The sequence below is a fragment of the Pseudomonas sp. PSPC2-3 genome, from assembly GCF_049898265.1.
Classification (GTDB): Bacteria; Pseudomonadota; Gammaproteobacteria; order Pseudomonadales; family Pseudomonadaceae; genus Aquipseudomonas; species Aquipseudomonas veronii.
In genome coordinates this window covers 171,218-398,441 of the sequence record NZ_JAFCXJ010000007.1, presented here as the reverse complement: position 1 = coordinate 398,441, position 227,224 = coordinate 171,218, and the positions used below count along the sequence as shown (strand labels likewise).

The following is a 227,224-nucleotide window of genomic DNA, read 5'->3' as shown; positions in this document are numbered from 1 at the left end:
TGACCGTCTCCGAATGGGCGGTCGAGGTGGAAGTTCAGGTGGCGAAGATCATGGAGGGCAAAAAATGCGTCCGGCTTTCGCCAATGTTCGACGCCCCCCAGTATGCCCAGCAGTTCATGGATATGGCCCGAAAGAGCATTGTCTGTCGCGATCTGAAGATCAGGACCAAGGCCGTCCTGGTCGACGCCAAGAACAAGCCGATCCTGAATGCCAAGACCGGCGCGCCGAAGGTTGGGTTTGCTGATTGGGCTCCTGAGGCGAGCTACGCCGCCTGACTGCGCCGCTTACTGAGCTTCACGCCCAGCAATCAGCCTGGTCCCCAACTCACGCCCAGCCACCTGCGCCAGGCCACGGTCAACATAGGTTCGGTCACCCGCAACAACAGGCACCACCACCTCACCACCACGCTTTATCTCGACGTTGATACGCCAGGTTTCCCGACCCTCATCGTCCTTGTCGCATTCCATGTAGTTCCAAACCTGAAAGCCTTCGATGTCATCGTAAATATCGTGCTTTGTCATGGCCCAGCCCATTTAGAGGAAGGGGCCATCGTAGCACCACACCCCGGGCATGGCCCGGCAAGGACTCCCCATGCCTACAGAAAACCGAAAGCCAGACATCCGCAGCGTTGTCACCGACTCCTTGGTCGGCATGATCGCCGCCGTAACGCAAACAATCCCGCCGGCAAACGAGCCGCTGCCGCCGTTTATTCAGGCGCCAATTGATCGGGCGGTAGATCGCATCAAGGCTTTCGTACTGCCTGGCGTAACACTCCAGGCCGCCCGCGCCAACCGCGTCTACGTGGCCGGGCCGATGACGGGCATCGCCGACTTCAACTACCCGGCCTTCAACGCCGCAGCCGAACAGCTCCGCGCCCAAGGCTACGAAGTCGAAAACCCAGCAGACCACGGCATCGTCGAAGGTGCCCAGTGGGCCGACTACATGGCCTACGACCTGACGCGCCTGGGCCTGTGCGGAATGATCGCCCTGCTGCCCGACTGGGAGAAGTCGCAGGGCGCCCGCTTGGAAGTACTGATCGCCGAACGCCTCGGCATGACGGTTGTGAATGCCCATGATTTGGTGACGGCGGAGGCTGTATGAGCCAAGTGAAGAAGTGGTACATCGGGGCGTTCGGAGGTGAGGCACAAGCAAGACCTTGCTCTCCTGCCGAATTCGAGATCATCCATGCAAGCGAGGGCCGGTACTTTGTTCTCGCTGAAAACTACGACAGCGCCGTGCAATGCTTTCTTACTGCTGCTGAGGGTTGCGTTGCTGCCGAGCGGCGCGAGCGAGTCTTGCAGCAGCGCCTGACCGCAGCGGATGAGCGGGCGGATGTGCTGGAGGGGTTGTTGCTCGAGACAAATGAACTGCTCTATGCGATTCAGGGTGATCCGGGGGCGGTACCGTCTTCATCGATTGATGCGATGCGCGGAAGAGTATTTGAAGCACTCAAGCGAGATAGGAGTACATCCGTACTCCACCCGCAAAATCTGTAACCCCACCCCCTTCAAAGTCAGCCGCTATAGCGGCAAGGACGAAGTCATGCCTGAAGAAATCGTTTTGATCCAGTCGGTAGTCGTAGTGCGCGACAAGGACGGCTGGTGGTATCACCCGGACATTCCAGATTTTGGCGGCGGCGAAGACCCTGCGCCCTACATCGCCTGGACGAAGGAGCAAGGCCTTGAGCTGAAAGGCTGGCACTCGGGTGACGAGATCTACGATCTACCTGACGAGGATGCTGCGTGCACCGCCTGGAATCCCGAATCGCCAGGCCCTGAGTGGTTCCTGATGGGGATATTCGATACGGATGACGGCCCCTATGTTCAGTGGGCGCGCCGGGTGACGCCATGAAGCTCACAGAGAAACAGCAACTCGTCCTCGATGAGCTGCGCAAGATCGGGCGGAAAAACGCCAACCTCTATCGAGACAGCCAGCCGTACCTGCATCAGAAGGATTGCGAGAAGCTGGCACTTGGTGACCAGGCGTGCGTGTTCGGCATGGGCGGCCTTAGCTATCAGGTTGGGCACCGCCTCGGCGTATCAGCATCTTCCGTGCTCAGCATCTTCAAGGCCCTTCACCGAAAGGGCCTGGTGATTCGCGAAGAGAGCTATCCGAATTATCAGCGTGCGCGCTACTGGTGGCCGATTGGCCTGGCTGCCGAACTCGCCGCTGAACTGAAGACTGAAGACGGGGTGACGCCATGATCGCCACCCTCTGGTTCGCCTACGTCTTCATCTACAAGGGGCCCAGGCCATGAAGGCACGCATAGAAAAGAAGCTGAGCAAGCACCTGGTACGGACCCATCCCTCTTTGTACCGACGCGCCTGGATCGACAAGGACGAGCCGTCCGAACTGGCTTATGAGCAAAACTCGCGTGTGAGCAACGTGCCTTCAGTTGGCGGTGGCACGGACTACTGGGGCGACGGCCAGGATGCCTACACGGTCTGGGCTGACTGGAAATCGAACTGGCCGTGGCATGGCCCCTTTGAGGAATACCCGCACGGCCACCAGTTCGCGCGCTACCCCAACACCGAAGGGTTCAAGCCGACTACCCGCAACCTGTTAAAGCTGGCCGCCGACTGCGAGCGGGCCTCGAAAGCCAAGCCCTAGCCCCACCCCACCTTCTGCCGCCCAGCGTGGCAAGGACACCACATGTACGCAACGAAACTCACCCTGATCCTGCTGGGCGCTTTGCTGTACCTGGCCGGCACCAGTTGCTGGATCTTCTGGATCGGCCCCGGACTGGTCATGGACGGAGAGATATCTGACCTCCTGTACGCATTCGCCGGCACCTGTGCCTGGATGCTGATCACCTTCGGCCTGGTCATCCACATCATCAAGACAGCGCGGCCCACAGCAGGCGGCGGGAGGTAGTTATGGCAGCAGCAGAGCAGATACCCGTCGAGTACCTGTCCGACAAAATCGCGGAGAAGAACTTCGCGGAGATGGTCGGGACAACGCGGCGCGCGCTCCAGGGCAAGCGCCAGCGCAATATCATCCCGAAAGGGGTATGGAACGAAATTGACGGCCAGATTTACTACAGCATCAGGAGATATGAGGCATGGCTAGAAAGCCTTTGGGATTGCCCGCCGGAGTTGAATTCGCAGGTCAATCAGTCCGCATTCGCTTCACCTGGAAATTCAGGCGCTGCGAGACCCTCGCCTATTCCCAAACGCCAAAAGGCGTTAAAGCGGCCGCAGATCTTCGCGCTACAGTAATCAGCCTGATCAAGCACGGCGTGATGGACGACAAGCGTTACGCCGAGCTTTTCCCAAACTCGACATACTCCACCTACTCCGCGACTCCACTGTTTGGAGAGTACGCCCAGACCTGGCTGGACAGCCGCGAAGTGGTCGGGGGCACCCGCAAAAACTATCGGATATCCCTCAACCTTTACTGGATGCCGCACCTCGCGCTGCTTCCGATCGACCAGATCACATCGGCAATGCTCCGGAAAATAGCCGGAGAGACGCCGTGGAAGTCGTCGACGGTAAAGCGCTCGGCGATCCAGCGCCTGCACACGATGTTCGAGTGCGCCGTGAACGATGAGCTGATCACCAGGAACCCGGTGGGCTCAATTGAGCTGCCGGTGAAGGCAAAGAAACCGGTGGACCCTTTCACGGTAGCGGAAGCGGATTTGATTATTGGGCACCTGTACGAGATGTTAACCGGTTCAATGCGGGTCTACGCGGCCTACTTTGAGTTCGCGTTCTATACCGGCATGCGGCCTGGGGAGATAGCGGCGTTGCGCTGGGAGGAGGTAGATACGGAGGGGCGTGTCGCCAACGTGTGCAGAATCGTCGCTGACTACAAGATCGAGGAGCGCACGAAAACGCGTGAAACACGGCGAGTCATGCTGAACAGTCGGGCGCTAAATGCGATTGAGGAGGCCAAGAGCGTGGCCGAGTTGAGGGCGAAACAGAGCCGGCGCCAGCATAAACAGTCGCCTTACGTTTTCCCGCCGACCAAGAACTTCGAGTTCATTCAACAGGCCAGCGTGACCGACAAGCACTTCAAGGCGGCACTGGTCGCGCTGAAGGTCAGGGCCAGACGGCAATACAACTGCCGCCACACTTACGCTACCATGTGCTTAATGGCAGGCATGAACCTTGGGTTCATTGCTAATCAGCTCGGTCACAGCGTGCAAATGCTGCTGACGACTTACGCCCGATGGATCAATTCCAGTGAAGACTGGAGCGAAGTCGGGAAGCTTGAACAAAGCCTGATTGGTACAAAATTGGTACAGACCGAAACCGTACCCCTCTAGAACCCATACGGAATAACGCTCTGTGACATTGGAACAGAATTACACCGCGATCCTCGGCCAACTCGGCGAGGACGTTACCCGCGAGGGCCTGCTCGACACGCCAAAGCGTGCCGCCAAGGCGATGCAGTACCTTTGCCGCGGCTATGAACAGACACTGGAAGAAGTCACCAACGGTGCCTTGTTCAGCTCCGACAACAGCGAAATGGTGCTGGTCAAGGACATCGAGTTGTACTCGTTGTGCGAACACCACCTGCTGCCGTTTATCGGCAAGGCCCACGTCGCGTATATCCCGAGCGGCAAAGTGCTGGGCCTGTCGAAGGTCGCGCGGATTGTCGACATGTATGCGCGCCGCCTGCAGATCCAGGAAAACCTCAGCCGCCAGATCGCCGATGCCGTGATGCAAGTGACCGGCGCCCTGGGCGTGGCCGTGGTAATCGAAGCCAAGCACATGTGCATGATGATGCGCGGTGTGGAGAAACAGAATTCGTCGATGATCACCTCGGTGATGCTGGGTGAGTTCCGCGAAAACGCGGCGACCCGCAGCGAATTCCTCAGCCTGATCAAATAACCGGTCGGGTAGGAAAAAGCCGGCGTTCATCGCCGGTTTTTTTTCGCCCCCACAAATCAAGTAAGATGCGGCCCTCTGTTCTGGGCAAGAGGTTTCAGCCATGTTCGTCAAAGCACTTCGAGTGGGCCTCGGCCACGTCATCATCGCGGGCGACTACATTACCCGTCCACGCAAAAAGCAGCGCCCCGCCGAGCAGCAAGCGCAGGTCAACGCGGCCGCCAAGGAACTGACCCTGTATCAGTTCCATGCCTGCCCGTTCTGCGTGAAGACCCGTCGCACCCTGCATCGCCTGAATGTGCCGGTAGCATTGAAGGATGCGAAGAACAACGAACAGGATCGCCAGACCCTGCTGGAGCAAGGCGGCAAGATCAAAGTGCCGTGCCTGCGCATCGAAGAGAATGGCCAGACCACCTGGATGTATGACTCCAAGGTGATCATCGATTATCTGGACAAGCGCTTCGCCGCCGCCTGACAAACGCCCTCTCCTCTGTAGGAGCGAGCTTGCTCGCGAAAAACCTGAGGACGCCGCTGGGTGTCAGGTTCCCCTCGTTATCGTTGACGATTTTCGCGAGCTGGCTCGCGCCTACAGAGCGGGGATTTCCATGTCCAGTAATGCGGAGCCCAGGCACTTGCCATGGGCGTCCAGCGCCAGCGAACGGGTCACGCCGCCGCGCAAGATCCCCGGCAACACGAAGTTCAGCGCCTGCACGTTGGGCAATTCATAGCGTCGCACCGGCGCCGCCCCCGGCTCCAACAGCCCGGCGAAGAACGCCGTCACGCGCGCGGCAGTGAGCTGTTCGCAGAGCAGCGGATAATCCTCAGGGCGATAGGCAATGATCGAAATGTTCGAGGTGTCGCCCTTATCCCCGGTGCGGGAATGGGCCAGGGTATGCAGCTTCATGCTTCGATCCTCGGGTTGACGGCGTCACGCGGCAACAACAACGAGGCCACCGCCACCACCTGGCGCACGCTCTTGCTGGCACCGCCGCCGCCGGACGGGCCGTTGGTGTAGAGGGTTTCCACTTCATTGCCGACCCGCACCGCTTCGCTGCGTTCCTCACAGCGCGCAGCGACGCGCAGGCGCACTTCCCACGGTTCGACGCGGCTGCGCGGGCCGTGCAGCGAGTCCATGCCGATCAACTCGGCGCGCACGTCCTGCATCTTCACCCCCATCAGTTCCAGGCGCTTGAGCACCACCTCTCGCGCCAGTTCGGCGCGTGCGACGGCTCCCGGCCCGCCGTAGGACATCTGCCCCTCGCCGATCCAACCGTCCAGGTAACCCACGCTGACTTTCAACCGGTCCGGCCGCGCCCGTCCCGCAGCACCCTGGGCGCGTACCCGGTCGACGCTTTCCTCGACAAAACTCACCTGGGAAAAGTCGGCCGTCACATCCGGCGTCAGATAGGCCGCCGGGTCGTGTACTTCGTAGATCAATTGTTCAGTACACGTAGCGCGGCTGACGCGCCCGCCGGACCCGCTCACTTTGGTGATCACGGCGTTGCCCTCGGCATCGATCTCGGCCAGGGGGAAGCCGAGGCGGGCCAGGTCGTCTACGTCCTTGAACCCGGGATCGGCGAAATAGCCGCCACTGACCTGCCCCGCGCATTCGAGCAAATGCCCGACCAGCGTGCCGCGCCCCAGGCGCAACCAATCGTCAGCCGCCCAGCCGAACGCAAACATCTGCGGCGCCAGAAATAGCGACGGGTCGGCCACGCGCCCGGTGATCACCACATCGGCCTCGGCGCGCAACGCCTGCAGAATGCCGTCGACGCCCAGGTAGGCGTTCGCGGAAATCAGCCGCGCACTCAGCGAGCCAAGGGTCTGGCCGTTATCCAACACCTGCTCGGGGCGCAACACGTCGAGCACATCATCGCCCACCACCGCCACGACCTTGAGGCTCAGGCCCAGCTCATTGGCAATGCGCCGCACTTCAACGGCCGCCGACACCGGGTTGGCCGCGCCCATATTGGTGATCACGCGCAAGCGCCGGCGACCTGCCTGCTCACCGACAAAGGGCAGCACCCGGCGCATGCGCTCACTCAGCAACGGGTCATACCCACCCTGCGGATCGCTGATGCGTGCCTGTTGCGCCAAGGCGATGGTGCGTTCGGCCAGGCATTCGAAGACCAGGTAATCGAGGTCGCCCTGTTCGGCCAGTTCCACGGCAGGTTCGATGCGGTCGCCGGAATAGCCGGCGCCGGAACCGATGCGCAAGGTTTTCATCTCAAAATACTCCCAGGAGCAACGCGGTCAGGGTCATCAACACCGACGCGGCGAACAGAAACGGAATGGTGAAGCGCTGGTGATCGGCCAGCTCGATCTTGCACAGCCCTACCAACAGGAAGGTCGCGGGGGTCAGCGGGCTGACCGGGAAACCGGTGGTGTGTACGCCCAGCAGCGACGCCTGGGCCACTTGCAGCGGGTCGACGCCCAGGGCCTTGCCGACTTCGGCGATCACCGGCATCACCCCGAAATAGTAGGAATCGGGGTCGAACAACATGCTCAGCGGCATGGAAATAAAGCCCACCACTGCTGGGATCAACTTGCCGTGGCCGGCCGGAATCTGCGCCACCGCCACTTCGGCAATCGCCTTGAGCATGCCGGTGCCTTGCATGATGCCGGTGAACACGCCGGCGGCGAGCAGGATACTGGCCATGGTCAGGGCGGTCTTGGCATGGGCGTCGATGCGTGCGCGCTGGGCGTCGACATTTGGGTAGTTGATGCACAGCGCGACCACGGTGCCGAGCATGAACATCACCACCGGGTCGACCCAGCCGGCGATCATCACCACCATCACCAGCACGGTGAGCATCAGGTTGACCCAGAACAGCCGCGGGCGTCGCAGCTTGATGTCGTCGTCGCTGAGCACCCGTTGCGGCACGGCATCCACCGTCGAACCGGCGCCCAGGCCAAGGCGTTTTTCTTCACGATGGCCGAGCCACCAGGCGCAGGCGAAGACAAAGATCAGGCCGACGATCTGCACCGGGATCAGCGGCTGGAACAGATCCGCCACCGGCACATGCAACGCCGCCGACGAGCGCAGCACCGGGCCGGTCCACGGCAGGAAGTTGACCCCGGCAGCCATCGCGCAGACGCAGGCGAGGATGCGTTTGTCGATGCCCAGCCGCGTATACAGCGGCAGCATCGCCGGCACCGTCACCAGAAACGTCACCGCGCCGGAACCGTCCAGGTGGACCAGCAAGGCGAGGGTCGCGGTGCCAACGACAATTCGTGTAGGACGCGTCCCTACCGTGCGCAGGATGCGATCAATGATCGGGTCAAGCATGCCGGCATCGGTCATGATCCCGAAAAACAGAATCGCGAACACAAACATGCCCACCACCGGGGCAACGTTCTTGATCCCGGTAATGATGAAGGCACTGGTTTGCAGGCCGAACCCGCCGAGCAGCGCAGCGATGATCGGCAAGGCGATCAGCGCCACCAGGGGCGAGAGGCGTTTGCTCATGACGGCAGCGAGCAAGCAAAGGATGGTAATGACACCCAGGGTAGCGAGCATGGGTTACTCCAGAGCGGCCTTGGTGGCCGGTTATTGTTTTCCCTGGAGTATTGGAAACGCGTTAGTCTTTGTAAATTGGAATATTCACTCGCTAGTGTTCGGAAAAACAAAATGAAGAACTCTATCCAACACATCCAAGCCTTCCTCGCTGTCGCGCGCACCGGCAGCTTTACCAAGGCAGCCAACGAACTGCACCTGTCGCCGTCCGCGCTCACCGTGCAGGTTCAGCAACTCGAGGACTGGCTCGGCGTCGCCCTGCTCGACCGCAGCCCGCGGCATGTCAGCATCACGGCCGCCGGCCAGGAAGCGCGCGGGCCGATGGAAAAGCTGCTGCTGGACCTGGACAACATCGTCACCGGCTCCCGCGACCTCGCGGCGTTACGTCGTGGCGTGGTGACCATCGCCGCCCTGCCCTCGGTGTGCGCCGGCGCCCTGCCGCCCGCGCTGCGCCTGTTTCGCGAACGCTTCGGCGGGATCGAAGTGCGCCTGCATGACCTGGTGGCCCATCGCATTCATGTCCAGGTGCGCTCGGGCGAGGTGGACTTCGGCATCGGCGTGCGCGCACGGCTGAACCACGGGCTGGCGTTCGTGCCGGTATTGAATGATCGGCTGTGCGCGTTCGTACCGCTGGATCATCCCCTCGCCCGCTATCCGGCGCTGACCCTGAGGCAACTGGCGGATCAGCCGATCATCCTGACCGGGCGCGACAGCAGTGTGCGCGAACACGTCGAGGCGTTATTTGACGAGACACGCCTGACGATGAACGCGGGCATGGAGGCCAACTACATGTCGACGGTGTTGGCGCTGGTGCGTCAGGGCTTGGGGATCAGTGTGCTGCCGGAGTCGGCGGCGGACAGCCTGGAGGGGTTGAAGCGCATCAGCATCGATCATCCCGGCGTGAACCGCGAGATCGGGTTGATCAGTCGCAGCGCGATGGCGCTGAGCCCGGCGGCGCAGCGCTGTTTCGACTTGCTGCATGACAAATTATCCGACACACCACTGAGCTAAATGTGGGAGGGGCTTGCCCGCTCCCACAGTTGACCGAGTGAGTCAGTCGAGCATCGCCACATGTCTGGGATGGCTGGCCACACGCTTCAGCCATGCCTGCAGCGCCGGGTAAGGCGTCAAGTCAAAACCGCCCTCATGCGCCACGTGGGTGTAGGCATACAGCGCAATATCCGCAATCGAATACTGCTCGCCCACCAGGTACGGCGTGCTTTGCAGTTGGCGCTCCATGACCTTCAACGCCTTGTAACCGCCCTTGTGGGTGGTTTTGTATTCGTCGAGGCGATCCTCTGGCATCCCCAAGTACAGTTGGATAAAGCGCGCCACCGCAATGTACGGCTCATGGCTGTACTGCTCGAAGAACTGCCACTGCAACACTTGGGTACGCAAGCGCGGTTCGGTCGGCAGAAACTCGCTGCCATCGGCGAGGAAATTGAGGATCGCATTGGATTCCCACAGGCAGGTGCCGTCTTCGAGCTCCAGCACCGGGATCTTGCCGTTGGGGTTCTTGGCCAGGAATTCGGCGGTCTGGGTGTCGCCCTTGAGGATGTCGACATCCACCCATTGATACGGGATGCCCAACAGGTTGAGCATCAATTTGACCTTGTAGCAGTTGCCCGACTTGTAATCGCCATAAACCTTGTACATGGGGCTCCCCTTATGCCGCTCGCGCGTGCTGTGCTTGACGGACCACTGCGGCCAGGCGCTTGAGACCTTCGTCCAGACGGGACGGGTCGATATGGCTGAAATTGAGCCGCAGTGAGCCAAGGTGCTGGTCCGGCTCGGAAAAGAACGGTTCACCGGGCATGAACGCGACGTTCTGATCGAGCGCAGGTGCCAACAAGGTGCGGGTGTCGAGCGGCTGTTTCAAGGTCAACCAGAAGAATAATCCGCCCTGGGGCACTTGCCAGTCGGCCAATTCGCCGAAATGCCGCTCGAGTGCCGCCTGAAAAGCATCCCGGCGCGCGCGATAGAAACCGCGCAGCTCGACCAGATGCTGTTGATATTTCTCGCTGCCGAGCCACTGCATCGCCTGCCACTGGCCGACGCGGTTGGTGTGCAGGTCGGCCGACTGCTTGAGCTTGAGCAAGTGCGGGAACAGGTCGGGGCTGGCGATCAGGTAACCGACGCGCAGGCCGGGCAACAAGGTTTTCGACACGGTGCCGGTGTAGATCCAACTGGCCTTTTTCAGGCGGCCGGCGATGGGCTGCGCACTGCCGCCGTCGAAGGTCAGTTCGCGGTACGGTTCGTCTTCGATCAGGGTCACGTCGAATTCATCGAGCAGCGCCGCGACGGCTTCGCGCTTGGCCTCGCTGTAACGCACGGCCGACGGGTTCTGGAACGTCGGGATCAGGTAGATGAACGCCGGGCGGTAGCGTTCGAGACGTGAGCGCAACGCGGCCAGGTCCGGGCCGTCGGCTTCCAGTTGTACGGTGAGGCACTCGGCGCCGAACAGTTGGAAAATCTGCAAGGCCGCCAGGTAGGTCGGGCCTTCCAGGAGGATGTTCGTGCCCTTGTCGATATACAGCTTGGCCGCCAGATCCAGGGTCTGCTGGGAACCGCTGACCACCAGCACCTGGCTGGCCTGGCACGGCACACCCAATGCACGCGCCTCGGCGGCGAGCAATTCACGCAGCTGCGGCTCGCCTTCGCTCATGCCGTATTGGCCGATGTTCACCGGCATGTCGTCCCAGTTCAACGCGGGCAACATCGCTTCGGCCGGCAGCCCACCGGCGAACGACATCATTTCCGGGCGCTGGGCCGCCGCGAGGATTTCACGGATCAAGGAGCTTTTGAGGCGCGTAACACGTTCTGAGAAGGCCATAGGGTCACCGGTAGCAAAGCCTGTGGGAAATACGTCAAACTGGTTGACCGAAATTACGACGACTTGTGTGGATACGTCAATATGCTTGACCTTAAAAACCAGACCAGCCAGCAAACCGCCATGGAAGCGTTCTTCTTCGGCTACCAGGCGTTCACCGCCAAGGCCGACGAAATGCTGGAGCGCCGTGGCCTGAGCCGGGTGCATCAGCGCATCGTATTTTTTATCGCGCGCTACCCCGGCCTGAGCGTGAAGGAACTGCTGGAATTGCTCGGCGTGAGCAAGCAGGCGCTGAACATGCCGCTGCGCCAATTACAGGAAATGCACCTGGTGCAGAGCATCGCGTCGGAGACCGACAAGCGCAAACGCCTGCTGGAATTGAGCGCCGAAGGCCTGCGTTTCGAGCAGTCCTTGCGCCGCGAACAGGTGAAGTTGTTGCAGCGCGCCTTCAATGAAGCGGGGGAAGCCGCGGTGAACGGCTGGCTGGCGGTCAATCAGGCGTTGAGTGCGGTGAATTAGCCTTTCATCTTTTTTTGCGCAGACAATCGAAAACATTATTTGCTTTTTTTGTATACAAAAGCATAATTCGCTTCGTGCGAGTTCCTGACCTATCAGTCAACAAACCCGCCAGTACCTCACAGCGCCTGCGCGCTGACCATAACAATAAAATGCTTGAGGAGTACTTGCTGTGGATAGCCGCAAATCCGAAGCCCCGCTGGACCTCGCCGCGCCGAACCTCTCCGCCGCCGACAGCGGCTGGCTCGAACGCCTGTTCAAACTGCGCGTGCATGGCACCACAGTGAAGACCGAGTTGATCGCCGGCCTCACGACGTTTATCACCATGGCCTACATCATCTTCGTCAACCCGAACATCATGGCCGATGCCGGTATCGATCACGGCGCCGCCTTTGTCGCCACGTGCATCGCTGCCGCGCTGGGGTGCCTGTTGATGGGCCTGTATGCCAACTGGCCGGTGGGCCTGGCGCCGGGCATGGGCTTGAACGCGTTCTTCACCTACACCGTGGTCGGGACCATGGGCTACACCTGGGAGACGGCCCTCGGCGCGGTGTTTATCTCCGGCGTGTTGTTCATGGTGCTGACGCTGTCGCGCATCCGCGAATGGCTGCTCAACAGCATTCCGGTGAGCCTGCGCCATGCGATGGGCGCCGGTGTCGGCTTGTTCCTCGGGGTGATCGGCCTGAAAACCGCCGGCATCATCGTCGACAGCCCGGCCACCCTGATCAAGCTCGGTTCGCTACACGAGCCGGCACCGTTGCTGGCGGCCATCTGCTTTCTACTGATTGCCATCCTCAGCTACCACCGGGTGTTCGGCGCGATCCTCATCAGCATCATCGCCGTGACCCTCGCCGGCTGGGGCCTCGGGCTGGTGCACTACAACGGCATCCTCGCCACCCCGCCGAGCCTGGCACCGACCTGGTTAGCCATGGACGTGATGGGTGTATTCAATGTGAGCATGATCAGCGTGGTGTTCGCCTTTCTGTTTGTACACATGTTCGACACCGCCGGCACCCTGATGGGCGTCGCGCAACGGGCCGGGCTGGTCAACCCCGACGGCAAGATCCACAACCTGTCCCGTGCGTTGAAGGCCGACAGCGCCTCCAGCGTGTTCGGCGCCATGGTCGGCGTGCCGCCGGTGACCAGCTACGTGGAAAGTGCCGCCGGTGTCGCCGCCGGCGGCCGTACCGGGCTGACCGCCGTGACCGTGGGCGTGCTGTTTGTGGCGGCGATGTTTTTCGCGCCGCTGGCGGGCATGATTCCTGCTTATGCCACCGCCGGCGCGCTGATTTATGTGGCGATGCTGATGATGGCGAGCATGGCCCATATCAATTGGGACGACGCTACCGACAGCATTCCGGCGATCGTCACCGCGATCATGATGCCGCTGACCTTCTCGGTCGCCGACGGGATCGCCCTGGGCTTTATCACTTACGTGGCGCTCAAGGCCGGCAGCGGCAAGTACCGCGAAATTTCCGTCAGCCTGTGGGTGCTGTGCGCGATCTTTATCGCGAAATTCATCTTCCTCTAGGTCGGCAACCCCCGAAGAAACCGCCTCACCTTTGGGTGAGGCTTTTGCATGAAAGGAGCACTGTGAATGAACCTGGAAACCTGGCTGCTGTTCAGCGGCGCCGCGCTGGTGGTGATCCTGATCCCCGGTCCCCTGTCGTTGCTGATGATCAGCAACAGCTTGAACTACGGCCTGCGCCGTTCGTACCCGGCGTTCCTCGGCGGCGTGTTCGCCTCGATCTGCCTGTTGAGTGCCTCGGCACTCGGCCTGGGTGCGCTGTTGCTCGCGTCGGAACAATTGTTCAGCGTCTTGAAGATAGTCGGCGCGCTCTACCTGTTTTACCTCGCCTGGCAGAGCTGGCAGCAATCGCGCCAACCGGCCCACGGCGCGGTGGTGCCCCTGGCCGTCGCCACGCCGCGTTTTCGCGCCTTGTTTGGCCGTGCGTTTGTGCTGGGCGCCAGCAACCCCAAGGACATCCTGTTCTTCGCCGCCTTCCTGCCGCAGTTCCTCAGCAGCCAACAGCCGTTTCTGCCGCAACTGCTGGTGATGATCGCCACCTGGACCGTGCTCGACCTGTTGTGCAAGCTCGCCTACGGCCTTGGCGCCCACGGCGCGGCACGCTATCTGCGCAGCGGCAACGGCCAGAGCTGGTTCAACCGCACCAGTGCCGGGCTGTTCGGGGCGGCTGGCGCGGTCTCGCTGCTCAACGTCAGAGCGGGGTCACTTTGACAAAATACACGCTGGGGCGGACCGACCCCGTCGACTGCCACTGAATGCCGGCGGCGATCCGAACCAGACGGTTTTCCCGCAGCGCACTCTTGACCGCAGCCAACGCCAGCGAGGTCGGGTGTCTGATGATCGCGGCATTGAACCAATGGTCTGTCAGGCGGTTTTCCAACGGTACAGAGCCGCGCCCAAGCCAATGCAACGACACGTAGTACAGTTTGTTTGAACCGCAGCGCGAATGTGTCACGAGCAATTCATGGCTGGGCTTTTTGCCGCGCATGACCTGCAGTTCCTGCACGTCGAAGCCCTGCTGTTCGAGCACGCGCTTGACGGCTGCGCGCTGTGCAATCTCCCGCTGCGGCGCACGCGCGCGGCCGCCGGTGCGCAGGGTCGGGTCCAGGCCGGCGACGTTGAAGTCGACGCGAGTGAAGCCCGGTGCCTTGCCGTCGAAGCCGATATAGATCGATCGGCCGCTGCTTTCGGTGGGCCGCAGCATTCTCAGCAAATCATCGGTCTGGCCCAGCCGGTTGGCGGTGGGGGTCAACCAATTGTCCAGCGCTGCACGCACATTGAGCAGGTGGCTGGCCGTCGCCGAGCGAGAAGTATCGGCCAGTTCGACCAGCCGGGCGACGGCCATGCTGCGGCTATGAGTAGTAAGGTTCGGGAACGCCGTGGCGACAGACCGTTCCAACGGCGTGTCGAACAACGGCGCATGCAGCCGCCACTCGCCCGCCTGGGTGCGTGATACCGGGATGGGCTGTTCCTCCAGCGCAGTGTCTGTCCAACGCTCAAGGTCCGCCCGGGCCAGTGACACCAGCGGTTCATCCTTGGTAATGAAAGCAAGGCCGCTCCAGGGCGCACTGTCCCCCGGCGCCAGTACCCGGTAATAACCCACCCCCGATGCCGTCGGGCGGTCGTACTGGGCGCCGATATAGATGACATCGTAGGGAAACCCCGGCGGGTCCATATGCACATGAAACGTGCCGAACGCCGAGGAGCCAGGCACTTGGCCCATGGGCACGCGCGCGCGCCAGGCGAACCACTCGGTGTTCGGCGCGGACGAGCGATAAATGCGGCTTTCCGTAGCGGCGCGCACCGTCGGTGGGCGCCAGTCCGGTGGCGGCGTCACGGGTGGACGCCATGGGTTGAGCACCCCGGAACTGGTGCCCGCGACCGGTTGCGGTGCATCCGCGCCGAGTAACCATTCCTTGGACTGGTGGATGTGCAAAATCAGTTCGTCCTGCCCCGGTGCCTGCGGGTTCTTCAGGCGAAACGCCGGTTCGTCTCCACGTCGGTAAAGGGGGTAAGTGTGGGTGTCGTCCGCCACAAAGAGCTCACCGTGTTTCACCTGCACGCCTGCCGTGTCCGGCCCTTTCAGCGCAACGGCGCCCTCAGGCACGCCGTTGATTTTGAAGCGATCCAAGGCCTTGAGCCGAGTCACGGGCGGCGTTGCCACGCGGGAAACCCCGGCATCCGTCGCCATCCGTAAACGATGTAGCCGCCCCAGCACGGCCCTCAGCGCCGGCCGCGCGACACCTGCGCCGACACGTCCGACTTTCCTGGGGCCGGGGACAAAGTTCAGCAACACGTCGATCACCATAAAGGCGCTCATGAAACCCACATCGACCGCGTCCCGGGGGTCGCCGAAACGGTGATAACGCCGTGACACCAGCAGCAGCTCATGGAAGTCATTGAACGTCCCGTACAACGGCGAAAAAAACCCCACCAGCGCCCGTGCGCGGGTATCGCCCTGCTCATTCAGGCGCTGGTTCCGATAGTGCTCCAACGCCTTGCCGGAATGACTGGCCGCTTGAGTACGGCGTTGCAGCTCCTGCACGCTGGCGTGGTAAAGCAATGCCTGGGCGTTGCAATGGGGCACGGCCACAAGCGCGAGCCAATCCTGCGGAGCACTGGCGATCTGTTCAAGGGTCTGGGCTTCGATCTCCTCGAGCACCACCGCAGGTTCCAGGTGCTTGATGCCGAATGAGCGCACGAAGTCGATCCCCCGCCAGATGCCCTTCATCATGAAAAACGCCGGTATGGCTTTCAGCGTTTTGGCGGCCTGGGTGCGCGCATCAACACCCTCCGGTGGCTGGGGGAGCGCCTCGAATGCCCAGCCCGGCGCGACCTGCCGCGCCAGTGTCTTGACGTTATCCGCTAACGCACCGATGCGGTTCAATGCAGCATGGGCCTGTTGCAAGCTGCCGTACTCGGTCAGGACCAGGGCCGGCGGCGCATCGGGCCAGTAAACCACGCACAGGTCGGTACGCGGGTCATGTACCGCGACGATCCCTGCGACATAGCGATCATGCTGCAGGGTGTGGCCGACCAGATGGACCACATACAGTTGCAGCGCGGGCTGACTGCTCGACAGGTCCTGCGGCGTGCGTGCCGCCATCGCCGTCTTGAACAGGCTTTGTGCCGTTGCCGTCAGCCCCCGTTGCACCGCATCGAACAGGTGATATGCAGCGCCCGCTTGCAAGGCGCGATTCAATAACCCAGGGATACGTCCGTTGCTGAGCACACGGTCGGTTTCACGACGGGGATAAAAAACCTGCTGGATCAGGGCATCGTAGCGGCCACCGATGTCCAGCGAAGACACCAGCCCGATCAAGTAAGCCGCATTGAGGCGCTGCTTCCACTCGGGTTGCAGATAACGCGCGTGATCGAATCGCCACTGCGTCCAGGGTGCCAGCGGGTCCAGGTTATGCAGCGCCAGTTGCAGCAGGCTGAAGGAGGTGCGCGTCGCGGTCGGGGTCAGCACGATGCGGCGATCGCCCACGGCGCAGCCACTGGTCCAGCCACAGAAAGCACCGTGGACATCATCGGGCATCTCAATCAACGCTTGGTCGATATCCAACTGCGGAAAAAAACCGTCCTCGCGCAAACGGGCGATCAAGGTGCGCCGGGCAAAGGTGTTCAGATCAGGCAGGCATTGCTCCAGCCGGCTTTTGAAGGCCAACGCGTTGCCCAGGTACAAGCGCAGCAAGCGCTTGAAGTGTTGACGCTGGGCCCGTGGTGCGTGCGCGAGCCAGGCGGGCAGCGTTTTCGCCTCAGACGCCGCCGTGCGCAGCAGCTCAATATTGGCCAGCGCCTGGCTCAGGGCATTATTGGGCGGGATCTTCAACTGCGCTTCCAGATCGACCATCAGCAGCGCGCGGCTCAGGTCGGCATCCGTCACTTCGCTGAACACCCGCGTGATGTCCTCGCTGCTGCGGTGTAAGCGGTCGTAGCTCCCCAGCAGTTTCTTGAGCGCAGCCAGCGCGGGCTTGCCGTTGATTTCAACGTAGCGCACGCCGAGTGTTTGCGCGGCGGCATGGGCGCGCAGGTCGGCGCGTTTATCGTGCTCGACACAGCGCCACAACACCGAGTCGTCTGGGCTGTTCAGGCTCGCCTTGAGGCTGCGGGTCAACGCGTCCAGCCCGGCAAACGCCTTGATCCCACCCTCCACGCCGAAAGCGTAAAGCACCACCGGCAGTTGGCGCGACGAGCGCTCTAGCGCCGCAGCCGTGGTCACCACCCACACGTTATGGAGCGGGTAGAAAGCGTCCGGCGCGCTGCCCACCGCGATCGACAGCACTTGGGCAAGACTGCCCGGGCGGCGGCTGGCCAACGGTTGGTCGACCACCTCGATCATCAGGTCGCGATGCGCCGTACTGATCAGCTTGAGGCGGTGTTGCAACTCCACCTCGCAACGCAGGGCCGCGGTTTGGGCCTGCATAAACAACGACACGCGCCTGAGCGTACCCGCTCCCCCCGGACGTTCAGCCCAAAAAGCCAACTCCAGCAGCCGTTGCCCGGCATCTTGCATCAACGTATTCAACGCTTGGATATGCACGTCAATTTGGCTCATCAGCGACGCAATGACCCGGTACGCCAGGGTATCCGCGCTGGGATCAGCCGGGACCAGCAGCGCGAGCAGCGCATCTTCGTAGCGTGCGACCTGACGCTGTGCCGTGTGCAGGGCCAGGCCGGAGGCCGTGCTGGCGAAGATGATTTCTGCGCCTCGGCGTTGCCGGTCCCACTTGAGTAATTGCGCGCCGATCACGCCAAGCCGAGCGCCGCCGACCCATTGCTGCCTCGCCCCTTCGACCGCGGCCAGAAACGGTGCGGCATCCGGCAGTCGAGGCCGCCCTTCGGAAAACACGTAGCCGTCATTCATCTTCGCCGCACACGCCAACTCGTTGCTCCATTGCCCACTCAGCAAGGCCTCGGCACCCAGCGCCAGCGCATCGGCCATCAGCGGCAGGCCGCGCATAAAGGCGCTCGTCGCAGACAAGGCAGCGGGGCGGTACACGTTATCGCGCCGACTTAACGGCAGGCACTGCCAGAGTGCGTGGAACCGCGACCGGTCCAGCGCCAGCAGGCCGTCCTGCAGGGCGGCGAAGGACGGGTACTCGTAGAAGTTGCGGCCCCCACCCGGCAGGTAAACCACGTGCGGCGCATCGCTGGGGTCGCCCTCGCGATACAGATGCAGTGCCCCTGGGATCGCGACCGCCGATGCCCCCGGCCATAGCAACTGGCCGACGCGCAGCGTAGCCCAAGCCCCGCCCGCACGTCGGCGCTCCTCAGCGCTGGGCGCATCGATCAGGGCCTGAACCATGGCGAATCCCGCACGCGATAGCTCGTCCAGTTGCCACGCCAAAAAGGCCCGGTCCCCAAACAGCTCCGTGTGCAACTCGACCCAGCGTTCCCGGCGTGTGAGCCAGGTGCCCTGCGCCAGGCAGTCCCAGTAGGCGCTCACCGCATGGGCGAGCCGCTCGAACAGCTGCAGCGCGACGACGCGGCGCAGGGCTTCCAGCGGCGTATACGGCAAGTGCCGTTCCGGCGCGTCTTTGACACTCAGGGCGGTGAATTGATTGACGTTGATCACCACCGTCGGCATGACCAGCAACGCCAACGCCCGCTCGGTCAGGCTCTCGACTTTGCGCGGCGCGGCGGGCGGCTTGGGCTCGCTGAACAAGAGGTGGTCCGGGTCCATTTCGAAGGCTTTGTGCAGCTCGGCGCGGATGACCGTCAAGACTTTCGGCGAACGGCCTATCAGCCGCGCCAGTGCGCGTGTCGCGGCGACGCAACGCGCGTCGGCAAGCGCAATTCGATTGATCAGGCGACTGGGGTGCGTGTAGGCGTTAATCCGCCGTATCAGTTGCTCGCGAATCGCCTGCGTTTGTACTTGGGCGGCAAGGTCCGGGTCGTCGGCATTAACGGTGTCGGGTGAAGCACTCGCGTGGTCGGGGGACGAGGTCATGGGGTTTTCTTCTGCATGAGGAAAACACCCAGCCTAGGCAGCGCCGCAGGGCAAAAGGCGCTAGATAGTTGCATGCGCAAGCGGCATAAAAATCTATGGCCACCCCCATTTTTGCAATACTGATTAACGGGTGGTCCAGACAAAGCGTCAGCCAAGAGAGTTCGAATTCCCTACGGTTATTGAAGTCACCGAGTTCCTCGCGATATGTCAGCGCTTGAACATCCCCTCCGATATTGCTCCCATCGCAGAACATTGCGCAGTGGTTATCGAGCCGACGTCCATATATCTGGCAACTGCTCGCAGATCGACAGCAGGAAGTCGCTGATGACAATGCGATCCGCATTTTGCTTGAACAGCTACACAGCCCTGAAGGTTTGCCGCCCAAGGCCGACAGCGTCTGCCATTTGATCAATCAGCATCTGTTGGAACACCCTCAACTGCTCTGGCCAATTGGTTGGGCAGCCGAGAACAGTTGCGGGCTGAATGGGGTGGGAAGCGAGAAGGTGCAGCTCGATTATCAAAGCCATCAGTTGAAGTTGGAACTGAGGTTTGTAGGGTAATCGACCAGAATGATTTATTTTTCGCGTCTTAAACGACACTATCCGGTTCGAACAAGCTGCCCGTCTTGCGCAACATGGCTGTGGTTCGTTCCATGCGTCGGGCAAAGTCATCCAGTTCAATCTGATGCTTTTGCTCCGACGCGATCTGACCCACATGGCTGCTTGGTTGCAGGAGTTGTTCCGCGCCTGGCAAGAACGGTACCACTAGGCCAGTGGCCTTATCGATCACCTGGTAGCCGATGGTCGCCGCCCCAATGCCCGCCGCCAGTCCGCCAACACCACCTAATACACCACGGCGCTTGATGCCATACACCGTAGCCCCGGCAATCATCGCCACGCCCAATATGCGACCGGCCACTACGACTGGGGACAGATCACGGCTATTGTCATTGCCGAAATAGGTCATGCGGTAAAAGAAATAACCGGCCCACAACTCCCTCGACTTCAACTTGTCGTGCATGAACCAGGCCCGCGAGTCGTGTATCTGGTCATCGAACAACGCCACCAGTAGGGCCATCTCAGGGTCTGCACCGGACGTGCCTTGAGCATCACGGAACAGTTGCTTACTGCGCAGATCACCTGCCGTCTTGAGGGCGTCATGGTCCTTGGACTCGTCATTCTCGTTAAGTAAATAGATCGCATCGCGTAACACCACGTCGGTCACCGTGCCTTGCCAACTGGATTGCTCACGCTTCTGGCCGGTGTAGTCAGACTTGAATTCCTCGGCAGCTTGGCTGAGTTGGGTCTGATCAATCTGCGGTTCATAGATTCGTGGGCCGGGATACTGAGGGTTATCCCGCCGCATTTTCACGGCATCAGCCTGGTCTTTTTTATACTGTTCGCGCTCAGTAGTTTCCTGATAGGGCGTCGCCTCTTTGGCTTGGGTGAAAAAAGGCTGGCGCTTATAGCTGTCGTTATTACCTTGAGGATCATTGACGTAACGACCAATACGCCAACCGGTGATCCAGCCCAGTTGATCGGCCAGGGTGTCTTCTACGGTGGTGTTCAAACGCAGCGGCTTATAGGCCGAGTCCTCGACGGATTCGTCAGCCGCAACACCTGGTAGGGTTTTGAGGCGCCAGGCGTTGAAACGATCCACTACATGGGGGCTCATATCGAACTCCTCTCTTGTATCTCGTTCCAACTTTCGCCACAACATCTCCGAGCTATTATTAAACGTGTCCGGCAGTACCTCTTCTGGCACTTGCAGAGGGGCACCCGCTGCAAAAGCAGCGGCATACAAGTCGTGCAAGACAATCTGCGACACCAGCTCATGAGTACCTTCACGAGCTTTGCCCTGGTCATTTTTCGGGTAGCCGCCGCCCACATCCGAATGCACACCGGGGTACACCACTTCGTAGGTATTGGCCGGATACTGGCCGTTTTCGTTACGAATCGAATCCAACGGAAAGCATGAGCGTTGCTCGAAGCCCGCGACAAAATGCCGACAACACTTGACCAGTTCCGGGAACCGCTGCGCATCCGGTAGCAACTGGGTGTTATCGGCCCAGTCCATATGCCCAGCAAAGAATGGGGCTACATGGGCAATACCCACCGAGGCCACCGTGTCCAGCACGCCAAGAAACTCGACGCTGACAGGCAAGCCCAACAGTTCCTGTTTTGGCAGTTCATCCCCTTCTGGGGTGTCGAACAACTGACTCAACCAGGTAACAAAAGTGCGAGCCTCTGCCGCTCCCCGAGAGAAACCGTACACGTACAGTTTGACCGCCAGCACTTTAGGCTGGGCCTCGTCCTTGCGAGCGTGTAAAGGGGCCAGCAGCTCTTTCATGATTCGGCGGCGATTGCCTTCACCCAGAGCACTCATCAGCGGTGCCTTCCAGGTGCTCATGGCCTCGACCTTGGTCTTGGCGACAATGTCATCAATTCCGCTTTTATTGTTCAGAGCATAAGATAACGCGCTGGCCACCTGTACCAAGGCCCAGTTGATCCGGTCTTCCCCCCCAGTGGCATATTGCAGCCCGCTATCGCTGTAATCCAGTTCGCCAACTTCGGGGAATGGCGTGCCGACACCGGGCATGTAATACGAAAAATAACCCTGCCCCATCGCGTCTTTACCTCGTAGTGAGGCATGAAACAGCTTGGCGATATTAGTGGGATGCCCCTCCTGGGTGTCGCTCTTTTCGTTATTGTTGGTGCCATCGAAAAACAGACTGATATGCAGGCTATGACAACAGGTAAAACGCTGTGTGCGACGCCCTTGATCGTCACGTTTTTGTTGAAGCCGATTTTGCTCAGCAATTTGCTTATTGTAGTTATCTGTCACATCCGATGTTTTCGTCGGAAAACGCCCCATAGCAGGAAAAACTGGCGGCCCCCAAGCTTTGTCTTTTGAATTATTGTTCACTTCGGACATACGGCCGGCTCCTTCATTTGCGAGGGTTCTTTAATCGGGTAATGCTCTGAGTTAAATGCCCAACATGAACTCGTAACCTTGATCTGGTTACAAACCAAAAAGTGTACCTTCAAGCCACATCGTTCCGTCCCAGGCCACTCTGGAATGTCCACGGTGGTGTTGTGGCGCTGATAGTTGGCTTTATGTTTAACCATAAAAGCTCTGAACTCGTCTGTTCCTAAAGGCGGCGTGGGCCCAAATGGCTCAGGATCGACCTCCCATTCAATCTGGGCCTTTAAGCCAGGACGCCATTTGACGGGCATGATGATGCAACACGAGCTTCCACCACCACCGTCCGCTCGGTAACCATTGACCGACATCCAGTTAATACCGTGCATGGTATGGTTGATGGCTTGCAGGTTTCCCCCAGCCATTTCATTGTTCGCTGAAGAACACCCAGATAACGCGAATCCCAAGAAGTAAAACGCGACTTTTTGTGTTGTTTTTTTTATTATCGATTGCATTGCTAGCAACTTCCTTGCTGATCACCTTGATCGCGTAAACCATTCAAACCACTTATGCATGCAATACACTCTTGTCCCAGCGCAAAGTGGCTATCCAGGCACCTAGGTTCTGCTTAAGTTCTGTTTCACATACTCGGTCAAATCGCCGAAATAATTTTCCTGACCCGCTTGCACAACAAGTGAGTGAATTAGCGCGAAACGCCGCTCTCGGCTCTCATCCAGGAAATCAAAGTTTTTGCCATTTAACAGTTGCTGCGCATCGCTGATACAACCAAGCAGGTCAAATTGTTGATCGTTCATTTCCACGAAGGGACTGACCTGGATGTTGCTCTGATGGGTGAGCCTCGTGCCTTGTAACCACTGCGGCTGGTTATCCCGATCAAGCCAGCCCCAATAAGCAGCGGCTTGCAGAAACTCGGCGCGCTGCTGATCGGTGAGGATCGAGGACATCAGCAGGGGAAAGATGCGTGAGTCGTAATACCGTAACAAACCGGTTTGTCCACCCCAAGCCAATTGCGAAAACCCTTGCAGGGCTTTACTCAAAACTTCGAAGGGCAATGACGAGATCACCACCATTAGGCGGCCATCGGTGGCATGCTCCACCAACTGTTCCAGCCAGGCCTTATGTCGCCACTGCGTCAAGTCCAGACGCATCAACAGAGGGGCCTGATCCAACAGGTTTTGCTCTGACGTGCCGGTGAACAACGAGAACCAGGGGACTTTTGGCGTTAGCATCTCCAAGGCAGGCACAGCACGGTGGCTCCATCCTGCCTGGTCGAGCAGTAAGTCAATCTGGCTTATGCCAATGTGGGCGCAAACATGTTCGATCTGTTCTTGCCATTGAGTGGGCATCGTCATGTCCATATTCCCTCGATTAATTATCGCGGATCAGTCCGGTCGAGGTTCTCGCGTCGGCGGGCAGACGCTCAAACGATGCGCCAAAGGCTGCACACATAAAAATCGAGAGTAAATAGGACATTTCCCAAAGATGAGAGCCTAGTCATGCAAAATATTTCATGGCGATCACACTGGAAACTACTCCCTGATGCAATTGCCACAAAGCAGCACTGATGTACTTAGCGTGTCAGAAAGTCGATGAATGCGAGTCGCATATTTTTCAAGCGCGAACCGTTACAAGTAGGCAGAATTTTGGTGTGAGCATTTTCTGCGAAAGACCTCGCGGCCCGACTTATCCTGGCCGTGCAGTTGGAAAGTGTGTTTACCGAGATCGATACCGATCAGTGCTGACTCGCTCATGATGATGGCCTCCGAAAACAAAACACCCCGTGAAAGCGTAGCCCTCACAGGGTGTTGGGGGTGACCATCTCATTAGCCCGCAGTGTGGGCGGGCAAAAAAACCAACGAAGAGCGTCGAGGGGATGATGCTCAGCTACCGCGATAGGTGGAATAGCTATAAGGCGAAATCAACAGCGGCACATGGTAGTGCTCCTGTTCGGCGCTGATGCCGAAGCGCAGCACCACCACGTCGAGGAACGCCGGCTCCGGCAATTGCACGCCACGCGCCCGGTAATAGTCGCCGGCGCTGAATTGCAGTTGGTACACACCGCTGCGGTAGGCGTCGCCTTGCAGCAACGGTGCGTCGCAGCGGCCGTCGCTGTTGGTGACGGCAGTGGCGACCAGTTCCAGTTGCGCGCCGTCGACGCGGTACAGCTCAACCGTGATGCTGCTGCCGGGACAGCCGTGAGCGGCGTCCAAAACGTGTGTGGTCAAACGTCCCATGGCGTGTACGCGCCTCCCGAGGTCAGTAGAAATGAGTGCCGCACTTTTTCAGGGCAGCGAAAAAGCTGGCGCGGGTCGATTAAGACACTTTTCAAAAAAATTGTACACAATAAAAATCACAAACCTTGCGATCCTTCCACTGGCCTGGCGCGACCGGCCGATTCATGAGTCATCCTTGCTTTTAAACGACCTTTTGTCCATTAGCTGACCAGTCAGGCAAGTTTCTTGCTACACCCTTGAAGGTGAGCGTTGCGGAAAAAATGCAGAAATCCGGGCTTACAAAGTGGCGAATAAGTTGTATACAATCACTCATCGCTGTGACGCCACTCAGTCTTTTCACTGCCCGGCCGCCACACCCACCGCTACCACGCACAAGAAGGAAGACTGCAGTGAGCGCTGACTACCCACGCGACCTGATCGGTTACGGCAGTAACCCTCCTCACCCCCACTGGCCGGGCAAGGCACGCATTGCGTTGTCTTTTGTACTCAACTACGAAGAAGGCGGCGAGCGCAATATCTTGCACGGTGACAAAGAGTCCGAAGCCTTCCTTTCCGAAATGGTCTCGGCCCAGCCGCTGCAAGGCGAGCGCAACATGAGCATGGAGTCGCTGTACGAATACGGCAGCCGTGCCGGCGTGTGGCGCATCCTCAAATTGTTTAAAGCATTCGATATCCCGCTGACCGTCTTCGCCGTGGCCATGGCCGCCCAGCGCCACCCGGACGTGATCCGCGCGATGGTCGCCGCCGGCCATGAAATCTGCAGCCACGGCTACCGCTGGATCGACTACCAATACATGGACGAGGCCCAGGAGCGCGAGCATATGCTCGAAGCCATCCGCATCCTCACCGAACTGACCGGCGAACGCCCGCTGGGCTGGTACACCGGCCGCACCGGTCCGAATACGCGGCGCCTGGTGATGGAGGAAGGCGGCTTCCTCTACGACTGCGACACCTACGACGACGACCTGCCCTACTGGGAACCCAACAACCCCACCGGCAAGCCGCACCTGGTGATCCCTTACACCCTGGACACCAACGACATGCGCTTCACCCAGGTGCAAGGCTTCAACAAGGGCGATGACTTTTTCGAGTACCTCAAAGACGCTTTCGACGTGCTCTACGCCGAAGGCGCCGACGCGCCGAAGATGCTTTCCATCGGCCTGCACTGCCGCCTGATCGGCCGCCCGGCGCGCCTCGCGGCGTTGCAGCGCTTTATCGAATACGCCAAGGGCCATGAACAGGTGTGGTTCACCCGCCGGGTCGACATTGCCCGCCACTGGCACGCCACTCACCCTTATAAGGGTGCGGCGCAATGACCAGGTTCCAGACCGTCAAACCGTCGACCTTGAGCCGCGATGCATTCATCAGCGCCTTTGCCGACATCTACGAACATTCGCCATGGGTGGCCGAAAAGGCCTTCGACCTGGGGCAGGACGCTTCGCTCGACGAGATCGAAACCCTGCACCAGCGCATGCGCGATATCCTGCTCAGCGCCGATCACGCCACGCAACTGGCGCTGATCAACGCTCACCCGGACCTGGCAGGCCGTGCAGCCGTCCAGGGCCAACTGACCGAAGCCAGCACTCATGAACAAGCCGGCGCCGGTATTCACCAATGCACGGCCGAAGAGTTCTCACGCTTCACCGAGCTGAATGAGGCCTACAAGGCCAAGTTCAAGTTTCCCTTCATCATGGCGGTAAAAGGCAGCAACCGGCATCAGATCATCAAAGCGTTCGAAACGCGCATCCACCACCCGGTCGACACCGAGTTCAAGTGCGCGCTGGACGAGATCAACAAGATCGCGTTGTTCCGCTTACTGACCCTCTAAACGACCATCCCCAGCCACTCTATCCAAGGCAGACAAGAAGAATGAAAGCGCAACCCGTACCTTTCGAAAAGTTCGTCAACCTGGCCGACGCTCGCCTCGGCACCAAAATCATCTCGGTGACCGATGACTGGTTCGCCGACGCCAACCGCCTGTTCCAGCCGACCCCGGCTGTGTGGAAGGAGGGCGTTTTCGATGACAACGGCAAGTGGATGGACGGCTGGGAGTCGCGCCGCAAGCGCTTCGAAGGCTACGACAGCGCGGTGATCCGCCTGGGCGCACCCGGCTCGATCAAAGGCGTGGACATCGACACTTCATTCTTCACCGGCAACTTCCCGCCGTCGGCCTCCCTGGAAGCCTGCTTCCTCGCCTCGGGCGAGCCGGATGACAGCACCCAGTGGGTGGAAGTGCTGTCGGCCGTCGAGCTGCAAGGCAACAGCCACCACTACCACGCAATCAACCATGACCAGGCGTTCAGCCACCTGCGCTTCAACATCTACCCGGATGGCGGCGTGGCCCGTCTGCGCGTGTACGGTGTGCCGTTCCGCGACTGGTCCGCAGTGGGCGACAACGAACAGGTCGACCTGGCGGCGGCGCTGAACGGCGGTCGCGCCCTGGCCTGTTCTGACGAACACTTCGGCCGCATGGGCAACCTCCTCAACCCCGGCCGTGGCGTCAACATGGGCGACGGCTGGGAAACCGCGCGGCGTCGCACGCCAGGCAATGACTGGGTTATCGTCGCGCTGGGGCATGCGGGCGAGATCGAGAAAGTCATCGTCGACACCCTGCACTTCAAGGGCAACTACCCGGACACCTGCTCGATCCAGGCCGCGTTCGTGAAAGGCGGCACCGACAGCCAGATCGAAACCCAATCGCTGTTCTGGCGCGAACTGCTGCCGGCGCAGAAGCTGGAAATGCACGCCGAACACACCTTCGCCGAGCAGATCAAGGCGCTGGGGCCGATCACCCACATCCGCCTGAACGTGTTCCCGGATGGCGGTGTGAGTCGCCTGCGCGTCCTGGGCAAGGTCGCCAAGTCATGCTGAACCTGTAGGAGCAAGCTTGCTCGCGAAAAACTCAAGGACACCGCGTTCATTCAGGATGCACGCGTTATCGTTGACGACCTTCGCGAGCAAGCTTGCTCCTACAACGGTCCATCAATAACCCAACAGATTAAGAAGCCAGCCATGCGCACACTGATGATCGAACCCCTGACCAAAGAAGCCTTCGCCCCCTTCGGAGACGTGATCGAAACCGACGGCAGCGAGCACTTCATGATCAACAACGGGTCGACCATGCGTTTTCACAAGCTGGCAACGGTGGAAACCGCCCAGCCGCAAGACCACGCCATCATCAGCATCTTCCGCGCCGACGCGCTGGAAATGCCGCTGACCGTGTGCATGCTGGAGCGACACCCGCTGGGCAGCCAGGCCTTCATTCCGCTGCTCGGCAACCCCTTTCTGATCGTGGTCGCGCCACTTGGCGATGCACCTGTATCAGGCTTGGTCCGCGCCTTCGTCACCAACGGCAGGCAGGGCATTAATTACCATCGCGGCGTCTGGCACCACCCGGTGCTGACGATCGAAAAGCGGGATGACTTCCTGGTGGTTGATCGCAGTGGCACCGGCAATAACTGCGATGAGCATTTTTTCAAAGAGGATGAGCGGTTGATCCTCGCCCCCCACCAATAAGAGAAGGCCGGATCACCCGACAACAAGGGTGACAGGCGAGAGGTAAAGACTGTGGAAGCACATCTGTTGGAATGGCTGAACCTCAGCGTGCGCTGGGTTCATATGATCACTGGCGTGGCCTGGATCGGCGCGTCGTTTTACTTCGTCTGGCTGGAAAACAACCTCAACCGCGTCAACCCCAAGGACGGCCTTTCCGGTGACTTGTGGGCGATCCACGGTGGCGGTATCTACCACCTGGAAAAATACAAACTGGCCCCGCCGACCATGCCGGACAACCTGCACTGGTTCAAATGGGAAGCCTATTTCACCTGGATGTCGGGCGTCGCGCTGCTGTGCGTGGTGTTCTACCTCAACCCGACGCTGTACCTGCTCGCACCCGGCAGCAGCCTGAGCGGCACCGAAGGCGTGTTGCTGGGCATCGGCTCACTGTTCGCCGGCTGGTTCATCTACTCCTTTCTCTGCGACTCGGCCCTGGGCAAACGCCCGGCCCTGCTCGGCTTGATCCTGTTCGTGCTGTTGATCGCGGCGGCATACGGCTTCAGCACAGTGTTCAGCGGCCGGGGCGCGTACCTGCATGTGGGGGCGATCATCGGCACCATCATGGTGGGCAACGTGTTCCGCATCATCATGCCGGCACAACGCGCGCTGGTGGCGGCGATCGCGGAGCAGCGCACGCCGGACCCGGCCCTGCCGGCCAAGGGCTTGCTGCGTTCACGGCACAACAACTACTTCACCTTGCCGGTGCTGTTCATCATGATCAGCAACCACTTCCCGAGCACCTACGGCAGCCACTACAACTGGCTGATCCTGGCGGGGATCGCCGTGGCGGCGGTGTTGGTGCGGCATTATTTCAACACCCGGCACAACAGCCAGAAATATGCCTGGACCTTGCCGGTGGGCGCGTTGGCGATGATTTGCCTGGCGTATGTCACCGGGCCCAAGCCGATCGCCGAAGTGGCCAAGGCACCGGCGGCCATCGAGTACCAGCCGTTGCCGGAGACCGCATTGGGCGGCGGCGAGAAACCCGTCGCACCGGCCGCCCCCGCTGCGGCACCCGCGCCGGCCCAGGCGACGGTCGACTTCGACAAGGTGCATGGGGTGATCCAGGCACGCTGCGCCGTGTGCCATTCGGCCAAGCCCACCAGCCCGCTGTTCAGCACCGCACCGGCGGGGGTGATGTTCGACACGCCGACGCAGATCCAGCAACAGGCCGCGCGCATTCAGGCGCAGGCCGTGGCGAGCCAGATCATGCCGTTGGGCAACATCACCCAGATGACCCAGCAGGAACGCGATCTGATCGGCACCTGGATCAACCAGGGCGCCCGCACGCACTGACTGACTCACACAGATCCCAATGTGGGCGGTTCTGAACGACCCGCCGTCGCCCACACTCATTGATTCCTTCGTCACAACAAAAACAATAACGAACAGGGAACGCCCACATGTACACCTTTGACCTGGGGACGGCCACAAGCCGTGCCCCATTCTCGCCCCACGCGCGCTCTAACAGCGCACTTGAGCCAAGGCTTTGGAGCCAGTATTCTCCGCGCCCGCTCGAATCGACTGAAAAAAAAACAGCGAATGTAAAAGCTGACTGCAAGGCCAACTTATCCCGGCCTGCGGGCGGCGGCCCAAGTGCGCAAAAGCCCTCTGAATTCGACTGCAGCCGCTGCAGCCGACGGGGATTTTTTTGGCTTTTTTTACACCTTGGCGCAGCTCTTGCTAAAAGCATTAAAGCTGACCGAACAGACGATTTTTTTCAGCGAACCAAAAGGCGCCACACCAGAGCGCCTGCTTAGAAGAAAAACCATAAAACTTTAACTCGGGAGCAACCGAATGAAACCTATGTTCAAAGGCCTGATGCTGGCGGCAACCCTGCTGGCGGGCGGCCAAGCCGTTGCCGGCGACTTGTTGCAGTGGCAGAACAACAGCCTGACGTACCTGTGGGGCAAAAACTTCACCGTCAACCCGCAGATCCAACAGACCGTCACGTTTGAACACGCCGATGCGTGGAAGTACGGCGACAACTTCTTTTTCCTCGACCGCATCTTTTACAACGGCAAGGAAGACGGCAACGTCGGCCCCAGTACTTACTACGGCGAGTTCAGCCCGCGTCTATCGTTCGGCAAGATTTTCGACAAGGACTTGTCCTTCGGACCGATCAAAGATGTATTGCTGGCATTCACTTATGAGTTCGGCGAAGGCGATAACGAATCGTACCTGCTGGGCCCGGGCTTCGACCTGAACATCCCTGGTTTCGACTACTTCCAGTTGAACTTCTACCAGCGCCAGACCGAAGGCAATCGCCCGGGCGACGGTGTGTGGCAGATCACCCCGGTGTGGTCGTACACCCTTCCAGTGGGCAACTCCAACATCCTGATCGACGGCTATATGGATTGGGTGGTCGACAACGACAAGAACGCCCGTGGCACTTATCACGCCAACCTGCACTTCAACCCACAAGTCAAATATGACCTGGGCAAGGCGTTGAACTGGGGCGAGAAACAGCTGTACGTCGGTTTTGAATACGACTACTGGAAGAACAAGTATGGGATCGAAGATTCCGGTGCGTTCAAGACCAACCAGGATACGGCGAGCTTTTTGGTCAAGTACCACTTCTGACCACACCGCGGGCCTGATGGGGGAGCTGGCGTGCCTGCTCCCAAATTCAGCTAGGGGACAGCCCCAAAAACCGGGTTATCTCCTCGCGCTTGGCCAGCGCATCACTGCGCCCCAACTCGATCAACTCGCTGCAATACCCCGCCTCGAACAGCAAGTAACTGAGCACTCCCGCCCCGCTGGTCTTGGTCGCACCCGGCCCGCGCAGGAACAGGCGCAACGCCGCGGGCAATTCCTGCCGATGCCGCGCCGCGATTTCATCGATCGGCTGACTCGGCGCAATCACCAGCACATCCACCGGCGCCAGGCCCCGGGCCGCGCTGTCGGCGGGCTGGAAATGGCTGAACTGGTTCAAGCGCTCCAGCAACTCGATATCGCTTTCCAGGCTGTCAATGAACGTGCTGTTGAGCATGTGCCCACCGATCTGCGCCAGGGTCGGCTGCTGGCCGGTGTAGGCGCGCTGCGAGGCGTGTTCATGCTCGACGCCGCGCGGGTTGCCGCTGACACCCACCACCAGCACGCGGCTGGCGCCCAGGTGCAAGGCCGGGCTGATGGGGGCCGATTGCCGCACCGCGCCATCGCCGAAATATTCCTGGTCGAGCTTCACCGGAGCAAACAGCAAGGGGATCGCCGAACTGGCCAACAGGTGTTCGACCGTGAGTCGGCTGGGCACACCGATACGCCGATGGCGCAGCCAGGCATCGATGGTGCCGCCGCCCTGGTAAAAGGTCACTGCTTGCCCGGACTCGTAACCGAAGGCCGTGACCGCCACCGCCTTCAGGTGTTTTTCGCGGATGGCCTGGTCGATGCCATCCAGGTGCAGCATCTCGTGCAGCAGGTCCCGTAGCGGCGCGCTGTTGAGCAGCGCCACCGGGACCTGGGCGCCCAGGCCGAGCAGGCTGTGGAAACAGAAACGAGCGGCCTGGTGAATCACCCCCGGCCAATCGCTGCGCAGCACCAGGTGGCTGCGGAAGCCCTGCCAGAACGCCGTCAGACGCTCGATCGCCGCACTGAAGTCCATGGCGCCACTGGCCAGGCTCACCGCGTTGATCGCGCCGGCCGATGTGCCGACGATCACCGGAAACGGATTGGCCGCGCCCGGCGGCAGCAACTCGGCAATCGCCGCCAGTACCCCCACCTGATACGCCGCACGCGCCCCGCCGCCGGAAAGAATCAAGCCTGTAACCGGTTCAGCTGGGCGCATTGCGTCACTCCATGTAGAGAAAGGCGGGTCTTACCGACGGCGTTTTTCGTACAACTTGGGCTCACCCGGCGGCCGGCTCTTGAAGCGGCGATGGGTCCACAGGTATTGCTCGGGGCATTCGCGCACCGAGGTCTCGACCCACTGGTTGATGCGCAGGCAATCGATCTCATCGGTTTCGCCGGGGAAATCGCTCAACGGCGGGTGGATCACCAGGCGATAACCGCTGCCGTCGGCCAGGCGCTCCTGGGTAAACGGCACCACCAGCGCCTTGCCCAGGCGGGCGAACTTGCTGGTAGCGGTCACGGTGGCGGCCTGGATGCCGAACAGCGGCACGAAGATACTTTGCTTGGCGCCGTAGTCCTGGTCCGGCGCGTACCAGATGGCGCGGCCGGCGCGCAGCAGCTTGAGCATGCCGCGCACGTCTTCACGCTCCACGGCCAGGGAGTCGAGGTTGTGGCGCTCGCGGCCACGGCGCTGGATAAAGTCGAACAGCGGGTTGCCGTGCTCGCGGTACATGCCGTCGATCGTGTGTTTTTGCCCGAGCAGGGCCGCGCCGATTTCCAGGGTGGTGAAATGCAGGGCCATGAGGATCACGCCCTTGCCGTCCAACTGAGCCTGCTTGAGGTGCTCCAGGCCTTCGACGTGGGCCAGCCGCGCCAGGCGCTGGCGCGACCACCACCAGCTCATGGCCATTTCAAAGAAGGCGATGCCGGTGGAGGCGAAGTTTTCCTTGAGCAAATGTTTACGCTCTTGCGCGGACTTTTCCGGGAAGCACAGTTCCAGGTTGCGCGCGGCGATGCGGCGACGTTCGCCGGCCACGCGGTACATGCCCGCGCCCAGCAGGCGACCAATGGTCAGCAGCGCGCGGTATGGCAATTGAGTGACCAGCCACAACAGGCCGAGTCCCAGCCATAGCAGCCAAAATCGCGGGTGAAAAAATACAGCTCGAAAACGCGGGCGATCCATTACAGATTCCGGTAAAGACAAGGGCCGCGCATTCTACAACGGTTCGACTCGGCTTGCGGCCAGTGGTTGTTCTCGTTATAAGTCTCGACACTTTTCGTGACAAGCCGCTTTTGCCGACCATGAGCCAAACCGAACCGCTAGACCAAGATCCCGTGTTCCAGCTGAAAGGCAGCATGCTCGCCATTACCGTGCTGGAATTGGCCCGCAATGACCTCGACGCCCTGGACCGCCAGCTCGCCGCCAAGGTCGCCCTGGCACCGAACTTTTTCAACAACGCGCCGCTGGTGCTGGCCCTGGACAAGCTGCCAGCCGGCCAAGGCGCAATCGACCTGCCGGGCCTGATGCGCGTGTGCCGCTCCCATGGCCTGCGCACCCTGGCGATTCGTGCCAGCCGTATCGAAGACATTGCCGCCGCCATCGCTATTGAACTGCCAGTACTGCCACCGTCCGGTGCCCGCGAGCGCCCGCTCGATCCGTTGGCCGGTGAAGTGAAGAAAAAACCGGAAAAACCGCCGGAGCCGACGGTCAAGCCGACCAAGATCATCACCTCCCCCGTGCGCGGCGGGCAGCAGATTTACGCCCAGGGCGGCGACCTGGTGGTGATCTCGTCGGTCAGTCCGGGCGCGGAACTTCTGGCCGATGGCAACATCCATGTATACGGCCCCATGCGCGGACGTGCCCTCGCCGGCATCAAGGGTGATACCAAGGCACGTATTTTTTGCCAGCAGTTGACCGCTGAACTCGTTTCGATCGCGGGTCAGTACAAGGTTTCCGAAGATTTGCGCCGCGATCCGCTGTGGGGCGCCGCGGTACAAGTCAGCCTGTCGGGCGATGTGTTGAACATCATCCGTCTTTAACGGATACTGCCGCATTTTCCAAGCATCTCTAGACTCTGATAGCACAGCGAAACCGGCAAGACTTGCGTAGGACTAGTTTGAAGTTGGCGTTTCCACGCGGAAACCACCTCTTTTCCCTACAAAGGCTGTCCGCCTGCAGCGAGTTCCAAGAGATGTTTTTCGGGGGCTGAAAAGTCCTTTTTCCTTAGGGGTGAAACACCTTGGCCAAGATTCTCGTGGTTACATCCGGCAAGGGTGGTGTGGGTAAGACCACCACCAGCGCCGCTATCGGTACCGGCCTCGCTCTGCGCGGCCACAAGACAGTCATCGTCGACTTCGACGTCGGTTTGCGTAACCTCGACCTGATCATGGGCTGCGAACGCCGCGTGGTGTACGACTTCGTCAACGTGGTCAACGGTGAAGCCAACCTGCAACAGGCCCTGATCAAGGACAAGCGCCTTGAGAACCTGTACGTACTGGCCGCCAGTCAGACCCGCGACAAAGATGCGCTCACCAAGGAAGGCGTAGGCAAAGTCCTCGCTGAACTGAAGGAAACCTTCGAATACGTGGTGTGCGACTCCCCGGCCGGTATCGAAACCGGTGCTCACCTGGCGATGTACTTCGCCGACGAAGCCATCGTGGTGACCAACCCGGAAGTCTCCTCGGTACGTGACTCGGACCGCATGCTCGGCCTGCTGGCCAGCAAGTCCCAGCGCGCCGAAAAAGGCGAAGACCCGATCAAGGAGCACCTGCTGCTCACCCGCTACAACCCTGAGCGCGTCAGCAATGGCGAGATGCTCGGCGTTGAAGACGTCAAAGAGATCCTCGCAGTGACCCTGCTGGGTGTCATTCCCGAGTCCCAGGCGGTGCTGAAGGCCTCCAACCAGGGCGTCCCGGTGATTCTGGACGACCAGAGCGACGCCGGCCAGGCGTACAGCGACGCGGTTGATCGCTTACTGGGCAAGACCGTGGAACACCGCTTCCTCGATGTCAAGAAGAAGGGATTCTTCGAGCGTATCTTTGGAGGCAACTAAACAATGAAATTTCTCGACTTCTTTCGCGCCAACAAAAAGCCAAGTACCGCGTCGGTAGCGAAAGAGCGTCTACAGATCATCGTGGCGCACGAACGCGGCCAACGCAGCACCCCGGACTACCTGCCAGCCTTGCAGAAGGAACTGGTCGAGGTGATCCGCAAGTACGTCAATATCGGCAACGACGACGTACATGTCGCCCTGGAAAACGACGGCAGCTGCTCGATTCTGGAACTCAATATCACCCTGCCCGATCGTTGATCGAAAGGGCGGTCGCCACGGCGGCTCCGTCACCTTGATCCCTTTGCGGGAGCCGGGTGATCGAGCCGCCGTTGGCGTTTGTTACGAGGCTGTTTAATGCCGTTGTCCAACATCCATATCCTCTACCAGGACGCCGCCGTCCTGGTGGTGAACAAGCCGACTCTGCTGCTCTCGGTGCCCGGCCGCGCCGACGACAACAAGGACTGCCTGATCACCCGCCTGCAGGAAAACGGCTACCCAGAGGCCCGAATCGTCCATCGCCTGGATTGGGAAACTTCCGGGATCATCCTGCTCGCGCGGGACGCCGACACCCACCGCGAACTGTCCCGCCAGTTTCATGACCGCGAAACCGAAAAGGCCTACACCGCCCTGGCCTGGGGTCAACCGGAACTGGACAGCGGCAGCATCGACCTGCCCCTGCGCTACGATCCGCCAACCAAGCCACGCCATGTGGTCGACCACGAGTTCGGCAAGCATGCGCTGACCTTCTGGAAGGTGCTGGAACGTTGCGATGACTGGTGCCGCGTCGAGCTGACGCCGATCACCGGGCGCTCGCACCAGTTGCGGGTACACATGCTTTCCATCGGCCACCCGCTGCTCGGCGACGGCTTGTACGCCCATGAACAAGCCCTGGCCGCCTGGCCGCGCCTGTGCCTGCACGCGAGCATGCTGAGCTTCACCCACCCGCAAAGCGGCGAGCGGCTGCGCTTCGAGTGCCCGGCGCCCTTCTAAAGCTGTAAACACCGTCAAATGTGGGAGGGGATTGCAGTGGGTCAGTGAACAAATGCAGTGACTGACACTCCGCCATCGGGGGCAAGCCCCCTCCCACATTTGTGCTGTGCACTTCTCGCCATCGAACGGTAAACTCCGCGCATTGCTGTCTGGAGCTATTTATGCGCGAAGCGTTGAATCAAGGCCTGATCGACTTCCTCAAGGCCTCCCCTACTCCTTTTCATGCCACTGCGGCCCTGGCCCAACGCCTCGAAGCGGCCGGTTACCAGCGTCTCGACGAGCGCGACACCTGGACCACCGAAGCCAACGGGCGCTATTACGTGACCCGCAACGACTCCTCGATCATCGCCTTCAAGCTCGGCCGCCATTCGCCGCTGCAGGGCGGTATCCGCTTGGTCGGCGCCCACACCGACAGCCCGTGCCTGCGGGTCAAGCCACAACCCGAGCTGCAACGCCAGGGTTTCTGGCAACTGGGCGTCGAAGTCTACGGCGGCGCATTACTGGCGCCGTGGTTCGACCGCGACCTGTCCCTGGCCGGCCGCGTGACCTTCCGCCGCGACGGCAAGGTCGAAAGCCAGCTGATCGACTTCAAGCTGCCGATTGCCATCATCCCCAACCTGGCGATCCACCTGAACCGTGAAGCCAACCAGGGCTGGGCGATCAATGCCCAGACCGAACTGCCGCCGATCCTCGCGCAGTTCGCCGGCGACGAGCGCGTGGACTTCCGCGCCGTGCTCACCGAGCAGTTGGCTCGCGAGCACGGGCTGAACGCCGATGTGGTGCTCGATTACGAGCTGAGCTTCTACGACACCCAAAGCGCCGCCGTGATCGGCCTCAATGGCGACTTCATCGCCGGCGCCCGCCTGGACAACCTGCTGTCGTGCTACGCCGGCCTGCAAGCCTTGCTCACCAGCGAGACCGATGAAACCTGCGTGCTGGTGTGCAACGACCACGAAGAAGTCGGCTCCTGCTCGGCCTGCGGTGCCGATGGCCCGATGCTCGAGCAGACCCTGCGCCGCCTGCTGCCCGAAGGTGACGAATTTGTCCGCACCATTCAGAAATCGCTGCTGGTATCGGCCGACAATGCCCACGGCGTCCACCCGAACTATGCCGACAAGCATGACGCCAACCACGGCCCGAAACTCAATGCCGGCCCGGTGATCAAGGTCAACAGCAACCAGCGCTACGCCACCAACAGCGAAACCGCCGGTTTCTTCCGCCACCTGTGCATGGCCGAGGAAGTCCCGGTGCAGAGCTTTGTGGTGCGCAGCGACATGGGCTGTGGCTCGACCATCGGCCCGATCACTGCCAGCCACCTGGGCGTGCGGACCGTCGACATCGGTTTGCCGACGTTCGCCATGCACTCCATTCGCGAACTGTGCGGCAGCCATGACCTGGCACATCTGGTGAAAGTGCTCGGCGCGTTCTACGCAAGCCGCGATCTGCCCTGATCCAAAGGCCGAATGCAGTTAAACATATGGGAGGAGCAAGCCCCCTCCCACATTTGGCTTCGCGTGGACCTGATCTATATCACCTGCATTTCCCGCAATCCCACCTAGACTTGTCAGTATTCCCACTCTGAGAAGGCCATCGCCTCATGATCACCATGTCCTCCTTCCACGCCATGCTCATCCCTATCCTGATCGGCATGATCATGCTCGCGGTCGGCTTCAACTTTCGTGACAAGCCCCTCGGCGTGTTCAGCATGTGGATCGGCATGCTGTTGATTCTGGGCACCGTGGTTTACAAGATCCTCGCTAAACTCGCTGAATAACAAATGCACTCGCATTGGGCATAGGGGCCTCGTACACTCGGTCAATTCGTCGTTTTCAAGGTTGACCGCCTCGTGCTTTCCCGTCTGCTTGCCCTGCCCTGCTGTTTGCTGATCGCCCTGCTCACCCTGCTCCCGCTCGCCCCGGCCCAGGCCGTGGGTTTGCCCGGGCTGCTGGGTGGCACCAGCAAGCCGCAACCCCAGGCCGAGCTGCCGCTGGGTCAGTCGCTGGACGAGGTGATCAAGACCCTGGAAAACGACCAGCAACGCACCCAGTTGCTGAACGACCTGAAAAAGCTGCGCCAGACCACGCAAAAGGCCCAGCCGGCCGCCGAACAAGGCGTGCTCGGGCTGATCGGCAGCACGCTGTCCGGCCTTGAGCAGCAGTTTTCCGGCGCCGACAGCCCACTGGGACGCTGGTCCGACGAAGTGGACATGGCCACAGATGAACTCGAGGCCTTGATGCTGCCGGCCAACGAATGGCTGCCGATCATCTTCGGCTTTGCCCTGATCCTCGCCGTGTGGAGCCTGCTGGCCGCCGCGCTGATCTGGCTCAGCCACCGGGTGCGCGAGCGCTTCGGCCTGACCGAAGAACTGCCGCAACACCCGCGCACCTGGGACATGCTGCGCTTCGCCCTGCGCAAACTGGGGCCGTGGCTGATCGCGCTGGTGATCACCGTGTACCTGAGTTACGCGTTGCCCTCGTCCCTGGGCAAGTCCCTGGCGATGGTGCTGGCGTATGCGCTGGTGGTCGGCACCTGTTTCTCGGCGATCTGCGTGATCGCATTCTCCGTGCTGGACGGCCCCCATCGCCGTCACGCGTTGTATATCCTGCGGCGCCAGGCGTTCCGGCCGTTGTGGTGGATCGGCAGTTTCGCCGCCTTTGGCGAAGCCCTGGGCGACCCCAGGCTGGTCGCTGCGCTTGGCCAGCACCTGGCGCACACGGCGGCAACCGTCGCCAATGTGATGGCCGCGTTGTCCACCGGCGTGTTCATCCTGCGCTTCCGCCGGCCGATTGCGCACCTGATCCGCAACCAGCCGCTGTCCCGCCGCCTGACCCGCCGCGCCCTCAGCGACACGATCGAAATCATCGGCACCTTCTGGTACATCCCGGCCCTGCTGTTGGTCGGCATTTCACTGTTCGCCACCTTCGTCTCCGCCGGCGACACCAGCACCGCCTTGCGCCAGTCGCTGCTCTGCACGGTGTTGCTGGTGCTGTGCATGGTGATCAACGGCCTGGTACGCCGCCATGCCCTCAAGCCGCAACGCGGGCACAAGCGCCATGCGCTGTACTCCGAGCGCTTGAAGAGTTTCGTCTACACCCTCGCCCACCTGCTGGTGTGGCTGACGTTTATCGAGCTGGGGCTACGGGTCTGGGGCCTGTCGCTGATCCGCTTCACCGAAGGCGACGGCCATGAAATCAGCGTCAAGCTGTTCGGCCTCGGCGGCACGCTGCTGTTTGCCTGGCTGATCTGGATTCTCAGCGACACCGCGATCCATCACGCCCTCACCCGTTCGCGCAAAGGCCTGGCCAACGCCCGTGCGCAGACCATGATGCCGCTGATCCGCAACGTGCTGTTCGTGACCATCTTCATCATTGCCGCCATCGTCGCCCTGGCCAACATGGGCATGAACGTCACGCCGCTGCTGGCCGGTGCCGGTGTGATCGGCCTGGCCATCGGTTTTGGCGCGCAGTCGCTGGTGGCGGACTTGATCACCGGCCTGTTCATCATCATCGAAGACTCCCTGGCCATCGACGACTACGTCGACGTCGGCGGCCACCTCGGCACGGTCGAGGGCCTGACCATCCGTACTGTGCGCCTGCGCGACATCGACGGCATCGTGCATACCATCCCGTTCAGCGAGATCAAGAGCATCAAGAACTACTCCCGTGAGTTCGGCTACGCGATCTTCCGGGTGGCGATCCCCTACAACATGGAAATCGACGATGCGATCAAGTTGATGCGCGACGTCGGCCAGAAAATGCGCAACGACCCGCTGCAACGCCGCAATATCTGGTCACCGCTGGAGATTCAGGGCGTGGAAAGTTTCGAGTCAGGCAGTGCGATTCTGCGGGCGCGCTTCAAGACCGCGCCGATCAAGCAATGGGAAGTGTCGCGGGCGTTCAACCTGTCGCTGAAACGTCATCTGGACGAGGCTGGGCTGGACCTGGCCACGCCGCGCCTGAGTGTGCAAGTGGTGACCGGCGCGTCGGGCGGGCTGGAGAAAGACAAGAACGCCTGAGTCCTGAGGGTCAATGTGGGAGCAAGCGGTCGAGCCCCCACATTGGATCTTCGCTGGTGTCAGTGTCGCGGGCTCAAGCCAGCGCGGTGCCGTCCATTTTCTGGCGCAGGCTCAACGGCCGCATGTCGGTCCAGACCTCTTCGATGTAGGCCAGGCACTCCTTCTTCATGCCGCTCTTGCCCACGGTTCGCCAGCCTTCCGGCACGGCCTTGTAGTCGGGCCAGATCGAATACTGTTCTTCATGGTTGACCACTACCTGAAACAGGATGTCGTCGCGGTCGAATACTGAGGTCATTGCTGTTCTCCATCGCTCAAAGGCCGGCTGCGCACCACGCGCAGCGCTGATATCTGTAGGAACGTACCAGGCGGGTAAAAAATTAGAGGCTGGCGACCGCCGCAGCCAGGGCACGCCCGAAGATCTCGGCGACCTGGTCGATCTGGGCGGCGCTGATCACCAACGGCGGCAGGAAGCGCACCACGCTGCCATGGCGGCCGCCCAGTTCCAGAATCAGGCCGCGCTTGAGGCATTCGCGCTGCACCAGCGGCGCCAGTTGGCGGTGGACCGGCGGGTGGCCCTGGATATCCGGCGCGCCGTTCGGGTCCACCAGTTCCACGCCGAGCATCAACCCGCGCCCGCGAATATCGCCCAATTGCGCAAAGTCGCGCTGCAGGATGCGCAACTGCTCCGCCAGGCGCTCGCCCATCGCCGCCGCATGGCCGGCCAGGTCGTGCTCCTTGAGGTAGCGCATCACCGCCGACCCTGCCGCCATCGCCATCTGATTGCCACGGAAGGTGCCGGCATGGGCGCCCGGCAACCAGGTGTCGAGCCAGTCGCGGTACACCACCACCGCCAACGGCAGGCTGCCGCCGATGGCCTTGGACATCACCACCACATCCGGAATGATGCCCGCGTGTTCGAAGGCGAACATCTTGCCGGTGCGCGCGAAACCGCTCTGGATTTCATCGACGATCAACGCCACACCCGCCTGCTCGGTGATCCGCCGCAGGCCGCGCAGCCAGTCGAGGTCCGCCGGGATCACGCCACCCTCGCCCTGCACCACTTCGACAATCACCGCCGCCGGCAACAGCACCCCGGCTTCCGGGTCGTTGAGCAGGTTTTCCAGATAATGCAGGTTGACCCGCACGCCTTGCGCGCCGCCCAGGCCGAACGGGCAGCGGTAATCGTAGGGGAACGGCAGAAATTGCACGCCATTGCCGAGCAAGGCGCCCAAGGGTTTCTTCGGCCCCAGGCTGCCCATCAAGCTCAGCGCGCCCTGGCTCATGCCGTGATAACCGCCCTGGAACGACAACACCGTGCTACGCCCCGTGGCGGTGCGTACCAGCTTCAACGCGGCCTCCACCGCGTCAGTGCCGGTGGGGCCGCAGAACTGGATTTTCGCCTCCTGCGCCAACGCGGCCGGCAACAGGCCGAACAGGTCTTGCACGAATTGGTCCTTGACCGGGGTGGTCAGGTCGAGGGTGTGCAACGGCAGTTCGTCGCTCAACACCTGCTGGATGGCGGCGATCACCACCGGGTGGTTATGCCCCAACGCCAAGGTACCCGCGCCGGCCAGGCAGTCGATGAAACGGCGGCCTTCCACGTCTTCCACGTAGATGCCCTTGGCGCGCTTGAGTGCCAAAGGGATGCGCCGCGGGTAGCTGCGGGCGTTGGACTCCTGCTGGCGCTGGCGTGCCAGCAGCGGGCTTTCGTCGAACTGGTAGAGCGTTTCCACGGGCGCCGGGCTGACCTGCACCCGAGCGTCTGCGATTTGGCTGGTAGCGACTGACATCTCTGGATCCCTCGATACGCGGGTGATGGTGACCAAACTGCCGATCCGTTGGCGTCTGGCCCAAGGGCCTGCGCGCGGATTGCCTGTTGTGGAAACGCACCAGCGTCGAATGGATTTAGGAGTTATGGCGGTTAACGGACGGATCAAGCGCCGCCAATTGAGCCGCGCTCGCTGTCAAAGGCCCCGATACTTGTCATTCAGCGCATACAAAATCGCACACGTCTCAGCATCCAGGGCCCCGCCGTAATCCCTGGGCCGAAAGTGCATTTGAAACGCGCGGGTCCGCAGCTCGAACGCCTGGCGATTCTGCGCCGGTTTATACCCGTAGCGCTGAAACGCCCGCTCCACTTCCACCTCGGGCGGTAACCCGACACAAAAGCGGCGCTGATACATCGCCCGCGTTGCTTCATCGAACCAGGCCCCCACGCCCGCCTCGAACAGGCCGCGCCAAGGCAAGCGCGGCCCCGGATCGCTCTTGCGCCAGTACGCCACATCCGAATGCCCGAGGATGTCGCTCGGGCCGATGTGCGGGTAACGCGCGAGAATGTCGCGCAGCAATTCAATCAATACCTCCACCTGCTCCCGAGGGTACGCAGGAAAGGTAAACACCCCGCCCTCATCCCGCGCCAGGTTGACGACCTCGATGCCGATCGCGCGGCTGTTGAGGTTGTCCCGTCCGCCCCAGTGGCTCGCCCCGGCATGCCAGGCGCGCTGGCTCTCATCCACCAGGCGGAACACGCGCAACTCGTCGTAACCGGCGGCGCGGTAGCCGGGCTCGGCCGGATCGGGCAGCAGATAGTGCGCGCTGACGCCGTGTCGCGTCAGGGTGTGCAGGGATGACATAAAGGGCGCGGCGGTGTAATGCAGGACCACTTGCGCCACGGGCTCGCCGTTGCGTGCGTTGAAGTCCTTGGCGGGAAAACTGGTATCGATGACCAACATAAGAAGCGTCCTTTTCGGTACAGGCCGAGTCATTCGGCCCGTTCAAGCGCAAAACAATGACCGCCATCCTGAAGGGTTGAACGTCAGGCGGGCGGTAACTATTTGGCACACGAAAGAACGCGGGTCAGCGCCGCAGCGGCATGCCCAGATCGACCCGCAGGCCATCCGGCTGGCTGTCGAACGTCAACGAGCAGGAGCAGCGCTGGACGATCGCCTGCACAATCGCCAGGCCCAGGCCGCAGCCCTCGCTGTTGCCGTTGCGCCAGAAGCGCTGGGTCAGGTATTGCAGGTCTTCGCTGGCGATCTGTTTGCCGTGGTCGCGCACGCGGAACACCACCTGATCGCCGGCCATCAACACACTCAGCTCCACCCGGGTATCGGCCGGGGTGTGGCGCAGGGCGTTGTCCAGCAGGTTGCGCAGGGCCGCGACGGCCAGGCCCACCGGCATTTCCAGCGGGGTATCGCTGAGGTCGTCCGGCAGGATCAGGTCGATGCGCTGGTTGTCGCCGGCGTTGGCATCCTGGATCGCCAGCCGTGCAACTTGCTCGGCACTCGACTGCACGCCGTCGTCGAACGACAGGCTGCCCTCCACCCGTGCCAACAACAGCAATTGCTCGAGGGTGCGGTGCAGGCGGTCGGCGCCCTCCTCGGCATGGGCCAGGGACTGGTCGCGGGCCGCGCCGTCGGTCATGCGCGCCACTTGCAGGTGGGTCTTGATCGCAGTCAGCGGGCTGCGCAGTTCGTGGGCGGCGTCGCCGGTGAGGCGACGTTCGCGCTCGATGGTCTTGGCGATGCGCTGCAACAGCTGGTTCTGGGTGTCGAGCAGCGGTTTCAGCTCGCTGGGCAGCGGGTGGATCTGCAACGGTTCGAGGGAATCGGCGCTGCGCCGCATCAATGCATCGCGCATGCGATTGAGCGGCTGCAGGCTTTGACCGATCCCCAGCCACAGCAGGCACAGGCAGCCCAACAACGCCACACCGACCGGCACCGAGGCCGCCAGCAGGATCGACAGGTTCAACGCCTCGCGCTCCACCTGGCGGTCGGCGGTGGTAATGAACAGATCGCCACGGGCCAGGGTGAAGCTGCGCCACGCCGCGCCATCGATGATCTGGTCGCGAAAACCGCTGCGATGGGATTCCAGCCCCTGGTCCGGCGTGGTGTGGCTGCGCGCCAACACTTCGCCGCGCAAGGAACTGACCTGACAGGCCATGCCGCCCGGCACGTTCAGTTGCTCGGCGCTGAAGTGCTTGCCCTCGGCGCTGCTCGCCAGGCCCGGCATCTGCTCCATCAAACCGGCGACCATACGCGCCGACGCGACCAGGCGCTGGTCGAGGGAGAACATCATCTGGTTGCGCAGATCGTTGAGCATCCAGGCCGCCGCCAGCGCCCAGATCAACACAAAAGCGGCACCGAGCTTGAAGGTCAGGCGCAGGCGCAGGCTCATCACGAAGCGCTCTCTCCACCATCCGCCGGCCCCAGGCGGTAGCCCAGGCCACGCACCGTTTCGACGATGCCGTTGCCCAATTTGCGCCGCAGATGGTGGATATGCACGTTGAGGGCGTTGCTTTCCAGTTCGTCGTTGAAGCCGTAGACGCTGTCTTTGAGCTGTTCGCTGGAGAGCACGCGGCCCTTGTTGTGCAGCAGCGCCTGCAACAGCGCTTGTTCACGGCGGGAAAGGTCCACGGGCTGCCCGGCCAGCAGGGTTTCGCGGCTGCTAGGGTCGTAACTGAGGCGGCCGTGTTCGATCAGGTTGACGCTGCGCCCGGCCACCCGCCGCAGCAAGGTTTGCAGGCGCGCGGCGAGTTCGCGCAGGTCGAAGGGCTTGAGCAGGTAATCATCGGCGCCGGCTTGCAGGCCGTCGACGCGGTTGGTCACCGAATCCCGCGCGGTGAGGATCAGCACCGGAATTTCCAGGCCCTGGCTGCGCTGTTGTTGCAGCAACTTGAGGCCGTCTTCGTCGGGCAGCCCGAGGTCGAGCACCATGATGTCGAATTCGGCAGCCTTGAGCATCGCCCGCGCGGCGGCGGCGGTGGCCACGCGCTCGACGGTAAAGCCCTGGGCACCGAGGCCGGCCACGATGCCGCTGGCGATCAGTTCGTCGTCTTCACAGACCAGTACGTGCATGCTGAACCCTTCATGAAAGATGCGGGGGATTAGAAGACAGATCGATTAAGCGCGCATTATGCCGCCAAAGTTCGCAACATCAGATAATCCCTACGCTCTAGAATAGCGTCCGGTTAATCATCGGTTAATCAACGCCACACATTGTGTGCCTCACTTGCATCGAACTAAGGCTTGACCATGCGGCATCTATTTACCTTACTGCTGATGTTGTTCGCGGGATTCGCCCAGGCTGCGCCGGGTAACCCGTTCGAGACCAAACCCGACTTCCTCCCGGTGGGCAAGGCCTTCACCTTGACGTCCGAACGCCTGGAGTCCGGCGAAACCCAGCTGTTCTGGCAGATAGCCGATGGTTATTACCTGTACCAACAACGCATGAAGTTCGACGGCCTCGCCGAAAAACCCGCGCTGCCCGAGGGTGAAGCCCATAGCGATGAGTTCTTCGGCGAACAGCAAGTATACCGCCAAGGCCTCGAAGTGAAGATTCCGGCGGGGACGACCGGCCAGGTCAAGCTGGGCTGGCAGGGCTGTGCCGATGCCGGCCTGTGTTACCCGCCACAGTCGATGACCGTGGACCTGGGCGGCAACCCGGCCGTCGCCGCCACCGCACAAGCCCAGGACCAGAGCCTGGCCAGCGGCCTGCAGCAGCGCAGCCTGGGGTGGAGCCTGCTGGTGTTCTTCGGCCTGGGCCTGTTGCTGGCGTTTGCCCCGTGTTCGTTGCCGATGCTGCCGATCCTCGCCGGCCTGGTGGTCGGCAGCGGGGCCAACCCGCGTCGCGGTTTTGCGTTGGCCGGCAGCTACGTGGTGTGCATGGCGCTGGTGTATGCCGCGCTGGGCGTACTGGCCGCGCTGCTCGGCAGCAACCTGGCGGCGCTGCTGCAAACCCCGTGGATACTCGGCAGCTTCGCGGCCTTGTTCGTGATCCTGGCCCTGCCGATGTTCGGCTTTTTCGAACTGCAACTGCCGGTGGCCCTGCGCGATCGCCTCGACAACGTCAGCCGCAACCAGAGCGGCGGCAGCCTGATCGGCGCCGGAGTGCTCGGCGCGCTGTCCGGCCTGCTGGTCGGCCCCTGCATGACCGCGCCCCTGGCCGGCGCCCTGCTCTATATCGCCCAGAGCGGTAATGCCCTGCACGGCGGGCTGATCCTGTTCGCCATGGGCATCGGTATTGGCGTGCCTCTGTTGCTGCTGGTGACCGTGGGCAACCGCTTCCTGCCCAAGCCGGGCACCTGGATGAACGTGCTCAAGGGCGTGTTCGGCTTCCTGTTCCTGGCCACCGCCGTGTTGATGATCCGCCCAGTGGTCGGGGAAAACCTGTGGCTCGGCCTGTGGGGCGCGCTGGCCATGGCCATGGCCTATTGCGGCTGGCGCCTGGCCCAGGATTTCGGGCGGGTCGCCATGCTGTCCGGCGCCGTTTCCGTGGTGCTCGGGTTGTGGGGCGGCTTGCTGCTGGTCGGTGCGGCAGGTGGCAGCGACGATGTGTGGCAACCGCTGAAGGTCTACAGCGGCTCGCGGATCAGCGGCGCGCCGAGTGCCCACGATGCGTTCATGACGATCAACGACCCGGCCGTGCTGCAAAGCCAGCTCGACAGCGCCAAGGCCCAGGGCCAATGGGTGCTGGTGGATTACTACGCCGACTGGTGCGTGTCATGCAAGATCATGGAAAAACAGGTGTTCGGCAAACCCCACGTAATGGACGCCTTGAAAGACGTGCGCCTGCTGCGCCTGGACGTCACCGCCGACAACGCCGCCAGCCGCGCACTGCTCGAACGCTACAAAGTGCCGGGGCCACCGAGCTTCGTATGGATCGGCCCGGACGGTGAAGAACGCCGCGCCCGACGCATTACCGGCGAAGTCGATGCCGATACGTTCCTGCAACGCTGGACCCAGACGCGGGATGCCCGCTGATGCTGACCCTGACCATCGGCACCTTCGCCATCGCCCTGAATCACATCCTGCTGATCGGCGCGCTGATTCTCGCCACTCTGGTGGGCTGGCGCGTGGCCAAGCGTGGCGGGGAGAACCCGGAGTCGGTGCTGTTCAGCCTGTTCCTGCTGGGCATGTTGACGGCCCGCGTCAGCTTTGTGCTGATGTACTGGAGTTACTACCGCAACGATCCACTGCAGATCGTCGACCTGCGCGACGGCGGCTTTCTCGCCTGGCCCGGCGTCATTGCACTGATCCTCGGCGCGCTGCTGTATGGCTGGCGCCGCCCGGCCCTGCGCAAACCGTTGAGTGCCGGGGTCATCACCGGCCTGCTGTTCTGGGGCATGACCAGCCTGTCGCTGAGCCTGTATGACAAGGGCTCGCGCCTGCCGGACATCACCCTGCGCAACGCCAACGGCGAGGTGGTGCAACTGGGCGATTACCAGGGCGGCCCGCTGGTGATCAACCTGTGGGCCACGTGGTGCCCGCCGTGCCGTCGGGAAATGCCAGTACTGGAACGCGCCCAACGCCAACGCCCCGACGTGACGTTCCTGTTCGTCAACCAGGCCGAAAGCATGCAAAGCGTCAGCACTTACCTGGCGACCCAGGGCCTGACCCTGGACAACGTCTTGTTCGACGCCAGCGGCCGCCTCGGCCAGGCCGTGGGCTCCATGGCCTTGCCGACCACGCTGTTCTACCAAGCCGATGGACGCCTGATCAACAGCCACCTCGGTGAACTGTCCCAGGCCAGCCTGGCCCGTGCCATGGAACCCTTCGACACCGCCCCCGCCGTCACGCCTCCTACAAGGAAACCGACATGCCCCGCCTCCGCCACCTGCTGACCCTGTTATCACTGAGCATGGCCGCCACCCTGGCCCAGGCCGAAGACTGGCCGGCCCCGATCAAACAGATCGAAGCCAAGGGCGCCAAGATCCTCGGCAAGTTCGACGCCCCCAGCGGCCTCACCGGCTACGCCGCGCAGTACCAGAACCGCGGCATGGCGCTGTACCTGAGCGCCGACGGCAAAAGCGTGCTCGCCGGCACCCTGTACGACGCCCAGGGCAATGACCTGAGCAGCGCGCCCCTGGAACAACTGGTGTACGCGCCGATGGCCAAGGAAGTCTGGGCGAAGATGGAAAAAAGCAGCTGGATCCAGGACGGCGACACCAACGCGCCGCGCACGGTCTACCTGTTCAGCGACCCCAACTGCCCGTACTGCAACATGTTCTGGGAACAGGCGCGGCCCTGGGTCAAGGCCGGCAAGGTGCAGTTGCGTCACATCATGGTCGGCATCATCCGCCAAGACAGCCCAGGCAAATCCGCCGCCCTGCTGGCCAGCCCAGACCCGCAAAAAGCCCTGCAAGAACACGAAGCCGCCGGCAAGGGCAGCAAGTTGCAGGCGCTGGACAAAATCCCGGCGGCGATTGAAGCCAAGCTCGAGGCCAATATGAAGTTGATGGATGAGCTGGAGTTGTCGGCGACGCCAGCGATTTTCTACCTCGATGACAAGGGCGGTTTGCAGCAACAGCAAGGGGCGCCGTCGCCGGATAAGTTGGTGAAGATCCTTGGGCCGAAATAGGCGGCGTCTGGACTGACGCTATCGGGGGCAAGCCCCCTCCCACATTTGAAGGCATGAGCCCGGTCGAGTGTGGGAGGGGGCTTGCCCCGATGAGGCCCATGCAGGCAGCGAAAATTACAGGCCCTCCAACTCCGCCATCAAATCACTCAACCGATCCACCTTCTCGGCACTGATCGCTGTCGCCGCCAGCCCATCGATGTACTCGGCCAACTGCGCCACCGTGCTGCACTCGAACATCGCCCGCAACGGCACATCCCGTTGCAACGTCTTCTGCACGCGCGAGGCGATCTGCGTGGCCAGCAACGAGTGCCCGCCCAGTTCGAAGAAGTTGTCCTGCACGCCCACCCGGTCGACCTTGAGCACCTCGGCCCAAATCGCGGCCAATGTCCCCTCCAGTGCCGTGCGCGGCGCCAGGTAGGCCTGGTCGTGCAGCTGGCCGATCTCCAGGGCCGGCAGGGCGTTACGGTCGAGTTTGCCATTGGCGTTGAGCGGCAGGCGCTCGAGCCAGAGCCAATGCAGTGGCACCATGTATTCCGGCAGTTCAGAACGCAGGTGTTGCTTGATGCGCTCCAGGCACTCGCCAGGGTTGAACGCAGCATCAGCGGCCACTAGATAGCCGACCAGATGCTTGCCACTGACGCCCTCCTGCACCCCGACCGCCGCGTCGCGCACTGCCGCTTGCTCATGCAGACGCGCTTCGATTTCCCCCAGCTCGATGCGGTAGCCGCGGATCTTCACCTGATGGTCGATACGCCCGACGTACTCCAGCACCCCATCGCTGCGCCGCCGTGCCAGGTCGCCGCTGCGGTACAGACGCTCGCCCGCGGCGCCGAACGGGTTGGGCACGAACACCTGGGCGGTGCGCAGCGGGTCGCTGACGTAACCGCGCCCTACGCCGGTACCGGCGACGCACAGCTCGCCCACCGCGCCCTGCGGCACCAACGCCAGTGCAGCGTCCAACACGTACAAGCGGTTGTTGTCGGTCGGCGCACCAATCGGCAGGTAAGTGCCCCGGGTCGAGGCCAGGTCGACACGGAAGAACGCCACATCATCCGAACATTCCGCCGGACCATAAGCGTTGACCAAGCCAATCTCGGGGTAACGCAGCAACCACTGCTGCGCCAGCTCCGGCGGCATGGCTTCACCGGTCGGCAGCATCCAGCGCAGGCCGTCCAGGCGGATGCGTGCCTCGGCCAGCATGCCCTGGATCAGCGACGGCACGCTTTCCAACACGCTGATGCCCTGGGCCTGCACATGGGCGAGCAAGCCCTGAGGATCGTGGGCGACGGCATTCGGCACGATATCCACCCGCGCGCCGAACAGCGGCGCGGCAAGGAACTGCCACACCGAAATATCGAAACTCTGCGAGGCGGTTTGCGCGATCACATCCACCGGGCTCAGGTCCAGGTACGGCACCTTGCTCAACTGGTTGTTGAGCATGCCGCGCTGTTCGACCATCACGCCTTTGGGCTGGCCGGTGGAGCCCGAGGTATAGATCACATAGGCAAGGTTGTCCGGGCCACTGTAAATGCCGGGGTTTGCCCCACGAGCAGGCACCTCCTCCCACACCAGCAACTGGCATTCCACGCCTTGCAGCAGCTCAATGGCCTGCTCGCGACACGCCTCGGTACACACCAGCAACGGGGTGCGGCTCAGCTCGATAATCCGGCTCAGACGCTGACCGGGCAGCCCCGGGTCGAGCGGCAGGTAACCGGCACCGGCCTTGAAGCTACCGATGATCATGCCGAGCAAATCGAGACTGCGCTCCGCCAGCAATGCCACCGGCTGATCCAGGCCGACACCCGCGGCGATCAGTGCGTGGCCCAGGCCGTTACTGCGCCGGTTCAACTCGGCATACGTCCACTGTCGGTCGAGGCACGTGGCGACGATGCGTTGCGGATGCTGCGCCACCTGGGCTTCGAACAGCTCGATATAGCTGCGCTCCAGCGGGTAGGCGTGCTCGCTCCGGTTGCAGCCGTGTACCAGGAATTCACGCTCCTGCGCGCCCATCAATGGCAGCTCGGCCATGTCGCCATGAAACCCCTGCATCAGCGCCAGCAGCAGGCGCTTGAACTCACTCAACATGCCCTGCACGGTGCTTTCGTCGAAGTAACGCTGGTCGTAGGACAGGTGCAAACCAAGCTCATCGCCCGGATAGCACACGGCCGTCAGCGGGAAGTTGGTGTGGGTGCGGCCGGAGTCCGAGGTGGCGTTCAGGCTTTGCGCACGGTCGAGTACCGAGACTTCCACCGGGGCGTTTTCGAACACGAACAGGCTGTCGAACAGCGGTTGGCCCTTGGGCAATTCGCTGTGTTCCTGAAGGGTCACCAGCGGCAGGTATTCGTACTCGCGCAGTTGCATATTGCTGTCGAGCAGGCCATTCAACCAGTGGCGCACGCTACACTGTTGGCCCTCCTCGGGCAGCTTCACACGCAGCGCGATGCTGTTGATGAACAGGCCGACGGTCCGTTGCATGTCCGGCATGTCCACCGGACGCCCGGCCACGGTGACGCCGAACAGCACGTCACGCTCGCCGCTCAAGCGCCGCAGCACCAGGGCCCACGCGGCCTGGGCAAAGGTGTTGACGGTCAGTTGATGAGCCTGGGCCAGTTCGCGCAGGTGTATACCGTCGCGGGCATCGAGGCGGGTGTAGCAATCGCCCACTACCATGCCGCCGCTGCCACCGGCGTGTTCGCGCAGGAACGGGCGGTCGCTGGGGATCGGCGTGGTGCGCTCGAAGCCCCGCAGGTTGTGCTGCCACCACTGGCGCGCCGCACTCAGGTTCTGGCGTTGCAGCCAGGCGATGTAGTCGCGATAACGCGGCGGCGTGACCAGTTGCGCGTCGTGGCCTGCGCCGAGGGCCGTGTAGAGGTCGAAGAAATCATTCATCAACAGCGAACGGCACCAGGCATCGATGAGGATGTGGTGGTTGCTCATCATGAACCAGTAGCGCGCTTCAGCGACGCGGATCAGACGCAGGTGGAACGGCGCCTGGTTGAGCAGATCGAAACCGGCTTCGCGCTCGGCCTTGAGCAGGGCTTGCAGGCGCGGTTCCTGTTCGGCCTCGGCAACGGCGCGCCAGTCCAGGTACTCGATCGGCGTACTGCCGGGTTTGTGGATCACTTGCAGCATGTCCTCGCCAACGTTCCAGCAGAACGAGGCGCGCAAGGCTTCGTGACGGGCGATCACCGCTTGCCAGGCCTGGGCGAAACGCTCGGGGTCGAGGGCGCTGTCGATGCGGTAGCGGTCCTGCATGTAGTAGAGGCCGGTGCCCGGTTCAAGCAGGGTATGCAGCAGCAGGCCTTCCTGCATCGGGGTCAGCGGGTACACGTCTTCGATCGCACTGGCGGGCACCGGCAAGGCGTCCAACTGCGCCTGGGTCAGGCGCGCCAGGGGGAAGTCGGAAGGCGTGAGGCCGCCGGCACCGTCCTTGAGGCAATGGGCGATCAGGCTGTGCAGTTCGTCCAGGTAGGCCGCGGCCAACTCGCCAATCGTCTGCTGATCGTGGCGTGCGCGGCTGAAGGTCCAGCGCAGCACCAGTTCGCCGCCGTACACCTGGCTGTCGACACTCAGTTCGTTGGGCAGCGGCGCATCCGGGTCATGGGCGGGGCCGGCGGATTCCTCCAGCGGGTGGAACAGTGCATCGGCGCCGAAGCTCTGGTCGAACTGGCCGAGGTAGTTGAAGGTGATGTCGGCACTCGGCAGTGCGGCCATCGTCTGTTTGCACAGGTCGTCCGCCAGGTAGCGCAGCACGCCGTAGCCCAGGCCTTTGTGCGGCACGCCGCGCAGTTGCTCCTTGATGGCTTTGATCGATGCGCCCTGCTCCGCCAGCGGCGTCAGGCGCACCGGATAGGCGCTGGTGAACCAGCCGACGCTGCGGGTCAGGTCGATCTCATCGAACAGGGTTTCGCGGCCGTGGCCTTCCAGTTGGATCAGCGCCGAGGCGTGACCGCTCCAGCGGCACAGTACGCGGGCCAGGGCAGTCAGCAGCAGGTCGTTGACCTGGGTGCGATAAGCGCTGGGGGCCTGTTGCAGTAACTGGCGGGTGCGTTCGGCGTCCAGGCGCACACTGAGCGTCTCGGCATCGCGATGGCGCAATGCGCCGTGCGGGCGCGCCACCGGCAAGGGCACCGCCGCACCGGCCAAGCGCTCCTGCCAGACGCACAATTCTTCGCGCAGGGATTCGCTGCCGGCATAGGCCTGCAAGCGGGCGGCCCAGTCGCGCAAGGCACTGGTCTTGGCCGGCAGGCTGACGGATTGGCCGTCGCTCAATTGGCGATAGCCGTTTTGCAGATCCTCAAGCAACACACGCCACGACACACCATCCACCACCAGGTGATGGATCACGATCAGCAGGCGCTGCTGGCCTTGCGGGCCGTCCACCAGCAACGCGCGCAACAGCGGGCCGTGGGCCAGGTCGAGGCTGCGTTGGGTGTCGCTGAACAACGCGCTGCACTGTTGCAGATCACACACTTGCGCCTGCATCAGCACACCGCCCTCCGGCACGGCCAGGTGTTCGGCGTGCCATTGCGCGTCGCGCCGGGTGAAGCTCAGGCGCAGCGCGTCATGCTGTTCCAGCACCGCCAGCAGGGCTTGCTCCAGGCGATGGGGATCGAGCAGTTGCAGCGGTTTGAGCACCAGCGCCTGGTTCCAGTGTTGACGCGCGGGAATCTCTGTCTCGAAGAACCACTGCTGGATCGGCGTGAGCCCCGAGCGGCCGCTCAGCACGCCTTGCTCGGCGCTGACCTGCTCGGCGCGCGTGGCGACGGCGGCCAGGGTCTGTACGGTCTGGTGCTGGAACAAATCCCGCGGGCTGAAGTGAATCCCGGCCTGGCGCGCACGGCTGACCACCTGGATCGACAGGATCGAATCGCCGCCCAGTTCAAAAAAGTTATCGTCGAGACCGACCTGCTGCACGTTCAACACCGCGCACCAGATCGCCGCCAACGCCTGCTCCAGCGCGTTGCGCGGCGCCACGTAGTGTTGGCGATTCGCCTCGGCATCCGGCGGCGGCAAGGCGCGGCGGTCGAGCTTGCCGTTGGCGGTCAGCGGCATGCTGTCCAGCACGAGCCAATGGGCGGGCACCATGTAGTCCGGCAGGTGCGCTTTGAGGTGCGCCTTCAAGGCGTCGCGCAAGGGGCCGTGCTCGGCGTCGCTGGCCAGATAGGCCACCAGCTGTTTGCCGCTCGGCAAATCCAGCGCCAGCACCACCGCTTCGCGCACGGCGGGATGTTCGAGCAGGCGCGTTTCGATCTCGCCCAGTTCGATGCGGAAACCACGGATCTTCACCTGATGGTCGATCCGCCCGAGGTATTCCACCTGGCCATCGCTCAGTTGGCGCACCAGATCGCCGGTGCGGTACAGGCGACCGCCACGGGCCGCGAAGGGGTCCGCGACAAAACGCTCCGCCGTCATCCCCGGACGCTGGTGATAACCCTGCGCCAGCCCTGCCCCGCCGACGTACAACTCGCCGCTCGCGCCTTGCGGCACCAGGGCCAGGTCGGCGTCGAGAATATAGGCCACGCGGGCGCCGACGATGCTGCCGATCGGCACGCTGCCGACGCCCTCCGCCAAGTGCTGCGGTGCGAGGCCGGCCAGCGGCATCACCACGGTTTCAGTCGGGCCGTAGGCGTTGAAAAACACCTGCGGCTGGAACGCGGCGCGGATGCGCTGCAGGTGTTCGCCGGTCAGCGCCTCGCCGCCGGTGATGCACAACCGCACCGGCAAGGTCTGCCGCTGGGTTGCCAGCCATTGCGCCAACTGGCTGCCGTAGCTCGGGGTGAAGCCCAGCACATTGATGCGATGGGTGCGGATCAGCCCGCAGATCTGCTCGGCATCCCACTGGCCCTGGGCGCGCAATACCAGTTGTGCGCCGCTGAGCAACGGCACCAGCAAACGCTCGGTGGCGGCGTCGAAGTTGATCGAATAGAAGTGCAGCTCACAGTCATCCGGGCGCATGCCGAAACGCTCGATCACGGCCTGGCAGTGCATGGCGATTTCGCCGTGGCACACCACCACGCCTTTTGGCTTGCCGGTGGAGCCGGAGGTGTAGATCAGGTACGCCGGGTGTTGCGGCAGGCTGAGAAACGGCGGCTCACTGGCCGGGTAGTTCGCCAGCACCGGCAGGTCGTCTTCCAGGCACCAGCACGCCAGCGTCGCCGGCAGTTCACCGAGGGCGGCGAACATCGCCGCATCACTGAGCAGCAAGCCGATGCCGCTGTCTTCGATCATGTAATGCAGGCGGTCCAGCGGGTACTCCGGGTCCAGCGGCACATAGGCGCCGCCGGCCTTGAGAATCGCCAGCAGGCCGATGACCATTTCCAGGGAGCGCGGCAACGCCAGGCCGACCCGCACCTGCGGGCCGACGCCACGCTCGCGCAGCATCCAGGCCAGGCGGTTGGCGCGGGCATTCAGTTCGCGGTAGCTGAGGGTCTCACCGGCAAACGTCAGTGCCGGCGCGTCGGCACGGGCCAGTGCCTGCTGGTTGAACAGTGAGTGAAGGCACTGGTCGAGGCGCTGTTCAGCCGCGTCGCTTCCCAGGCTGCGCTGCAATGCGTGCTGCTCGTCGGCACCCAGCATCGGCAGTTCGCTGAGGCGTTGCTGCGGGTCGGCGATCAGCGCTTCGAGCAGGTTGCGCCAATGTTCGGCCATGCGCGCAACGCGCGGCTCATCGAACAAATCGGTGCTGTAGGTCAGGCAGCATCCCAGGCGATGGTCGAGGTCGGTGACTTCCAGGTTGAGGTCGAACTTGGTCGCACGCGCATCGTTGGCCAGGTACTCGACGCTCATCCCGCCCAGTTGGCGGCGCTGCTGGAATTCCCAGCGCTGCACGTTGCACATCACTTGGAACAGCGGGTTGTACGCCGCGCTGCGCGGTGGTTGCAGCGCTTCCACCAGATGGTCGAACGGCAGGTCCTGGTGAGACTGGCCCTCGATCACGGTGTGGCGGACTTGCTCGAACAACTCACCGACGCTCATCTGCCCGTCGAGCCGGCAACGCAGTACCTGGGTGTTGAGGAAGGCGCCGATCAGCCCTTCGCTTTCCGGGCGAATCCGATTGGCCACCGGAGCGCCGATGCGCAGGTCGGTCTGGCCGCTGTAGCGGTAGAGCAACACCGCCAGCGTGGCGGTCATGCTCATGAACAGGGTCAGGCCGTGCGCAGCATTGAAGGCCCGAACGCGCGCGGCCAGTTCGTCGCTCAAATCAAAACGGTACAGCCCGCCGCGGTGGCTTTGCACCGGCGGCCGCGGGCGGTCACCGGGCAGTTCCAGCAGCGGATGCTCATAACCCAATTGCGCGATCCAGTAATCGAGCTGGCGCTGGCGCTCGCCGGACTCCAGCCACTGGCGCTGCCACACGCTGTAGTCGAGGTACTGCACCGGCAGCGGCGCCAGCGGCGAGTCGCGCTCGTCGATGAAGGCTTCGTACAGCGCGCTGAGTTCACGGGCAAAGATGTCCATGGCCCAGCCTTCGGTGACGATATGGTGCAAGGTCAGCACCAGGTAATGTTCCTGCGCGCCGGCCTTGACCAGGCACACGCGCAACAGCGGCCCGGTTTCCAGGTTGAACGGCGTGTGCGCCTCGACATCGGCCAGCTGCTGCAAGCGTTGCTCGCATTCGAGGTGGCTCAGCGCCGAGAAGTCCTGCCAGCCCATGCGCAGGCCGGTCTGCGCCGACACCTGCTGATGGGCCACGCCATCGACGCTCGGGAAGGTGGTCCGCAGGGTTTCGTGACGCATGACCAAGGCCTGCAACGCGGCCTCGAAACGCCCCACGTCGAGCACCCCGCGCAAACGCGCCATGCCGCCGACGTTGTACGCCGGGCTGTCCGGCTCCAACTGCCAGAGGAACCACATCCGCTGCTGGGAATAGGACAGCGGCACCGGCCGGCTGCGGTCGACTTGGGCGATGGCGGTCTGTTGGTTGCGTTGGCCGGCGGCCTGGATCTGCCCGACCTGCTCGGCAAATGCGCCGAGTTCGCTGGCTTCGAACAGGGTGCGCAACGGCAGCTCGACGTCACACGCCTGGCGGGTGCGCGAGATGATTTGCGTGGCCAGCAACGAATGGCCGCCGAGGGCGAAAAAATCATCGCGCAGGCCGATCCGCGGCAGGCCCAGCACTTCGCGCCAGATCGCCGCAATCTGCTGCTGCAACGGGCTCTCGGGTTCAACGTGTTCGCGGGTTTGCCACACCGGCTCGGGCAGCGCACGGCGGTCCAGCTTGCCACTCGGGCTCAGGGGCATGGCGCCCAGGCGCATCAGGTGCGCAGGCACCATGTATTCCGGCAACCCGGCGGCCAGGGCGGCTTTGACGGTTTGGGCGTCGAGCGCGGCAGTGGCGGTGTAATAGCCGATCAATTGGTCATCGCGCACCAGCACCACGGCCTGGGCGATACCGTCGAGGGCCAGCAGGCGCGCTTCGATTTCTTGCGGTTCGACGCGAAAGCCGCGCAACTTGACCTGCTGATCGAGACGACCGAGGTAGTCGAGCACGCCGTCAGCGCTCCAGCGTGCGCGGTCACCGCTGCGATACAGACGGCTGCCCGGCGCGCCCAAGGGGTCGGCGACAAAACGCTCGGCAGTAAGCCCGGCGCGGCCGAGGTAACCGCGTGCCAGGCCGATGCCGCCGATGCACAGCTCGCCCGGCACCCCCGCTGGCAACGGGTTGAGCTGTTCGTCGAGCACGCGGCAGATCACATTGCCCAGCGGTCGGCCAATCGGCGAGCGCTCGCCATCCTCGGCGCGGCAGTGCCAATGGGTGACGTTGATCGCGGTTTCGGTCGGGCCATAACGGTTGTGCAACTGCACCGCCGGCAACCGCGCAAGCACACGGTCACGCAACTCGGCGGGCAAGGCTTCGCCGCCGCAGAACAGACGGCGCAGGCTGGTGCATTCGGCCGCCAACGGCTCGTCGATAAACAGCTGCAACAGCGGCGGCACAAAGTGCAGAGTGGTCACGCCATGGGCCTGCACCAGTTGCGCGATGCGCTGCGGGTCGCGCTGCTCGCCCGGCCCCGCCAACACCAGGCGGCAGCCGGTGATCAGCGGCCAGAAGCACTCCCACACCGACACGTCGAAACTGATCGGGGCTTTTTGCAGCAGCACGTCGTTGTCATTCAGCGCGTAGGTGGCCTGCATCCACTGCAAGCGCTCGGCCAGGGCCGCATGGGTGTTGCCCACGCCCTTGGGCTGGCCGGTAGAGCCGGAGGTGTAGATCACGTAGGCGAGGTGCTCGCCGTCCAGATGCAGGCCCGGCGGCTGGGTCGGCCAGCGGTCGAGGTGCAGGCCGTCCATGGCGATCACGCACACGTCTTCGGCCGTGGGTAATTGCGCCAGCAACGCGGTCTGGGTCAGCAGCAGGTGGACGCCGCTGTCCTTGAGCATGTAGGCCAGGCGCTCGGCGGGGTAATCCGGGTCCAGCGGCACGTAGGCGCCGCCGGCCTTGATGATCGCCAGCAGGCCGATCAACAGTTGCGGCGAACGCTCGGCGGCGATGGCCACGCACACGTCGGGGCCGACGCCCTTGTCGCGCAGGTAATGGGCCAGGCGGTTGGCCTGGGTGTGCAGTTGGGCAAAGCTCAGGCTGCCGCCCTGCCAGACCAGCGCGGTGCGGTCCGAGGTGTGTTGGTTGAGCTGTTCGGGCAACCATTGCCGGGCCGGCGCGCAAGGCGCTTCGCTCCAGGGCCGCTGTTCGTCGTGTTGCATCAATTTGAGGTCGCCGAGGGCCCGCTGCGGTTGCTCGCACACGGCGTGCAGCAGGTTGATGAAGTGCTCGGCCAGGCGTTGGATGGTGGTGCTTTCGAACAATTCGTCGGCGTAGTCGAACGCCAGGCTCAGGCGCCCGTTGCGGTCTTCTTCGCTGTGCAATTGCAGGTCGAACTTGGCTTCGCGGCTGTGCCACGCCAGCTCTTCGGCGAGCAGGCCCGGCAGGCGACGCAAAGCGCCGAGGTCGCGCTGCTGATGGTTGAACATCACCTGGAACAGGCCCTGTTCGCGGGCGTGGGGGAACGCTTCGAGCAGTTGCTCGAAGGGCAGATCCTGATGGGCCTGGGCGCCCACTGCCGCCTGGCGCGTGGCCGCCAACAGCTGGTTGAACGGCAGGCGCCCGTCCAGCTCGGCGCGCAGTACCAGGGTGTTGATAAAGAAGCCGACCAGGCCTTGGGTTTCCTGGCGCGGGCGGTTGGCGCTGGGCACGCCGATGCGGATGTCGCGCTGGCCGCTGTAGCGGTAGAGCAAGGTCTGGAACGCCGCGAGCAACAGCATGAACGGCGTCGATTGGTTGGCCTGGGCAGTCTGGCGAATCGCCGCGCTGAGGCTTGCGCCCAGACGCACGTTGTGGCGCGAAGCACTGTTGCGTTGCCGCGCTGCACGCGGGTGATCGGTGGCCAGGCTCAAGGCTGGGTGTTCGTCTCCCAACTGCGCCTTCCAGTACGCCAGTTGCCGCTGGCCTTCGCCCTCGGCCAACCATTGGCGCTGCCAGTTGCCGTAGTCGGCGTATTGCACGGCCAGTGGCGGCAGTTGCAGGGGCTGGCCCTGGGACGCCGCGGCGTACAGGCGCGAGAACTCATCGATGAGGATATTCAGCGACCAGCCGTCGGCGATGATGTGATGCAGCGTCACCAGCAACTGATGATCTTCGTCGTCCAGGCGCACCAGGCTCACCCGCAGCAACGGGCCGTTTTCCAGGTCGAACGCGGTGTGCGCCTGCTCCTCGCGGATCTGCTGCGCCCGGGCTTCGCGCGCGGCGGCGGGCAGGTCACCAAGGTCGATGACGTGCAAGTCGAATGCGCTGCTGGCCAACACCCGTTGGAAGGCTTGCCCATCCCGTTCGTAGAAGCGCGTGCGCAGGGCTGGGTGGCGCTGGATCAGGTGCGCGAAGCTGGCGCGCACTGCGTCTGCATCCAGCTCGCCGCGCAGGCGCAGGGCACCGGGGATGGTGTATGCGTGGCTCTGCGGGTCGAGTTGCCAGGTGATCCACAGGCGATTCTGTGCGAGGGATTGCGGCAGTTCATCCTCATGCGACAAGCACTGGATCGTGCCTTGAGCGACGCCGCCATCCTGCTGCAACTGTGCCACATCGGCAGCGAAGGCCGACAAGGTCGGCGCTTCGAACAGCAGGCGCAGGTTCAGTTCCAGGCCCAGGGTTTCGCGCAGGCGCGCAACCACTTGGGTCGCGCTGATGGAATTGCCGCCGAGCAGGAAGAAGTGGTCATCCGCCGCTACCGTCGCCACCTGCAACTGCTCGCACCAGATCGCCGCGATCTGGGTCTGCAAGGTGGACCCCAGCGCGACATCACTGGCCGCCCCTTGCAGACCGGGGAACTGCGCATAGCTGTCGAGGCTGCCATCGGCGTAACGCAACGCACATGCCGAGCGCTGCAGCTTGCCGCTGGAGGTCTTCGGCAACGCGCCGGGGTTGAGCAACACCACCACGCACGGCGCCTCTTGATAGGCTTCGGCCACGGCTTGGCGGATCGCCGTGATCAGCGCTTGCGGCGCGAGGATTTTCTGCACGCTGCGGCTGATCTCAGCGGCGATACCGATGCCTTCCTGGCCCTGCTCATTCACCGCGAACGCCGCAACCCGGCCTTTGCGCACCACCTCCACTTCGCGCTCGATGGTCTGCTCGATGTCCTGCGGGTAGAGGTTGTGGCCGCGCACGATCAGCAGGTCTTTCAAGCGCCCGGTGATGTACACCTCGCCCTCGCGGATAAAGCCCAGGTCGCCGCTGCGCAGCCAGGTGCGGCCGGCGTGCTGGACGAAGGTCTTGGCGCTGGCTTCGGGGTTGCGCCAGTAGCCGTGGGCAATGCTCGGGCCGCTGGCCCAGAGTTCGCCGACGCAGTTGTCAGGCAGTTCGCTCAAGGTGTGGGGATCGGCGATCAGCACCGCGTGGTCCGGCTGATGTGTGCCGCAACTCATGATCGCCGCGCCCGGCCCCGGCTCGGCGCGGTTGGCGGCCAGCGCCTGAGCATCCAGGCGCAGGGCCGGGATGCCGTGGCCACGGCGGCCGCCGGCGACAAACAGGGTTGCTTCGGCCAGGCCGTAGGAGGCGAAGAAGTTGTTCGCGGTGAAACCGCACGGGGCGAACTTCTCGGCGAAGCGTTCCAGGGTGTCGAGGCGGATCGGTTCGGAGCCGGAATACGCCACGCGCCAGCGCTTCAAATCCAGGCGTTCCAGGGCCGATTCGCTGACCCGTTCGCTGCACAAGCGATAGGCGAAATCCGGGCCGCCGCTGATGGTGCCGCCGTATTCGCTGATCGCTTCCAGCCAGCGCAAGGGCCGGCCGAGGAAGTACGCCGGCGACATCAATACGCAGGGCACGCCGCTGAAGATCGGTTGCAGCAGGCCGCCGATCAGGCCCATGTCGTGGTACAGCGGCAGCCAGCTGACGATCACGTCATCCGGGTTCAGGTCGATGCCGAAACCGCGCCGGATCAGCAGTTCATTGGCGACCAGATTGCCGTGGCTGACCTGCACGCCCTTGGGCAAGGCGGTGGAGCCCGAGGTGTATTGCAGGAAGGCGATGTCGTCGGCTTGCACATCGGTGGCGACCCAGCGCTCGGCAAGCGCGCTGTCGAGGGTGTCGACCGCCAGCAGCGGCGGCGCGTTTTCGATCTGCGCCAAGTCATCGCCGAGGCTGGCGATGGTCAGCAACAGGCGCGGTTCGGCGTCGGCGATGATCGACAGCAAGCGCGCCTGGTGATGGTGACGAGCGGACTCCGGCGGATAGGCCGGCACCGCGATCACCCCGGCGTACAGGCAACCGAAGAACGCCGCCACATAGTCCGGCCCGCTGGGGAACAACAACACGGCACGGTCGCCCAGGTCGGCGTTGGCCTGCAGGGCGGCGGCGATGGCACGGGCGCGTCGGTCGAGGTCGCGGTAGCTGAGGACCACGTTGTGTTCGGCGGACTCAGCGAGGAAACGCAGAGCGATCCGCTCCGGAGTCTGCGCGGCGCGGCGTTGAAGGGACTGGGCCAGGGTGCGGGGAAGTTCGAAGGCGTCCATCATGGGGGTTCCTGCCTGAAATCGGCTTACGGGAAAATCGGGAAGGGTTCAGCCGGCGGTCAGTCGCCGCGCCGCGCCATTGCGCCAGCGCGCCAGGTGTTCCTCGGCGTAGCGCCGCACACAGCGCAGCACCGCGCTTTCGTGCCGCACCAGAAAGAAGTGGTGGCCGTCGAACAGGTCCAGGGAAAACCCGCTGGCGGCGTCTGCCTGCCAGTCGAGTAACTGGTCGGCGCGCACGCTGTCCTGCTTGCCGCCGAACACATGGATCGGCATGCCCAGCGGCTCGCGTCGGCCATAGGCGAAGCTGCCACACAACAGGAAGTCGGCGCGCAGGATCGGCAGCATCAACTGCATCAATTCGCGGTTGGCCAGGGCTGCTTCGGCGGTGCCTTGCAGGTCGCGCAAGCGGGCGATCAGTTGCTCATCGGTCTTTTCGCGGGCGTACTCGCTGACGTCGCGCCGCGCCGGGCCGGCGGTGCCGGACGCAAACAGCGCCAGCGGCGCAGGCACGTTGCGCGCTTTGAGCGCGTGCGCCAGCTCGAACGCCAGCAGGCCGCCAAGGCTGTGGCCGAACAACGCGTAGGGGCCGTTCAGGTCACGACTGATTTCATCCGCCAACTGCGCGGCCAAGGCGCCGATGTCGCATTGCAACGGCTCGTCCATCCGCATACCGCGCCCCGGCAACTCCAGCGGGCACACCTGCAACCAGTCCGGCAGAACACGCCGCCAACGCACGTACACCATGGCGCTGGCCCCCGAATAAGGCAGGCAGAACAGGCGCAGTCGAGTCGGCGCGCTCATCGCTCGACGCCCCCCACCTGAAACGCGCCATATGCACGATAAAAACCCATCTCGCCCTCCTGCGGGTGCTGATCCTTGGCCGTTTTACCAACGAACCTGTCACCCAGAAGAACGGACGGCGCTGCCAAATAATTAGTCGTCGTGGACGAGCGAGACGGGGTTCACACCTTCAGCCCACGGACAAAATCAGTCAGACTTCTCATTTGACAATAATTATCATTCAGCATAATTTGTTGCCCGATGTGTAGGAGGCCTCAGCACGGACGCCCTCCCCTAACCTCTTTTGCGATCAAGGTGATTTCCATGACGGAACAAGTATCCACAGGCAGGTGCGACTCACCGCTGCTCCAGGCATTCGTCGATAATCGGCTGATTCTGGTAAAGATCGCAGCACGTATTACCGGCTGCCGCTCCCGGGCCGAAGACGTCGTGCAGGATGCCTACTTCCGGCTGCAATCGGCGCCGACGATCACCTCATCGTTCAAGGCGCAATTGAGTTATCTGTTCCAGATCGTGCGCAACCTGGCGATCGATCACTATCGCAAGCAGGCCCTGGAGCTCAAATATTCGGGGACCGAAGAGGAAGGCTTGAATGTGGTGATTCAGGGCGCGTCACCGGAAACTTCGCACATCAATTTCAACACCCTGGAGAACATCGCCGACGCCCTGACGGAACTGCCCCAGCGCACCCGCTATGCGTTCGAGATGTACCGCCTGCACGGCGTGCCGCAAAAGGACATCGCCAAGGAACTCGGCGTCTCGCCGACCCTGGTCAACTTCATGATTCGCGATGCGCTGGTGCATTGCCGCAAGGTGTCGGGCAGTCACAGCGATACATTTGCACGGCGGCTCTGAAACTCGCCCCGGCGCGAAGCCTGGTCTCCCGAAACCTCAGGGCACCGCCGTCACATCGATGCGATAGGGCTCGAATATCTTCAACAGCTCGCCGTCATCGCGCAAACGTTTGAGCAGGCCGGCAAACGCTGCGCTGCTGATCGGCGCCTTGGGCCGCAGCAACGCGTAGTGGTGGTACACCTGGTCGACGCGCTCCGAGATCAGGAACTGGGCGGCCATGTCGACGTTGCGCGCCAGAAAATCACTCAGGTACGAGCGGGTCACCAGGGCGATATCGGCGCGACCGCGCGCGACCATCAGCAGGTTGCTGTCATGGGAGTAGGTCAACGTCGCGTTGAAGTGCTCGGCCATGAACTTGGGGTCGGCATTGAAGTTGGCGAAGGCGTAGTGATAACCGCTGAATACCGCCAGGCGCTTGCCGCCAAGGCTGGCGAAATAATTCTGGTCGCGATCGGGCTCACGCTGGGCGACGAAGATTTCGGCATCTTCCAGGCCCATGTCGACCGTGGTGTGAGGAATCTTCTGCCAGCCCCAGTCGGGGTTTTCGAAAATCGCCACGTCGACCCGGCCCTGCTCGAAATCGCGAAAGCGTCGCGGGATCGAGGTCGGCACCAACACGAACTGATAATCGGTTTGCGAGGCGTTCAGGGCTTCGACCAACTGCGGCAGTAATCCGGTGTCGGCGCCCTGCTCGGGGCGCACGGTGTACGGCGGAAAATGCGCAGCGCCGATCCTCACCAATTGCGCAGCCGAAGCCGGCATCCACGCAACGGTGCCCAGTGCCCATAAAGTAAGTCCTGCAGCCAGTCGCCATGGCGAAAACATTAAGGCACACACCGTTTAACCTGCTGATGGCAATAAGCTAGGCGTTTTTGTCTGGCGAGACAACTTCCACCGGAAAATTAATAGCTTGCGCCTCAATCAGCCTTCAAAACCATCAACAACGCCTCTTCGGCCAACTGCTCGAGGGTCAAGCTGCCCTCGGCGCGGAACCAGGTGGTGGTCCAGGACAAGGCACCGGTGAGGAAGCGCCGGGCGATAAACACATCCCCCTTGATATAGCCGGCGGCCTTGGCCTCGCCCAGCACCTGCAGCCAGATCGCTTCATAGACATCACGCAAGGCCAGCACCTGGGCCTGGCCCTCGGCCGACAGCGAACGCCACTCGTACACCAACACCGCCATGGCTTCGCCGCTGCCGCCCATGATCGACTGCAATTCGCAGCGAATCAGCGCCAGCACGCGCTCGCGCACCGTGCTCGCCTCTTCCAGCGACGCACGCATCAGCGCAGTGTTGTAGCGGATGGTTTCTTCCATCACCGCGCGCAGGATCTCGTCCTTGCTCTTGAAGTGATGAAAGATGCTGCCGGACTGAATGCCCACGGCACCGGCCAGGTCGCGCACGGTGGTGCGCTCGAAGCCCTTGTTGCGAAACAGGTGAGCCGCGGTTTGCAGCAACTTGCCCCGGGCACTGTCGGGGTCGGTCAATTGGCCGCCGTCGACCATGGCGCGCATCACCCGCAGGGCTTTGTGCTCATCCATGCTGCTCTCCTTTACGTCTGCTGACATCTTGGGCGGCAATTTAGGCCGTGCCTGCCAGCCAAGCAAGCGCTTGGCTGAAAACTTGTGCCCGGAGTTTACAAACCAAGCGCTTGCTTGGTAGTCTCGTCGCCAGCCATTCGAGGAAGGATTTCTCATGAGCAAGACGGTTCGCATCGGCTGCGCCAGCGCCTTCTGGGGCGACACCTGCACCGCCGCCGCCCAGTTGGTACACGGCGGCAAGCTGGACTATCTGGTGTTCGACTACCTGGCGGAAGTCACGATGTCGATCCTCGCCGCTGCGCGGATCAAAGATCCCCAGGCCGGCTACGCCACGGACTTTGTCGAGGTGCTGTCGCCGCTGCTGGCCGAGATCCAACGCCAGGGCATCCGCGTGATCAGCAACGCGGGGGGCATCCACCCCCAGGCCTGCGCCGCCGCCCTGCAAGCGGCCTGCGACGCGGCGCAACTGCCGCTGAAAATCGCCGTGCTGCTGGGCGATGACCTGCAGCCCCAACTCAAACACCTGCGCGGCAGCGTCGACATGTTCAACGGCGCGCCGCTGCCGCCGCTGTGCGTGTCCGCCAATGCCTACCTCGGCGCGCCGGGCATTGTCCGCGCGCTTGAGCTGGGGGCGGATATCGTCATCACCGGGCGGGTGGTCGACAGCGCGGTGGTCAGCGCTGCGTTGGTGCATGAATTCAACTGGTCATGGCAGGACTACGACCGCCTCGCCCAGGCCGCCCTGGCCGGGCATATCATCGAATGCGGCGCGCAGTGTACCGGTGGCAACTTCACCGACTGGCGCGACGTGCCGGATTACGAGCACATCGGTTTTCCCATCGTCGACGTCAGCGCCGACGGCCAGTTCACCGTGAATAAAGTCGCGGGCAGCGGCGGGTTGATCAGCGAGCTGAGCGTGGCCGAACAACTGCTCTACGAAATCGGCGACCCGCGCGCCTACTTGCTGCCCGATGTGATCTGCGATTTCAGCCAGGTCAAATTGCAGCAGCAAGGCAAACACAGTGTGCGTCTGCACGGTGCCAAGGGGTTGCCGCCGACCGCTCAATACAAGGTCAGCGCCACTTACCCGGATGGCTTTCGCTGCACCGCCAGTTGCCTGATCGCCGGGATCGACGCGGTGGCCAAGGCCGAGCGGGTCGCCCAGGCGATTATCGACAAGACGTCGGAGCTGTTCAGCCAGCGCGGTTGGGCGCCCTACACCGAGGTGAACATCGAACTGCTCGGCAGCGAAGCCACCTACGGCGCGCATGCGCGACGCCGGGACTGCCGCGAGGTGGTGGTGAAGTTGGCGGTGCGCCACCCGAGCAAGCCGGCGCTGGTGCTGTTCGCCCGCGAAATCGCCCAGGCCGCCACCGGCATGGCACCGGGGCTGACCGGCATCGTCGGCGGGCGGCCGACGGTGTATCCGTTGATTCGACTGTTTTCGTTCCTGATCGATAAATCGTCCTGTGAGCTGGCGATTGATTTGCAGGGTGAACGCCACGCTTGCGCGCTTCCGGCCAGCCACGCACTGGGCACGCCGGCCGCCGCCCTCGAACCGCCCAAACCCCAAGGCCGCGCCGATGCCAGCGTGCCCCTGGTGAAACTCGCGGTGGCCCGTTCCGGCGACAAGGGCAACCACAGCAACATCGGGGTGATTGCCCGCGACCCGGCGTACCTGCCGTGGATCGCCGAAGCCCTGACCCCCGCCGTGGTCGTCGACTGGATGGGCCACGTGCTCGACCCGGTCCACGGTCGCGTCGAACGCTGGTACCTGCCCGGCAGCCACAGCCTCAACTTCCTGCTGGAAAACGCCTTGGGCGGCGGCGGCATCGCCAGCCTGCGCATCGACCCGCAGGGCAAGGCCTTTGCCCAGCAGTTGCTGGAAATCCCCATCGCCGTGCCGCAGCACATCGCCGATCAACTCACGTAAAGGAGCGTTGCCGTGGCCTTCGACTCGATCTTCAAAGCCGACCTGCCGGATGTCCTCAAAGGGGAGTCATAAACCATGCCGGTGATCGAAACCCTGATCGACGCCCACAGCCCAGACTTTGTGCGCAACCGCGAAGCGCTGCTGGCGAGCCTGCAGCAACTGCGCCTGTTGGAGCAGAACCTGTTGAGCAAGGCGCAGGAAGCCAAGCCCAAGTTCGACAAACGCGGGCAATTGCTGCCGCGTGAACGCCTCAACCTGCTGCTGGACCCTGGCGCGCCGTTCCTGGAACTGGCCAGCCTGGCCGGCTACAAACTCCATGACGACAAGGACGGCAGCGCCGCCGGCGGCGGGTTGATCGCCGGAATCGGTTACGTCAGCGGCGTGCGCGTGCTGGTGGTGGCGAATAACAGCGCGATCAAGGGCGGCACCATTTCCCCCACGGGCCTGAAGAAATCCCTGCGCCTGCAACAGATCGCGATGGAAAACCAACTGCCGGTGGTGACCCTCGCCGAAAGCGGCGGCGCCAACCTCAACTACGCGGCGGAGATTTTCGTCGAAGGCGCGCGCAGCTTCGCCAACCAGGCGCGCATGTCGGCCATGGGCTTGCCGCAGATCACCGTGGTCCATGGCTCGGCCACGGCGGGCGGCGCGTATCAGCCGGGGCTGTCGGATTACGTGGTGGTGGTGCGCGGCAAGGCCAAGCTGTTCCTGGCCGGCCCGCCGCTGCTCAAGGCCGCGACCGGCGAAGTCGCCACCGATGAAGCACTGGGCGGCGCCGAGATGCACGCGCAAATCGCCGGCACCGCGGAATACCTGGCGGAAAACGATGCCGACGGGGTGCGGATCGTGCGCGAAATCGTCAGCCTGCTGCCGTGGAACGAGCGCCTGCCGTCGATGCCCAAACGCACGTATGCCGAGCCGCTGTACCCCATCGACGAACTGCTCGGGCTGATCCCCGACGACCCGAAAAAACCCTACGACGTCCGCGAAATCCTCGCACGCCTGGCCGATGGTTCGAACTTCCTCGAGTTCAAGGGCGAGTTCGACGCACATACCGTGTGCGGCCACCTGCACATCCAGGGCCGCGCCGTCGGCGTGATCGGCAATAACGGCCCGATCACGCCCAAGGGCGCCAGCAAGGCCGCGCAATTCATCCAACTGTGCGACCAGAGCCGCACGCCGCTGCTGTTCCTGCACAACACCACCGGCTTTATGGTCGGCACCGAGGCGGAACAGCAAGGCGTGATCAAGCACGGCGCGAAGATGATCCAGGCGGTGGCCAATGCCCGTGTGCCCAAACTCACCGTGGTGGTCGGCGGCTCCTACGGCGCCGGCAACTACGCCATGTGCGGCCGCGGCCTCGACCCGCGCTTCATCTTCGCCTGGCCCAACAGCCGCACCGCCGTGATGGGCGGCGCCCAGGCCGGCAAAGTGCTGCGCATCGTCACCGAAGCCAAACAACGGAAAGACGGCCTGACCCCCGACCCCAAGATGCTCGACATGCTGGAACAAGTCACCGCACAGAAACTCGACAGCCAATCCACCGCACTGTACGGCAGCGCAAACCTATGGGATGACGGCCTGATCGACCCAAGGGATACCCGCACGTTGCTGGGGTTCCTGCTGGATATTTGCCATGAAGCCGACATGCGGACATTGCAACCGAACAGCTTTGGCGTAGCACGGCTCTAAAGTCATCAAGGCAACAAAACCCTGCTGTTGCTCTGCTTTTGATCTTGATCTTGATCTTAGGCGCCCCGTCAAACCACGCTGGCCGAACGCAGGCTTGAATCCGTGGGTAACCCGGCAGGACGCCGGGTTAGCCGTCCTGGGCCAGGGATGGCCCATGACGGCGGCCCACGGATTCAAGCCTGCGTTCGGGCACACCGAGCCTAGGCGAGGTGCCGAGTGGTGGGGCAAGAGCCCTTTTGGTTACTTTTGGGGCTCTTTTCCAAAAGTGACCCGCTGTAAGAGCGGAACCCATAGCAGCCGTTACCAAAGAAACGGATATGTACTCAACCCAAAAAAATGGTCGGCCAAGAGGCCGCCATCGGGGGCAAGCCCCCTCCCACATTTGGAGCGAGGTGAGCCCAATTTCGAGCGAGGTGAGCCCATTGGATATCTACCCGCTGTAAGACCGCCAGCAAACCAGCTCCCACAGATGGAGCCATGCACACCCGAAGAACGCCCACACGGAGAACAATAAAAAATGATCTTCACCCAGGAACACCAGGCACTGCGCCGCACCGTCCGCGCCTTCGTCGACCGCGAGATCAACCCCCACGTCGACGAATGGGAAAAAGCCGGCCGCTTCCCCATCCACGATATCTTGCGCAAGGCCGGCGACCTCGGCCTGCTGGGCATCTCCAAACCCGAGCAATTCGGCGGCATGGGCCTGGACTACAGCTACTCCATCGTCGCCGCCGAAGAATTCGGCAGCATCCGCTGCGGCGGCATCCCCATGTCCATCGGCGTACAGACCGACATGTGTACCCCCGCCCTCGCCCGCTTCGGCTGCGACGCACTGCGCGAAGAATTCCTGCGCCCGGCGATCAGCGGTGCGCAAGTCGGTTGCATCGGCGTCTCGGAAGCCGGCGCCGGTTCCGATGTGGCCGGGCTGAAGACCCAGGCACGCAAGGACGGCGACGACTACGTGATCGACGGCAGCAAAATGTGGATCACCAACTCGCCGAGCGCCGACTTCATGTGCCTGCTGGCCAACACCTCCGACGACAAGCCGCACCTCAATAAGTCGCTGATCATGGTGCCGATGAACACACCGGGGATCAGCGTCAGCCCGCCCTTGGAAAAACTCGGCATGCACAGCTCCGAGACCGCCCAGGTGTTCTTCGACGGCGTGCGTGTGCCGCAACGCAACCGCATCGGCCATGAAGGTGCGGGGTTCATGATGCAGATGCTGCAATTCCAGGAAGAACGCCTGTTTGGCGCGGCCAATATGATCAAGGGCCTGGAGTCCTGCATCGACAGCACGATCGAATACTGCAAGGAGCGCCAGACCTTCGGCAAAGCGCTGATCGACAATCAGGTGATTCACTTTCGCCTGGCCGAACTGGCCACCGAAATCGAATGCCTGCGCGCCCTGGTCTACCAGGCCACCGAGCAGTACATCAAAGGCCAGGACGTGACGCGCCTGGCCTCCATGGCCAAGCTCAAGGCCGGGCGGCTGGGCCGCGAAGTCAGCGACAGTTGCCTGCAATACTGGGGCGGCATGGGCTTTATGTGGGACAACCCGGTGGCCCGCGCCTATCGCGATATGCGCCTGGTGTCGATTGGCGGCGGCGCCGACGAAATCATGCTGGGCATCATCTGCAAACTGATGGGCACCCTGCCGGGGAAAAAACCATGAACACCCTGCTGCTCGAACCCCATAACGGGGTGCTGCACATCACCCTCAACCGTCCGCAAAGCCGCAACGCGATGAGCCTGGAGATGGTCAATGAACTGCGCGCGGTGCTGGCGCAGTTGGACGATCAGGTGCGCGCGCTGGTGATCAGCGGCGCGGCCGGGCATTTCTGTGCCGGGGCGGACGTGAAAGACCTGCTCGGCGCCAGCGACAAGGCGCAATTGCAGGCGCTGAACCGCGCGTTCGGCACCTTGCTGCAGGAAGTTGAAGCCGTGCCCCAAGTGGTGATCGTGGTGCTGCAAGGCGCGGTGCTGGGCGGTGGCTTTGGTTTGGCGTGCGTCAGTGATATTGCGCTGGCTGATCACCAGGCGCAGTTCGGCTTGCCCGAGACCAGCCTGGGCTTGCTGCCGGCGCAGATCGCGCCGTTTGTGGTCAAGCGCATCGGTCTGACGCACGCGCGCCGGCTGGCGCTGACGGCGGCGCGGTTCGACGGGGTCGAGGCTGAGCGCTTGGGCGTGGTGCATTTTGTCGAGCGCGATCCGCAGGCATTGGCCGAACGCCTGGATGAAGTGCTGGGCCAGGTATTGCGTTGCGCGCCGGGGGCGAATGGGCGGACCAAGGCCTTGCTGCTGGCCAGCGCGGAGCAACCGCTGGGGCCGTTGCTGGATCAGGCCGCCGCGTGGTTCGCCGAGGCGGCGACGGGCGAAGAAGGGATCGAAGGCACCCAGGCCTTTGTGCAACAGCGCAAGCCACGGTGGGCCGAATGAACAAGATCCTGATCGCCAACCGCGGCGAAATCGCCTGCCGCATCCAGCGCACCGCCCAGGCCTTGGGCTATCGCACCGTAGCGGTCTACAGCGACGCCGACGCCCAGGCTGCGCACGTGCAGATGGCCGACGAAGCCGTGAATATCGGCCCGGCGCCGGTGCAGCAGTCCTACCTGAATATCCCGGCGACTCTCAGCGCAGCCCAACGCACGGGTGCCGACGCGGTCCACCCCGGTTATGGCTTTCTCTCTGAAAACCCCGATTTCGCCCGCGCCTGCATAAACGCCGGGCTGACCTTCATCGGCCCCAGCGTCGAGGCCATCGAACTGATGGGCAGCAAGCGCCGGTCCAAACTCGCCATGCTCGAGGCCGGCGTCCCGTGCGTCGCCGGCTACCAAGGCAGCGCCCAGGACGACGCCACATTGCAAATAGAAGCTGAACGCATCGGCTTCCCGCTGATGATCAAGGCCAGTGCCGGCGGCGGCGGCCGAGGTATGCGCCTGGTGCATCAGCGCGAACACCTGCAAGAGCAACTGCGCAGCGCCCGCTCCGAAGCCCTGAATGCATTCGGCAGTGACGAACTGATCCTGGAACAGGCGCTGATCGAACCGCGCCACGTCGAAATCCAACTGTTCGGCGACAGCCACGGCAACCTGATCCACCTCGGCGAACGCGACTGCTCGGTCCAGCGCCGCCATCAGAAAATCATTGAAGAGGCGCCCTGCCCGGTGATGACCCCGGCCCTGCGCCAGGCCATGGGCGACGCGGCGCTGAAGGCCGGGCGTGCGGTGAATTACGTCGGCGCCGGCACGGTGGAGTTCCTGCTCGACCGCGACGGCCGGTTCTACTTCCTGGAGATGAACACTCGCCTGCAAGTCGAACACCCAGTCACCGAACTGATCAGCGGCCTCGATCTGGTCGACTGGCAACTGCAAATTGCCGCCGGCCAACCGCTGCCGTTACAGCAAGCGCAGGTCAGCCTCAGCGGCCACGCCATGGAAGTGCGCCTGTACGCCGAAGACCCGGCCCAGGGCTTTCTGCCGCAAACCGGTGCGGTGTTGCGCTGGGAACCGGCCGCGGGCGTGCGGGTCGACCACGGCGTTCTCGAAGGCCAGCGCATCAGCCCGTTCTATGACCCGCTGCTCGGCAAGATCGTCGCCCATGGCGCCACCCGCGAGGAGGCGCGGCGCAAGCTGCTGCGCGCCGTGGAGGACACGGTGCTGCTGGGCGTGGCGAGCAACCAGCAGCTGTTGACCGACCTGCTCAAGCACCCGAAGTTTATCCACGGCGACTTCAGCACCGCGTTGATCGCCGAACACTTCAGCGAGATCCGCCACCCCCGCGCATCCACCGAACAGTTGGCCCTGGCCGCCGCGCTGTTTTATCAACACAGCGCTCAGACCCATGCCCCGGCCTTATCGGGGTGGCGTAACGGCGCTGACGTGCCGTGGAGCTATCAGTTGGCCGTCGACGATGCGGTCCAGGACATCACGGTCAGCGTCCTCGCCGACCATCACCTGCAGGCCAACGGCATCGACATCCGCCACCTCAGCAGCGACGGCCGCTGGGTCACCGCAGTGATCAACGGCATCCGCCGCCGCAGTGCCTACCACCTCGACGGTGCCCAGCTGTGGCTACCGGGCGTGAGCGTGACCAACCGCAACCACCACGTTGCCAACCGCCAGCTCCCGGCCGGCGGCGGCAGGGTCGAGGCGCCGATGGACGGCGCCATCGTCGATGTGCGCGTGCGCGCCGGTGAACGCGTCACCCAGGGGCAACTGCTGCTGGTGCTCGAAGCGATGAAAATGGAGCATCCGCTGAAGGCCGGCATCGACGGTGTGGTCAAGGCCGTGCAGGTCATGGCTGGCGATCAGGTGCGCAATCGCCAGGTGTTGCTGGAGATCGAATAAAGCCTGGGCGGAACTACGCGGCCGGGCTACGCTCTATCCCCATCAGGACGGGAAGAGTACGGGAACCTGCACGATGCCTCATTGGCTGATTATTGACCTTGAAGCCACAACGGATGACGGCGGCTGGCCCGTGACGGAGATGGAAGTCATCGAGATCGGCGCAAGCCTGGTCAACCGCCAGGGCCGCGAGTTGGATCATTTCCAGCGTTTTGTGCGACCGCAGCGGCGTCCATTGCTGACGCCCTTCTGCCGCAAGCTGACCCATATCACCCAGGCGAACATGGACAGCGCCGCGCCTTTCGGCGAAGTGTGGGCGCTGTTCGAGCGCTGGCTGGGCCAGCATCAGGCACACCTGGAAGGTTGGGCCAGCTGGGGCGACTACGATCGCCAGCAGCTCGAGCTGGAGTGGCAGCGCCATGGCCTGAGCAGCGCGCTGGCCCAAACGCCCCATATCAACCTCAAGCAACGCTTCGCCAAGGCCCGGCGCCTGGACAAGCCAACGGGGCTCAATAGCGCCCTGCAATTGGCGGGAATGCAGTTCAATGGCCAGCAACACCGGGCGCTGGAAGATGCGCGCAACACCGCACGCCTGTTACCGCTGATTTTGCCGGTCTAGGCAGCTCCCTTGCCCTTGGGCATACTGGCCGACCTTTCCAGACCCTTTTTCCGAGGATTCGCCCATGTTTAAAGTCAACGAGTACTTCGACGGCACCGTCAAGTCGATCGCTTTCGGCACCGCAGAAGGTCCGGCGACCATCGGCGTCATGGCCCCGGGTGAATACGAATTCGGCACCGCCCAGCGTGAAATCATGCACGTGGTATCCGGCGCCCTGACCGTCAAGCTGCCCGACAGCAGCACCTGGGAAACCTTCGCCGCCGGCAGCCTGTTCCACGTTCCGGCCAACAGCAAGTTCCAGCTGAAGGTCGCCGTGGACACCGCTTACCTGTGCGAATACCGCGGCTAAGCAATTCCCGCGCGAAAAAAATGCCCGTCTCGCAGGAGACGGGCATTTTTTTTGGGGGCGCATTATTCGAGGACAGTCACCGGCATGCCCACTTCCAGGCGGCCCACGCCATCGTTGACCAGGTTCTGGCCGAACATCGCGCCGTCTTCGGTCTTGCGATAGGCCTCCAGCGTCACGAACGGTTCGCGGTCGGCACTGCGCTCGCCGGTCTGCGGGTCGATGGTGGTCAGAATGCAGCGTGAGCACGGCTTGACCACGCGAAACTCGACATCGCCGATGCGCAGGCGTTTCCAGCCGTCTTCGGCGAACGCATCGCCACCGTCGATCACCAGGTTGGGGCGAAAGCGCAGCATTTCCATGGGCCGACCGACGTGCCGGGACAGGTCGTCCAGGGAGGCCTGGCCGATCAGCAGCAACGGGTAACCGTCGGCGAACGCGACCTGATCATCGTCCTTGCCATAACCGGCTTGTGTGGTGCGCGCGCGCTCCAGGGGGATGTGGACCAGCCGCGTCGGCTTGCCGATAAAGTCGCTGACCCAGGCGGCGGCGGCATCGCCCGCATCCGGCACGCGCAAGGTGTCGCGCCAGATGGTCACACCGCGCAGTTCAGCCTCGCTGCCGGGCAACGCCACGTCCAGCGCTGCGTAGCCAGGCGAACTGAGGGTCAGGCCACCGCTGCGGTTCCACAGCGCCGACAGCTGGCTCATCGTCGCCACGGCGCGCTGCGTCAAAAAACGCCCGCTGGCTTCGTCCACCAGCATCCAGCGTCGATCGCCATCCAACCCGAGCTTGTCCAGGCCGATCTGCTGCAACGTTTCGGCCTTGCCGGATTTCAAAGGGTAACGGTACAGCGCGCTGAGACGGAGCATGAGCCTGCATTCCTGAGGGGCAAAACCGTCACCCTAAGGTCAAGCCGGCGCTTCGTCCAGCATCAGTCGCTGACGCACCACATCCACCAGCTTGTCCGGCTGGAATTTGGACAGGAAGTTATCGCACCCGACCTTCTTCACCATCGACTCGTTGAAACTGCCCGACAGCGAGGTGTGCAGCACCACGTACAGCTCACGCAGGCGTGGGTCATTGCGGATCTCGGTGGTCAGGCGGTAGCCGTCCATCTCAGGCATTTCGGCGTCGGTGAAGATCATCAGCAATTTGTCGGTCATCACCTGGCCGCTGTCGGCCCAGGCCTTGAGCATGTTCAGCGCCTTGAGGCCGTCACTGGCGATGTGCATCTTCACGCCCAACTGGCCCAGGGTGTCGCGCAACTGCGACAGCGCGACATTGGAGTCGTCCACCAGCAGCACTTCACGGCCACGGGCGCGCTCCAGTATCGGGTCATCGAGTTTATCGCGGGAGACCTTGGCGTTGTATGGCACGATCTCGGCGAGGACTTTTTCCACGTCGATGATTTCCACCAACTGGTCATCGACCTTGCTGATGGCCGTGAGGTAGTGCTGGCGCCCGGCGCTGGTCGGCGGCGGCAGGATGGCTTCCCAGTTCATGTTGACGATGCGATCGACGCCGCCCACCAGGAACGCCTGCACCGAGCGGTTGTACTCGGTGACGATGATGGTGCTGTTGGGCCCCGGCACCAGCGGGCGCATGCCGATGGCCTGGGACAGGTCGATCACCGGCAGGGTCTGGCCCCGCAGGTTGACCACGCCGCACACAAACGGGTGGCGCTGAGGCATCAGGGTCAGCTTGGGCAGTTGCAAGACCTCCTGCACCTTGAACACGTTGATCGCGAACAGCTGCCGCCCGGCCAGGCGAAACATGAGAATCTCCAGGCGATTCTCACCCACCAATTGTGTGCGTTGATCTACCGTGTCGAGAATGCCGGCCATTAAAAGCTCCTGATATGCGCGCAGGTCGCGCTAAGGGATTATGCGGTTCGCTAAGCTTGTTATCGGCGGCAAGCGCCAGACCTTGACCCCTGTAAAATGCCACGCAAATCCATTGATGTCACACTGACATCATGCTTTACTGCACAGGCCTCTTCATTGGGCAGAATAGCAACATTGCGCGACATTCAAATCGGCGCAAGGTTCCGCTGCGTAAGGGATTCCCCTAGGCACAATCAGGCCCAACCTGATATTCGCGATATCTAATTGCCATTAATGTGACGCCATTCTCATTGCATGAATGGAGTCAGGCTTTTGTTTGCCATCGTAAGCCCAAGGCCCGCGGGCCTTCCGGACACTCACCTGTCGGCAATCGAAGTTGCGCAATCGGCCCCGATGACGAGGGCAGTGCGCGCCTCGCATAATCATTCAAATAAACGTCCTACTAAAGTCTCAGAAGCGCCCTACAGATTTCAGTCATCTTTCAGCGGTAGTTTTACGCTATTCACGCAGTGCGACATCTCATCGCCCGACCGTATGCTGTGGAGACTTGCATGATGAATAGCGCGAACGAGTGGCAAACCACACTTCCCGAATTCCTGCTAGAGGCCGAAAAGCTGCTGAGAAAGTCGGAAGAGTGCTTGAGCCATCTGCATTTGATTCGTAATGACAGCGATGCCATCGACTGCATGAAGTTCAGCCTCACGGCGCTCGCCGAAAAGGCCGATGATCTGGCTCTGCAGGCGATCAGCGAGTTCTCGCGACATATCCAGGACCTGATTGCCAACGCGCAGAGCCCTTTGCAACTGCACGATCAGGCCCTCGATGCCTTGAACAACTGCCTGACGTTACTGGCGTGGCAGCTGGAGTTGATCGACACCCGCACCGGTGAGTTGAGCCTGGATGAAAGTGAACAAACCTCACTGATTGCGACGGTCACTCTCCAGATCCCGCAGAAGGACTTCACCAATAAGCCGCAACAGCGTCTGCACCACGTTTCATGAATGACTGCGCCGTTAAGCACTAAGGTGTCGCTTTCACCCAGCGTCTTGCCCAAAAACGACAAGAATAACTAATGTGCCCTGCAATAAGTGGCGACAACCAAGTTGCCCGCGCTATAAAGCCAATCCATACCAAATAACCGCCAACATATAACTATTCTTAATAGGCATGCCCCCACTCCGTGCAAATGACGCCTGGCGACCAACGGTAAGCAAAGTGGTACCATGCCGCCCTCGAAGTGACCTAACGTCATGATGCATAAAACGTGAAAAGCATCCGCTATGTACGCCAGCCTCAAGTCACTCCTCGTCAAATCCGCTTCCCGCAGCAATGCCCGTCGACTGGTTCTCGTGTTGTGCCTGTGCTCACTGCTGCTGGGGCTGTGGGCCTACGCTCGCTCCACGCCCTTGCCATTGATGGTGTTGCTGATCAACGTGGCCACCCTGGTGCTGGTGGGCCTGCGGCAGTGGAACTCACGTAAATCGATCAAGTTCCAGCCCCAGGAACTGGCCGATCGCCTGCTGCAAGTCCAGGAAAACGAGCGGCACCGCCTCAGCCGAGAGCTGCACGACGATATCGGCCAATTGCTCACCGCCGCCAAGCTGCAAAGCGAATGGCTCAAGCGCCGCCTGCCGGAAGACCTGCAGGGCCAATGCACAGTGCTGTGCAACACCCTGAACGAGACCTTGGCCAAGGTGCGCGACGTGTCCGCCATTCTCAACCCGCGTCAGTTGGCCAGCCTGGGCCTGGAAGCCAGCCTGCGCGCGCACCTGCTCAAGACCCTGGGAAACACCTCGATTCATTGGAGCCTGGAATGCCAGCAACGGCTGACCGGCATTCCCGAAGAAATGGCCGTGGCCGCTTTTCGCATCACCCAGGAAGCGGTGACCAACATGCTGCGCCATGCCCAGGCGCAAAACCTGCTGGTTCGCCTGCAACGCCTGCCCCAGGGCCTGTCGCTGTTTATCAGTGATGACGGCCAGGGCTTTTCGCCCGCCAGCAACCCAGGCCTGGAAGGCCAACGGGGCATGGCGGGCATGTCCGAGCGGATTGATCAACTGGGGGGCACCTTGTCCGTCAGCAGCCAGCCAGGCAAAGGCACCCGGATCGACGCACTTTTCCCCTGGGCGCCGCGCGCCCTCGAACGGGCCAGTCCCCTGAAGGTTCTCGAGTGACCCGCACTTTACTCCTGGTGGATGACCACGCACTGATCAGGGCCGGCGTCCGCGCGCTGGTCCTGGACATTCCCGGCTACACGGTGATTGGCGAAGCCAGCGATGGCGCGCAGGTGCTGGAAACATTCAGCGCCCTGCTGCCGGATATCGTGCTGCTGGACCTGTCGATGAAACACACCGGCGGCCTGGATGCGTTGCACCAGCTCAAGACGGCCTACCCCAAGAGCAAGGTGCTGATCCTGTCGATGCACACCGACCCGGAGCTGATCATGCGTGCCCTGGAGGCCGGCGCCCATGGCTACCTGCTCAAGGACACCAGCGCCAACGAACTGGAGCAGGCACTGCTGGCGCTGAGCAATGACGAGCGCTACCTGAGCCCGGCGATTGCCCACACCGTGATCAGCCAGGCGCTGGTACGCAATCAGGCCCCATCCTCCCCGGTCGCCCACAACCACAACCTCACCGCTCGCCAGTTGGAAATCCTGCGCCTGGTCGTGCGTGGCAAATCCACCCGGGAAATCGCCCACGGCCTCGGGTTGAGCATCAAGACCGTGGAAGCCCACCGCTCGCAAATCATGAAGCGCCTGCAGATTTTCGATGTGGCGGGCCTGGTGTTATTTGCCGTGCGCGAGCAGATCATCAGCCTGGACGACTAAGGGCGAACCCGGCGGCAGATGGACGCGCAGGGCCTTGGGCACGACCTCGAAATGCAGGTCATCGCCTTGCAGCGGTTCGCCATCCAGGTTGATATACAAACCTTGCGCCACCTTGATCTTGACCCACGGCAGGCGCGCGCGGACAAACATGGTGTCCAGGCCCCAGCCATTGTTCATCAGTTCACGCAGGGTGCCGACCACTTCCTGGGGGGCCGGCAAAATGCTGATGTCCAGCAGCCCATCGTCCGCCAGTGCGTCGGGACACAGCACATGCCCACCGCCCGCCTGGCGGCCGTTGCCGATGCCCAGCGCGAGCAGCTCGCCTTTCCAATGGAAATCCGGGCCTTCCAGCTCGCCATACGCGGCCTTCAACTCACTGAAGCGCGACAAGCCGGTGAACAGATAGGCCGCGCCGCCCAGCACTTTCTTCAGTTCTTCGGAGGTATTGGCGGTGACCTGGCTGCCGAAGCCGCCAGTGGCCATGTTGAGGAATACTTGCCCGCCGACGCGGCCGAGATCGATCGCCCTGGCCGGCACATCCAGCAACGCCAGGGCCAGATCGGGCTGCAGCGGCACACCGGCGGCGCGGGCAAAATCATTGGCGGTGCCCAACGGCATCAGCACCAGGCTCGCGTCGGTCCCGGCCTGGGCCATCGCCTCGGCCACATCGCGCAAGGTGCCGTCACCGCCGCCGGCAATGATGTGCGTGTACCCGCCGTCCAGGGCCTCGTTGACCAGCCGCTGCGCGTCGCCGCCCTCCCACGTCACCCGCACCGCCAGCTCCCAGCCCTGCTCACGCCGAGCCAGCACCGCAGCGCGCACGTCCTCGTTGAGGGCTTGCTTGCCGTGGAGGATCAACAGGGCTTTGTGGGTGGTCATGGGGGGAGCTCTCCTGGGGTCAAAGGTGCTTGAAGGATGTTGACCTTTGAGGAGATAAAAAAAGCCATCGGGTTTGCAATTTAATTGGCCAGGGGCGACGCCAGGCTGCTTTCCTGTAAGCGCGGGCAAGCCAGCGCCTACAGTTGGATCGCTAGATACCCATCAGCGCGCAATCAGCTTTTGTGCAACTTACTCATCAACTGCGCCTCAGCCTGGGTCAAGCCGCACGACTGCGTCAGCTCATCCACGGTCGCGCCCATGCCGACCAGCTTCGCCGCCTGGGCAAAAGACAGGCTGGAGGGATCACGCTGTTCAATCTGCGCCAGCTTGTCCGGCAACGGCCCGAGGATCGCGCGCAGTTCATGCACCTCATCCCCGACCCGCACCGCACTTTGCTGGAAGTGATCGACGCGCTTGGCCAACTCCACCACGCGTCGGTCACGCACGGCGTCGCGTTCGGCCTGTTGCACCACCCACTCGCGTTGCTGGCGCACGTAGCGCAGCAAAAAGGCCAACGTCCCGGCCCACAACAGGGCCAGGACGATCACCGCGGCTTCAAGGAACAATCAGATGCTCTCCAGTTCCGACCATTCTTCTTCGCTCATCATTTTGTCCAGCTCGACCAGAATCAGCAGTTCGCCGTTCTTGTTGCAGACGCCCTGGATGAACTTGGCCGACTCTTCGTTACCCACGTTCGGCGCGGTTTCCACTTCCGATTGGCGCAGGTAAACCACTTCGGCCACGCTGTCGACCATGATCCCGACCACCTGCTTGTCTGCCTCGATGATGACGATGCGGGTGTTGTCGTTGACTTCGGTCGGTATCAGACCGAAACGCTGGCGGGTGTCGATCACCGTCACCACGTTGCCGCGCAGGTTGATGATGCCCAGCACGTAGCTTGGCGCACCCGGAACCGGAGCGATTTCGGTGTAGCGCAGCACTTCCTGCACGCGCATGACGTTGATGCCGTAGGACTCGTTGTCCAGTTTGAAGGTAACCCATTGCAGGATCGGATCATCCAAACCTTGTGCGGACGCTGACTTATTCATACCCCTGACCCCTTCAAATGCCGTTGGACACGGCGTGTGTGCTTCTTTGGCCGCACAACCGTGCGGCCGATCTTGTTCAATTAACTGCGTTGCTGGCCCGGCATCGACTTGACCGCGCCGCTGGCGATCAACTCGGCCAGTTCGGCAACGTCGAGCAACGCGCACATGTGTTCGATTACGGTGCCCGCCAACCAAGGGCGCTGGCCCCGTTGGCTGCGCCATTTGATTTCATTCGGGTCCAGGCGCAACGAGCGGCTGACTTGATGCACGGCCAGCCCCCACTCGTAGCCTTGCACCGAAATCACGTATTGCAAGCCCTGGCGGAAATCATCGCGGTAGCGGTCGGGCATCACCCAGCGCGCGGTGTCCAGCACCTTGAGGTTGCCGGCCTGGCTGGGCAGGATGCCGAGGAACCACTCCGGTTGCCCGAACAGCGGTGTCAGCTCCTGGCCTTCCAGGGAATAGATCGAGCCCAGGCACACCAGCGGCACCGCCAGGGTCAACCCGGCGACGTCGAACAGCAGGCATTCGAACGGCTCGGCGGCCCACGCCGGGCGGCCGTCGCCGGTGACCGGCGGCGGTGTGATGCTCGGCGGCAGGTGGACTTCAACCACCGGCTCGACCACCACGGGTGCGACCGGCACAGGCGCAACCACGACCGGTGGACTCGGCACCATCACCTGCGCATCACGCGCCTGTTCTTCCAGCACCGCCAACTGGAATTCATCCAGTGTGCTCTGTGCGTCTACGGCGGGTTCGAGGACCAGCAGCGGTTCCGGCAGTTCTTCCTCGGTCGCGTCCTGCAGCAAGGCATCCAGGTAGGATTCCAGTGCCAGTTGCGGCCGCGTCTTGACCTTGAGTTCGACAGGACGGTTCATCACGCCACCTGCGCCACAAGCTGTTGCGACAGCAGGTGCTTGAGCAGCGCGCGGTACGCCAGCACGCCGCGACTTTTACCGTCGAACTGCGAAGGGGTCAGGCCGGCGCGGCTGGCGTCGCGCAGGCGCGTGTCCACCGGGATATAGCCCTGCCAGATGGTGTCCGGGTAGGCATCGCGCAGTACGCGCAAGGTGCCGAGGGACGCCTGGGTGCGGCGGTCGAACAACGTCGGCACGATGCTGAACGGCAGCGCCTGTTTGCGTGAGCGGTTGATCATCGCCAGGGTGCTGACCATGCGTTCCAGGCCCTTGACCGCGAGGTGCTCGGTCTGCACCGGGATCACCAACTGCTGGCTGGCCGCCAAGGCGTTGACCATCAGCACGCCGAGCAACGGCGGGCTGTCGATGATCGCGTAGTCGAAGTCCTGCCACAGTTGCGCCAGGGTCTTGGCGATCACCAGGCCCAGGCCGCTCTGCCCCGGCGACTGGCGCTCAAGGGTGGCCAGGGCGGTGCTCGACGGCAGCAGGGAAATGCTTTCATTGCTGGTGGGCAGCAGCAGTTGCCCGGGCAGATCGCTCGGCACGCTGCCCTTGTGCAGGAACAAGTCGTAGCAGCTGTGCTCCAGCGCGTCCGGGTCGTAGCCGAAATAGCTGGTCATCGAGCCGTGGGGGTCCAGGTCGACCACGACCACGCGCTTGCCCGCCTCGGCCAGCAAGCCGGCTAAGGCGATGGAGGTGGTGGTCTTGCCGACTCCACCTTTTTGATTGGCAACTGCCCAGACTCTCATTCGGTTGATTCCTCCCGGCGGGCACAGGCGCGACCGAGACAGTGCATAGGTTATTGAGCCGGTGACGGAGAATTGACGGAGCTTTGCCGTACCGGCGGCTTTGCAAGGGCCGGTGCAGTTTGTGTGCCAGCCCGCTTCAATGCCGCGTCCGGGGTTGCATTTGCCGTGCCGGTGCCGGTCAGGCTGCGGCGCACATCCAGGTTGCGCGAGACCACCAGCACCACCCGGCGGTTGCGGGCGCGGCCTTCCGCCGTGGCGTTATTGGCCACCGGCTGGAACTCGCCGTAGCCGACCGACGCCAGGCGACCGGGGTTCACGCCCTGCATCGCGAGCATCCGCACGATGCTCGCCGCCCGGGCCGACGACAGCTCCCAGTTGGTCGGGTACTGCGCGGTACTGATGGGGATATTGTCGGTGAAGCCTTCGACGTGGATCGGGTTTTCAAACGGCTTGAGGATCGCCGCCACCTTGTCGATGATGGTGAACGCCTGGTCGCTGGGCATGGCATCGGCGCTGGCGAACAGCAGGCTCGAATTGAGCTCGATCTCCACCCACAACTCATTGCCGCGCACGGTCATCTGGTTGGAGCTGATCAAGTCGCCGAACGCGGCGCTGATATCGTCGGCGATGCTTTTCAGCGGGTCGCCGGTGCCGCCCATGCCGGCGGAGGTCTCATCGCTGTCGTTGACCAGCGGCTTGGCCGGGGTCACGGTCTTGGGCCGCTCTTCGCCGATGGGGATCGGCTTGAGCGAACGATCGGCGTCGTTGAACACGCCGATCAGCGCTTGGGAAATGACTTTGTACTTGCCTTCGTTGATCGACGAGATGGAGTACATCACCACGAAAAACGCGAACAGCAAGGTGATGAAGTCCGCGTAGGACACCAGCCAGCGTTCATGGTTGACGTGTTCTTCAGGCTCGCGACGGCGACGGCTCACAGACGATTACCTCCGCAAAACGAATCACCTGCAGGAGCGAGCTTGCTCGCGAAAAATCCGAGAGCAACGCGTTCGTCCAAAATGCCCGCGTCATCGTTGACGATTTTCGCGAACAAGCTCGCTCCTACACGTTTCATGTACATCAATCCATGAAGCCCTGGAGCTTCAATTCGATGGAGCGCGGGTTCTCGCCCTCGGCAATCGACAGGATGCCTTCGAGCAACATTTCGCGGTAACGCGACTGGCGCAGGGCAATCGACTTGAGCTTGCTGGCCACCGGCAACAGCACCAGGTTGGCACTCGCCACACCGTAGATGGTGGCGACAAACGCCACGGCAATGCCGCTGCCCAGTTGCGACGGATCGGCGAGGTTGCCCATCACGTGGATCAGGCCCATCACCGCACCGATGATGCCGATGGTCGGCGCGTAGCCGCCCATGCTTTCAAAGACTTTGGCGGCGTTGATATCGCGGCTTTCCTGGGTGTAGAAATCCACTTCCAGGATGCTGCGGATCGCCTCCGGCTCGGCGCCGTCCACCAGCAATTGCAGGCCTTTGCGCGCGTAGCTGTCGGGCTCGGCATCGGCCACGCCTTCCAGGCCGAGCAGGCCTTCCTTGCGTGCGGTGAGGCTCCAGTTGACCACGCGGTCGATGCCACCGGCCAGGTCGACGCGCGGCGGGAAAATAATCCAGATCAGGATCTGCATGGCACGCTTGAACGAACTCAAGGGCGACTGCAGCAATGCCGCGCCGACGGTGCCACCGATCACGATCAGCGCCGCCGGGCCGTTGGCCAGGGCGCCGAGGTGCCCGCCTTCGAGGTAGTTGCCGCCGATGATCGCGACAAACGCCATGGTGATGCCGATCAGACTCAGTACATCCATCAGAGGCAGGCCTCCACCAAATGCCTGCCGATATCGTCCAGGCTGTAGATCGCGTCGGCCAGCTCAGCCTTGACGATGGCCATCGGCATGCCATAAATCACGCAACTGGCTTCGTCCTGGGCCCAGATCGCACTGCCGCCCTGCTTGAGCAGGCGCGCGCCTTCGCGACCGTCGGCGCCCATGCCGGTGAGCACCACCGCCAGAACTTTGTCGCCGTAGGACTTGGCTGCCGAACCGAAGGTGATATCCACGCAGGGTTTGTAGTTGAGGCGCTCATCGCCCGGCAGGATTTTGATCGCGCCACGGCCATCGACCATCATCTGCTTGCCCCCAGGCGCCAGCAGCGCCAGGCCAGGACGCAGGATGTCGCCATCCTCGGCTTCCTTGACGCTGATGCGGCACAGCTTGTCCAGGCGCTCGGCGAAGGCCTTGGTGAACGCGGCGGGCATGTGCTGGATCAGCACGATCGGCGCCGGGAAGTTGGCCGGCAGTTGGGTCAAGACCCGTTGCAGGGCAACCGGGCCGCCGGTCGAAGTACCAATGGCAACCAGCTTGTAGGCCTTGCGTTTCGGCGCCGGCGAATGGGCGCTTGGCGCAGGTGCCCGCGCGGGTGCCGCGGCAGGCCGGGCAACCGCTGCCGGCGCCGGGCGACCGAACGCCGTGCTGGTGGGTGCCGCCGGAGCCGCGACCGGCGCAGGCGCCGGGGCGCTGAACAGGCTGCGACGGTTGCTGCGCGAAATGCTGTGGACCTTCTCGCACAGCATCTGTTTGACCTTCTCGGGGTTGCGCGAGATGTCTTCGAAATTCTTCGGCAGGAAGTCCACCGCACCGGCGTCCAGCGCATCCAGGGTGACCCGGGCGCCTTCGTGGGTCAGCGAGGAGAACATCAATACCGGGGTCGGACAGCGCTGCATGATGTGTCGGACTGCGGTGATGCCATCCATCATCGGCATCTCGTAGTCCATGGTGATCACGTCCGGCTTCAACGCAATGGCTTGATCAATCGCCTCTTTACCGTTGGTGGCCGTGCCGACCACCTGGATCGTTGGATCGGCGGAAAGAATTTCCGAGACGCGGCGGCGGAAGAAACCCGAATCGTCCACCACCAGGACCTTGACTACCATAAACACTCCGTTAGGCGGGGCAGGCAATACCGCCCTGCCCCACCAGAATCAAATACGCCGTGCGGCGTAACGCTTGAGCATGCTCGGAACATCGAGAATCAACGCGATACGACCGTCACCGGTGATGGTCGCACCCGACATGCCCGGGGTTCCCTGCAGCATTTTGCCCAAAGGCTTGATGACCACTTCTTCCTGGCCGACCAGTTGATCGACGACAAAGCCGATGCGCTGGGTGCCCACGGAGAGAATCACCACATGGCCTTCGCGCTGCTCTTCATGGGCGGCCGAGGCGACCAGCCAGCGCTTGAGGTAGAACAGTGGCAACGCTTTGTCGCGCACGATCACCACTTCCTGGCCGTCCACCACGTTGGTGCGCGACAGGTCGAGGTGGAAGATCTCGTTGACGTTGACCAGCGGGAAAGCGAAGGCCTGGTTGCCCAGCATCACCATCAGGGTCGGCATGATCGCCAGGGTCAACGGCACCTTGATGACGATCTTCGAGCCCAGGCCCTTGGTCGAGTAGATATTGATCGAACCGTTGAGCTGGCTGATCTTGGTTTTCACCACGTCCATGCCCACGCCACGGCCCGACACGTCGGAAATCTCGGTCTTGGTCGAGAAGCCCGGCGCGAAAATCAGGTTGTAGCACTCGGTGTCGGTCAAGCGGTCGGCGGCATCCTTGTCCATCACGCCACGCTTGACGGCGATACCGCGCAGGATCGCCGGGTCCATGCCTTTGCCGTCATCGGTGATCGACAGCAGGATATGGTCGCCCTCTTGTTCCGCCGCCAGAATCACCTTGCCGTTACGGGACTTGCCCGCGGCTTCGCGTTCTTCCGGGGTTTCCACGCCGTGGTCGACGGCGTTGCGCACCAAGTGGACCAGCGGGTCGGCCAGGGCCTCGACAAGGTTTTTGTCGAGGTCGGTTTCTTCACCCACCAGTTCCAGGTTGATTTCTTTCTTGAGCTGGCGAGCCAGGTCACGAACCAGGCGCGGGAAGCGACCGAAGACTTTCTTGATCGGCTGCATCCGCGTCTTCATCACCGCGGTCTGCAGGTCGGCAGTGACCACGTCGAGGTTCGACACGGCCTTCTGCATGGCTTCGTCGCCACTGTTCAGGCCCAGGCGCACCAGGCGGTTACGCACCAGCACCAGTTCGCCGACCATGTTCATGATGTCGTCCAGGCGCGCGGTATCCACACGCACCGTGGTTTCGGCTTCGCTGGCAGGCTTGTCGGCCGCGGCGGCGGCCGGGGCACGCGCGGCAGCGGCAGGAGCTGCGGCAGCCGGGGCCGGGGCCGGCTTGGCGGCAGCAGGGGCCGCGGCTTTGGCCGGTGCCGGTTTGGCCGCCACCGGGGCTGCCGTCGCCGCAGCGCCAGCGGCCACTTCGGCGAACTTGCCCTTGCCGTGCAGTTCGTCGAGCAGGGCTTCGAATTCGTGATCGGAAATCAGCCCGTCGCCGGCAGGTGCGGCAGCGGCAGCCGCAGCAGCTGGTGCGGCAGCAGTTGCGGCGACTTCCGGCAAGGCATCGGCAGCAAAGGAGCCCTTGCCATGCAACTGGTCGAGCAACGCTTCGAATTCGTCGTCGGTAATGTCGGTGCCGGCGGCGGCGGTGGCTGCCGGAACTTGCGAGGTACTCGCAGGTGCTTGCGCCTCAGCCGCAGGTGCAACGGCGTCGGCAGCGAACTGGCCCTTGCCGTGCAACTGATCGAGCAGGGATTCGAATTCTGCGTCGGTAATGTCTTCGCCGGTCGGCGCGGCGGGCGCGGCAACTGCAGCGACCGCTTGCGGCGCTTCGGCTTCGGCCTTGACCGCATTGAGGGAGTCGAGCAGTTGCTCGAACTCGCTGTCGGTGACATCCGCTTCGGCTTCGACCACAGGCTCCGGAGCCGCTTCCACCACCGGCGCGGCCGCGGTGTCGGCAGGTTCCGCCAGGCGCGCCAGGGCGGCCAGCAGTTCCGGGGTGGCTGCGGTGATCGGGGCACGTTCGCGAACTTCGCTGAACATGCCGTTGACCGCATCCAGCGCTTCGAGAATCACGTCCATCAGCTCCGAATCAACGTGACGCTCACCCTTGCGCAGGATGTCGAACACGTTCTCGGCGATGTGGCAGCACTCCACCAGCTCATGGAGCTGGAGGAAGCCGGCGCCCCCTTTTACAGTGTGAAAACCGCGAAAAATTGCATTGAGCAGGTTCGCATCATCCGGTCGGCTTTCCAGCTCGACCAGTTGTTCGGACAGTTGCTCTAAAATTTCGCCGGCCTCTACAAGGAAATCCTGAAGGATTTCTTCATCGGCGCCGAAGCTCATGGGTGTGCTCCTTAGAAGCCTAAACTGGATAACAGGTCATCTACGTCATCCTGACCTGACATAACGTCTTCACGTTTATCGGCATGAATCTGCGGACCTTCACCCTTGGCGAGATGTTTTTGTGGATCTTTTTCCGAGAGGATCGCTTCGCGGTCATGTTCGATGCCGGCAAAACGATCGACTTGGCCTGCCATAAGCACCAATTTGAGCAAGTTGCTTTCCACTTCAGTGACCAATTGGGTCACACGCTTGATCACCTGACCGGTGAGGTCCTGGTAATCCTGGGCGAGCAGAATGTCATTGAGGTTGCTGGACACCGTGTGGTTGTCCTGTTCGCTGCGCGACAGGAAACCCTCGACCCGACGGGCCAACTCACGAAACTCCTCAGCCCCCACTTCCCGACGCATGAAGCGGCCCCAGTCAACGCTGAGGGCCTGGGCTTCGTTGGCCATGCCGTTGACCAGGGGCGTGGCGTTTTCCACCAGGTCCATGGTGCGGTTGGCCGCCGCTTCAGTCAGCCTGACCACATAGGACAGGCGTTCAGTGGCATCGGTGATTTGCGAAATTTCTTCAGCCTGGGGCATGTGCGGGTCAATCTGAAAATTGACGATCGCACTGTGCAGCTCGCGCGTGAGCTTGCCCACTTCCTGATACAGGCCGCGGTCACGGGTCTGGTTAAGCTCATGGATTAACTGCACCGCGTCGCCGAACTGGCCTTTTTCAAGGCTCTCGACCAGTTGGTGAGCATGCTTTTTCAGGGTCGACTCAAAGTCCCCCTGTGACGTTTCTTTATGCTCCATAGCTCCCCCGCGATGGCATTAGCCGTGGATGCGTTCGAAGATTTTTTCGATCTTCTCTTTCAAGGCCAATGCAGTGAATGGCTTGACCACGTAGCCGTTGACCCCGGCCTGGGCGGCTTCGATGATCTGCTCACGCTTGGCTTCGGCGGTCACCATCAACACGGGAAGGCTGCGCAGTTTTTCATCGGCGCGCACATGGCGCAGCAAGTCGATACCGGTCATGCCGGGCATGTTCCAGTCGGTTACCAGAAAGTCGATGCTCCCGCTGTTGAGGATCGGAATCGCCGTAAGGCCGTCATCCGCCTCGACCGTGTTGGTGAACCCCAGGTCACGCAACAGGTTTTTTATGATCCGCCGCATCGTTGAGAAGTCATCAACGATGAGGATTTTCATGTTCTTGTCCAATTCGACCTCCAAGCAGTCTTAAAACGCGTCCAGCACCTGGACGCGCCATTTCAATCAACAGGCGTTACACAAAAAGGACTGCCCAGGGCACCACGAAACTCACCCGCGAAAACCAAGGGCCTCGCGGTAGTGTCTGCAGTGTCCCCACACTGCCTGTCAGCGCGCGCGCCACTCTCCCAGGCGTCCCCGCAAGCGGGCTGCGCACTGGCTGTGCAGCTGGCTGACACGCGATTCGCTGACCCCCAGGACCTCACCGATTTCCTTGAGGTTCAGCTCTTCGTCGTAGTACAGCGCCAACACCAGTCGCTCACGCTCCGGCAGATTGGCAATCGCGTCCGCCAGCGCCCCCTGAAAGCGTTCATCTTCCAGGTCGCGCGACGGTTCGAGATGAGCACTCGCGCCGTCCTCGTGCAGCCCTTCGTGTTCGCCGTCCTGCAACAGGTCGTCGAAACTGAACAGGCGGCTGCCCAAGGTATCGTTCAAAATCCCGTAATAATCGTCGAGACTCAATTGGAGTTCGGCCGCAACTTCGTGATCTTTAGCGTCGCGACCGGTTTTTGCTTCAATTGCACGAATTGCGTCACTGACCATGCGCGTATTGCGGTGTACCGAACGCGGCGCCCAATCCCCTTTACGCACTTCATCGAGCATCGCGCCACGGATACGGATACCCGCATACGTCTCGAAACTCGCACCCTTGCTCGCGTCGTATTTGGTCGATACTTCGAGCAGGCCGATCATGCCGGCCTGGATCAAGTCTTCGACCTGGACACTGGCGGGCAGGCGTGCCAGCAAGTGATAGGCAATGCGCTTGACCAGCGGCGCATAGCGCTCGATCAATTCGCCCTGACGGTCACGTGCCGAATTTTTGTAAAGGTTATAGCCGCTGGCTGTCATAGCACCGGTCCTGCGCTCGTCTGATGCACCAATCGCTCGACGAAAAACTCCAGATGCCCCCGAGGGTTGGCGGGCAACGGCCAGGTATCGACCTTCTGAGCAATAGCCTTGAACGCCAACGCGCATTTCGAACGAGGGAACGCTTCGTAGACCGCACGCTGCTTTTGCACGGCCTTGCGTACACACTCGTCATAGGGAACTGCGCCGACGTATTGTAAGGCGACATCGAGAAAGCGATCAGTGACCTTGGTCAACTTGGCGAACAGGTTGCGTCCTTCCTGCGGGCTCTGGGCCATGTTGGCTAGCACGCGGAAGCGGTTCATGCCGTAGTCGCGGTTGAGCAGTTTGATCAGGGCGTAGGCGTCGGTGATCGAGGTGGGTTCATCGCAGACCACCAGCAGGACTTCTTGCGCGGCGCGCACGAAGCTGACCACGGACTCGCCAATCCCGGCGGCGGTGTCGATCACCAGCACGTCGAGGTTGTCGCCGATATCGCTGAACGCCTGGATCAGGCCGGCATGCTGCGCAGGGCTCAAGTGGACCATGCTCTGGGTGCCCGAGGCGGCCGGCACGATGCGGATGCCTCCAGGGCCCTGCAGCAGCACGTCGCGCAGCTCGCAGCGACCCTCGATCACATCGGCGAGGGTGTGTTTGGGCGTGAGCCCCAGCAAAACGTCAACGTTCGCCAACCCAAGGTCAGCATCCAGCAGCATGACACGACGGCCAAGCTCTGCCAGGGCCAGGGACAAATTCACTGACACGTTAGTTTTCCCGACGCCACCTTTGCCGCCGGTCACCGCGATCACCTGTACGGGATGCATGCTGCCCATTTTAATTCTTTACCTTGTCTTGCTTAGACGCAGGCTACATGGCTTGGCCGCGTGAATCGCTTGCAGACCATCGATGTAGATACATTTCATGGTGTTCATGCTGCCTCAACCCACCCGCTTTGCCGGGTTGTGGTAAAGGTCAGCGAACATATCGGCCATCGCTTCCTCGCTAGGCTCTTCTTGCATTTGCACGCTGACGGCACGGCTGACCAACTGATGACGGCGCGGCAGATGCAAATCATCCGGAATCCGCGGCCCGTCGGTCAGGTAGGCGACCGGAAGTTCATGACTGATAGCCAGGCTCAGCACCTCGCCCAGGCTCGCGGTTTCGTCGAGCTTGGTGAGGATGCATCCGGCCAGGCCGCAGCGCTTGTAGCTATGGTACGCAGCGGTAAGAACTTGTTTTTGGCTGGTGGTTGCAAGCACCAGGTAATTTTTTGCCTTGATGCCACGCCCGGCCAGGCTCTCCAGTTGCATGCGCAACGCCGGATCGCTGGCTTGCAGGCCGGCGGTATCGATCAGCACCACACGTTTGCGCAGCAACGGATCGAGGGCGTTGGCCAGGGACTGGCCCGGGTCGACGTGGGTCACCGACACATTGAGGATGCGGCCCAGGGTCTTGAGTTGCTCCTGGGCACCGATGCGGTAGCTGTCCATGCTTACCAGCGCGATGTTCTGGGCGCCGTACTTGAGCACGTAGCGCGCCGCCAGCTTGGCCAGCGTGGTGGTCTTGCCCATGCCGGCAGGGCCGACCATGGCGATCACGCCGCCCTCTTCCAGGGGTTCGAGTTCCGGGGTGACGATCATCCGCGCCAGGTGGGCCAGCAACATGCGCCAGGCCTGGCGAGGTTCTTCGATTTCGCTGGTCAGCGCCAGCAGGTCGCGGGACAACGGGCCGGACAGGCCGATGCGTTGCAGGCGCCGCCACAGGTTGGCCTGTTGCGGCTTGCTGCCTTGCAGTTGGGTCCAGGCCAGCGAACCGAGCTGCACTTCCAGCAGCTCGCGCAAGCCGTTGAGCTCAAAGCGCATCGAGTCGAACACACGCTGGTCGACTGCGGCGGCCGGGGCAGGCGCGGCAGGACGCGGCGGTTCGATGAACGTCGGCTCGACCAGCGGCTCGGCGGCGGTCAGCGGCAGGCCGGCGAACAACTGGCGATTGGTGGTCGCATCGCTGTCGCCGCGCATGCTCAGTTCGGCCTGGGCCGAGACAATGCGCGAGGCCGTCTTGCGCAGCTCGTCTTCAAGCTCCATGTTCGGGACACGCGGGGCCAGCGCCGAAGGAGTGTAATCCAGGGCAGCCGTCAGCTCGACACCGCCGGCAATACGACGGTTACCGATAATCGCAGCGTCGGCGCCCAGCTCGTCACGTACCAGTTTCATGGCCTGACGCATATCGGCGGCGAAAAAACGCTTTACTTGCATAACCCACTACCTCAGCCGTTGGGCCCTACTGTCGCGACGATAGTCACTTGCTTGTTGTCAGGGATTTCCTGATAAGCCAAAACGTGCAAATTCGGCACTGCCAGGCGTCCAAACCGCGACAACATCGCTCGGACCGGGCCTGCCACCAGCAGAATCACCGGTTGGCCCTGCATTTCCTGACGCTGCGCTGCTTCGATCAACGAACGCTGCAGTTTTTCAGCCATGCTTGGCTCCAGCAGAACGCCCTCTTCCTGGCCCTGTCCTGCCTTCTGAATACTATTGAGCAATATTTGTTCCAACCTTGGCTCCAAGGTGATCACAGGCAGCTCAGACTCAATCCCTACAATGCTTTGTACGATAGCGCGGGATAATCCAACGCGCACGGCGGCCACCAACGCGGCAGTATCTTGACTCTTGGCGGCATTGTTGGCGATGGCCTCGGCGATGCTGCGAATGTCGCGCACCGGCACCTGTTCGGCCAGCAGCGCCTGCAGCACCTTGAGCAATTGCGACAGCGACAGCACGCCCGGCACCAGCTCTTCGGCGAGCTTGGGCGAGGCTTTGGCCAGCAAACCCATTAGTTGCTGGACTTCTTCGTGGCCGATCAGCTCGTGGGAGTGCTTGTACAGAATCTGGTTGAGGTGCGTGGCGACCACGGTGCTGGCGTCCACCACGGTGTAGCCAAGGGACTGCGCCTGGCTGCGCTGGCTGACTTCGATCCAGACCGCTTCCAGACCAAAAGCCGGATCTTTGGCGGTTATACCGTTCAGCGTACCGAACACCTGGCCCGGGTTGATCGCCAGCTCGCGGTCGGGGTAGATCTCCGCTTCGGCGAGGATCACGCCCATCAGGGTCAGGCGGTAGGCGCTGGGGGCCAGGTCGAGGTTGTCACGGATATGCACAGTGGGCATCAGGAAGCCCAGGTCCTGGGACAGCTTCTTGCGCACGCCCTTGATCCGCGCGAGCAATTGGCCGCCCTGGTTGCGGTCGACCAACGGGATCAGGCGGTAGCCGACTTCCAGGCCGATCATGTCGATCGGGGTCACATCGTCCCAGCCCAACTCCTTGGTTTCCTGGGCGCGGGCCGGCGACGGCAGCAGTTCCTGCTGGCGCGCGATTTCTTGCTGGGCCTTCACCTTGACCAAGTTCTGCTTTCTCCAGAACAGGTAGGCGCCACCGGCGGCCATCGCCGCCATGCTCAAGAACGAGATATGAGGCATGCCGGGCACAATGCCCATGATCGCCATGATGCCCGCCGCCACGGCCAGCGCCTTGGGCGAGGCGAACATCTGCCGGCTGATCTGCTTGCCCATGTCTTCGGAGCCCGACGCACGGGTCACCATGATCGCCGCAGCTGTGGATAACAACAGTGATGGCAATTGCGCCACTAAACCGTCACCGATGGTCAGCAGGGCGTAGACCTTGCCTGCATCGCCGAAGGTCATGCCATGCTGGAAGATCCCGACCGCCATGCCGCCGATCAGGTTGATGAACAGAATCAACAGGCCGGCGATGGCGTCACCGCGCACGAATTTGCTGGCACCGTCCATGGAACCGTAGAACTCGGCTTCCTGGGCCACTTCCAGGCGGCGCGATTTGGCCTGGTTCTGGTCGATCAGGCCGGCGTTGAGGTCGGCGTCGATGGCCATCTGTTTGCCGGGCATGGCGTCGAGGGTAAAGCGCGCGCTCACCTCGGAAATCCGCCCGGCGCCCTTGGTCACCACCACGAAGTTGATGATCATCAGGATCGCGAACACCACGATACCGACCACGTAGTTACCGCCGATCACCACCTCGCCGAAGGCCTGGATCACCTTACCGGCGGCGGCATGCCCGTCCTGGCCGTGGAGCATGACCACGCGGGTCGACGCCACGTTCAACGCCAGCCGCAACAGCGTGGCGATCAGCAGGATGGTGGGGAACACCGCGAAATCCAGCGGCCGCAACGCGTAGACGCAGACCAGCAGGACCACGACGGACAAGGCGATGTTGAAGGTGAAGAACACGTCGAGCAGGAACGGCGGCATCGGCAACATCATCATTGCCAGCATCACCAGCAACAACAACGGCACACCCAGATTGCCCCGCGAGAGGTCAGTCAGGGTGCTGCGGGCCGTGCTGAGCATTTGAGAGCGATCTACCACCGGTACTCCTCGCATCCTTGAAGCAAACTTTTGACGCCGGGAGGCGTCCTGGAGGCGCTATTGCAAGAAGCCTTCCAACTTTTGTTCTCCGAGTTGGATCAGTGACTAAGGAGCAAGCGCCCTCGCCACAAGTGTTCGCCTGCAGAGGTTGCGAAACTTCCGACAAGTGTTTGAGGTTGCCCCTAGGAAACTCGCTCTCTAGTCTCCGTACACCGTTGCAAACGCAGCGGGCGGGCGTCGCGGCCCATGTAAATTCAGGCGCAAAGTGCCATTGTCCGCTTTCAGTTGACGCCTTTTTATCGTCTACTGTGCGGCGCTATGGTGGCTGTGCGCGGGATACCTTCGGGTATGCCGGTTTCCTGATTCCGGTCCGCGAACCTGCGTACAGCTGCCACCCCATCGCATCGCGGCGATCAGTGGCAGCTCCACTTAAATCAGGAGCGTCACAATGGTTAAACCAACCCCAAATCCCTCGCGCGGCACCAATACCCCACCCACCGTGCTGTTCACCCTCATCGACGGCATCAGCACCGAAGACCTGCTGGTCAACCTCACCGAAACCCTGGCTTGCGCACACGCCCTGACCTGCGACTTCGCCTTTGATCTGGAAGGATCACGGTGAGAAGGGGCGCTGGGAATTGCGCAATTGGTTGAGGTAGCGCGGTTATTGGCCGAGCGAGTACTGGATGACATCGAGCCATCAGCCGAGACAGAACTGGGTAAACCCTAGACAAGCGTCCAACCCAGTGATCGTTCCCGCCGATGGGAACGATCAACTTTTGCTTCAAGGGGACAGAGCGCTGATGGGCGCGGCGAAGGGATGCTATCAGTAGCGATCTTTATACAGGACGCACATTCTCGGCCTGCGGGCCTTTTTGGCCCTGCGTCACGTCGTATTCCACTTTTTGATTTTCTTCCAAACTTTTGAAACCGGTGCCGGTGATTGCTGAATAGTGGACAAACACGTCCGTGCTGCCGTCGTCGGGAGAAATAAAACCAAACCCCTTCTCCGCGTTAAACCATTTCACAGTGCCCGTTGCCATTGTCGTTCTCCGCACACTTCAATTAAGGACTTGTACAGCTGACATCAGATCAGCGTGATGTCGCATGCATAGACACCATCCGGTCGATGGATCATCTGAAACGCCACGTTCTGGCCCTCCGAAAGCTTGCATCCATCCGAACTGCGCAGATCTACCGACACGTCGTCTCCCCCGCTGTCCAGCGCAATCAAACCTTTTCCGTTCTGCGGGTCATAAGACTTAACCGTACCTGTGAATAGCTGCATTGCCCCACTTCCGACCTCTTGCTGCGCAGTACCTGAGGCAATGGAACCGTGAAAAGGCGATGCTGACTACTGTCAAAGTTGACAGGTAGACGGCAATTAACGACAAGCGGTAGAAGTGATGTGGCGAGCCCGCTTGCCCCAGAGGACACCTTGGCTGCACGTCAGGAATCGCGCCGCAAATCCGGCGGAATCGGCAGGTCCTTGAGCGGATCGGGGCGCTTGCCTTTGCCCGCACGATACTGGCGGATCTGGTAGACGTAGGCCAATACCTGGGCCACGGCCAGGTACAGCCCGGCGGGGATTTCCTGGTCGAGGTCGGTGGAGTAGAAGATCGACCGCGCCAGTTCCGGCGACTCCAGCAACAGGATGTCGTTGGCCACGGCGATTTCGCGGATTTTCAGCGCCGTGAAGTCGCTGCCCTTGGCCAGCAGCATCGGCGCGCCGCCCTTCTCCGGGTCGTACTTGAGGGCCACGGCGTAGTGGGTCGGGTTAGTGATCACCACGTCGGCGTCGGGCACCGAAGCCATCATCTTGCGCTGGGACATTTCGCGCTGCAGTTGGCGAATGCGCTGCTTGACCTCGGGGCGACCCTCCTGGTCCTTGTGTTCGTCGCGCACTTCCTGCTTGGTCATCAGCAGTTTCTTGTGGCTTTCCCACAGCTGGATCGGCGCATCCACGGCGGCGATCAGGATCAGCCCGGCGGCCATCCACAACGCACTCCAGCCCACCACTTGCACGCTGTGGATGATCGCCGACTCCAGCGGCTCATGGGCGATGCGCAGCAGGTCATCGATGTCGGAGGACAATACCACCAAGGCCACGAACAGAATCAGGATGAACTTGGCCAGGGCCTTGAGCAGTTCCACCAACGCCTTGGTGGAAAACATGCGCTTGAGCCCCGCCGCCGGGTTCATGCGGCTGAATTTTGGTGCCATGCTGCTCGCGGCGAACAGCCAGCCGCCAAGGGCGACGGGGCCGATCAGCGCGGCCAGGAGCAAGGTGATCAAAATCGGCTGCACGGCCAGGATCGCGATTTTCCCCGAATGCAGCAGGTACTGCCCCATGGCGCCGGGGCTGAGCAGCACTTCACGGGGCAGGCTGAAGTTGAGTTTCATCAACTCCATCAGGTCGAGCGCCAGGCCGCCGCCGTAGATCAGCAAGGCGCCGGCACCGGCCATCATCGTCGCGACGGTGTTGAGCTCTTTGGAGCGGGCAATCTCGCCCTTTTCCCGGGAGTCCTTTTTTCGTTTCTCCGTGGGGTCTTCTGTTTTGTCCTGACCACTCTCGCTCTCGGCCATGGCTCAGCGCGCCCGTGCCAGATCACGTAAGAACTGCAAGGCGTCGCTCGCCAGCGGTTGATACTGATTGAGAATGTCGGCCATGCCGATCCAGAAAATCCCCATGCCCAACACCAGGGTCAACGGGAAACCGATAGAGAAGATATTCAGCTGCGGCGCCGCGCGGGTCATCACCCCAAACGCGATGTTGACCACCAGCAGCGCGGTGATCGCCGGTAGCACCAGCAACAGCGAAGCGCCCAACACCCAACTGAGGCGCCCCACCAGTTCCCAGAAGTGATTGACCACCAACCCCGAGCCGACCGGCAAGGTGGTGAAACTTTCGGTCAGCACCTCGAACACCACCAGGTGGCCGTTCATGGCCAGGAACATCAAGGTCACCAGCATGGTCAGGAACTGCCCGATCACCGCCGCCGACACGCCGTTGGTGGGGTCGACCATCGACGCAAAACCCATACCCATCTGGATCGAGATGATTTGCCCGGCGATCACGAATGCCTGGAAGAACAGTTGCAGAGAGAAACCCAGCAGCGAGCCGATCAGGATCTGCTCGGCAATCAGCATCAGCGCACTGAGGTCCAGCGCATTGACCGCAGGCATCGGCGGCAAGCCCGGCACCAGCACCACGGTGATCGCCACCGCGAAGTACAGGCGGATGCGCCGTGGTACCAGGGTGGTGCCGAACACCGGCATGCTCATCAGCACCGCCGTGACCCGGAACAGCGGCAAGATAAACGACGCCACCCAGGTGCTGATCTGGGTGTCGGTCAACGCCAGCAGCGATTGCATGCGGTCAGCCGATCAACTGCGGAATACTGCCGTACAGCTGCAGGATATATTCCATGAAGGTTTGCACCAGCCACGGGCCAGCGACAATCAACGTGACCAGCATCACCAGCAGGCGCGGCAGGAAGCTCAGGGTTTGTTCGTTGATCTGGGTCGCGGCCTGGAACATCGCCACCAACAGGCCAACCAACAGGCTCGGCACCACCAGCACGGCAACCATCATCGTGGTCAGCCACAACGCTTCACGGAACAGGTCGACGGCAACTTCTGGGGTCATAGCCCTACACTCCGCCGAAACTGCTGGCCAACGTGCCGATGATCAGTGCCCAGCCGTCCACCAGCACAAACAGCATGATTTTGAACGGCAACGAGATGATCAGCGGCGACAGCATCATCATCCCCATGGCCATCAGCACGCTCGCCACCACCAGGTCGATGATCAGGAACGGGATAAAGATCATGAAACCGATCTGGAACGCCGTCTTCAGTTCCGAGGTGACGAACGCCGGCACCAGGATCGTCAGCGGCGCCTGGTCCGGCGTGGCGATGTCGGTGCGCTTGGACAGGCGCATGAACAGCTCAAGGTCGCTGGAGCGGGTCTGCGACAGCATGAAGTCTTTGATCGGGCCTTGGGCCTTGTCGATGGCGTCTTGCGCCGTGAGCTTTTCCGCGAGGTAAGGCTGCAGGGCTTGCTGGTTCACCTTGTCGAAGACCGGCGCCATGATGAACATCGTCAAGAACAGCGCCATGCCCGTGAGGATCTGGTTCGATGGCGTCTGTTGCAGGCCCAGGGCCTGACGCAGGATCGAGAACACGATAATGATGCGGGTGAAGCTGGTCATCAGCATGACAAACGCCGGGATAAAACTCAGCGCCGTCATGATCAGCAGGATCTGCAGGCTGACCGAATACTCCTGGGCCCCGGCCGCGTTGGTGCCGAGCGTAATCGCCGGGATCGACAACGGGTCGGCGGCGAACGCCAATGGCGCGGCCAGCCACAGCATGAGCGTCAATAAAACGCGCATTACTTCTTATCCTTCTGATCCTTGCCCAGCAACTCCATCAGGCGTTGGGCGAATTCTGGCGTGGCGGCTTGGGTCGGGGCGACGTTGACCGGGGTCTTGAGCACATGCAGCGGGGTGATGCGGCCGGGGGTGAGGCCCAGCAGGATCTGTTCCTCGCCCACCTGCACCAGCACCAGCCGATCACGCGGGCCGAGGGCGCGCGAGCCGATCATCTCGATGACCTGGGCGTTGCCCGGGCCAATGTTCTGCACCCGACGCATCAGCCAGGCCAGCACGAAAATCAGCCCGACCACCAGCAGCAGGCCCAGTACCAGTTGGGTCAACTGACCGCCGATACCGCTGCTCACCACCGGTGCCGCCGCCGCGGCCGCTTGCGCGACCGGCTCGGCCGCGAGGGCGCTCAATGGCAGCGCCAGCAACAGTCCCGCCATCGAATACTTCATGTCAGCGCAGCTTCTTGATGCGTTCGCTCGGGCTGATCACGTCGGTCAGGCGAATGCCGAACTTTTCGTTGACCACCACCACTTCGCCATGGGCGATCAGCGTACCGTTGACCAGCACGTCCAGCGGCTCGCCGGCCAAGCGGTCAAGCTCGATCACCGAACCCTGGTTGAGCTGCAGCAGGTTGCGGATGTTGATGTCGGTGCTGCCGACTTCCATGGAGATCGACACCGGGATGTCGAGAATCACGTCCAGGTTCGGGCCGTCGAGGCTCACCGGGTCGTTGTTCTTCGGCACGCTGCCGAATTCTTCCATGGGCAGGCGGTTACTGGCCGGCGCAGTAGAGGCATCGGCCGCCAGCAGCGCGTCGATATCGTCCTGGCCGACATCGCCGGTTTCTTCCAGGGCCGCAGCCCATTCGTCGGCCAGGGCCTGGTCTTCGGCGGAAGTGTTTTCGTGTTCGGTAGCCATTACATGTCCTCGGCGGAGCAAACATTCATAAATAGGGGTGCATCAATACGGGTGACTCAACGCCGGTTGATCGGCTCCACCACTTGCAGCGCCAGGTTGCCCTTGTGGGAACCGAGCTTGACCTTGAACGACGGCACGCCGTTGGCGCGCATGATCAGTTCTTCCGGCAACTCGACGGGAATCACGTCGCCCGGTTGCATGTGCAAGATATCCCGCAGGCGCAACTGACGACGCGCCACGGTGGCGCTCAGCGGCACGTCGACGTCCAGCAGGTCTTCGCGCAGGGCCTTGACCCAGCGTTCATCCTGATCGTCGAGGTCGGACTGGAAGCCGGCATCGAGCATTTCGCGCACCGGCTCGATCATCGAGTACGGCATGGTCACGTGCAGGTCACCGCCACCGCCATCGAGTTCGATGTGGAACGTCGACACCACAATCGCTTCGCTGGGGCCGACGATGTTGGCCATGGCCGGGTTCACTTCCGAGTTGATGTACTCGAAGTTGACTTCCATGATCGCCTGCCAGGCTTCCTTCAAGTCGATGAAGGCCTGCTCCAGCACCATCCGCACCACCCGCAGTTCCGTGGGGGTGAATTCCCGGCCTTCGATCTTGGCGTGACGGCCGTCGCCGCCGAAGAAGTTGTCCACCAGCTTGAACACCAGTTTGGCGTCGAGGATGAACAACGCCGTGCCGCGCAATGGCTTGATCTTGACCAGGTTGAGGCTGGTAGGCACGTACAGCGAGTGTACGTATTCACCGAACTTCATCACCTGCACGCCGCCCACCGCCACGTCCGCCGAGCGGCGCAGCATGTTGAACATGCTGATGCGGGTGTAACGGGCGAAACGCTCGTTGATCATTTCCAGGGTCGGCATGCGTCCACGGACGATGCGATCCTGGCTGGTCAGGTCATAACTTTTGACGCTGCCGGGTTCGGCAGCCGTTTCGGTCTGTACCAGACCATCGTCCACGCCATGCAGCAGCGCATCGATTTCATCCTGGGACAGCAGGTCTTGCACGGCCATGTGGTGATCCTACTGCAATACGAAATTAGTGAAGAGCGCCTGCTCGACCACCACTTTGCCGAGCTCTTTCTGGGCCACTTCCTGCACGCTGGCAGTGACCTTCTGGCGCAGCATTTCCTGGCCCACCGGGGTGGCCAGGTTGTCGAAGCTTTGCGCGGAAAACAACATCACCAGGTTGTTGCGGATCACCGGCATATGCACCTTGAGCGCATCAAGGTCCGCCTGGTTGCGCGCCAGCAAGGTGATGCTCACCTGCAGGTAGCGTTGACGACCGTTCTGGTTGAAGTTGGCGACAAAGGCCGGAAGCATCGGTTCGAAGATTGCCGGTTGCTTGACGTTACTGGCAGTTTCGGCGGCGGGCGCCGGTTTGCTCGCACTGCTGTGCATGATGTACCAAGTGCCGCCCACGGAGGCGCCGATGGCCAGGACCAGGGCCAGGACAATCAACAGGATAAGCTTGAGCTTACCCTTGCCTGCAGGTGCTTTTGCTGCGTCGTCGCTCTTCGCCATGCCAATAATCCGTCACTATTCGGGGATTCATAGATCTACGGAAAGGCAAGAGCAAGTGTTATGCCAGAGTTGTCAGGCAGAGCAGGACAGCGGCCACGCCACAGATCCATTGTGGGAGGGGGCTTGCCCCCTCCCACCTTTGGATTGCGATCGACTCAGGTCAGGCTTAATGGTCGTGATCATCAGGGGCAAGCCCCCTCCCACACTCAGGCCGGTGTTGGCCCTGAATCAGGCGTAGTAGTCGACGGCGCTGGAGCCGATCACGGTGGACGTCACCGGCGCGACGGCCGCTGCCACTTCGGCGTGATCGGCAACGTCGCCGTTGTCACCCCGACCGCCACGGCCACTGACACCGTTCGCCTGGTTCTGTTGCTGTTGGCTCTGACCCTGGCCCTGCCAGCCGCGGGATTGGTCGGACACGTTGACGTCGACCTGCCCCATGCCCTGCTGGGCGAACATCTCGCGCAACCGGCCGGACTGGCTTTCCAGCGCGTCACGCACCACGGCGTGACCGCTCATGAACGTGACCTGGGCCTGCTGGTCCGCTGTCATGTTGACCTTGATATCCAGGCGCCCGAGTTCGGCCGGTTGCAGCTGGATCTCCGCCGACTTGAGGTTGGCGCTGGACAGGTACATCACGCGGTTGACGATTTCCTCGGTCCAGCCGCTCTGGTGCATGGCCAGCGGTGCGTTGGTCACCGGCGGCAACGCGTTGGCGGTTTTCGGCGTGGCGGCCTGGGTCAGCGCGGCCAGGCGGTTGGCGAAGTCATCGACACGGGTGTCGCTGCTGGCGCCCTTCAAATCCTTGAGGCCTTCCTCGATCAACCCGCCAAAGGCTTTGTCGCCGCCCTGGTCGGTGCTGTCCTTGCTGGCTTGCTGATCCACCATGTTAGCCAGGCCCGTGGCGAAGTTCTGCGCGACAGTCGGCTGGTCCTGGGACGTCGGCGCGGCTTTCTGCGGCGTCTGGCTGCTGGCCGACACATGGCCGCCCTGCTCCATCGCCAGGCGTACCGCCGGCAGGGCGTCCAGAGGGTCTGCCGTGGGATCGAAGGCTGGCTTGGCCGCATCGGTCGCTGCCAACGGCGTCGTGACCAGCGGCTGGGCCTTGTCATCCTTGGCGGCGGCCGGGGCTGGCGTTTCCACCGGCACTGGCACCGGCACCGGCACCGCAACTGGCGTGACCGTGACAATCAACGCGGGGTCAACCACCGGCGCAACCGTCGGGTCTGCCGCAGGCTGCTGCGCCAGGGCGGGGTCGGCAGGCGGAGTTTGATCACTGCTGGCGCTGTCGGCCGGCTTGGCCGGCGGGTCGGCAGGCAAGGGTTTGCCGCTATCGGCAACCGCTGGCGTACCGGCGGCAGGTTTATCGTTGTTCGCGACAGGCTTATCGTTGCCGGCAACCGGTTTGGCACTCGCGTCGGCCGGCTTGTCGCGCGTGGGTTTGGCCGAGTTGTCGTCGGCCTTGGCCGAGGGCTTCGAACCTTGGCTGGCGAACACCTGAGCAAAGCCAGGGCCCTTATCCCGTGGCTCCGCAGCCGCCGCCGGTGGATTGGCGGCAGGCGCTTGAGGCTTGGCCGCGGAGGCAGCCTGAAGGAGCGAATTAGGGGCGACTGGCATAGGTAAGGTCTCCACTGCATGGGATCGGGGATGCAGTATCAGGAGATAGAGCAAGAGTCGGGCCAGCTCCTATCGAAAAGCCGTCCCGCGCCTGAAATTAAAGCTGGAAGCGCTGGCGCTCCGACTCATACAGCGGCTTGACCAGCGCAAACTCATGATCGATCTGATCGACCAAGGCCCCCAGGTCCGCCGCCGCCTCGACGGACTCAACCTCCAGGCGCTGGCACAAGTGCGCCAACCGCACCGCCCCGAGGTTGCCACTGCTGCCCTTGAAACTATGGGCGATAAGCGCCAATGCCTTGGCATCGTCGCGCGCCTTGCGCAGCGCTTCGACGCGCTTTTGCGAATCATCAAGAAAGGTATCGAGCAACTTGGGGTACTCGCCTTCCATGACTTCCTGCAAACCCGATAACACGTCCGGGTCCAGATGAACCTCAACCACTTGTTCGCTCCTTGATCAAGAATCGGCGGATTATGCCAGAGCCTCCCAGCAAAACTCCACGCAGACGCTACGCCCGCCGTCGGACCAGCGTACATCGCTGCTCAGTTGCCGTACCAGGCTCAAGCCGCGACCGGACAGGCGGTCGACATCCAGCGGGCGCGCCAGTACCTGTTCCACATCGAACCCGGGGCCGCTGTCTTCGATGCGCAAGGTCATCCTGCCGCCGGTAACGGTGGGCGCCACCTGCACCTGCACGCGCACATAACCGCTGTTGAGCTGCATCAGCCGTTCGTTGCGCTCGCGGTAATACTGCGCGAACCCTTTGGCATCGCGCTTGAGCCGCGAGTCCAGGCCCAGCACGCCATGCTCCAGAGCGTTGGAATACAGTTCGGCCATCACGCTGTAGAGCGCCCCGCTCTGCTCGCGCAGGCCGTGGATCTCGAGCAGCAGTTGCAACAGATAGGGCAACGGGTTGTAACGCTTGAGGGTCTCGGCGCGGAATTCAAAACCCACCGACCAATCCAACGGGCACGACTGGCCGCTGTCGGCGTACAACGGCCCCGTCGCACGCATCGACTGGCCGGCCTGCAGGGTGATTTCGACCATGCTCACATCATCCCGCACCTCACCGCAAAACGCCGCCAGAGCCTGCTCGATATCCTCGAACAGGCGGTCGGGCTCGCGATTGGCGGCAAACACCTGCTGCAAGCGCTCGGCGCCGAACAACTGTTCGTTGGCGTCGGCGGTGTCCAGCACGCCGTCGGAGAGCAGAAACACGCGGTCGCCCAGGGCCATCGGCCAGACTTCGGTACGATCCTCGAACGCCTGCGCCGACAGCACGCCCAACGGCAAATGCCGTGACACCAACGGTGTCCGCTTGCCGGTGGCGACTTCGTGTACATAGCCATCAGGCATGCCGCCATTCCAGACCTCCACCACGCGCCGCTGCGTGCTCAGGCACAACAGCGCGGCGCAGCAGAACATGTCCACCGGCAGGATGCGTTTGAGCTTGGCGTTCATCTCCCGCAGGATCTGCGTCAGCCCGTAGCCCTTGGCCGTCATGCCGTAGAACACTTCCGCCAACGGCATCGCGCCGACCGCCGCCGGCAGGCCATGCCCGGTGAAATCGCCGAGCAGCACATGCATATCACCCGCCGGCGTGTAGGCCGCCAACAACAAGTCACCGTTGAACAGCGCATACGGCGATTGCAGGTAGCGAATGTTCGGCGCCGCGTTGATACAGCCGGAATGGGCGACCTTGTCGAACACCGCCTTGGCCACGCGTTGCTCATGCAGCAGGTAGTCGTGGTGCTTGGCGATCAGGTCGCGCTGCTGCAATACCGTGGCCTGCAGGCGGCGCAGGCGGTCCATCGCATTGATCTTGGCCGCGAGGATCAGCGGGTTGTAGGGCTTGGGCAAGAAGTCATCGCCACCGGCATCCAGGCATTCGGCCAGGGCTTCGCTTTGGCGCAGGGAGGTGAGGAAGATGATCGGCACCAGGGCTTCGCCCGCCAGTTGCTTGATCCGGCGCGCAGCCTCAAAGCCATCCATCACCGGCATCAGGGCGTCCATCAGCACCAGTTGCGGGCGTTCGCGGGCGAACAGGTCGACCGCTTCCACACCGTTGCTGGCGGTGAGCACGTGGTGGCCCTGGCGCCGGATAATGGTCGACAGCAACAGCAAGTCGGTGGCGCTGTCTTCAGCGATCAGGACGGTCAGCGGTTCGAGGACCGGAGCCAGAGCGCTCAATTGATATCGAACAGTTTATCGAAGTTGGATATCGCGAGGATCTTGCGCACGTCGGAGCTGATGTTGATCACCTGGACTTCCGCATCATCGCCCCCGGCATGATCGCGCAGCAGCAGGAGCATGCCCAGGGCGGAACTGTCCATGTAGGTGGTTTCCTTCAGGTCGACCACGTACACGTCCGGCACCTTGTAGAAACGCTCGTAGGCCTCACGAAAGATCTGGTGGCTGCCGAAATCGAACCGGCCTTTGATTGCAATCGTCAACTTTGTCCCATCCAGGGATACTTCTGACACGACTGACATGTGACTGCTTCCTTGTCATGGGTCTAGATAGAAGGTGTAGCAGGCGAATGGGCTATGGGCAACACGGCGAATCAAATATGGGAGACAAGCCCCTTCCCACATTGAACAGCGGGCCTGGCGCTAGTAGGGATTCTGCCGCGGCAGGCGCTGGGACAGCTCGTCGAGCAGCTTCTGCTCGCGCTTATCCTCGATCGCCCGCGCTTCGTCGATATAGCGCTGCACCAGCTTGCGCAAGCCTTCGACCCGGGCATACGCCTGCTGCCAGCTCTCGCGGGCCTTGTCGAGGTTGTTCTGGTGCCAGGCCAGGCTCTGGCGCTGCTGGCCGACGGCGGTCTCAAGTTGGTTGAGAAAGCCCTGGTAGCCCATCAGCCACTGGCCGGACACGCCTTTGGTGCCGCGCTCGATCCACTGCTGCTGGTACTCGCCGCGAAAGCGCTCCAGGTCGCCGAGCTTGCTTTCTGCCAGGCGCACCTGGCCCTGGAAGTAACCCAGGCGCTGGACCGCGGTTTTTTCGGCCTTTTCGGCCATGTCCACCACCGGGGCCAGGCGTGAGGAGCGGCTGCTGGCCATGGCTTAGCCGCCTGGCGCGGGGGCGAAGATGGACTGCAAGTGCGCTTCGCTTTCGCCCATGCTGATGTTGTCGTTGAGACCCTGGCGCAGGTAGGTGACCAATTGCGGTTGCAGGGCAATCGCCAGGTCGGTCTCACGATCGCCACCGGCCACATAGGCGCCGACGCTGATCAGGTCGCGACTCTGCTGATAGCGCGACCACAGCTGCTTGAACTGCTGGGCGCGGGCCATGTGCTCGGGCGTGACCACCGACGGCATCACCCGGCTGATGGAGGCTTCGATGTCGATCGCCGGGTAGTGCCCCTCTTCCGCCAGGCGCCGCGACAGCACGATGTGACCGTCGAGCACGCCGCGCGCCGAGTCGGCGATCGGGTCCTGCTGGTCATCGCCTTCAGACAACACGGTGTAGAACGCGGTGATCGAGCCCCCGCCCGCCTCGGCATTACCGGCGCGCTCGACCAGCTTGGGCAGCTTGGCGAACACCGACGGCGGATACCCCTTGGTGGCCGGCGGCTCGCCGATGGCCAGGGCGATTTCCCGCTGGGCCTGGGCGAAACGCGTGAGGGAATCCATCAGCAACAGGACGTTCTTGCCCTTGTCGCGAAAATATTCGGCGATGCGCGTGCAGTACATGGCCGCGCGCAAACGCATCAGCGGCGCATCGTCGGCCGGGGAGGCAACCACCACCGAACGCTTGAGGCCTTCTTCACCGAGGCTGTGCTCGATGAACTCCTTCACTTCCCGGCCCCGTTCGCCGATCAGCCCCACCACGATGATGTCGGCCTCGGTAAAGCGGGTCATCATGCCGAGCAACACCGACTTACCCACGCCGGTACCGGCGAACAGGCCCAGGCGCTGGCCGCGACCGACCGTCAATAAACCGTTGATGCTGCGAATGCCCACGTCCAGCGGCTGGCTGATCGGGTTGCGCTTGAGCGGGTTGATGGTGGGGCCGTCCATCGGCACCCAGTCTTCGGCCTTCATGCCGCCCTTGCCGTCCAGCGCGCGACCGGCGCCGTCCAGCACGCGGCCGAGCATGCTCATGCCCATGGGCAGGCGGCCGGTATCGGCCAGCGGCACCACGCGGGCACCGGGGGCGATGCCCGCCAGGCTGCCGACGGGCATGAGGAAAATCTTGCTGCCGGAAAAGCCCATGACTTCGGCTTCGACCTGTACCGGGTGGTAGCTGTCGTCGTTGATCACCAAGCAGCGGCTGCCCATGGCGGCACGCAGGCCTTCGGCTTCGAGGGTCAGGCCGACCATGCGCAGCAGGCGCCCTTCGAGAATCGGCTGGCCGGGCAACCCAGTGGCCTCGATATAACCACCCAGGCGTTTGGCGAAGCTGGTGCGATCAAGGCGCATCGGCGGCGTCCAGGTCCACGCTCATGTCCGGTTCGGCCGGGTTCAGGAGCTGCTCGTGGACCTGATCCAGCAGTTGGGCCATGATCTGGCTGATGCGCGTTTCCACAGTGGCGTCGATGCGGCTGTATTCGGTCTCGACGCGGCAACCACCGGGCTGCAGATCGGCGTCTTCGACGATGCGCCAGGTTTCTTCATGGCGCTCGCGCAGGGCTTTGACCTGTTCGAAATCCTGCGGGTTGATGTGCAGCCGCACATTGCCGACGCCCAGGGGCAGCAGCTTGAGGGCTTCGCGCATGACGCTTTCGATCTGGCTGGAGTCCAGCACCAGCTCACGCTGGATCACCTGACGGGCGATGTGCTCGACCAGCCCGACCATGGCTTTTTCGATCTGCGAATCCTGCTCGGCGATGGGCTCGAACAGGCTGCCCATCAGGCGTTCGAGGCTGGCCAGCTTGACGCTCAAGGCGACCTCGGCTTCCTGGCGGACCTTGAGCGTGGCGCTGCGAAAACCATCTTTTTCGCCAGCGGCGAAGCCTTCGTTGTAGGCCTCCTGGCGGATGCTTTCCAACTCTTCCAGGGTCAGCGGCTGGACTTCCTCCAGCGGCACTTCTTCCATTTCCGCCGGCAGTTCTTCCACAGGCTCGGGTTCGGGCTCCGGCACATGCGGATCGAAGCTGGGCAACGACCAGATGTCGAACCCGCCCACGTCCCGCGCGCGAATCAGATCGCTGGGCGTCTCATCTTTGTTCGACATGCGAGGCGCCTTAGATCATTTCTTCGCCGCCCTTCCCGCCGAGAACGATTTCTCCGGCTTCGGCCATACGGCGGGCAATGGTGAGGATTTCCTTCTGGGCGGTTTCCACGTCGCTGACGCGCACCGGGCCTTTGGCTTCCAGGTCGTCGCGCAACAGTTCCGAGGCGCGCTTGGACATGTTCTTGAAGATCTTCTCCTTGACGCCTTCGTCCGAGCCCTTGAGGGCCAGTACCAGCACGTCGGAGGAGACTTCGCGCAACAGCGCCTGGATGCCGCGGTCGTCGACATCGGAGAGGTTGTTGAACACGAACATGAGGTCTTCGATCTGGCCGGACAGGGTGTCGTCGATCTCGCGGATCGAGTCCATCAACTGGCCTTCGACCGAGCTGTCGAGGAAGTTCATGATGTCGGCGGCGCGCTTGATACCACCCAAGGTGGTGCGCGAAGCATTCGAGTTGCCCGAGAACTGCTTCTCGAGAATCGTGTTGAGTTCTTTCAGGGCCGCCGGCTGCACGGTGTTCAACGACGATACGCGCAGGATGATGTCCAGGCGCACTTTATGGTCGAAGTGGCCGAGCACTTCGCCGGCCTGGTCCGGGTCGAGGTACGCCACCACGATCGCCTGGATCTGCGGGTGTTCGTAGCGGATCACGTCGGCGACGGCGCGCGGTTCCATCCATTTGAGGCTGTCGAGGCCGCTGGTGTTGCCGCCCAGCAGGATGCGGTCGATCAGGCCGTTGGCTTTGTCTTCGCCGAGGGCCGAGGTGAGCATCTTGCGGATGTAGCTGTCGGAGCCGACGCCCAGGCTGGTCTGGTCGCCGACGATCTCGACGAACTCGCTCATCACCTGTTCGACCTGCTCACGGTGAACGTTGCGCATTTGCGCCATGGCCACGCCGACCCGTTGAACCTCTTTGGGGCCCATGTGGCGCAGCACTTGGGCGGCGTCGGTTTCACCCAGGGACAGCAGCAGGACTGCGGCTTTGTCGACCTTGGTGAGTTTGGCAACAGCGGCTCGATTATCACTCATCTGCGTTAATCCACTCTTTCACGACCTGGGCCACACGGCCCGGGTCTTCTGCCACCAGACTCTTGATTGCGTTCAACTGAGCGTCATAGCCTTCGCTCGGGCTTGGCAACAGGATGCTTTGCGGGCCGCCGAGGCTGACACGGTCGTTGGCCAGTTCGCCGTCCAGGCCGCCCATGCCACCCAACTCGACGTCGCCGCCAGCGAAGGCCGCCAGTTGTTTCTTGCCATTGCCGGTGATGTTGTTGAGCACCGGACGCAGCACGCCGAACACCAGCACCAGGATGAACAACACGCCCAGCACTTGCTTGACGATGTCCCAGAACCACGGCTGGGTGTAGAACGCCGCTTCGGCGATCACTTCGCCACGCTCGGCGGAGAACGGCATGTTGATCACGCTGACGCTGTCGCCACGGCTGGCGTCGAAACCGACGGCATCCTGCACCAGGCGGGTGAAGCGCGCCAATTCGTCGGCGCTCCACGGTGCGCGGGTGACGGCGCCGTCAGCGGCGTTGACCTTGACTTGGTCATCGACCACCACCGACACCGACAGGCGGTTGATCCGGCCCTGTTGCTGCTTGGTGTGGCTGATGGAACGGTCGAGTTCGAAGTTCTTGGTCGACTGGTTACGCTTGTCCGCCGGGTACGGAGCGAGCATCGGCTGGCCGGTGGCCGGGTCCATGATCTGCTGGCCGTTGGCGTCCAACAGTGGCTGGCCGGGAGCGATGGCGCCCGCGGTCGCGGCAGCGCCGCCGGTGGTTTGCGGTGCCGAGGCCGGGGCCGGCGGCTGGTTGCTCAGGGCACCCGGTACGCCTTGCGGGCCGTTGCTGGCGGTGCGTTGTTCGCTGGTGGACTGCTCGCTGCGCAGGGCCGGCTGGTCCGGGTTGAATTGCTCGGAGGTCGACTCGACAGCGCTGAAATCCACGTCGGCGGACACTTCAGCCTTGTAGCGGTCGTTGCCCAGCACCGGTTGCAGGATGTTGTGGACACGCTGGGTGAGCATGCTTTCCATGCGACGGCTGTAGTCGAACTGCTTGCCGGCCTGGGTCAGCGCAGAGTTTTCGGCCATGTCGGACAACAGGTTGCCCTTCTGGTCGACCACGGTGATTTGCGACTTGCTCAATTCGGGAACGCTGGTGGCCACCAGGTTGATGATCGCCAACACCTGGCCAGGCTCCAGGGAGCGGCCGGAAAACAGTTCGACCAATACCGAGGCACTTGGCTTGCGCTCGTCGCGCACAAACACCGAACTCTTCGGAATCGCCAGGTGGACCCGCGCGCCCTTGACGTTATTGAGGCTGGAGATGGTGCGCGCCAGTTCGCCTTCCAGGCCACGACGGTAGCGGGTGGCTTCCATGAACTGGCTGGTGCCCAGGCCCTGGTCCTTGTCGAGGATCTCGAAACCGATGTTGCTGTCGGACGGGGTCACGCCGGCGGCGGCCAGCTTCATGCGCGCCCGGGCGACGTCATCGGCCTTGACCAGCAGTGCCCCGGAGTTGGGCTCCACGGTGTAGGCGATGTCGGCGGCGGCCAGGGTTTCCATGATCTGCTTGGAGTCCATACCGGCCAGGCTGCCGTACAGCGGCCGGTAATCGGGTTGCTGCGACCACAGCACCACAGCAAAACCAATCGCCACGCTGGCCGCCAGGCCGACCATCAGGCCCACCTGACGCAGCATGGTCATTTCCGAGAGGTTTTCCAGGAACGACAGGCCAAACAGCGGCGGCTTGCCGTCTGTCTTGGCGGGTACGTTGTCCACGACTGCTTCTGCCATGACTTAAATCTCGTCCTTAAACCGGCATCTGCATGATGTCTTGATAAGCCTGGACCAGTTTGTTGCGCACCTGGGTCAAGGCTTGAAAGGACACACTGGCTTTCTGCGAAGCGACCATCACGTCGGTCAGGTCCACGCCGCTCTTGCCGATCTCGAACGCGGTCGCCAACTGGTTGGAGGCTTGCTGGGTGTCACTGACTTTGTTGATGGCCTGGCCGAGCATATCGGCGAAACTGCTTTGGCCCAATTCCGGCGCTTGTGCGACGGATTTCGGTTGAGCCATGGCGTCCATTTGCATGGAGCGCATATCCAACATCAACCGATTGAACTCAATACCCTGGCTCATGACCTTCTCTCTCCGACGACCCGCAATTTTTTGACACTACGCAGCGGTTACTAGGGGTGGTAGCAACAAGGGTGCCAGCTCTGTATCAACCTGTAAGAAAAGGCGACAAAACTTGTCGACCTTGTTACCGCTCAGATAGCAAACAGATAAGCTTCCACGTCCATCCCCGCATCCCGCATCTGCGCCAACTTGTAGCGCAGGGTGCGTGGGCTGATGCCCAGGCGCTCGGCCGCTTCTTTACGGCGGCCGCGTTCGGCGCGCAGGGTGTCGATGATCATCTGGAATTCACGGCGGCGCAGATCGTCGCCCAGGGCCCCGGCGGATTCAGCTTCGGCGACCAGCGGCGCGGGCGCCAGGCTTGGTAACGGCGCGGCGCCGCTGCCCATGGCCAGGCAGAAGTCCTGGGGTTGGATCAAGCCGCCCTGTTGCAGAATCAACGCGCGCTGAATGGCGTTGTCCAGCTCCCGCACGTTGCCGGGCCAGGGGTAGCCGATCAGGCATGCCTGGGCTTCGGCCGACAGCCGCGCCTGAGCGTGCTTCATTTTTTTGACGTGGTTGTTCAGCAGGCGCTCGGCCAGCGGGATGATGTCCGCCGGGCGTTCGCGCAGCGGGCGCCAAGCCAGGGGGAATACCGAGAGGCGGTAGAACAAGTCTTCACGAAAGCGCCCCGCCGCCACTTCACCCGCCAGGTCGCGGTTGGTGGTGGCGACCACGCGGATATCCAGCTGGATCGGCTTGCGCGCACCGACCCGCTCCACTTCACGCTCCTGCAGCACCCGCAGCAGTTTGGCTTGCAAACCCAGGGGCATTTCCGAAATTTCGTCGAGCAGGATGGTACCGCCGTCGGCCTGCTCGAACTTGCCCGCCTGGGCCGCGATAGCGCCGGTGAAGGAGCCCTTTTCGTGGCCGAACAGCGTGGCTTCGAGCATGTTGTCGGGGATCGCCGCGCAATTGATCGCGATAAAGGGCTGCTGGGCGCGCCCCGATTGCTGGTGGATATAGCGCGCCAGCACTTCCTTGCCGGTGCCCGACTCGCCGGAAATCAACACGGTGGAATCACTGCGCGCCACGCGGGCCGCGAGCTCCAGCAATTGTGCGCTGGCCGGCTCAAAAGCAATCGGGCCGTCTGCCTCGCCGACAGGAATCACCCCCAGGGCATGCCGCGCCACCAGCTCGATCAACGCCTTGGGCTCGAACGGCTTGACCAGGTAATCCGCCGCGCCCTGGCGCATGGCATCCACTGCGCGCTCGACGGCGCCATGGGCGGTCATCAGCAGCACCGGCAACTGCGGCTGGCGTGCGCGCAGCAGCGCGAGCAACTGATGGCCGTCCATGCCAGGCATGTTCACGTCGCTGACCACCAGGCTGAAGGCCTCTTGCTCCACCGCCGCCAAGGCGTCCTCGGCAGAACCGACCGCCCGATAGTCATGGCCCGCCAGCAGCAGCGTGTCAGCCAATGCCTCACGCAGGGCACGATCGTCTTCCACCAACAGAACCTTGATAGCCATAGCCTCTTACTCCGCGCTTGCCGCGCATGAAAACAGCGGCAAGGTCATCAATGCACAAGTGCCACGCCCCAAGTGGGAACGCAGCTGCAATTCTCCCTGATGGGCGCGCGCCACAGCCTTGACCACCGTCAGGCCGAGGCCCGTACCGTTGGTCTTGGTGGTGAAAAACGGTTCGCCCAGGCGCTGCAGCACCTGCGGCTCGATACCGCTACCGCTGTCGCTGATGCACAGGCGCAGGGTTTGCGCACGGGCGTACACATGCACCTTGAGCCGCGCACCGGGGCCGCTGGCCTGGGTCGCGTTTTCGATCAGGTTGAGCAGCGCGCCCACCAGGGTGTCGCGGTTGCACAGCAATTCGCCTTGGTGGCTGTCGCACTGCCAGCGCACATTGGCGTCCTGCACATGGGTGGCGGCCGCCGCTTGCAACGCCTGCATCAGGCCGGACGGCGTGATGCGGTCGGTCAGCGGCAATTCGCCGCGGGCAAACACCAGCATGTCGCGCACCTGGTGCTCCAACTCATGCAAGCGCTCCTTGAGGCGTCCGGCAAAACGCTGGTGGGTGTCGGCGGGCAATTGCTCATCAGTCAAATGACTGGCGTAGATCAACGCCGCCGACAACGGCGTGCGGATCTGATGCGCCAAAGAAGCGACCATCCTACCCAGCGACGACAAGCGCTCATGGCGCGCCAGTTGGTCTTGCAGGTGACGGGTTTCAGTCAGGTCGTTGAGCAGCACCAGTTGACCGGGCTCCGCGTCCAAGGAGCGAGTGGCGATGGACAAGCGGCGCCCATCCTTGAGGGAGATTTCATGGCCGTCATCTTCACGCGGCGCGAAGCAGCGGCTGATGACATGGCGCCACAGTTCGCCCTCCAACGGCAGTCCGAGCAGGTCGCAGGCGGCCGGGTTGGCTTCGCGCACACGGCCCTGGTCGTCGATGACGATCACACCGCCAGGCAACAGATCGAGCAGGTTCTGCAGACGGTTGGCCAGGCGCTCTTTCTCGGCCAGCTCTTCCATGCGCTGGGCACTGACCACCGCCAACTCGCCCTTGAGTTCGGAGACCCGCGCTTCCAGCAGGCTGTAGGAGTCGGTCAACTGGCTGGACATCTGACTGAACAGCGAGAACGCCTGCTCAAGGCCATGCCGGCTGAGCTGTTCGGCGGACGGGACAGGCCCCTGGAGTTCAGGGGCCGAAGGTAGTTGGGCGGCGTGGGGCATCATGCTCTCTCGCTTGGCTGACCGTCAGTTAAACGGAACGTTGCGAGGGCTGTAGCAATACCCGTGCCTAAAAAAATGCGCTTAGTTTTCAGTTGCTTGAAAAACAGGCGTCAATCATCTGCCTGTTCATCACCGTCTCGACGGCTCATCCCGTACTTGCGCATCTTTTCCACCAGGGTGGTTCGACGGATGCGCAGGCGCTCGGCGGCACGCGCGACGATGCCGTTGGCGTCGTCCAGGGCCTGCTGGATCAACCCTTGCTCAAGGTTGCCGAGGTAGTCTTTGAGGTCAAGGCCTTCCGGCGGCAGCATCGCGGTGGCACCGAAGTCCGGGGTATGACCGTTGATGGCGATCCGCTCTTCCATGTCGCTGCGCAGGCTGTCCACCAGATGCTCGTCTTCTTCGTCGACGTAGCGGAATTTCTTCGGCAGCTCGACCACGCCGATCACACCGTAGGGATGCATGATCGCCATGCGCTCCACCAGGTTGGCCAGCTCGCGGACGTTGCCCGGCCAGCCATGGCGGCACAGGGACATGATCGCTGCCGAATTGAAGCGGATCGAACCGCGCTTTTCGTGCTCCATGCGCGAGATCAGTTCGTTCATCAGCAACGGGATGTCTTCCACGCGCTCACGCAGCGGGGCCATCTCGATCGGGAACACGTTGAGGCGGTAATAGAGGTCTTCGCGGAAGCTGCCGACCTCGATCATGCTTTCGAGGTTCTTGTGGGTAGCCGCAATGATCCGCACGTCGACGCTCTGGGTCTTGTTGCTGCCCACACGTTCGAAGGTGCGCTCCTGCAACACGCGCAACAGCTTGACCTGCATCGGCAGCGGCATGTCGCCGATTTCGTCGAGGAACAGCGTGCCGCCGTTGGCCAGCTCGAAACGCCCGGCACGGCTGGTGATCGCCCCGGTAAAGGCGCCCTTCTCGTGGCCGAACAGTTCGCTTTCGAGCAGCTCTGCCGGGATCGCCCCGCAATTGACCGGCACAAAGGGCCCGTCGCGGCGCTTGGAGTGATAGTGCAGGTTGCGCGCGACCACTTCCTTGCCGGTGCCCGACTCGCCGAGGATCAGCACACTGGCGTCGGTATCGGCCACTTGCTGCATCATCTGGCGCACGTGCTGGATCGCCCGGCTGGTGCCGACGAGGCTGCGGAACAGGTTGGGTTCGCGGTGACGACCGCGCTCACGGGCCTGGTCGTACATCTCGCGATAGACCTGGGCGCGGTGCAGGGAGTCGAGCAACTTGCTGTAGCTGGGCGGCATTTCCAGGGCGGACAACACCCGGCGGCGCTGGTCTTCCGGCAGGTCGAGCGAAGAAATATCGCCCATCAGCAACACCGGAAGGAACTCATCCCAGGTTGACAGTGTCTTTAACAAGCCCAGAACTGCGCCAGGAGCGTTTACCGTCCCGATCAGTACACAAATGATTTCACGGCTCGAGGACAACGAGCTGACCGCCTGCTGCCAATCATGGCTACCGCAGGGCAGATTTTCTTCGCCAAGAAAATTTAAAATCACCGCTAAATCGCGGCGGCGGACGCTATCGTCATCAATCAGCAGAATTTTGGTTTCACGCCACATGCAATAGCAACTTCCCTAGTAAAACGCTCTGCCCCAGAGTGAGGGCAATCTAGACGTTTGTAAGATTTCTTACCTTACTAGACGTCTGAAATCTGAAAACAGCACTAGTTAAGTCAAAAATGCTGGCACAGTCAAATATATGACGCACCGTTCGGATTAACTGAGCCCATTCAGCCGAACAAATGGTAAACCTTTGACGCACTTTCCGCTCGGTTGATCTGCGACATCTCTTCGAAAATCGCCTGGCGCTCACCGGTCGTCACCTCAAGCAACTGCTGATACACCGCCAGCAAGCTCTCCAGCTTTTCCCGCAGGGCGTCCTCGTCCACCGGCGCTTCGCTGAGTACCTGATCAATCACCGCGCGACAGCCCAGGTCCAGTTCGCCAACGGCTTCCCAGTTGCGCTCCGCCAGCGCGCCGATCAGGGCTTCGCGGGTTTCATCGATGCGTTGCAGTGCTTGGCTCATGATCAGTTCCTCAAGGCCGAGGCCTTACTGTGCGGCACCTTGTGGTGCGGCAATGGCATCCCAGCCTTCTTTGACGGTAATCAACAGACGAGCGACTTCGTCGATCATGTCGACATCGTTGTGCAAATTGGCTTCCATCAGACGGTTGGTCATATAGACATATAGACCGTCCAATTGCTGGACGTATTCCTTGTTGTCGCTTTTTTCCGCATCCAGGCCATCACGAAGGCCAATGAGGATGTCAGAAGCCTTGCCGAGCATCAGGCCCTTCTGAGCGATATCGCCACGCGCCAGCGCCCCTTTGGCTTGCGCCATACGGTCCAGACCGCCCTCCATCAGCATTTGCACCAGGCGATGCGGGCTGGCTTCGGAGATCTGAGCATGGGAATTGACCTTCTGATATTGGCGAAGGGCTCTCATGGGATTCATGTTTCTACCTCGTGACAGGCAACAGCTAGATGGGTTGCAGTAACCATTATGTCGACTGGATCGCAAAAAACTTTAACCCGCCGGCGCTATAAAGAACAAAGCCCAGGTCAACGGACCCGGGCTTTTTCACGCACATTCAATCAGCTGCTGCTTTTGGAGTTGCTCAGCGCACTGAGCGTGCCAAGGATGCTGCTGCTCTGTTGCCGCAACTGCGCCACCAGCGTGTCCATGGCCGTGTACTTGCGGGTCAAGGAGTCCTGCATCGTCGTGAGACGATCATCCAGATCGGTTTGCTGCTTGGTCAGGTCTTTCAGGCTGTCGGCCAACGAAGTCGTGCGCGTCGCCAGAATCCCGGTGGAGGCCTTGGCGTAGCCATCGGTAGCCGCCGTCAGGCGCGCCAGCAAGCCGGTCTTGCCGCTGAAAATACTGTTGATGTCGGCAGCATTGGTGGCGACAGCCTTATCCCACTGCTTGCTGTCGATACTCAGCGCCCCGGTGTCCTGGTCGGTCGTGACGCCAAACTGCGCCAGGGACTTCAAGGTGCCGTTGCCGGACAGTGCGTTGAACTCGTTGCGGATCGACGACTGCAAGGTACGCATGGTCGAGTCGCCAGTCAGGGTTGCGGCGATGGAGTTACCGGCAGCATCCTTGGTGACCTTGGTCTCGGCGTTCATGGCCTTGAGCAGAGCGTTGTAGGTGTCGACGAAGCCCTTGACCCCGGACTTCAGCGCGGTGGCGCTGGTGCTGACCGAGATGGTCATGGCTGTACGAAGCGGGTTGGTTGTATTCGGATCGTTGGCCGTGACCGTAGGCGACAGCGACAGCAACTTGATGCTTACCCCACTCACCGCATCCGTGATGCTGTTGGACTTGGACTCCGCCGCAATGCCATCGATAGTGTACTTGGCGTTCTGAGGCGGGCTGACTACCGTGTAGCCGGTATCAATCCCAGAGTTGCCCGACATCGTCAGGTCCGAACCGACCCCGCCATTGGTGGAGGTCAGGATCAGACGCGAACCGGTGGAGTCGGTGAGGATGTTGGCACTCAGGCCGGCGGTGCCGAACGTGGAGTTGATCGAATCACGCACCTGTTGCAGTGTCGCGCCTGCCGGCACACTCAAATCAAAGTTCTTGCCCGACTGCGTGATTGTCAGCGTTGTCGGCGTGGTGCCGGCGTTGACGACTGTCGACTGGCCACCGGCAAACGTTTTGGTCGATAGCTTCGAAGGCGTGGCCAGCTGGTTGACGATCAGCGAGAAGCTGCCGTTCGCCGCACCTTGGTTGGCCGTCATGGTGGCGACCTTTTCGTCCGAAGAGGTACCGGTCAAGCCGCTGAAGCTGTTGTCGGTGCCCATGCTGGTCAGCGCACCACGGAAGGCGTCCAGGGCAGCCTGGATCTTGCCGATCGACGACAGCTGGGTAGTTGCCTTTTGCGATTGGGTGTTGATCTGTGCCTGTTTCGGCGCTCGCTCGGCATCTACCAGGGACTTCACAATCGCCTGAGTGTCGAAGCCCGACCCCACGCCAGTAATCGTTGTACCCGCCATCATCTTTCTCCTTTACGGTGGCTGCCGTTATCTTGACAAAGAACACTTCAAGCCGTAACAGCAACAATTTTCATGCCAGCTCAAGCCTTGTCGTCAAACAATACGTGACTGGCGCTGGACAAACTTTGCGCCAGCTTCAAGGCCGTTTCCGAGGGAATCTGGCGGATCACTTCACCGGTGTCGGTGGCAATGACCTTGACCACAACCCTATGGGTGGAATCATCAATGGAAAAATCCAGATTACGCTGGGCCGCTTGTACGAATTCTTTAATATCGGTGACCGCTTTTTCCAGATCGCCCTTTTGGGGCTTATCCGTGGTTGGCGCGGCCGGCTCAACCTTAGTCTTGTCTTTGTCAGCAACCACAGGTGCCACGGGGCCTTGAGGGGCCTGTGGCGGATAAGACAAGTTCAGTTTTACATTCATGTCCATGCCCAATCTCCTCTGATTGGAAAAGACGAAAGGGCACGTAAACGCGCCCCCCCATCATTTACCCAGTGCCGTGATTACTGAAGCAGCTTCAGTACAGCGGATGGCAGTTGGTTAGCCTGCGACAGGATCGCGGTGGAAGCCGACTGCAGGGTTTGCTGCTTGGTCAGTTCAGCGGCTTCGGAAGCGAAGTCGACGTCCTGAACAGTACTACGGGCAGATGTAGTGTTTTTCTGGATGTTGGTCAGGTTATCCACAGTGCTGGTCAGACGGTTCTGAACAGCACCCAGGCCCGAACGGGAGCTGGAGATGGTAGCGATAGCCTGGTCGATCACGGACACAGCGTTCTGAGCCTTGGTGGCGTCAGTCACGTCGGTCTGCGATACGGAGGTCTTGGCCGAGGCAGCGGAAGTCGCGGCACCGAAGAGACCGGTCACACCAGCACCTTCCAGGGAGTAACCCTTGGAGGAGTTCATGTTCACAGCACCGGTAGCGATGATGCCGTCAGCCAGGGCAGTAGCAGTACCGTAGGTACCGGAACCGTCTTTGGTCGCAACAGTGATGGTACCGGCAGCGGTCGAAGCGCTGAAGGCCAGGTTTTCACCAGTGTCGGATTTAACCGACAGAGTGCCTTTGGATTCATCGTAGTTAACGCTGATACCCAGTTTGGCGGAGTTCGACTTCAGTTGGTCAGCCAGGCTGGCGGTATCTTTCACACCGACGAACGTGGTGGCTTGGCCGCCAACGGTCATGGTGAACGAAGCCGGAGCAGCCGCAGCACCCGCGCCGACAACGAACTGAGCTTCAGTGCTGGCAGTAGCGCTCAGGCCACCGACGGCGCCACTCAGTTGGGCAGCGATGGTTTTAGCGGAAGCAGCGGCAGCTACGGTTACGCTGGTAGACTGACCGTTACCAGTCACAGCGATTGCGCCACCAGCAACACCAGCACCAGGGGTGATGCCCAGGCTGTTGATCTGCTGCGAACCGATGTTGTTGGCAGCAACGTTGTCCAGGCTTACGTTGATGGTTTCGTTAGCGTTGGCGCCAACTTGGATAGCTTTAGTACCGTACGAACCGTCCAGCAGTTTCTGGCCGCCGAAAGTGGTGGTTTGCGAGATACGGGTCAGTTCCGAAGTCAGAGCCTGGTATTCGTCGTTGTTCGACTTACGGTCGTCGGTGCTCAGGGAGCCAGTAGCCGAAGACAGAGCCAGGGTACGCATTTTTTGCAGAATGTCGGTCGAAGCCTGCATTGCGCCTTCAGCGGTTTGCGCGATGGAGATACCATCGTTGGCGTTCTTGACTGCTTGACCCAGGCCGTTGATTTGGCTAGTCATGCGGGTAGCAATACCCAAGCCGGCAGCGTCGTCTTTAGCGCTGTTGATACGCAGGCCGGAAGACAGGCGCTGCATGGAAGTGGCCAGGGAGCTGCCAGCTTTGTTCAGGTTGCCCTGGGTAGTGATGGAAGCAATGTTGGTGTTTACTGTTAAAGCCATGACGAAATCCTCGTTGGATGGATACTGCGGCTTCCGGCCCTGGCAACCGCCGGGTGTGGCCTAGAGAACCTACGTAATAGTTATCGTCGTGGTAGCCGGTTGCTTGAGGAGTTTTTTGATTTTTTTTACTAGCACCGTGCCACCCCTTGTAATTCAAGGGCTTAGTCCGGCAAAAAGGCCTGATTTCATTGGTTTTTCTGGCGCCAAATAAAAAACGCCGATGATCGTTCGATCATCGGCGTCTTCATGCTTGAAGCGCGTGCAACCTATTTAAGCGTCACGGACGATAGAGAATCGCCGAGCCCCAGGACAGGCCCACCCCAAATCCGCTGATTGCCACGCGTTTCCAGGTGGAGTCCATCGCGTGCTTTTCCAGCAGCAACGGAATGCTCGACGACACGGTGTTGCCGGTCTCGACCATGTCCTTGATGAATTTTTCCACTGGCGCATCTTCGAAACGCCGCGCCACGGCGTCGACAATCGCCGCACTGCCCTGGTGAATGCAGAAGGCATCGATGTCGTCGGCCTTGAGGTCCGACTCATCGAGCAGCGCGTGCAAGTGCGCCGGCACTTTGAGCAAGGCGAAGTTGAACACCTGGCGGCCATTCATGAAGAACACGCCGTCGCTGACTTTCAAGTGCGGTGCGCCGGAGCCGTCGGTGCCGAACTTGGCCTTGCCGAGCAACCACGAGGCATCTTCACCCATCCAGGTCGCGGTGGCGGCATCGCCGAACAGCATGGTGGTGTTGCGGTCTTCCGGGTCGACGATCTTCGAATACGGATCGGCGGTGATCAGCAGGCCGTTCTTCAGGCCGGTGGCCTCCATGAAGCCCTTCATCGCGTAGATGCCATAGACGTAGCCGGAGCAACCCAGGGAAAGGTCAAAGGCAGCGACGTGAGTCGGCAGGCCGAGCTTGTCCTGGACGATGGCGGCGGTGTGGGGCAAGCCCTCTTCGTCGCCGTTCTGGGTGACGACGATCAGCGCGTCGATGGACTCACGCTTCAACTGCGGGTTGTTGGCAAACAATGCATTGACCGCTTCGACACACAGGTCGGAGGTCTCCTGCCCAGCTTCCTTGCGCGGCAGGAATGCCGACCCGATCTTGCCAATGATGAACTCTTCATCCTTGGCGAATTTGGCACCCTGGGCGTAATTATCGATCCCGTCGGCCGGCACGTAACTGGCGATGCTTTTTATGCCAATCATTGTGGCTTCCCAATACTAAATAGCTGGAGAACACCCCTCGGACGACGCCTGGAGTGCTGACAATAAAGGGGATAACCCCATGACAATTTCGCTGAAAGCCGTCCCGCAAGGACCCTGTGACGACTTATCCTTTTCATACGATACAGTGAAGATGCGCTTTATGACTCACAGGTCACTCAATTTTGTGCGGTTTATGCAAAACCTTTGAACAATTGAGCCGTAAAAACGACAACGGCCCACCCTGTTTCCAGAGCGGGCCGCGGTGTTGTCACGCTGAAATCACATTTTGCTGAACAGGCTCAACTGGGAAATTTTAACGAAGGCCAGCTGTGAAGCCTGCAACATGGTCTGCTGCAGCGTCAGATTGATCGCCGCCTCTCCCATGTCGACGTTAGCCAGGTCACTCATGGTGCTGGTGTTGGCCAGACCGACGCTGGTGTTTTCGCCGGACTGAATATCCAGGGCGTTCCCCCGCGCACCGATGTCACCGCGCACGTTAGTGATCTGGGACATTGAGTTGGCCAAGTTGCTGATGGAGGCATCCAGCACGTCCTTGAGCTTGACCGTCGCCGCCGGATTACCGTCGGCCGGCAGCTCCAGCGCCTTGCGCAATTGGCCGAGGGTGTCCAGCGCATTCTGCGTTTTCTGGGTATTGGCACCGACGGAAAACTGATCGCCCGCTTGTGGCGTACCGCCGCTGATGTCAAACGTCACCCCGGCCGCCGTCAAGGTCGTACCACCACCGGTATCACCGGTGGCAATGGTTTTGCTAGCGGCCGTGTAGGGTTGGGCGTACACCTCGTAGGCGGTCGCGCTGGTGAACTTGATCAGCGCCCCGCTGTTGCTCGGGAACGTGCTGGCATAGTCCGTCTGGTTGGACACGGTGGCACCGTTCAATTGCGCAGTAGACGTGTTGCTTGGCGTGCGCGAGATACTGAACGTATCCGGCTTGGCTTCCAGGCTGAACGAGCGATCCTTGACCAGCGCATCGGAGTTGGCGCCCGGGGCAACATCCCCGAGGCCCATGGTGATGTCGAACTTCACCCCACGCAGTGCCACGCTGGTGCTGCCTTCCTTGGTGGCATCGAAGGTGCCGTTACCCGCAATCTCCGAGGTCACGTCAGTGCCGTTCTTATCGGACACCTTGTATTGGGTGCTGCTGGTAAAGGTCAGCTTGTACGGCTGGCCGTCGGCGAACTTGTTGGAGTAGTCGGCGCTTGAAGTCACCAAGCCGGCCGACAGCGCAACCTTGTTGTCATTGACCGTCGGCGGCACCGTCTGAGGCACAGGGGCAAGCCATGTGGCCTGGGTGCGACTGGTGTTGGCGGCGCCCTCCAGAATGGTCTTGCCGGTATCACCGGCGCTGATCTTCAACGTATTGGAGACTTGCAGGGTCAGCGGCGTTTCATCGCCTTGATAACTGTAAGTGCCGTCATTGTTGCGGCTGTAGGGCGGGGTCTGGGTCTTGGAACCGGAAAACAAGTAGTTGCCGGAAGAGTCCTTGCTGTTGAGCATGCCCAGGACCTGATCCTCGATCGCCCCGACTTCACTGGCAATCGAGCGGCGATCGGCATCGCTGATCGAGCCGCCGGCACGCAGGGCCAACTGAGTGGCGCGCTGCAAGGCATCGTTGATCGAGCTGAGCACGCTTTCTTCGTTGGTCAGGGAGTTTTTCAGGCTGGTGATATTGCCATTGAACTGACCCAGCATGTCTTTCTGCTGTTGCAACAACAACAAACGGGCGGCCGCCACCGGATCATCCGCGGCGGTTTGCACACGCACACCGGAACTGGCCTGATCCTGGGCCTTCACCACACTGGAATAGTTATCCGAATACTTGGCGGAACTGGTTTCGAAATACTGCTGTGTAGAAATTCGCATCGTCCCAGACTCCCTTAAAGACTATTGATCAGCGTAGTGAAGGTTTCTTGCGCAGCCTTGATGATCTGCGACGACGCGGTGTAGTACTGCTGGAACTTGATCATGTCGCCCGCCTCTTCATCCAGGTTGACCTGGGACACCGAGTTGCGTGCGTTTTTGTTGGCCGTCAACAACGCGCCGGTGGCCGTGGTGTCAGTAGTGGCCGAGGCGGCCTTGGCCCCCACGGTGGACACCAGGCGGCTGTTGGCCGCGACCAGGCTCACCCCGCCCCCGCTGCCATCGGCCAGACCGACCGAGGCCTTGGTCTGCAGATTGAGCAGTTCCTGGGCATTGCGGTTGTCCGACCTGCCGGAAGCATTGAAAGAGAACGTGGTGCTGTCGCCATCGGTCGGCGAGCCGCCGACGGTCGTATCGAAACCGAAGCTCGCGGCCGGTACGACGAGCGCACCACTGGCATCGCGCATCGGTACGTTGACGGTGATCTTGTTACCCTGGCCCGGCACAATCGTGCCGCTGCCTATCGAGTTGCCCTGAGCATCGTTGAGCGTGTAGGCCTGGGTACCGTCGGCTGCCGGCTTGCCGAAGACCATCTTCACCGGCATTGAGTGTTCAATCCCGGCGCGCAGTTGAGCGGTAGTCGCACCGCCATGAATGTCGATCGGCAGCGTCAGGCTCGGTGGTGTGAAAGTGCCAGTCCCCTGATTGGTTTTACTGCTTTCGCCCAGTAAAGGCCCGGCAAACGCGATTTTATTGGAGTCCGTCATATCGGTGCCGATATTGGTGGCGCCAGTCGCGGTGGGGCTGACCTTGAAGCTATCGCCCGCCGCCATCGCCCCCTTGCCATCCAACGCCAAGGTGAACCCATCGATCACCGGCGGCGGCGTGGTGGTGACGTCGAACGCGCCCATGGCCTTGCCGTCGGAACGCACCACGGTGTAATTGTTGGCGCTGCTGAAGGTGACCTTATAGTCATAGGTCGACAGCTTGCTGGTATCGGCGATGCTCACATTCAGGTTGCCAGCACTGCTGTTACCAACGGCGCCCTGGCTGCGCTGGGCAATCGCTGTCGCGCTGTTGATGTCCTTGAACAGCGAGGTGCCGAAGTCGCCATTCAGGTCCAGGCCTTGGCCCAACTGATTGTTGACCGTATCGGCCGTCGCCAGGGCGATACGCCCCAGATCGTTGATGGCCGGCATCAGCGCATCACTGCGATAACGCAGCAACCCGCCGATGCTGCCGCCGGACAGCACGTTGCCCAGGTCCACAGAGGTCCCGCCGCCCACGTTCAACTCAATGGTGTACTGGCTGGTGTCGCTCTTGCTCGGCACGGCGGAAATGCTGTTGGACTGGTCGCCCAGCACCAGGGACTGGCCCGAGCCGGTGCTGACACTGAACACACCGTTCTTTTCACTGGTGGTCACCCCCACCAGCTCATTGAGCGAGCGCACGGCTTCATTACGCGCATCCAGCAAATTGGCCGGCGCGGTGTTGGTCGAGCCCTGGACCTGACTGATCTGCTTGTTGAGCGAGGCAATCGAGGAGGTCAACTGATTGACCTGATCACTCATGGTGCTCAACTGGCCGTTGATCGACTCTTTCTGCTGGTTCAACTGGGAGGAGATCGAGTTGAACCGGTTGCTCAGGGTCTGCGCGCTGGTCAGCAGCACCTGCCGGGCGGCCGTGTCACTGGGGTTGGCGGCCGCGGTCTGCACCGCGGAGAAGAATGCACTGAGTACCGAGGACATGCCGGTGGTCTTGTCCGACAAGGTCTTGTCGACAGCACTGACCTGATCGGCATAAGCCTTGGCATCGCTGTTGAGCGACGTGCTGTTCTGGTAGGCCGCGTCCAGGAATTCGTTATAGACCCGGCGCACATCCGCCAACGTCGTGCCACTGCCGATGAACACACCGCCGTACTGGTTCGAAGCGCTGGCGTTCTGAGTGGTCTGCTGACGCGAGTAGCCTGCGGTATTGGCGTTGGCGATGTTGTTACTTAAGACCGACAACGATCCTTGAGCGGCGTTTAGCCCCGACATCCCGATATTGAGCAAACTCATGATTCAGACCTTATAAATGAGTGGTCGCGCCCGCGGCAGCGTAGTTCTGGTAGCTGTTCATCGTTTTGGCAATCTGCGAAATCTTGCTGGCGTAATCCGGATCGGTGGCATAGCCGGCTTTTTGCAACTCGCGCACAAACTGTTCCGGGTTGTCGGCTGACTTCACAACTTCTTTATAGCGATCATTGCTTTGCAACAACGTCACCAGGTCATGGAAGCTGTCCTGGTAGGAATCGTAGGAACGGAACTGCGCCGTTTCCTTGACCATCGCGCCATCGCGAAACTCGCTGGTGATCGCACGGGCCTGGCCGCCCTGCCAGCTCTGGCCGGCCTTGATACCGAACAGGTTGTGGCTGCTGCTGCCGTCGTCGGCGCGCATCACCGACTTGCCCCAACCGGTTTCCAGGGCGGCCTGGGCCACCAGGTACTTCGGATCGACACCGATACGCGCCGCGGCAGCCTTGGCCATCGGCAACATGGTGGCGACAAATTCGTCCTGGGAACTGAAGGCTTTCTTCGCCGGGGCCAACGGCGGCTGGGCCACGGCGCGGCCGTAGACCTGCATGCGGCCGCTGGGCACGGCAAAACTGCGTGCGCTGCTGTTGATCACGTTGTCATCGGCGACGCTGTTACGCAGTGGCGCGCGATTGGCATCGATCGCGACCGGCGCGCTCGGCACGATGCCGGCGAGCAGTCGATCGGTCAGTTTGCTCGGCAAGGCGAGGCGGCGCTGGTTCATCAGAGCCACGTCGTTGGTGTGAGCGCTGGCGCCTTCGGGGACAGCCACGCGGTAGGCCCACAGTGGGCGCTGGCCATTGGAGCGGCCCAGCGGCCCGGTCGCCTGGGTGCCGGCGGCGATTTCCGTCGGTACGTCGACTTTCTTCACCGGCTCAGCCGCCGCCGGGCCCTGCAAGGTGGCCGCCTGGGCGTCCACCGGCTTGTTCTTCTGCATCTGACGCATCAGCACGTCGGCCAGGCCGATACCACCGCCTTCGCGGGACATCGAGACAGCCAACTGCTGGTCGTACATTTCCTGGTACTGCTTGGCGGCCGGAGTGTTCAGCGGATTGTCCTTGCCCAGGGCGTCGGTGGCCGAGCGCATCGACTTGAGCATCTCGCTGAGGAACAGCGACTCGAACTCCTGCGCCACTTTGCGCATGTTGCCGTCGCTGTTCTTGTCGGCGCCGACCTTGAGCTGGTTAAGCCGGTTCAGGTCGGAATAAGACCCCGAGTCCGCCGTGCTGCTGATCCCGCTGTTGCGCATATCCATGGCCATGGCCTCAGATCACAATCAGGTCGGCTTGCAAGGCGCCGGCCTGTTTCAATGCTTCGAGGATCGCCATCAAGTCGCCGGGCGCCGCGCCCACCTGGTTCACCGCACGGACAATCTCGTCCAGGGTGGTGCCGGGGCCGAACTTGAACATCGGCTTGGCTTCTTGCTGGGCGTTCACCCGCGAGCGCGGTACCACGGCGGTCTGGCCATTGGACAACGGCCCAGGCTGGCTGACGATCGGGTCTTCGGTAATGGTCACGGTCAGGCTGCCGTGGGTCACCGCGGCCGGCGACACTTTGACGTTCTGGCCGATCACGATAGTGCCGGTGCGCGAGTTGATAATGACCTTGGCCACTGCCTGACCGGGGTCGACCTCGAGGTTTTCCAGGATCGACAGGTAATCCACGCGCTGGCTTGGGTCCAGCGGCGCAGTGACCCGGATCGAGCCGCCGTCGATGGCCTGGGCGACGCCAGGGCCGAGCATGTCGTTGATCTTGTCGACCACGCGCTTGGCGGTGGTGAAGTCGGAACGGTTGAGGTTCAGGGTCAGGCTGTTGCCCTGGTTGAAACCGCTGGGCACGGTGCGTTCAACCGTGGCGCCGCCAGGGATGCGCCCGGCCGATGGCACGTTCACCGTAATCTTCGAACCGTCGCGACCTTCGGCGTCAAACCCGCCCACCACCAGGTTGCCCTGGGCGATGGCGTAGACGTTGCCGTCGATACCTTTGAGCGGCGTCATCAACAGGGTGCCGCCGCGCAGGCTTTTCGAGTTACCGATGGACGACACGGTAATGTCCACCACCTGACCCGGCTTGGAGAACGCCGGCAAATCGGCACTGATGGACACGGCCGCGACGTTTTTCAGCTGCACGGTGCCCGAGCCCGACGGCACCTTGATGCCGAACTGCGAGAGCATGTTGTTGAAGGTCTGCAGGGTGAACGGGGTCTGGGTGGTCTGGTCACCCGTACCGTTAAGCCCGACCACCAGGCCGTAGCCGATCAACTGGTTAGAACGCACGCCGGAAATGCTGGCGATGTCTTTCAGGCGTTCAGCCTGGGCGACTGCGCTCAGGGACAGCAACAGTGCCGCCGCCATCAGCTGTTTGAATTTCAAAGTGGCCACCTAGAAAGGGAACAGCGGGCTAAGGAAGAAACGGTCGAACCAGCCCGGCTGACTCGCATCAGCAAACGAACCCGTACCCGAGTAGGTAATGCGCGCATCGGCAATGCGCGTCGAAGGCACCGTGTTGTCGGTGGCAATGTCATCGGCACGGACCATGCCGGCGATGCGTACCAGCTCGTCACCACTGTTGAGGGTCATCCACTTCTCACCGCGCACGGCGATGATGCCGTTGGGCAATACATCGGCCACCGTCACGGTGATCGAACCGGTCAGGCTGTTGTTCTGTCCAGCGGAGCTCTTGCCGTTGGTGGCGCGGTCACCGCTGTAGCCTGCGCTCAAACTCAAGTCGCCACTGCCCAAGGGGTTGTTGGTGTTCGGCACGGCACCAAACAACGAGGTCAGGCCAATACCGGTCTTGCTGGTCTTGCCCACCTGCGAGTTGGCGTTCTTGCTGGCCGTGGTCTTCTCGTTGAGGGTGATGGTGATGATGTCACCGACCCGGAACGCCTTGCGGTCGCCGTACAGGTTCTGTTCGAAACCGGCCTGGTAGATCGAGCCGTTATTGGCCGCCGCCGGCAGCGGTGTGCGTGGCAACACCGGCGCGTAGTACGGGTCATTGGGTTTTGGCGTCGGGGCGACACAGCCCGCGAGCACGGCAATCCCACTCAATGCCAGAACGGAAACATAGCGATTCATGACCCTAACCTCACGGTGTTGCAGGCGCCCTCAGGAGCGCCCCATAGACTTGATTACAGATTCTGCGTAACGAACGAAAGCATCTGGTCGGCGGTGGAAATCACCTTGGAGTTCATCTCGTAGGCGCGCTGAGTGGTGATCATGTTGACCATCTCTTCCACCGTGCTGACGTTCGAGGTTTCCAGGGTGCTTTGCAGCGTGGTACCAAAACCGTTCAGGCCCGGGGTGCCGATTTGCGGCGCGCCACTGGAGGCGGTTTCCAGGAACAGGTTGCCGCCGATGGCTTGCAGGCCGGCCGGGTTGATGAAGTCGGCGGTTTGCAGGTTGCCGATCACTTGCGACGCCGGGTTGCCCGCCACGGTGATGGACACGGTGCCATCGTTGCCGACGGTGAAGGTCTGGGCATTGGCCGGCACGATAATGGCCGGTTCCAGGGCAAAACCGTTGGACGTGACGATCTGGCCGTTGGAGTCCAGGTGGAAAGAACCATCACGAGAGTAGGACGTCGTCCCGTCTGGTTGCAGGATCTGGAAGAACCCTTTGCCGTTGATCGCCATATCCAGAGGCTGACCGGTTTGCTGCAGGTTACCGGCCGTGAAGTTCTTCTGGGTGCCGACGATCTTCACACCGGTACCCAATTGCAGGCCCGACGGCAGTTCGCTGTCCTGGGTCGACTGGGCGCCTGGCTGGCGCTTGATCTGATAGAGCAGGTCCTGGAACTCGGCGCGATCACGTTTGAAGCCCGTGGTCGAAACGTTCGCCAGGTTGTTGGAGATGGTGGTCAGGTTGGTGTCCTGGGCGGACAGACCTGTTTTGGCAACCCATAGAGCCGGAAGCATGCTGTTCTCCTTCGTGCGCCTGTTTGTTGGCGCTGCGCCGCAAAATTAGTATTCAGTGAAACCGCTATCAGCTCATCGCCAGAACGCGGGTCATGGCCTGGTCGTCTTCTTTAGCGCTGTTCATCATCTTGATGTGCAGCTCGAACTGCTTGGAAAGCGCCAGCACCGCGGTCATTTCTTCCACCGCATTGACGTTGCTCGCCTGCAGGAACCCCGAGGTCAGCTTGACGTTCGCGTCGGCCTGGGCCGGCTGGCCGTCCTTGGTGTGGATGGTGCCGTCCAGGCCTTTGGTCATGTTCTTGAGGTCGGGCTGGACCAGCTTGATCCGGTCCACTTCAGCCATCACCCGCGGGCCTTCACCCATTGCGCGGATGCTGACGGTGCCGTCGGCGCCTACTTCGATCTTCTGCTGCGGCGGCACGGCGATCGGACCACCGTTGCCCATGATCGGCATGCCATTGCCGGCCCGCAGCACGCCGAGCGCATCCACATTCATGCTGGCGCTGCGCACGTAGGCTTCGCTGCCATCGGGGGTTTGCACGGCCATCCAACCGTCACCGCTGACCGCCACATCGAGGTCACGACCGGTTTCGATCATGGCACCCGGAGAGAAGTCGGTGGCAGGCCGCTCGGTCATGGCAAACGCCCGCGCCGGAAAGCTGTCACCGAACACCGGCATCGAGCGCGCCTGCTCAAGGTCACGCTGGAAGCCGTTGGTGGAAATGTTCGCCAGATTGTTGGCATGGGCCTTCTGCGCCAGAGCATTCTGGCTGGCGCCGGTCATTGCCACGTAAAGGTACTTGTCCACGCTCTATCCTCTTTCTGACGGACGCTTGCCGCCCACCGCTGTACTGATGAGGCTTAAGCAATTTGCGAACCAACTTTCAAAAAGTGCAGAAAGCCCAGGCGGGGCAAGGGTTTGCGGCAAGGCGTGAAAAAAGGCAGGCCCAGGCGGAGTCGAAAAAACGGCGGAGTTATGCCGCAGACGGCAACGCTTGGTGTCCCGCAGGCTTTTCCCGGCGCTCAAGCGCTACGCATGGGTGGAGCGCGGAGCACGCCGAACCGCTGAAACACTTGGCAAGCCACTGGGCACTTGCCCTCCCCGTTGGCCACCTCGAAACGATGGGGCCGAGGTTTTGTTGTCCGACCATTACAAGCGCCAAAAAAACCATATGCCTGACGGCCCGGTAAATGCGTGAGTACATATGTAGCTGGCTTGATTTTTATAAAACCCAGACAAAGCCAACTCCAAACAAGAATAGTCCGATAGCTTTTTACATTTACTGATCAAAACCCACTTGGCGTTCAAATACAGCACCCGTAACTTCGGTGCGTCGCAAAGCGGTCACGACTACTTCCCGATCACTCGCACCTTATCAACTTATTATTTTCCAAGGATACTGAAATGCCTGGTATTGATAATGCACCCCATACGCACATGACGACAACTTGGCAAAAACAATTTTCTTATAACGAAATTCTAGACCGATTCGAGCCATTAAGCAGCCTATCACCCGAACAACGGCGCGAGTTGGAGGTACGCCCGGAGCTGAATCCTAACAATAAAGAATACTGGGAAAGCCGAGCTGGGGAGTACGATGCCGGGACACTGCCGCCCTGTTGCGACCTAGACCCGACGACCTCGGCGTTCCTGGAGCTGCTGGACAACATCCCCGGCAGGACCATCGAGACCGGCCTGGGCGTGTCCGCCAACGATGTACGCAGCGGCAAGTTTGGAGCGTTATCGCACAGCGCACTCAGGGAACTGGAAAAACTGGATAAGAACCAAAACTACCAATTGGTCTCTCGCGTTAAAGAGGAGAATGACTCAATAAGCGGATCATTGGCATGGTTCCCTGAAAACGGCGGCAGCCCCATTGAAATCGAAAGTTCTACAGAGGGGACGGTATTTCCGCCCAATGGCTCAGCGTTGCTTGAACATATCGACTTATCAATGCTTATACCCACCTATAACAACGAAGGGATTTCTGCCAACGAACTGAGATCCGGAAAGTACGGGCGCCTTCCCCCGGAGATCAATCAGAGCCTTGAAAAACTGCAGAACCATAAAGACTACGCACTGACCACACTCTTTTCCCCCCCACCCAATGAAGCGCCTTACATGGCCTGGGTTGAGAAAAAAACAGATGACACCGTGCTCATCCATCAAGATCCAAGCTACGCGATGTATTGACGCCGCCGTGTCACCCCTCGCAGAAAACCCTGGACATGGCGTCTATCGAGCAGCGTGTTCAGGGGTTTTGCCCTCCTTGCCCAAACCATAATCCCGCAACTTGTTGGCAATCGTTGTATGGGAGACGCCCAAGCGCTTGCCCAACTGCCGACTGCTGGGATGTTCGGCATACAGACTTTCCAGCACGGCCTTTTCAAACCGGCCGACGATGGCTTCCAGGCCGCCCTCCAGAGAGAAATCGCCAAGCGGCTGACGCACGCCATAGTCCGGCAGACGAATGTGTTCAGCCTTGACCGTCCCGCCCTCACACAGCGACACCGCCTGGAACAGGACGTTTTCCAGCTGCCGTACATTGCCCGGCCAGTGGTAATGGCTGAGTCGCTCCATGGCCGCCGAAGCCAGTTTGGGCAACGGGCAGCCGATCTGCCGGCTGGCTTGATCGAGGAAGTGTTCCACCAGCGGCGCCAGGCCATCGAGGCATTCGCGCAGCGGCGGGATATGCAGCGACAGCACGTTCAGGCGGTGATAAAGGTCCTGACGGAATTCGCCCCGCGCGCAGAGTTCCGAGAGGTCCACCTGGGTTGCGCAGATCACCCGCACATCCAGGTACACCTCTTCATCGCTGCCGACTCGGCGAAAGCAACCGTCCTGCAGGAACCGCAGCAACTTCACCTGCAGGCGTGCGCTCATTTCCCCGACGCCATCAAGAAATAGCGTACCGCCCGCCGTCAGCTCCAGCAGCCCCAGCTTGCCCTCGGCCCGTGCCCCTTCAAAAGCGCCGGGGCCGTAGCCGAACAGCTCGGTCTCGGCCATCGACTCCGGCAAACCGGCACAATTGAGCGCCATCAACGGCGATTGGCCACGAGGGCTGGCCAAGTGACAGGCGCGGGCAAGCAGCTCCTTGCCGGTGCCGGTTTCGCCTTCTATTAGTAGCGGCGCATCCAGCGGCGCCATGCGTCGGGCCTCACGGACCACGGCAGCCATGACCTTGGAACTCTGGAAGATGCTGTCGAAGCCACGCAGCTCCTGCTTGCGCACATTGTAGATGCGCTCACCGACGCGGTCGGCACGGTGCAGGGTCAACACTGCGCCGGCCATGGCTTCGCTGTCGTCGTGTTCGGCGGATTGCAACGGCGCGATGTCCGCCAGGAATACGTCACCCTTGACCTTGACCCGCAGGCCATTGATCCGCGATTTGCTCGCGCGCACCAGTTCCGGTAAGTCGAAATCCTCGGCGTAACGCGACAGCGGGATGCCCGGCACCTCGTCCACCCGCACCCCGAGCAACTGCGCGGCCGCGCGGTTGGCGGCGACGATCGAGCCCCCCATGTCGATGGACAGCACCGGAAACTCCAGGGCCCCGAGCAACGCATTGAGCTCCATGTGCCGACGTTCACTGGGCATGAGCCCCACACGCTTTACGCCAAACACCCCGGCAATCGCCTCGAACTGCGGGCGCAACGCCTGGAATTGCATGTTCACCAGATTCGGACAGAACAGGTAGATGGCATTGCCATGCTCACCGCCGACCTCGCCCTTGGCGACGTTGACGCCGTACTCCACCAACAGGTTGAGAATGTCCCGCAGGATGCCGATGCGGTTCTGGCAATGCACTTTGATACGCATGAAAAGGCCCGAAGAAGGGTAGGCGCCGCGTCTTTTTGTCGCTGGGCGCAGATAGTCGTCAAGATTATGTGACAGTCAGCCGTCTTTTCACAGCCCGACGCGTCAATGAACGGCCAATCCGTAACGAATACTTTACGAATATCGGTAAATTTTCCTACGGCCCCCTTGCGCAGGCCGCTGGAATCTCACCCCAATCGGGTTATCAATACGTACATCGCAGGACATAACAAGAACGAATGCCTAGCAGGAGAGCCGTATGAAGCAGACGCACTACGTGGCCCGCGAGCCCGATGCGCAAGGTTTTATCCACTACCCGCCGGAAGAACACGCGGTGTGGAACACCCTGATCACACGCCAGTTGAAGGTGATCGAGGGCCGGGCCTGCCAGGAATACCTGGACGGCATCGACAAGCTCGGCCTGCCCCTGGACCGCATCCCGCAACTGAGCGAAATCAACACGGTGCTGGCCGAGACCACCGGCTGGCAAGTCGCCCGCGTGCCGGCGCTGATCCCCTTCCAGACGTTCTTTGAATTACTCGCCAACAAGCAGTTTCCGGTGGCGACTTTTATTCGCACCCGCGAAGAACTGGACTACCTGCAAGAGCCGGATATTTTCCACGAGATCTTCGGCCACTGCCCACTGCTGACCAATCCCTGGTTCGCCGAATTCACCCACACCTACGGCAAGCTCGGCCTCGCGGCCACCAAAGAGCAGCGCGTGTACCTGGCGCGCCTGTACTGGATGACCATCGAGTTTGGCCTGGTGGATACGCCCGCAGGCCGGCGCATCTACGGTGGCGGTATTTTGTCGTCGCCCAAGGAAACGGTGTACAGCCTGTCGTCCGAACCCGAGCACCAGGCCTTCGACCCGCTGGAGGCGATGCGTACACCGTATCGCATCGACATCCTGCAACCGCTATATTTTGTCTTGCCCGAGCTCAAGCGCCTGTTCGATGTCGCCCAGGAAGACATCATGGGCATGGTCGAGCGCGGCATGCAGTTGGGTCTGCACGCACCGAAGTTCCCACCCAAACCCAAAGCGGCGTGAACCGTAGGTTTTGATACCAGGTGAATCTGTTCCCTGGCCCCGCGTTGCTTTAGGGTGACGCCACTGACGACCGTTTTCCAGACACTCGAATTCAGGACACCCCACATGACCACCTTGAACCAAGCCCACTGCGAAGCCTGCCGCGCCGATGCCCCGCAAGTCAGCGATGAAGAACTGCCGGTGCTGCTCAAGCAGATCCCCGACTGGAACATCGAAGTCCGCGATGGCGTCATGCAACTGGAAAAGGTTTTCCTGTTCAAGAACTTCAAGTTCGCCCTGGCCTTTACCAACGCCATGGGCGCCATTTCCGAAGCCGAAGGTCACCACCCAGGCCTGCTCACCGAGTGGGGCAAGGTCACGGTGACCTGGTGGAGCCACTCCATCAAAGGCCTGCACCGCAACGACTTCATCATGGCCGCGCGCACCGACGAAGTGGCCAAGGATGCCGAGGGCCGCAAATAATGCACTTCGATGCGATTGGCCGCGTGCCCGGCGACCCGATCCTCGGGCTGATGGACCTGTATGCCCAGGATGCCAACCCGAACAAGTTCGACCTCGGCGTGGGCGTGTACAAGGACGACCAGGGGCTGACACCGATCCTCCCTTCCGTGAAACTCGCCGAGCAGCGCCTGGTGGAGCAGCAAACCACCAAGACCTACATTGGCGGCCACGGCGACGCTGCGTTCGGCAGATTGATCAGCGAACTGGTGCTCGGCGCCGAGTCCACGCTGCTGCGCGCACACCGTGCCGGTGCGACCCAGACTCCAGGCGGCACCGGCGCCCTGCGCCTGAGCGCCGACTTTATCGCCCACAGCCTGCCCGGCCGCGGCGTATGGCTGAGCAACCCGACCTGGCCGATCCACGAAAGCATCTTCGCCAAGGCCGGGATCAAGGTCAGTCACTACCCTTACGTCGGTGCGGACAATCACCTGGATGTGAGCGCGATGCTGGCGACCTTATCCACGGTGCCCGAGGGCGACGTGGTGCTGCTGCACGCCTGCTGCCATAACCCGACCGGTTTCGACCTGTCCCAGGCTGACTGGCGCCAGGTCCTGCAGATCGTGCGCGAGCGCCACCTGCTGCCGCTGATCGACTTCGCCTACCAGGGCTTTGGCGACGGCCTGGAGCAGGATGCCTGGGCGGTGCGCCTGTTCGCGAGCGAGCTGCCGGAAGTGTTGATCACCAGCTCCTGCTCGAAGAACTTCGGCCTGTATAGCGACCGTGTCGGCGCGCTGATCGTGTGTGCGGCGGATGCCGAAAAGCTGACGGATGTGCGCAGCCAGTTGGCGAATATCGCGCGCAACCTGTGGTCGACTCCGCCGGATCACGGCGCGGCAGTCGTCGCGACGATCCTCGGCGATGCCAAGCTGAAGGCACAGTGGAGCGACGAAGTCGAAGCCATGCGCTCGCGCATCGCACAGTTACGCGCCGGGCTCGTGGAGGCCCTCGCGCCACACGGGCTGGCCGAACGCTTTGCACATATCGGCGCGCAACGTGGGATGTTTTCCTATACCGGCTTGAACGCCGAACAGGTCAAGCAACTGCGCGAGAAACACAGCGTGTATATGGTCAGTTCGGGGCGGGCCAACGTCGCGGGGATCGATGCGACGCGATTGACGCTGCTGGCGCAAGCCATTGCAGACGTTTCGCACACTTAACCGAAGAAATGCAAAGCCCAATGTGGGAGGGGGCTTGCTCCCGATAGCAATGGATCAGTCGCCAAATACAGTGACTGACACTGCGCGATCGCGAGCAAGCCCGCTCCCACTTGTTGGGCCGAGCCAGGCCTTAACCCGCGACCATCTCCGATTTCAGCAGCGCCTCTTTGGCCTGCGCATCCGCCAACCGATACAACTCGATATGCCCATCCCAGTGTTCGATCAACGCCGAGCACGACTCCACCCAATCCCCGCAGTTGAGGTAATCCACCTCGCCCACCTTGCGAATCTCCGCATGGTGAATATGCCCGCACACCACCCCATGCAATTCGCGCCGGGTCACTTCATGGGCGATGGCTTCTTCGAAATCGCTGATAAAGCTCACCGCCGTCTTCACCTTGTGCTTCAGATACGCCGACAGCGACCAGTAACCGTAGCCATACCGCGCACGCCAGTGATTCAACCAACGGTTCAACGTCAGGGTGAACTCGTAGGCCGAGTCGCCGAGGAACGCCAGCCAGCGGTGATAACGCGTGATCACATCGAACTGGTCGCCGTGGATCACCAGGAGATGGCGGCCATCGGCGGTGACATGGATGGCTTCGTCCACCAACTGGATGTTGCCCAAGATCAGCTTGGAGTAGCGACGCAGGAACTCGTCGTGGTTGCCGGTGACATAGATCACCTCGGTGCCGCGCTTGGCCATGGTCAACAGGCGGCGGATCACGTTGGTATGGGCCTGGGGCCAATACATGCCGCCGCGCAGTTTCCAACCGTCAATGATATCGCCCACCAGGTACACCTTGTCGGCGTGGTAGCCCTTGAGGAATTGCGCCAAGTGTTCGGCCTGGCAATCCCGAGTGCCCAGATGTACATCGGAAATCCACAGGGTACGAACCCGTTGCTTGCGGCTGGGTGTAGCGAATTCGGCACGGGTCATGGGCATCCCTCGACGGTGTTTTCGCGAGCTTGCGCCCTGGCGATTAATAGCCCATGACAGCTGTGCGTCAGTCTGATGACAGCGCCCGCCGACGGCGAAGCGTTGTAGACTGGCAACCTGCTGCCCAGGAGAGCGCGATGAGAGCGTCCCTCACGCTACGCCACTACATCGAAGCACCCATTGCCCACAGCCATGACCATGCGCAGTTGGTCTTCGGCCTGTCCGGGCACCTGGACCTTGAAGTGGAAGGGCGCGGCAGCCAGGTCCGCGAGAGCAGCGTGATGGTGTTGCCCTTCTCGGCCCACCACACCTGCGGCAGTCGCGATGGCAGCCGATGCCTGGTGCTGGACGTGCCCACCGAACACTGGGTGCTGCAATCGTTGGGCGAGCATGCCGATGCCAGCCGCCGCCTGCTCGACCAACCGGCGCGTCTGGCCCTGGATTCGCGGCAAAGCCAGTTGGTGCAATGGCTGGCGCACAGCCCGGTGGACGACCCGCTGATCGTCCAGCAAGGCGCGGTACTGCTGCTGGCCAGCCTCAATCATCCGCTGCCCCCCAGCGTGCCGGGCCGCCGCCTGCCCTACGCCGCGTTCAATGCACATATCGAACGGCACGCCGCCCACCCTCTGCAAGTCGCGGACCTGGCACGCCTCGCCGACCTGTCGGTGGCGCGCCTGCATGCCCGTTTCATCGCCGAGTGCGGGCAGACGCCCATGGACTTCATCCGCAGTCGCCGCCTGCATAAGGCCTTGGGCCTGTTAAGGGAAACGCCGTTGCCCATCGGCGAAATTGCCGAGCGCGTCGGCTATGCCTCGCAAAGCGCGTTTGCCGCTGCGATGCTGCGCGAATTCGGCGCCGCGCCCAGCGCGCTGCGGCGCACCACAAAATAGCGAGTCCTGCGCTAAAAATCGCCAGTCGGGCGACAGACACTCACGTTCCGAGCCTCTAGACTGCGCGCCTGTCACCCCGTTGTTTCAAGGATCGCAATGACTCCCCGCTCAGCCCTCGGCGCCCTGCATATCGGCGCATTGATGTTTGGCCTCACCGGCGTATTCGGCAAACTCGCGGCCGCCTCGCCGACCATCATCGTGTTCGGCCGTGCCGCGTTTGCGGTGATTGCCCTGGCGATCTTTGCGCGGTTCGCCAGCAATGCGCCGTGGAAACAGCTGCAGATGCGCGACTGGCGCCGGCTGCTGATCAGCGGTGTATTGCTGGCGGCGCACTGGGTCACGTTCTTCATCGCGGTCAAGGTCGCCGGCGTGGCCGTCGCCACCCTGGGGTTTACCGCGTTCCCGGCGTTTACCGTGATCCTCGAAGGCTTGATCTTCCGCGAGCGCATCCGCGCCAACGAAGTGCTGCTGGTGGCCCTGGTCACGGTGGGCCTGGTGCTGGTGACACCGGACTTCAACCTCGCCAGCCAAGCCACGGGCGGCCTGCTCTGGGGCATCGCCTCGGGATTGCTGTTCTCCCTGCTGTCACTGAATAACCGCGCCAGCTCCGGGCGGGTTCCAGCGGTACAGGCGGCGCTGTGCCAGAACGTGGTGGTCGCGCTGTGCCTGCTGCCCGTGGCGGCGCCGGGGCTGGCGGATGTGCGCGCGCTCGACTGGCTGTGGATCGGCCTGCTCGGCGTGTTCTGTACCGGCCTGGCCCACAGCCTGTTTGTCGCCAGCCTCGCGGTGATCAAGGCCCGCACCGCGTCGGTGGTGTTCGCCATGGAACCGGTCTACGGCATCACCGTCGCCTGGCTGCTGTTTGCCGAAACCCCGACCTTGCGCATGCTGCTGGGCGGCGCGCTGATCATCGTCGCCATCGTGCTTTCCGGCCTGCTGGGCAGCGCCAGCCAGGCCAAACAGCCGGCTGCAACGGCCTGATCTATACTCTGCCCATCCGCAACAGTGTGTCGTCGTCGACGGATAAAGACTTCTCGACGACAGCCAGGGTGTTTAACGGTGCTGCAAGCGAGTGGTCACGCCATTAACGCTATGCAGGAGTTGCATCATGGAAACACTTATCAGCTTGCTGGTTCAGATCATCAGCGGTGCCGTCGGCGGTAATCTGGCGGGGATGACCAAGCAGAGCCTGGGCACCGGGCTCAATACCTTCCTCGGCGGTGTCGGCGGCCTGGTGCTGGGCCAGCTCGTCTCGGCGCTGACGGGCACATCCGGCGGCGAAGCCATGGATGTGGCGACGGTCGGCAGCAACATCGTTGGCGGTGGCGTCGGCGGCCTGGTGCTGACGTGGGTCGTCGGTTTCATCAAGAGCAAGATGGCCGCCAAGTAGGGGCGCATCGCCCGGTCACCGCCCCTGTGCGGCGGTGACCTTCACACCTTGCGATCGTTGTGCCCCAGGTCGCGCTGCGGGTCGATCTGGTCGCGCACGCGCTGCTTGAGCACCTTGGCCTCCGGAAAGCCGCCGTCAGCCTTACGCTCCCAGATCTGCACACCGTCGCAGGTGATGCGAAAAGCGCCGCCGGTAGCCGGTTCCAGCGCCACTTTGCCCAGGTCGTCGGCAAAGGTACTCAACAGTTCCTGGGCCAACCATGCGGCGCGCAACAGCCACTGGCACTGGGTGCAATAGGTGATGACGATCTCGGGTTTGTTCGGCGACATAATTTGACAGGTTCCTGGCGTAACGGGCTGGGAGGGTCGGGTGGCTATAATACCGGCCTTTATCGTCCAGCCCTGAGATTCATGATGCGCCGCCTGTTGTCCTGCCTGTTGCTGTGCCTGCTGCCCCTTCTTGCCGAGGCGGTTGAAACCCCACGCCCGAAAATCGGCCTGGTGCTGTCCGGCGGCGCCGCGCGCGGGCTGGCCCACATCGGCGTGCTCAAGGCCCTGGAGGAACAGGGGATTCATATCGATGCAATTGCCGGCACCAGCATGGGCGCGGTGATCGGCGGGTTGTACGCGTCGGGCTACAAGATCGATGAGCTGGAAAAGCTCGCACTGGGTATCGATTGGCAGCAGGCACTCTCCGATGCGCCACCCCGGGAGGACGTACCGTTTCGCCGCAAGCAGGATGACCGGGACTTCCTGGTCAAGCAGAAACTCAGTTTCCGCGACGATGGCAGCCTCGGCCTGCCGCTGGGCGTCATCCAGGGCCAGAACCTCGCGCTGCTGCTGGAAAGCATGTTTGCCCACAGCAGCAACACGCGAAATTTCGACAAGCTGCCGATCCCCTTTCGCGCCGTCGCAACCGATATCACCACCGGCGAAAAAGTGGTGTTCAGCAAAGGCCACCTGCCCCAGGTGATCCGCGCCAGCATGTCGATCCCGGCCGTGTTCGCGCCAGTGGAACTCGACGGCCGGCTGCTGGTGGACGGCGGCATGACCGATAACATCCCGCTGGACGTGGCGCGGGAGATGGGCGTCGACATCGCCATCGTGGTGGACATCGGCACGCCGCTGCGCTCGCGCAAGCAACTGGCCACGGTGGTGGACGTGCTCAACCAGTCCATCACCCTGATGACCCGGCGCAATTCCGAAGAACAACTCAAGGCCCTGCACCCCAAGGATGTGCTGATCCAGCCGCCTCTGGCCGCCTACGGCGTCACCGACTTCGGCCGCGCCAAGGACATGATCGACGCCGGCTACCGCGCCACCCGCGCCCTCGATGTGCGCCTGGCCCACCTGCGTCCCGCCGAGCCGATCGACCCGGAACTGGTGGCCGCGCGCGCGCCGGGCGAACGGACTCCGATCATCACTGCGATCAGCGTGGAGAACGACTCGAAAGTCAGCGACGACGTGATCCGCTATTACATCCACCAAACCCTCGGCGAGCCGCTGAACCTGAGCCGCCTGCAAGTGGACATGGGCACCTTGTATGGCCTGGATTACTTTGAACAGGTGCAATACCGCGTGGTGAAAAAAGGCCACGACAACACCCTGGTGATCAGCGCACGCGGCAAACGCAGCGGCACCGACTACCTGCGCCTGGGCCTGAACCTGTCGGACGACATGCGTGGCGACAGCGCCTTCAACCTCGGCGCCAGCTACCGCATGAATGGCATCAACCGCCTCGGCGCGGAATGGCTGACGCGGGTGCAGATCGGCGATCGGCAAGAGCTGTACAGCGAGTTCTACCAACCGATGGACACCGGCTCGCGCTATTTCGTCGCCCCTTACCTCAAGGCCCAGGCGCAGAATGTCGAACTGATTCTGGACAACGACCCCATCTCCGAATACCGCCTGGAACGCTACGGTTTCGGCCTGAACGTCGGGCGCCAGATCGGCAACAGTGGCGAGCTGCGTTTCGGCGTCGGCGAAGCCTGGGGCAAGGCGGATGTACGCATCGGCGACCGCGACCTGCCAAGCGTGAGCTTCAGCGAAGGCTTCTACGAACTGAAGTACTCCTTCGACTCCCTGGACAACGTGTACTTCCCCCACACCGGCGAAGACATCGGCCTGGCTTGGCGCGAATTCGAACCGGGGCTGGGGTCCGATCAACGCTACCGGCAATGGGAATTCAAGCTGGACAAGGCCATGAGCCACGGCCCGGACACACTCGTACTGGGCGGCCGTTACGGACGCACCATGGACAATACGGACGTGGTGATATCCAGCTTCCTACTGGGCGGCGCACGGCAGCTGTCAGGCTTCCGCCAGGACGCGATCTCGGGGCAGAACGTCAGCTTGATGCGCGCCGTGTACTACCGCCGCCTGACGCCGCGCTCATACTTGCCGCTGGATTTCCCGCTGTACCTGGGCGCGTCGCTGGAACGCGGACGGGCGTGGAACAACGACAATGAGTTCGACAGCGGTTATATCAACGCCGCGAGTATTTTCCTGGGCTTCGACACACCGTTGGGGCCGCTGAATTTCAGCTACGGGTTCAACGACGACAATCAGCAGGCGGTGTACCTGAACCTCGGCCAGACCTTCTGAAACGCTGACCGTAAAAACCAAGATGGGAGCTGGCTGGCTTGCGATGGCGGTATTTCAGTCGCCAGATCAATTGACTGAATGTCCGTTATCGCAGGCAAACCAACTCCCACCTATTCGATCTCTGTTGCGCCTGACGTCAGGACTTTTCCAGATTCGCCAGAATGTGCCCATGCACGCGCATGCACACCCGCAGGTCCTCTTCATTCACGCCCACGAACAACTCATGGCGTAATGCAGTGGCGATGGTTTCAATCTGCTCGATCAACGGTCGGGCGCTGTCACACAGCAGGATGCGCTTGGCGCGCCGGTCTTCCACCACCGCCTGGCGCTGCACCAGCCCTTGGCTTTCCAGGCTGTCGAGCAAGCGTGCCAGTGTCGGCCCTTCGACGCCGACACTTTGTGCCAGCTCACGCTGCGTCGGTGCTTCTTCGAAACGCGCCAAGTGCAGCAGCACCAGCCAGCGTGCCTGAGACAAGCCCAGCCCCGCCAAACGGCGGTCCAGCTCGGCGCGCCAACCTCGGGACATTTGCGCCAACTGCATGCCAAAACGGTGTTGATCGGTTAACGGCATAAAAAACTCATGGTTTAGACTGAAAACAAAGTATGACTAATTATTAGTCAGCTAAGCATGAGCCATGTCAGTAGGCAAGCGCTCGTCTGTACTGATTCGTTTCATCGTCGCAATTGGCACACTAAATTTCGAACTCAGACTGCAACGCGGCACGCACACAGTACAAAACACCCTCGGGAACCCGCCCCGTGAACAGCGGTGCAATCTCCGCAACTGGTGGCAGTTCGCCTTCACCGTCCAGGAAGGCATCCTGGATTTCACCGAGCAAATCTTCTGGCAAATCAAGGGCCTGCTCTAACGACAACTGTTGCTTACCGATGGATTCGGCCAGCAGCGTGTAGACGTTTTTTTCCGAGCATTGCAACTGGCCAGCGATCTGGATCGGGGTCATGCCGGCCCGCGCCAGGCTGATCAATTCGTGGCGAATATCGGCAATTTCCTTCGGCGCTTCGGCCTGGCCGCCGAGCACTTCGAGGAAGGCCTGGCCATAACGTTCCAGCTTGCGCGCGCCCACGCCACTGACCCGGCCCATTTCGGCCAGGGTGGTCGGCTGCTCGCGCAACATCTCCAGCAAGGTCGAGTCGGGGAAAATAACGTAAGGCGGCACGCTGTGTTCCTGCGCCAGTTTGCGCCGCAGGGCGCGCAAGGCTTCCCACTGTTCACGCTCCTCGAAGCGCACCAGTTGGCTGGCCTGGCTGGTACTGCTCTTGGCGGTGGTCTGCGGCTTGAGGTCGCGGCGCAGTTCCAGGCTCACTTCCCCCTTGAGCAACGGCCGGCAACTGTCGTTCAGGCGCAGACCGCCGTAGCCTTCGATGTCGATGTCCACCAGGCCGCGCGCGACCATCTGGCGGAACAGCGATCGCCATTCGCCTTCGGCACGGGCCTTGCCGACACCGTAGACCGATAGTTTCTCGTGGCCGAAGCTGCGCACCTTCTCGTTGTCCTTGCCCAGCAACACATCCACCAGATGGCCGACGCCATAACGCTGGCCAGTGCGGTAGATGGCAGACAAACCCTGGCGCGCCGGTTCAGTGGCATCCCAGGTTTGCACGCCGTCGACACAGTTGTCGCAATGGCCGCAGGGTTCGGGCATGTCTTCGTCAAAATACGCCAGCAAGGTCTGGCGGCGGCAACGCGTCTCTTCGCAGAGTGACAGCATGGCGTCGAGCTTGTGCTGTTCCAGGCGTTTGTGGCGCTCGTCACCTTCGGAGTTCTGCAGCATTTGCTTGAGCATCACCACGTCTTGCAGGCCGTAGACCATCCACGCATCGGCCGGCAGGCCATCACGCCCGGCGCGCCCGGTTTCCTGGTAATACGCCTCGAGGGACTTGGGCAGATCCATATGGGCCACGAAGCGCACGTTGGACTTGTCGATGCCCATGCCGAACGCGATGGTTGCCACCATGATCAGGCCTTCCTCGTTGAGGAAGCGCTTCTGATGATAGGCACGCAAGTCGTTGGGCAAGCCTGCATGGTAGGGCAGCGCCGGATAACCCTGCTCGCACAGGAAGGCGGCCACTTCGTCGACCTTCTTGCGCGACAGGCAATAGACGATGCCCGCATCGCTGCGCCGCTCGGACAGGAACGCCAGCAACTGCTTGCGCGGCTGTTCCTTGGGCACGATGCGATAGAAAATATTCGGCCGGTCAAAGCTCGACAGGAAGCGCTCGGCGTTCTGCAAATGCAGGCGCTCGACGATTTCTTCGCGAGTGCGCTTGTCGGCGGTGGCGGTCAGGGCGATACGCGGGACGTCGGGGAACAGTTCCGCCAATTGCCCCAACTGCAAATATTCGCGACGGAAATCATGCCCCCATTGCGATACGCAGTGCGCTTCATCGATGGCGAACAGGGCGATTTCCAGGCTCTGCAAGAAGGCCAGCATGCGCGGCTGCACCAGGCGCTCGGGGGCCAGGTAAAGCATTTTCACTTCGCCGCGCTTGATACGCGCGGCCAGGTCGCGCTGCTGTTCGGCGCTGAGCGTGGAGTTCAATGCGGCGGCAGCAACGCCGAGTTCCTCGAGGGTCGCCACCTGATCGTCCATCAGCGCGATCAACGGCGAGACCACCACGGCAAGGCCGTTACGCAGCAACGCCGGCACCTGGAAACACAACGACTTGCCACCGCCGGTCGGCATCAGGACGAGGGCATCACCGCCATTGGCCACGCGCTCAATGATCGCACCCTGGCGGCCACGAAAACTGTCGTAGCCGAAGATGTCCTTGAGGACGCGTTGAGCCTGCTCGAGCATGTAAAACTCCAAATATCGCCGAAATCCCTCCATACAGGCTGGCCGAAAAAGCGCGTATCTACGGAAAATAATCCGTAAGCGAAGTTTTCTCGGGTTGGCGCTGGCCTGCAGGGGGCATCACAAAACGCGGCAGTATACCCGAGCGTCGGCCGGCAAAGGGCGCGGCTGACGAACAGCGGCCGCTATCTAAAACCGGCCAAATATGCAGTGTGGCTGGCCTGGGCGCTCAAGAAAGCCTAGAATTCAGCATCGTTTATTCCCAAGGTAGTCCTTCAATGTCCTTCGCTGAGCAACTAACCCGCCTGCAAGCCTTCCTCGACGCCGATGAGCTGCATGACGAGGCGCTGGACTACGTGGCCGCCCACGGCTACCTGACCGCCCTGTCGATTTCTTCCGACATCGTGCCGGACCGTGAGTGGATCGACGCCTTGTTCGCCGAAGAGCCTCATTACGCTGACGCCGCCCAGCGCGAAGAGATCGAAGCCACCCTGCTCGCCCTCAAGGCCCACATCGGTCGCCAACTGGCCTCCGACGAGGAATTCGAGCTGCCGTGCGACCTCGACCTGGGCGAAGAGCCGGACGACTCCGACCTGCGCGGCTGGTGCATCGGCTTCATGGAAGGTGTGTTCCTGCGCGAAGCCGCCTGGTTCGAAACCGCCGAAGAAGAAGTCAGCGAAATGCTGCTGCCGATCATGGTCGGTTCGGGCCTGTTCGACGACCAGCCGGAGTTCTCCGACATCGCCGCCGACGCCAATCTGATGGACGACATGATCGTACAGATCCCGGAAGCCCTGACTGCCCTGTACCTGCTGTGCAACGCCCCCGACGAAAAACCGGCGCTCCTCAAGCCACGTCACCACTGAGTCGCACGCCCGTGATCGCCATGGGCAAGCGCTCGCCGCTCCTGCGTTACGCACTGCTGGCCATCGGCTGGCTGAGCGTAGCGCTGGGGGTGATCGGCATCTTCCTGCCGGTATTGCCCACCACCCCCTTCCTGCTTCTTGCCGCCGCCTGCTTCGCGCGCAGCTCCCCGCGTTTCTACGCCTGGCTGGTGGAACACCCGCGCCTGGGCCCATGGATTCGCGACTACCTGGACGGCAATGGCATCCCGTTCAAGGGTAAGGTCTACGCTATCGGCCTGATGTGGCTGAGTATCGGTTTTTCCTGCTACCTGGTGCCTCTGCCGTGGGCCCGCGGCTTCATGCTGACCAGCGCGGTGCTGGTGACGATCTACATCCTGCGCCAGAAAACCCTGCCGCCGCGCTGAGCCTCTTTAACACCGTGCCCTGCGACATTAGTGCTCACAAGACCTTGGTCGACACTGACTAATCCCCAGGCATCATGCGAGACTGTCCAACCGGGCCCGAAATGCCTGGGCGTGTTTCTGTCCGGAGTTACCATGACGCTGTCCAGCGGGCTGATCGCCGCCGTTGCCTTGGCCTATATGGCCATTATGTTTTCCATCGCCTTTTACGGTGACCGCCGCCATGCGCCGTTGCCGCCGCGCATGCGTGCCTGGGTGTACAGCCTGTCGCTGGCCGTTTATTGCACCAGTTGGACCTTCTTCGGCGCCGTAGGCCAGGCGGCCGAACAACTGTGGGCGTTTATACCTATCTACCTGGGACCGGTGCTGTTACTGGTATTCGCCCCCTGGGTCCTGCAAAAGATGATTCTGATCAGCAAGCAGGAAAACATCACCTCCATCGCTGACTTTATCGCCGCACGCTACGGCAAATCCCAGTCGTTGGCGGTGGTGGTCGCGCTGATCTGCATGGTCGGCGTGTTGCCTTACATCGCCCTGCAACTGAAGGGCATCGTACTCGGGGTGAACCTGCTGATCGGTGCCGGCGCGGATGCCACCGGCACCCGCGCCCAGGACACGGCGCTGATCGTATCGCTGGTGCTGGCGCTGTTCACCATTGTCTTCGGTACGCGCAACCTCGACGCCACCGAACACCACCGTGGCATGGTGCTGGCGATTGCCTTCGAGTCGCTGGTCAAGCTGTTCGCGTTTCTCGCGGTCGGCGTGTTTGTGACCTACGGCCTCTACGACGGTTTCGACGACTTGTTCAGCCAGGCGATGCTGGCACCACGCCTGGAGGAATACTGGAACGAAACCGTCAACTGGCCAACGATGGTGGTACAGACCGGCGTCGCGATGATGGCGATCATCTGCCTGCCCCGGCAGTTTCACGTCACCGTCGTGGAAAACATCGACCCCCAGGATTTGCGCCTGGCCAAATGGGTTTTCCCTGCGTACTTGATCCTCGCCGCGCTGTTTGTCGTACCGATCGCCCTCGGCGGCAAAATGCTCTTGCCCGGCTCGGTGCTACCCGATTCCTACGTGATCAGCCTGCCCTTGGCCGAAGCCCATCCAGTCCTCGCCCTGCTGGCGTTCATTGGCGGCGCGTCGGCCGCCACCGGCATGGTGATTGTGGCGAGCATCGCGTTGTCGACCATGGTGTCCAACGACATGCTGCTGCCTTGGCTGTTGCGCCGCTCCAGCGCGGAACGGCCGTTTGAAGTGTTCCGCCACTGGATGCTCTCGGTACGCCGCGTCAGCATTGTGCTCATCCTGCTGCTGGCGTATGTCAGCTACCGATTGCTCGGCTCCAGCGCGAGCCTGGCGACGATCGGCCAGATTGCCTTCGCCGCGGTGACCCAACTGGCACCTGCCATGCTCGGCGCGCTGTATTGGAAACAGGCGAATCGACGCGGCGTGTTTGCCGGCTTGGCGGCAGGCACGTTCCTGTGGTTCTACACCTTGGTCCTACCGGTTACCGCGAAAAGCCTGGGCTGGTCGCTCAGCCTTTTCCCCGGCCTGACCTGGTTGCATTCCCACCCGCTCGGCTTGCCCCTCACGTCGCTGACCCTGGGCACCGTGTTCTCCCTGGCGGGCAACTTCACACTGTTCGTCTGGGTCTCGATGCTTTCGCGTACCCGGGTGTCCGAACACTGGCAGGCCGGGCGCTTCATCGGCCAGGAAACCAGCCAACGCGCCAGCACTCGCTCCATGTTGTCGGTCCAGATCAGCGACCTGCTGAGCCTGGCCGCGCGCTTTGTCGGCGAAGAACGCGCGCAGCAGAGCTTTATCCGCTTCGCCTATCGCCAGGGCAAAGGCTTCAACCCCAACCAGAATGCCGATAACGATTGGATCGCGCATACCGAACGCCTGCTGGCGGGTGTACTCGGCGCCTCTTCGACTCGCGCAGTCGTAAAGGCCGCGATTGAAGGTCGGGACATGCTGCTGGAGGACGTAGTACGGATCGCCGACGAAGCCTCCGAAGTGCTGCAATTCAATCGGGCCCTGCTGCAAGGCGCCATCGAAAACATCACCCAGGGCATCAGCGTGGTGGATCAGTCCCTCAAGCTGGTGGCGTGGAACCGCCGTTACCTGGAGCTGTTCAACTACCCCGAGGGATTGATCAGCGTCGGCCGGCCGATTGCCGACATCATTCGCTATAACGCCGAGCGCGGCTTGTGCGGACCGGGTGAGGCCGAAGTGCATGTGGCGCGACGCCTGCACTGGATGCGCCAAGGCCGCGCGCACACCTCCGAACGCCTGTTCCCGAATGGACGGGTGATTGAACTGATCGGCAACCCGATGCCCGGCGGCGGTTTCGTCATGAGCTTCACCGACATCACCGCGTTCCGCGAGGCCGAACACGCACTGACCGAGGCGAACGAGGGCTTGGAACGACGGGTCACCGAGCGGACACACGAGCTGTCGCAGCTAAACGTGGCGCTCACCGATGCCAAGGGCGTGGCCGAGTCCGCGAACCAATCGAAGACGCGCTTTCTCGCAGCGGTCAGCCATGACCTGATGCAACCGCTGAACGCTGCACGCCTGTTCTCCGCCGCCCTTTCCCACCAGAACGACGGCCTGTCGAACGAAGCCCGGCAACTGGTGCAACACCTCGACAGTTCGCTACGTTCCGCCGAAGACCTGATCAGCGACCTGCTGGACATCTCGCGCCTGGAAAACGGCAAGATCAACCCGCAACGCCAGCCGTTCGTGCTCAACGAACTGTTCGACACCCTCGGCGCCGAATTCAAGGCGCTCGCCCAGGAACAAGGCCTGCGCTTCCGCTTGCGCGGCAGTCATTTGCGCGTGGACAGTGACATCAAGTTGCTGCGCCGGATTTTGCAGAACTTTCTGACGAATGCTTTCCGCTATGCCGACGGCCCAGTGCTGCTGGGTGTACGCCGACACCAGGGCGAGTTGAGCCTGGAAGTCTGGGATCGCGGCCCCGGCATTCCGCAGGATAAACAGAAGGTGATTTTCGAGGAGTTCAAACGTCTGGACAGCCACCAGACCCGCGCCGAAAAGGGCCTCGGCCTGGGCCTGGCGATTGCCGATGGCCTGTGTCGCGTATTGGACCATCGCCTGAGCGTGCGCTCATGGCCGGGCAAGGGCAGCGTATTCAGCGTGCGCGTGCCGCTGGCTCGCAACCAGACCAGCACACCGGTCAAGACCGCGCAGGAAAGCGGCCTGCCCCTGAGCGGCGCGCGGGTGCTGTGTGTGGATAACGAAGAAAGCATCCTGATAGGCATGCGCAGCCTGCTGACGCGCTGGGGCTGCGAAGTATGGACCGCCACCGACCAGGCACAGTGCGCGGCGCTGCTGGCCGACGGCGTGCGCCCACAACTGGCGCTGGTGGATTACCACCTGGACCACGGCGAAACCGGCACGGAGTTGATGGGCTGGCTACGCACACAGTTGGCGGAGCCGATTCCCGGCGTGGTCATCAGCGCCGACGGTCGTCCGGAGATGGTGGCGCAAGTGCATGCGGCGGGGCTGGATTATCTGGCCAAACCGGTGAAGCCGGCGGCGTTGCGCGCCTTGCTCAGCCGGCATCTGCCCCTTTGATCAGCCACCTATTCGGGCAGGTGCGCCACCCCGTCGGAGTCGGTCATTGCCCGCTCCAGCAAGTCGGCGGGCAAGCTTTTGCTGGCGCGGGCGCCGAGCAACCTTAACTGTTCGGTGCGGCTGACCAGATTACCGCGACCATCTGTCAGCTTATTCCGCGCTGCGCTGTAAGCCTTATCCAATTGCTGCAGACGGTTACCCACTTCATCCAGGTCCTGGATAAACAGCACGAACTTGTCGTACAGCCAGCCGGCGCGCTCAGCGATTTCCCGGGCGTTCTGGCTCTGGCGTTCCTGCTTCCACAGGCTGTCGATGACCCGCAGGGTGGCGAGCAAGGTGGTGGGGCTGACGATGACGATATGACGGTCGAAGGCTTCTTGGAACAGGTTGGGCTCAGCCTGCAAGGCCGCCGAAAAAGCGGCTTCAATCGGCACGAACAGCAACACGAAATCCAGGCTGTGCAAGCCCTCCAGGCGTTTGTAGTCCTTACCGGCCAAGCCTTTGACGTGATTGCGCAGAGACAGCACATGCTGTTTGAGCGCCGCCTGGCCGATCACCTCGTCGTCCGCCGCCACGTACTGCTGATAGGCCGTCAGGCTGACCTTGGAGTCCACCACCACCTGTTTGTCACCGGGCAACATGATCAGCACGTCCGGCTGGAAGCGCTCACCGTCCGGACCTTTCAGGCTGACCTGGGTCTGGTACTCGCGGCCCTTCTCCAGGCCGGCGTGTTCCAGCACGCGCTCAAGGATCAGTTCACCCCAGTTGCCCTGGGTCTTCTGGCCTTTCAGCGCACGGGTCAAATTCGTGGCTTCGTCCGACAGACGCAGGTTCAGTTGCTGCAGGCGTTCAAGCTCCTTGCCCAGGGAAAAGCGTTCGCGGGCTTCATTCTGATAGCTTTCTTCGACACGTTTTTCGAAGGACTGGATGCGTTCTTTCAAGGGATCGAGCAACTGTCCGAGGCGCTCCTGGCTGGTTTCGGCGAAGCGCTGCTCGCGTTCGTCGAAAATCTTCCCGGCCAGTTCGGCGAACTGCGCCCGCAATTCGTCCCGCGAGCCCTGCAGGTCGGCGAGGCGTTGCTGATGGCTGTCCTGTTGCTCGCGCAGCTCCGCACGCAAGGCCGCCGACAACGCGTCAAGGCGACGCAGTTCGGCTTCCTTGGCGCTGCGGTCGAGGTTCCAGGCGTGGGCGGCGTCGCGGGCATTGTCGCGATCGATCTGCAGCAATTCGACTTCGCGGCGCACGGCGGCCAGGTCTGCCTGCTTGGCGGCGTTGGCCTGGCTGAGGTCGCTGATTTCGTCACGGCTGGCGTCCAGTTGGGCCGCCAACCCTTCCTGGGCCAGTTGCGCGGTGGTCAGGCGCTCTTCAAGCAATTCCCAGCCGGCCATGCGCGCGGCCAGACGGCGCTGAAGCTGCCAGCACACGGCCAATAACGGCACTGCCGCGCCAGCAAGTCCCAGGGCAATACTGGTCCAGTCAAAAGCCATAGCCATGTCTGCCATCACCGAAAAAGAGCAAGGTTAACCAAGCAAGGGGGTTGAGGACAGCTCAGTCTTCGACCTGGCCCAATTCACGCTGGGCGCGGCGGTCACCGGCACGGGCAGCCAGGCGCAGCAGGTCGTGGCCGATGCGGCGGTCGCGGGCATTGTCGCATTCGCGGCACATCAATTGGCCGAGTCGGCTTTGCGCTGCGACCACGCCATCACGGGCCGGCTGTTTGAGCAAGCGCCCGGCAAAATGTTTGATGTTGGTGCTGTGACCAAGACGCGGGCTGTCGAGCAACCACAAGGCCACTTTCAAGGAGAAACGTTTGGGTGGGGTAACAACCGGAGGGGTGTCGGTAACAGAAGATGATACTGAGCGAAACTTCATAAAGCACTGCGGGACAGAACGGAAGGCGCGCCACTCTACTCTTTTTTTCGTACAGGTAAAGCCGAAAAAACCCTGCACGCCCGTGCTAGAGCAAGCGCTCGGGACAATCCACAGAAGCTGTGGATAACTCAGTGGACAACCCACCTTTAACTCGCGCAAAGCCCCATGGAATGGGGGCCGCAGTCAAACTGACGATTTTTTCACCAATAAAAAAAAGCGATATTTTTCATTGACTTAAATTTTCATTACAGGCAAATGGGGCCCGATGGAAACACTTGACAGAACGGTGACACATACCGTGAACAATGTGTACAAGTCCCTTTGCTCCGGTTATATCGCCAAGGTTTTTTGATCCGACATGGCTTGAACATGTTACTGGCACGGCCAGGCAGGGACTTTTCAAATTCAATGCGGGTCGCCACACTGCCGCACCTACAACGCAACCATGTACGGGTCGATGAAAGGAATTCTGTTATTCACCGTGTTGCTGCTGGCCATTTGCGCGACCTCCCTGGGAATCAACGCCGCTCTGCCTTCGCCGGACGGCGCATTGTTTGCGATCGCGATCCTGCTCTCCGCCGCGTTCACCGCCGCCAGCCTGTGCATCGAGTTGGGCGAGGGCCGGATCAATGACATGGGCGATGTCATGAAAATGATCGAGACCGGCCAGTCCCTGCGCCTGACCCTGGCCGCGTATGCGCTGGGCTGCTCGCTGGCGGCAGCCGTCACGGTGCTGGTGTATCACGGGGTGCTGGAGGGCTGACTGAAGTTTTTTTACCGATACGCTTCCATTCCCCGCTTCGATCCGTTACTATCCGCGGCGTTAGTACCAAGCTGAAAGTCAATTCTGGTCGAACAACTCCCCTGAACAACACGGGATCGACCACCTTGATGGTTTCCAGGTATCACTTGCGACGACACAGCCTTTGAACAAGCAAAGGGTGTCGCGAAGTCTCAATACTCTGACCGAACCAACCTGCCAATTGATCAGGATCTTCACCCCGGGCCCAGAACCTTAGCCCCTGTTGTGTTGCCTGCCCTCCTAAGTACCTACCTGCCAGCCCAAGCGCGCCTAAACTATTAGCGCTTCAAACTGGCTGCTTTGTTCCAGTCGGGTTCTTCGTTCGATCAATAGTGATCGACGTCACTGGAACGTTTTAACGTTGCGCGGTTCTTAACCGTGTCATTTGTAGGAACACCCATAATATGTCCACTCAAATCCATACTCAGGACGCCATTCGCGCCCTCACCAACGCTTTTGCACCAATGAACTGCCTGATCATGGCCGCTCGCAAAGGCTGCTTCAGCTTCACCCTGGTCAACGAACACGGCATCGCTCGTCACAGCGAACGCCTGTACCCCGATCAATACTCCAGCGCAGAGCCGCTGCAGGCCGTGATCGAGCGTACCCGTCAGGCACTGATTGCCTGATCGACCGAAGTTGCTGAAACCCAAAAACCCTGTTTAACAAGCAGGGTTTTTTATTGCCCGGTATTCAGGTTTTGAATATTTGCACTCAGCACGAATAGATATAAACGTTATAACTGAATAAAGAAGATGTTTTTAAAACAGTCCTTTACACCACGAATATGACACTACACTTCAACTCAAGCGGCATGATCCGCTTCCGACGGGCCTGAGATCCGATCCACCGCTGCCAAGCCCCCACCCGCTCAGGCTTCGTCGACCACTTTCACGGATAGAGGCGAGTATGGGTATCGCTGCCAGCGAATTGTGTCGTTATGTGATCAGGCCGACGCTTGTTTACCTCGGGCGCCACGACCAGACCGCTGAATCCCTGCTGCTGGGTATTGCCGCCAGCCAGTCGGAACTTGGCTCCGCCTTGCACGACCGTCGCGGCCACGGCCTCTACAGCATCTCCGACCAGCGTCACCGCGCCTTATGGGACACCTACCTGGCGCTGGACCCCGAACGCGCCAGCCTGGTACGCGGCTTGGCCAGCCAGCACGCCTTCCTTGGCGCGCCCCAGCTTGAGCTGACCGTCAACCTGCGTTATGCCACCGCCATCGCCTGGTTACTGGTGGAACAACAGCGCCCCGCCTTGCCCGAACCGGGTGACATATTGGCCATGGCGCGTATCTGGAAAGAAATATTTCACCCTCAAGGCCGTCTTCGCGATTTCACCCACGCCTGGAAAACCTGTGTTTCATCCATGAATCAGGTGACCTGCTGATCGGGCAATTTACAAAATCCGGTAAAATGCGGCGATTTTGGTAGGATTGTCCTACAAAACGGCTCTATCTCCTGTGTTACAGCCTATAGCGCGATGTGTAATTTGTTGATACTTTCCGCTGCGGTGATCACACGGAGTTCTAATAATGAAAAAAGTAATGCTCAAGACCACACTTAGCCTCGCCGTTGCCATGGCCTCTTCCCACGTCTTCGCAAGTGGCTTTGCCCTTAACGAACAAGACGTCGCCGGGATGGGTACGGGCTTCGCAGGACGCTCTTCTACCGCCGAAAACGCAAGCACTGTCTACGGTAACCCTGCTGGTATGGCTCGCCTGGAAGGCCAACAAATTACCGGTGGTTTCGCGGTGATCGATGCCTCCACCGATATCAAAGATGCCGGCGGCCGTTCCAGCGGGACCAACAAAGGCGACATGGTGCCTTTCACTGGCGTACCTTTCGGTTTCTACACCAACAAACTCAACGATCAATGGTCTATCGGCTTCGGTGTTTATGCACCGTTCGGCCTGAAAACCGACTACGAAAGTGGTTTCCAAGGTCGCGGGTTTGGTAGCAAGAGCGAAGTATCGGTCATCACCTTCCAACCGACTGTCAGCTACGCGTTCAATGATCGCGTGTCCATCGGTTTTGGTCCGACCATCAACCGTATCGACGGCACCCTGGAATCGCGGCCGAGCCTGGCTGGCCTGGGGATGCCAGGCGACAACAAAGTCAAAGTCAAAGGCGACGACACCGCCCTGGGCTTTAACGCCGGTATCCTGGTTCAAGCCACCGATACCACTCGCGTCGGCCTGACCTACCACTCGGCAGTGAAGTACAAACTCGAAGGCCACACCGACGTCACCAAAGCGTCCACGGTTCCATCACGAGTGCTGGCCAATAACCGCTACGACGCCTCATTGAAAGTCGACACGCCTGAATCCTGGGACCTGTCGGTGACTCAAGACCTCAGCGACGCCTGGAAACTGTATGCGGGTGCGACCTGGACTCGTTGGAGTCGCTTGAAAGACATCACCATCAAAAACGAAGGTGTGACAGCGGCTAGCGGAGGCGCATTGGCACCTGCGCTTGTCGGCACTATCACTGAACCGCAGAACTGGCACGACACCTGGGCTTACGCCTTGGGTACCTCGTATCAGGTCACCAAGCAGGTGGTACTGCGTACCGGCCTGTCCTTCGACCAGTCGCCAACCAACAACACCGATCGTTCGCCGCGCATTCCTACCGGTGACCGGACCATCTTCAGTGTTGGTATGGGTTACGCAGTGACGGAAGACCTGACCGTTGACGTGGCTTACTCCTACCTCAAGGAAGAGCCGGTCAAAGTCAACAAATCCAACGCACTGGGTTCCTACAGCTCCAAATACGAAAACAGCGCCAACGGTTTCGGCCTGGGCGTGACTTACAAGTTCTGACCTGCTTGCGCATAAAAAGCCCCGCTCTCCGGTAAAGGAGGCGGGGCTTTTCAATGGGTAACGATCAGGGTTTCGACGCCAACGCTGCCTCTACCGCCTTGAGCAAGTCCGGACTGTCCGGCTTGGTCAGGCTGGAAAAATTGGCGATCACCTTGCCCTGGCGATCCACCACGTACTTGTAGAAATTCCACTTTGGCGCGCTGCTCTGCTGCGCCAGCACCTTGAACAGATGCACTGCGTCCGGCCCCTTGACCGCCTGCGGCTCGGTCATGGTGAAGGTGACGCCATAATTCACGTAGCAGACCTTGGCGGTTTCCTCGCCGGTCTTGGCTTCCTGCTTGAAGTCATCGGACGGCACACCAATCACTTCCAGCCCCTGGTCCTTATAGCGCTGGTACAGAGCCTCAAGGCCTTTGAATTGCGGCGCAAAGCCGCAGAAACTGGCGGTATTGACGATCACCAAAGGCTTGCCGGCAAAGCGCTGGCACAGGTCGATGGATTCCTTGGCGCGCAACTTGGGCAACTGCCCCTCCAGCAACGGCGGGCAACTGGCGGCCATCGCCGCACCGCTAAAAGCAGCCATCAGGACGGGTACTGCAAGCCAGCGCATCTGCATGTCGTGTGTCCTTCAAAATAGTCAGACCACGAACTTAACAGATCGACATACCCAGTTGCATCAACGCCAGCCCACCGCGCTGCCAGCCCCACCATGCCAGAAGCAGCAGCAGCGTTGCCGCCGCGGCCCCAACGAACCAATACCCATTGGAACTCATGCCGCCTCCATCTGCGTCTGCAACCGCGCCACCGGCCGCTCGCGCACCGGCCAGTTCAGAGCGGCGGCGAGCAGGCTCAAGAGAATCGCCACTTGCCAGATCAAATCGTAGTTGCCGGTTCGATCATAGACCACCCCGCCCAACCAGCCACCGAGGAACGAACCGAGCTGATGGAACAGGAACACGATCCCACCGAGCATCGAGAGGTTTCGCACACCAAACAGCGTGGCGACCGTGCCGTTGGTCAGCGGCACGGTGGACAGCCACAGGAAGCCCATCGCCATACCGAACAGGTAGGCCGTGACTTCAGTCACCGGCGCCCACAGGAACAGCACGATCACCACCGCGCGCAACAGATACAAAGCGGTCAGCAGGCGCGGCTTGGACATGCGCCCGCCGAGCCAGCCGGCGGTGTAGGTGCCGGCGATATTAAACAGGCCAATCAAGGCCAATACGGTGGTGCCGGTAGTCGCCGGTAAATGCTGATCGACCAGGTAGGCCGGCAGATGCACGCCGATAAACACCACTTGGAAACCGCAGACGAAAAAACCGAACGCCAGCAACCAGAACCCGGAGTGAGAACAGGCTTCCTTCAGTGCTTCACGCAAGGTTTGCTGGCCGGCCATGACGGGCAGCGGCCGATCCTTGAGCATGCTCACCAGCGGCAGAATCAGCGCCACCATCAAGCCCAACGCCAGCAGCGCCGCCGACCAGCCCAACCAACTGATCAAACCCAGGGTGCCCGGCACCATGGCGAACTGTCCGAAAGAACCGGCGGCGCTGGCAATGCCCATGGCGATGCTGCGTTTTTCCGGCGGCACCGCACGGCCGACCACGCCCAGGATCACCGAGAATGAAGTGCCGGACAGGCCGATACCAATCAACAAACCGGCGCTCAACGACAGTGACCAGGCCGAGTCGGACATGCCCATCAATACCAGGCCGACGGCGTACAACACCCCGCCAACCAGCACGGCCTTGCTCGCCCCAAAACGGTCGGCCAGGGCGCCGGTGAACGGCTGCGCCAAGCCCCAGATCAGGTTCTGCAGGGCGATAGCGAAGGCAAACGTCTCACGGCCCCAGCCGAATTCGGCGCTCATCGGTGCCAGGAACAGACCGAAGCCATGCCTTACACCCAGCGACAACGCCAGGATCAGCGCACTTCCCACAAGAATCCAGCCACTGGTGCGCCACATCGAAGTCATTTCTTATTCTCCATTTACGGGTATATACCCGCTTGTAGTCGAACAAACCCGCGCTCAGGCAAGTTCATCCAGCAAGGCCAACAGGGTTTCGCGTTTTTCCGCGCCCAGCCGATCAATCAATTTCTGCTGCGCCGCCTCCCACGCTGGCAACGCTGCGGCCAGTCGTTCTGCACCGGCTTCGGTCAACAGCACCAGGCGGTTGCGCAGATCGTCGCCTTCGACCAACCGCACCAGGCCTTCGCCTTCCAGCACGCGCAGGTTGCGCCCCAAGGTACTGCGATCCAGGCCCATGGCGTCGGCCAGGCTGGAAATGCTCGGTTGATCGAGACGCTGCAAATTGCACAGCAGAGAATACTGGGCGACGTTGATCCCGAAGCCGTCGAGAGCGCCGTCGTAATGCCTGCTGACGCCACGGGCGGCACGTCGCAGGTTGGTGCATAAACATTGGGAGGCAAGCATGGAACGTGTATATACCCGCGATTAAGGAAATGCAAGCAAGTGTTACAGCGCCAATCCGACCACAACCGCCACTTCCAGCAGCTCCAGCAGGGCGCCAGCGGTGTCCCCGGTGGTGCCGCCGAGACGCCTGACCATCAACTGACGCAAGCCGATAAAACACAGCGCCGCGAGCAGGACCGCGATCCCACCGCTGAAACCACCGATCAGCAGGCAGGCCAGGCCGCTGAGGATCAGCACCTGCTGGCCGACAATCCTTGGTAAGTGGTCCGACAATGCCTGGCCCAATCCTCCGGCACGCACATAGCGCGTGGTGAGAAACAGCGCGAGCATCGACGCACGCCCGATCAGCGGCGCGAGGATCAGTGCCGCGCCGTTGTGCTGCTCGATCAGCGCCACCAGGGCGGTGAACTTGAGCAGCAATACCAGGCCGAGGGTGACCACGGCGATCGGCCCGCTACGCGGGTCCTTCATGATGGTCAGGGTGCGTTCGCGATCGCCGAACCCACCGAGCCAGGCGTCGGCGCTGTCCGCCAGCCCGTCCAGGTGCAAGCCGCCGCTGAGCAACACCCAGGCCGTCAGTAACAACGCGGCGTGCAGCAACAACGGCGCGCCCGCCAGCGCGAGGTTCAGGCCCCACAACAGCAGACCGAACAACAGGCCCACCAGCGGATAAAACAGCAGTGAGCGCCCCAGTTCCTGGGGTTGCGGCATGCCCGGCAGACGAATCGGCAGGCTGCTCAGGAACTGCAAGGCGATCCAGAACGGCAGCATGTTCAGCGCCCTTCCTTCAACGCGCCGTCAGCCGCAACCTGCAGGCTGAACAGTGCGCCATGGGCGACTTCGACATTCAGCAACTGCGCTCGGGGCAAACCGCGCGCCCGGGCCAGCAGCAGACGCATCACGCCACCGTGGCTGATCAACAACACACGCTGTCCGGCATAAGCCTGATGCAAGCGTGAGACCGCGCCGAGAACCCGATCGGAAAAGTCGCTGACACGTTCACCGTCAGGTGGCGTGAAGCTATAGGGGTCGGCCCAGAACGCGCCCAGCCCGTCGGCGTCGGTCTCCATCAACGCCGCCGCGCTCTGCCCTTCCCAGGCGCCGAAGTGCAATTCCTGCAGGGCCTTTTCCAGGCTAACCGGCACCTTGAGTGTTGCGCCCAGTTCTTGCGCGAACCGCGCACACCGTTGCAGCGGCGAACTGATCAATCGGTCCCATGGGCCCTGCCCGGCCACCGCAGCACGCATCTGCGCCCAGCCGTTTGCGGTGAGCGCATCGTCGAGGTTGCCGCGCAGGCCACCGCCCAATTCGGTTTCGCCGTGGCGCAACAGGTCCAGGTGCAAGGTCATGCCGGGCGGTCCGCCACGGCGGCTTCGGCGAATGTCGCCATCTGCCCGTGCAGCGCGCAGGCCAGGCGCAGCAGCGGCACCGCCAACGCCGCGCCGCTGCCTTCGCCGAGCCGCAGGCCGAGTTCGAGCAACGGTTGCGCGTCGAGGCAGTGCAGCACGTGGCGATGGCCAGGCTCGGCGCCGCGATGGCCGAACACCAGCCACTCCCGGCACGCCGGGTTCAGCCGCGTGGCGACCAACGCGGCAACGCTGCAGATAAAGCCGTCCACCAGCACCACGATGCCGTCCTGGGCGCAGGCCAGATAGGCACCGACCAACGCCGCGATCTCCAACCCGCCGAGGTTGAACAGGGTGTGCAGCGCATCACCGCGTTGCGCGGCATGCACCGCCAGTGCGCGTTCGATGACGATGACTTTGTGGCTGACACCCCGGGCATCCAGGCCGGTACCCGGCCCGGTCAAATCGCTCACCGGGCAATCGAGCAAGGCACACGCCAACGCGCTGGCGGCGGTGGTGTTGCCGATCCCCATCTCGCCGCCGATAAACAGCTGTGCGCCGCTCGCCAACGCACGGCGCGCGCTGTCGCGACCGGCCTGCAGCGCCAGCCGCCCTTGCGCCTCGGTCATCGCCGGGCCGTTGACGAAGTTGGCGGTGCCCGCTGCGATATTCAAGTGACGCACGCCGGGCAGGTTCAGCGACGGCGTCACCGTGCCGAGGTCGATCACTTCCAACTGCGCCGCCAGTTGCTGCGCCAATACGCTGATGGCCGCACCGCCGGCGACAAAGTTATGCAGCATCTGCCCGGTGACTGCCTGGGGATACGCCGACACGCCTTCGGCCACCACGCCGTGGTCGCCGGCAAAGATGGCGATCCACACCTGCTCCATCGCCGGTTTGACCCGGCCTTGCAGGCCGGCCAACTGCACCGCCAACGCTTCCAGGCGGCCGAGGGAGCCGGCCGGCTTGGTCAATTGCTGTTGGCGCGCCAAGGCGTGTTGATACGCCGAAGCGTCGCTGGCCTTGCACGGGTTGAGCCACCAGGTTTCCGTCATAACGCAGTACCTTTCAAAGTCAGGGGCAGGCCGGCAACGGTCAGGACAACGCGCTGACACCGTTCGGCCAAGGCTTGATGCAGCCAACCGGCTTCATCCACATAGCGGCGAGTCAATTCGCCCAGCGGCACGACACCCAAACCGGTCTCGTTGCTGACAAACAGGATTTCACCTGGCAATGAGGCCAGGCTTTCGAGCAATTGGTCACGCTCAAAAGCCAGACGCTCGGGGTTATCGAGCAGCAGCAGATTGGTCAGCCAGAGCGTGAGGCAATCCACCAGCAGGCAGCGCTCGGGCGCGGCGTTTTCGCGCAGCACCCGTGCCAGTTCGATCGGTTCTTCGATCAGGCCCCAGTGATCCGGGCGGCGCTGGCGATGCAGGGCGACACGCTGGTTCATCTCGCCGTCCAGCGGTTGGCTGGTGGCGATATAAATGACGGGCAACGCGCTGTCGCTGGCGAGTTTTTCCGCCAGGCGGCTCTTGCCGGAACGGGCGCCGCCGAGAATCAGTTGGAGCATGGGATGGCACCTCGGTATTCGAGCCGGGCTCGGTCAACGGTGGGAGCTGGCGTGCCAGCGATGCAGACACCTCGGTGTCTCAGGCAAACCCTCAAATCCCACACAACCTGCGCAACAGCGCGGTATCCAGATGCTGTTCCACCAGGTCGGCCAACCGTTCGATGTCGCGCTCGCGCAGGGCGTGGTAATCGACCTCCTGCACCGCCTGCACACCGGCCCAGCGCAACAAGGCGCTGCACGCGGCCGGGGTTTCGAATACACCGTGCAGATAAGTCCCGAGGATTTGCCCGTCGGCGCTCTGGGCGCCGTCATGTCGGCCATCGTCCAGATGCACAGCAGGACGTTCCAGAGCCGCGCCGGACGTCACGCCCGCATGGATCTCATACCCACTGACCTCGGCGTCCTCCAGCAACAGGCGCCCACGCACATTGCGCAACTGCTTCTCTTGCGCCAGCGTCGTACTGAACGCCAGCAGCCCCAGACCGTCACTGGAGCCGGCCGGCCCCTCGAGCCCGAGCGGGTCATGCACCTGCTCGCCGAGCATCTGCAACCCGCCGCAAATTCCCAGCACCTTGCCGCCGTAGCGCAAGTGCCGCGCCACCGCAGTGTCCCAGCCATTGGCGCGCAGGTACGCGAGGTCACTGCGCACGCTTTTCGAGCCCGGCAGAATAATCAGGTCGGCGGCGGGAATCGGCTGGCCCGGGCCGATGAACTGCAAGTCCACCTGGGGATGCAGGCGCAGCGGGTCAAAGTCGGTGTGGTTGCTGATGCGCGGCAACACCGGCACGACCACCTTGAGCACCTCGGCCGCCTTGTCGATCTGACGCTGGTCGATGCCGTCTTCGGCCTCCAGGTGCAGGTCCATCACGTAGGGCAATACGCCAACCACCGGTTTGCCGGTGCGCGCTTCCAGCCAATCCAGCCCTGGCTGCAACAAGGCGATATCGCCGCGAAAGCGGTTGATGATGAAGCCTTTGACCCGCGCCTGTTCGGTCGGCGAAAGCAATTCAAGGGTGCCCACCAGATGCGCGAACACGCCGCCGCGATTGATGTCGGCGATCAGCAGCACCGGGCAATCCACGGCCTCGGCGAAGCCCATGTTGGCGATGTCATTGGCACGCAGGTTGATCTCCGCCGGGGAGCCTGCGCCTTCCACCATCACCACCGGGTAGGCGTCGCTCAAACGCGTGTGGGACGCCAGCACCGCCTGCATCGCGATGGCTTTGTAGTCGTGATAGGCCACTGCGTTCATGCTGGTCACGGCGCGGCCATGGATGATCACTTGGGCGCCGGTGTCACTGTTGGGTTTGAGCAGCACCGGGTTCATGTCGGTGTGCGGCGCCAGGTTGGCGGCCTGCGCCTGCACCGCCTGGGCGCGGCCGATTTCGCCGCCTTCGGCCGTCACCGCGCTGTTGAGCGCCATGTTCTGCGGTTTGAACGGCACCACCGCCACGCCCTGGCGCACCAGCCAGCGGCACAAGGCGGTGACCAGGGTGCTTTTACCGGCATCGGACGTCGTGCCTTGCACCATCAGCGTACTCATACCGCGTCCTTGTAGGCGATCAGGGCCTGTTCCAGGCGCTGCCAATCGGCGTCGGTGTCGGGCAGGCCGAAACGCAGGCTGCTGTCGTGGACAAACAGGCGCAGCAGAATGCCACGCTGGGCCATGAAGTTGTGCATGCGTTCGGCGTGAGGGGTGATCAGCCATTGAAACAGGGCGCAGCCGCCCTGGGGTTGGAAACCTTGGCGCTCGAGCAAATCGAACAAGCGCTGGCCGGCTTCCAGGCAACGGTTGCGTTGCCGGGTGTGCCCGGCGGTATCGCGCAGACACGCTTGACCGATCACCCGCGTCGGCCCGCTGACCGCCCACGGCCCGACCTGTTCGGCCAACAGCTTGAGCAACTTGCGCTCCGCCAGCACAAACCCCAGGCGCACACCGGCCAGGCCGAAGAACTTGCCGAACGAACGCAGCACGATCAGGCCGACCTGATGGGCCTGGCCGGCCAGGCTCAGGTGCGGCGTGACGTCCATGAACGCTTCGTCCACCACCAGCCAACCGCCGCGCTGGGCCAGCCGCGCATGCCAGTCGAGCAGCCGTTGCGGGGTCAGGCTCAGGCCCGTGGGGTTATTCGGGTTGACCACCACCAGCACGTCCAGGCTGTCGAGAAAGAAGTCGACCTCCTGCTCCTGCACTTCGCGCACCACGTAGCCGGCGCGACGCCAGGCCTCGGCGTGCTCGGCATAGCAAGGTGACAGCACGCCGACCTTGCCGCCCCGGCGCAAGCGCGGCAGCAGTTGGATCGCCGCCTGGGAACCCGGCACTGGCAATAAATGCGCGGTGCCATAGTATTCGCTGGCGGCTTGCTCCAGACCGTCGTCGGTTTCCGGCAGACGCGCCCAGGCGCGCAACGGAATCTCGGGGACCGGCCACGGCCAGGGCGCCAGGCCGCTGGACAGGTCGAGCCATTCGGCCTCGGCAATCCCATATTCAATCGCCGCCTTACGCAGCCGGCCACCGTGCTCAAGCATACAATTGCCCCCCGACGCATAGGATCAGCAGCCACAACCATACGCCGCGCTGCACCAGTTGCCAGCCGCGGTCGATGGCGTCCGCATCCGCCGCCGGGCCTTCGCCCAGTGGCGGACGCTGGTGCAGCTCACCGTGATAGATCGCGGCACCGCCCAACTCGACGCCCAAGGCACCTGCCCCCGCCGCCATCACCGGACCGGCGTTGGGGCTGTCCCAGGTCGGGCCCTGACGGCGCCAGCATTTGATGGCCAGCCTGGTTTTACCGAGTACGGCGTAGGTCAACGCCACCAGGCGTGCCGGAATATAGTTCAGTACATCGTCGATCCTGGCCGCCGCCCATCCGAAACGCTCGAAGCGTTCGTTGCGATAGCCCCACATGGCGTCGAGGGTGTTGCTCAAGCGGTACAGCACCACGCCCGGCACACCCGCGACGACAAACCAGAACAGTGCGGCAAACACCGCGTCGCTGCCGTTTTCCAGCACCGATTCGGTGGCGGCGCGAGCGACTTCAGTGCGATCCAGTTCACTGGTCTGGCGACTCACCAGGTAACTCACGCGCCGCCGGGCTTCGTCCAGGTCATCGCCGCGCAGGGCCTGGGCCACCGGGATCACGTGCTCGCCGAGACTGCGCATGCCGAGGGCACAGTACAACGCGAGGATCTCCAGCACCCAGCCGATGTAAGGCGCCCACGATAACGCGGTGGCCAACAGCGTCAACGGCACCACCGCAATAAACCAGGCGGTCACGCCATGGCTGCGCCAGCCACGGCCACCGCTGTTGAAACGCTGCTCGATGCGCGCGGCGAAGTTGCCGAACGCCACCAGCGGATGCCAGCGCCTGGGCTCGCCCAGCAGCGCATCCAGCGCCACCGCAGCGACACACAGCAAGGCCACACTCATTGACGCACTCCCCAGGTATTTTCATACAACATGTCACTCAGCGGGCGCGGTTCGGCCCAGCCTTCGAGCTGCAACATCGGTGCCGGATAGAACGCCTCGACCGGCCCCAGGCACAACACCGCCAAGGGTTTCGCGCCGGGCGGCAAGCCCAGCAGGTCGGCCAGGGCCTGCGGTTCGAACAACGACACCCAGCCCATGCCCAGGCCTTCGACCCGCGCGGCCAGCCACAGATTCTGGATCGCGCAGGACAGCGAGGCCATGTCCATTTCCGGCAAGGTACGCCGGCCGAAGATATGTCGCTCGCGCTCATCCATCAGCGCCGCCACCAGCACTTCGGCGCAGTCGTGGATGCCTTCGACCTTGAGCTTCATGAACGTATCGGAACGCTCGCCCAGGGCCTCGGCGGTGCGTATGCGTTCTTCCTCCACCAACTGTTGAATCCGCCCACGCAATGGGCGATCGCTGATGCGGATAAAACGCCACGGCTGCATCAAGCCGACGCTCGGCGCCTGGTGTGCGGCCTGGAGCAAGCGCTGCAGCAGTTCGGGAGCCACGTCACCGCCGCTGAAGTGACGCATGTCACGGCGTTCGGCGATGGCACGGTAGACGGCGTCGCGCTCGGCCTGGGGGAAAGCGTTGTCGGTCATGAGCCTATCGCGGGCAAGCCCGCTCCCACCGTGGATTCGTGCTGTTGCACAGCGTGCGGTGCGACTCGCTCGGGCGCAAACAGCGCGGCCACGGCCCGGGGGTTGGAGGGGAAGTAGAAGTGAACGTAGGAAGCGGTCAGCCGCCCCTGTCGATACACCGCCTCGGCCCCGCGCCCGCCATTGGGGCTCACGCCACGGGCAATGGGCACCCAGTCGGTGCTGGTCAGCGAGTGGTGATAGGTGTGCCCACGCAACACGCCCTCGGGCAATTCGACGCTTTGCAGAGCCAGCGCCGCGAGCTTCTTTTGCATCACCGCAGCGCCCTGCAGCAGGCCGACCAGTCCGGCGCGGAGGCCGTCGACATCGGTGAGCGAATCCAGCAGATAGAGCATGCCGCCACACTCGGCGAGCAGCGGTTTGCCGGCAGCGTGATGGGCACGGATCGCCTCCAGCATCGCGGTGTTTTCCGACAGTGCCTGGTGATGCAATTCCGGGTAACCACCGGGCAGATAGAGGCTGTCGGCGTCTGGCAATTGGCGATCATGGATCGGCGAGAAGAAGCTCAACTCGGCGCCCATCGCCCGCAGCAGATCGAGGCTGGCACCGTAAGTGAAGGCGAAGGCTTCGTCACGCGCGACGGCGATCCGCACGCCAGCCAGCAACGGTTCGGTGCGGGTTACGGGCGGTGCGGCAAAGGTGACCGGCGGCGGCAACGCAACCTCGCAGCTGCTGCCCAACGCTTGGGCGGCGGCGTCCAGGCGCAGGTCGAGGTCATTCAGTTCGCTGGCTTGCACCAGGCCCAGGTGGCGGCTGGGTAATTCGATAGCGGTCTCGCGGGACAGCGCGCCATACCAGCGCAGGCCTTCGGTGAGGCTGCCTTCGAGCAATTGCGCATGGCGCAGGGTGCCGACGCGGTTGGCCAGCACGCCGGCGAACGGCAAGTCCGGCTGATAGCGTGCCAGGCCGAGGGCCATGGCGCCGAAGGTCTGCGCCATGGCCGTGCCATCGATCACGCCGAGCACCGGCACACCGAAGTGCCGCGCCAGGTCGGCGCTGGAAGGTGTGCCGTCGAACAGCCCCATCACGCCTTCGATCAGGATCAGGTCCGCCTCCCCCGCTGCTTCCCACAGTAGGCGGCGACTTTCCTGCTCGCCCACCATCCACATGTCCAATTGATACACCGGCGCACCGCTGGCGCGCTCGTGGATCATCGGGTCGAGGAAGTCCGGGCCGCATTTGAACACACGCACCTTGCGCCCCAGGTTGCGGTGCAAGCGCGCCAGCGCGGCGGTGACCGTGGTTTTGCCCTGGCCGGACGCCGGTGCGGCGATCAAGACAGCCGGGCAATGGCGGGGCTGATTCAAAGTTCGACGCCTTTCTGTGCCTTGATACCGGCCTGGAACGCATGCTTGAGCATGCCCATGTCGGTGACGGTGTCGCCCATTTCGATCAGTTCAGGTTTGGCGCCACGGCCGGTGACCACCACGTGCTGCATCGGCGGGCGGGCCTGCAGGTCGCTGAGGACCTGATCGAGGTCGAGGTAGCCGTGCTTGAGCGCGATGTTCAGCTCATCCAGCACCACCAGGCCGATGCTCGGGTCTTGCAGCAATTGGCGGGACACCGCCCAGGCGGCCTCGGCGGCCGCGATGTCGCGCTGGCGGTCCTGGGTTTCCCAGGTAAAGCCCTCGCCCATTACATGGAAACGCACTTGCTCGGGGAAACGGCGGAAGAACAATTCTTCGCCGGTGCTGTTGCGCCCCTTGATGAACTGCACCACGCCGCACTGCATGCCGTGGCCCATGGCGCGGGCCAGCATGCCAAACGCCGAGCTACTCTTGCCTTTGCCGTTGCCGGTCAGCACCAGCAGCAAGCCGCATTCGTTCGGGGAATTGGCGATGCGTTCATCGATCACGGCTTTTTTGCGCAGCATGCGCGCCAGATGGCGTTCGTCGCGCTCGGGGGAATCGGTCATGGCAGCTCTCCGTTGGGGCTGGACAAAAAACGGCGGGCAGGAAAAAACAACAACAGACAGCCAAGCATCGCCCACCGTGATGCTGTTGGATGATCCAGGCCGGTCTCCGGGCTCATGAGTGGCGCGCTAGAGCGCACGCCGACGGCGCGCCTTCCCATATCGCGGGCGATACAGTGGCAAACAGCACCGTCTTGACTCATTTACCGTTGCGGGGGCAGCGCCGGAATCGCGGCAGCACTGTGTACAAGTGCGCTCACTCACCGGCTTCCCTGTTTCACTCAGTCGACCCGTGGGTCACAGAGCACCTGGAACAAGCGGCGAAGGTTAGTGGGTTGGGGGTGGAGCGTCAATTAAAGCTGGCCTTGCACTTGAACCATCGCCGCATCGGGCGCCTCTACCCTTACAGGCATCCAGGAGAAAACCATGCATAAAACAAGACTCGCCTTACTGATCATGCTCGCGGGCACCCTCGCCGCCTGCGGGGAAAGCTCGACCCTGAAGGTGTCCGATGGCACCGGGCCTTCACCGCAGCTGCCGGAGCCGAACAAGACCCTGATCCCCACCGTGAACATCGCTCCGGCCATCGGCTGGCCGGCGGGCACCCAGCCCACGGCCGCCGCCGGCACCCAAGTGGCGGCGTTCGCCGAAGGCCTGGACCACCCGCGCTGGCTGTATGTACTGCCCAATGGCGATGTGCTGGTGGCGGAAACCAACGCGCCGCCCAAGCCGGACGACGCCAAAGGCCTGCGGGGTTGGGTGATGCAGAAAGTCATGGGCCGCGCCGGCGCCGGTGTGCCGAGCCCGAACCGCATCACCCTGCTGCGCGATGCCGACCATGACGGGGTCGCGGAGACCCGCACCGTGTTCCTGGAAAACCTCAACTCGCCCTTCGGCATGACGCTGGTCGGCAATGACCTGTACGTGGCCGATTCGGACAAGCTGTTGCGCTTTCCCTATCAGACCGGCGAAACCGCGATCAAGGCCGCCGGCAGCAAGGTCATCGACCTGCCAGCGGGCAGCATCAACCATCACTGGACGAAAAACGTGGTGGCCAGCAAGGACGGCAGCAAGTTGTATGTGAGCGTCGGCTCCAACAGCAACGTCGCCGAGAACGGCCTGGAAGCGGAACAAGGCCGCGCGGCGATCTGGGAAGTCGACCGCGCCAGCGGCCAGCACCGCATCTTCGCCTCCGGCCTGCGCAACCCGAACGGCATGGCCTGGGAACCGCAGAGCGGCAAGCTGTGGACGGCAGTGAACGAGCGCGACGAGATCGGCAGCGACCTGGTGCCGGACTACATCACCTCGGTCCAGGATGGCGCCTTTTATGGCTGGCCCTTCAGCTATTACGGGCAGCATGTGGATGTACGCGTCACACCGCAGAACCCGGACCTGGTGGCCAAAGCCATTGCGCCGGACTACGCCGTAGGCCCACATACCGCCTCGCTGGGCCTGACCTTCGCCGAGGGCAGCAAACTCCCGGCGCCCTTTATCAACGGCGCGTTTATCGGCCAGCACGGCTCGTGGAACCGCAAGCCGCACAGCGGCTACAAGGTGATCTTCGTACCGTTCGAGGGCGGCAAGCCGAAGGGGCCGCCAGTGGACGTGCTGACCGGGTTCCTCAACAGCGAAGAACAAGCCATGGGACGACCGGTTGGCGTGGTCATCGACAAGCAGGGTGATTTGCTGGTGGCGGACGATGTGGGGAATAAGGTGTGGCGGGTTTCTGCGGCTAAGTAACTATTACAAATGTGGGAGGGGCGGTGCGACGATTCGACTTGCCCACGATGGCGGTGGGTCAGTCACTGAATGCATGGACTGACACGCCCTCATCGGGAGCAAGCTCCCTCCCACATTTGGATCCTGCTTTGGCTTAGGGGTTGCGGGCCAAGTGCTCAGCCGGTAACACGCGCTTGGCGCTCAGGTAGGCGTTCTGCCAGTAGGCTTTGGACAAGGTGTCCAGCTTCACCGTACCGCCCGTCTGCGGCGCATGCACAAAGCGCCCTTCGCCGACATAGATCCCGGCGTGGCTGACCTGCGAGCCGCCACCCGTGGCGAAGAACAGCAGGTCACCGGTTTGCAGGTTCTGTGCGCTGACGTCCTGGGCGCGCATCACGATCAGTTCGCGCGTGGTGCGCGGCAGAGAGATGCCCGCGGCATCACGGTAGACAAACCCGATCAACCCGCTGCAATCGAAACCGGAGTCCGGCGTATTGCCGCCCCAACGATAAGGCGTACCGACCAGGCCCAGCGCGCGGAACAGCACGTCTTCAGCGACCGGCGAACTCTGGCTGGAATAGTTGAACACTGGTTTAGGCTTGGCCGCTACGGGCGCAGGCTGCGGGCGGCTTGCGCAGGCGCTGAGCAGCGCGGCGCAAACAATAAGAATCAGGCGGGCCGAGGTCGACATGTGCAGAACAATCCTGGTCTGGATGCGGCTTTCGCTGCCGAACGCTGAAAACCAGAACGCGCAAGCATGGCTTGCGCGAACGGATTACAACAATGTCCAGAGATTCTAGCGCTTACACGTCAAACTTCAAGTATCACTTTAACTTTACTTGCTAGCGGTAATCGTCGTCGGGGCCATGGCGAGTGCGCGCTTGGCTTCGATGAAGGTTTTGCTCCAGTAGCTGTCGCCCAGGCTGTCGACTCGAACACCACCGCTGCGGCGGCTGCTGGAGTGGATAAACTGGTTATCGCCCAGGTAGATACCGGCGTGGCTGACGCGACCGCGGCCACTGGTACTGAAGAAAAGCAGATCCCCAGGCTTGAGGTTGTTACGCGCGACCAACGGTGCATTCACGTTGATCATTTCGCGGGTGGAGCGTGGCAGGTTCATGCCAGCTTCTTCGCGAAACAGGTAACCGATAAAACCGCTGCAATCAAAACCGGCTTCAGAGGTACCGCCGAAACGGTAACGGGTCCCGATCAGGGACATGCCGCGTTCGAGGATGCTGTCGGCCAGAACGGGAAGCTGATAAGGCTTGTTGCCAGCGAAGGCGGCCAGTTCTTTTTCGGTTGCCAGCTCTTCCTCATAAACAGTGGAAGACTGCGCAGCAACGAATTTTGCCTGATTTTTATACTGTTGATTGTGCTGCTCGGCCACTTGTTGAGGGTGGGAGGCGCAACCAAACAACAGAGCGACAAGTGCGAGAGGCACGAGGGGTGCGAAGCGATTTAGCATGGGCACGACCGTGGCTGATGTGTAAAGAAGTCGAGACTATGCCTTCTATCACATCGATTTGCAAATTCAATCGTGATCCATGTGACTTACTGTTTGCGTTATGACATCTAAGCCCTTAATACCCTTTGCGCGTGTTTTGCGTGGTCAAGCCGGCCAAAACGCAGGTTTCCTGGCGCCTGAAATTTGCCGAAGGCCCCGAAATACAAGGGCTGGCTACCAGCCGAGGGTTTCCTTGAGGAAGGGAATCGTCAGCTTGCGCTGGGCCTGCAAAGAGGCCTGATCGAGCTGCTCGAGCAAATCGAACAATGCGCTCATGCTGCGGGTGCCACGGGTGAGGATAAAGTGCCCGACCTCGTCGGTGAGGTGCAGGCCGCGACGGGATGCACGCAATTGCAGGGCACGCAATTTGTCCTCGTCGGACAGCGGGCGCATCTGGAAGATCAGCGCCAGGGTCAGGCGCGACTTGAGGTCGGCCAGCTTGACCGGCAACTCACGGGGCGAGGTCGAAGCCGCGATCAACAGGCGGCGCCCGCTGTCGCGCAGGCGGTTGAACAGATGAAACAGCGCCTCTTCCCAATCCGCCTTGCCGGCGACGGCCTGCAGATCGTCCAGGCACACCAGTTCGTATTGTTCGAGGTTGTCGAAAATCCCGATCCCGCGGTCCATCAACTCCGCCAACGGCAGGTAAACCGCCGGTTCGCCCATCTGCTCGAAGCGCAGGCACGCGGCCTGCAACAGGTGGGTGCGCCCCACGCCTTGCTTGCCCCACAGGTAGATCAGGCTTTCAGTCCACCCGGCGTCGGCTTCGCAGAGCCGCTCGACATAGCCGAGTGCTGCGGCGTTGGCGCCTGGGTAGTAATTGATAAAGGTGGCGTCGTCACGCAGACGCACACCTAAGGGCAGCTGAATCGGTTTCATGCTGACTGAACGGCTCCGATCGAACCGTTAGTGGCCTCTGTGAAAAGTTTGCAAAGTTTATACCCGTGACGCCGGGCGCACAATGCAGCAGACCATAAGCAAAATCAAAGGTTTGCGTTAACTTGTTGGATTTACGCAAATTGTTTGACGCCACAGCGCCAGAAACAACAAACCCGGCCTGGGCCGGGTTTGTGACACCGCGATTACAAATCGGGGTCTTCAACGCCCCCGTACATATCCGAATCCTTGTACAGATCGTGGACATGACGCACCAGCACCATGATCACCGCCGCCACCGGCAGCGCGAGCAGGATGCCGGTAAAGCCGAACAACTCACCGCCAGCCAGGATCGCAAAGATCACCGCGACCGGGTGCAGGCCGATGCGATCACCCACCAGCAACGGGGTCAGCACCATGCCTTCGAGGGCCTGGCCGACCATGAACACCGCGACAATCCCGAGCATCGGGTACAGGTCACCGCCAAACTGGAACAGCCCGGCCACCAGCGCCGCACCGATACCGATCACAAAGCCCATGTACGGCACGATCGCGGCCAGACCGGCAATCAAGCCAATCAACAGGCCCAGCTCCAGGCCGATCGCCATCAAGCCGGCGGCATAGATAATCCCCAGGGCCAGCATCACCAGCAGCTGGCCGCGCACGAACGCCCCCAAGACCTCATGACACTCCCCAGCCAGGGACACGATGCGCGCTTCACGGTCACGCGGCAGCAGGCTGCGGATCTTGGCCATCATGATGTCCCAGTCCCGCAACAGGTAGAACGCCACCACCGGGATCAACACCAGATTGGTCAGCCAGCCGATCAGCGCCAGGCTGGATGCCGTTGCCTGGCTGAGAACCACGCCGACGATGTCGGTGGTCTGGCCCATATGCTCGCTGATCGCAGCCTTGACCTTGTCGAACTTCCAGAAGCCATCCGCCAGCCCCAGCTTGGCCTGGGCCCACGGCATCGCCGTGTGCTGCAGCCAGTCGAGCATCTGCGGCGCCAGTTCATACAGACGGAACAACTGCTTGGCCAGCATCGGCACCAGCACCAGCACCAACGCCGTGATGATCAGCGTAAACAGCGCAAACACCGTGACCACCCCCAAAGTCCGCGACAGGCCGGCTTTCTCCAGGCGATCCACCACGGGATCGAACAGATAGGCGAGCAACAGCGCGACCAGGAACGGCGTCAGGATCGAATGCAGCAAGAACACAAAAACGCACAGCAGGGCGATCCCGCCAAGCCACACCCAACGACGCGTATCCGCCATACACCACTCCATCTTTTATCGGCTGCTATATAAAGCAGAACATTTACCAACGAAAACGCAGTTGCGCCTGCGGCTCAGGGGCGGCGACCGGCTGCGTGCCGTCCACTGGCGGTTGCGCAGCCAGTGCTTCACCCGGGGGAATCTCCTGCAACCTGGCCAGGCTCAGTTGAGTACGCAACTGATCGGCGCTGCCATTGACGCGATACACAATACGATTGCCATCCACGCGCTGCGGCTGGCCGCCAAACGGCTCGAGCAAGTGGCCCAACGCGGCGTAGCGCTCCAGGGTCATGCCCTGCACTTCGAGCAATTGCTCGGTGCTCGCGCCCGGCTTGACCACAAAGCGCGGCGCCAGTTTCTGGCTGACCGCCAGCATCACGGCATCGGCCACGGCGGCGGTGTCGGCGCCTTGCGCGGTGCCCTGCTCGCTCTTGTCGCCCAACCACAGGCGCCATTTGGCCTGCCATTGGCTGCCTTCCTGGCGCGCATGCACTGCGAGCATCGCATCGGCGCCGTAGCGTTCCGAGGCTGCACGCAACGGCGTGGCGTCCGCGCTTTCGAGGTTGGGCGCGGTGGCGACCACCTGTTCATCCAAATCACCCAACGGCAGGCGCAGCGGCAAGCCGCGATGTTGCGCCGCACGGCGCAGCGCCTGCGCGACGGCCTGGCCATCCCCGACCAGGTTGCTGCCGTCGGTAGAGTCATTCAGCCACCAACCCAGGATCGACGGCCGATTGCTGCCCCAGATCGACAAGCCGGCCTCACGCAAGGCGCGATCGGTGCTGACGGGGTCGAAATCCACTTGCAGGCTTTCCGGCGGGCCGGCGTCGTAGCCGTATTGCGTGATGATTTGTTGCGGGTCCTTGCGCACCGCCGCCAGGCCGGGGCCTTCGGCGGCCTTGGCGTCGCCAGTGAGGCGGATCACCAGGGTCTGTACGGCGCGCTGGGTCGCCTGGTCGCGTTCTTGCGGTGACTGGCTGCTGACCGGCTCCAGTACTTGATAAAGGCCATTGAGGGTTTCGGCATGACTCGCCAGGCTGACCAACGACAAGCAGCCTACAAAAAACACATTACACAGACGCATGGAAGATTCCCGAACGACAAAATTAGCGGCTGGAACAGACCGCGTGATCTCGGTTTGCCAAGGCTGTGACCACAGCGATCGGTAAAACATTCACGGGGTCTCGGTAAGTTTTCCTACTGTCATAACGATAGCGGGTTCAAGGCTATACCTTAATACGGAGCTGGGCAGACCCGATTAGCATTTTTTTAACCGGCTTTTTTATCTATGTGGCTCTGCCCGTCGGCCCGAGGATGGCCGCTGACCCTCAAGCCTGATAAAATCGCGCGCCTTCGCAGACCGTCAATGGCTGGGCCTTTTCACAAGAGCCCTTGCCCAATCGGTCGTTACCCCTGAATCCCCCCTAAAGGCCTGGATCATGAGCAAGCAACCCTCCCTGAGCTACAAGGACGCCGGTGTAGACATCGACGCCGGTGAAGCATTGGTCGAACGCATCAAGAGCGTCGCCAAGCGCACTGCGCGCCCCGAAGTCATGGGTGGCCTGGGCGGTTTTGGCGCCCTCTGTGAAATCCCGGCCGGCTACAAACAGCCCGTGCTGGTTTCCGGCACCGACGGCGTGGGCACCAAACTGCGCCTGGCCCTGAACCTGAACAAACACGACAGCATCGGCATCGACCTGGTCGCCATGTGCGTCAACGACCTGGTGGTGTGCGGCGCCGAGCCGTTGTTCTTCCTGGACTACTACGCCACCGGCAAGCTCAACGTCGAAACCGCGACCCAAGTGGTCACCGGCATCGGCGCCGGCTGCGAATTGTCGGGTTGCTCTCTGGTCGGCGGCGAAACCGCTGAAATGCCAGGCATGTACGAAGGCGAAGACTACGACCTGGCCGGCTTCTGCGTCGGCGTGGTCGAAAAAGCCGAGATCATCGACGGCTCCAAAGTGGCTGCCGGCGACGCCCTGCTCGCCCTGCCGTCGTCCGGCCCGCACTCCAACGGCTACTCGCTGATCCGCAAGATCATCGAAGTGTCCGGCGCCGACATCGAGAACATCCAGCTCGACGGCAAGCCCCTGACCGACCTGCTGATGGCGCCGACACGCATCTACGTCAAGCCACTGCTCAAGCTGATCAAGGACACCGGCGCGGTCAAAGCCATGGCCCACATCACCGGCGGCGGCCTGCTGGACAACATCCCGCGCGTCCTGCCCAAAGGCGCCCAGGCGATTGTCGACGTGGCCAGCTGGCAGCGTCCTGCGGTATTCGACTGGCTGCAAGAGAAAGGCAACGTCAACGAAACCGAAATGCACCGCGTGCTGAACTGCGGCGTGGGCATGGTGATCTGCGTGGCGCAAGAGCACGTGGAAAGCGCGTTGAACGTGCTGCGCGAAGCCGGCGAACAGCCTTGGGTCATCGGCCAGATCGCTGCTGCCGCCGAAGGCGCGGCTCAGGTTGAACTGAAGAACCTTAAGGCGCACTGATGTCTGCAACCTGTGATGTCGTGGTGCTGCTCTCCGGCACCGGCAGTAACTTGCAGGCCCTGATCGACAGCACGCGCACCGGCGACAGCCCGGCGCGCATCGCTGCGGTGATCTCCAACCGCAGCGACGCCTATGGCCTGCAACGCGCCAGGGAGGCAGGCATTGCCACGCGCACCCTGGATCACAAGGCTTTCGAAGGTCGCGAGGCCTTCGACAGCGCCCTGGTCGAACTGATCGACGCCTTCAACCCCAAACTCGTGGTACTGGCCGGCTTCATGCGTATCCTCAGCGCTGATTTCGTGCGGCACTACGCCGGGCGGCTGTTGAATATCCACCCTTCCCTGCTGCCCAAGTACAAAGGCATGCACACCCATCAGCGCGCCCTCGACGCGGGCGACAGCGAGCATGGCTGCAGCGTGCATTTTGTCACCGAGGAACTCGATGGCGGGCCTCTGGTCGTACAGGCAGTGGTTCCGGTAGAGTCTGACGACTCGGCGCAGACGCTTGCGCAACGGGTTCATACGCAGGAACACAGGATTTACCCGCTGGCTGTTCGCTGGTTTGCCGAGGGGCGGTTGATTCTTGGTAAACAGGGTGCATTATTGGACGGTCAGTTACTCGCGGCCAGCGGCCACTTGATTCGAACCTAGGAGATTTTATGCGTCGCGCCTTGCTCTTCGCTTTTGCGCTGTTCGCCTTGCCTGCGGTGCAAGCAGCAGATTTACATCCTTTCTCCGCCAGCTACACCGCCGACTGGAAACAGTTGCCCATGAGCGGTTCGGCCGAGCGCAGCCTGACCCACAATGGCGATGGCACCTGGACCTTGAACTTCAAGGCTTCCATGATGATTGCCAGCCTCACCGAAACCAGCGTGATCCAATTCGACAAGGACGCCCTGCAGCCGAAGAGCTACACCTTCGAACGCGGCGGCCTGGGCAAGGCGAAAAGGATCAACCTGGACTTCGACCAGACCGCCAAGAAAGTCACCGGCTTTGAAAACAAAGACCCGGTCAACGTTGCCCTGCAAAGCGGCATGCTCGACAAGTCGACCTACCAGTTGGCGCTGCAGCGCGATGTCGCGGCCGGCAAGAAGAGCATGAGCTACAACGTGGTTGAAGGCACCGACGTCGACACTTACGACTTTCGCGTGATCGGCCCGGAAAAGGTCCAGACCAAAGCCGGCTCCATCGACGCGATCAAGGTCGAGCGCGTGCGTGACCCGACCCAAAGCAAGCGCATCACCCAGATGTGGTTTGCCAAGGACTGGGGCGGCATCCTGGTTGCCCTGCGTCAGGTGGAAACCGACGGCAAGGAATACAACATCATGCTGCAAGACGGCACGGTTGACGGTCAGCCTGTCAAAGGCAGCTGATTGAACTGATACGTTGGAAAAGAGCCTCGCGCAATGCGGGGCTTTTTTTCGCCTGGAATATTCAGGCAAGGCCGTTATTGCCTGACGCAATCATGAAGCTTTTGTCATAAAACCCAGCCGCCTGTGGCGCAATGTCGCGGTTTACGCGGCCTGCACAATTGTTGCTATTTCTGTAAAGGACTGTTGCAGGAAAAATCGGTTTACTTAGCAAGCTAACAAAACATATAACAAATGCCTGCGACGACTTGCCGCAGATCAACCAGAGATTGGAGCAAGCAGATGACTGTAAAAGTGACTGAGCGCGACGACGAACATATGTCCCACGAAGCATTGGGCCATGGGATTCACATCTGGGACGTACACCAACAAGACCTGCTGGTCGGCATGTTTCATAACGAGAGCGACGCTCATAACTATAAAAACGAGCTCGAAACCCTTGAGATGAAACGCCAGGCACAAAGCTCCTGACTATTTGCCAGACTCCGGCGCCAGGCCCACGCAGCCTGGTTGCCTGAAAACAAAAACCCCGCCGGTGAGCGGGGTTTATTGTTTTACAGCCTTACCACATCAGATCATCCGGGATCTGGTAGGCGGCGTAAGGATCATCCTCATCCGGCACCTGGCTTTCGGTGAGGATATTGAGCTGGACGATACGCTCCGGCGCGCGCTCCTGGATCTTCAGCGCCGCTTCGCGCGGGATCACCTCGTAACCGCCGGCGTGATGCACGATCGCCAGGGAGCCGTTGCTCAGCTTGTTGCGCATCAGCGTGTTGACCGACAGGCGCTTGACCTTCTTGTCATCCACGAAGTTGTAGTAGTCCTCGGTGGTCAGCTTGGGCAGGCGCGAGGTCTCGATCAGTTGCTTGACCTGGGCCGTGCGGGCCTTGGCCTCGGCTTTCTCCTGCTGCTGGCGGTTCAGCTCCTGGTCGCGCTTGACCTTCTCGGCCATGGCTTCCTGGGCCAGGCGTGCCTGGGTGTCATCGGCCTCGGCCTGGCCTTTGTGGACCAGACGTTGATGTTTCTGTTTCTCTTTGCCGACCTGCTTGGCCTGCTTTTGGTTGACCAGACCTGCTTTGAGCAACTGGTCGCGAAGGGAAAGGCTCATGGTGCTTACTCACTTAGGCAACTGCTCAACCGCAGCTGGACACGTTCTTTTCCTGGCGTTTGGCTTCGCCCCACAGGGCGTCCAACTCTTCGAGGGTGCAATCTTCCATGGATTGACGCGTATCGCGCAATGCCTGTTCGATAAATCGGAAACGTCGCTCGAATTTGGCATTGGCACCGCGCAAGGCGGTTTCCGGGTCGACCTTGAGGTGACGGGCCAGGTTGACCGCGGCAAACAGCAGGTCACCGACTTCATCGGCGATGGCCACTGCATCGTTATCGGCCATGGCTTCGAGCACTTCATCCAGCTCTTCGCGCACGTTATCCACCACCGGCAACGCAGCGGGCCAATCGAAACCGACCTGGCTGGCACGCTTCTGCAATTTGGCGGCACGGGACAGCGACGGCAAGGCGGTGGGCACATCGTCGAGCAGGGACAGTTGCTCGGGGGCGTCGGACTTTTCCGCGCGCTCCTCGGCCTTGATCTGCTCCCAACGCGTCTTGACCTGCTCTTCGCTCAGTTGCGGGATATCCAGCGGCGCGTACAGATCGCCGGTGGGGAACACATGGGGATGACGTCGAATCAGCTTGCGGGTGATGCTGTCGATCACCCCGGCGAACTCGAAGCGCCCTTCTTCCTGTGCCAGCTGGCTGTAATACACCACCTGGAACAACAGGTCGCCCAACTCGCCTTGCAGGTGATCGAAGTCGCCGCGCTCGATGGCGTCGGCGACTTCGTAGGCCTCTTCCAGGGTGTGCGGGACGATGCTCGCGTAGGTTTGCTTGATGTCCCACGGGCACCCGTATTGCGGGTCGCGCAGGCGATTCATCAGGTGCAGCAGGTCTTCAAGTGAATACATCATTCTATTTCCGATCAGGTATGAACACCGCCGATCAACTGTGGGAGGGGGCAAGCCCCCTCCCACATTCAGCCTGCATTCATCCAGATGCTCATGGGGTACGGTTGCGCCGCGTCTCGATGATGTTCGGCAACTGGGAAATCCGCCCCAGCAACCGCCCCAACGCGTCCAGCCCCGGAATCTCGATGGTCAGGGACATCAACGCGGTGTTGTCCTCCTTGTTCGAGCGGGTGTTGACGGCCAGCACGTTGATCCGCTCGTTGAGCAGCACTTGCGACACGTCGCGCAGCAGACCGGAACGGTCGTAGGCACGGATGATGATGTCCACTGGATAGGTGAGCACCGGCACCGGGCCCCAGCTGACCTGGATGATTCGCTCCGGCTCACGCCCGCCCAGTTGCAGCACCGAGGCGCAGTCCTGGCGGTGAATGCTCACGCCACGGCCCTGGGTGATGTAGCCGACGATGGCGTCGCCCGGCAGCGGCTGGCAGCAACCGGCCATTTGCGTCATCAGGTTGCCGACGCCCTGGATCTGGATATCGCCACGCTTGCCGGGCTTGTAGCCGGTAGCTTTGCGCGGGATCAGCTCCAGCTGTTCGTTGCCGCGTTCCGGCTCCACCAGTTGCTGGGCCAGGTTGACCAGTTGCGCCAGGCGCAGGTCGCCGGCACCGAGGGCGGCGAACATGTCTTCGGCGATCTTCATGTTGGCCTTTTCGGCCAGCTTGTCGAAGTCCACCTGAGGCAGGCCCAGGCGCGCCAGTTCGCGTTCGAGCAGGCTTTTGCCGGCGGCGACGTTCTGGTCGCGCGCCTGCAGCTTGAACCAGTGGACGATCTTCGCCCGCGCCCGCGAGGTGGTGATGTAACCCAGGTTCGGGTTCAGCCAATCGCGGCTCGGCGTACCGTGCTTGCTGGTGATGATCTCGACCTGCTCGCCGGTCTGCAGGCTGTAGTTGAGCGGCACGATGCGCCCGTTGATCTTGGCGCCCCGGCAGTTGTGGCCGATTTCGGTGTGCACGCGGTAGGCGAAGTCCAGCGGCGTGGCGCCCTTCGGCAGGTCGATGGCGTGGCCGTCGGGGGTGAAGATGTAGACCCGGTCCGGCTCGATATCCACCCGCAGTTGTTCGGCCAGGCCGCCGATGTCGCCGAGTTCTTCGTGCCATTCCAGCACTTGGCGCAGCCAGGAGATCTTCTCTTCGTATTGGTTGGACCCGGCCTTGACGTCGGTGCCCTTGTAGCGCCAGTGCGCGCACACCCCCAGCTCCGCCTCTTCGTGCATGGCGTGGGTGCGGATCTGCACTTCCAGCACCTTGCCCTCGGGGCCGATCACTGCAGTGTGCAGCGAGCGATAGCCGTTTTCCTTGGGGTTGGCGATGTAGTCGTCGAACTCCTTGGGGATGTGCCGCCACAGGGTGTGGACGATACCGAGCGCGGTGTAGCAGTCGCGCATTTCCGGCACCAGCACGCGCACGGCGCGCACGTCGTAGATCTGGCTGAAGGCCAGGCCCTTGCGCTGCATTTTGCGCCAGATCGAATAGATGTGCTTGGCGCGGCCGCTGATGTCGGCGTCGACGCCGGTAGCCTGCAACTCGGCGCGCAGCTGGCCCATCACGTCGGTGATGAAACGCTCGCGGTCGAGCCGGCGCTCATGCAGCAGCGTGGCGATCTGTTTGTATTGGTCGGGTTCGAGGTAGCGGAAGGACAAGTCCTCCAGCTCCCACTTGATATGGCCGATACCCAGGCGGTGCGCCAGCGGTGCGTAGATGTCGAAGACTTCGCGGGCCACGCGGTTGCGCTTTTCGTCGTCGGCGGTTTTCACCGCTCGGATCGCGCAGGTGCGTTCGGCCAGCTTGATCAAGGCGACGCGCACGTCGTCGACCATCGCCACCAGCATCTTGCGCAGGTTTTCCACCTGGCCCTGGGTGCCCAGCACCATGGACTGGCGCGGGCTGAGGCTGGCGCTGATGGCGGCCATGCGCAGCACGCCGTCGATCAGCTTGGCCACCACGGAGCCGAAGCGCTGGCCCACGGTGGCCAACGGGATATGCCCTTCACGCACGCCGCGATAGAGCACGGCAGCGATCAGCGAATCCTGGTCGAGCTTGAGATCGGCGAGGATCTCAGCGATTTCCAAGCCGGTGCGAAAGCTCGAAGTGCCTTCGGCCCACAGGTTCTTGGCCGCATTGTCTTGCTGTTCAGACTCACGAGCGAACTCGCAGGCTGCTTTCAAGGCTTCACGGTCCAGTGCCGGGTCGACACTGATGGCATGATCCAGCCATGCCTCGAGATTGATACTGCCGTCGGTGTTGATCGGCTGGTGTGCTCTCACCTGTACCATCTTGCTTACCTTCCCTACGACGCACCTTCGATGCGCCAAAAATCATCGCTGACCTGCTTTATCACTAAAGCTCACACACTCCCTGGCAGGTCACGGCCCAGGAGAATGCAGGCCAGTCGGATTAAACGGGCATCCTAGCCCGCCTCAAATAACGCCATCGCCTCGACATGCGCGGTTTGCGGAAACATGTCGAGGATCCCGGCACGTTTTAGCCGGTAACCCTGCTTGACCAACTCAACCGTGTCCCGCGCCAGCGTCGCCGGATTGCAGGACACGTACACCAGGCGCTTGGCCCCCAGGCTGGCGAGCTTGCGCACAACCTCCAGGGCACCGTCGCGAGGTGGGTCCAAGAGTACCGCAGAAAAGCCCTGTTTGGCCCATTCCGCGTCAGTCAACGACTGGGACAAATCGGCCTGAAAAAACTGCACATTATGCAAATTATTGCTGACGGCATTCAGCGCCGCACGCTCGACCATGGCCTGCACGCCTTCCACCGCGACCACTTCGCGCACCTGGCGCGCAAGTGGCAGGGCGAAGTTGCCCAGCCCGCAAAACAGGTCCAGCACGCGCTCATCGGCTTGCGGCGCCAGCCATTCGAGGGCCTGGGCCACCATCGCCGCGTTGACCCCGGCGTTGACCTGGACAAAATCGCCCGGCCGATACGCCAGCTCCAGATCCCACGGTTCCAACCGATAACCCAGGGCCTGGTCAGGCTCGACCGGCTCCGGCTGGCCCTCGCCATGCAGCCACAACTGGGCCTCATGGAAGGCGCAGAATTCTTTGAGGATCAGCAGATCGGCGTCGGACAACGGCGCCATATGGCGCAGCAATACGGCGATGGACGACCCGCTGAACAGCTCCACATGCCCCAATGCCTGCGGTTTGCTCAAGCGCCGCAGCATGTTGGGCAAACGCTGCATGATCGGTTGCAAGGCCTGTACCAGCACCGGGCAATCGTCGATGGCGACAATGTCCTGGCTGGCCACGGCGCGAAAGCCCACTTCCAGGGTCTTGGCCTTGGCGTCCCAGCGCACCGCCACGCGGGCGCGACGCCGATAGCCCAGCTCCGGGCCACTCAACGGTGCCGCCCACGCCTGCGGTTCGACCCCTGCCACACGCGACAGTTGCTCGGCGAGCATGCGCTGTTTCAGGGCAAGTTGTTCAGCATGGGGCAGGTGCTGCACGCTGCAACCGCCGCAACGACCGAAGTGCGCGCACGGCGCCGGGCGCCGCAGTTCGCTGGGCTTGAACACACGCTCGGTGCGCGCCTCGACCACTTTGCCGTGGGCGCCCAATACCCGCGCTTCGACCTCTTCACCGGCCAGCGCACCGTTGACAAACCAGGTGCGGCCTTCAAAGAACACGATGCCACGGCCGTCATTGGCCAGGCGCTCGATGGTCAGGCGTTGCTTCTTGCCCACCGGAATCTGTGGGGTACGGCTGCCGCCCGTCGGCTGGAAGCGCAGGCCTCTCTCGTGCTTGGCCATCAGTTGGGTTCGTCGAAAATGCCGGTCGACAAGTAACGGTCGCCACGGTCACAGATGATCGCGACGATCACCGCGTTTTCCACTTCCTTGGACAATCGCAACATGCCGGCCACGGCGCCGCCGGAGGACACACCGCAGAAGATGCCTTCTTCACGGGCCAGGCGGCGCGTGGTGTCTTCGGCTTCACGCTGGGCCATGTCGATGATGCGATCCACGCGCGTGGCGTTGTAGATCTTCGGCAAATACTCTTCGGGCCAGCGGCGAATCCCGGGGATCGACGCGCCTTCCATCGGTTGCAGGCCGACGATCTGGATCGCCGGGTTCTGCTCCTTGAGGTAGCGCGAGTTGCCCATGATGGTGCCGGTGGTGCCCATGGAACTGACGAAATGGGTAATCGTGCCCTGGGTCTGGCGCCAGATTTCCGGGCCGGTGGTGGTGTAGTGCGCCTCGGGATTGTCGCCGTTGGCGAACTGGTCCAGCACCTGGCCACGGCCTTCGGCGGCCATGCGCTCGGCGAGGTCGCGGGCGCCTTCCATGCCTTCTTCCTGGCTGACCAGGACCAATTCGGCACCGTAGGCGGTCATCGCGGCCTTGCGCTCGGCGCTGCCATTGTCGGGCATGATCAGCACCATCTTGTAACCCTTGATCGCCGCGGCCATGGCCAGGGCAATCCCGGTGTTACCGGAGGTGGCTTCGATCAGGGTGTCGCCCGGCTTGATCTGCCCGCGCAGCTCGGCGCGCGTGATCATCGACAGCGCCGGACGGTCCTTGACGGAACCGGCCGGGTTGTTCCCTTCGAGCTTGAGCAACAGGGTATTGCTGGTTTCACCCGCCATGCGTTGCAAGCGGACCAGGGGCGTGTTGCCGACGCAATCGGCGATTGTAGGGTACTGCAAGGTCATGGCGTATTCGCAATCCAGACTGCGGGGCGAACATCATACCGGGAAAGCCTGGCGCGCCATATCACGCAAAGTGCGGTGCTTATGGCTTAAAGGCATAAGCACGCAATCAGCCGGTCACGAAGCGAGTCCATTCCTCGCGCGTCAGTTGCTCAATCAATTGCTCCTCGTCGTGCGCCCTCAAGGCTTGCACCTTACGCACCAGCAGCAAGTACGCGCCTTCGCTCATCTCCGCACTTTCGACTTGCGCCTGCGCACGCTCCATTTCTCGATCGTATTGCCCAAGGCGCGCGTCGAACCGCGATCGGTATTTACGCGCCAGAAACTGCCGCCAATATTCTGCTTGCACCAATAAAGCCGGCCAGTCGAACTGAGCTTCGGCGGCCACGATCATTCCGTGCATCCTGGTGATTGAGTTCGCATTGGGGCCGCCCAGTGTCCTGGCCAAACGCTCTTCGAATCCAAGGGGTAAATCCAGGCTGTGCGCCAACGCAATGCGGCTGGCAAGGATCATGCTGCTCACCACATCCCACGTTTGATGGCGGTCGAAACGCAACACCATCTCATCAATGGCCTGCAACCGTTTCAGGGCTCGAAAGTAATTCAAGAGTGGCGCGGCATCACCGTCCGTGTCGCGGGCGAGCAGTTCGATCGGCAGGAACTCAAGCTCCAGCGCATTGAGTGATAACAGCCAGCCATCCACCCCGCGATTGAGCTCGAAGCGGTGCTGAAACAGGATCACGGCCAGTTGCTCGTTATGGGTTGCACTCTCGATCAACTGCCACACGCGGCGCGTCAGGTCTTCTCGCAGCGCCCGAAAGCCGGTGGCGATGAGCGACGGATAGGCCGCGATACATGCCAGCAGCTCAAAAAAGCGATCAGACATCGGGCGTTGCTGCAGTTGCGCCCAAAGTGCCTGGTAGTGGGGAACCTCAGCGAAAGGCAGCACCGCCAACCATGTGTCGGGGCGTGTGGATGCCGCTGCGGGCTGGGCGCCCAGGCCAAAATCGATATCCGCCTGCCCCGGCCACTCACGGTAGCGGCGCATCATTTGCAGGGAGCCCTGTGAAAGCGGGTTGCCCTGCAAATTCATCGCTCGATGAACATTTGGGTAAATGAACAAATCGAGGCTGGTCAAGATCGATATTCGATTGTCACGCAAATCAAAGACCTCCAGTGATCGCAAGATGGCGGCGCCAAGGGGCAGGCTTTCAATTTGCGTATTGCGCAGGTTAAGCACGCGCAACTTCTTCAACCCATGCAGCTTCAAGCGCTGCCCCAGTCTCAGTGGGTTTACCGATAAATCCAGTGTCACCAGGCTGGTCATTTCAGCGAGCAGTATTACGTCCCCCAGTTGAAGCTTGAGCCGATTATTCGAGAGGTTGAGCAGCGATAAATAGCCCAGCTGTGCCAACCCGACGGGAAGTCGCTGCAGATGATTACCGTTGAAAAACACCCAGCGAAGCTGCGGAAAACACCTGAAAAAACTGGTTGGAATGGTTTCCAGCCGATTGTTTTTCAGGCTCAACAGTTTTACATGACCGAAATAGGCGCCCAGCGGCGGCAAATCATTTAATGCCAAGTCATCCAGGATGAGTTCATACGGTACCCCGCGAACGGAGTCTTCTTTAGCCCAGCAGCGCTGAATGCGCGCCGCCGCCTCACGTTGTGCGGGCAAGTCCTCGGGCTTACCCTGTCGGCACCATCGTTCAAGGTTGGCATTCAAGACGGCGCGCTCTCTGAACATGAAGTTGATCGCGCTTTCCCGCTCTCGGACGGAATCACTCAGGCCCTGGAGCAGCGCGAAGGCCTGCTCATCGGTTTTCGCCGGAAACAGCTGCCGCAGCTTGGCGACGTGTTCACGGTCCACCGGACCCCAATGATCACCGCCGCTCAACGGGTAACCCATGCGCCCATCCGCCAGGCGCCGTGGCGGGACGTACCAGGGGCGTCGCTGTGGGTCGAACAGGCTGAGGGCGCGTTGCGAACGCTGTTCGATCTCCCGGCGCAGCGCATCGTGGGTGTAGTGCAGTGCTTCACGTTCAATCGACGGTAACGCGTCCAACAGCACCGCCAGGAACGCCCCGGGACGCCCGGTCGGTTGCCGTTCACCGTTCGCTTGAAGAATGTAGGCCTGATAATCCACGTCGACCGCTTCCAGTATCCGTCTGAGCGCGCCGTCGACCGGGCCGATGCTATCGATCAGGCGACCGCGCTCCCACACCTCGACCCGCAGGTGGTTCGGCCATCCGTCGATGTCCGGCAATGTATGCAGGATCAGTCTCGAGGTGTCTTCACTCGCTGCAGCCGGCAGATACAATCCCTCCAGCGCCCTGATCTTGCGCGCGACGCTCACCCGCCAACGCGCGGCCGACATCAGGCTCAAGGGGATGCGGCCGGCCTGCAGGCTGAGGCGCTCCTGCGCGGTGACGTCGCGCACCAGCTCTTCGGCGAGTGCCGCCGTCAAACTGGGAAAATCGCGCTGCAGCACCTGCGCCAATGGATCGCCCGATGGCTGCTGTTTTTGGCCCAGCGCCTTGAAAAACAGGCGCTCCATGTGGGGCCGGTTGCGCGCGACCTCGGCCTCGAGCACCGCGACCTGCTCGGCGCGGGTGGCCGCCTGCCCCACCAACGTTTCGGCGCTGTCGGCACCGACCTCGCCGAGCAGCCTGTCGAAAAAATCCCGCCCCGTATCCACGCCGGTGTTGATCCGTTGATGCCGCATGAAGCGCTCGACGGTCTCCACCACGATTGCCGGCGCGCGCTCATTGCGCAGATGTATCCGGCGCAGGACGTCCGCTGTCACCCCGCTGATCTGCTGAATCTGCTCGATGGCATCCGCCGGCACTGCGCGGGTAAACGGCCCCAGGCGCTGGAACGCCTTGGCGCCGTCCCACGTCAGCGGGTTTTCCCATTCGTGCCGCCAGGCGCCGGCACCGTTGTGGCTCAACAGCGGGGCATACGCATCGTTCAAGGACGGGTGCAATAGGCGCCATGGCTGCTCCGCCACCTTGAAATAAGCATCGTCCAGCCACAGGTAGCGCTCCGCCCCCAGGTGGTAAAGGCCAAGGGCATCGGGCTCTGCGGTGATACGGGCGGTATCGATGTGACTGACGTAGTGCGCGATCTCGCGCCGGTCGGGATAAAACGCGCCATCCGGCGCACGATGGCGCAACAGGGCGCGAGCGACCTGACGCCGAAAGTCGGCAACGCTGTGCTCCGCGCTCAAGCCGAGTAGACGCCGGTCATCGTCGGACAGCTGGCGCATGATCGCCAGATAGAAACCGTTGGCACCACTCAGCATGGCGCCGGTGCGCGACTCACGGTGGTAATACGGCGAAAATCGCCCTTGGCCCTGATCAATGACCACCACGCTGCGGTCCTGCGCCCCCTGCGAAACATAGGGCAGCGCTTGCGTGGCCGGGCTGACGAGCAACGCCTGGGCGCTGCCGTCGCGCAGCACGCTGTAGGCGAAATGCGCGGCCCAATCCTGGGTTTGCCGGTCAAATCGGCGCGGATGAAAAAGCCCATCGACGATGGCTTCGCGGCGCGTCACCAGGCGTGCGGCGCGCAATGCGTCGTAAAGCGCCTCGGGTTGCAGTTGCGACTGCAGCAACTGGGTTTGCTGATGCTCCGATAACGGGTGTTCGCGCAACACCTCGAGCAACCGCGCCATGCTCAGTTCGGGGTGCAAGGCCCGTAGTTGGGTAATCACCGCCGGTACGGGCTGGTCGGGGCTGACGCGCTCGGGCAACAATTTGAGTACCGACGCACTGGCGCCCACCGCGTCAGCACGGCAGGTGTCGGCAAACCGCGTGAGCGCTTCAAACAGGTCGATCCTCAAGGCCTTGGCTTTAGTCGCCAATTGCTGGCGAAGCAACTGCGCGTCACCCGAAACAAGCGTCGGCACCAACGCCACAATGGCCTGTGCCACATGGGCGGTGAAGCGGCGCGGCGTGGCATAGGCGAACTCATGATTTTCCAGCGCGGTCAGCGTAACCACTGCCGTTGTCGCACGCGTTGCGTCCTTGTTGTAGCGACGCACCTCCAGGCCCTGATGGTCTTCAATGCTCAACGACATTCCCGCCGGCCAACCCTCCAACTGAGTGAGCAGCGGCGCCATGACGTCCAGCGCGTCGACGGGCGCGGGGCGGCTGGGGTCGGCGTCTGCGGCCAGCCAATCGATCAGCCGGTCGGCGCGCAACCGATGCACGGCGTCGACCAAAGACGCCGACGCCGGCGCGCCCTCCCATACCTGGTTCAAGGTCTGTGCCGAGGTCGCGCTCGTTTCGAGCAAAATCTCGATTTGCCGTGGCAATACGTCCTGGCTGCCGAGCATTCTTTCGAGCACCTGCGGGCTCGACAGATGCCGGTGTTCAGGCACGGCGCTGTAGCGCTGGGACAAGCGTTGATACAAATGCTGATGGCGACGCAGCACGCTGCGCCCCAAACGCGTATGCAATCGACCACTGATCAGTAAATCGGCAAGGTCGGCAAACCCCTGGAGCAATTCGGCAGGCTCGCCGAGCAGCGCCTGCCGCCCCCCTTCGACCAACGCTTGCTCCATCGCTATGAACATCGCAAACGCCCTCACCCGTCCCAACCCTTTTAACGCCCCCGGCACCGGGATCAGCAGCACATCGAGGATTTCCCCGATCAGGGTCTGGAACAGCTCGATCATGGTGGGCATGAAACCGGGCGTCTGGTGCGCCAATTCCTGCAGATTGGCGCGACTGCGTTCGCGATAGAAATCGTTCAGGCTCAGCGCCGGGGACTTTTGCACGACGTTGCGCACATAGCCGACTTTATCGACGATATTGACGCTCGGAATGACACGGGCCAGCCAGTCGACCAGTTTTTCCAACCCCTCAAGGTCGCGACGCGGCTGCGCGGTTTTACCGATTTGCTTGAGCCGCGCACAGTCACGCAGCCACATGATCTGATACAGCCAATCGACCCGCCCCGCGCGGTAGGCCGCATGAAACTCCGCATGAAACACCTCGCAGGCTTGCCGATGGCTGGCATGATGACGCAGCGACCCGCCGGGGCGATTCGGGATAAAACTGAAAGCCCCCTTGCAACCGCTGACGGAAAAAACGATGTGGGGAATGCTCAAGCTGTCGCCGGGAGGCTGGCCGGCGTAATGCCCGACCAAGCCGATCGATTGTGGTAACCAACTGATGTTGTCCGTCCCATGGGGCACGAAAAGCAGCATTTCCTCTACGCGCTCCCAGCGCGCTTCTCCCGCCAGCGCACGTTTCACCTGCTGGTATTTGTCCCGGTCGACGCGGCTGGCTTCGGTGTTTCTCAAGGCCTCGATGAGGGCGAACTCAAACTCGGCATTCGCCAACTGCATGATGCTGCTGCCCAGCGAAGCGTTGGCCTGCAGCGCCTGGTCGAGACGGCGACGCAGTTGCCCGCCGAGATCGAGCCGGCGCACCAGCGCAATGAATTCGCCGGCGGTCGCGTTGATGTTCCTGTCGAGGTAACTGGCATCGGCCAGGCCGGTGCGGCCGGGGTAGCTCCAGCCGGTCAGGCCGTCATAGTTCATACAGGCGGCGTCCCATAAGGTCACGCTAGAGATCTTGATCTCATCGCCTTTCAATTCGCGCCGGACGCGACCGGAGTGCTTGAGGTAGCGGGTATTGATCTTCGCCACCTTGGGGTCGATGTACTGGCCGGTCAGGGTCATCAACGCGCTGCGCAACGACTCCAGGGCATGTAGCTCGAACGCTTCGGTGAGTTGGCGGATGCCCTGCTCCATGGTGTGCTGGGCATCGATCCAGGCCCTTTGCAGGCGCACGTACTCACGTTTTTCGGCAAGATCGAGCCCGCCGAGAAGGCCGTCGAACTCAGCTCTCAAGCCATCCAGGGCTTGCAGGACTGACCACTCCAGGCCGGCCATCAAGGGTGCGCGCTGCTGCGCGATAAAAGCGCTCAGCGTGTCCTGCGGTGTGGGGGTAATCGGCTCGCTCATGGCTCTGCTCCTGAAAAGCTCAGCCTATCGCCTCGCCGTCAGCGTCTCAGGTAGCTATGTAGCGCCATGGATCAGCCGTGGTTCTTGTCGAAAACCGCCGGCCCCATCGCCGCAATCTGGCCCTCGATCAACGCATCGAAGGGTTTGAGTAACAGCTCGAAAGAAGTGGGCGCCTCCAACACCTGCAACGCCTGCACAATCGCCTCCACCGTCGACAAGGCACCGGGGCCCGGCGCCTTGCGCAGCCGGTAGCGCGAGACGGCGCCCGCGGCCAGCGTCACCCTGGGCAGCGCCGCCAGCAGCGGGTTGAGGTGCAACAGCTTGCGCGCCTTGCGCCAGGTGCCGTCGGGGACCACCAGCAACAACGGCTCGTCGCTCGGCCCATAAGCCTGCAGCGGCTGGGCATCGTCTGCCGGAAACAACAGGCGCGCCTGATAGCCGGGCGGGTTCAGCAAGCTCGGCAGATCGTCGAATACCTCGCCCACCACCAACTGCGCATTGTTCAAGCCCAACGCCGCCAACCGCGCGGTATTGAGCGCATGGTTGACCTCGCTCGGGTGCTGCAGCAGCAACACGCGGGTGCGACTGTCGAGGCTGGGGATCAGCGCGCACAGGCAATGGGTGGCGGGCCGCAGGCAACGGGAACACTGGGGTCTGGACATGGTTTTTCAGGCCTGGTTGAGCTGGGTTTTGAGCAAGTCGCGAAACGTCTGGATCAGCGGCTCGCGGCTACGGCCACGGCGCATGATCATCGAGAACGGCGCCTGGTAGCCGAAGGTCGCCGGCAGCAGCACGCGCAGGTCGCCCTTGTCGGCCCAGGCCTGGGCGTAGTGTTCGGGCAGGTAGCCGATGTAGGCGCCGGACAGCACCAGGATCAGTTGCGCCTCCATACTTTCCACGGTGGCGGCGCTGTGCTTGAAGCCGTGGCGCGCCAGTTCCGCCTGGCTCCAGTAGCCGCGCCCGACCATGCGCTGCTGGGTGATCACCTGTTCGGGGATGCGCCGCTCATTGAACAGCGGGTGCCGGGTGCTGCAATACAACCAGTGTTGTTCACGGTACAGCGGCATGTAGATCAGCCCGCTCATGCGGTTGGAGAACGCGCCGATGGCCAGGTCCAGGCGGTTGTCCTGCACACCCAGTTGCAGTTCGTAAGGGCTCAGCACCGACAAATGCAGGTGCACCGCCGGGTGTTCCAGGCTGTAGGCGCCGATCACCTCGGCGAACGGCAGGGCCTTGTCGCTGACGGTGGAGTCGAGCACGCCGAGCTTGAGCGTGCCGCGCAGCTCGCCTTTGAGCGCGGCGGCGTATTGCTCGAAACCTTCCAGTTCGCCCAGTAGCCGCAGAGTCTCCTGATGGAACAACTCGCCCTTGCTGGTCAGGCTGAACCCGCCCCGGCCACGGTGGCACAGCACCAGGCCCAACGCCGATTCGAGCTGGCTCATATAGGTGCTGATCGCCGAGGTCGACAGGTTGAGCTCGTGCTGCGCATTGGCGAACCCCTGGTGGCGCACGACGCTGACGAAGATGCGCAGGAGTTTCAGGTCAGGCAAGGCGTTGGCCATGGTCGGCTCCGGGGAGGTGATCGCAGTAGTCTACCTGCCGGCATTAGTTTAGAAAAATCTGAACTAAGTATTTGCCTCTGCCGATTCTTCCCACCCCGGGCTTTTCGCAGAATCGGCCGCTAATAAACACAACACGATGAGGCAATCCCGTGGACAAGATTTTCCACCAACCACTGGGCGGCAACGAAATGCCGCGCTTCGCCGGCATCGCCACCATGATGCGTCTTCCCCATTTGCAATCGGCCAAGGGCCTGGATGCGGCCTTTATCGGCGTGCCGCTGGACATCGGCACCTCGCTGCGCGCCGGCACCCGCTTCGGCCCCCGGGAAATCCGCGCCGAATCGGTGATGATCCGCCCGTACAACATGGCCACCGGTGCCGCGCCGTTCGATTCGCTGTCGGTGGCCGATATCGGCGACGTGGCGATCAACACCTTCAACCTGCTCGACGCCGTGCGGATCATTGAAGAAGCCTACGACGAGATCCTCGAACACAACGTCATCCCCATGACCCTGGGCGGCGATCACACCATCACCCTGCCGATCCTGCGGGCGATCCACAAAAAACACGGCAAGGTCGGGCTGGTCCACATCGATGCCCATGCCGACGTCAACGACCACATGTTCGGCGAGAAGATCGCCCACGGCACCACCTTCCGCCGCGCAGTGGAAGAAGGCCTGCTCGATTGCGACCGCGTGGTACAGATCGGCCTGCGCGCCCAGGGCTACACCGCCGAAGACTTCAACTGGAGCCGCAAGCAAGGCTTTCGCGTGGTGCAGGCCGAAGAATGCTGGCACCACTCCCTCGCGCCGTTGATGGCCGAAGTGCGCGAAAAAGTCGGTGGCGGCCCGGTGTACCTGAGCTTTGACATCGACGGCATCGACCCGGCCTGGGCGCCCGGCACCGGCACCCCGGAAATCGGCGGGCTGACCACTATCCAGGCGATCGAAATCATCCGTGGCTGCCAGGGCCTCGACCTGATTGGTTGCGATCTGGTAGAAGTTTCGCCGCCTTACGACACCACCGGCAACACCTCGTTGCTGGGCGCCAACCTGCTGTACGAAATGCTCTGCGTACTGCCCGGCGTGGCGCACCGCTGATGAGCACCCATGAGGTGTTGAAAGCGGCGGCCGACCTAGTGTCGGCCTTCGCACGCAACGACCGCGAGGCTTACTTCGGCGCATTCAGCGCCGATGCCAGCTTCGTGTTCTACACCCTGCCCCAGCCGCTGCTCAGTCGCGATGCCTACCAGGCATTGTGGGACAGCTGGCGCCGGGACGAGGGGTTCGAGGTGCTGTCCTGCGTCTCGAGCAACGCCGTTGTCAGCCTGCAGGGTGATGTGGCGATTTTTATGCATGACGTGGCCACCGAGCTGCGCATGAACGGGGAGCAATTCAATAGCCAGGAACGCGAGACCATTGTCTTCAGACGGCAAGGGTTGGACGTACAACAAAAACAAGGCCTGTGGCTGGCCTGTCACGAACATTTGTCCGCTATGCCGGAAGGGCTGCCGCCCCCTTAGCCAATGTGATCGGAGCTGATCATGAATAATAAAAACAACGAAAACAGTATTCGCAAGATAGAAACCAACGGGGTCGAACAGATCCCGGACCATGAACGTACCGCCGGGCCCAAGGATCTGTTTCGCCTGATCTTCGGCGGTGCCAATACCTTTGCCACAGCGGTGTTGGGTGCCTTTCCGGTGCTGTTCGGCCTGTCGTTCCAGGCCGGTGTCTGGGCGATTGTGCTAGGCGTGCTGGTGGGTGCGCTGATCCTGGCGCCCATGGGCCTGTTCGGGCCGATCAATGGCACCAACAATGCTGTGTCGTCCGGGGCGCACTTCGGTGTCCACGGGCGGATCGTCGGCTCGTTTCTGTCATTGCTGACGGCGATTGCCTTCTTCTCACTGTCGGTGTGGAGTTCGGGCGATGCGCTGGTCGGCGGTGCGAAGCGGCTGATCGGCCTGCCGGAAACCGACCTGACCCTGGGCCTGGCCTACGGCGTGTTTGCCATCCTGGTGCTGACGGTCTGTATCTACGGCTTTCGCTTCATGCTGTGGGTCAACCGCATCGCGGTGTGGGCGGCGAGCCTGCTGTTTCTGCTGGGGATCTTCGCGTTCGCGCCGACCTTCGACAGCCACTTCGCCGGCAGCGTGGCCCTCGGCCAGAGCGGCTTCTGGGCCGCGTTTATCGGTGCGGCGCTGGTGGCCATGAGCAACCCGATCTCCTTCGGCGCGTTCCTCGGTGACTGGTCGCGCTACATCCCGCGTGAAACGCCGAAAATTCGCGTCATGCTGGCGGTGGTCGCGGCACAGATCGCTACCTTGATCCCGTTCCTGTTCGGCTTGGCCACCGCGACCATCGTCGCGGTCAGGGCACCGGACTACATCGCGGCCAACAACTACGTCGGCGGTCTGCTGGCGGTGGCGCCGAGCTGGTTCTTCCTGCCGGTGTGCCTGATCGCGGTGATCGGCGGCATGTCCACCGGCACCACGTCGCTGTATGGCACGGGGTTGGACATGTCCAGCGTGTTCCCGCGCCTGCTGTCGCGGGTCAAGGCCACGCTGCTGATCGGGGTGATGTCTATCGCCTTCATCTTTATCGGACGTTTCGCCGCCAACCTGGTGCAGAGCGTGTCGACCTTCGCGGTGCTGATCATCACCTGCACCACCCCGTGGATGGTGATGATGATCATCGGCCTGATCGTGCGTCGCGGCTTCTACTGCCCGGACGACCTGCAGGTATTTACCCGCGGCGAACGCGGCGGGCGCTACTGGTTCAGCCACGGCTGGAACTGGCGCGGCCTGGGGGCCTGGATTCCGAGCGCGTTGGTGGGGCTGTGCTTCGTCAACCTGCCGGGGCAGTTTGTCGGGCCATTGGGCAACCTCGCCGAGGGCATCGATATCAGCCTGCCGGTGACATTGGGGCTGGCCTCGGTGGTGTACCTGAGCTTGCTGCGCCTGTTCCCGGAACCGGCCGCCGTGTACGGCCCTACCGATCCACGCAGCGAACGCACGGACGTGCGCGCTGAACCGGCGCTGCAAAAAGCCGCCTGATTTCCATAAAAAAGATAATCGGAGACCCGCCGTCATGGCTTTGGATTTATTCGTCGTACTCATCTACGCCGCCGGCATGCTCGTGCTCGGCTATTACGGCATGCGCCGCGCCAAGACCCACGAAGACTACCTGGTCGCCGGGCGCAATCTCGGCCCGTCGCTGTACATGGGCACCATGGCCGCCACGGTATTGGGCGGCGCGTCCACCGTCGGCACCGTGCGCCTGGGGTATGTCCACGGCATCTCCGGCTTCTGGCTGTGCGCCGCGCTGGGCATGGGGATCATCGCGCTGAACCTGTTCCTGGCCAAGCCGTTGCTCAAGCTGAAAATCTTCACCGTCACCCAGGTCTTGGAAAAGCGCTACAACCCCATGGCCCGCCAGGCGAGCGCGGTGATCATGCTGGCCTACGCGCTGATGATCGGCGTGACCTCGATCCTGGCCATCGGCACCGTGCTGCAGGTGCTGTTCGGCCTGCCCTTCTGGATTTCGGTGCTGCTCGGCGGTGGCGTGGTGGTGATGTACTCGACCATCGGCGGCATGTGGTCGCTGACCTTGACCGACATCGTGCAGTTCGTGATCAAGACCGTCGGCCTGATGTTTATCCTGCTGCCGATCTGCCTGTACCGCGTCGGCGGCTGGGACGAACTGGTGGCCAAGCTGCCGGCGTCGAACTTCAGCTTCACCGCGATCGGCTGGGACACGATCATCACCTACTTCATGATCTACTTTTTCGGCATCCTGATCGGCCAGGACATCTGGCAACGGGTGTTCACCGCCCGTGACGAAAAGGTCGCCCAGTACGCAGGCACTTTCGCCGGTTTCTACTGCATTCTCTACGGCCTGGCCTGTGCGTTGATCGGCATGGCGGCCCATGTGCTGATTCCCGATCTGGATAACGTCAACAACGCGTTCGCCGCGATCGTCAAAGTGTCGCTGCCCGATGGCATTCGTGGGTTGGTGATTGCGGCGGCGTTGGCGGCGATGATGTCGACGGCCAGCGCCGGCTTGCTGGCGGCGTCCACCGTGTTGACCGAGGACCTGCTGCCACGTTTGCGCGGCGGCAAGCAGTCGAGCCTGAACATCAACCGCCTGTTCACCCTGCTGACCGGTATCGCGGTGCTGGGCATCGCGCTGGTGGTGAACGATGTGATCAGTGCCCTGACCCTGGCTTACAACCTGCTGGTGGGCGGCATGCTGATCCCGCTGATCGGGGCGATTTTCTGGAAGCGCGCGACGACTTCGGGGGCGATTACGTCCATGACCCTGGGCTTCGTGACGGCGTTGGTGTTCATGTTCAAGGACGGCTTGGACGCGAACACGCCGATCTACTACAGCCTGGCGGTGGCGTTGGTGAGTTTTGTCGGGGTGAGCCTGTTGTCGCGCCGACCTGAAACGGAACCGGCGCGAGCCGCCTGAACAAGCACGCGGGAAATCAGGTTTTCTTCAGCGGGTGCGACGTCGGATGTCGCACTCGTTTTTTTTTGCGTGGCGTACCAAGCATCGCGAGGACGGGTTTGCTTGCTCCCACACAAGCCCGTTCCTACACAGATTCTGCGGTGTTCCGACGACTGCGGTTCAACGCCGACGTGGACGACGCTGCTCATCATCCGTGCGAATGGGCACCGGCTGCAGCGGGGGCTCGATCAGGCCCAGCGCAACGCCAAGGTCGTGGAGCCAGGTTTGGATTTTCTCTTTCATGATTGCCCCCTTTGAGGGTAGTGCGGGTCGGCGGAAATTCTTTCGCCTCTTCCTACAAATAGTAGCCCTAACTCCTACACATTGCATGAACGAAACCACAACGAACTATTACCAAATTCATGCAAATACGACAGATCGGTCAGGCGATCGCCCGGCTATCTTGCGGGAACCCTGCCTGGCCTTCGCGCTGCAGTTCGATCCATGCGTTGAGATTAGCGCCGAGCATACCCTTTCGCCACATCAGCCAGGTGGTCGCAGTGGCAAAAGGCTCAGATAGGGGATGAACGGACACGCTGTCCTTGCCTGGCAGGCTGTCGAGCATGGATTCGGACATCAAGGCCACGCCGGAACCGGCGATCACGCAGGCGAGCATGCCTTGATAAGACTCGATCTCAATGGCACGGCCCATCGCCACGTGCTCGTGGGAAAACCACGTCTCCAAACGTCGGCGATAGGAACAACTGCGTCGGAAGGTGAACACCGCACGGCCGGCAACATCCTGAGGGCCGAGTACTGGCGGGTGGTCGGCTTCGCAAATCAGTATCAGCTTTTCGTCGCACAGGGGAACACCGTCCAGGGACGCGATAGTCAGCGGGCCGTCGACCAGCGCCGCGTCGAGACGCCCGGTGATCAAGCCTTCGAGCAGCTCGCCGCTGGGCGCCGATTGCACCTGCAGATTCACCATCGGATACGCCTTGTGATAGCGCGCCAACAGTTTCGGTAAGTGAATCGCGGCGGTGCTGTACATGCTGCCCAGCACAAAGTCACCGGCCGGTTGCCCGCCTTGCACGGCACCGTGGGCTTCGTCGTGCAGCGCCAGCAGACGGGTGCTGTAGTCCAGCAACACTTTGCCCGCAGGGGAAAGCTGCAGGCGTTGACGTTCACGAACGAACAACTCGACGCCCAGTTGCTCCTCCATCTGCTTGAGCCGGGTCGACAGGTTCGATGGCACGCGGTGCAAGCGCTCGGCAGCGCGGGTGATGGAGCCCTCTTCCGCCACGGCCTGGAAAATGCGCAATTGACTGAACTCCATACCTTTCTCCAAAACTGAACAAGTTGCTCACTATTATTCATTTTTACAGAAAGTCAATCCACCTTAGCCTGCATGTCATTCGCTTTCCCGCAGGAAACCTTGCACATGTCGCCGTTGACTCGCCTCCTCGCCAGCTTTATCGCCCTGATGATGGCCATGGGCATTGGCCGCTTCGCCCTCACCCCGCAAATGCCACATCTGCTCAGCGAGGGGCAGATTGATCTGACCGGTGCCGGGCTGATCGCCGCCGCCAACTACCTGGGCTACTTCGTCGGCGCGGTGGATTCGATTTTCGCGCGCAGCCATCACCCTGTACGCGGTCGCTTGTACGGCGGGTTGTGGTTGTGCGTGCTGCTGACCCTGGCGTCGTACTGGGCCCATGGGTTCTGGCCGCACCTGCTGTTGCGCTTCGGCACCGGCGTGGCCAGCGCCTGGGCGCTGGTGATGATCACCAGCCTCAGCCAACCGCTGGCGATTGCCGCCGGGCGGCCGCGCTTGGGCGCCCTGGTGTTTGCCGGGCCGGGCCTGGGGATTCTGTTGACCGGCCTGCTCGCGCTGGGTTCGAACCTGCTGGGACAAAGCTCCGCAACACTGTGGCTGGTCTACGGCGGGGTGGCGCTGCTGATGCTGCTGGCGATCCTGCCTTTCCTGCCTCAACCGAGCGTCACTGACACGCCCGTCAGCGACGCGAGCAGCAATGCGAGCATCGCGCACCTGGGTTGGGTTTATTTCCTCTACGGCCTCGGCTACATCATCCCGGCGACCTTTCTGTCCCAGATGGCCAGCGCGCAGTTCAAGGGCGCCTGGCAGGCAGACCTGTTCTGGCCATGCTTTGGCCTGGCGGCTGCGCTCGGGGTGGTCGTGGCGAGCCTGCGCCGCAAGGCCGCGAACACAACCCGCCGCTGGCTGATGACAACCTTATGGTTGCAAGCGGCGGGCGTATTTACCTGCTTGCTCGGCAACGGCTGGGGCCTGGCGCTGGGCGTATTGCTCTGCGGCGCACCGTTTCTGGCGTGTATGCAGTTGGTGATGGCACGCTTGCGCGAGGTGGCGCCCCACGGCTACCAGCGCAGCACTGGGGTGCTGACCGCGAGCTTTGCCATCGGACAACTGAGCGGCCCATTGCTCGCGTCGGTGAGCAGCCACCTGAGCGGCGGCCTGCAACCGGCGCTGGTGATCGCCGGTTGCGGGTTGTTATTGGCCGGCGCGCTGTTGCTGCGCCCGGCCGCGGCAGTCAGCCAGCCATCAGCGGCGTTGGCACGCGAGCCTGTTCGCGCCGAGCGAGCACCAGGAAAAACAGCCCACCCAGGAAGCAACCGGTGAACCAGGCGAAGTTGGCCATGCCCTGCAAGGCCGGGGTGAACGTGATCGCGACACCCACCAGCGTCGCCGGCAACAGAGCCTTGACCGCCGTCCAGTTCACGCCGCCGTCGAAGTAATAACGCCCGCTCGGGCTGTCATCGAACAGCGCATCCACGTCGATCTGCTGTTTTTTGATCAGGTAGAAGTCCACCAGCAAAATCCCGAACAACGGCCCGATAAACGCGGCGAGGATGTCCAGGGTGTAGTGGATCATCAGCGGGTTGTTGAACAGGTTCCACGGGGTGATAAAGACTGAAGCCACCGCTGCAATCATGCCGCCGGCGCGCCAGCTGATTTTGCTCGGCGCAACGTTGGCGAAGTCGAACGCCGGGGACACGAAGTTGGCGACGATATTGATGCCGATCGTGGCCGTGACAAAGGCAAAGGCGCCCAGCAACACGGCCATGCTGTTGTCGATACGCGACACGGTGGCGATCGGGTCGTGGAGCATTTCACCGAATACCGGCAAGGTGCCCGAGACGATCACCACGGTCACCAGGGAGAACGCCAGGAAATTCACCGGCAGCCCCCAGAAATTACCGCGACGCACATCCTGCATGCTGCGACAGTAGCGGCTGAAATCGCCGAAGTTCAGCGTCGGCCCGGAAAAGTACGACACCACCAACGCCGTCGCCACAATCACCTGGCCAAAAGCCTGCCAGCCCGACAAGGACTTTTCCGCCAGGGTAAAGCTGATATTCGCCCAGCCCGCCTTCCACACGATCCAGCCGGCCAAGGCGAACATCACCGCATAGACCACTGGCCCGGCCCAGTCGATAAAGCGCCGGATAGACTCCATGCCCGCCCAGAATACGGCCGCCTGCACCACCCACAAGCTGAGGAAACCAAACCAGCCCAGGTAGGACAGGCCCGCGAAGTGCGGCTCTGCATACACGGCCATCTGTGGGAAAAAGCGCAGCACCACGATGATCAGCGCACTCGACGCCAGATACGTCTGAATCCCGTACCACGCCACCGCGATCAAGCCGCGTATCACCGCCGGAATATTCGCACCGAACACACCAAACGCCAGTCGGCAGATCACCGGGTACGGTACAGCCGCTTGCTGGCTCGGCCTGGCCACCAGGTTAGCGATCAATTGCACGATGCAAATGCCTGCGAGCAACGCAATCAGCACCTGCCAACTGGCCAGCCCGAGGGCGAACAGGCTGGCGGCGAAGACATAGCCGCCGACGCTGTGTACGTCGCTCATCCAGAAGGCAAAGATGTTATACCAGGTCCACTTCTGCGGCAGTGGGCCCAGGTCCTGGTTGTACAGGCGCGGGCTGTAGCCTTTGGGCAATTGTTCGGTCATCGCTTGGCTCCTCGAAATACCCGCCTGCGCTGCCGTAACGGGATGCATACGGAAGGCGGCACGGTTTGTATACGAAAGAGTCAGCAGAATGCGTGCCAATGGCACACAATCCCCACGGGGCGGGGTACCAAAGGATGTATCGAGAGTTAGATCGGTGTATACCGCTCAGCAACGGTGCACGCCTTAATCCTGTACACAATCACTTGCACACCCGTTGTGCACACAGGTGCCTGACTGCGCACTAGGCGGCGCTGAGGAATGTGTTCAAGTTGCTCAGGTCATCTGCGCCGTAGGCCGACAGAACAAGGATTTACGGGGCATCGGCACAGCTTCTGTAGGAGCGATTCGCTCTTACAGAAGAGCAAACCGCACTCAGCTCAGTTCAATGCGATCGGCATGAATCACAATCTGGCCTTGCTTGTAGAGCGCACCAATGGCCTTCTTGAAGTTGCCTTTGCTGACGCCGAACAAGTTGCTGATCACCGCCGGGTCGCTTTTATCGCTGACCGGCAGGCTGCCGTTGTTTTCGCGCAACTTGGCGAGGATCTTCGAGTTGAGGCTGGAAGCCGCTTCCTGGCCGACCGGTTGCAGGCTCAGGCTGATATTGCCGTCGGCGCGGATTTCCTTGATAAAGCCTTTCTCTTCCTTGCCCGGGCGCAGGAACTTGAACACTTCGTTCTTGTGGATCAGGCCCCAGTGCTTGTTGTTGATGATCGCCTTGAAGCCCATGTCCGTGGCCTCGGCCACCAGCAGGTCGACTTCCTGGCCAACCTGGTAGTTGGCGGGCGTCTTGTCCAGGTAGCGGTCAAGGCGCGCGGTGGCGGTGATGCGCTTGGTGTGCTTGTCGAGATAGACATGCACCACGCAATATTCGCCAGCGGTCAATTGACGCTTTTCTTCCGAATACGGCAGCAACAGATCCTTGGGCAAGCCCCAATCGAGGAAGACACCGATGCTGTTGACTTCCACAACTTTCAAACTGGCAAATTCGCCAACTTGAACTTTTGGTTTTTCAGTGGTGGCGATAAGTTTGTCATCGCTGTCCAGATAAATGAATACGTTAAGCCAGTCTTCATCTTCACTGGGAATATCTTTGGGGATATACCGATTAGGCAAGAGGATTTCACCGTCTTGCGCACCATCCAGGTACAAACCAAAGTTAGTGTGTTTAACCACTTGCAAGCTGTTGTAGCGCCCGACTAAAGCCATTTCCAATACCCTCATTGCGTGGGCGGCATTCTACCCGAGTTGCGTCCGGCACGCGCGCACGCCTGAAAATTCGCGGGTTCGCATAGCATTCTACCGGCACCGCCCCGCTCGTCTGATCAATCGGCTGAATTCCGCCGCGCCGGCGGCGCCCGACAGACCGCGTGGTTTCGAGTTAAAACAGTAAGTTAGAGGCTTATTTCGACGACGAACTTTGCCGGTTTCAGCCAGCGCACCAAATACAAGGGGATATTTACCAAGCAATTGTCAAGCATTTCCTGTACGATGCCTGGCCAAGTTAATTTTCTACAGGTTAGTGGCCGCCATGCGCGTAAAAGCATCCAACAGCAAAGCAAAGCCAGCTCCCGCCGTCGAAACCAGCGAGTCGATCAACAGCCAGATCGCTGCGTTCCTCAAGTCCGGTGGCGAAATCCAGCAGATTGCCAAGGGCGTCAGCGGCCAGACTTTCGGCCCGTCCAAGCAGATCAGCCTGGGCAAGAAGTAAGCTGACCGCGCAACACACCTGGTCCCTAAGCGTCTTGCCAGCAAGGCGCTAGGACTAGAGCCCGAAACACCCCATTGCTTCTCCCGCGACACAAAATCGACCAACGGACCTCACCGCCTGGCATTCGCCGGTATGCTTGCACACGTCTAGCACGGGCATCTGCCTGATACCTTCCGTTACTGCTCCTCGCTTTTCATGGAGTGAAGCATGCTCAAAACCTGTATTTTCCTGCTCGCCGCCCTCGCCGCCAGCCCTTTGGCCGAAGCGCAGATTTTCCAGCGCGAATTGGGCGACTTCGATCTGAAACTGGGCACCACGCCCAGCCGCAGCATGGCCCAGGGCCTGGTCAAGCCGACATCGCCGGGCAGCGACGCCTTCCACGGCGGCCTCGACCTGAGCCACGACAGCGGCCTGTACGTCGGCCAGTTCTCACCGAACATGGGCCTGTCTTCGGCGAGCAACCTTGAAATCGACTCGTACATGGGGTTCAAACACCCCTTCGACCAGACGCTCGGCTACGAAGTGGGGTTGATCCACTACAGCTATCCCTCGCTCAGCCCCCTTGACAGCCAGGAGTTCTATGGCGGCCTGAACCTGCTGGGCAATCGCTTCGGCGCGTCCTTCAGCAACGACCCCGACCGCCAGGACAGCACCCTGTTCGCCGACCTTGGCGGCACACAGCCGTTCGGCATCGGCGTCAGCATGAAGTACACCACGCATCAACTGGGCAGCCCGGTCTCGGTGGACGGCGGTTCGATCCGCAGTTTCAGTGACTGGTCGGTGCAATTCTCACGGGCGTGGATGGGCGTTGACCTTGACCTGATCTACAGCGACTCCAGCCTCAACGGCGGCGACTGCTCGGCCTACTCGGGACACAATTCGCAATGCGATGGGCTGTTGACCTTGAAGGCAGCGCGGACGTTTTATTGATGGGCTGAACTGTCGCACCCAGCGCGGGTTCACATGCATTAACCCCCTCTGCGCAAGGACCCGCCCATGCTGAGCCGGCTCAATTTTCTGCTGCCATTCGTGATCCTGAGCCTGGTGCTTGGCGGCTGCAACCGCGTGGGTTTGGCCTACCGCAATCTCGACGTGATCATCCCGTGGACCCTCAGTGACTACCTGGACATGAATGCCGGGCAGAAACGCTGATTCAACGACACCCTCCAGCAACACCTGGCCTGGCATTGCACAACGCAGTTACCGGGTTATCTGGACTGGCTCGACCGCCTGCAACAGATGGTCGACAACCATCAGGTCAGCGACAACGCCTTGCAGAGCCGTACCGACGAAGCCAAACAGGCGGTGAGCGAGATCGCGCGCGCGATCACGCCGTCGGCGGTCCACTTGCTGCGCGGGCTGGACGACCAGCAGGTCAAGGACATGAACGACGCCCTGGCCAAAGACCTGCGCAAGCGCCAGGACGAATACCTGAAACCGCCCCTGCCGCGACAGATCCAGGCGCGTGCCGAGCGCATGAGCAAGCGCCTCGATGCGTGGATCGGGCCGCTCAGCGCCAGCCAGCAGCAACGGGTGGTGGCCTGGTCTGCGGAGCTGGGTGACCAGAACCAACAGTGGATCGACAACCGCGCCCGCTGGCAGGCGCAGTTCATCGACGCTGTGCAACAACGCCACGCCCCTGACTTTGCGCAGAAAATGCAACAATTGTTGGTGGACCGCGAACGCGCATGGACCCCGGAATATCGGCAGGCCGATGCCCAGACGGAAACAGCCGCGCGCAGCCTGATCGTGGATCTAATGGCGCAAAGCAGCGTACAACAACGCCAGAAATTGACGCACAAAATCGCGGGCGTGCGCAGCGATTTCAAGGCGCTCAAATGCCTCAACGCCGCCGCAGACTAGAACGTGGGAGCAACATCGCGCCCACAGGCCCTTCAGGCAATCGCCGCCTTGGACGCCACGTCGTCGAACGTCGCCGGTTCCAGCGCATCCGCCTGCTCATCGAGCACCTGACGCGGGTGAGCGTGGCCCGGTATCGAGCTGTCGATCAACGCCAGCAATTGGGCTCCTCGTGGCGTCAGGATAAAGTTCTCACCATTACCACCCTCGTCCTCGGGCCGCGACTCGATAAACCCGCGCTTGAGCAACAGCGCCTCGTAATCCGCAGCGGTTTTTTTCAACACATCCAGATTGCCGGTGGACTCGCCCGCCATGACCTTCTCGGCGGCCTCCTGCTCGGCGTACTTACGCGGGGCAAAGCTGCCCTCGCCATTCTGCACTTCATGCAACAGCCGTTCGATCAGATCCCAGTTGTAAGTCGTCATCCTGATTCCTCCTGCGGGCCAAAAGGAAAAGCAGCCCGTTCAGAGTTGGGACACGTCTCGTCAGCGGCCGTTCAGCCGAATGGACAGGCGTCACTTCTGTGTACTTTCCAGACGTTCGCCGCCTCAACTGGGCGGAAAGAAGCTGCGGCCAAGGCAAAAAACCGCAGGCAAAAAAAAACCGGACAGCGTCCGGTTTTTTTATCGCGGCCCAGCCTTATTCGGCAGCCGGTGCTTCTGGCTTGCGGCGCTTGAGCGGCGCCATGCCGTCCTTGCTGACCAACGACAGGTTGTCGGTCTTCGGCCGGTTGGCGATCTTGCGCTTGGTCGGCGACTTGGCGCCGGCCTTCTTCTTGTCACCCTTGCCGTCGACTTTTTTCTTCTTCACGCCTACGGCCTTGCCCGAAGCCTTGACCTTCTTCGGCCCGGTGTAGGTGCCTTTGACTTCCTTGATGGTGCGGCGCTCGAACGACTGCTTGAGATAGCGCTCGATGCTCGACATCAGGTTCCAGTCGCCGTGGCAGATCAGTGAGATCGCCAGGCCATCGTTGCCAGCACGCCCGGTGCGACCGATACGGTGGACGTATTCGTCGCCGCTGCGGGGCATGTCGAAGTTGATGACCATGTCCAGGCCGTCGACGTCCAGGCCGCGCGCGGCGACGTCGGTGGCGACCAGGATCTTCACCCCGCCTTGCTTGAGGCGGTCGATTGCCAGCTTGCGGTCCTTCTGGTCTTTCTCGCCGTGCAGGACGAACGCTTTGTAGTCCTGCGCCACCAGGCGGCCGTAGATGCGATCAGCCGCAGCGCGGGTGTTGGTGAACACGATGGCCTTCTGATAGGTCTCGTTGGCCAACAGCCAGTTGAGGATCTGTTCTTTGTGGACGTTATGGTCAGCGGTGATGATCTGCTGGCGCGTGGTCGCGTTCAGGTCGCTGACATTGTTGACCTGCAGGTGCTCGGGGTTGTTCAGGACCTTGGCAACCATGTCGCGCAGGGTCGAACCGCCGGTGGTGGCGGAGAACAGCATGGTCTGCTGACGATTCACGCACTCGGCCACCAGGCGCTGCACGTCATCGGCAAAGCCCATGTCGAGCATGCGGTCGGCTTCGTCGAGCACCAGCACTTCGACTTCCTTGAGGTCGAGGTTGCCGGCGTTGAGTTGCTCGATCATGCGGCCCGGGGTGCCGATGAGGATGTCCGGGACCTTGCGCAGCATGGCGGCCTGGACCTTGAAGTCTTCGCCACCGGTGATCAGGCCGGACTTGATGAAGGTGAACTGCGAGAAACGTTCGACTTCTTTCAGGGTCTGCTGGGCCAGCTCGCGGGTCGGCAGCAGGATCAGGGTCTTGATGCTGACGCGGACTTTGGCCGGGCCGATCAGGCGGTTAAGAATAGGCAGGACGAAAGCGGCCGTCTTGCCACTCCCGGTTTGAGCCGTCACCCGCAGGTCACGCCCTTCGAGCGCGAGCGGGATGGCCGCTGCCTGCACAGGCGTAGGCTCGACAAATTTAAGCTCGGCCACGGCTTTGAGCAGGCGTTCGTGCAGGGCGAATTGGGAAAACACGGGTGCTACCTCGAAGAAATACAAAATATCAGCTGCATAGGGTAACGGTTTCGAGCGTCCAAACCGAGTTTCTTTACGCGAACAGGGCTAATCAGCTGCTTTTTTGTTAAGGCGTTTGTCTGTAACGCCAATGCAGCTGCACTTAAATGCTCTAATCGACCGGTCTTGTCTTACAGAAGAATCGGTTTCACCCATGGATATCAAACAGCTCTGGCTCAACGTCAAAGACCTTTGGAATGCCCTCGATGAACACCCGCTGCTGCATTCCAGCCTGGGCTTGCTGGTGTTGTTGGTGGTGGCGCTGTTGCTCGGACGGGTGGCGCGTTACCTCATCCTGCATGCGGTCAAATTGCTCGGCCGGCAACCGGCCCTGCACTGGCTCAACGACCTGCGCCACAACAAAGTCTTCCACCGCCTGGCGCAGATGACGCCGTCGCTGGTGATCCAGTTCGGCCTGCACCTGGTGCCGGACCTGAGCAAGACCGCAACGCTGTTCATCGGCAACGTGGCGTTGGCGTTCACCATCCTGTTCGTGGTGCTGGCCATCAGTGCGCTGCTCAACGCCCTGCTGGACATCTATGCGCGCACCGAACATGCACGTACCCGCTCGATCAAGGGCTATGTGCAGTTGGCGAAGATGATTCTGTTCGTGTTTGGCGCGATCATCATCGTCGCCACCCTGATCGACCGCTCGCCGCTGTTGCTGCTGTCCGGCCTGGGTGCGATGTCGGCGGTTATCTTGTTAGTCTACAAGGACACCTTGCTGTCGTTCGTCGCCAGCGTGCAGTTGACCAGCAACGACATGCTGCGGGTCGGCGACTGGATCGAAATGCCCCAGGTCGGCGCGGACGGTGACGTGGTGGACATCACCTTGCACACGGTCAAGGTGCAGAATTTCGACAAGACCATCGTCTCGATTCCGACCTGGCGCCTGATGTCCGAGTCGTTCAAGAACTGGCGCGGCATGCAGGCCTCCGGCGGGCGTCGGATCAAGCGCAGCCTGTTTATCGATGCCAGCGCCGTGCGCTTCCTGCGCGACGATGAAGAAGTCCGCATGACCCAGGTCCACCTGCTCACCGACTACATCAGCCGCAAGCAGGCCGAACTCAAGGCCTGGAACGAAGCCCAGGGCCAAAGCGCGCAGTTGTCGGCCAACCGCCGGCGCATGACCAACCTCGGCACCTTCCGCGCGTATGCCCTGGCTTACCTGAAAAGCCACCCGGACATCCAGCCGAACATGACCTGCATGGTGCGTCAGATGCAAACCACCGCCCAGGGCGTGCCGCTGGAAATCTACTGCTTCACCCGCACCACGGCGTGGTCGGATTACGAGCGGATTCAAGGGGATATCTTCGACTACCTGCTGGCGGTGCTGCCGGAATTCGGCTTGAGCCTGTATCAACAGCCGAGCGGCACGGACCTGCGCAGCGGGCTGTTCGCAATGACGCAGAACACCACGACCGCCCAAGCGCTGGAGCGCTGACAAGGCAGACGGCGCGGGGCTCGCGTGCCCCTCGCCGGTCGAATCACCACACGCCCCTGCGCCCAATCAGGCCTTGCGTTACAGGCCAGGCCAACTCGGTAAATAACCGAGGAACATGTCTAGTTGCCGCACGCGGCAAAATCAAACCGCCGCCGCAACTAAGAAAACTCTACCTATACGTTTAGTGAATTTCACTATTCAGGCACCCGGTTTTTAATCTGTTTTTAGAAAAACCAAAGCTATAGCATCTGGCCATCGAACAACTCTGTGAGAAGGCGTTACTTATGTTATGGACAACTAAGCTTTCAGATGATGCGGCACACTTTGTATTAAGTTCGGATGCGGAAGCATTGACTCATTACTGCGGTGCAACTGCCTTTTCTCAACCTCGCGACTTTTATACCGACAGCCCCTACCAGCGGCCTTCAAGGCCGCAGGACGTGACCGATTCGATTATCAGCAGTTGCCTGACAAGCGAGCAACTCTCACACAGCCAGCATCTTTTGGCGCAACGTTTATTATTGAATATCTATGAGCAAGACTTGGTCTTTTTACCCAAGCCGCCCATGGCGCTGGATCTCAAGGTATTCAAGGACTTTTATGACCCATTGCATGCCGCGTCGGGTAAAAAGATTCGTCCGTTATTGGAGCACTACCTCTACAACTGGCTCAAGGAAGAGGTGCACATCAACGGCCCCTGGTGCCTGGACGCCTTTGTCGCCCACACCGACAAGGTCTTGGACGATGTGGCCCGCTCCGACTCAAAACTCCATGAGGTCCTGACCACCAGCCGCCATCCCGAACGTGCCGCGCGGTTCTTCATGACGCAATGCGCCGGCGACTTCCTCAGTGAAGCCTCGGCCATGGCGCGCAATGTGCTGGGCAACAGCGGCGTGTACACCAGCGAGCTGTTCAAGATCCTGATCGACGAATACGGCTACGGCATCGACAAGAAAAAGCACAGCACCATTTTTGAAGACATGCTCAAAGACATGGACATGTCCCCTCACGTGCATCACTACTGGCAGTTCTATACCCCGGCCTCGCTGTCGCTCACCAACTACTTCCACTACGTGTCGGCCAACCATGGCGAGCTGTTCCGCTATATCGGCGCCATGTACTACACCGAAGCCACGTTGGCCCTGACCACCCAGCATCAGTCACGCGCTATCAAGACGATCTTCAACGGCACCGTCTCCACCGAATACTTCGACGAGCACTCACACATCGATGTGCATCACGGAAGAATGGCCCTGCAACGCCTGATCCTGCCGATGATCAAGCAGTTCGGCAACGCGATCATCCCCGACCTTATCCGCGGTTTCGAGGAGTTCCGCTTACTGCAGGACATCGCCGACGAAGAGCTGTATGCCCATATCAAGTGGCATGACGAGTTGGACGAACACCGTGCCCAAGCCAGCGCCCTCCAAGGCCGCAAGCCAGTGGACCTGACGATCACCGAGCCTGAACACGAGCTTTCGGTGCTGCACACCCACCCCAACGACGAGCTGTTCTGGGTCGAATCCGGCGAGCTGGATTTCGTCGCCAGCCCCGAACTGAGCGTGCGCCTCAAGGCCGGGGAAGGCGTGGTGATTCCCAAGGGCATGCTGCATGGCACCCGCGTCGTCAGCCCGTCCTGCACTTACACCGTCACGGCCATTTGAGGACGCCGCCCCATGAAAGCCATCAGCCTGAACCTCAGCCATACCCACTATGTGGCGGTGGAAGGGAAAACCTACTTTCTCAAGCGCCATGCACATTCGACTCAACTGCTGCCGACCGCCTGCCCCCATCGCGGCGGCCCGCTGCACATGGGAGAAGTGACGGGTGACGGGCAAAGCGTGATCTGCCCCTGGCACGACAACGCCTACAAGGTCTGCAACCTGGAAAAGAAGTCGCTGCCCACCGTTCGCGTCAGAAACCAGATCAGTACCGTCATTGGTGACACCGAGCGGTGCGTGCCTCTCCTTAAACTCTCTCGTTACGACTGATGGTGCCCATGAATAATAAATCGACCCTTGCTGCGTTTTATTCGATCGTGACCCTCTTCACCGGCCTGGACATGGCGATTGTGATTGCCATGGTCTGGTTCGGCCTGGAGACCACCGGCTCGACCTTCCTGGTGGGCGCCACCTTATGCGTGGCGACCGTGGTGCCGTATCTGTGCGAGCAGTACATCGGCCGGTTCTTCACCATTGAACTGAGCATGAAACGGCTGTTGTACATTCGCCTGACCGCGTTCGCCGCCGTACTGGGGCTGTCGTTTACCGACGCGGCGCTGTTGCCGATCGGCTTCCTGGCGATTGCCTTCGTGGTGGGGGTCACCGACTACTTCACCATCAGTACCCTGGAATCGAAAAACACCAAGCTGGTGCTGGCCGGGCTGACCAACAGCGACACCTCGGCGCGCTTGATGCAAACCTCCATCCAGATCGGGGCCTTTGGCGGTGCGCTGCTGGGCGGGGTGATTGTGGATGTGTTCACGGTCAACCAGACCCTGCAGATCATCAGCCTGGGGGCGATCCTGTCGTTGGCGGCGATTCTTTTTGTCGCGGCCACGCCCACCGCCGACGCCACCGAGCAAGTCGTCGACACCCACACGGCGCAGTCCCTACAGTTGCCGCGCAACCTGTACATCCTGATCATCGTGTTGAGCATGATCGGCTTCCATATCGGCGCCTTCAACAGCCTGGTGCCGATCGTGTTCCAGAAGCTCAACGAATGGAACGCCACCCTGTTTGGCGTCGCCAGCGGCCTGGCGGGCCTCGGTGCGTTCAGTGCCGCGGTGCTGCCACGGATCAAGCTCAACAGCTACAGCGCGATCCTGCTGGTGATCCTGGCCGACGTGGCAATCGTCTATTTCCATAACCTCTACGTGATGATGGCCGCCGCTTTCCTGCTGGGTTTCTGCATCAACAGCCTGCGCATCCAATTGCGTAAAACCCTGATCGAGTCGGCGCCCAACGCACGGATCGCCGACGTGATCGCCGCCAAAAGCTCACTCTACTACCTGCTGGTCAGTGGCTCGGCGCCGATGATCCTGACGTTCTTCACCACCACAAGCTTCCTCGGCCTCGAAGGTGCGCGCGTGCTGATGATCGTCTCCGCCGCGCTGTTGGCCGCTGCCGTACTGGCGTGGAACCTCACCCCTGCCGTCGCGGCCACCGCCACCACAAAATAGGAGTACCTGCTTTGGAAACCGTACTGATCGTTGACCCGTTCTCCACAGGTAAACTCTACGCGCCCTTGCTCAAGGCTCAGGGCGTGAGGTGCTTTGCCGTGATTTCCACCGACAGCTTGCCCGCGCATTTCACCGATGACCTGATCAGGGAAAACTTCGAGGCGGTCTACCACTGGGAAGAGGGTTTGCTGGAGATCCTCGAACCGCTGTCACTGAGCGCCGTGATCGCCGGTTGCGAAACCGCGATCTACCTGACCGACTACCTCACCGAAGTCCTGCGCGTTCCCGGCAACAGCCGCGTCACCAGCGACCTGCGTCGCAACAAGTTCTCCATGCAGCACGCCCTGAAAAAACACGGGCTGGCGAACATCGAATCGCAACTGCTGAGCTCACCGACGCGCATTGCAGAGGTGGTTGCCACGCTGGACGACAAGACCACCTACGTGGTCAAGCCGCTCAATTCCGCCGCCACCGAAGGCGTGGTGTTCGCCCAAGGCCGGGCCGGCGTCAAGAGTGCCTTGGACACTGCGGCCTGGCAGCGCAAAAACGACCTGGGGGAAATCAACCTCGGTTTCATCGTGCAGCCGTTCGTGTCGGGCCCGGAATATGTGGTGGATATGGTCGCCTTTGACGGCGTGTACATCATTGCCTCGGTGTGCAGGTACACCAAGGTCCAGAGAAACGGCAGCATGTTTGTCTACGAAAGCCTGGACACCCTCGACCCCCGCGCCGAAGACCTGCAACCGCTGACCGACTATGCCCGCCAGGCGGCCGCGGCGCTGAGCATCGAGGTCGGCCCGATTCATATGGAGATCATCTGGTCTGCCCACGGCCCGGTGATGATTGAAGCCGGCGGCCGCTTGCATGGCGGCATCGCACCGCTGCTGTTTCAACAGGTGTATCACCCGGATTTGCTCTCGCTGGCCATCGACAGCTACCTCGGCCGCCCACGCCCGCGCGCCGATGCGGTCAGCCAGATCAGCCACGGTCGGATCGGGTTCTTCTGCTCCGATGAACAACGCACCTTCGCCACGCCCTCGCCGCAGGCCCTGCAGAGCGTAATGGAGGACGAGGCCTATTGCGGCCACCGCTACTTCATCCGCCCGGGCGACACCACGCCGGTCACGATCGACTTCGCCACCTGCCCGGGGCTGTTCTGGCTGCAACACCTCTCGGCGCCGCAACTGGACATCAGCAGCGCCAATCTACGTAAACAGCTGTGGTGTTAAGACCATGAAAAGTCGTTTGATCATCCGAAAGTCAGCCAGTGATCTGGGCATCAACAACGCGTGCGCGGCGGTTATCGAAGACATTACCGTGTCGGACGACCAGAGCTTCGTCAGTGTCCTGCAAAGCAACCTGAATCACGTTGCGTCCCACCTCAACGAGCTGGACTCCAACGTCATTTACGAAGGCTTTGCCAAACAACTCAAGAAGCTCGGCTACGAAAACACGGTGAGCGCCAACGAGAAACTGTTGCGGCGCTTCATCGCCAAGGGCGTATACCCCATCAACAACATCGTCGATGCCTATAACGCCGTGGCGATCCGGCATGGGGTCAGCATCGGCGTACACACCTACCATCGGCGGGACGACATCTACGTCATGCGCTCGGAGGCGCCCAGGGCTTTCCGCCCGCTGTTCGCCAAGAAGGAGATTACGATTCCAGCGGGCGATATCGTCTATACCTGCGGTGACGTGCCCCTGGCGAGCATCGGCAAGGTCGACGCCGACGCCCATGACTTCAGGCTGACGAAGGACTCGTCGAGCCTGCTGGTGGTGGTGCTGGGGCACGACGATACGCCGTTGGCCTTCAACCAGGCCGTCATCGAAGAGTTCGTCGACACCCTGCGCCAGCGAATGCCGGCCTTGAGTCATCACTTTCTCGAGACCGTACACGATCACGCCTGAGGCTGGAACCGCGTAGCCGCTGCCGGAACAGCAGCGGCTACCGCCAGGCCTTGAGCACCGGGTTGACCACCACCTCGCGCACATGCTCGATCTTCAGCAGGTTGTCCTTGAACACCATCAGCTCTTCAAAGTTGCGGTATTTGACCTCGAGCATCATGTCGACGTCGCCGAACAGCGAATAAGCCTGAACCACTTCACGGAACTGGTAGATCTTCGGAAACACCAGGTGGCAGTTGCTGCCATTGAGCGTGAGCATCAAAAACGCCGATTGCTGGGCTTCTTCATCGGCGGCGACGTTGATGGTGAAGCCGAGGATAATGCCCTTCTCGATCAGTTTCTGAACCCGCGATTCCACGGCGGTTCGCGACTTGTGAACTTGTCGCGCCAGCTGCGCCAGGCTGACCCGGGAGTCGTCCTTCAAGGCAGCAATGATCTGTTCGTCAACCTTGTCCACTCTGCCGCCCCCACACTTTTCTCTTCTATAACAGACTTTCATTCCCGCTCACGCCTGCCCTGGGCCTATCACCTCGCAGACTGTACGCCAGGCCCGGGCTTTATGCCCAACCGACTGATCCACACTGCCGCCAGAATCACCAAACCGCCCAGGGCCAGCCGGCCCAACGGCTCGTGCTGGTTCCAGATCAACAGGTTCAATAACAGCCCCACCGGCACATGCAGGTTGTTCATCACCGCCAGGGTCCCGCCGTTGACCAGGCACGCGCCCTTGTTCCACCAGTACATGCCCAGGGCCGTGCTGACCAGCCCGAGGAACACCAGCACGCCCCACTGCAGCGGCGCTTCGGGGAGGAAATCAGCCTTGCCGAACACCAGGAATGCCGGCAACACCACCAGCAGCGCACCGAGGTAGAAATAACCGAAGCGCCGGTAGTGCGGCAGATCACTGGGGTAGCGCGCCACCAACTGCTTGTACATGACTTGCCCGGCGGCGTAGGTGAAGTTGGCCAGTTGCAGCAGCAGGAAGCCCCCAAGGAAGTGCGGGGTGACTTGATCGAAGCGGATGACCGCCGCACCCGCCACCGCGACCAGCGCGGCGACCAGGGCCCAGGGGTTGAAGCGTCGGTTGAGGGCGTCTTCGATCAGGGTCACATGCAGCGGCGTGAGGATGGTGAACAGCAGCACCTCGGGCACCGTGAGCACGCGAAAGCTCAGGTACAGGCAAACGTAGGTCACGCCAAATTGCAGCGCACCGATGACCAGCATGCCGCGCATGAAGGTCGGCTGCACCGAGCGCCAGCGCGTCAGCGGAATGAACACCAGCCCGGCCAGCAGCACGCGCACCAGCACCGCGAAGTAGCTGTCGACGTGACCGGCAAGGTATTCGCCGATCAAGCTGAAGGAAAATGCCTGTATCAGGGTGACAACCAGTAAGTAGCCCATGCGCGCCTCGTATCGAATGGGCGGGACATTAAAGGTTTTCGGCGGCTCACGAAACTCGGCGCAAAAAAAACCCGACCTCGCGATAGCGGCAGTCGGGCAGGAGCACTCAGGAGCAACAAGTGCAAAGGGAGGTTTTTACGCGGACTTGAAGGGTTTGCGTGGTGAGATATAAACACCGCGCGATTATGTGACGATTAAAGGATCACGCGACTTGCGCCAGCAACGCCTTGGCGTGGTTGATGCCTTTTTCCTGGAAGTCGCCGCTCAGGTTCACCCCTTCGGCGTGAATGAACGTCACGTCATGAATCCCGATGAATGCCATCACCTGACGCAGGTAAGGTTCCTGGTGATCGGAGCTTGCGCCGGTGTGAATCCCGCCCCGGGCGGTGAGCACGATGGCCCGCTTACCGATCAACAAACCCTGGGGGCCGGTGGCCGTGTATTTGAAGGTCACACCTGCACGCAACACGTGATCCAGCCAGGCTTTGAGGGTGCTGGGGATGGCGAAGTTGTACATCGGCGCCGCCATCACCAACACGTCGGCGGCGAGCAATTCATCGGTCAAGGTGTTGGAGCGATCCAGGGATGCCTGTTCGCTGGCGCTGCGCTGATCCGCCGGTTTCATCCAGCCGCCGAGCAGGTTGGCGTCCAGGTGCGGAAGCGGGTTGAGCGCCACGTCGCGCACGGTGATCTGATCCGCCGGGTGCGCAGCCTGCCATTGGCTGACGAACTGCCGGGTCAGTTGGCGGGAGATCGAATCCTGCTGGCGGGCGCTGCTTTCGATGATCAGTACGTTGGACATGGCTGCGTAGGCTCCATCTGTAATTGCTGTAAGTCGATGGAGAAAAGATTAACCAGAGCCAATTCGATAAAAAAGCGCAAAAAACTGCTACAACCCATCTAGAAATTTGTTTATAAGCGGAGTATTGCTGTAGGCATGCTCCGCTGTCGCTTTATTTCGGTGCACATTCCAGTGCGATACGCATCTTGATGATCGCGCGGTTGAACTTGACGGTGGTGTTGGTGCTTTTGCCCGCCGGCACGCTGACAGTACGGCGACGGGGTGATTCCGGGCCGTTGGTGAAAGTCACCGAACACAGCGCGTCGCGCGTGCCGTAGTTGTTCAGTTGGATCGAACTGATGTCACCGTCCACGTCGGACGCGGTGTAATCCACGCTCACGCCGTCGATCTTTTTTGTCACATCGATGGGGTAGGCAAACGCACTGAGCGGCAGCAGTGCCAGCACCACACAACACAATTTTCTCATTCGGCAGTCTCCAATAAGGACTGTCAGCTTAGGACAAGAGGAGCTCATCTTGAAAGCGCCCCGCGTTACCCTCGATCAATGGCGCACGCTGCAAGCCGTGGTCGACCATGGCGGCTTTGCCCAGGCGGCCGAAGCGCTGCACCGTTCGCAGTCCTCGGTGAGCTACACCGTGGCCCGCATGCAAGACCAGCTCGGGGTGCCGCTGCTGCGCATCGACGGGCGCAAGGCCGTGCTCACCGACGCCGGCGAAGTGCTGTTACGCCGCTCCCGGCAGTTGGTGAAAAACGCCAGCCAACTCGAAGACCTCGCCCACCATATGGAACAGGGCTGGGAAGCCGAAGTACGCCTGGTGGTCGATGCCGCCTACCCGAATGCACGCTTGGTGCGCGCCCTGACCGCCTTTATGCCGCAAAGCCGCGGCTGCCGCGTGCGCCTGCGCGAAGAGGTGTTGTCGGGGGTTGAAGAGCTGTTGATCGAAGGCGTGGCCGACCTGGCGATCAGCAGCTTCAACATCCCCGGCTATCTCGGCACCGAGATGAGCAACGTGGAGTTTGTCGCCGTCGCTCACCCCGAGCATGCCTTGCACCGCATGAACCGCGAACTGAGCTTCCAGGACCTGGAAAGCCAGATGCAAGTGGTGATCCGCGACTCCGGGCGCCAGCAGCCGCGCGATGTCGGCTGGCTCGGCGCCGAACAGCGCTGGACCGTCGGCAGCCTCGCCACAGCCGCCAGTTTCGTCGGCAGCGGCCTGGGCTTTGCCTGGTTGCCCCGGCACATGATCGAGCGCGAACTCGCCGAAGGCGTGCTCAAGCAGCTACCCTTGGAGCAGGGTGGCAGCCGTCACCCGACGTTCTACCTGTACTCGAACAAGGACAAACCCTTGGGGCCAGCGACGCAGATCCTCGTGGAGCTGCTGCGCACATTTGACACCGCCCCCCTGGATGCGCCTTTCGCCGCACCGCAGCAAGCCTGAAACGGAGTTCATGCATGGCCTGGTTCGAACATGAAGGGTGCAGCCTGCATTACGAGGAATATGGTCACGGCACCCCGCTGATTCTGATCCACGGCCTGGGCTCCAGCAGCCAGGATTGGGAACTGCAGATTCCGGTGCTGGCCCGGCATTACCGCTTGATCGTGGTGGATGTGCGTGGCCATGGGCGTTCCGACAAACCCCGGGAGCGCTACAGCATCAAAGGTTTCACCCTCGACCTGATCGCCCTGATCGAACACCTGGACCTGCCCGCCGCGCACGTGGTGGGCTTGTCCATGGGCGGCATGATCGCGTTTCAACTGGCGGTGGACGAACCGGCGCGGGTCAAGAGCCTGTGCATCGTCAACAGCGCGCCCGAGGTCAAGGTGCGCAGCGCCGACGATTACTGGCAATGGGCCAAGCGCTGGACCCTGGCACGCGTCCTCAGCCTGGCCACCATCGGCAAGGCCCTGGGCGACCGGCTGTTTCCCAAACCGCAGCAAGCCGACCTGCGCCGCAAGATGGCCGAACGCTGGGCAAAAAACGACAAACGTGCTTATCTCGCCAGCTTCGATGCAATTGTGGGCTGGGGCGTGCAGGAACGACTTTGCAGAATTGCCTGTCCAACCCTGGTCATCAGCGCCGACCACGACTACACCCCTGTGGCGCACAAAGAAATCTATGTAAAACTGCTGCCCGATGCGCGGCTGGTGGTCATCGAAGATTCCCGCCATGCCACACCCTTGGATCAACCCGATGTCTTTAACGCTACCCTGCTCGATTTTCTAAAGACAGTCGAAACCACTACCCAGGATCACTGACCCATGCTGAAAAAAATCGCCTTCTTTGCCGGTTCCGTTCTGTTCGCTGCCAACCTGATGGCCGCCGAGCCCGCCAAGGCGCCCCACGTATTGATCTCCACCACCAACGGCGACATTGAAATCGAACTGGACCCGGTCAAGGCGCCGATCAGTAGCAAGAACTTCCTGGCCTACGTCGACAAGGGCTTCTACACCAACACGATTTTCCACCGTGTGATCCCGGGCTTCATGGTCCAGGGCGGCGGGTTCACCGCGCAGATGGCGCAAAAAGACACCAACCCACCGATCAAGAACGAAGCCAGCAACGGCCTGCATAACGTGCGTGGCACGCTGTCGATGGCCCGCACCTCGAACCCGGATTCGGCCACCAGCCAATTCTTCATCAACGTCGCGGACAATGCCTTCCTCGATCCAGGCCGCGATGCCGGTTATGCCGTGTTCGCCAAAGTGGTCAAAGGCATGGACGTGGTCGACATCATCGTCAACTCGCAGACCACCACCAAACAAGGCATGCAGAACGTGCCAATCGATCCTGTCCTGATCAAGTCGGCCAAGCGCATCGACTGAGGTCCGCAGGTAGTTCCGCGCGGCGCTCACAAGGCGTCGCGCGCCTTTGAACAGGAGAGCCCGCCGGGCGGGCGTCAACCCTAATGCTCTATCGTCGTTTCGAACAACTGATCGATATTTTCCGCGACGCGCCCAGCGCCGCCCCTCCCGATAAAGTCCTGCCTTTCTACCTCTACTACCTGCGTCAGGTGTGGCCGTGTTTCGCCGCGCTGTTGGTGGTGGGCCTGATCGGCGCACTGATCGAAGTCGCGCTGTTCAGCTACCTGAGCCGCATCATCGACCTGGCCCAGGGCACACCGCCCGCGAACTTTTTCCAGATCCACAGCACCGAGCTGATCTGGATGGGCGTGGTCGCCCTGCTGCTGCGCCCGATCTTCGGCGCCCTGCATGACCTGCTGGTCCACCAGACCATCAGCCCCGGCATGACCAGCCTGATCCGTTGGCAAAACCACAGCTACGTGCTCAAGCAGAGCCTGAATTTCTTCCAGAACGACTTCGCCGGGCGCATCGCCCAGCGCATCATGCAAACCGGCAACTCCCTGCGCGATTCCGCCGTGGCGGCCGTGGATGCGATCTGGCATGTGGCGATCTACGCCATCAGTTCCCTGGTGCTGTTTGCCGAAGCCGACTGGCGCCTGATGATCCCGCTGGTGACCTGGATCGTCTGCTACAGCCTGGCATTGCGCTACTTCGTGCCGCGGGTGAAAGCGCGTTCGGTGATTTCCTCCGAGGCGCGCTCCAAGTTGATGGGCCGCATCGTCGATGGCTACACCAACATCACCACCTTGAAGCTGTTCGCGCATACCCAATCCGAGCAGGAATACGCCAAGGAAGCGATCATCGAGCAGACCGAAAAAACCCAGTTGGCCAGCCGCGTGGTGACCAGCATGGACGTGGTGATCACCACCATGAACGGCCTGCTGATCGTCACCACCACCGGCCTGGCCCTGTGGTTGTGGACCCATTCGCTGATTTCCGTGGGCGCGATTGCCCTGGCGACCGGCCTGGTGATTCGCATCGTCAACATGTCCGGCTGGATCATGTGGGTGGTCAATGGCATTTTCGAAAACATCGGCATGGTGCAGGACGGCCTGAAAACCATCGCCCAGCCACTGGCCGTGGTCGACCGCGACAACGCTCCACGCCTGACCGTGCCCCATGGCGAAGTGCGCTTCGAGCAGGTGGATTTCCACTACGGCAAGAAGAGCGGGATCATTGGCGGCCTGAACCTGACCATCGAGGCCGGTGAAAAAATCGGCCTGATCGGCCCCTCCGGCGCAGGCAAATCGACCCTGGTCAACCTGCTGCTGCGCCTGTACGACCTGCAAGGCGGGCGCATCCTGATCGACGACCAGAACATCGCCGAGGTCGCCCAGGAAAGCCTGCGCGAACAGATCGGCATGATCACCCAGGACACGTCGCTGCTGCACCGCTCGATCCGCGAGAACCTGTTGTATGGCAAGCCGGACGCCAGCGACGAGGAGCTCTGGGCGGCCATACGCAAGGCGCGTGCCGATGAGTTCATCCCGCAGCTGTCGGACGCCGAAGGCCGCACCGGGCTGGATGCCCATGTGGGCGAGCGCGGCGTGAAACTGTCCGGCGGGCAACGCCAACGCATCGCCATTGCGCGGGTGCTGCTCAAGGATGCGCCGATCCTGATCATGGACGAAGCCACCTCGGCGCTGGATTCGGAAGTCGAAGCGGCGATCCAGGAAAGCCTGGAAACCCTGATGCAAGGCAAGACGGTGATTGCGATTGCGCACCGGTTGTCGACCATTGCGCGGATGGACCGCCTGGTGGTGCTGGAGAAAGGCCAGATCGCCGAGACCGGCAGCCATGCCCAGTTGCTCGCCCACGGCGGGTTGTATGCGCGGCTGTGGCAGCACCAGACCGGAGGCTTCGTCGGCATCGACTGAAACTGCCGGGCCTACACAACTCAAAAGGTGGGAGGAGGCTTGCTCCCACATGGGTGTCCTGGATTTGTGCCGCAACCGTGCTGTACTCAGTGCAGTGCCAAGACGGGCGCTGAAGTAAATCGCAGGGAGCATCACTGATTTACTGATTCGGTAGAGCGATCTATCAAGGACGGGTACATGTCTTTGTTCAAGCGTTCAGTCACAGAAGGTTTAGGTACGTTTTGGCTGGTGCTGGGCGGTTGCGGGAGTGCGGTGTTGGCCGCGGCGTTTCCCGCAGTCGGCATCGGGTTGTTGGGGGTCGCCCTGGCCTTCGGGCTCACGGTACTGACCATGGCGGTCGCCATCGGGCACATCAGCGGTTGTCACCTCAACCCGGCGGTATCGGTGGGGCTGGTCGTGGGCGGCAGGTTTCCAGCCAGGGAGTTACCGGCGTACATCGTTGCCCAGGTCATTGGCGGCATTGTCGCCGCGGCGCTGTTGTATGTGATCGCCAGCGGCAAACCGGGGTTCGAACTGGCGTCAGGCCTGGCCTCCAACGGCTATGGCGAGCATTCGCCTGGCGGCTATTCAATGGCAGCGGGGTTTGTCTGTGAGCTGGTGATGACAGCGATGTTCGTGCTGATCATCCTCGGCGCCACCGACCCGCGTGCCCCGAAGGGCCTCGCCCCCATCGCCATCGGCCTGGCGCTGACCTTGATCCACCTGATCTCGATTCCCGTGACCAACACCTCGGTCAACCCGGCCCGCAGTACGGGACCGGCGCTGATCGTGGGCGGGTGGGCGATCCAGCAATTGTGGATGTTCTGGCTCGCGCCGATCCTCGGCGCGGTGATCGGCGGCGTGGTCTATCGATGGTTGGGCAAGGAGGAGCCGGCCTGAGGCAAAACGGGTTCAGCCCTGCCGATACGGCAGGGCTGCCCTCGCCTCTTCGGCATACGCCAGAATCCCCACCCGCTCGCGCTCCAGGAAGTCTTCGACGGCCGTCTTCAACCCTGGATGACGCAGGTAGTGCCATGACCGGGTGATCACCGGCTCGAACCCACGAATCAATTTATGCTCGCCCTGGGCACCGGCATCGAAGCGCTGCAAGCCGTGGGCGATGGCGTAATCCATGCCTTGGTAGAAGCAGGTTTCGAAATGCAGGCGGTCGAATTCCGCCAGGCAGCCCCAGTAACGCCCAAAGAAGCTGTCGCCGCCGATCAAGCTGAACGCCATCGCGACCGGGCGCGTGCCTTGTTTGGCCAGCACCACGCGGATCGCTTCGGGCATGCGTTCGGCCAGCAGGCTGAAAAACGCACGGGTCAGGTACGGCGCCTGGCGGCGCACCGCGTAGGTGTTGGCGTAGCAGGCGTAGACGAAATCCCACTGCACCTCGCTCAGTTCATGGCCTTGCAACCATTCGAACTCGATGCCCTGCCCCGCCACCTGTTCGCGTTCCTTGCGCATCTGTTTGCGCTTGCGCGAACTCAAGGCGTCAAGGAAGTCCTGGAAATCCCGGTAGCCGCGGTTCTGCCAGTGAAACTGACAGCCCAGGCGCGGCAACCAGCCCGGCTGTCGGGCCAGGGCGTCATCCGCCAGCGGGTCGGTGAAGTTGATATGGGCGCTGGAGAGCCCTTCGATTTCCAGGTAACCGGGCAGGCTGCCGAGCAACTCGAAACCGTCTTCAGCGCTGGCGGCCAACAGGCGCGGGCCGCTGACCGGGCTGAACGGCACGGCGACCAACAGCTTGGGGTAGTAATCGATACCGGCCCGCTCGCAGGCCTGCGCCCAACCGTGGTCGAAGACGTACTCGCCAGAGGAATGCCATTTGCGATAACCGGGCAATGCCGCCACCAGCCGATCACCGTCCCAGTGCAGTAAATGCTCAGGCTGCCAACCCGAATGCGGGCTGAGGCTGGCGCTGTCTTCCAGCGCGCTCAGGAACGCATGTCGCACGAAGGGCTGGGCCTGCGGCACCAGGGCGTCCCAGGCCTGCGGGGCGATTTCGGACAGGCTGTCCAGGCGTTGCAGCGGCATCGGCATCCTCACTACTTCAGGGCGTGAAAGCCTCGCGAGTATCGCTTATCGCCGCTGCCGACACACCTCCAAATCGCCGGACAAGGCTCTAAACCAATAGTTCCGTTCATAAATAATTTGTCATCTACCTGACATCAGTTCGCCACTGCGCCGTCATAAACGATCGCGATACTGACGCCTGTTTTTAGCGCGCCTGGTTCTACCCCGGCAGTTATTTTTCCGTCCGTCATCGGTCGGTTGTGTCCTGGATGGTTTGCCATCCCTCCTCACTTTCGGAGATTGATATGCGTCTTGCTTCCACTAAAACTGCGGCGGCCCTTTGTGGCGGCTTGCTGCTGGCCCTGAGCGTTCCGGCCAGCGCTGCAGTCGACGCTAAATTGCTCGACATGCTCAAGGCCAACGGTCAAATCTCGGCTTCGCAGTACACTGAACTGCAAGCTGAGCTGGCCAAGGATCAGAAAGAAAAGCAGATCGCACAGCAAGCTCAACAAGAGACCAACGAACAGATCGCGGCCACCGCGAAAAAAGCCAACGACCTGAGCGTGTTCGACCAGAAACTTGCCTGGGCCGCCAAGACCCAGTTCAAGGGTGACGTGCGCTTCCGTCAGGAAACCGTGAAGATCCAGGGCGAATCCAACAACGGTGGCCGTGACAAGGACCGTCAGCGCATCCGTGCCCGTCTCGGCGCCTACACCGAGATCAACGACCAGGTCGACACCGGCATTCGTATCGCCACCGGCAGCAGCGACGATGCGCGCTCCACCAACCAGGACCAGGACAACTACTTCGACAAGAAGTCGATCTGGCTGGACCTCGGCTACATCGACTACCACCCGAAGCAGATCAAGAACCTGCACGTCATCGGCGGCAAGATGCTCCAGCCATGGGTGAACATGGGCGACGTGATCTGGGATAGCGATATCAACCCGGAAGGTCTGGCCCTGACCTACAAATACCCGCTGGGTAGCAGCGCCGAGCTGTTCGGCAGCCTCGGTAACTACAACCTCAAGGACAACGTCGACGGCGACGGCGTGCAATTCCGCCACGACCTGCGCCTGACTTCCGGCCAGTTGGGCACGCGTTTCTCGGTGACCGACAACCTGAAAATGACCCTGGGCGGCAGTATCTACGCCTACCAGAACGACGAAAACAGCACCTGTACGAGCAGCACCACGCCTTGCGCACTGGCGGTCAACGGCAACTCGGCGAACGAACAATTCCGTCTGTACGAAGGTTTTGCCCAAGCCGACATCGGTGGCCTGGCCGTGCCGCTGGCGTTCTACGGTCAGTACGTGAAGAACAACGATGCTTCCAACGATCAGGACACCGCCTGGTTGCTGGGTGCCAAGTCCAAGGTGTTCGGTTTCAACCTGGACTACAACTACCGCGATACACAACGTAACGCTGTGGTAGGCGCCTTCACCGATTCGGACTTCGCCAACGGCACCACCGGTTCGCGCGGTCATAAGATGAAGGTCAGCTACGACATCGACAAGAACTTCGCTGTCGGCGCCACGTACTTCCTGACCAAGGCTGACTACGCCAGCCGCACGCAGCGTGATGCCAACACCAACACCCTGCAGTTGGATGCTGAAGCCAAGTTCTAAATGTAAGTGCGACACGCCTTGGGCCAGGATGGCCCGGGGTGGCTGTAACAGCCTGGCGTGGGTGAATCGGTCCCCATCATCCGTCCGATTCCCCCACGCGAGTCTGCCTTCCCCCCGCCGTTACTGATCCTTGCGCCGCTCGGCGGCCAGCCGTTCAGCCAAGGCATCCACATCCTGTATCGGCGCCTGCGGCATGATCCGCAATGTGGCCTGCAGCAAGCGCATCTGACGGATAAAACGCCGGCAATTAGGGCAGAACATCAAGTGATGACGCACCAGCAGCCGCTCGCGAAAGGTCAACTGACCATCGAGAAAGTCACTGGAACGCGCCACTTGCTCTTTACACGTCAACATTCGCCGGTTTCCTCAAAATGCTCCACCGTGGCGAAGACTTTAAGCCGTGCGCGATGCAACAGCACCCGCACATTGGAGAGCGAAAGCGTCAGAAGATTACAAATCTCCTCCAACTCCAGGCCCTGGCGTTCACGCAGCACCAGTACGCTGCTTTGCAATTCCGACAAGCTCAGCAACGTATGTTCCAGGCATTTGCGCAGTTCGTCCTCCGTGAGCAGGGCTTCTGGGGTGTCCTGGTGCCAGGCAAAAGGGGCGACCGCCCAGTGACCGTCATCCGCGCTGAAACGCTCATCGCCGATCGTGCCGTGGGGCGAGGGCAAATCATCGAGCAACACTTCGCGACGATTCTGTTTGTAGCGGCTCTTGGCGGCATTGGCGGTGATGGTCAGCAGCCAGGTCTTGAGGCTGGAGCGCCCTTCGAACTTGGGCAGGTTGCGTACCACCGACAGCCAGGCGTCCTGTACCACTTCGTCGGCATGACGCTGACCGGCAATCGCGTAGGCCACCGCGCGCATGGCGCTTTGGTATTGGCTGACCAATTCCTTGTAGGCCCGCTGCTCGCCCTTGAGCAAGCGTTCAAGCAGGTGCGCGTCGTCCGCTGCTGCCATTCGAGACCTCGGTTTCCAAGTGAGAACGCGATCGGTGTGGGGGCTGGTTTGCCAGCGCCCACATTTGACCGCGGCGAGCCGCAGGATCAGCGTTTGCGCAGGATCACGCTGCCGATCGAATAGCCGGCGCCAAACGAGCTGAGTACCGCCACGGCGCCTTTGGGCAGGTCGTCCTGGTAAGTGTGGAACGCGATCACCGAACCCGCCGAGCTGGTGTTGGCGTAGGTGTCGAGAATCACCGGCGCTTCTTCCACCGTGGCTTCACGCCCCAGCAGCTTCTTCACGATCAGGTGGTTCATGCTCAGGTTGGCCTGGTGCAGCCAGAAGCGCTTCACGTCGTTCACGTTCAACTGGTTTTCCGCCAGGTGCGTGCCGATCAACTCAGCGACCATCGGGCAGACATCCCGGAAGACTTTACGGCCTTCCTGCACGAACAGCTTGTCGGGCGCGCCGATGCCCTCTTCCGCCGCGCGGTTGAGGAAGCCGAAGTTGTTGCGGATGGTATTCGAGAACTTGGTCAGCAGCTTGGTGCTCACCACGTCGAACTGGTGCTCGGAGGTCGCCAGGTCTGCGCGCTCGAGGATCACCGCAGTGGCCGCGTCACCGAAAATGAAGTGGCTGTCGCGGTCGCGGAAGTTCAAGTGGCCGGTGCAGACTTCCGGGTTGACCATCAGGATCGCCCGGGCCTGGCCCAGCTTGATGCTGTTGGCGGCGTTCTGGATGCCGAAGGTCGCCGAGGAACACGCCACGTTCATGTCGAAGCCGAAACCGGCGATGCCCAGGGCTTCCTGGACTTCGATGGCGATGGCCGGGTAGGCGCGTTGCAGGTTGGAGCAGGCGACGATCACCCCGTCGATGTCGGCGGCGGTCTTGCCGGCGCGCTGCAGGGCCTGTTCGGCGGCGCCGATGGCCATCTGGCAGAGCACCGACCATTCGTCGTTGCTGCGCTCGGGCAGGCGCGGGGTCATGCGCTGCGGGTCCAGGATGCCGTCCTTGTCCATCACAAAACGGCTCTTGATGCCCGACGCCTTCTCGATGAAGGCTGCGCTGGACTCGGTCAGCGCCTGCACGTCACCGCGCTCGATGGCGGCGGCGTTCTCCGTGTTGAACTGCTGCACGTAGGTATTGAAAGACTGCACCAGCTCTTCGTTGGAGATGCTGTTGGCCGGGGTGTACAGGCCAGTGCCGCTGATGACGACGTTATGCACGGTCGTTCCTCTAAATCTGTCAGGCAGAAGATATTGGTACCGTCGTACCAAACTGTAAGTCGTTTGATTCCGTCCAGCGGGCATCAAACTGGCAACGCTTTATTCCATCGCGCCGCGGCTGCACACCAGCCCATCACGACGCTCCCGGCATTTATAACCGCGAAGTTTGCCACAACCCTGGGGATTTGGCGCCATATCCCGGATAAGCGCCATTGCCCATTGGTGTGATTACGCTTCGACCAGGCTCCATTGCTTGCTCAGGCGCTTGTCGGAAATCGGCACCCGGGTGCCCAACTGCTGGGCAAACAACGACACCCGATATTCCTCCAACCACCAGCGATAGAGCGCTAGCTGGGGGTCGTGCTTGCCTTCCTGGGCATGCTTGTTCAAACGGTTCTGGTACTGCGCCCACAGGCCCGCCAGCTCTCCGCTCCACACCCGATCTTTTTGCACCTGGCTGGGCAGTTTTTCCAGACGCAGCTCGATCGCCTTGAGGAAACGCGGCAACTCCTTGAACCACTGCGCCGGAGTTTCGCGCACAAAGCCGGGATAAACCAGATTGCTCAGTTGCAGCTTGATATCGTTCAAGGCCACCGCCTGGGCCAGGTCGATCTTGCCTTTGAAGCGCTTTTGCAGGCCGTGCCAGAGTTTCAACACGTCCAGGGTCAAGCGCGCCAGGCGCTCGGCGTGTTCGGTCCAGCCGCCACGCTTGCGCTCGGCCAGCGCCGCCAGCCCGGCGCCGTCACGCGGCAGGCTGGCTTCGCCTTCCAGCACGCAGCTGTCGAGGCTGGCCAGCAAAATATCTTCCACCAGCGCCTCGATGCGCCCCAGTTCGCGGTACATCAGGCCCAGCTCGGTCAGGCCGGGCAATTTGCCGCGCAGGAATTTTGCCGGTTCGGCCAATTGCTGCATCAGCAGGCGCTGCAAGGCCCGACGGTGCTGGAACTCGGCCTCGGCGGCGGTGGAGAAACGTCCTTCCTTGACCGTACCGTTTTCTTCCACCAGCGCCGGGTACACCGTCATCGACAGCCCGGCGATCTTTTGCTGGGTCTTCTCGGCCACCGCCGCGAACACCTTGGCTTCCACCGGCTGTTGGCTTTTTGCCGTTTGCGGCACGGCCAACGCGGCCTGGCTGGCCTCGGCAAAGCGCGCGGTCAGTTCGGCCAGGTCGCGGCCTTCGCCGAGAAACTTGCCCTGGCCGTCGACCACTTCCAGGTTCATCTTCAGGTGGCTTTCCACCTGCTGCGCGGCCTCGGCCCAGGCTTCATCGCTGACGCGCGCGCCGGTCATGCGCAGCAGTTCGCGCCCCAGCGCCTGGGGCAGCGAGCCCTGGGCGAATTCGATACGTTGCAGGGCGGCCCTGACGAAGTCCGGCACCGGCACGAAATTCTTGCGCAGGGCCTTGGGCAGGTTGCGCACCAGGGCGATGCACTTGGCTTCGATCACCCCCGGCACCAGCCATTCCAGGCGTTCGGCGGGCAAGGCCGGCAACAGCGGCGCCGGCACGCGCAAGGTCACGCCGTCACGCGGGTGGTTGGGTTCGAAGTGGTAACTCAAGGCCAGCGCCAGGTCGCCCAGGTGCAGGGTGTCCGGGTAATGCGCGGCGGTGACTTCGCTGGCGTCGCGGGCCAGCACGTCTTCCTCGCGCATGATCAGCAATTGCGGGTCTTTCTGGCTGTTGACCTTGTACCAGCTGTCGAACGTCGCGGTCTGGTGGATCTCCGCCGGCAAGCGCGCATCGTAGAACGCGTACAGCGTCTCTTCGTCGGCCAGGATGTCGCGCCGACGCGCCTTGGCTTCCAGCTCGTCGAGCTGCTCCAGCAACTGCTGATTGGCGGTCAGGCACTTGGCCCGGGACTGGATTTCGCCGCGCACCAGGCCTTCGCGGATAAACAACTCGCGCGACACCACTGGGTCGACCGGCCCGTAATGCACCGGCCGGCGCCCGACCACGATCAGCCCGAACAGGGTGATCTGCTCGAACGCCACCACTTGGCCGCGCTTCTTCTCCCAATGCGGTTCGAAGTGGTTTTTCTTGATCAGGTGCCCAGCCAGCGGTTCGATCCAGTCGGCATCGATCTTCGCCACCATGCGTGCGTACAGCTTGGTGGTTTCGACCAGCTCGGCGGTCATCAGCCACTGCGGACGTTTCTTGCCGATGCCCGACGACGGGTGAATCCAGAAGCGCCGCTGACGCGCACCGAGGTAATCGCCGTCTTCGGTTTTCTGCCCGATCTGACTGAGCAGGCCCGACAGTACGGCTTTGTGCAGTTTCGCGAAGTCGGCCGGTTCCTTGTTGACGGTCAGCTGCATGTCGCGGCAGATCAGGCTCAACTGGCGATGGGAATCGCGCCACTCGCGCAGGCGCAAGTAGTTGAGGAAGTTCTTGCGACACCAGTTGCGCAGCGGGCTGGCAGTCAGTGCCTGGCGCTGCTCTTCAAAGCCACGCCACAGATTGACCAACCCGGCGAAGTCCGAATCGGCGTCCTTCCATTGTGCGTGGGCCTGGTCGGCGGCCTGTTGGCGTTCCGGCGGGCGCTCGCGCGGGTCCTGGATCGACATGGCGCTGGCCACGATCAGCACTTCCTGCAGGCTGCCCAGCTTGGCGGCTTCGAGCAGCATGCGGCCCATGCGCGGGTCCACCGGCAGGCGCGCCAACTGGCGGCCCAGCGGGGTCAGTTGGCTGTTGCGGTCGACCGCCGACAGTTCTTGCAGCAGGTTGAAACCATCGCTGATGGCCTTGCCGTCCGGCGGTTCGATAAACGGGAAGTCGCTGATTTCGCCCAGGCGCAGGTGCAGCATCTGCAGGATCACAGCCGCCAGGTTGGTGCGCAGGATCTCCGGGTCGGTAAATTCCGGACGGCCGATAAAGTCTTCTTCGCTGTACAGGCGGATGCAAATCCCCGGCTCGACCCGGCCGCAGCGGCCTTTACGCTGGTTGGCGCTGGCCTGGGAGATCGCCTCGATGGGCAGTCGCTGCACCTTGGCGCGGTAGCTGTAGCGGCTGATGCGCGCGGTGCCGCTGTCGATCACATAGCGAATGCCCGGCACGGTCAGCGAGGTTTCGGCGACGTTGGTCGCCAGCACCACGCGCCGGCCGGGGTGGGACTGGAAAATGCGCTGCTGTTCGGCCGGTGACAGGCGCGCGTACAGCGGCAAAATCTCGGTGTGCTTGAGCTGGGCCTTGCGCAGCATGTCGGCGGCATCGCGAATCTCGCGCTCGCCCGGCAGGAACACCAGCACGTCGCCAGGGCTGCGCCGCTCGCTGCGCTCGTAGGCGGCGATTTCATCGAGGGTGGCGAGGATCGCCTGATCGACGGTCAAGTCGTCCTCGACGCGGTTGCCCTCCTCGTCCTGTTCCAGGGTCAGCGGGCGATACCAAGTGTCCACCGGGAAGGTGCGGCCCGACACTTCGACAATCGGCGCATCGTCGAAATGCTTGGAGAAGCGCTCCAGGTCGATGGTGGCCGAGGTGATGATGACTTTCAGGTCCGGGCGACGCGGCAACAGGGTTTTCAGGTAGCCGAGCAGGAAGTCGATGTTCAGGCTGCGTTCGTGGGCTTCGTCGACGATGATCGTGTCGTAGCGTTCGAGGTAGCGGTCGTTCTGGGTTTCCGCCAGCAGGATACCGTCGGTCATCAGCTTGATCAGGGTGTTGGAATCACTCTGGTCTTCGAAGCGCACCTGATAACCGACCAGTGCGCCGAGCGGCGTGGCCAACTCTTCGGCAACCCGGCTGGCGACGCTGCGCGCTGCGATCCGACGTGGCTGGGTGTGGCCGATCAGGCCGTATTGGCCACGACCGATCTCCAGGCAGATTTTCGGCAACTGGGTGGTCTTACCCGAACCGGTCTCGCCGGCGATGATCAGCACCTGATGCTTGAGCAACGCCGCCTTGATTTCGTCGCGCTTGGCGGCGATCGGCAGGCTGTCGTCGTAGCGGATCAGCGGCAGGCTGGCGCGCCGCGCCGTGACCTGGGCGCAGGACGCCTGCATGCGCGTCACCCACTGCGCCAGCTTCTCCTCATCGGGCTTCTTGCGCAGCTCGAGCAACTGCCGCCGCAAACGGTGGCGGTCGGCGAGCATGGCGTGATCGAGGTTTTTCAGCAGTTGGTCGATAGCGGGCGCTTGGTCAGTCATCAGGTGCGTTTTGGTCGTCTATTTATGCAGGGGGCGGATTGTCGCAGAAAACCGCCGGCATGCGCGCCCCTCATTCGTTCTCGCGTTCCTTGCGCCGGTACGGAAACACATCGATGACCTTTCCGGCGCGAATCGCGTCCTGCAGGCCCTTCCAGTAGTCAGCATCGTACAACTCGCCGTGCAGTTGATCGAACAGCTTGCGCTGGCCGGCGTCGGCGAACAGGAACGGCGGGAACTCTTCGGGGAACACATCCAGCGGGCCGATGGAGTACCAGGGCTCCGAGGCCATTTCATCCTCCGGCGTGCGGGGCGCGGGGATGTGGCGGAAGTTGGCTTCGGTGAGGTAGCAGATCTCGTCGTAGTCGTAGAACACCACGCGGCCGTGGCGGGTGACGCCGAAGTTCTTCAGCAGCATGTCGCCGGGGAAAATGTTCGCCGCCGCCAGTTGCTTGATCGCCAGGCCATAGTCTTCCAAGGCTTCGCGCTCCTGGGCGGGGCTGGCGTTGTCGAGGTAGAGGTTGAGCGGGGTCATGCGCCGTTCGGTCCAGCAGTGGCGGATCAACACGGTGTCGCCTTCGACGGCAACGGTGCTGGCGGCCACGTCGAGCAATTCGGCCAGGCACTCGGGCTCGAACTTGCTCAACGGAAAGCGAAAATCGGCGAACTCCTGGGTATCGGCCATGCGCCCGACGCGGTCGACGCTTTTGACCAAGCGGTACTTCTCGATCACGGTGGCGCGGCTGACGTTTTTCGACGGCGAGAAGCGGTCCTTGATGATCTTGAACACCGTGTTGAAGCCCGGCAACGTAAACACGCTCATGACCATGCCGCGGATACCGGGAGCCATGATGAACTGATCGTCGGTGGTGGCCAGGTGGTTGATCAGGGCGCGATAGAATTCCGACTTGCCGTGCTTGTAGAAGCCGATCGAGGTGTACAGCTCGGCAATGTGCTTGCCCGGCAGGATGCGCTTGAGAAAGCCGATGAACTCCGCCGGCACCGGCACGTCGACCATGAAGTAGGAGCGGGTGAAGGAGAAAATGATCGACACATCGGCTTCGTCGGTGATTAGCGCGTCGATCTGGATGCCCTGCCCTTCGCGGTGCAGCAGCGGAATCACGAGGGGCCACTGCTCGTCGCGGGTGTAGATGCGTCCGACAAGGTAGGCACCCTTGTTGCGGTAGAGCACCGAGGAAAACAGCTCGACCTTCAGCTCAGGGTCCTTGCACACCCAGTCAGGCAGGTTCTCGCGCAGTTGCACTTCGAGGCGGCGCAGGTCGGCCGGCAGATCCGCGTAAGGCTCGCTGAAGCTGTAATCAGCGAAAATCTGCGCCAGCATGTCGGAAATTTTGCCGACTGGGGTGTAGACCCGGGTTTGCGCCGCCCTCGCCCGGCGCAGGCTCGGCCGCGTGGTGTGGACGAACATGCAGCCGTCACTGATCAGGTCATGGCTGAACAGGCCACAGAAGATCGAGTTGTACCAGGTCTCGGACAGCTCATCGTCAAAGCGCAGGTCGATCAGGCCGATGTAGGCGCTTTTCACCAACGGCCAGGCCTCGATGTCCATCAGGGTGGCGTCATCGAAGCTCGCCCGCAGGCGGCTCGTCACTTCGCTGACTTTCTCCTCATACAGGTTGATACGCGCCGCCGAAGCCGCCTGGCCCTGCTGCCACTGGGCCTTTTCGAAACGTTCACGGGCACCATCGGTGATCTGGCGGAAGTGCTCGCGGTAATCGTCGAAGCCAT

At 61.9% G+C, this 227,224-nt stretch carries 206 protein-coding genes, 4 pseudogenes and 1 riboswitch (2 of these 211 cut by a window edge); of the genes and pseudogenes, 83 read left to right on the top strand and 127 right to left on the bottom strand.

Features of this window, described 5'->3' with window-relative positions:
- Window positions 1-275, top strand: partial view of a hypothetical protein gene (locus tag ACP7E3_RS18315; RefSeq protein WP_426123938.1) — the 3' portion only. It extends 103 nt beyond the left edge of the window; 275 of the gene's 378 nt are visible here — the last part of the coding sequence; its start codon lies off the left edge, out of view; it ends in the stop codon at window positions 273-275.
- Window positions 276-284: 9 nt separating this feature from the next.
- On the opposite strand, the gene ACP7E3_RS18310 is transcribed toward ACP7E3_RS18315, so the two are convergent.
- A complete protein-coding gene (locus ACP7E3_RS18310; RefSeq protein WP_426123936.1) occupies window positions 285-521 on the bottom strand; it encodes a hypothetical protein in 237 nt (78 codons plus the stop codon).
- A 70-nt stretch (window positions 522-591) separates the two neighbouring features.
- Here ACP7E3_RS18310 and ACP7E3_RS18305 point away from each other — a divergent pair, with 70 nt between their 5' ends.
- The 9 genes from ACP7E3_RS18305 (at window position 592) to ACP7E3_RS18265 (ending at window position 5,307) form a co-directional block, all read left to right on the top strand.
- Complete coding sequence (locus ACP7E3_RS18305; protein WP_426123934.1) at window positions 592-1,101, top strand: DUF4406 domain-containing protein; 510 nt, start codon at window positions 592-594, stop codon at window positions 1,099-1,101.
- On the top strand, window positions 1,098-1,496 hold the full coding sequence (locus ACP7E3_RS18300; protein WP_426123932.1) for a hypothetical protein: 399 nt from the start codon (window positions 1,098-1,100) through the stop codon (window positions 1,494-1,496). Before ACP7E3_RS18305 ends, ACP7E3_RS18300 begins: the two co-directional genes overlap by 4 nt.
- A 46-nt stretch (window positions 1,497-1,542) precedes the next feature.
- The gene (locus tag ACP7E3_RS18295; protein WP_079444374.1) at window positions 1,543-1,851 is read left to right on the top strand and encodes a hypothetical protein; all 309 of its coding nucleotides are present in this window, start codon (window positions 1,543-1,545) and stop codon (window positions 1,849-1,851) included.
- Window positions 1,848-2,204: a hypothetical protein gene (locus ACP7E3_RS18290; protein ID WP_426123930.1), complete on the top strand. Its 357-nt coding sequence runs from the start codon at window positions 1,848-1,850 to the stop codon at window positions 2,202-2,204. Before ACP7E3_RS18295 ends, ACP7E3_RS18290 begins: the two co-directional genes overlap by 4 nt.
- 49 nt (window positions 2,205-2,253) lie before the next feature.
- The gene (locus tag ACP7E3_RS18285) at window positions 2,254-2,610 is read left to right on the top strand and encodes a hypothetical protein (protein WP_079444375.1); all 357 of its coding nucleotides are present in this window, start codon (window positions 2,254-2,256) and stop codon (window positions 2,608-2,610) included.
- A gap of 42 nt (window positions 2,611-2,652) precedes the next feature.
- Window positions 2,653-2,874, top strand: a complete 222-nt coding sequence (locus ACP7E3_RS18280; RefSeq protein WP_426123928.1) for a hypothetical protein — start codon at window positions 2,653-2,655, stop codon at window positions 2,872-2,874.
- 187 nt (window positions 2,875-3,061) lie between these two features.
- A complete protein-coding gene (locus tag ACP7E3_RS18275; RefSeq protein WP_426123926.1) occupies window positions 3,062-4,267 on the top strand; it encodes a tyrosine-type recombinase/integrase in 1,206 nt (401 codons plus the stop codon).
- Window positions 4,268-4,289: 22 nt separating this feature from the next.
- Window positions 4,290-4,835: a GTP cyclohydrolase I FolE gene (gene folE, locus ACP7E3_RS18270; RefSeq protein WP_010566419.1), complete on the top strand. Its 546-nt coding sequence runs from the start codon at window positions 4,290-4,292 to the stop codon at window positions 4,833-4,835.
- Between the two features lie 100 nt (window positions 4,836-4,935).
- Window positions 4,936-5,307: a glutathione S-transferase N-terminal domain-containing protein gene (locus ACP7E3_RS18265; protein WP_017845838.1), complete on the top strand. Its 372-nt coding sequence runs from the start codon at window positions 4,936-4,938 to the stop codon at window positions 5,305-5,307.
- Window positions 5,308-5,323: 16 nt separating this feature from the next.
- Here the strand turns inward: ACP7E3_RS18265 and ACP7E3_RS18260 are convergent.
- The 4 genes and pseudogenes from ACP7E3_RS18260 to ACP7E3_RS18245 form a co-directional block, all read right to left on the bottom strand.
- Window positions 5,324-5,449: pseudogene (locus ACP7E3_RS18260) on the bottom strand (outer membrane lipoprotein carrier protein LolA); the annotation flags it as partial.
- Window positions 5,419-5,736: an AtuA-related protein gene (locus ACP7E3_RS18255; RefSeq protein ID WP_177029981.1), complete on the bottom strand. Its 318-nt coding sequence runs from the start codon at window positions 5,734-5,736 to the stop codon at window positions 5,419-5,421. The gene ACP7E3_RS18255 and the pseudogene ACP7E3_RS18260, both read right to left, overlap by 31 nt.
- A complete protein-coding gene (locus ACP7E3_RS18250; protein WP_426123923.1) occupies window positions 5,733-7,058 on the bottom strand; it encodes an acyclic terpene utilization AtuA family protein in 1,326 nt (441 codons plus the stop codon). Before ACP7E3_RS18250 ends, ACP7E3_RS18255 begins: the two co-directional genes overlap by 4 nt.
- Before the next feature lies 1 nt (window position 7,059).
- On the bottom strand, window positions 7,060-8,352 hold the full coding sequence (locus tag ACP7E3_RS18245) for a CitMHS family transporter (protein WP_057003893.1): 1,293 nt from the start codon (window positions 8,350-8,352) through the stop codon (window positions 7,060-7,062).
- A gap of 111 nt (window positions 8,353-8,463) precedes the next feature.
- Between ACP7E3_RS18245 and ACP7E3_RS18240 the strand changes: the two genes are divergently transcribed.
- The gene (locus ACP7E3_RS18240; protein ID WP_426123921.1) at window positions 8,464-9,360 is read left to right on the top strand and encodes a LysR family transcriptional regulator; all 897 of its coding nucleotides are present in this window, start codon (window positions 8,464-8,466) and stop codon (window positions 9,358-9,360) included.
- Between the two features lie 42 nt (window positions 9,361-9,402).
- Here the strand turns inward: ACP7E3_RS18240 and ACP7E3_RS18235 are convergent, their stop codons facing one another.
- Both ACP7E3_RS18235 and ACP7E3_RS18230 read right to left on the bottom strand, forming a co-directional pair.
- Window positions 9,403-10,005: a glutathione S-transferase family protein gene (locus tag ACP7E3_RS18235; protein WP_017845833.1), complete on the bottom strand. Its 603-nt coding sequence runs from the start codon at window positions 10,003-10,005 to the stop codon at window positions 9,403-9,405.
- Window positions 10,006-10,015: 10 nt separating this feature from the next.
- Window positions 10,016-11,182 (bottom strand): PLP-dependent aminotransferase family protein, encoded by a 1,167-nt coding sequence (locus ACP7E3_RS18230; RefSeq protein WP_017845832.1) that lies wholly within the window; start codon window positions 11,180-11,182, stop codon window positions 10,016-10,018.
- Window positions 11,183-11,263: 81 nt separating this feature from the next.
- On the opposite strand from ACP7E3_RS18230, the gene ACP7E3_RS18225 reads away from it, so the two are divergent.
- The 3 genes from ACP7E3_RS18225 (at window position 11,264) to ACP7E3_RS18215 (ending at window position 13,934) form a co-directional block, all read left to right on the top strand.
- Window positions 11,264-11,698 carry a MarR family winged helix-turn-helix transcriptional regulator gene (locus tag ACP7E3_RS18225; protein ID WP_079444424.1) on the top strand — a complete coding sequence of 145 codons (435 nt, stop codon included), beginning with the start codon at window positions 11,264-11,266 and terminating at the stop codon, window positions 11,696-11,698.
- 196 nt (window positions 11,699-11,894) lie between these two features.
- The gene (locus ACP7E3_RS18220) at window positions 11,895-13,226 is read left to right on the top strand and encodes an NCS2 family permease (RefSeq protein WP_164887040.1); all 1,332 of its coding nucleotides are present in this window, start codon (window positions 11,895-11,897) and stop codon (window positions 13,224-13,226) included.
- 66 nt (window positions 13,227-13,292) lie between these two features.
- Entirely contained in the window at window positions 13,293-13,934 is a 642-nt protein-coding gene (locus ACP7E3_RS18215; protein WP_169881302.1) for a LysE family translocator, read from the top strand.
- On the opposite strand, the gene ACP7E3_RS18210 is transcribed toward ACP7E3_RS18215, so the two are convergent.
- The 6 genes and pseudogenes from ACP7E3_RS18210 to uraH form a co-directional block, all read right to left on the bottom strand.
- Window positions 13,915-19,179, bottom strand: coding sequence for a dermonecrotic toxin domain-containing protein (locus tag ACP7E3_RS18210; RefSeq protein WP_426123917.1), 5,265 nt, complete (start codon window positions 19,177-19,179; stop codon window positions 13,915-13,917). The two genes, ACP7E3_RS18215 and ACP7E3_RS18210, sit on opposite strands and share 20 nt — an antisense overlap.
- A 588-nt stretch (window positions 19,180-19,767) precedes the next feature.
- A complete protein-coding gene (locus tag ACP7E3_RS18205) occupies window positions 19,768-22,113 on the bottom strand; it encodes a T6SS phospholipase effector Tle1-like catalytic domain-containing protein (RefSeq protein ID WP_426123915.1) in 2,346 nt (781 codons plus the stop codon).
- Window positions 22,101-22,616, bottom strand: a complete 516-nt coding sequence (locus ACP7E3_RS18200; protein ID WP_177029978.1) for a DUF3304 domain-containing protein — start codon at window positions 22,614-22,616, stop codon at window positions 22,101-22,103. The genes ACP7E3_RS18205 and ACP7E3_RS18200 overlap by 13 nt, the downstream gene beginning before the upstream one ends.
- A gap of 102 nt (window positions 22,617-22,718) precedes the next feature.
- A complete protein-coding gene (locus tag ACP7E3_RS18195) occupies window positions 22,719-23,474 on the bottom strand; it encodes a DUF4123 domain-containing protein (RefSeq protein WP_104904523.1) in 756 nt (251 codons plus the stop codon).
- A gap of 291 nt (window positions 23,475-23,765) precedes the next feature.
- A pseudogene (locus ACP7E3_RS18190) lies at window positions 23,766-23,873 on the bottom strand (IS110 family transposase); the annotation flags it as partial.
- Between the two features lie 129 nt (window positions 23,874-24,002).
- Window positions 24,003-24,356 (bottom strand): hydroxyisourate hydrolase, encoded by a 354-nt coding sequence (gene uraH, locus ACP7E3_RS18185; protein WP_017845823.1) that lies wholly within the window; start codon window positions 24,354-24,356, stop codon window positions 24,003-24,005.
- A 389-nt stretch (window positions 24,357-24,745) separates the two neighbouring features.
- Between uraH and puuE the strand changes: the two genes are divergently transcribed.
- The 7 genes from puuE (at window position 24,746) to ACP7E3_RS18150 (ending at window position 30,494) form a co-directional block, all read left to right on the top strand.
- Window positions 24,746-25,672: an allantoinase PuuE gene (gene puuE, locus ACP7E3_RS18180; protein ID WP_126586496.1), complete on the top strand. Its 927-nt coding sequence runs from the start codon at window positions 24,746-24,748 to the stop codon at window positions 25,670-25,672.
- Window positions 25,669-26,184, top strand: coding sequence for a 2-oxo-4-hydroxy-4-carboxy-5-ureidoimidazoline decarboxylase (gene uraD, locus ACP7E3_RS18175; protein WP_017845821.1), 516 nt, complete (start codon window positions 25,669-25,671; stop codon window positions 26,182-26,184). The genes puuE and uraD overlap by 4 nt, the downstream gene beginning before the upstream one ends.
- A gap of 41 nt (window positions 26,185-26,225) precedes the next feature.
- Complete coding sequence (alc, locus tag ACP7E3_RS18170; RefSeq protein WP_017845820.1) at window positions 26,226-27,227, top strand: allantoicase; 1,002 nt, start codon at window positions 26,226-26,228, stop codon at window positions 27,225-27,227.
- A 141-nt stretch (window positions 27,228-27,368) separates the two neighbouring features.
- Window positions 27,369-27,872, top strand: coding sequence for an ureidoglycolate lyase (locus ACP7E3_RS18165; protein ID WP_017845819.1), 504 nt, complete (start codon window positions 27,369-27,371; stop codon window positions 27,870-27,872).
- Window positions 27,873-27,923: 51 nt separating this feature from the next.
- Window positions 27,924-29,207: a urate hydroxylase PuuD gene (locus ACP7E3_RS18160; protein ID WP_169881304.1), complete on the top strand. Its 1,284-nt coding sequence runs from the start codon at window positions 27,924-27,926 to the stop codon at window positions 29,205-29,207.
- A 300-nt stretch (window positions 29,208-29,507) separates the two neighbouring features.
- Complete coding sequence (locus ACP7E3_RS18155; protein WP_128192346.1) at window positions 29,508-29,693, top strand: hypothetical protein; 186 nt, start codon at window positions 29,508-29,510, stop codon at window positions 29,691-29,693.
- Window positions 29,694-29,708: 15 nt separating this feature from the next.
- Window positions 29,709-30,494 (top strand): outer membrane protein OmpK, encoded by a 786-nt coding sequence (locus ACP7E3_RS18150; RefSeq protein WP_026139882.1) that lies wholly within the window; start codon window positions 29,709-29,711, stop codon window positions 30,492-30,494.
- Between the two features lie 46 nt (window positions 30,495-30,540).
- Here the strand turns inward: ACP7E3_RS18150 and ACP7E3_RS18145 are convergent, their stop codons facing one another.
- Both ACP7E3_RS18145 and ACP7E3_RS18140 read right to left on the bottom strand, forming a co-directional pair.
- Window positions 30,541-31,695, bottom strand: coding sequence for a patatin-like phospholipase family protein (locus ACP7E3_RS18145; RefSeq protein ID WP_017845816.1), 1,155 nt, complete (start codon window positions 31,693-31,695; stop codon window positions 30,541-30,543).
- Window positions 31,696-31,725: 30 nt separating this feature from the next.
- Window positions 31,726-32,661 (bottom strand): lipid A biosynthesis lauroyl acyltransferase, encoded by a 936-nt coding sequence (locus ACP7E3_RS18140; RefSeq protein WP_057003886.1) that lies wholly within the window; start codon window positions 32,659-32,661, stop codon window positions 31,726-31,728.
- A 119-nt stretch (window positions 32,662-32,780) separates the two neighbouring features.
- Between ACP7E3_RS18140 and minC the strand changes: the two genes are divergently transcribed.
- From minC to ACP7E3_RS18105, 7 genes are all read left to right on the top strand, one after another.
- Window positions 32,781-33,518, top strand: coding sequence for a septum site-determining protein MinC (gene minC, locus ACP7E3_RS18135; protein WP_017845814.1), 738 nt, complete (start codon window positions 32,781-32,783; stop codon window positions 33,516-33,518).
- A gap of 200 nt (window positions 33,519-33,718) precedes the next feature.
- Entirely contained in the window at window positions 33,719-34,531 is an 813-nt protein-coding gene (gene minD, locus ACP7E3_RS18130) for a septum site-determining protein MinD (RefSeq protein WP_003209098.1), read from the top strand.
- A gap of 3 nt (window positions 34,532-34,534) precedes the next feature.
- Complete coding sequence (minE, locus tag ACP7E3_RS18125) at window positions 34,535-34,789, top strand: cell division topological specificity factor MinE (protein WP_003175252.1); 255 nt, start codon at window positions 34,535-34,537, stop codon at window positions 34,787-34,789.
- Window positions 34,790-34,885: 96 nt separating this feature from the next.
- The gene (locus ACP7E3_RS18120; protein WP_169865524.1) at window positions 34,886-35,521 is read left to right on the top strand and encodes an RluA family pseudouridine synthase; all 636 of its coding nucleotides are present in this window, start codon (window positions 34,886-34,888) and stop codon (window positions 35,519-35,521) included.
- A 161-nt stretch (window positions 35,522-35,682) separates the two neighbouring features.
- Window positions 35,683-36,972 (top strand): M18 family aminopeptidase, encoded by a 1,290-nt coding sequence (locus tag ACP7E3_RS18115; protein WP_046382553.1) that lies wholly within the window; start codon window positions 35,683-35,685, stop codon window positions 36,970-36,972.
- 146 nt (window positions 36,973-37,118) lie between these two features.
- Complete coding sequence (locus ACP7E3_RS18110) at window positions 37,119-37,295, top strand: hypothetical protein (RefSeq protein ID WP_169796378.1); 177 nt, start codon at window positions 37,119-37,121, stop codon at window positions 37,293-37,295.
- A gap of 72 nt (window positions 37,296-37,367) precedes the next feature.
- Window positions 37,368-39,536, top strand: a complete 2,169-nt coding sequence (locus ACP7E3_RS18105; protein WP_057003885.1) for a mechanosensitive ion channel family protein — start codon at window positions 37,368-37,370, stop codon at window positions 39,534-39,536.
- Window positions 39,537-39,609: 73 nt separating this feature from the next.
- Here ACP7E3_RS18105 and ACP7E3_RS18100 read toward each other — a convergent pair whose 3' ends face one another.
- From ACP7E3_RS18100 to ACP7E3_RS18080, 5 genes are all read right to left on the bottom strand, one after another.
- Window positions 39,610-39,831, bottom strand: coding sequence for an MbtH family protein (locus ACP7E3_RS18100; protein ID WP_017845810.1), 222 nt, complete (start codon window positions 39,829-39,831; stop codon window positions 39,610-39,612).
- Window positions 39,832-39,913: 82 nt separating this feature from the next.
- Window positions 39,914-41,326, bottom strand: coding sequence for an aspartate aminotransferase family protein (locus tag ACP7E3_RS18095; protein WP_046382551.1), 1,413 nt, complete (start codon window positions 41,324-41,326; stop codon window positions 39,914-39,916).
- Between the two features lie 174 nt (window positions 41,327-41,500).
- Complete coding sequence (locus ACP7E3_RS18090; protein ID WP_046382550.1) at window positions 41,501-42,268, bottom strand: N-acetylmuramoyl-L-alanine amidase; 768 nt, start codon at window positions 42,266-42,268, stop codon at window positions 41,501-41,503.
- A gap of 124 nt (window positions 42,269-42,392) precedes the next feature.
- Window positions 42,393-43,712 carry an ATP-binding protein gene (locus ACP7E3_RS18085; protein WP_046382549.1) on the bottom strand — a complete coding sequence of 440 codons (1,320 nt, stop codon included), beginning with the start codon at window positions 43,710-43,712 and terminating at the stop codon, window positions 42,393-42,395.
- On the bottom strand, window positions 43,712-44,392 hold the full coding sequence (locus ACP7E3_RS18080) for a response regulator (RefSeq protein ID WP_046382548.1): 681 nt from the start codon (window positions 44,390-44,392) through the stop codon (window positions 43,712-43,714). The genes ACP7E3_RS18085 and ACP7E3_RS18080 overlap by 1 nt, the downstream gene beginning before the upstream one ends.
- Before the next feature lie 177 nt (window positions 44,393-44,569).
- Here ACP7E3_RS18080 and dsbD point away from each other — a divergent pair, with 177 nt between their 5' ends.
- Genes dsbD through dsbG form a run of 3 tightly spaced genes read left to right on the top strand, consistent with a single transcriptional unit; the run spans window position 44,570 to window position 47,894 of the window.
- Window positions 44,570-46,297, top strand: a complete 1,728-nt coding sequence (dsbD, locus tag ACP7E3_RS18075; protein ID WP_128192343.1) for a protein-disulfide reductase DsbD — start codon at window positions 44,570-44,572, stop codon at window positions 46,295-46,297.
- Entirely contained in the window at window positions 46,297-47,157 is an 861-nt protein-coding gene (locus tag ACP7E3_RS18070) for a TlpA disulfide reductase family protein (RefSeq protein ID WP_046382546.1), read from the top strand. Before dsbD ends, ACP7E3_RS18070 begins: the two co-directional genes overlap by 1 nt.
- Window positions 47,133-47,894, top strand: a complete 762-nt coding sequence (gene dsbG, locus ACP7E3_RS18065) for a thiol:disulfide interchange protein DsbG (RefSeq protein ID WP_017845803.1) — start codon at window positions 47,133-47,135, stop codon at window positions 47,892-47,894. The genes ACP7E3_RS18070 and dsbG overlap by 25 nt, the downstream gene beginning before the upstream one ends.
- Before the next feature lie 114 nt (window positions 47,895-48,008).
- Here the strand turns inward: dsbG and ACP7E3_RS18060 are convergent, their stop codons facing one another.
- Window positions 48,009-60,905, bottom strand: a complete 12,897-nt coding sequence (locus tag ACP7E3_RS18060) for a non-ribosomal peptide synthetase (RefSeq protein WP_426123903.1) — start codon at window positions 60,903-60,905, stop codon at window positions 48,009-48,011.
- A 45-nt stretch (window positions 60,906-60,950) separates the two neighbouring features.
- The gene (locus ACP7E3_RS18055) at window positions 60,951-61,703 is read right to left on the bottom strand and encodes a thioesterase II family protein (RefSeq protein WP_426123901.1); all 753 of its coding nucleotides are present in this window, start codon (window positions 61,701-61,703) and stop codon (window positions 60,951-60,953) included.
- 303 nt (window positions 61,704-62,006) lie between these two features.
- Here ACP7E3_RS18055 and ACP7E3_RS18050 point away from each other — a divergent pair, with 303 nt between their 5' ends.
- Complete coding sequence (locus ACP7E3_RS18050) at window positions 62,007-62,558, top strand: RNA polymerase factor sigma-70 (RefSeq protein WP_017845800.1); 552 nt, start codon at window positions 62,007-62,009, stop codon at window positions 62,556-62,558.
- A gap of 36 nt (window positions 62,559-62,594) precedes the next feature.
- Here ACP7E3_RS18050 and ACP7E3_RS18045 read toward each other — a convergent pair whose 3' ends face one another.
- Both ACP7E3_RS18045 and ACP7E3_RS18040 read right to left on the bottom strand, forming a co-directional pair.
- A complete protein-coding gene (locus ACP7E3_RS18045; protein WP_079444439.1) occupies window positions 62,595-63,383 on the bottom strand; it encodes a substrate-binding periplasmic protein in 789 nt (262 codons plus the stop codon).
- A gap of 92 nt (window positions 63,384-63,475) precedes the next feature.
- Window positions 63,476-64,099 carry a TetR/AcrR family transcriptional regulator gene (locus ACP7E3_RS18040; protein WP_046382540.1) on the bottom strand — a complete coding sequence of 208 codons (624 nt, stop codon included), beginning with the start codon at window positions 64,097-64,099 and terminating at the stop codon, window positions 63,476-63,478.
- 154 nt (window positions 64,100-64,253) lie between these two features.
- On the opposite strand from ACP7E3_RS18040, the gene ACP7E3_RS18035 reads away from it, so the two are divergent.
- The 7 genes from ACP7E3_RS18035 to ACP7E3_RS18005 all read left to right on the top strand — a co-directional run bounded on the left by ACP7E3_RS18035 (window position 64,254) and on the right by ACP7E3_RS18005 (window position 73,038).
- Window positions 64,254-66,032, top strand: a complete 1,779-nt coding sequence (locus tag ACP7E3_RS18035) for an acyclic terpene utilization AtuA family protein (protein ID WP_046382539.1) — start codon at window positions 64,254-64,256, stop codon at window positions 66,030-66,032.
- A gap of 75 nt (window positions 66,033-66,107) precedes the next feature.
- A complete protein-coding gene (atuC, locus tag ACP7E3_RS18030; protein ID WP_426123898.1) occupies window positions 66,108-67,724 on the top strand; it encodes a geranyl-CoA carboxylase subunit beta in 1,617 nt (538 codons plus the stop codon).
- A 517-nt stretch (window positions 67,725-68,241) separates the two neighbouring features.
- Entirely contained in the window at window positions 68,242-69,399 is a 1,158-nt protein-coding gene (gene atuD, locus ACP7E3_RS18025) for a citronellyl-CoA dehydrogenase (RefSeq protein ID WP_046382537.1), read from the top strand.
- Complete coding sequence (locus ACP7E3_RS18020) at window positions 69,396-70,163, top strand: enoyl-CoA hydratase/isomerase family protein (RefSeq protein WP_046484819.1); 768 nt, start codon at window positions 69,396-69,398, stop codon at window positions 70,161-70,163. Before atuD ends, ACP7E3_RS18020 begins: the two co-directional genes overlap by 4 nt.
- Window positions 70,160-72,073, top strand: a complete 1,914-nt coding sequence (locus ACP7E3_RS18015; RefSeq protein ID WP_426123895.1) for an acetyl/propionyl/methylcrotonyl-CoA carboxylase subunit alpha — start codon at window positions 70,160-70,162, stop codon at window positions 72,071-72,073. Before ACP7E3_RS18020 ends, ACP7E3_RS18015 begins: the two co-directional genes overlap by 4 nt.
- A 73-nt stretch (window positions 72,074-72,146) precedes the next feature.
- A complete protein-coding gene (locus tag ACP7E3_RS18010; protein WP_079444445.1) occupies window positions 72,147-72,689 on the top strand; it encodes an exonuclease domain-containing protein in 543 nt (180 codons plus the stop codon).
- A 64-nt stretch (window positions 72,690-72,753) separates the two neighbouring features.
- Entirely contained in the window at window positions 72,754-73,038 is a 285-nt protein-coding gene (locus ACP7E3_RS18005) for a pyrimidine/purine nucleoside phosphorylase (protein ID WP_017849400.1), read from the top strand.
- 62 nt (window positions 73,039-73,100) lie between these two features.
- Here ACP7E3_RS18005 and ACP7E3_RS18000 read toward each other — a convergent pair whose 3' ends face one another.
- Together ACP7E3_RS18000 and ACP7E3_RS17995 are read right to left on the bottom strand one after the other, a co-directional pair.
- Window positions 73,101-73,907, bottom strand: coding sequence for an MOSC domain-containing protein (locus ACP7E3_RS18000; RefSeq protein WP_046382533.1), 807 nt, complete (start codon window positions 73,905-73,907; stop codon window positions 73,101-73,103).
- 39 nt (window positions 73,908-73,946) lie between these two features.
- Window positions 73,947-74,882: a chemotaxis protein CheV gene (locus ACP7E3_RS17995; RefSeq protein WP_046382532.1), complete on the bottom strand. Its 936-nt coding sequence runs from the start codon at window positions 74,880-74,882 to the stop codon at window positions 73,947-73,949.
- Window positions 74,883-75,433: 551 nt separating this feature from the next.
- Between ACP7E3_RS17995 and ACP7E3_RS17990 the strand changes: the two genes are divergently transcribed.
- The 3 genes from ACP7E3_RS17990 to ACP7E3_RS17980 all read left to right on the top strand — a co-directional run bounded on the left by ACP7E3_RS17990 (window position 75,434) and on the right by ACP7E3_RS17980 (window position 77,712).
- Entirely contained in the window at window positions 75,434-75,883 is a 450-nt protein-coding gene (locus ACP7E3_RS17990; RefSeq protein ID WP_169865368.1) for a hypothetical protein, read from the top strand.
- A gap of 279 nt (window positions 75,884-76,162) precedes the next feature.
- Window positions 76,163-77,056 carry a sensor histidine kinase gene (locus ACP7E3_RS17985; protein WP_046382531.1) on the top strand — a complete coding sequence of 298 codons (894 nt, stop codon included), beginning with the start codon at window positions 76,163-76,165 and terminating at the stop codon, window positions 77,054-77,056.
- Window positions 77,053-77,712 carry a response regulator transcription factor gene (locus ACP7E3_RS17980; RefSeq protein WP_057003876.1) on the top strand — a complete coding sequence of 220 codons (660 nt, stop codon included), beginning with the start codon at window positions 77,053-77,055 and terminating at the stop codon, window positions 77,710-77,712. Before ACP7E3_RS17985 ends, ACP7E3_RS17980 begins: the two co-directional genes overlap by 4 nt.
- On the opposite strand, the gene yegS is transcribed toward ACP7E3_RS17980, so the two are convergent.
- From yegS to flhA, 15 genes are all read right to left on the bottom strand, one after another.
- Window positions 77,671-78,591, bottom strand: coding sequence for a lipid kinase YegS (gene yegS, locus ACP7E3_RS17975; RefSeq protein ID WP_426123891.1), 921 nt, complete (start codon window positions 78,589-78,591; stop codon window positions 77,671-77,673). The genes ACP7E3_RS17980 and yegS overlap by 42 nt on opposite strands.
- Window positions 78,592-78,764: 173 nt before the next feature.
- On the bottom strand, window positions 78,765-79,157 hold the full coding sequence (locus ACP7E3_RS17970; protein WP_046382529.1) for a DUF2802 domain-containing protein: 393 nt from the start codon (window positions 79,155-79,157) through the stop codon (window positions 78,765-78,767).
- The gene (locus ACP7E3_RS17965; RefSeq protein WP_046382528.1) at window positions 79,158-79,640 is read right to left on the bottom strand and encodes a chemotaxis protein CheW; all 483 of its coding nucleotides are present in this window, start codon (window positions 79,638-79,640) and stop codon (window positions 79,158-79,160) included.
- 80 nt (window positions 79,641-79,720) lie between these two features.
- Complete coding sequence (locus ACP7E3_RS17960) at window positions 79,721-80,518, bottom strand: CheW domain-containing protein (protein ID WP_256823297.1); 798 nt, start codon at window positions 80,516-80,518, stop codon at window positions 79,721-79,723.
- Window positions 80,518-81,306: a ParA family protein gene (locus ACP7E3_RS17955; protein WP_017849390.1), complete on the bottom strand. Its 789-nt coding sequence runs from the start codon at window positions 81,304-81,306 to the stop codon at window positions 80,518-80,520. The genes ACP7E3_RS17960 and ACP7E3_RS17955 overlap by 1 nt, the downstream gene beginning before the upstream one ends.
- A 50-nt stretch (window positions 81,307-81,356) precedes the next feature.
- Window positions 81,357-82,244, bottom strand: a complete 888-nt coding sequence (gene motD, locus ACP7E3_RS17950; protein WP_017849389.1) for a flagellar motor protein MotD — start codon at window positions 82,242-82,244, stop codon at window positions 81,357-81,359.
- A 142-nt stretch (window positions 82,245-82,386) separates the two neighbouring features.
- Window positions 82,387-83,127: a flagellar motor protein gene (locus ACP7E3_RS17945; RefSeq protein WP_017849387.1), complete on the bottom strand. Its 741-nt coding sequence runs from the start codon at window positions 83,125-83,127 to the stop codon at window positions 82,387-82,389.
- Window positions 83,127-84,251 (bottom strand): protein-glutamate methylesterase/protein-glutamine glutaminase, encoded by a 1,125-nt coding sequence (locus ACP7E3_RS17940; protein ID WP_017849386.1) that lies wholly within the window; start codon window positions 84,249-84,251, stop codon window positions 83,127-83,129. The genes ACP7E3_RS17945 and ACP7E3_RS17940 overlap by 1 nt, the downstream gene beginning before the upstream one ends.
- Window positions 84,252-84,299: 48 nt before the next feature.
- Window positions 84,300-86,561: a chemotaxis protein CheA gene (locus ACP7E3_RS17935; protein ID WP_426123886.1), complete on the bottom strand. Its 2,262-nt coding sequence runs from the start codon at window positions 86,559-86,561 to the stop codon at window positions 84,300-84,302.
- A gap of 11 nt (window positions 86,562-86,572) precedes the next feature.
- A complete protein-coding gene (locus ACP7E3_RS17930) occupies window positions 86,573-87,361 on the bottom strand; it encodes a protein phosphatase CheZ (RefSeq protein ID WP_017845401.1) in 789 nt (262 codons plus the stop codon).
- A gap of 18 nt (window positions 87,362-87,379) precedes the next feature.
- Entirely contained in the window at window positions 87,380-87,754 is a 375-nt protein-coding gene (locus ACP7E3_RS17925; protein ID WP_003192908.1) for a chemotaxis response regulator CheY, read from the bottom strand.
- A gap of 168 nt (window positions 87,755-87,922) precedes the next feature.
- Window positions 87,923-88,663, bottom strand: coding sequence for an RNA polymerase sigma factor FliA (fliA, locus tag ACP7E3_RS17920; RefSeq protein WP_017845400.1), 741 nt, complete (start codon window positions 88,661-88,663; stop codon window positions 87,923-87,925).
- A complete protein-coding gene (gene fleN, locus ACP7E3_RS17915) occupies window positions 88,660-89,493 on the bottom strand; it encodes a flagellar synthesis regulator FleN (RefSeq protein WP_003192912.1) in 834 nt (277 codons plus the stop codon). The genes fliA and fleN overlap by 4 nt, the downstream gene beginning before the upstream one ends.
- 105 nt (window positions 89,494-89,598) lie before the next feature.
- The gene (gene flhF, locus ACP7E3_RS17910) at window positions 89,599-90,915 is read right to left on the bottom strand and encodes a flagellar biosynthesis protein FlhF (protein ID WP_046382525.1); all 1,317 of its coding nucleotides are present in this window, start codon (window positions 90,913-90,915) and stop codon (window positions 89,599-89,601) included.
- 11 nt (window positions 90,916-90,926) lie between these two features.
- On the bottom strand, window positions 90,927-93,041 hold the full coding sequence (gene flhA / locus ACP7E3_RS17905) for a flagellar biosynthesis protein FlhA (protein ID WP_057003874.1): 2,115 nt from the start codon (window positions 93,039-93,041) through the stop codon (window positions 90,927-90,929).
- Between the two features lie 466 nt (window positions 93,042-93,507).
- Between flhA and ACP7E3_RS17900 the strand changes: the two are divergent.
- A pseudogene (locus tag ACP7E3_RS17900) lies at window positions 93,508-93,789 on the top strand (DUF6124 family protein).
- Between the two features lie 109 nt (window positions 93,790-93,898).
- Here the strand turns inward: ACP7E3_RS17900 and cspE are convergent.
- The 36 genes from cspE to ACP7E3_RS17720 all read right to left on the bottom strand — a co-directional run bounded on the left by cspE (window position 93,899) and on the right by ACP7E3_RS17720 (window position 128,406).
- Window positions 93,899-94,102, bottom strand: coding sequence for a transcription antiterminator/RNA stability regulator CspE (cspE, locus tag ACP7E3_RS17895; RefSeq protein ID WP_017845394.1), 204 nt, complete (start codon window positions 94,100-94,102; stop codon window positions 93,899-93,901).
- A 44-nt stretch (window positions 94,103-94,146) separates the two neighbouring features.
- Window positions 94,147-94,347: a cold shock domain-containing protein gene (locus ACP7E3_RS17890; protein ID WP_057003871.1), complete on the bottom strand. Its 201-nt coding sequence runs from the start codon at window positions 94,345-94,347 to the stop codon at window positions 94,147-94,149.
- Between the two features lie 161 nt (window positions 94,348-94,508).
- On the bottom strand, window positions 94,509-95,645 hold the full coding sequence (gene flhB / locus ACP7E3_RS17885) for a flagellar biosynthesis protein FlhB (RefSeq protein ID WP_017845392.1): 1,137 nt from the start codon (window positions 95,643-95,645) through the stop codon (window positions 94,509-94,511).
- A gap of 3 nt (window positions 95,646-95,648) precedes the next feature.
- Window positions 95,649-96,434, bottom strand: a complete 786-nt coding sequence (gene fliR / locus ACP7E3_RS17880; RefSeq protein ID WP_057003870.1) for a flagellar biosynthetic protein FliR — start codon at window positions 96,432-96,434, stop codon at window positions 95,649-95,651.
- A gap of 4 nt (window positions 96,435-96,438) precedes the next feature.
- A complete protein-coding gene (gene fliQ, locus ACP7E3_RS17875) occupies window positions 96,439-96,708 on the bottom strand; it encodes a flagellar biosynthesis protein FliQ (RefSeq protein ID WP_003175300.1) in 270 nt (89 codons plus the stop codon).
- Window positions 96,709-96,712: 4 nt separating this feature from the next.
- Window positions 96,713-97,456: a flagellar type III secretion system pore protein FliP gene (gene fliP, locus ACP7E3_RS17870; RefSeq protein WP_046382522.1), complete on the bottom strand. Its 744-nt coding sequence runs from the start codon at window positions 97,454-97,456 to the stop codon at window positions 96,713-96,715.
- Window positions 97,456-97,899 (bottom strand): flagellar biosynthetic protein FliO, encoded by a 444-nt coding sequence (gene fliO / locus ACP7E3_RS17865; RefSeq protein WP_026139822.1) that lies wholly within the window; start codon window positions 97,897-97,899, stop codon window positions 97,456-97,458. Before fliO ends, fliP begins: the two co-directional genes overlap by 1 nt.
- 1 nt (window position 97,900) lies before the next feature.
- Window positions 97,901-98,368 (bottom strand): flagellar motor switch protein FliN, encoded by a 468-nt coding sequence (gene fliN, locus ACP7E3_RS17860; protein ID WP_017845388.1) that lies wholly within the window; start codon window positions 98,366-98,368, stop codon window positions 97,901-97,903.
- Window positions 98,369-98,424: 56 nt separating this feature from the next.
- Window positions 98,425-99,393 carry a flagellar motor switch protein FliM gene (fliM, locus tag ACP7E3_RS17855; protein ID WP_017845387.1) on the bottom strand — a complete coding sequence of 323 codons (969 nt, stop codon included), beginning with the start codon at window positions 99,391-99,393 and terminating at the stop codon, window positions 98,425-98,427.
- A 9-nt stretch (window positions 99,394-99,402) separates the two neighbouring features.
- Window positions 99,403-99,903 (bottom strand): flagellar basal body-associated protein FliL, encoded by a 501-nt coding sequence (gene fliL, locus ACP7E3_RS17850; protein WP_017845386.1) that lies wholly within the window; start codon window positions 99,901-99,903, stop codon window positions 99,403-99,405.
- A gap of 228 nt (window positions 99,904-100,131) precedes the next feature.
- Window positions 100,132-101,520, bottom strand: coding sequence for a flagellar hook-length control protein FliK (locus ACP7E3_RS17845; protein WP_201021420.1), 1,389 nt, complete (start codon window positions 101,518-101,520; stop codon window positions 100,132-100,134).
- A gap of 97 nt (window positions 101,521-101,617) precedes the next feature.
- Complete coding sequence (locus tag ACP7E3_RS17840; RefSeq protein ID WP_017845384.1) at window positions 101,618-101,962, bottom strand: Hpt domain-containing protein; 345 nt, start codon at window positions 101,960-101,962, stop codon at window positions 101,618-101,620.
- Window positions 101,963-101,992: 30 nt separating this feature from the next.
- Window positions 101,993-103,711, bottom strand: a complete 1,719-nt coding sequence (locus tag ACP7E3_RS17835) for an ATP-binding SpoIIE family protein phosphatase (protein ID WP_411220752.1) — start codon at window positions 103,709-103,711, stop codon at window positions 101,993-101,995.
- Entirely contained in the window at window positions 103,708-104,013 is a 306-nt protein-coding gene (locus ACP7E3_RS17830; protein ID WP_017845382.1) for an STAS domain-containing protein, read from the bottom strand. Before ACP7E3_RS17830 ends, ACP7E3_RS17835 begins: the two co-directional genes overlap by 4 nt.
- 120 nt (window positions 104,014-104,133) lie before the next feature.
- Window positions 104,134-104,583, bottom strand: coding sequence for a flagellar export protein FliJ (gene fliJ / locus ACP7E3_RS17825; protein ID WP_017845381.1), 450 nt, complete (start codon window positions 104,581-104,583; stop codon window positions 104,134-104,136).
- Between the two features lie 3 nt (window positions 104,584-104,586).
- On the bottom strand, window positions 104,587-105,945 hold the full coding sequence (fliI, locus tag ACP7E3_RS17820; protein WP_017845380.1) for a flagellar protein export ATPase FliI: 1,359 nt from the start codon (window positions 105,943-105,945) through the stop codon (window positions 104,587-104,589).
- Window positions 105,935-106,699 carry a flagellar assembly protein FliH gene (fliH, locus tag ACP7E3_RS17815; protein WP_017845379.1) on the bottom strand — a complete coding sequence of 255 codons (765 nt, stop codon included), beginning with the start codon at window positions 106,697-106,699 and terminating at the stop codon, window positions 105,935-105,937. Before fliH ends, fliI begins: the two co-directional genes overlap by 11 nt.
- Before the next feature lie 10 nt (window positions 106,700-106,709).
- Window positions 106,710-107,729 (bottom strand): flagellar motor switch protein FliG, encoded by a 1,020-nt coding sequence (fliG, locus tag ACP7E3_RS17810; RefSeq protein WP_010563975.1) that lies wholly within the window; start codon window positions 107,727-107,729, stop codon window positions 106,710-106,712.
- A complete protein-coding gene (gene fliF / locus ACP7E3_RS17805) occupies window positions 107,722-109,500 on the bottom strand; it encodes a flagellar basal-body MS-ring/collar protein FliF (RefSeq protein WP_017845378.1) in 1,779 nt (592 codons plus the stop codon). Before fliF ends, fliG begins: the two co-directional genes overlap by 8 nt.
- 16 nt (window positions 109,501-109,516) lie before the next feature.
- Complete coding sequence (gene fliE / locus ACP7E3_RS17800; RefSeq protein WP_046382518.1) at window positions 109,517-109,846, bottom strand: flagellar hook-basal body complex protein FliE; 330 nt, start codon at window positions 109,844-109,846, stop codon at window positions 109,517-109,519.
- Between the two features lie 131 nt (window positions 109,847-109,977).
- A complete protein-coding gene (locus tag ACP7E3_RS17795; protein WP_017845376.1) occupies window positions 109,978-111,354 on the bottom strand; it encodes a sigma-54-dependent transcriptional regulator in 1,377 nt (458 codons plus the stop codon).
- Between the two features lie 6 nt (window positions 111,355-111,360).
- A complete protein-coding gene (locus tag ACP7E3_RS17790; protein ID WP_046385204.1) occupies window positions 111,361-112,572 on the bottom strand; it encodes a sensor histidine kinase in 1,212 nt (403 codons plus the stop codon).
- 110 nt (window positions 112,573-112,682) lie between these two features.
- A complete protein-coding gene (locus tag ACP7E3_RS17785) occupies window positions 112,683-114,158 on the bottom strand; it encodes a sigma-54 dependent transcriptional regulator (protein WP_046382517.1) in 1,476 nt (491 codons plus the stop codon).
- A gap of 170 nt (window positions 114,159-114,328) precedes the next feature.
- The gene (locus ACP7E3_RS17780; RefSeq protein ID WP_057003867.1) at window positions 114,329-114,625 is read right to left on the bottom strand and encodes a hypothetical protein; all 297 of its coding nucleotides are present in this window, start codon (window positions 114,623-114,625) and stop codon (window positions 114,329-114,331) included.
- Window positions 114,626-114,649: 24 nt separating this feature from the next.
- The gene (fliS, locus tag ACP7E3_RS17775; RefSeq protein WP_057003866.1) at window positions 114,650-115,054 is read right to left on the bottom strand and encodes a flagellar export chaperone FliS; all 405 of its coding nucleotides are present in this window, start codon (window positions 115,052-115,054) and stop codon (window positions 114,650-114,652) included.
- A 140-nt stretch (window positions 115,055-115,194) separates the two neighbouring features.
- Window positions 115,195-116,601, bottom strand: a complete 1,407-nt coding sequence (fliD, locus tag ACP7E3_RS17770; RefSeq protein WP_108524693.1) for a flagellar filament capping protein FliD — start codon at window positions 116,599-116,601, stop codon at window positions 115,195-115,197.
- An 80-nt stretch (window positions 116,602-116,681) separates the two neighbouring features.
- Window positions 116,682-117,032: a flagellar protein FlaG gene (locus ACP7E3_RS17765; RefSeq protein ID WP_057003864.1), complete on the bottom strand. Its 351-nt coding sequence runs from the start codon at window positions 117,030-117,032 to the stop codon at window positions 116,682-116,684.
- Window positions 117,033-117,106: 74 nt separating this feature from the next.
- The gene (locus ACP7E3_RS17760; protein WP_057003863.1) at window positions 117,107-118,522 is read right to left on the bottom strand and encodes a flagellin; all 1,416 of its coding nucleotides are present in this window, start codon (window positions 118,520-118,522) and stop codon (window positions 117,107-117,109) included.
- Window positions 118,523-118,799: 277 nt separating this feature from the next.
- Entirely contained in the window at window positions 118,800-119,729 is a 930-nt protein-coding gene (locus tag ACP7E3_RS17755) for a ketoacyl-ACP synthase III (RefSeq protein ID WP_057003862.1), read from the bottom strand.
- Window positions 119,730-120,008: 279 nt separating this feature from the next.
- A complete protein-coding gene (locus ACP7E3_RS17750) occupies window positions 120,009-121,610 on the bottom strand; it encodes a flagellar hook-associated protein 3 (RefSeq protein ID WP_128192332.1) in 1,602 nt (533 codons plus the stop codon).
- A gap of 14 nt (window positions 121,611-121,624) precedes the next feature.
- A complete protein-coding gene (gene flgK, locus ACP7E3_RS17745; protein ID WP_426123872.1) occupies window positions 121,625-123,667 on the bottom strand; it encodes a flagellar hook-associated protein FlgK in 2,043 nt (680 codons plus the stop codon).
- A gap of 10 nt (window positions 123,668-123,677) precedes the next feature.
- On the bottom strand, window positions 123,678-124,943 hold the full coding sequence (flgJ, locus tag ACP7E3_RS17740) for a flagellar assembly peptidoglycan hydrolase FlgJ (protein WP_046382509.1): 1,266 nt from the start codon (window positions 124,941-124,943) through the stop codon (window positions 123,678-123,680).
- 4 nt (window positions 124,944-124,947) lie between these two features.
- Window positions 124,948-126,036 carry a flagellar basal body P-ring protein FlgI gene (locus ACP7E3_RS17735; RefSeq protein ID WP_164887039.1) on the bottom strand — a complete coding sequence of 363 codons (1,089 nt, stop codon included), beginning with the start codon at window positions 126,034-126,036 and terminating at the stop codon, window positions 124,948-124,950.
- Window positions 126,037-126,063: 27 nt separating this feature from the next.
- Window positions 126,064-126,759, bottom strand: coding sequence for a flagellar basal body L-ring protein FlgH (gene flgH, locus ACP7E3_RS17730; protein ID WP_046382507.1), 696 nt, complete (start codon window positions 126,757-126,759; stop codon window positions 126,064-126,066).
- Window positions 126,760-126,812: 53 nt separating this feature from the next.
- The gene (gene flgG / locus ACP7E3_RS17725; protein WP_046382506.1) at window positions 126,813-127,598 is read right to left on the bottom strand and encodes a flagellar basal-body rod protein FlgG; all 786 of its coding nucleotides are present in this window, start codon (window positions 127,596-127,598) and stop codon (window positions 126,813-126,815) included.
- A gap of 67 nt (window positions 127,599-127,665) precedes the next feature.
- Complete coding sequence (locus ACP7E3_RS17720) at window positions 127,666-128,406, bottom strand: flagellar basal body rod protein FlgF (RefSeq protein WP_046382505.1); 741 nt, start codon at window positions 128,404-128,406, stop codon at window positions 127,666-127,668.
- A 597-nt stretch (window positions 128,407-129,003) separates the two neighbouring features.
- Here ACP7E3_RS17720 and ACP7E3_RS17715 point away from each other — a divergent pair.
- On the top strand, window positions 129,004-129,792 hold the full coding sequence (locus ACP7E3_RS17715; RefSeq protein ID WP_426123868.1) for a hypothetical protein: 789 nt from the start codon (window positions 129,004-129,006) through the stop codon (window positions 129,790-129,792).
- A 42-nt stretch (window positions 129,793-129,834) separates the two neighbouring features.
- Here ACP7E3_RS17715 and ACP7E3_RS17710 read toward each other — a convergent pair whose 3' ends face one another.
- Window positions 129,835-131,418 carry a sigma-54-dependent phenylalanine hydroxylase transcriptional regulator PhhR gene (locus ACP7E3_RS17710; RefSeq protein WP_017845359.1) on the bottom strand — a complete coding sequence of 528 codons (1,584 nt, stop codon included), beginning with the start codon at window positions 131,416-131,418 and terminating at the stop codon, window positions 129,835-129,837.
- A 256-nt stretch (window positions 131,419-131,674) separates the two neighbouring features.
- On the opposite strand from ACP7E3_RS17710, the gene phhA reads away from it, so the two are divergent.
- From phhA to ACP7E3_RS17695, 3 genes are all read left to right on the top strand, one after another.
- A complete protein-coding gene (gene phhA / locus ACP7E3_RS17705) occupies window positions 131,675-132,466 on the top strand; it encodes a phenylalanine 4-monooxygenase (protein ID WP_046382503.1) in 792 nt (263 codons plus the stop codon).
- Window positions 132,467-132,571: 105 nt separating this feature from the next.
- Window positions 132,572-132,928, top strand: a complete 357-nt coding sequence (locus ACP7E3_RS17700; protein ID WP_017845357.1) for a 4a-hydroxytetrahydrobiopterin dehydratase — start codon at window positions 132,572-132,574, stop codon at window positions 132,926-132,928.
- Window positions 132,928-134,124 carry an amino acid aminotransferase gene (locus ACP7E3_RS17695; protein ID WP_046382502.1) on the top strand — a complete coding sequence of 399 codons (1,197 nt, stop codon included), beginning with the start codon at window positions 132,928-132,930 and terminating at the stop codon, window positions 134,122-134,124. Before ACP7E3_RS17700 ends, ACP7E3_RS17695 begins: the two co-directional genes overlap by 1 nt.
- Before the next feature lie 130 nt (window positions 134,125-134,254).
- Here the strand turns inward: ACP7E3_RS17695 and ACP7E3_RS17690 are convergent, their stop codons facing one another.
- Window positions 134,255-135,064 carry a UDP-2,3-diacylglucosamine diphosphatase gene (locus tag ACP7E3_RS17690; protein WP_017845355.1) on the bottom strand — a complete coding sequence of 270 codons (810 nt, stop codon included), beginning with the start codon at window positions 135,062-135,064 and terminating at the stop codon, window positions 134,255-134,257.
- A 137-nt stretch (window positions 135,065-135,201) separates the two neighbouring features.
- Between ACP7E3_RS17690 and ACP7E3_RS17685 the strand changes: the two genes are divergently transcribed.
- The 3 genes from ACP7E3_RS17685 (at window position 135,202) to ACP7E3_RS17675 (ending at window position 137,344) form a co-directional block, all read left to right on the top strand.
- On the top strand, window positions 135,202-135,954 hold the full coding sequence (locus ACP7E3_RS17685; RefSeq protein ID WP_057003857.1) for an AraC family transcriptional regulator: 753 nt from the start codon (window positions 135,202-135,204) through the stop codon (window positions 135,952-135,954).
- A 96-nt stretch (window positions 135,955-136,050) separates the two neighbouring features.
- Window positions 136,051-136,935, top strand: a complete 885-nt coding sequence (locus ACP7E3_RS17680; RefSeq protein WP_046382500.1) for a DMT family transporter — start codon at window positions 136,051-136,053, stop codon at window positions 136,933-136,935.
- 127 nt (window positions 136,936-137,062) lie between these two features.
- Window positions 137,063-137,344: a hypothetical protein gene (locus tag ACP7E3_RS17675; protein WP_046488286.1), complete on the top strand. Its 282-nt coding sequence runs from the start codon at window positions 137,063-137,065 to the stop codon at window positions 137,342-137,344.
- Window positions 137,345-137,385: 41 nt separating this feature from the next.
- Here ACP7E3_RS17675 and ACP7E3_RS17670 read toward each other — a convergent pair whose 3' ends face one another.
- Entirely contained in the window at window positions 137,386-137,673 is a 288-nt protein-coding gene (locus tag ACP7E3_RS17670; protein WP_046382498.1) for a SelT/SelW/SelH family protein, read from the bottom strand.
- 84 nt (window positions 137,674-137,757) lie between these two features.
- On the opposite strand from ACP7E3_RS17670, the gene ACP7E3_RS17665 reads away from it, so the two are divergent.
- On the top strand, window positions 137,758-139,947 hold the full coding sequence (locus ACP7E3_RS17665; protein ID WP_046382497.1) for a patatin-like phospholipase family protein: 2,190 nt from the start codon (window positions 137,758-137,760) through the stop codon (window positions 139,945-139,947).
- 136 nt (window positions 139,948-140,083) lie between these two features.
- Here ACP7E3_RS17665 and ACP7E3_RS17660 read toward each other — a convergent pair whose 3' ends face one another.
- Window positions 140,084-140,518, bottom strand: a complete 435-nt coding sequence (locus tag ACP7E3_RS17660) for a MarR family transcriptional regulator (protein WP_017845349.1) — start codon at window positions 140,516-140,518, stop codon at window positions 140,084-140,086.
- 121 nt (window positions 140,519-140,639) lie between these two features.
- On the bottom strand, window positions 140,640-142,766 hold the full coding sequence (gene recQ, locus ACP7E3_RS17655; protein ID WP_017845348.1) for a DNA helicase RecQ: 2,127 nt from the start codon (window positions 142,764-142,766) through the stop codon (window positions 140,640-140,642).
- A 275-nt stretch (window positions 142,767-143,041) separates the two neighbouring features.
- On the opposite strand from recQ, the gene ACP7E3_RS17650 reads away from it, so the two are divergent.
- The 3 genes from ACP7E3_RS17650 to ACP7E3_RS17640 all read left to right on the top strand — a co-directional run bounded on the left by ACP7E3_RS17650 (window position 143,042) and on the right by ACP7E3_RS17640 (window position 147,636).
- Window positions 143,042-143,629: a YecA family protein gene (locus ACP7E3_RS17650; RefSeq protein ID WP_017845347.1), complete on the top strand. Its 588-nt coding sequence runs from the start codon at window positions 143,042-143,044 to the stop codon at window positions 143,627-143,629.
- Window positions 143,630-143,649: 20 nt separating this feature from the next.
- Window positions 143,650-144,033: a YbaN family protein gene (locus ACP7E3_RS17645; protein WP_128192288.1), complete on the top strand. Its 384-nt coding sequence runs from the start codon at window positions 143,650-143,652 to the stop codon at window positions 144,031-144,033.
- Between the two features lie 132 nt (window positions 144,034-144,165).
- Complete coding sequence (locus ACP7E3_RS17640) at window positions 144,166-147,636, top strand: hybrid sensor histidine kinase/response regulator (RefSeq protein WP_128192289.1); 3,471 nt, start codon at window positions 144,166-144,168, stop codon at window positions 147,634-147,636.
- An 8-nt stretch (window positions 147,637-147,644) separates the two neighbouring features.
- Here ACP7E3_RS17640 and rmuC read toward each other — a convergent pair whose 3' ends face one another.
- Window positions 147,645-149,009, bottom strand: coding sequence for a DNA recombination protein RmuC (gene rmuC, locus ACP7E3_RS17635; RefSeq protein ID WP_164887036.1), 1,365 nt, complete (start codon window positions 149,007-149,009; stop codon window positions 147,645-147,647).
- A 175-nt stretch (window positions 149,010-149,184) separates the two neighbouring features.
- Window positions 149,185-149,508, bottom strand: a complete 324-nt coding sequence (locus ACP7E3_RS17630; RefSeq protein ID WP_057003854.1) for a hypothetical protein — start codon at window positions 149,506-149,508, stop codon at window positions 149,185-149,187.
- A gap of 457 nt (window positions 149,509-149,965) precedes the next feature.
- On the opposite strand from ACP7E3_RS17630, the gene ACP7E3_RS17625 reads away from it, so the two are divergent.
- The 4 genes from ACP7E3_RS17625 (at window position 149,966) to ACP7E3_RS17610 (ending at window position 153,134) form a co-directional block, all read left to right on the top strand.
- Window positions 149,966-150,271 (top strand): hypothetical protein, encoded by a 306-nt coding sequence (locus tag ACP7E3_RS17625; RefSeq protein ID WP_057003853.1) that lies wholly within the window; start codon window positions 149,966-149,968, stop codon window positions 150,269-150,271.
- A 443-nt stretch (window positions 150,272-150,714) separates the two neighbouring features.
- Window positions 150,715-150,939, top strand: a complete 225-nt coding sequence (locus ACP7E3_RS17620) for a hypothetical protein (protein ID WP_017845341.1) — start codon at window positions 150,715-150,717, stop codon at window positions 150,937-150,939.
- Between the two features lie 280 nt (window positions 150,940-151,219).
- Window positions 151,220-151,702 carry a hypothetical protein gene (locus ACP7E3_RS17615; protein WP_046382493.1) on the top strand — a complete coding sequence of 161 codons (483 nt, stop codon included), beginning with the start codon at window positions 151,220-151,222 and terminating at the stop codon, window positions 151,700-151,702.
- 145 nt (window positions 151,703-151,847) lie between these two features.
- A complete protein-coding gene (locus tag ACP7E3_RS17610; RefSeq protein WP_057003852.1) occupies window positions 151,848-153,134 on the top strand; it encodes an OmpP1/FadL family transporter in 1,287 nt (428 codons plus the stop codon).
- A gap of 64 nt (window positions 153,135-153,198) precedes the next feature.
- On the opposite strand, the gene ACP7E3_RS17605 is transcribed toward ACP7E3_RS17610, so the two are convergent.
- From ACP7E3_RS17605 to cobO, 14 genes are all read right to left on the bottom strand, one after another.
- Complete coding sequence (locus ACP7E3_RS17605) at window positions 153,199-153,750, bottom strand: glutathione peroxidase (RefSeq protein WP_017845338.1); 552 nt, start codon at window positions 153,748-153,750, stop codon at window positions 153,199-153,201.
- 34 nt (window positions 153,751-153,784) lie between these two features.
- Window positions 153,785-153,907: a hypothetical protein gene (locus tag ACP7E3_RS17600; protein WP_017845337.1), complete on the bottom strand. Its 123-nt coding sequence runs from the start codon at window positions 153,905-153,907 to the stop codon at window positions 153,785-153,787.
- The gene (locus ACP7E3_RS17595) at window positions 153,904-155,103 is read right to left on the bottom strand and encodes an MFS transporter (protein ID WP_162231515.1); all 1,200 of its coding nucleotides are present in this window, start codon (window positions 155,101-155,103) and stop codon (window positions 153,904-153,906) included. Before ACP7E3_RS17595 ends, ACP7E3_RS17600 begins: the two co-directional genes overlap by 4 nt.
- 63 nt (window positions 155,104-155,166) lie before the next feature.
- A complete protein-coding gene (locus ACP7E3_RS17590; protein ID WP_017845335.1) occupies window positions 155,167-155,571 on the bottom strand; it encodes a MarR family winged helix-turn-helix transcriptional regulator in 405 nt (134 codons plus the stop codon).
- A 42-nt stretch (window positions 155,572-155,613) separates the two neighbouring features.
- Window positions 155,614-156,342, bottom strand: a complete 729-nt coding sequence (locus tag ACP7E3_RS17585) for an adenosylcobinamide-GDP ribazoletransferase (protein WP_017845334.1) — start codon at window positions 156,340-156,342, stop codon at window positions 155,614-155,616.
- Window positions 156,343-156,344: 2 nt separating this feature from the next.
- Window positions 156,345-156,920 carry an alpha-ribazole phosphatase family protein gene (cobC, locus tag ACP7E3_RS17580; protein ID WP_108524703.1) on the bottom strand — a complete coding sequence of 192 codons (576 nt, stop codon included), beginning with the start codon at window positions 156,918-156,920 and terminating at the stop codon, window positions 156,345-156,347.
- Window positions 156,917-157,972 (bottom strand): nicotinate-nucleotide--dimethylbenzimidazole phosphoribosyltransferase, encoded by a 1,056-nt coding sequence (gene cobT / locus ACP7E3_RS17575; protein WP_426123857.1) that lies wholly within the window; start codon window positions 157,970-157,972, stop codon window positions 156,917-156,919. Before cobT ends, cobC begins: the two co-directional genes overlap by 4 nt.
- Window positions 157,969-158,490 carry a bifunctional adenosylcobinamide kinase/adenosylcobinamide-phosphate guanylyltransferase gene (cobU, locus tag ACP7E3_RS17570; RefSeq protein WP_017845331.1) on the bottom strand — a complete coding sequence of 174 codons (522 nt, stop codon included), beginning with the start codon at window positions 158,488-158,490 and terminating at the stop codon, window positions 157,969-157,971. Before cobU ends, cobT begins: the two co-directional genes overlap by 4 nt.
- A 91-nt stretch (window positions 158,491-158,581) precedes the next feature.
- Window positions 158,582-160,033, bottom strand: a complete 1,452-nt coding sequence (locus ACP7E3_RS17565) for a cobyric acid synthase (protein ID WP_017845330.1) — start codon at window positions 160,031-160,033, stop codon at window positions 158,582-158,584.
- Complete coding sequence (gene cobD / locus ACP7E3_RS17560; RefSeq protein ID WP_017845329.1) at window positions 160,030-161,019, bottom strand: threonine-phosphate decarboxylase CobD; 990 nt, start codon at window positions 161,017-161,019, stop codon at window positions 160,030-160,032. Before cobD ends, ACP7E3_RS17565 begins: the two co-directional genes overlap by 4 nt.
- Window positions 161,012-161,920 carry an adenosylcobinamide-phosphate synthase CbiB gene (gene cbiB, locus ACP7E3_RS17555; protein WP_017845328.1) on the bottom strand — a complete coding sequence of 303 codons (909 nt, stop codon included), beginning with the start codon at window positions 161,918-161,920 and terminating at the stop codon, window positions 161,012-161,014. The genes cobD and cbiB overlap by 8 nt, the downstream gene beginning before the upstream one ends.
- Window positions 161,917-162,567 (bottom strand): 5,6-dimethylbenzimidazole synthase, encoded by a 651-nt coding sequence (gene bluB / locus ACP7E3_RS17550; protein WP_046382487.1) that lies wholly within the window; start codon window positions 162,565-162,567, stop codon window positions 161,917-161,919. Before bluB ends, cbiB begins: the two co-directional genes overlap by 4 nt.
- On the bottom strand, window positions 162,564-163,931 hold the full coding sequence (locus ACP7E3_RS17545) for a cobyrinate a,c-diamide synthase (protein WP_426123853.1): 1,368 nt from the start codon (window positions 163,929-163,931) through the stop codon (window positions 162,564-162,566). The genes bluB and ACP7E3_RS17545 overlap by 4 nt, the downstream gene beginning before the upstream one ends.
- Window positions 163,928-164,539 carry a cob(I)yrinic acid a,c-diamide adenosyltransferase gene (cobO, locus tag ACP7E3_RS17540; RefSeq protein ID WP_046382485.1) on the bottom strand — a complete coding sequence of 204 codons (612 nt, stop codon included), beginning with the start codon at window positions 164,537-164,539 and terminating at the stop codon, window positions 163,928-163,930. Before cobO ends, ACP7E3_RS17545 begins: the two co-directional genes overlap by 4 nt.
- Window positions 164,540-164,619: 80 nt before the next feature.
- Window positions 164,620-164,863: riboswitch (cobalamin riboswitch) on the bottom strand.
- A gap of 99 nt (window positions 164,864-164,962) precedes the next feature.
- Here cobO and ACP7E3_RS17535 point away from each other — a divergent pair.
- Window positions 164,963-166,276, top strand: a complete 1,314-nt coding sequence (locus tag ACP7E3_RS17535; RefSeq protein WP_169883698.1) for a PQQ-dependent sugar dehydrogenase — start codon at window positions 164,963-164,965, stop codon at window positions 166,274-166,276.
- A 133-nt stretch (window positions 166,277-166,409) separates the two neighbouring features.
- On the opposite strand, the gene ACP7E3_RS17530 is transcribed toward ACP7E3_RS17535, so the two are convergent.
- The 5 genes from ACP7E3_RS17530 to ACP7E3_RS17510 all read right to left on the bottom strand — a co-directional run bounded on the left by ACP7E3_RS17530 (window position 166,410) and on the right by ACP7E3_RS17510 (window position 170,999).
- Window positions 166,410-166,946 carry a C40 family peptidase gene (locus ACP7E3_RS17530; protein ID WP_017845323.1) on the bottom strand — a complete coding sequence of 179 codons (537 nt, stop codon included), beginning with the start codon at window positions 166,944-166,946 and terminating at the stop codon, window positions 166,410-166,412.
- Between the two features lie 144 nt (window positions 166,947-167,090).
- The gene (locus ACP7E3_RS17525) at window positions 167,091-167,720 is read right to left on the bottom strand and encodes a C40 family peptidase (RefSeq protein ID WP_046382483.1); all 630 of its coding nucleotides are present in this window, start codon (window positions 167,718-167,720) and stop codon (window positions 167,091-167,093) included.
- A 213-nt stretch (window positions 167,721-167,933) separates the two neighbouring features.
- Window positions 167,934-168,638, bottom strand: coding sequence for a DnaA regulatory inactivator Hda (gene hda, locus ACP7E3_RS17520; protein WP_017845321.1), 705 nt, complete (start codon window positions 168,636-168,638; stop codon window positions 167,934-167,936).
- 203 nt (window positions 168,639-168,841) lie between these two features.
- Window positions 168,842-169,915, bottom strand: coding sequence for an AI-2E family transporter (locus ACP7E3_RS17515; protein ID WP_046382482.1), 1,074 nt, complete (start codon window positions 169,913-169,915; stop codon window positions 168,842-168,844).
- Between the two features lie 43 nt (window positions 169,916-169,958).
- The gene (locus ACP7E3_RS17510; protein WP_046382481.1) at window positions 169,959-170,999 is read right to left on the bottom strand and encodes a DUF2066 domain-containing protein; all 1,041 of its coding nucleotides are present in this window, start codon (window positions 170,997-170,999) and stop codon (window positions 169,959-169,961) included.
- A 355-nt stretch (window positions 171,000-171,354) separates the two neighbouring features.
- On the opposite strand from ACP7E3_RS17510, the gene purM reads away from it, so the two are divergent.
- The 4 genes from purM (at window position 171,355) to ACP7E3_RS17490 (ending at window position 174,253) form a co-directional block, all read left to right on the top strand.
- Window positions 171,355-172,413, top strand: coding sequence for a phosphoribosylformylglycinamidine cyclo-ligase (gene purM, locus ACP7E3_RS17505; RefSeq protein ID WP_017845318.1), 1,059 nt, complete (start codon window positions 171,355-171,357; stop codon window positions 172,411-172,413).
- Window positions 172,413-173,063 (top strand): phosphoribosylglycinamide formyltransferase, encoded by a 651-nt coding sequence (purN, locus tag ACP7E3_RS17500; RefSeq protein ID WP_017845317.1) that lies wholly within the window; start codon window positions 172,413-172,415, stop codon window positions 173,061-173,063. Before purM ends, purN begins: the two co-directional genes overlap by 1 nt.
- Before the next feature lie 8 nt (window positions 173,064-173,071).
- The gene (locus ACP7E3_RS17495) at window positions 173,072-173,785 is read left to right on the top strand and encodes a DUF3108 domain-containing protein (RefSeq protein ID WP_046382480.1); all 714 of its coding nucleotides are present in this window, start codon (window positions 173,072-173,074) and stop codon (window positions 173,783-173,785) included.
- 279 nt (window positions 173,786-174,064) lie between these two features.
- Window positions 174,065-174,253 (top strand): hypothetical protein, encoded by a 189-nt coding sequence (locus ACP7E3_RS17490; RefSeq protein ID WP_017845315.1) that lies wholly within the window; start codon window positions 174,065-174,067, stop codon window positions 174,251-174,253.
- A gap of 91 nt (window positions 174,254-174,344) precedes the next feature.
- Here the strand turns inward: ACP7E3_RS17490 and ACP7E3_RS17485 are convergent, their stop codons facing one another.
- The 8 genes from ACP7E3_RS17485 to ACP7E3_RS17450 form a co-directional block, all read right to left on the bottom strand.
- On the bottom strand, window positions 174,345-174,890 hold the full coding sequence (locus ACP7E3_RS17485; RefSeq protein ID WP_017845310.1) for a DUF2058 domain-containing protein: 546 nt from the start codon (window positions 174,888-174,890) through the stop codon (window positions 174,345-174,347).
- Between the two features lie 25 nt (window positions 174,891-174,915).
- Window positions 174,916-175,749 (bottom strand): nucleoside triphosphate pyrophosphohydrolase, encoded by an 834-nt coding sequence (mazG, locus tag ACP7E3_RS17480; RefSeq protein ID WP_017845309.1) that lies wholly within the window; start codon window positions 175,747-175,749, stop codon window positions 174,916-174,918.
- 91 nt (window positions 175,750-175,840) lie between these two features.
- Window positions 175,841-178,084, bottom strand: coding sequence for a GTP diphosphokinase (relA, locus tag ACP7E3_RS17475; RefSeq protein ID WP_017845308.1), 2,244 nt, complete (start codon window positions 178,082-178,084; stop codon window positions 175,841-175,843).
- 134 nt (window positions 178,085-178,218) lie between these two features.
- Window positions 178,219-179,571: a 23S rRNA (uracil(1939)-C(5))-methyltransferase RlmD gene (gene rlmD, locus ACP7E3_RS17470; protein WP_057003846.1), complete on the bottom strand. Its 1,353-nt coding sequence runs from the start codon at window positions 179,569-179,571 to the stop codon at window positions 178,219-178,221.
- Window positions 179,571-180,473 (bottom strand): cysteine synthase CysM, encoded by a 903-nt coding sequence (gene cysM / locus ACP7E3_RS17465; protein WP_017845306.1) that lies wholly within the window; start codon window positions 180,471-180,473, stop codon window positions 179,571-179,573. Before cysM ends, rlmD begins: the two co-directional genes overlap by 1 nt.
- Before the next feature lie 106 nt (window positions 180,474-180,579).
- Window positions 180,580-186,447 carry an NEL-type E3 ubiquitin ligase domain-containing protein gene (locus tag ACP7E3_RS17460; RefSeq protein ID WP_426123846.1) on the bottom strand — a complete coding sequence of 1,956 codons (5,868 nt, stop codon included), beginning with the start codon at window positions 186,445-186,447 and terminating at the stop codon, window positions 180,580-180,582.
- A 71-nt stretch (window positions 186,448-186,518) separates the two neighbouring features.
- Entirely contained in the window at window positions 186,519-187,109 is a 591-nt protein-coding gene (locus ACP7E3_RS17455) for a tRNA-uridine aminocarboxypropyltransferase (RefSeq protein WP_057003844.1), read from the bottom strand.
- Between the two features lie 6 nt (window positions 187,110-187,115).
- The gene (locus ACP7E3_RS17450; protein ID WP_017845303.1) at window positions 187,116-188,009 is read right to left on the bottom strand and encodes a LysR family transcriptional regulator; all 894 of its coding nucleotides are present in this window, start codon (window positions 188,007-188,009) and stop codon (window positions 187,116-187,118) included.
- 149 nt (window positions 188,010-188,158) lie between these two features.
- On the opposite strand from ACP7E3_RS17450, the gene speB reads away from it, so the two are divergent.
- Genes speB through ACP7E3_RS17430 form a run of 4 tightly spaced genes read left to right on the top strand, consistent with a single transcriptional unit; the run spans window position 188,159 to window position 192,481 of the window.
- Window positions 188,159-189,109: an agmatinase gene (gene speB, locus ACP7E3_RS17445; protein WP_017845302.1), complete on the top strand. Its 951-nt coding sequence runs from the start codon at window positions 188,159-188,161 to the stop codon at window positions 189,107-189,109.
- Window positions 189,109-189,531: a YybH family protein gene (locus ACP7E3_RS17440; protein ID WP_057003843.1), complete on the top strand. Its 423-nt coding sequence runs from the start codon at window positions 189,109-189,111 to the stop codon at window positions 189,529-189,531. Before speB ends, ACP7E3_RS17440 begins: the two co-directional genes overlap by 1 nt.
- Before the next feature lie 21 nt (window positions 189,532-189,552).
- On the top strand, window positions 189,553-191,064 hold the full coding sequence (locus tag ACP7E3_RS17435) for a purine-cytosine permease family protein (protein WP_079444477.1): 1,512 nt from the start codon (window positions 189,553-189,555) through the stop codon (window positions 191,062-191,064).
- 34 nt (window positions 191,065-191,098) lie between these two features.
- Window positions 191,099-192,481 carry a sodium:solute symporter gene (locus ACP7E3_RS17430; protein WP_017845299.1) on the top strand — a complete coding sequence of 461 codons (1,383 nt, stop codon included), beginning with the start codon at window positions 191,099-191,101 and terminating at the stop codon, window positions 192,479-192,481.
- A 159-nt stretch (window positions 192,482-192,640) separates the two neighbouring features.
- On the opposite strand, the gene ACP7E3_RS17425 is transcribed toward ACP7E3_RS17430, so the two are convergent.
- Complete coding sequence (locus ACP7E3_RS17425; protein ID WP_017737772.1) at window positions 192,641-192,763, bottom strand: PA1414 family protein; 123 nt, start codon at window positions 192,761-192,763, stop codon at window positions 192,641-192,643.
- Window positions 192,764-192,902: 139 nt separating this feature from the next.
- Window positions 192,903-193,796, bottom strand: coding sequence for a putrescine utilization regulator PtrR (ptrR, locus tag ACP7E3_RS17420; RefSeq protein ID WP_426123841.1), 894 nt, complete (start codon window positions 193,794-193,796; stop codon window positions 192,903-192,905).
- A 105-nt stretch (window positions 193,797-193,901) separates the two neighbouring features.
- On the opposite strand from ptrR, the gene ACP7E3_RS17415 reads away from it, so the two are divergent.
- Window positions 193,902-195,119: a YbfB/YjiJ family MFS transporter gene (locus tag ACP7E3_RS17415; RefSeq protein WP_057003841.1), complete on the top strand. Its 1,218-nt coding sequence runs from the start codon at window positions 193,902-193,904 to the stop codon at window positions 195,117-195,119.
- On the opposite strand, the gene ACP7E3_RS17410 is transcribed toward ACP7E3_RS17415, so the two are convergent.
- Together ACP7E3_RS17410 and ACP7E3_RS17405 are read right to left on the bottom strand one after the other, a co-directional pair.
- Complete coding sequence (locus ACP7E3_RS17410; protein ID WP_017845296.1) at window positions 195,031-196,473, bottom strand: NCS1 family nucleobase:cation symporter-1; 1,443 nt, start codon at window positions 196,471-196,473, stop codon at window positions 195,031-195,033. The two genes, ACP7E3_RS17415 and ACP7E3_RS17410, sit on opposite strands and share 89 nt — an antisense overlap.
- Window positions 196,474-196,845: 372 nt before the next feature.
- Complete coding sequence (locus ACP7E3_RS17405) at window positions 196,846-197,682, bottom strand: CvfB family protein (protein WP_028617391.1); 837 nt, start codon at window positions 197,680-197,682, stop codon at window positions 196,846-196,848.
- 322 nt (window positions 197,683-198,004) lie between these two features.
- On the opposite strand from ACP7E3_RS17405, the gene ACP7E3_RS17400 reads away from it, so the two are divergent.
- The 3 genes and pseudogenes from ACP7E3_RS17400 (at window position 198,005) to ACP7E3_RS17390 (ending at window position 200,047) form a co-directional block, all read left to right on the top strand.
- Window positions 198,005-198,184: a hypothetical protein gene (locus ACP7E3_RS17400; protein ID WP_003193095.1), complete on the top strand. Its 180-nt coding sequence runs from the start codon at window positions 198,005-198,007 to the stop codon at window positions 198,182-198,184.
- A 207-nt stretch (window positions 198,185-198,391) separates the two neighbouring features.
- Window positions 198,392-199,114 carry a TorF family putative porin gene (locus ACP7E3_RS17395; RefSeq protein WP_128192298.1) on the top strand — a complete coding sequence of 241 codons (723 nt, stop codon included), beginning with the start codon at window positions 198,392-198,394 and terminating at the stop codon, window positions 199,112-199,114.
- Between the two features lie 66 nt (window positions 199,115-199,180).
- Window positions 199,181-200,047 (top strand): annotated as a pseudogene (locus tag ACP7E3_RS17390) (DUF6279 family lipoprotein).
- Window positions 200,048-200,079: 32 nt separating this feature from the next.
- On the opposite strand, the gene ACP7E3_RS17385 reads toward ACP7E3_RS17390, so the two are convergent.
- On the bottom strand, window positions 200,080-200,469 hold the full coding sequence (locus tag ACP7E3_RS17385; RefSeq protein ID WP_046382471.1) for a hypothetical protein: 390 nt from the start codon (window positions 200,467-200,469) through the stop codon (window positions 200,080-200,082).
- 214 nt (window positions 200,470-200,683) lie between these two features.
- Complete coding sequence (locus ACP7E3_RS17380; protein WP_017845291.1) at window positions 200,684-202,030, bottom strand: DEAD/DEAH box helicase; 1,347 nt, start codon at window positions 202,028-202,030, stop codon at window positions 200,684-200,686.
- Between the two features lie 193 nt (window positions 202,031-202,223).
- Here ACP7E3_RS17380 and ACP7E3_RS17375 point away from each other — a divergent pair, with 193 nt between their 5' ends.
- The 6 genes from ACP7E3_RS17375 (at window position 202,224) to ACP7E3_RS17350 (ending at window position 208,605) form a co-directional block, all read left to right on the top strand.
- Window positions 202,224-203,513, top strand: a complete 1,290-nt coding sequence (locus ACP7E3_RS17375; protein ID WP_046382470.1) for a mechanosensitive ion channel family protein — start codon at window positions 202,224-202,226, stop codon at window positions 203,511-203,513.
- 440 nt (window positions 203,514-203,953) lie between these two features.
- Entirely contained in the window at window positions 203,954-205,177 is a 1,224-nt protein-coding gene (locus ACP7E3_RS17370) for an iron-containing redox enzyme family protein (RefSeq protein ID WP_256580747.1), read from the top strand.
- Window positions 205,178-205,189: 12 nt separating this feature from the next.
- A complete protein-coding gene (locus ACP7E3_RS17365; RefSeq protein ID WP_017845288.1) occupies window positions 205,190-205,504 on the top strand; it encodes a Rieske 2Fe-2S domain-containing protein in 315 nt (104 codons plus the stop codon).
- An 8-nt stretch (window positions 205,505-205,512) separates the two neighbouring features.
- On the top strand, window positions 205,513-206,694 hold the full coding sequence (locus ACP7E3_RS17360; RefSeq protein WP_057003839.1) for a hypothetical protein: 1,182 nt from the start codon (window positions 205,513-205,515) through the stop codon (window positions 206,692-206,694).
- 11 nt (window positions 206,695-206,705) lie between these two features.
- Window positions 206,706-207,923: an ATP-grasp domain-containing protein gene (locus ACP7E3_RS17355; RefSeq protein WP_079444485.1), complete on the top strand. Its 1,218-nt coding sequence runs from the start codon at window positions 206,706-206,708 to the stop codon at window positions 207,921-207,923.
- A 4-nt stretch (window positions 207,924-207,927) separates the two neighbouring features.
- Window positions 207,928-208,605 (top strand): phenylalanine--tRNA ligase beta subunit-related protein, encoded by a 678-nt coding sequence (locus tag ACP7E3_RS17350; protein WP_017845285.1) that lies wholly within the window; start codon window positions 207,928-207,930, stop codon window positions 208,603-208,605.
- A gap of 37 nt (window positions 208,606-208,642) precedes the next feature.
- On the opposite strand, the gene ACP7E3_RS17345 is transcribed toward ACP7E3_RS17350, so the two are convergent.
- The 4 genes from ACP7E3_RS17345 to ACP7E3_RS17330 form a co-directional block, all read right to left on the bottom strand.
- Complete coding sequence (locus ACP7E3_RS17345) at window positions 208,643-209,059, bottom strand: Lrp/AsnC family transcriptional regulator (RefSeq protein ID WP_017845284.1); 417 nt, start codon at window positions 209,057-209,059, stop codon at window positions 208,643-208,645.
- 68 nt (window positions 209,060-209,127) lie between these two features.
- Window positions 209,128-210,003: a carboxylate/amino acid/amine transporter gene (locus tag ACP7E3_RS17340; protein WP_017845283.1), complete on the bottom strand. Its 876-nt coding sequence runs from the start codon at window positions 210,001-210,003 to the stop codon at window positions 209,128-209,130.
- Window positions 210,004-210,205: 202 nt separating this feature from the next.
- Entirely contained in the window at window positions 210,206-210,805 is a 600-nt protein-coding gene (locus ACP7E3_RS17335; protein WP_426123834.1) for an FMN-dependent NADH-azoreductase, read from the bottom strand.
- Window positions 210,806-210,956: 151 nt separating this feature from the next.
- Complete coding sequence (locus tag ACP7E3_RS17330) at window positions 210,957-211,271, bottom strand: hypothetical protein (protein ID WP_026139816.1); 315 nt, start codon at window positions 211,269-211,271, stop codon at window positions 210,957-210,959.
- A gap of 49 nt (window positions 211,272-211,320) precedes the next feature.
- Between ACP7E3_RS17330 and ACP7E3_RS17325 the strand changes: the two genes are divergently transcribed.
- From ACP7E3_RS17325 to aqpZ, 5 genes are all read left to right on the top strand, one after another.
- Window positions 211,321-212,244: a LysR family transcriptional regulator gene (locus ACP7E3_RS17325; RefSeq protein WP_017845280.1), complete on the top strand. Its 924-nt coding sequence runs from the start codon at window positions 211,321-211,323 to the stop codon at window positions 212,242-212,244.
- Between the two features lie 14 nt (window positions 212,245-212,258).
- Window positions 212,259-213,062: an alpha/beta fold hydrolase gene (locus tag ACP7E3_RS17320; protein WP_017845279.1), complete on the top strand. Its 804-nt coding sequence runs from the start codon at window positions 212,259-212,261 to the stop codon at window positions 213,060-213,062.
- A 3-nt stretch (window positions 213,063-213,065) separates the two neighbouring features.
- On the top strand, window positions 213,066-213,629 hold the full coding sequence (locus ACP7E3_RS17315) for a peptidylprolyl isomerase A (protein WP_017845278.1): 564 nt from the start codon (window positions 213,066-213,068) through the stop codon (window positions 213,627-213,629).
- Between the two features lie 83 nt (window positions 213,630-213,712).
- Window positions 213,713-215,545: an ABC transporter ATP-binding protein gene (locus ACP7E3_RS17310; RefSeq protein ID WP_177031348.1), complete on the top strand. Its 1,833-nt coding sequence runs from the start codon at window positions 213,713-213,715 to the stop codon at window positions 215,543-215,545.
- Between the two features lie 177 nt (window positions 215,546-215,722).
- Entirely contained in the window at window positions 215,723-216,424 is a 702-nt protein-coding gene (aqpZ, locus tag ACP7E3_RS17305) for an aquaporin Z (RefSeq protein WP_046382463.1), read from the top strand.
- Window positions 216,425-216,436: 12 nt separating this feature from the next.
- Here aqpZ and ACP7E3_RS17300 read toward each other — a convergent pair whose 3' ends face one another.
- Complete coding sequence (locus ACP7E3_RS17300; RefSeq protein ID WP_057003835.1) at window positions 216,437-217,561, bottom strand: GNAT family N-acetyltransferase; 1,125 nt, start codon at window positions 217,559-217,561, stop codon at window positions 216,437-216,439.
- A 284-nt stretch (window positions 217,562-217,845) separates the two neighbouring features.
- Here ACP7E3_RS17300 and ACP7E3_RS17295 point away from each other — a divergent pair, with 284 nt between their 5' ends.
- Window positions 217,846-219,168 carry a putative porin gene (locus ACP7E3_RS17295; protein ID WP_057003834.1) on the top strand — a complete coding sequence of 441 codons (1,323 nt, stop codon included), beginning with the start codon at window positions 217,846-217,848 and terminating at the stop codon, window positions 219,166-219,168.
- A gap of 120 nt (window positions 219,169-219,288) precedes the next feature.
- On the opposite strand, the gene ACP7E3_RS17290 is transcribed toward ACP7E3_RS17295, so the two are convergent.
- The 5 genes from ACP7E3_RS17290 to aceK form a co-directional block, all read right to left on the bottom strand.
- On the bottom strand, window positions 219,289-219,522 hold the full coding sequence (locus ACP7E3_RS17290) for an anti-sigma factor family protein (protein ID WP_426123829.1): 234 nt from the start codon (window positions 219,520-219,522) through the stop codon (window positions 219,289-219,291).
- Window positions 219,516-220,130: an RNA polymerase sigma factor gene (locus ACP7E3_RS17285; RefSeq protein ID WP_426123827.1), complete on the bottom strand. Its 615-nt coding sequence runs from the start codon at window positions 220,128-220,130 to the stop codon at window positions 219,516-219,518. The genes ACP7E3_RS17290 and ACP7E3_RS17285 overlap by 7 nt, the downstream gene beginning before the upstream one ends.
- An 86-nt stretch (window positions 220,131-220,216) precedes the next feature.
- Entirely contained in the window at window positions 220,217-221,338 is a 1,122-nt protein-coding gene (locus ACP7E3_RS17280) for a beta-ketoacyl-ACP synthase III (protein WP_017845271.1), read from the bottom strand.
- 228 nt (window positions 221,339-221,566) lie between these two features.
- The gene (hrpA, locus tag ACP7E3_RS17275; protein WP_232565927.1) at window positions 221,567-225,478 is read right to left on the bottom strand and encodes an ATP-dependent RNA helicase HrpA; all 3,912 of its coding nucleotides are present in this window, start codon (window positions 225,476-225,478) and stop codon (window positions 221,567-221,569) included.
- A gap of 70 nt (window positions 225,479-225,548) precedes the next feature.
- Window positions 225,549-227,224, bottom strand: the 3' portion of a protein-coding gene (gene aceK / locus ACP7E3_RS17270; RefSeq protein WP_046489433.1) for a bifunctional isocitrate dehydrogenase kinase/phosphatase. The gene runs 46 nt beyond the window's last position; the window shows 1,676 of its 1,722 coding nt (coding positions 47-1,722); the start codon falls outside the window, past its right edge; the stop codon is at window positions 225,549-225,551.

Excerpts from the sequence above, each read along its gene's own strand:
- fliN (WP_017845388.1), bottom strand. The coding sequence starts at position 98,368 with ATGGCTACCGAACACGAAAACACTTCCGCCGAAGACCAGGCCCTGGCC.
- ACP7E3_RS18045 (WP_079444439.1), bottom strand. The coding sequence starts at position 63,383 with ATGTTTTCGCCATGGCGACTGGCTGCAGGACTTACTTTATGGGCACTG.
- ACP7E3_RS17535 (WP_169883698.1), top strand. The coding sequence starts at position 164,963 with ATGCATAAAACAAGACTCGCCTTACTGATCATGCTCGCGGGCACCCTC.
- flgG (WP_046382506.1), bottom strand. The coding sequence starts at position 127,598 with ATGCTTCCGGCTCTATGGGTTGCCAAAACAGGTCTGTCCGCCCAGGAC.
- fliJ (WP_017845381.1), bottom strand. The coding sequence starts at position 104,583 with ATGGCCAGCAGCCGCTCCTCACGCCTGGCCCCGGTGGTGGACATGGCC.
- ACP7E3_RS17665 (WP_046382497.1), top strand. The coding sequence starts at position 137,758 with ATGCGCCGCCTGTTGTCCTGCCTGTTGCTGTGCCTGCTGCCCCTTCTT.
- ACP7E3_RS17945 (WP_017849387.1), bottom strand. The coding sequence starts at position 83,127 with ATGGATGTACTGAGTCTGATCGGCATCACCATGGCGTTTGTCGCGATC.
- fliP (WP_046382522.1), bottom strand. The coding sequence starts at position 97,456 with ATGCGCGTTTTATTGACGCTCATGCTGTGGCTGGCCGCGCCATTGGCG.
- ACP7E3_RS17630 (WP_057003854.1), bottom strand. The coding sequence starts at position 149,508 with ATGAAGTTTCGCTCAGTATCATCTTCTGTTACCGACACCCCTCCGGTT.
- cspE (WP_017845394.1), bottom strand. The coding sequence starts at position 94,102 with ATGGCAACGGGCACTGTGAAATGGTTTAACGCGGAGAAGGGGTTTGGT.
- flhB (WP_017845392.1), bottom strand. The coding sequence starts at position 95,645 with ATGGCCGAGAGCGAGAGTGGTCAGGACAAAACAGAAGACCCCACGGAG.
- fliH (WP_017845379.1), bottom strand. The coding sequence starts at position 106,699 with ATGTCGAACAAAGATGAGACGCCCAGCGATCTGATTCGCGCGCGGGAC.
- cobT (WP_426123857.1), bottom strand. The coding sequence starts at position 157,972 with ATGACGGAAACCTGGTGGCTCAACCCGTGCAAGGCCAGCGACGCTTCG.
- ACP7E3_RS17735 (WP_164887039.1), bottom strand. The coding sequence starts at position 126,036 with ATGGCGGCGGCACTGTTGCTGTCCCTGAGCGCAGTCGCCCAGGCTGAA.
- ACP7E3_RS18035 (WP_046382539.1), top strand. The coding sequence starts at position 64,254 with ATGAGCAAGACGGTTCGCATCGGCTGCGCCAGCGCCTTCTGGGGCGAC.
- ACP7E3_RS18015 (WP_426123895.1), top strand. The coding sequence starts at position 70,160 with ATGAACAAGATCCTGATCGCCAACCGCGGCGAAATCGCCTGCCGCATC.
- fliG (WP_010563975.1), bottom strand. The coding sequence starts at position 107,729 with ATGAGTGATAATCGAGCCGCTGTTGCCAAACTCACCAAGGTCGACAAA.
- ACP7E3_RS17695 (WP_046382502.1), top strand. The coding sequence starts at position 132,928 with ATGCACTTCGATGCGATTGGCCGCGTGCCCGGCGACCCGATCCTCGGG.
- fliE (WP_046382518.1), bottom strand. The coding sequence starts at position 109,846 with ATGAGCCAGGGTATTGAGTTCAATCGGTTGATGTTGGATATGCGCTCC.
- ACP7E3_RS18055 (WP_426123901.1), bottom strand. The coding sequence starts at position 61,703 with ATGAGCGCGCCGACTCGACTGCGCCTGTTCTGCCTGCCTTATTCGGGG.
- ACP7E3_RS18245 (WP_057003893.1), bottom strand. The coding sequence starts at position 8,352 with ATGCTCGCTACCCTGGGTGTCATTACCATCCTTTGCTTGCTCGCTGCC.
- cobC (WP_108524703.1), bottom strand. The coding sequence starts at position 156,920 with ATGACCTTGCACCTGGACCTGTTGCGCCACGGCGAAACCGAATTGGGC.
- uraH (WP_017845823.1), bottom strand. The coding sequence starts at position 24,356 with ATGGGACGTTTGACCACACACGTTTTGGACGCCGCTCACGGCTGTCCC.
- yegS (WP_426123891.1), bottom strand. The coding sequence starts at position 78,591 with ATGACCACCCACAAAGCCCTGTTGATCCTCCACGGCAAGCAAGCCCTC.
- ACP7E3_RS18205 (WP_426123915.1), bottom strand. The coding sequence starts at position 22,113 with ATGTCCGAAGTGAACAATAATTCAAAAGACAAAGCTTGGGGGCCGCCA.
- ACP7E3_RS17965 (WP_046382528.1), bottom strand. The coding sequence starts at position 79,640 with ATGAATAAGTCAGCGTCCGCACAAGGTTTGGATGATCCGATCCTGCAA.
- ACP7E3_RS17290 (WP_426123829.1), bottom strand. The coding sequence starts at position 219,522 with ATGTTGACGTGTAAAGAGCAAGTGGCGCGTTCCAGTGACTTTCTCGAT.
- ACP7E3_RS18020 (WP_046484819.1), top strand. The coding sequence starts at position 69,396 with ATGAACACCCTGCTGCTCGAACCCCATAACGGGGTGCTGCACATCACC.
- ACP7E3_RS17760 (WP_057003863.1), bottom strand. The coding sequence starts at position 118,522 with ATGGCTTTAACAGTAAACACCAACATTGCTTCCATCACTACCCAGGGC.
- dsbD (WP_128192343.1), top strand. The coding sequence starts at position 44,570 with ATGCGGCATCTATTTACCTTACTGCTGATGTTGTTCGCGGGATTCGCC.
- ACP7E3_RS18280 (WP_426123928.1), top strand. The coding sequence starts at position 2,653 with ATGTACGCAACGAAACTCACCCTGATCCTGCTGGGCGCTTTGCTGTAC.
- ACP7E3_RS18310 (WP_426123936.1), bottom strand. The coding sequence starts at position 521 with ATGACAAAGCACGATATTTACGATGACATCGAAGGCTTTCAGGTTTGG.
- ACP7E3_RS17845 (WP_201021420.1), bottom strand. The coding sequence starts at position 101,520 with ATGCCAGTCGCCCCTAATTCGCTCCTTCAGGCTGCCTCCGCGGCCAAG.
- fliI (WP_017845380.1), bottom strand. The coding sequence starts at position 105,945 with ATGCGCCTTGATCGCACCAGCTTCGCCAAACGCCTGGGTGGTTATATC.
- hrpA (WP_232565927.1), bottom strand. The coding sequence starts at position 225,478 with ATGACTGACCAAGCGCCCGCTATCGACCAACTGCTGAAAAACCTCGAT.
- ACP7E3_RS17795 (WP_017845376.1), bottom strand. The coding sequence starts at position 111,354 with ATGGCTATCAAGGTTCTGTTGGTGGAAGACGATCGTGCCCTGCGTGAG.
- ACP7E3_RS17530 (WP_017845323.1), bottom strand. The coding sequence starts at position 166,946 with ATGTCGACCTCGGCCCGCCTGATTCTTATTGTTTGCGCCGCGCTGCTC.
- ACP7E3_RS18285 (WP_079444375.1), top strand. The coding sequence starts at position 2,254 with ATGAAGGCACGCATAGAAAAGAAGCTGAGCAAGCACCTGGTACGGACC.
- fliO (WP_026139822.1), bottom strand. The coding sequence starts at position 97,899 with ATGAAGTATTCGATGGCGGGACTGTTGCTGGCGCTGCCATTGAGCGCC.
- ACP7E3_RS17700 (WP_017845357.1), top strand. The coding sequence starts at position 132,572 with ATGACCACCTTGAACCAAGCCCACTGCGAAGCCTGCCGCGCCGATGCC.
- ACP7E3_RS17285 (WP_426123827.1), bottom strand. The coding sequence starts at position 220,130 with ATGGCAGCAGCGGACGACGCGCACCTGCTTGAACGCTTGCTCAAGGGC.
- ACP7E3_RS18165 (WP_017845819.1), top strand. The coding sequence starts at position 27,369 with ATGCGCACACTGATGATCGAACCCCTGACCAAAGAAGCCTTCGCCCCC.
- ACP7E3_RS17690 (WP_017845355.1), bottom strand. The coding sequence starts at position 135,064 with ATGACCCGTGCCGAATTCGCTACACCCAGCCGCAAGCAACGGGTTCGT.
- atuD (WP_046382537.1), top strand. The coding sequence starts at position 68,242 with ATGATCTTCACCCAGGAACACCAGGCACTGCGCCGCACCGTCCGCGCC.
- flgK (WP_426123872.1), bottom strand. The coding sequence starts at position 123,667 with ATGAGTTTGCTCAATATCGGGATGTCGGGGCTAAACGCCGCTCAAGGA.
- ACP7E3_RS17495 (WP_046382480.1), top strand. The coding sequence starts at position 173,072 with ATGCGTCGCGCCTTGCTCTTCGCTTTTGCGCTGTTCGCCTTGCCTGCG.
- ACP7E3_RS17320 (WP_017845279.1), top strand. The coding sequence starts at position 212,259 with ATGGCCTGGTTCGAACATGAAGGGTGCAGCCTGCATTACGAGGAATAT.
- ACP7E3_RS17440 (WP_057003843.1), top strand. The coding sequence starts at position 189,109 with ATGAGCACCCATGAGGTGTTGAAAGCGGCGGCCGACCTAGTGTCGGCC.
- ACP7E3_RS17595 (WP_162231515.1), bottom strand. The coding sequence starts at position 155,103 with ATGTGGCGCACCAGTGGCTGGATTCTTGTGGGAAGTGCGCTGATCCTG.
- ACP7E3_RS17830 (WP_017845382.1), bottom strand. The coding sequence starts at position 104,013 with ATGTCAGTCGTGTCAGAAGTATCCCTGGATGGGACAAAGTTGACGATT.
- ACP7E3_RS17620 (WP_017845341.1), top strand. The coding sequence starts at position 150,715 with ATGTCCACTCAAATCCATACTCAGGACGCCATTCGCGCCCTCACCAAC.
- ACP7E3_RS17300 (WP_057003835.1), bottom strand. The coding sequence starts at position 217,561 with ATGCCGCTGCAACGCCTGGACAGCCTGTCCGAAATCGCCCCGCAGGCC.
- ACP7E3_RS17450 (WP_017845303.1), bottom strand. The coding sequence starts at position 188,009 with ATGGCCAACGCCTTGCCTGACCTGAAACTCCTGCGCATCTTCGTCAGC.
- ACP7E3_RS18275 (WP_426123926.1), top strand. The coding sequence starts at position 3,062 with ATGGCTAGAAAGCCTTTGGGATTGCCCGCCGGAGTTGAATTCGCAGGT.
- ACP7E3_RS18070 (WP_046382546.1), top strand. The coding sequence starts at position 46,297 with ATGCTGACCCTGACCATCGGCACCTTCGCCATCGCCCTGAATCACATC.
- phhA (WP_046382503.1), top strand. The coding sequence starts at position 131,675 with ATGAAGCAGACGCACTACGTGGCCCGCGAGCCCGATGCGCAAGGTTTT.
- ACP7E3_RS17460 (WP_426123846.1), bottom strand. The coding sequence starts at position 186,447 with ATGAGCGAGCCGATTACCCCCACACCGCAGGACACGCTGAGCGCTTTT.
- ACP7E3_RS18040 (WP_046382540.1), bottom strand. The coding sequence starts at position 64,099 with ATGGATGAGCACAAAGCCCTGCGGGTGATGCGCGCCATGGTCGACGGC.
- fliR (WP_057003870.1), bottom strand. The coding sequence starts at position 96,434 with ATGCAATCGCTGCTGGCGTTGACCGACACCCAGATCAGCACCTGGGTG.
- ACP7E3_RS18100 (WP_017845810.1), bottom strand. The coding sequence starts at position 39,831 with ATGACCTCAGTATTCGACCGCGACGACATCCTGTTTCAGGTAGTGGTC.
- atuC (WP_426123898.1), top strand. The coding sequence starts at position 66,108 with ATGCCGGTGATCGAAACCCTGATCGACGCCCACAGCCCAGACTTTGTG.
- ACP7E3_RS17955 (WP_017849390.1), bottom strand. The coding sequence starts at position 81,306 with ATGAGAGTCTGGGCAGTTGCCAATCAAAAAGGTGGAGTCGGCAAGACC.
- ACP7E3_RS17755 (WP_057003862.1), bottom strand. The coding sequence starts at position 119,729 with ATGATTGGCATAAAAAGCATCGCCAGTTACGTGCCGGCCGACGGGATC.
- fliF (WP_017845378.1), bottom strand. The coding sequence starts at position 109,500 with ATGGCAGAAGCAGTCGTGGACAACGTACCCGCCAAGACAGACGGCAAG.
- ACP7E3_RS17930 (WP_017845401.1), bottom strand. The coding sequence starts at position 87,361 with ATGGAGCATAAAGAAACGTCACAGGGGGACTTTGAGTCGACCCTGAAA.
- ACP7E3_RS18295 (WP_079444374.1), top strand. The coding sequence starts at position 1,543 with ATGCCTGAAGAAATCGTTTTGATCCAGTCGGTAGTCGTAGTGCGCGAC.
- ACP7E3_RS17425 (WP_017737772.1), bottom strand. The coding sequence starts at position 192,763 with ATGAAAGAGAAAATCCAAACCTGGCTCCACGACCTTGGCGTTGCGCTG.
- ACP7E3_RS18255 (WP_177029981.1), bottom strand. The coding sequence starts at position 5,736 with ATGAAGCTGCATACCCTGGCCCATTCCCGCACCGGGGATAAGGGCGAC.
- ACP7E3_RS18230 (WP_017845832.1), bottom strand. The coding sequence starts at position 11,182 with ATGGCCTTCTCAGAACGTGTTACGCGCCTCAAAAGCTCCTTGATCCGT.
- ACP7E3_RS17995 (WP_046382532.1), bottom strand. The coding sequence starts at position 74,882 with ATGGCCGGCATTCTCGACACGGTAGATCAACGCACACAATTGGTGGGT.
- ACP7E3_RS17295 (WP_057003834.1), top strand. The coding sequence starts at position 217,846 with ATGCGTCTTGCTTCCACTAAAACTGCGGCGGCCCTTTGTGGCGGCTTG.
- fliS (WP_057003866.1), bottom strand. The coding sequence starts at position 115,054 with ATGAATCCCATGAGAGCCCTTCGCCAATATCAGAAGGTCAATTCCCAT.
- ACP7E3_RS18300 (WP_426123932.1), top strand. The coding sequence starts at position 1,098 with ATGAGCCAAGTGAAGAAGTGGTACATCGGGGCGTTCGGAGGTGAGGCA.
- bluB (WP_046382487.1), bottom strand. The coding sequence starts at position 162,567 with ATGACCGACAACGCTTTCCCCCAGGCCGAGCGCGACGCCGTCTACCGT.
- fliM (WP_017845387.1), bottom strand. The coding sequence starts at position 99,393 with ATGGCCGTGCAAGACCTGCTGTCCCAGGATGAAATCGATGCGCTGCTG.
- ACP7E3_RS17680 (WP_046382500.1), top strand. The coding sequence starts at position 136,051 with ATGACTCCCCGCTCAGCCCTCGGCGCCCTGCATATCGGCGCATTGATG.
- cobU (WP_017845331.1), bottom strand. The coding sequence starts at position 158,490 with ATGCTCCAACTGATTCTCGGCGGCGCCCGTTCCGGCAAGAGCCGCCTG.
- fliA (WP_017845400.1), bottom strand. The coding sequence starts at position 88,663 with ATGACAGCCAGCGGCTATAACCTTTACAAAAATTCGGCACGTGACCGT.
- ACP7E3_RS17515 (WP_046382482.1), bottom strand. The coding sequence starts at position 169,915 with ATGGCGGATACGCGTCGTTGGGTGTGGCTTGGCGGGATCGCCCTGCTG.
- ACP7E3_RS17710 (WP_017845359.1), bottom strand. The coding sequence starts at position 131,418 with ATGCGTATCAAAGTGCATTGCCAGAACCGCATCGGCATCCTGCGGGAC.
- ACP7E3_RS17785 (WP_046382517.1), bottom strand. The coding sequence starts at position 114,158 with ATGTGGCGTGAAACCAAAATTCTGCTGATTGATGACGATAGCGTCCGC.
- ACP7E3_RS17335 (WP_426123834.1), bottom strand. The coding sequence starts at position 210,805 with ATGTCCAACGTACTGATCATCGAAAGCAGCGCCCGCCAGCAGGATTCG.
- fliQ (WP_003175300.1), bottom strand. The coding sequence starts at position 96,708 with ATGACCCCAGAAGTTGCCGTCGACCTGTTCCGTGAAGCGTTGTGGCTG.
- ACP7E3_RS17590 (WP_017845335.1), bottom strand. The coding sequence starts at position 155,571 with ATGCTTGCCTCCCAATGTTTATGCACCAACCTGCGACGTGCCGCCCGT.
- relA (WP_017845308.1), bottom strand. The coding sequence starts at position 178,084 with ATGGTACAGGTGAGAGCACACCAGCCGATCAACACCGACGGCAGTATC.
- purN (WP_017845317.1), top strand. The coding sequence starts at position 172,413 with ATGTCTGCAACCTGTGATGTCGTGGTGCTGCTCTCCGGCACCGGCAGT.
- ACP7E3_RS18110 (WP_169796378.1), top strand. The coding sequence starts at position 37,119 with ATGATCACCATGTCCTCCTTCCACGCCATGCTCATCCCTATCCTGATC.
- aqpZ (WP_046382463.1), top strand. The coding sequence starts at position 215,723 with ATGTCTTTGTTCAAGCGTTCAGTCACAGAAGGTTTAGGTACGTTTTGG.
- ACP7E3_RS17960 (WP_256823297.1), bottom strand. The coding sequence starts at position 80,518 with ATGAACCGTCCTGTCGAACTCAAGGTCAAGACGCGGCCGCAACTGGCA.
- ACP7E3_RS17455 (WP_057003844.1), bottom strand. The coding sequence starts at position 187,109 with ATGTCCAGACCCCAGTGTTCCCGTTGCCTGCGGCCCGCCACCCATTGC.
- ACP7E3_RS18000 (WP_046382533.1), bottom strand. The coding sequence starts at position 73,907 with ATGCTCCGTCTCAGCGCGCTGTACCGTTACCCTTTGAAATCCGGCAAG.
- ACP7E3_RS18050 (WP_017845800.1), top strand. The coding sequence starts at position 62,007 with ATGACGGAACAAGTATCCACAGGCAGGTGCGACTCACCGCTGCTCCAG.
- ptrR (WP_426123841.1), bottom strand. The coding sequence starts at position 193,796 with ATGGAGTTCAGTCAATTGCGCATTTTCCAGGCCGTGGCGGAAGAGGGC.
- ACP7E3_RS18005 (WP_017849400.1), top strand. The coding sequence starts at position 72,754 with ATGTTTAAAGTCAACGAGTACTTCGACGGCACCGTCAAGTCGATCGCT.
- ACP7E3_RS17660 (WP_017845349.1), bottom strand. The coding sequence starts at position 140,518 with ATGCCGTTAACCGATCAACACCGTTTTGGCATGCAGTTGGCGCAAATG.
- ACP7E3_RS17410 (WP_017845296.1), bottom strand. The coding sequence starts at position 196,473 with ATGACCGAACAATTGCCCAAAGGCTACAGCCCGCGCCTGTACAACCAG.
- ACP7E3_RS17790 (WP_046385204.1), bottom strand. The coding sequence starts at position 112,572 with ATGCCCCACGCCGCCCAACTACCTTCGGCCCCTGAACTCCAGGGGCCT.
- alc (WP_017845820.1), top strand. The coding sequence starts at position 26,226 with ATGAAAGCGCAACCCGTACCTTTCGAAAAGTTCGTCAACCTGGCCGAC.
- ACP7E3_RS17715 (WP_426123868.1), top strand. The coding sequence starts at position 129,004 with ATGCCTGGTATTGATAATGCACCCCATACGCACATGACGACAACTTGG.
- ACP7E3_RS18120 (WP_169865524.1), top strand. The coding sequence starts at position 34,886 with ATGCCGTTGTCCAACATCCATATCCTCTACCAGGACGCCGCCGTCCTG.
- flgJ (WP_046382509.1), bottom strand. The coding sequence starts at position 124,943 with ATGGCCATGGATATGCGCAACAGCGGGATCAGCAGCACGGCGGACTCG.
- cobO (WP_046382485.1), bottom strand. The coding sequence starts at position 164,539 with ATGACCGATTCCCCCGAGCGCGACGAACGCCATCTGGCGCGCATGCTG.
- ACP7E3_RS17340 (WP_017845283.1), bottom strand. The coding sequence starts at position 210,003 with ATGGGCTACTTACTGGTTGTCACCCTGATACAGGCATTTTCCTTCAGC.
- ACP7E3_RS17415 (WP_057003841.1), top strand. The coding sequence starts at position 193,902 with ATGTCGCCGTTGACTCGCCTCCTCGCCAGCTTTATCGCCCTGATGATG.
- ACP7E3_RS17925 (WP_003192908.1), bottom strand. The coding sequence starts at position 87,754 with ATGAAAATCCTCATCGTTGATGACTTCTCAACGATGCGGCGGATCATA.
- flhA (WP_057003874.1), bottom strand. The coding sequence starts at position 93,041 with ATGCTCAGCACGGCCCGCAGCACCCTGACTGACCTCTCGCGGGGCAAT.
- uraD (WP_017845821.1), top strand. The coding sequence starts at position 25,669 with ATGACCAGGTTCCAGACCGTCAAACCGTCGACCTTGAGCCGCGATGCA.
- ACP7E3_RS18095 (WP_046382551.1), bottom strand. The coding sequence starts at position 41,326 with ATGTCAGTCGCTACCAGCCAAATCGCAGACGCTCGGGTGCAGGTCAGC.
- ACP7E3_RS17525 (WP_046382483.1), bottom strand. The coding sequence starts at position 167,720 with ATGCTAAATCGCTTCGCACCCCTCGTGCCTCTCGCACTTGTCGCTCTG.
- ACP7E3_RS17365 (WP_017845288.1), top strand. The coding sequence starts at position 205,190 with ATGAAAGCCATCAGCCTGAACCTCAGCCATACCCACTATGTGGCGGTG.
- ACP7E3_RS17675 (WP_046488286.1), top strand. The coding sequence starts at position 137,063 with ATGGAAACACTTATCAGCTTGCTGGTTCAGATCATCAGCGGTGCCGTC.
- fleN (WP_003192912.1), bottom strand. The coding sequence starts at position 89,493 with ATGGGCAGCATGCATCCCGTACAGGTGATCGCGGTGACCGGCGGCAAA.
- fliD (WP_108524693.1), bottom strand. The coding sequence starts at position 116,601 with ATGGCGGGTACAACGATTACTGGCGTGGGGTCGGGCTTCGACACTCAG.
- ACP7E3_RS17610 (WP_057003852.1), top strand. The coding sequence starts at position 151,848 with ATGAAAAAAGTAATGCTCAAGACCACACTTAGCCTCGCCGTTGCCATG.
- rlmD (WP_057003846.1), bottom strand. The coding sequence starts at position 179,571 with ATGGCCAAGCACGAGAGAGGCCTGCGCTTCCAGCCGACGGGCGGCAGC.
- mazG (WP_017845309.1), bottom strand. The coding sequence starts at position 175,749 with ATGTATTCACTTGAAGACCTGCTGCACCTGATGAATCGCCTGCGCGAC.
- ACP7E3_RS17985 (WP_046382531.1), top strand. The coding sequence starts at position 76,163 with ATGTACGCCAGCCTCAAGTCACTCCTCGTCAAATCCGCTTCCCGCAGC.
- ACP7E3_RS17385 (WP_046382471.1), bottom strand. The coding sequence starts at position 200,469 with ATGACGACTTACAACTGGGATCTGATCGAACGGCTGTTGCATGAAGTG.
- ACP7E3_RS17605 (WP_017845338.1), bottom strand. The coding sequence starts at position 153,750 with ATGCAGATGCGCTGGCTTGCAGTACCCGTCCTGATGGCTGCTTTTAGC.
- ACP7E3_RS18140 (WP_057003886.1), bottom strand. The coding sequence starts at position 32,661 with ATGGATCGCCCGCGTTTTCGAGCTGTATTTTTTCACCCGCGATTTTGG.
- ACP7E3_RS18195 (WP_104904523.1), bottom strand. The coding sequence starts at position 23,474 with ATGACGATGCCCACTCAATGGCAAGAACAGATCGAACATGTTTGCGCC.
- recQ (WP_017845348.1), bottom strand. The coding sequence starts at position 142,766 with ATGCTCGAGCAGGCTCAACGCGTCCTCAAGGACATCTTCGGCTACGAC.
- ACP7E3_RS17310 (WP_177031348.1), top strand. The coding sequence starts at position 213,713 with ATGCTCTATCGTCGTTTCGAACAACTGATCGATATTTTCCGCGACGCG.
- ACP7E3_RS18060 (WP_426123903.1), bottom strand. The coding sequence starts at position 60,905 with ATGATGGACGCCTTCGAACTTCCCCGCACCCTGGCCCAGTCCCTTCAA.
- ACP7E3_RS17375 (WP_046382470.1), top strand. The coding sequence starts at position 202,224 with ATGGATATCAAACAGCTCTGGCTCAACGTCAAAGACCTTTGGAATGCC.
- ACP7E3_RS18080 (WP_046382548.1), bottom strand. The coding sequence starts at position 44,392 with ATGCACGTACTGGTCTGTGAAGACGACGAACTGATCGCCAGCGGCATC.
- ACP7E3_RS17685 (WP_057003857.1), top strand. The coding sequence starts at position 135,202 with ATGAGAGCGTCCCTCACGCTACGCCACTACATCGAAGCACCCATTGCC.
- dsbG (WP_017845803.1), top strand. The coding sequence starts at position 47,133 with ATGCCCCGCCTCCGCCACCTGCTGACCCTGTTATCACTGAGCATGGCC.
- ACP7E3_RS18235 (WP_017845833.1), bottom strand. The coding sequence starts at position 10,005 with ATGTACAAGGTTTATGGCGATTACAAGTCGGGCAACTGCTACAAGGTC.
- ACP7E3_RS17565 (WP_017845330.1), bottom strand. The coding sequence starts at position 160,033 with ATGAGTACGCTGATGGTGCAAGGCACGACGTCCGATGCCGGTAAAAGC.
- ACP7E3_RS17510 (WP_046382481.1), bottom strand. The coding sequence starts at position 170,999 with ATGCGTCTGTGTAATGTGTTTTTTGTAGGCTGCTTGTCGTTGGTCAGC.
- ACP7E3_RS17750 (WP_128192332.1), bottom strand. The coding sequence starts at position 121,610 with ATGCGAATTTCTACACAGCAGTATTTCGAAACCAGTTCCGCCAAGTAT.
- minE (WP_003175252.1), top strand. The coding sequence starts at position 34,535 with ATGAAATTTCTCGACTTCTTTCGCGCCAACAAAAAGCCAAGTACCGCG.
- minC (WP_017845814.1), top strand. The coding sequence starts at position 32,781 with ATGAGCCAAACCGAACCGCTAGACCAAGATCCCGTGTTCCAGCTGAAA.
- cobD (WP_017845329.1), bottom strand. The coding sequence starts at position 161,019 with ATGCTTGAGCACGGTGGCCGGCTGCGTAAGGCGGCGATTGAATATGGG.
- ACP7E3_RS18150 (WP_026139882.1), top strand. The coding sequence starts at position 29,709 with ATGAAACCTATGTTCAAAGGCCTGATGCTGGCGGCAACCCTGCTGGCG.
- ACP7E3_RS18145 (WP_017845816.1), bottom strand. The coding sequence starts at position 31,695 with ATGCGCCCAGCTGAACCGGTTACAGGCTTGATTCTTTCCGGCGGCGGG.
- cbiB (WP_017845328.1), bottom strand. The coding sequence starts at position 161,920 with ATGAGTGTGGCCTTGCTGTGTGTCGCTGCGGTGGCGCTGGATGCGCTG.
- ACP7E3_RS17935 (WP_426123886.1), bottom strand. The coding sequence starts at position 86,561 with ATGAGCTTCGGCGCCGATGAAGAAATCCTTCAGGATTTCCTTGTAGAG.
- ACP7E3_RS17780 (WP_057003867.1), bottom strand. The coding sequence starts at position 114,625 with ATGAGCCAAGCACTGCAACGCATCGATGAAACCCGCGAAGCCCTGATC.
- ACP7E3_RS18090 (WP_046382550.1), bottom strand. The coding sequence starts at position 42,268 with ATGTTGGTCATCGATACCAGTTTTCCCGCCAAGGACTTCAACGCACGC.
- ACP7E3_RS18210 (WP_426123917.1), bottom strand. The coding sequence starts at position 19,179 with ATGACCTCGTCCCCCGACCACGCGAGTGCTTCACCCGACACCGTTAAT.
- cysM (WP_017845306.1), bottom strand. The coding sequence starts at position 180,473 with ATGACCTTGCAGTACCCTACAATCGCCGATTGCGTCGGCAACACGCCC.
- ACP7E3_RS17400 (WP_003193095.1), top strand. The coding sequence starts at position 198,005 with ATGCGCGTAAAAGCATCCAACAGCAAAGCAAAGCCAGCTCCCGCCGTC.
- ACP7E3_RS17435 (WP_079444477.1), top strand. The coding sequence starts at position 189,553 with ATGAATAATAAAAACAACGAAAACAGTATTCGCAAGATAGAAACCAAC.
- ACP7E3_RS18085 (WP_046382549.1), bottom strand. The coding sequence starts at position 43,712 with ATGAGCCTGCGCCTGCGCCTGACCTTCAAGCTCGGTGCCGCTTTTGTG.
- ACP7E3_RS17330 (WP_026139816.1), bottom strand. The coding sequence starts at position 211,271 with ATGAGAAAATTGTGTTGTGTGGTGCTGGCACTGCTGCCGCTCAGTGCG.
- ACP7E3_RS17940 (WP_017849386.1), bottom strand. The coding sequence starts at position 84,251 with ATGGTAGTCAAGGTCCTGGTGGTGGACGATTCGGGTTTCTTCCGCCGC.
- ACP7E3_RS17485 (WP_017845310.1), bottom strand. The coding sequence starts at position 174,890 with ATGAGCCTTTCCCTTCGCGACCAGTTGCTCAAAGCAGGTCTGGTCAAC.
- ACP7E3_RS17360 (WP_057003839.1), top strand. The coding sequence starts at position 205,513 with ATGAATAATAAATCGACCCTTGCTGCGTTTTATTCGATCGTGACCCTC.
- hda (WP_017845321.1), bottom strand. The coding sequence starts at position 168,638 with ATGAAACCGATTCAGCTGCCCTTAGGTGTGCGTCTGCGTGACGACGCC.
- ACP7E3_RS17395 (WP_128192298.1), top strand. The coding sequence starts at position 198,392 with ATGCTCAAAACCTGTATTTTCCTGCTCGCCGCCCTCGCCGCCAGCCCT.
- ACP7E3_RS18200 (WP_177029978.1), bottom strand. The coding sequence starts at position 22,616 with ATGCAATCGATAATAAAAAAAACAACACAAAAAGTCGCGTTTTACTTC.
- ACP7E3_RS18250 (WP_426123923.1), bottom strand. The coding sequence starts at position 7,058 with ATGAAAACCTTGCGCATCGGTTCCGGCGCCGGCTATTCCGGCGACCGC.
- fliL (WP_017845386.1), bottom strand. The coding sequence starts at position 99,903 with ATGGCGAAGAGCGACGACGCAGCAAAAGCACCTGCAGGCAAGGGTAAG.
- ACP7E3_RS18215 (WP_169881302.1), top strand. The coding sequence starts at position 13,293 with ATGAACCTGGAAACCTGGCTGCTGTTCAGCGGCGCCGCGCTGGTGGTG.
- ACP7E3_RS17890 (WP_057003871.1), bottom strand. The coding sequence starts at position 94,347 with ATGCAGCTATTCACAGGTACGGTTAAGTCTTATGACCCGCAGAACGGA.
- ACP7E3_RS17585 (WP_017845334.1), bottom strand. The coding sequence starts at position 156,342 with ATGCTGCCGTTCTGGATCGCCTTGCAGTTCCTGAGCAGCCTGCCGATT.
- ACP7E3_RS17490 (WP_017845315.1), top strand. The coding sequence starts at position 174,065 with ATGACTGTAAAAGTGACTGAGCGCGACGACGAACATATGTCCCACGAA.
- ACP7E3_RS18225 (WP_079444424.1), top strand. The coding sequence starts at position 11,264 with ATGCTTGACCTTAAAAACCAGACCAGCCAGCAAACCGCCATGGAAGCG.
- ACP7E3_RS17990 (WP_169865368.1), top strand. The coding sequence starts at position 75,434 with ATGATGAATAGCGCGAACGAGTGGCAAACCACACTTCCCGAATTCCTG.
- purM (WP_017845318.1), top strand. The coding sequence starts at position 171,355 with ATGAGCAAGCAACCCTCCCTGAGCTACAAGGACGCCGGTGTAGACATC.
- ACP7E3_RS17645 (WP_128192288.1), top strand. The coding sequence starts at position 143,650 with ATGGGCAAGCGCTCGCCGCTCCTGCGTTACGCACTGCTGGCCATCGGC.
- ACP7E3_RS18240 (WP_426123921.1), top strand. The coding sequence starts at position 8,464 with ATGAAGAACTCTATCCAACACATCCAAGCCTTCCTCGCTGTCGCGCGC.
- ACP7E3_RS18010 (WP_079444445.1), top strand. The coding sequence starts at position 72,147 with ATGCCTCATTGGCTGATTATTGACCTTGAAGCCACAACGGATGACGGC.
- ACP7E3_RS17650 (WP_017845347.1), top strand. The coding sequence starts at position 143,042 with ATGTCCTTCGCTGAGCAACTAACCCGCCTGCAAGCCTTCCTCGACGCC.
- ACP7E3_RS17615 (WP_046382493.1), top strand. The coding sequence starts at position 151,220 with ATGGGTATCGCTGCCAGCGAATTGTGTCGTTATGTGATCAGGCCGACG.
- ACP7E3_RS17600 (WP_017845337.1), bottom strand. The coding sequence starts at position 153,907 with ATGAGTTCCAATGGGTATTGGTTCGTTGGGGCCGCGGCGGCAACGCTG.
- ACP7E3_RS17765 (WP_057003864.1), bottom strand. The coding sequence starts at position 117,032 with ATGGACATGAATGTAAAACTGAACTTGTCTTATCCGCCACAGGCCCCT.
- flhF (WP_046382525.1), bottom strand. The coding sequence starts at position 90,915 with ATGCAAGTAAAGCGTTTTTTCGCCGCCGATATGCGTCAGGCCATGAAA.
- ACP7E3_RS17405 (WP_028617391.1), bottom strand. The coding sequence starts at position 197,682 with ATGGCTTTAGTCGGGCGCTACAACAGCTTGCAAGTGGTTAAACACACT.
- ACP7E3_RS17670 (WP_046382498.1), bottom strand. The coding sequence starts at position 137,673 with ATGTCGCCGAACAAACCCGAGATCGTCATCACCTATTGCACCCAGTGC.
- ACP7E3_RS18265 (WP_017845838.1), top strand. The coding sequence starts at position 4,936 with ATGTTCGTCAAAGCACTTCGAGTGGGCCTCGGCCACGTCATCATCGCG.
- ACP7E3_RS17315 (WP_017845278.1), top strand. The coding sequence starts at position 213,066 with ATGCTGAAAAAAATCGCCTTCTTTGCCGGTTCCGTTCTGTTCGCTGCC.
- ACP7E3_RS18290 (WP_426123930.1), top strand. The coding sequence starts at position 1,848 with ATGAAGCTCACAGAGAAACAGCAACTCGTCCTCGATGAGCTGCGCAAG.
- ACP7E3_RS17350 (WP_017845285.1), top strand. The coding sequence starts at position 207,928 with ATGAAAAGTCGTTTGATCATCCGAAAGTCAGCCAGTGATCTGGGCATC.
- ACP7E3_RS17640 (WP_128192289.1), top strand. The coding sequence starts at position 144,166 with ATGACGCTGTCCAGCGGGCTGATCGCCGCCGTTGCCTTGGCCTATATG.
- flgH (WP_046382507.1), bottom strand. The coding sequence starts at position 126,759 with ATGAATCGCTATGTTTCCGTTCTGGCATTGAGTGGGATTGCCGTGCTC.
- ACP7E3_RS18115 (WP_046382553.1), top strand. The coding sequence starts at position 35,683 with ATGCGCGAAGCGTTGAATCAAGGCCTGATCGACTTCCTCAAGGCCTCC.
- ACP7E3_RS17625 (WP_057003853.1), top strand. The coding sequence starts at position 149,966 with ATGAAAGGAATTCTGTTATTCACCGTGTTGCTGCTGGCCATTTGCGCG.
- ACP7E3_RS18305 (WP_426123934.1), top strand. The coding sequence starts at position 592 with ATGCCTACAGAAAACCGAAAGCCAGACATCCGCAGCGTTGTCACCGAC.
- ACP7E3_RS17430 (WP_017845299.1), top strand. The coding sequence starts at position 191,099 with ATGGCTTTGGATTTATTCGTCGTACTCATCTACGCCGCCGGCATGCTC.